This window comes from Streptomyces sp. NBC_01506, assembly GCF_045040295.1.
Taxonomy (GTDB): domain Bacteria; phylum Actinomycetota; class Actinomycetes; order Streptomycetales; family Streptomycetaceae; genus Streptomyces.
The window spans coordinates 632,253-862,938 of record NZ_CP109422.1 but is presented as its reverse complement, the minus strand read 5'-3'; the positions used below and the strand labels follow the sequence as shown (position 1 = coordinate 862,938).

Genomic DNA, 230,686 nt, shown 5'->3' with positions numbered 1-230,686 from the left:
ACGAGCTGGTGCGCCTGTGCCGGCTGCTGGATCCCGCCCGGGTGCCGGGCAGGCTGACCCTGATCGCCCGGATGGGCGCCGGGGCGTCGGCCGAGCGGCTGCCGGGCCTGGTGTCCGCTGTGAGGGCCGCGGGACACCCGGTGGTCTGGTTGTCGGACCCGATGCACGGCAACACCGTGACCGGGCCGGGAGGGCTGAAGACCCGCCGCGTCGACGAGATCGTGCGGGAGGTCACCCTCTTCCAGGACGCCGTGGCCGCGGCGAAGGGCGTCGTGGGAGGTCTGCACCTGGAGACGACGCCGCAGGCGGTGACCGAGTGCGTGGCGGACGCGTCCGGGCTGGACGAGCCGGCCCCGCCGGCGGGTACGTACACGACGCTCTGCGACCCGCGCCTCAATCCCCGGCAGGCGCTCACCGTGACCTCCGCCTGGCACGGGAGGAGCCGCTGACGCGTCGGGGCACCTGGGGGACGGGAGTCGTACCGCCCGGGGGCTTCGTCGCGCGGGCCCCCGGCGCGGCGGCCCCTCCCCGGGGATCTGTGGCGGTCCCCGGCAGCCGTGACGCGGATCGGTGATCAGCCGACTTGTCGGGCAACGTGCGAATCCCGATCCGGTACGTGTATTCTTCACGCCCCTTCCTGCCGATGTCACCAAAAGACTCCGAGGCCGATCGGATTGATGACAGCGGTCAGGTGGCGTTGTTATGTTCGAAGCCTGCCCTTCTGTTAATGCTCGCCATCACCGATTTCGACCCGAGGAGAGATCGCGGTCCAGCACAAAAGGTGATGGGCCGTCATCCCTGATTCTGCGGCGGGACGGCCGCAGAGCCAACGTATACCTCTTCGGGCTATCTGTTGAATTCCGCTTTCCGCGCGTGCGAAGAGTGTGAGAGAAAGTTGACCGAAAAGACTGAGGGAGACTGATCGGCCTGTGCGAAGAGCAAGAGGAGAAACCCGCATTCAGCCGGGATATCCCCGGTCCGACCGCCGGCCGGACCGCCGCGCAGGCGGACGGACCCCACCGTGAGCCACTTCGGCCCGGACGTCGGCGGCTAACCCCAGGCAACTGCGCCAGACCAGATGGTGTGCACGTCCCGCCGCGGAAGGCGCCAAGCGCCCTCCCCGCTCCGAGAGGTCATGTGACCCCGATGAAGTCGGACAGCCAGGAGCCGCGACAGGCCGGCCCCGTCGACCCGGCGATGCTCCGCCGCGTATGCGGTCACTTCGTGACCGGCGTGACGGTGATCACCAGCGGAAGCGGTGATCAGGCTACCGGGGTCACGGTCAACTCCTTCACCTCCGTCTCCCTGGACCCGCCGCTCGTGCTGATCTGCCTGCACAACGACTCCCGGCTGCGCCCGGTCGTGGAGAGCGCGGGCGCGTACGTCGTCAACTTCCTGTCGGCAGCGCAGGAACCGCTGGCCAGGACGTTCGCCGCCAAGGCGACCGCGTCGCTCCGGGACCTGTCGCACAGCCCCGCCGTGACCGGAACGCCCGTGCTCGACGACGCGCTCGGGTTCCTCGCCTGTCGCGTGGTCAGCCCCTTCGCGTTCGGCGATCACACCATCTTCGTCGGCGAGGTCATGGAGATGGGGCTGCCCGAGCGGTTGGAACAGCCCCTCGTCTTCTTCCGCGGCGCGCTGAGCGCCCTCCAGGCAGTGACGTGAAGACCGCCGCGACCGGCCGTGAGCACACCGAAGCCCTCAACCAGGATTCGTCCACGTACTACTCCGAAGGTGATTGGTGAAGATGACGGACAAGGGACAGCGGGACGCCGAACGCTACGACGTCGCCATCCTGGGTGCGGGCATGGCGGGCGGGACGCTCGCTGCGGTACTCGCCCGGCACGGTGTGAGCGTGCTGGTCATCGACGCGGGCACGCATCCGCGTTTCGCGGTGGGCGAGTCGACCATCCCGTACACCTCGACCATGATCAAGGTAATCGCCGATCGCTACCAGGTGCCCGAGATCGGGTCCCTCGCCAGCTTCCGCGGCATCCAGATGAAGATCTCCCCGATGAGCGGCCGCAAGCAGAACTTCGGGTTCGTATACCACAAGGAGGGCAGAGCACAGGACCCGGAGCAGACCAACCAGTTGAAGATTCCCAGGTGGCACAGTACCGAGAGCCACCTCTTCCGCCAGGACACGGACGCCTACCTCTTCAACGTCGCGGCCGCCTACGGCGCCGACTCGCGTCTGAACACCCGCATCCAGGACATCGAGACCGGACCCGACGGGGTCGTGCTGCGGTCGGACCGGGGGGAGGAGTTCCACGCGGAGTACCTGGTCGACGGCAGCGGATTCCGCTCCCCGGTGGCGGACACGTTCGGCCTGCGCGAGGAGCCCACACGGGCGCGGCACCACTCGCGCAGCCTGTTCACCCACATGGTGGGGGTGAAGCCGTTCGACGACTGCGAGGGGGCCAAGGGGCACGGCCAGCCCAGCGCCTGGCACAACGGCACCCTGCACCATGTGTTCGACGGCGGCTGGCTGTGGGTGATCCCGTTCGACAACCATCCGGGGGCCGTCAGCAACCTGTGCAGCGTGGGGCTGACGCTGGACGAGAGGGTCTTCGTCAAGGACGACCGGTCCCCGCAGGAGGAGTGGGAGGCGTTCCTCGCGAGGTACCCGCAGATCGCGGAGCAGTTCACCGACGCCAGGACGGTCCGCCCCTGGGTCAGCACCCCGCGACTGCAGTACTCCGCCACGCGGACGGTCGGCGAGCGGTACTGCCTGACCGCGCACGCGGCCGGGTTCATCGACGCGCTCTACTCACGCGGCCTGAACAACACCTTCGAAGTCGTCAACGCCCTGGCGTGGCGGCTGATCGAGGCGTCCCGCGACGGCGACTGGTCGACCGAGCGGTTCCAGTACATCGACGAGCTCCAGCAGAGCCTGTTCGAGGTCCACGACGACCTGGTCTACAGCTCCTTCGTGGGATTCCGCGACTACACCCTGTGGAACGCGGTCTGCCAGGTGTGGAAGTCGATCAGCTTCCTGCCGTCGCTGGCCCTGGAGCGGGCCCACCGCCTCCTCCTGGAGACCAAGGACGACGCGCCGCTGCTGGAGCTCGAGAAGTCCGACCCTCCGGGGCTGCCCGCCCCCGTCGGCCGGGACCTCACTCTGCTCCTCACCTTCACGAGGGAGATCTGCGAGCGGGTCGAGGCCGGCGACGTGTCGCCCGAGGACGCAGCCGGACAGATCCTGGCGCGGGTGGGGGACACGGAGGCCATACCGACGCCGCTCGATCTGAGCAACCCCGCCAACCGTTTCTTCGACGCCACGCCCGACGTCATGGAGAAGGTGGTGGCCTGGGGCAGGACCGAGGCGCCTGCGCACATCAGGGCCCTCTTCGGTTAGGGCCGTTCGCCACAAGGCACTGGTCCGTGACCGGTTGGCAGCTTGAATTTCATTCTCGGCAGTTTTCGGGTCCCGATGTCTCACCTTTTGGAGAAGGCCATGGCAGGCACAAGTCCTTCCGGTTTCGGCGGCAGCACCGAGCAGCGCATTCCCACGAGTAGGAGTGAGTTGCTCTCCCTTGTTGCCGCCCTGTTGGACGAGGACCCCTATGGCCTCGATGAGCATGAGAATCTGATCGAGTACGGAATTGACTCGATCGGGGTCATGCGCGTCGTCAGTCTGTGGAACCGTGAAGGGCTCGACATAACCGTCGGTGAATTATTCGCCCATCCGACCGTCGCGGAATGGTGGGACCTGCTCGGTGAGTACACGCCGAGCGGTCCTCCCGAGGACGACGCGGCGGTGGAGGTCGACCCGGGCGCGCCGTTCGAACTGAGCCCGGTCCAGCACGCCTACTGGGTGGGGCGCGGCGACGGCCAGGTGCTCGGCGGCGTGGGCTGCCACATCTACCTGGAGGTCGACGGGGCGGACGTGGACCCGGACGGCCTGGAGCGCGCGGTGTTCGCGCTGGCCGAGCGCCACCCGATGCTGAGGGCGCGCTTCCTGGCGGACGGCACCCAGCAGATCATGCCCAAGGCGGCCTGGACCGGGCTCCACCGCAACGACCTGCGTGACCTCGACGAGCCGGCCGTGCGGCGCGAGCTGACGCGCGTCCGCTCCGAACTGTCGCACCGCCGGCTCGACGTGGAGCTGGGCGAGGTGTTCGACGTACGGCTGTCGATGCTGCCGGGCGGCCGCACCCGCCTGCATGTCGAACTGGATCTGCTGGTGGCCGATGTCCTCAGCTTCAACGTCTTCCTCGACGACCTCGCCGCGTGTTACGCGGGCAGTGCCGCGGACCTGCCGCCGCTGGCCTACAGCTTCCCGCAGTACCGCGCGGACCTGGAGCGCTCGCGCAGCGCGGCCCACGTCCGGGACCGTGAGTACTGGCTGTCCCGCCTGGCCGATCTGCCCCCCGCCCCGCATCTGCCGCTGGCCACCGATCCCTCGCAGATCGAGCGGCCGGTCTTCCGGCGCCTGGAGCACCGGCTGGAGGCCGAGACCTTCGAGCGGCTGACGCAGATGGCGCGGAACAACCAGGTCACCCCCGCCATGGTGCTGGCCACCGCCTACGCCGAAGTCCTGGGTCGCTGGAGCGGTCAGTCGCGGCTGCTGCTGAACCTGCCGCTGTTCGACCGGGTGGCGCTGCACGATGACGTCGCCGGAATGATCGCCGACTTCACCAACCTCGTGCTGCTCGACGTCGACCTGTCCGGCGATTCCTTCCTGGACCGCGTCCGCACGGTGCAGCAACGGTTCCAGAGCGACATCTCCCACAGCGCTTACTCCGCCGTCGAGGTTCTCCGCGACCTCTCACGCCACGGGGACCTGGAGGCACAGACCGCCCCGGTCGTCTTCGCCAGCAACGCCAACGGCGGCGAGTTGCTGAGCGGCCCCTTCCGCCAGGCGTTCGGCGAGCTCGGCTACTCCATCACACAGACTCCGCAGGTCTGGCTCGACCACCAGGTCATGGACATGGACGGCGGTGTCTATCTGAACTGGGATTTTGTGGAGGGGTTGTTTCCTGAGGGTGTGGTGGAGGGGATGTTCGAGGCGTATTGCGGGGTGTTGGAGTGGTTGGTTGAGGGTGATTGGTCGTTGGTGGTGCCGGTGGGGTTGCCGGTGGGTCAGCGGGCGGTGCGTGCTCGGGTGGGGGAGACGGGTGCGGCGGAGAGTGGTCGGTTGTTGCATGAGGGGTTTTTCGAGCGGGCTGGTGTGGAGCCTGATCGGGTTGCTCTGGTGTGGGGTGAGGACGGTGAGTTGTCGTATGGGGAGCTTGCCGGGTGTGCGTTGAGGGTTGCCGGTGGGCTGGTGGCTGGTGGGGTGGTGCCGGGTGATGCGGTGGCGGTGACGGTTCCGAAGGGGCCGGAGCAGGTGGTTGCGATTTTGGGTGTGTTGGCTGCGGGTGGTGTGTATGTGCCGGTGGGGGTGGATCAGCCGGCGGTGCGGCGGGCGTTGATGTTGGGGGCTGCGGATGTGCGGTTTGCTGTGGTGGGTGGGGGTGATGGTGGTGGTTGGCCTGCGGGTGTGCGGGTGTGGGGTTGTGGGGAGCTGGTGGGTTCGGCGGGGTTGTCGGGTCCGGTGGTGCGGGGGGTGTTGGATTCGGCGTATGTGATCTTTACGTCGGGTTCGACGGGGTTGCCGAAGGGTGTGGAGGTGTCGCACCGGGCGGCGGTGAACACGGTCGAGGACATCAATGAGCGGTTCGGTGTGGGTGCGGATGATCGGGTGCTGGCGGTGTCGGCGGCTGATTTTGATCTGTCGGTGTATGACATGTTCGGGTTGTTGGCGGTGGGTGGTGCGTTGGTCCTGGTGGAGGAGGGGGACCGGCGTGAGGCGCAGCGGTGGGTGGAGTTGTGCCGTCGTCATGGGGTGACGGTGTGGAACAGTGTGCCGGCGTTGTTCGACATGTATGTGTCGGTGGCGGAGGCGCGTGGGCTTGGGGACCGGTTGCGGTTGGTGCTGGTGTCGGGTGACTGGGTGGGGCTGGATCTGCCGGGTCGTTTCCGGGCTCGATGTCCTGGGGGTCGGTTCGTCGCGTTGGGTGGTGCGACGGAGGCGGCGATCTGGTCGAACGCGCTGGTGGTGGACCGGGTGCCGGAGGAGTGGCGTTCGGTTCCTTATGGGTTCGCGTTGCGGAATCAGCGGTATCGGGTGGTGGACCGGGTGGGCCGGGACTGTCCGGAGTGGGTGCCCGGTGAGTTGTGGATCGGCGGGGTGGGGGTTGCTGAGGGGTATCGGGGTGATCCGGTCAAGTCGGCGGAGAGGTTTGTTGGTTGGGAGGGTGAGCGGTGGTATCGGACGGGTGATCTGGGGCGGTTCTGGTCGGACGGGACGCTGGAGTTCTTAGGCCGGGCCGATCACCAGGTGAAGGTGCGTGGTTTCCGGATCGAGCTGGGTGAGATCGAGTCCGTCCTCGAGGCCCATCCGCATATCGGCCGGGCCGTGGTCGCCACCGTTGGTGAGGGCGCTCAGAAGAAGATCGTCGCCACACTCGTCCCCCACCACGAAGGTGCGGAAGTCGACATCGAAGCGGTGAACGACTGGACCGGCTACCGGCTGCCCCGCCACATGATGCCGGAGCGCCTGGTGGTCGCCGCCAACCTCCCGCTGACGGCGAACGGCAAGGTGGACCGCGCGAAGGTGGTCGCCGAGCTCACCGAACTCACCGAGCACGAGGCCGCCGCCGAAACCGAAGCCGAACCTCCTCGCGGAGAGATGGAGGAGGCCGTCGCCCGGCTCTGGGCCAAGCTGCTCTCCCTGGAGCAGGTGCACCGCACGGACAACTTCTTCCACTGCGGCGGCGACAGCCTCATCGGCACCCGGATGATCGCCGGCCTGATGTCCGAGGGCATCGCCGGGGCGGAACTGCGGCTGCTGTTCGCCCACCCCGTGCTGGCCGACTTCGCCGCGCTGCTCCGGTCCGACGATGCCGGCCCGGACGTCGTACCGTTCGTCACCGATGAGGCGGCCAGGTTCGAGCCGTTCCCTGCCACCGACGTACAGCGCGCGTACTGGTTCGGACGCCGCCCCGAGTTCACCCTCGGCGGTGTCGGCTGCCACTTCTACACCGAGTTCGACGGCACCGACGTCGACCTCGACCGGTTGGAGAACGCCTGGAACGTGCTCATCGGCCGGCACGACATTCTCCGCGCGGTCTTCGACGACCAGGGCATGCAGCGGGTGCAGCAGTCCGTGTCCCGCTTCACCATCCATGTCGATGACGCGGCGGGCTATGGCGAACAGGAGCTGGAGCAGATGCGCGACACCATGTCGCATCGGGTCTTCGACCCCACCGCGTGGCCGCTGTTCGACGTACGCGCGGTGCGCCACGGGCAGCGGACCCGCATCGGCGTGGGCCTGGACAACCTGATCCTCGACGCGCTCAGCGTGCTGATCCTCATGACGGAACTCGAACAGCTCTACCAGGACCCGGAGGCGACGCTCCGACCGGTCGACGTGTCCTTCCGCGACTACCAGCTCAACGCGCAGCCCCCGCAGGCGGAGGTCGAGGCGGCCCGCGAGTACTGGCTGTCCCGGCTGGACGACCTGCCGCCCGCCCCGCAACTGCCGCTGGCCACCGATCCCTCGCAGATCGAGCGGCCCCGGTTCGAGCGCAACGACAAGTGGCTGAACGCCGAGCAGTGGGCGCGCATCACCGAGCGGGCGCGTTCGTACGAACTGACGCCGTCGGCCCTGCTGCTGGCCTGCTACGCGGAGGTCCTCGGCGCCTGGAGCACGCGCCCCGACATGACCCTGGTGCTGACCACCTTCCAGCGCCGCGAGCTGCATCCCGACATCAACAACATCCTCGGCGACTTCACCTCGCTGCTGCTGGTCGCCTACCGGCCCGAGCCCGACGCCGGACTGCTGGAGCGGGCCCGCGCGCTGCAGGCCCAGATGTGGCAGGACCTCGACCACCAGGCCGTCCCCGCCACCTGGGTGCTGCGGGAGATGGCGCGCCGCGCCGGCGCGGCGGAGGTCAGCATGCCGCTGGTCTTCACCAGCGCCCTGGGCATCGTCGAGGACCTGCCTGTCCTGGAGACCGAGAAGCACGCGGAGATCTGCTGGGGGATCTCCCAGACTCCGCAGGTCTGGCTTGACCACCAGGTCCGTGAACATCCTGACGGTGTCTATCTGAACTGGGATTTTGTGGAGGGGTTGTTTCCTGAGGGTGTGGTGGAGGGGATGTTCGAGGCGTATTGCGGGGTGTTGGAGTGGTTGGTTGAGGGTGATTGGTCGTTGGTGGTGCCGGTGGGGTTGCCGGTGGGTCAGCGGGCGGTGCGTGCTCGGGTGGGGGAGACGGGTGCGGCGGAGAGTGGTCGGTTGTTGCATGAGGGGTTTTTCGAGCGGGCTGGTGTGGAGCCTGATCGGGTTGCTCTGGTGTGGGGTGAGGACGGTGAGTTGTCGTATGGGGAGCTTGCCGGGTGTGCGTTGAGGGTTGCCGGTGGGCTGGTGGCTGGTGGGGTGGTGCCGGGTGATGCGGTGGCGGTGACGGTTCCGAAGGGGCCGGAGCAGGTGGTTGCGATTTTGGGTGTGTTGGCTGCGGGTGGTGTGTATGTGCCGGTGGGGGTGGATCAGCCGGCGGTGCGGCGGGCGTTGATGTTGGGGGCTGCGGATGTGCGGTTTGCTGTGGTGGGTGGGGGTGATGGTGGTGGTTGGCCTGCGGGTGTGCGGGTGTGGGGTTGTGGGGAGCTGGTGGGTTCGGCGGGGTTGTCGGGTCCGGTGGTGCGGGGGGTGTTGGATTCGGCGTATGTGATCTTTACGTCGGGTTCGACGGGGTTGCCGAAGGGTGTGGAGGTGTCGCACCGGGCGGCGGTGAACACGGTCGAGGACATCAATGAGCGGTTCGGTGTGGGTGCGGATGATCGGGTGCTGGCGGTGTCGGCGGCTGATTTTGATCTGTCGGTGTATGACATGTTCGGGTTGTTGGCGGTGGGTGGTGCGTTGGTCCTGGTGGAGGAGGGGGACCGGCGTGAGGCGCAGCGGTGGGTGGAGTTGTGCCGTCGTCATGGGGTGACGGTGTGGAACAGTGTGCCGGCGTTGTTCGACATGTATGTGTCGGTGGCGGAGGCGCGTGGGCTTGGGGACCGGTTGCGGTTGGTGCTGGTGTCGGGTGACTGGGTGGGGCTGGATCTGCCGGGTCGTTTCCGGGCTCGATGTCCTGGGGGTCGGTTCGTCGCGTTGGGTGGTGCGACGGAGGCGGCGATCTGGTCGAACGCGCTGGTGGTGGACCGGGTGCCGGAGGAGTGGCGTTCGGTTCCTTATGGGTTCGCGTTGCGGAATCAGCGGTATCGGGTGGTGGACCGGGTGGGCCGGGACTGTCCGGAGTGGGTGCCCGGTGAGTTGTGGATCGGCGGGGTGGGGGTTGCTGAGGGGTATCGGGGTGATCCGGTCAAGTCGGCGGAGAGGTTTGTTGGTTGGGAGGGTGAGCGGTGGTATCGGACGGGTGATCTGGGGCGGTTCTGGTCGGACGGGACGCTGGAGTTCTTAGGCCGGGCCGATCACCAGGTGAAGGTGCGTGGTTTCCGGATCGAGCTGGGTGAGATCGAGTCCGTCCTCGAGGCCCATCCGCATATCGGCCGGGCCGTGGTCGCCACCGTTGGTGAGGGCGCTCAGAAGAAGATCGTCGCCACACTCGTCCCCCACCACGAAGGAGGAACGAATACGTCGACCGCCCCGGCGGCCCCGCCACCTAGGGTGGAATTCATCACCGGGGCCGGCACCGACTCCGCGGAAGTGGAAGCGGCCCTGATCGAGTCCTGGATGGCGGGTGTCATCAGGGCGGGCATCACCGACAGCCCCGCCACCCTCGACCAGGTGGCCAGCACCCTAGACGTCACCGAGAGCATGCGGAGCGCGCTGCGGCTCTGGCTGGACTGGCTCGTCGAGCGCGACGTGCTGGCCGGCGAGGGTGACGCGTACACCGGCGGGAAGCGCTGGCGGACCGTCCTTGAACCGGACACCTGGCAGACCAACCTGGGCCTGGCCACCGACGTCGTACGGACCATCGCCGACCGCCTGACCGAGATGACCGGGGACCTCGTCTCCGTCCTGCGTGGCGAACGCGACCCGCTGATCCTGGTCGAGGATCCGGTGCTGTCGCCGGAGGCGACCGTCACGAACCGGCCGGACACCGAGAGCGCGCTGCGCGGCGCGGCGAACACCGTCAACGCCCTCGCGGCAGAACTCGGACGTCCCGTACGGGTCGCCGAGTTGGGCGCCCGCTCGGGCGCCGCCGCCGCACTGCTGCTGCGTACCGTCGCACCCGGCGACATCGAGCTCACCCTGTTCGACGAGGCGCAGCGGCTGCTCGACGCGGCAGCGGAACGCCTCGCCGGCCTCCCGCACGACACGGCCTACCGTGTAGTACGCGACGGAGTGCTGCCGTCCGAGTCCCGGCACACGTTCGACGTCGTACTGGCGAACAACTCGCTGCACCGGTACGCCGATCCGGTTGCCGGCACGGACGCGGCACGCCAACTGCTGGTACCCGGAGGCCTCCTGATCGGCGTGGAGTACTCGGAGATGGCCCCCATCGGTCTGTTGACCGCCGGCCTCATCGAGCACGGGTTCGCCTCCCCGACCGAAGAGCGGGCACGCACCGGTGGCCCACTGCTCGACAAGTCGCAATGGGCGGACGTCCTCCACAAGGGCGGGCTGCGTGACGCCACCCTCACCGAGCGGGACGACACCTCGCTCATGCTCATGGTGGCGCGCACCGCGGCGGACCTGCCGGTGGTCCGGGAGGCCGAGATCCTGACGCTCGCCAGGAGGCAACTGCCCGCGCACATGGTCCCCGAGCGGGTGTTGCTGCTGCCCACCCTGCCGCTCAGCGCCAACGGCAAGGTCGACCGCAACCGGATCGGGGCGCTGTTCTCCGAACAGCCAGACATGGGCGACGGCGGTGAAGCGCCGCGAACCCCGATGGAGGAGACGGTTGCGCGGATGTGGGAGGAGTTGCTGCAGACCTCCGAGATCGGAAGGGCACACAACTTCTTCGCCCTCGGCGGTGACAGCCTCACCGCCACGAACTTCGCCGAGGCCATCCGTGCCCGGTTCGGTGTGGAGCTGATGCTCCGGCAGATGTTCCAGGCGCCGACACTCGAAGCGGTCGCCGCGTCGATCGACGCGAACCTGGCAGAGGTCGGGGCGACTGACGATTCGATGGAGGACGGGGTCCTGTGAGCGCCGAACATCTCATCGCCGAGCTGTCCGCGGCCGGAGTACAGCTATGGGAGGACGCGGGCCAGCTTCGCTACCGGGCCCCGAAGGGCACCCTGACGCCCGACCGCATCGCCCGGCTGCGTGCGGCGAAGGAGGACGTGCTCGCCGCGCTCCGCAGCGACCTGCTGCCCACCATCGTCCCGGACCCGGAGAACCGCTTCGAGCCGTTCCCGCTGACCGACGTGCAGGCGGCGTACCTGGTGGGCCGCCAGCAGGGGTACGCGTACGGCGGCGTCGCCTGCCATCTCTACATGGAGATCGAACACTCCTCCCTGGACCCCGTCCGGCTGGAGCAGGGGTGGAACCGCCTCATCGAACACCACGACATGCTGCGGCTGGTGGTCCACCAGGAGGGCTACCAGCAGGTGCTGCCCACGGTGCCGCGCTACCGGATTCCGGTCGTCGACCTCCGCGGCGAGAGCGCCGGGTCGGTCGAGGCGCGGCTCAGCAAGGAGCGTGACGAACTCGGGAACAAGGTCCACCCGACCGGCGAGTGGCCGCTGTTCGAGCTCCGCGTCACCCAGACTCCGGACCGGGCGATCCTCCACCTGTCGCTGGACTTCCTGATGGCGGACTGGACGAGCATCCAGCGCCTCCTCGGCCAGCTTGACCGGTTGCAGGCGGACCCGCGGTACGTGCTTCCGCCGTGCGAGATCACCTACCGGGACTACGTACTCGCCGAGCGGGCACTCCTCGAGTCCCCGCGCTACCGCCGGGACCGCGACTACTGGCTGGAGCGTATCGACGACCTCCCGCCCGCCCCCGAACTGCCCGCAACGACCAAGCTCGACGCCGAGCCGACCTTCAGCCGCCACGACGGCGCGCTCGCCGCCCCGAGCTGGGCCTCGTTCCGGGAACGCGCCGGGACCGCCGGACTTACCGCGTCGGGCGCCGTCATGGCCGCCTTCGCGGATGTCGTCGGGCGGTTCAGCAGGCGGCCGGAGTGCACCCTGAACCTGACCCTGCACAACCGGCTGCCGCTGCACCCCCAGATGGAGGCGCTGTTCGGCGACTTCACCTCCGTCACGCTGCTGGCCGTCCGGCCGGGCCACGGTGAGTCGTTCGCCGAGCGCGCACGAGGGCTCGGCCGGCGGCTGTTCGACGACATGGACCACCGCCTCTACTCCGGAATCGAGATCATCCGTGAGCTGGTACGTCGGCGTAGCCGTGACGAGGCCGTCATGCCGGTCGTGTACACCAGCGCCATCCGAGGAGCCGGGGACGAGGAGGCGGCCGGCGAGGTCGGGTTCAGCATCACCCAGACCCCCCAGGTATGGATCGACTGCCAGGTGATGGAACGCAACGGCGAGCTGCTGCTGAACTGGAACGTCCGCGACGAGGTCTTCCCGCCCGGTCTGGTGGAGGCGATGTTCGAAGCCTTCGAAGGGCTGCTCGGGCGACTGGCGAGCGGGTCGGCGGCCTGGGACGACGCCGCCCCCGTACCCCTGCCCGTGGGACAGGCCGCCCGGCGCGCCGAGGTGAACGCGACCGCCGGCGAGCTGCCGTCGGTGCTCCTGCACGAGCCGGTGTTCGACACCGCCCGGCGGCACCCGGACCGGACGGCCGTCATCGACGCCGAGGGTGCGCACACCTACCGCGCGCTCGCCGGCCGCGCGACCGCTGTCGAGGCGGCGCTGCGCGCGGCGGGTGCGGCGCCGGGCGACATTGCGGCCGTCGCCCTGGACAAGGGCGTCGACCAGATCGCGGCGGTGCTCGGCATCCTCGCCGCCGGCGGCGTGTACCTGCCGATCGACATGGGGCAGCCGGCCGCGCGGCGCGACGTCATCCTCCGGGACTCCGGGGCACGGTTCATCGTCTCCGCCGAAGTCGACGCCACCGTGCCGCGAGAGGTGCGGGCCATCGCGCTCGACGCGCTGCCCGCCGACGCGGGTCTCCCTGACACCCACGAGTGCCGGGTCGCGTCCGACGACGTCGCTTACGTCATCTACACCTCGGGCTCGACGGGCGTCCCCAAGGGCGTGGTGATCACCCACCGGGCCGCGGCCAACACCATCGCGGACATCGACGACCGCTTCGGGATCGAACCCGCCGACCACGTGCTCGGTCTGGCGAACCTGAGCTTCGACCTGTCGGTGTACGACATCTTCGGTCCGCTCGGCGTCGGCGGCGTCCTGGTGCTGCCCGCACCGGAACGCCGCGGCGACCCCGGCCACTGGGCCGAGCTGATCGAACGCCACGAGATCACCGTGTGGAACTCGGTTCCCGCCCAACTCCAGATGCTCGGGCACTACCTGGACTCGCACCCCGCCCTCCGGACCGGATCCTTGCGCCTCGCCCTGCTGTCCGGCGACTGGATCCCGGTGAACCTCCCCGACGAGATCCGGGCCCGGATACCCGGTATGCGCCTGATCTCGCTGGGCGGCGCCACCGAGGCGTCGATCTGGTCGATCAACTACCCGATCGGCGACGTCGACCCCGGCGCGCCGAGCATCCCGTACGGCTATCCACTGCGCAACCAGACGTTCCACGTCCTCGACCCGCAGCTCAGGGACTGCCCCGAGTGGGTGGCGGGCGAGCTCTACATCGGCGGCGACGGCCTGGCCCAGGGCTACCTCAACGACCCAGGGCGTACCGCCGAACGCTTCCTCACCCACCCGGTGACCGGCCGCAGGCTGTACCGGACCGGCGACCTCGGCCGCTATCTGCCCACCGGGGCCATCGAGTTCCTCGGCCGCGAGGACCACCAGGTCAAGATCCGCGGGCACCGCGTGGAGCTCGCGGAAGTGGAAGCGGCTCTGCTGAGCCACCCGGCCGTACGCGCCGCGGTGGTCCTGGTGGACGGCGCGGACGCGCTGCGACGCCGACTCGTCGCGTTCGTCGAACGCGACACCGCAGGACCGGACGCCGGAGAACCGCAGATCGAGGACCATCTGCGCACCCTGCTGCCGGAGTACATGTGCCCGGCGGTCGTTCGTACATTGCCGAGGCTCCCGGTCACGGAGAACGGCAAGATCGACCGCCGCGCGCTGACAGCCGAACTGACCGAGATCGCCGGCAGCGCCCCGGCGCCCGGCGGTGAACCGCCCCGCGAGGGCCTGGAGACCGTACTGGCCGCATTGTGGGCCGAGCTCCTCCACATCGAGCGGGTCGGGCGCGACGACGACTTCTTCGCCCTCGGCGGCAACTCGCTGCTGTCGACGCAGCTCGTCGCCCAACTGCGGGCCCGCGTGCCGCAGGCGGCGGGCATGTTCTTCGACACCTTGGTACGCCAACTGCTGCCCGCGCCGACCGTCGCCGCGATGGCCGAGTTCCTGGAGTCCCAGGCCGAGGCGCCGCCCGAGACCGGCGCCGAGCGAACGGTCTCCCCGCTCCGGCGGATCGGCACAGGTGAGAGGGAACCCGCCGTCCTGCTGGTGCACGACGGCACCGGCGAACTCGACCGGTACAGCGAGCTGTCCGGCCTGCTCGATCCCGGGCGCAAGGTGTACGGATTGTCCGCGGGGCACGCCGAGGGCTATGTGCGGACCCCGGACGAGGCGCTGATCCCGCGCCGGGCCACCGGATACGCGCGCCTGGTGCGCGCCGAGAACCCGGCCGCCGTCACGGTCGTCGGCGCCGGCGTTGCGGCCGTCCTCGCGCTGGAGGTCGCACGAGCCCTGCGCGACCAGGGAGCCGAGGTCGGCGAGGTGGTGCTGGTCGACGGCTACCGGGTCGACGAGGAGGTGACCGACGACCTGTGGCTGGAGAGTCTCCTCGCGGCCGAACTCGGTCTTGACTCCGAAGAGTTGGGACACACGCCGGGTGAACCGGTGCCGGACGGTCACCCGCTGCGCTCGCGGGGAGTGTCCGAGCGGCTGGAAGCGGTGGGCCTGGCCGCCGGGCTGCGTTCGCGGACGCCGATCGGCACCCGGCTCGATCTCTTCCACAAGACGGTGCGGGCACTGCGCGCGCACGATCCGCAGCCGTACGCCGGCCCGGTGCGGCTGATCGACTCCGGATCGGTGCCGGAGCCGCTCGGAAAGGCGCTGACCGCGGAGCTGAGTGGTGCCGGCTGCGCCGACCTCACGACGGTCCGGCCGCAGGACCGCTCGGCGATGGCGGCTCTGGCCGTGCTGCTGGAAGGGCGGGACCGGTGAACCGGACGCCGCGCATCGGACTGCTCGGCGGCGCCGGCGCCGTCGGCCGGGAGGTCGCCGCGAGGCTCCGCGCCCGGGGCGCCGGAGAAGTGCTGATCGGCGGCCGCGACCTGGCGTCGGCCGAGGCCGTGGTCGCCGGGGTGCTCCAGGGCGAAGGCCACGCCGTCGAGGCCGACGCCGACGACCCGGCCTCGCTGCGGGACTTCTGCGCCGCATCCGACACCGTGGTGAACTGCGCCGGCCCGTCCCGGCTGCTCATGGACCGGGTCGCGGTGGCGGCTGTCCGGGGCGGCGCGCGGTACGTGGACGTCGGAGGCGACGACCCCGTGTACGAGCAGATGACCCGGTCCGCGCCACCCGGGACGGGCACCGTGGTTCTCTCCGCCGGGATGATCCCTGGGTTGACCGGGCTGCTTCCGCGCTATCTCGCGGGTCTGGGGTTCACCCGGGTGGACCGTCTCACCATGTACCACGGTGTCCGGGACCGGATCGGCCGCGCCGGCGCTTACGACTTCGTCGCGGGCATCGCCGAAGGCGGCGACGAGTCCTTCGCGGCCTGGCGCTCCGGCGGTCCGCGACCGGGGGCGGCGCGACGCGCCGAACTGGTGCTGCCGGGCTTCACCGACGTGGTGACGGTGCACCCCTATCTGTCGCCGGAGGCCCGCCGGACCGCCGAGCTGCTCGGCTTGCGCGACGGCGACTGGCACACCGTGCTGTTCGAAGGACAGACGTCGGCCGTGCTCGGCGGCCTGCCCGGACTCGCGAAGGACGGACTCACGGAGGACGGGCTGCGGGCGGCGGCCGAACGGCTCAGCCGCGCGGCTGAGTTCGACCTCCTCGGCCGGACCCCGCAGGTCGCCCTCCTCTTCGGCCTCGACGGGCACGGAGAGGGCGGGGCGATGACCCGCTCCCTGGTCCTGCGGGCCACCGGCGCCGCCGAACTGGTCGCCGCGGCCACCGCCGTGACCGTCGACGAGGCTGTCCGCGGCCACCTCCCGGCGGGAGTGCACTTCGCCGCCGACGTACTGGACCCGGCACGCGCGGGCGCGGCCCTGGCCGAAGACCCCGGCGTCCTGCAACTGAGCGTCCACGACGGGCCGTTGGAACAAATTGTCGCGCATGACGAAGGAGCGATATGAGCAACACGGATCTGACGGCACGGCAGGGCCGGGCGGTCGGCTACGACGCCTGCTACCGCGTCTACCGCCCCAGGCCGGCGGCGCGGCTGCGACTGGTCTGCTTCCCACACGCCGGAGGCAGCGCCAGCTTCTACCAGCGGTGGGTGCGGCACATGCCGGACTGGGTCGAACTCGTCATCGCCCGGTACCCGGACCGGGAGGACCGCCTCGGCGAGGAGCTGCCGGACACTCTCGAACTGCTGGCGGAGCAGCTCGCCGCAGCGCTGGCGCCGGCGATTGACCGGCCCACGGTCATCCTCGGGCACAGCATGGGCGCGGCGGTCGCCTACGAGGTGACGCGCCGGCTGGAGCGGCGCGGCAGGAGCCTCGCCCGGCTGATCGTCTCCGCGCACCCGGCTCCCCACCGGCAACGGCCGAACGCGGTGCACCGGATGGACGACGAGGGGCTGATCGCCGACGTGGTCGGCCTGAATCCTGAATCGGCCGCCAGGTTCGAGGATCCGGGCCTCCGTCAGCTAGTGCTGCCCACCATCCGCAACGACTACCGGCTGATCGAGATGTACCGCCCGCCCGCGCCCCGGCCGGTGCACACCCCGATCGCGGCGGTGATCAACCTCGACGACCGCGAAGTGAGCGCGGACGAGGCCCGCGGCTGGAGCGAATGCACCAGGGCCGATTTCGAGCTGCACCGGATGCCGGGCGGCCACTTCTACCTGGTCGACGACGACCGGGAGTTCGTGCGCTGGCTCGTGACCGCGCTGCGCGCCGACCCGCCCACCTGGCCTTCGACCCCTTGAGGAGGATCGACGATGAATGCACCGGTGAGTGAAGCGCTGCGGCAGCGCGAGTTCACGCCGTGGCCCGAGGAGCTGGCCGCACGGTACCGTGCCGAGGGGGTGTGGAGCGGCCTCACACTCGGCCGGGTGCTGCGCGACTCCGCGGCCCGGCACGGCGATCGTACAGCGCTGATCGACGGCGCGAGGACCTGGACCTACGCCGAGCTCGACGGTGAGGCCGACCGGCTCGCGGCGGGGCTGCACAAGGAAGGGGTGGCAGCCGCAGGGGACCGTGTGCTCGTCCAGATGCCCAACACGGCCGCGTTCGTGCTCGTCTGCTTCGCCCTGTTCAGGATCGGCGCGGTGCCCGTCCTGGCCCAGCCGGCGCATCGCGATCACGAGATCACGCAGTTGAGCCGGCAGAGCTCGGCCGTGGCGATGATCATCCCCGGCCGGCGCTCGGGGTTTGACTACCGGGAGATGGCCGAGCGGGTCCAAGGCCGGTGCCCGAGCCTGCGCAGGATCGTCGTGGACGGCGATCCCAGGCGCCACAGCGCCCTGTCCGCATTGTTCGCCGATCCGGTCCCGCTGCCGGAACCCGATCCCGGCTCCATCGCCGTACTCCAGTTGTCGGGCGGGACGACCGCGGTTCCGAAGCTGATCCCGCGTACGCACGACGACTACCTTTACAACGCACGGGCGAGCGTCCGGGCCTGCCCGCTCGGCACCGACGACGTGTATTTGTGCGTGCTGCCCGCCGCGCACAACTTCCCGCTCTGCGCCCCGGGACTGCTCGGCGCGCTGGACAGCGGGGCGACCGTGGTCCTGGCCCAGGGCCCGAGCGACGGCGAGGTCTTTCCCCTGATCGAGCGGCACCGGGTGACCGTCACCGCGGTCGTCCCGCCGATCGCGCTGCTGTGGTTGGAGGCAGCCAAGGACACCCGGCACGACCTGCGCAGCCTGCGGGTCCTCCAGGTGGGCGGCGCCCGGCTCGGACCGGCCGCCGCGGCCAGGGTCGGACCGGTGCTCGGCTGCCGGCTCCAGCAGGTGTTCGGCATGGCCGAGGGCCTGATCTGCTACACCCGGCTCGACGACCCGGACGAACTCGTGCGGACGACGCAGGGCGTCCCGATGTCGTCGGCCGACGAGGTCGCGGTGGTGGACGACGAGGACCGGGCCGTACCGGACGGCGAGCCCGGACATCTGCTCACCCGGGGGCCGTACACGATCCGCGGCTACTTCCGCGCGGACGAGCACAACCAGCGTGCCTTCACGGCCGAGGGCTTCTACCGGACCGGCGACATCGTGCGCCGCCTCCCGTCCGGGCACCTCGTCGTGGTCGACCGGGCCAAGGACCTCGTCAACCGCGGCGGTGACAAGGTCGCGGCCGACGAGATCGAGGACATGCTGGGAACCCACCCGGGCGTGCACGACGTGGCCGTCGTCGCCGAACCCGACGACGCGCTGGGCGAGCGGATCTGCGCGTTCGTCATCACGCACGAGGACGGGCTGAAGAGCCGTGTACTCAAGAAGCACCTGCGCGAGCACGGCCTGGCCGCCTACAAGACCCCGGACCGGTTCGTCTTCGTGGACGCCATGCCGTTGACCTCCGTTGGCAAGATCGACAAGAAGGTGCTGCGGGCGCGTGCCGCACGGCTGGCGGCCGAGGAAGGGCGCACATCATGACGTACGAGGACGCATCCGGACTGCTCTCGGTCCGAGGGAAGTCCGCGCTGGTGACCGGGGCGGCGAAGGGCGTCGGCGCCCTGATCGCGCAGGCGCTCGTCGAAGCGGGCGCGACGGTGTACCTGACCTCCCGGGACACGGCTGCCGCCGAGAAGACGGCCGCCCGGCTCTCGTTGCTGGGGGACTGTGTTCCGCTCCGCGGCGACCTCGCCACGGAGGAGGATTGCCGCGTGCTCGCGGACCAGGTCGCTTCACACGTCGACCGGCTGCACCTGCTGGTGAACAACGCGGCCGCCCTGCACACGGCCCCGCTGGACGACTTCGACGACGCGGCGTGGGACACGGCGCTCCAGGTGAACCTCAAGGCCGTGTTCCACCTGGTCAGATTCCTCCGGCCGCTGCTGGAGTCGGCCGCGGTCGCCGGTGACCCGGCCCGCGTCGTGAACATTGGTTCCGTCGACGGGCTCCACGTGCCGTCCGCCGAGATCTACTCGTACGCGGCGAGCAAGGCGGCCATGCACCACCTGACCGGGCATCTGGCCGGCCGGCTCGCTCCGCGCATCGCGGTCAACGCCATCGCGCTCGGACCCTTCGAGTCGGACATGCTGCAGGAGTCGCTGGCGACCGAGATCGGGCTGACCTCTCCCATGCGCCGGCCAGGTGGTCTGGACGACCTCGCGGGCATCGTCCGGTTCCTGGGCTCGCGCGGTTCGGCGTATCTGACCGGCACGGTGATTCCCTTCGACGGCGGCCTGTCGATCACCCGGTGAGCGGGAGATCGCAGCGCCAGAACAATAACGGGTCGATCGGCCTGTTTCTTGGTACGTTGGTGTGCGGGCGCAGTGGCCTGTCAGGCCGTGCGCCCGAGCTCCAACTGTTCTGGCGGTCGGCCGGAGCGGGGGTCGGAAGGCGATGGAAGGTGTCTGGGGCATGACGGAAGCGGAGCAGACGCAACCGCAGGAAACGGTCGGCCTGGGAGAGTTACTGCGTCCCGTCAGGTCGCGGCTGACCGCGGCCATCGGCTTGCAGGCCGTGGCGGCGGTGGTCGCCGTGGTGCCGTTCGCCGCGGTGGCGGAACTGGCCAGGGTGCTCCTGGCGAAGGGGCCGGCCGACGACGGCGCGGCGTGGAAGGTCGCCGGTGTGGCGGCCGGCGCGCTGCTGCTGTGGCTGGTGCTGAACACGGCGGCGGGCGCGATCGCCCATGCCGCAGACCTGGATTTCCAGCTCTCGGTACGACGCCGGCTGGTCGACAGGCTCGGCCGGGTGCCCCTGGGATGGTTCACCGACCGGGGAGTGGGCGGCATCGGCAAGGCCGTCCAGCATGACGTGGACACGATGCACCACCTGGTGGCCCACTCCCTGCTGAACCTCACGGCGAGCGTGGTCACCCCGCTCGCGACGCTCGTCTACCTGTTCGTGGTGGACTGGCGGATGGCGTTGATCCTGATGATCCCGCTGGTCATCGGAGTCGGGCTGTTCGTCCGGATGATGATGACGCTGGACGCGCAGAACGCCGCCTACGAGCAGGCCCAGGAGCGCATCGTCTCCAGGGTCATCGAGTTCGTCGAAGGCATCGCCGTGGTCAAGATGTTCGGGCAGGCCCGGCGCGCGCACCAGCAGTACGCGCAGGCCGCCGACGACTTCACGACGTTCTTCATCGCCTGGATCTCAAAGGGGTACCGGGCGACTGCGGCCTCGGCGCTGATCCTCGGGCCGGTCACCATCCTGCTGACCGTGCTGGTCGGCGGCACGGCGCTCATCACCTCCGACTCCCTGGACCCGCTCGACCTGCTGCCGTTCGCCATCCTCGGTCTGAGCGTGGCCGCGCCCCTCCAGGCACTCGACTTCCACGGCCACGACATGGAGATGGCCGGATTGGCGGCCAAACGGGTGGGCACCCTGCTCGCCACGCCGGAACTCGCGATCCCCGACGCGCCGCGGCGCCCGAAGACCGACGCAGGCGTCCGGGCGGAGATGTCCGGTGTCGAGTTCGCCTACGACACGGACCGGCCGGTGCTCAGCGGCATCGACCTGGTGCTCGAACCCGGCAGCGTGACGGCCCTTGTGGGCACGTCGGGTTCGGGCAAGTCGACCCTGGCGAAGCTGCTGCCGCGGTTCTTCGACCCGACCGCCGGCACCGTGACGGTCGGCGGTGTCGACCTGTGTGACATCGCGCCGGACCATCTGTACCGGCTGGTGTCGTTCGTCCTCCAGGACGTACAGCTTCTGGACGCCAGTGTGCGGGACAACATCCGGCTCGCCCGCCCCGACGCCGACGACGAGACGGTGCGCCGCGCCGCTCGGGCGGCGGCCATCGACCGGCGTATCGAGGAACTGCCGCACGGCTACGACTCGATGGTGGGTACGGAAATCCGCTTCTCAGGCGGCGAGGCGCAACGCGTCTCCATCGCCCGGGCGATTCTCGCCGACACCCCGATCGTGGTGCTGGACGAGGCCACCGCCCACGCCGACCCCGAATCGGAGGCGCTGATCCAGGACGCCCTGTCGGAGCTGGCGGTCGGACGCACGGTGCTGGTCGTCGCGCACCGGCTGGCCTCCGTGGTCGGCGTCGACCGCATCGTCGTGCTCGAACAGGGCCGGATGGTCGAGCAGGGCACCCACGAGGAACTGCTCGCCGCGGACGGACGGTACGCGCGGATGTGGCGCCTGCAGGAGCAGGCCGGCGCCGAGGACATTGAGGACCCGGCGGTCCTCGCCGGCGTGACGAAGGAGGAGGGGCGATGATTCGTCGGCTGTTCACCGCACTGGGGCCCAAGCACGACCGTGCGCTGCGCCGGCTGCTCGCCTGGTTCACCGTGGCCGCCGTACTCCAGGGCGTGGCGTTCGTCATGCTCGTCCCCGCCCTGCGCGAACTACTCGGCGACCGGCCGGAGCACGCCTGGCCGTGGGTGATCACCCTCGCGGTGCTGTGGCTCGCCTTCGCGGCGGTGAGCTACCCCGCCACGCTGGCCGGCTACGGCACCGGCGCGGACATGAGCCGCGACCTGCACCACCGCATCGGTGACAAGGTCGCACAGCTCCCGCTGGCCTGGTTCACCCCCGACCGGGTCGGCGGGCTCGGCCGCCTCGCATCGCAGCGGGTGGTCGACATCATGGGCGTACCCGCCCACCTGCTGCACCAGTTGGTCGACACCTTCGTCACCCCCGCCGTGGTGGTGCTGGCGATGTTCCTCTTCGACTGGCGGCTGGCCCTGTCGATGACCGTCGCCGGGGTCGCCGTGGCGCTGGTGTACCGGATCGCGGGCCGCGGCATGGCGGCTGCCGACCAGGCGGCCGACCGCATCCACGCCGACGCCGCCGTACGGATCGTGGAGTTCGCCCGCGCCCAGCCGGTGCTGCGGGCCTTCGGCCGCACGGCGCAGGGGCACGCCGCGCTCGACGACTCGCTGGTCGCGCAGCACTCGGCGGGCCGGAGCATGCTCCGCGCCGGCATGCCCGGTCTCGTCTGGATCGCCGTCATCGCGCAGGCGGCGTTCCTCCTGCTGCTGGCCCTGGGAACCCACCTGGCGCTCGGCGGATCGCTGGGCGCGGCCGAGTTCATCGCGCTGCTCGTGTTGTCGGCCCGGTTCGTCGAGCCCATCATGCTCACCTCCGAACTGGGCGGCGCGATCCGGGTCGCCGAGAACGCGCTGACCGAGATCAATGAGCTGATCGACACCCCGACGCTGCCCGAGCCGGAGACCTCGCGCCGGCCGGACGGCACCGACGTCGAGCTCGACGACGTGCGCTTCGGCTACCACGGCTCCACGGTCCTCGACGGACTGTCGATGCGGGTGCCGCAGGGCCGGATGACGGCACTGGTCGGACCCTCCGGCGCCGGCAAGACGACCGTGATCAGGCTGATCGCACGGTTCTTCGACCCGGACGCGGGCGCGGTGCGGGTCGGCGGCGTAGACGTGCGCGAGATGAAGACCGAGGACCTGACGTCCGTCATCTCGGCGGTCTTCCAGGACGTCTACCTCTTCGACGGAACGATCCTCGAGAACGTGCGTATCGGCAGGCCCGGCGCCACCGACGAGGAGGTCTACGCGGCGGCCCGCACGGCGCGCGTCGACCAGATCACCGACCGCCTGCCGGGCGGCTGGGACGCGCCCGTCGGAGAGGGCGGCAGCCGTCTCTCCGGCGGCGAGCGGCAGCGCATCTCCATCGCGCGCGCCCTGCTCAAGGACACCCCGATCGTGCTGTTCGACGAGGCGACCGCCGCACTGGACGCCGAGAACGAGCACGCCCTGCAGGAGGCCATGGCGGCGCTGGCGCGGGACCGCACCGTACTGGTGATCGCACACCGGCTGCACACCCTGCGCGAGGCGGACCACATCGTGGTGCTCGGCGACGGCCGGGTCGTGGAGGAAGGCGTTCACGACGACCTCATCGCCCGCGACGGCCGGTACGCCCGCTTCTGGCGGGAGCGTCGCCGGGCACAGGGCTGGCACCTCGCCAAGCCCGCGGTGGTGCGCTGACCGGTGGCTCCGTTCAGCCGGACACGGACGGTTCCCCCCACCGTCCGTGTCCGGCCCCCATGCTCGACATCCCACTTTCCTGGTGTGATCAGCCGATTCCGAGGAGCGTTTATGGAACGTCAGTCGACCGAGGGCTCCGTGTTCAGACCTGCCACCGCCGGTCTGCTGGACCGAATACAACGCCGTATCGCCGATGAGAACTGCACTTTTCTGACATCCAGCAATTACATGAACGAGGCGAGCACCAAGCTGGCCTACCTCGTCAGCTCGTCGCTCACGGCACGTGGCGGTGCTGCTCTGTACCGCAGCTTCCTCATCAACTCGACGGTCGAGGCGCTCTCCGGCGCGATGAAACTGGCCCGCCAGACCTCGGTGCGCAACAAGCGGCACGACGGCGGCTGGATTCTGCTGATCGACGCGAAGGGGGTCTTCACCCCTTTCGTCGATCCGGTCTCCAGGGGCGTCGAACAGGCGATGACCCCGCACGTCGTCACGGTCTCCAGCGCTGCGGAGGCCTCGCAGACGCTGCCGGAGCACGCCTGGTCGGCCGTCGTGGTCGTCCGCGACGGATCGGCGGAACAGTCGACCGCCGAGCTGGAGCGGCTGTTCGGCGCCGTACGGGCCCAGGGCGGGATGGTGCTGCTCTGCGACAGCGAACTGAACCTCCCCGAAGTCAGCCTCTTCACCGGACCGCTGGGCGCCGACGTGATCGTCTACGGGGAGAGCCTCGGCGGCAACCAGGTGCCGTTCGGCTGCTTCGCCATGACCGAGCAGGCGTACGAGATCTGGAACAACGACGTCGACTGCTACGCGCAGACCTCCACCTTCGGCGGCAACACCTTCTGCGCCGAGGTCGTTCTGGCGGTGCTCGACGAGCAGGGGCTGATCAGCCCCGAGCAGCGCCGGACCCTGGCGGCGATCGACACCGACCGGGAGACGATGCGCGCGTACTGGGCGCGATACGTCAACCCGTCCATGGCCAAGATGGAAATGATCGTCGGCATGCACCTGGAGGTCGAGCGGGCGAACGGCGCGCGGCTGCACCTCGACGACGGGCGCGAGATCCTGGACTGCTGCGGCGGGTTCGGCAGCAACTTCCGCGGACACAACCCGCCGGACGTCCCCGCCGACGTGCTGGCGGTCCACGAGCCGGACCACGACTACTACGCGGACCTCGAAGCGTTCCTGACCGAACTGACCGGCTTCGACAAGGCGTTCCCCGCGGTCAGCGGGGCGACTGCGGTGGACCAGGCCGCCGCCCTCGCGATGCTGGCCAACCCGACGCGTACCAAGGTCGTCACCTTCACCGGCAACTTCGCCGGCAAGTCCCTCTTCGCCATCAACCTGAGCAAGGAGGGGCCCCAGGTCACCGAGTCCGACCAGGACGCCTTCCGCCCCTACTACCACGACCTGGTCTACATCGACCCGTTCGCCGACGACGCCGAACGCCGGCTCCAGGACGTGCTGTCCGGCGGCGACGTCGCGCTGGTGTGGTTCGAAGCCGTCCGCGGGGGCATGTGCGAGCAGATGCCCGAGGGCGTCCTGAGAACGGTCGAGCGGCTGCGCGAGAGCGGCGGCTATCTGATCGGCGTCGACGAGGTGCTGTCCGGCGGATGGCGCACGGGCCACGACTACCTGGCCCACCAGCAGATGCTGAACCACGTCGACCTCGTGGCCATCGGCAAGGCCATGACGGACATGCTCTTCCCGATGTCCTCCGCGCTGTGCACCCAGGAGGTGTACGACCGGGCCATGGCCACCGACCCCGGCCAGGTTGGCATGCGCAGGCGGTACTTCCGCAACGGGCTCGGCGCGCACATCGCGCACCACGCGCTGCGGAAGATGGCCGACCCGGCGGCGCGCGAGCGGGCGGTGGCGGCCCAGCACATCCTCGAAGAAGGGGTCCGGCGCCTCGCCGAGGGGTCGCCGCTCTTCGGGAAGGTCGAGGGCAAGGGCGCGATGCTCCGGCTCAGGCTCGACGACAGATACTTCCCCTTCGGCCGGTCCAAGTTCGGTGTGCTGCTCGAAATGGCGGCGGCCCAGATGGTCTTCGAGCGGAGCGGGATCTTCGTGTTCATGCTGCGCTTCCTGCACCGGACCATGACGACCGAGGAGGACGCCCGCGAGGTGGTGCGCCGCCTGGAGGCGGGAATGCACGGCGTCCGTCCGCGCCACCTGTACCGCTTCATGGCCAGCAGGATGCTCTTCGCGATGTCGGCGGAGAAGCTGTCCGGCGTCGTGGCCGGCCGGCTCGCCCGGCCGCGCTACGTCACCGGCGAGTGAGAACGCGGATACCGAGAGAAGGGGCGGAACCGATGGTCGGCAAGCAGGACAAGTGGCGCGCGTACTGGGACAAGATGGCGGCGGGCTACGACAAGGACATGAAGTTCTGGGACCGCCTGCTGTACGAAGGGCAGCGGGAGTGGGCGTGCGACCGGGCGGAGGGCGACGTGCTGGAGGTCGCCATCGGAACCGGGCTCAACCTGCCCTTCTATCCGCCGGGCACCACCCTGACCGGAATAGACATCAGCGACAAGATGCTTCAGGCCGCGCGGGCGCGCGCCGACGAGTTGGGGCGCACGGTCGATCTGCGCAAGGGCGACGCGCACCGACTGCCCTTCGAGGACGGCTCGTTCGACACGGTCGTCTGCACGCTGAGCATGTGCGCCATCCCTGATGTGGACCGGGCGATGCGGGAGATCCACCGGGTGCTGCGCCCGGGCGGCCGCTTCGTCTGCCTCGACCACGTGGTCAGCCCCAACTGGCTGCTCCGGACCATCCAGGGGATCATCGAACGGTTCAGCGTGCCCTCGGCGGGTGAGCATCTGCGCCGCCGTCCGATCGAGAACGTCCGCTCGACGGGGTTCGCCATCAAGGAGTCGGACCGCGTCAAGGGCGGGCACGTGGAGCGTCTGGTCGCCACCAAGTAGGCGCTGCGGGAACGCGGTCGCGGCAGGCGGCCCTGGCGCGGACACGTGGTGTGCCGGTGATCGATATACACATAGGTTTGAGCGATGCCAGCAACAGTTGCCCGTTGAGAGGGTCCGACGGATGAGAGAAGTCCAACAGGAACGGGCGATCGCGACCCGGCAGCACCTCATCGTGAGCGCTGCCGCCGTGTTCGACGCCGAGGGGTTCGTCGGCGCGAGCCTCGGCAAGATCGTCAAGGAGGCCGGGACCACGAGAGGCGCACTGCACTTCCACTTCCCGGCCAAGGAATCCCTCGCCATAGCTGTGCTCCGCGAGCACAACGACAGGATGACCGCCGTCGTGGAGAGGATCACGCAGGGCGAGGGGAGCGCGCTGGAACAGATCGTGGATATCTCCAGGACGACGGCGCGGATGATCGACAAGGACATCGTCGTGCGGGCCGGGACGCGGCTGCTGATGGAGCTCACCTACACCGGCGATCTACCGCTCGCGTACCGGATGTGGATCGACGCGTGCGAGGACAAGGTCCGCAAGGCCATCGAGGACGGCGACATCGTACCGGCCGTCTCCCCGGAGGCGGTGGCGTACCTGGTGATCTCCAGCCTGGCCGGAGTCGAGATGGTCTCTTCGGTGGTGTCTGGCCGCGACGACCTGGACCGGCGCGTCGAGGAGATGTGGGAGATCCTGCTCCTCGGTCTGGTCCCGGCCGACCGCAAGTGGAAGGTGGCCGGCCTGCTGGCGTCCGGTGCCCGCGAGGAGACGTGATCCCGCGGAGTCGCCCCGGTGGCTCCGCGGTCCATGACGCGGCGCCGATGACGTCCGCGGTCCAGGAAGCCGGACCTCGCGCCGCCGGGGGCGGTTGAGCCCGCTGCGGCCTCCTGGGGGGACGCCGTGAAGGCGGTGTCCCCCCAGGCACGAGGCGGGCCACGGCCGCGCGGACCGGCCCCCACCGGCCCCCGTGCGCCGAACCGGATCTCCCGGTTCCCTTTCCCCTCCCCGCACCACCGCCCCCTCCCGTCACGATCCGGTCCCGGACGCGGGAGGGGGCAGGTGGACTCCGGTGCCAGGGACGGTGTGGCGGTTCGTGTTCCAGGCGCCGTCGCCCTGCATGGCGACGAAGCCGCAGACGATGAGCGGCTCGTGGGCGTGCTGGGCGTGCTGGGCGTGCCCACGGTGGGTGCGAAGCCTTGACGGAGGTTGAAACGCGGCTCTCCCAGGGCGCGCCAGTGGACGCGGTCGCCGACGAACGCGGTACGGGCGTGCAGCCATCGCTGGTTGTCCGTCGAGATACCCCTGGCCCGGCCCCGGACGAAGAGACTGTTGATGGCCGAGGGCCGCGGCCCGAAGAGCGGGCAGGCGAGGCTGGACGATGGGGCTCCACCGGGCGAGGGCATCGAATCGCAGCCTGATGGACACGCTCCCGTCGGGGTGGGAGCCGAGCACTTGGGAGGCGTGTCCGTCGTCGGCGCCGAAGTATGCCGTCCGCGGCCAGGACAGGGCGTCAACCGCTCACCGCCGCCCTGCTTCAGCAGGTCTGCGTGTACGTGGCGTCCGTCAGCGAGCAGGCACTCGCCTGAGCTCATCGGCCAACCGGTCGATGTCCTCGGCTTCGTGATGCAACAGCGCATGGGTGGCGCCGTACCAGGCGCTGTAGATCAGATTCGCCGCCATGGCGGAGTCCGGGGCGTCCGCCGGCGGGTTCGGACGCTCGGTGATGAGTCGCCGGAACGCTTCGACATGCGCGTTCTCAGGGTTGATCTGAATCTCCGTCGTGGCGTTGATCGGAGTGTGGCCGTACAGCACATCGTGCGGTTCGGCATGTTCCACATAGACGCGGACCGCGTCGCCGAGCCAGGCGTCCACGCGTCCGGTCCAGTCATCGGCGGGCAGGCACCGCACCGCCGCGTGCTGCCGCTCGGCCAGTCGACCGATGAAGCGGGCCTGTACCGCGAGCATGAGGTCGCGCTTGGAGCTGAAACGCACATAAAAGGTGCCGATCGAGACACCCGCGCGCTCCGTCGCCATCGGCCCCCGCGCTGGGTCGACGTCGCGCGACCTGGACATGAGATGCGTCACGTTAACTTCCCATTGACGGCGAGGAAATGGGCTTGCAACATCTGTAAACGTTTCCAGTTGCGGGAAACGTTTACAGCAATGGGGAAGTCAGCCGACAGGGGGATACCACGATGCCGAGGACACCGGGCGGCGGTCAGCCGACGATCGTTTCGATCGCCGAGCGTGCCGAGGTCTCCATCGCCTCGGTCTCCCGTGTTCTCAACGGTCTCGGTGCTCGGCGGGAGACCGTGGAGCGGGTGGAGCGGGCCGCGTCCGAGCTGGGCTATGTGCCCAACGCGGTGGCGCGTTCTCTCAAGGGCGGCAGGACGCGGCAGTTGACGTTCGCGATGCCGGACATCGGTAACCCGGTGTACGTCGCGATGGTCCGCGCCATCCAGTCCGTCGCCAAGGCGGCCGGCTACCGGTTGCTGCTGCACTCCACCGATGCCGTGGTCGACGACGAACTCGCCGTACTGCGCAGCCTGGGCGACCGTACGAGCGACGGTCTGATCATCTGTCCCATCCGGATCACGGACGCACACATCGAAGCCCTGCGCACCGCGGCCGGGCCGGTCGTCGTCATCGGTTCGCTGCCCGACGGCGCACCCGTGGACAGTGTGCGCGCCGACTCAGTCGCGGGCGCCATCCTGGCCGTTCGGCATCTGTACGACACAGGCAGACGGCGCATCGCGTTCGTCAACGGCCCTTTCGACACGGTGCCCGGCCGCAACCGCGCCAAGGGGTACCGCGCCGCCCTGGCGCAGTGCGGCCTGGCCTACGACAGCGCGCTCGTCGTGCACACCGACTTCGGCATCGATGCGGGTGCCGAGGCGGCCGGGCAACTGCTGGCGGACCCCGCTTCCCGGCCCGATGCCGTGTTCTGCGCCAACGACCAACTGGCCCTTGGTGTCGCCCGTACCCTGCACTCCGCGGGCCTGCGCATCCCCCAGGACGTCGCCGTCGCGGGAATGGACGACAGCCTCCTCGCCCAGGCCGGCTGGCCCCCGCTGACCAGCGTCGATCTGGGCTCCACCGCACGCGGCCGGCACGCCGCCGAATTCCTCCTCCAGCGACTCGGCCAGGCGTCCGACGCCCCCGAGGTCTCCACTCCTCGCACCACCACCGCCCCTCCCCGTCTCGTCGTACGCGCCTCCACCGCGCACACGGCGACCGACAGATAAGAGCACGAGGTTCGCATGAGTCTCACCGCCTCCCGGGCCGGAGCCGCCCCGGGCAGCCGCGGCACCCCACCGCCCCGCACCCCCGCCCAGCGCAAGCGGGTACTCGGCCTGGACCGGGGCGCCTGGTTCCTGCTGCTCCCCGCACTGATCCCCATCCTGATCCTCAGCGCAGGGCCGCTCCTCTACGGTGTCGCGCTCGCGTTCACCGACGCGCAGACGGGACGTACGGCGGCCACCCAGTTCGTCGGGCTGGACAACCTTCTCGACCTGCGCCACGACTCGTTGTTCTGGGAGTCCTTCCGCATCGGCCTGATCTGGGCGGTGTGCGTGACGGCGCTCCAGTTCGTCATGGCCATGGGACTCGCGCTGCTGCTCAACCAGAACCTGCGTTTCCGCTGGCTGGCCCGTACCCTCGCCATCGTGCCGTGGGCGATGCCCGAGGTCGTCGTCGGCATCATGTGGCGCCTGGTGTACCACTCCGACGCCGGGGTCCTGAACAAGACGCTCTCCCAGTTCGGCCTCATCAACGAGAACGTCGACTGGCTGGCCAACCTCTCCTACGCCCTGCCCGCGGTCATCGTGGTCGGCGTATGGGCGGGCATGCCACAGACCACGGTCGTACTCCTGGCCGGTCTGCAGAACGTTCCGCACGAGCTGCGCGAGGCTGCCCAGCTCGACGGCGCCGGTGTCTGGCGCCGCTTCACGACAGTGACCTGGCCCGCGCTCAAGCCGGTCGTCCTCGCCATCACGGCCCTGAACTTCATCTGGAACTTCAACTCGTTCGGCCTGGTGTATGTCCTGACCCAGGGCGGTCCGGGCGGTCAGACGCGGCTTCCGATGCTGTTCGCGTACGAAGAGGCGTTCAAGTACGGGCAGTTCGGCTACGCCGCCGCGATGGGCCTGGTCATGGTCGCCGTGATCGCGGTCCTGCTCACCCTGTTCCTGCGCAAGAAGCTGAAGGAGGACGCGGCGTGAGCGTGACTTCTGCTCTCCCCAAGGTCCGCGCCCTGCGCGCGGCGGGCCGCACCGGTCAGTACCTGGCCCTGCTGTGCTACCTGATCTTTCTGGCCTTCCCGCTCCTGTGGCTGCTGTCCACGTCCTTCAAGTCGCCGCAGGAACTGGGCTCCATCGACCCGACCTGGTTCCCCCAGCACCCCAGCCTCGACAACTACCGCGCCGCGTTCGACGCGCAGCCGCTGCTCAACTCGGCGCTCAACAGCCTTCTGGTGGCGGTCAGTGCCTCGGCGATCTCGGTGTCGATCGCCGTCCCGGCCGCGTATGTGATGGTCCGCTACAAGTCGCGCGTCAGCCAGGCCGGTACCGTCTGGATCCTGGTCAGCCAGATGTTCCCGTTCGTGCTGGTGATCATCCCGCTGTTCCTCGTTCTGAAGAACCTGCACATGATCGACAGCCTCTTCGGCCTGATCATCGTGTACGTCGTCTGGAACCTGCCCTTCTCGCTGTGGATGCTCCAGGGCTACGTCAAGTCGGTGCCGCTCTCCCTGGAGGAGGCCGCGGCGATGGACGGCGCGGGCCGGCTGCGCACCCTGGTCAGCGTGGTCCTGCCGATGCTCATGCCCGGTCTGGTGGCCACGCTGATGTTCTCCTTCGTCACCGCCTGGAACGAATTCTTCTTCGCCCTCGTGCTCCTCAAGTCCCCGGAGAACCAGACGATGTCCGTGATCCTCACCCACTTCATCGGCGCCGAGGGCGCGGCGGACCTGGGCCCGCTGGCAGCGGCCTCGGTCCTCGCGACCATCCCCAGCCTGCTCTTCTTCGCGCTGCTCCAGCGCCGGCTCGTGGACGGCATGCTCAGCGGGGCGGTGAAGGGCTGATGCGTATCCGTATCCGTACGAAGAGGCTGAGCGCCTGCGCCGCCGCCGCCCTCTCGCTGGCCCTGGTCGCCGGCTGCGGCGGCTCGGACCAGGACTCCACCGACGGCAAAGTCACCCTTGATTTCCTCAGCCTGGCCTGGCAGAAGGAGTCCGTCGACGCCAACAAGGCGCTCGTGAAGGAGTGGAACGCGGCCCACCCCGATGTCCAGGTCAAGTACGTACAGGGGAACTGGGACAACGTCCACGACCAGCTCCTCACCTCCTTCGAGGGCGGCGAGGCGCCCGACATCATCCACAACGACGCCGCCGACCTCACCGACTTCGCGAACGGCGGCTATCTCGCCGACCTCACCGACTACCTGCCGACGTCGCTGCGCGAGGACATCCCGCGGTCTCTGTGGGACACGACGGCGTACGAGAAGGGAACGTTCGGCGTCCCGTTCCTCCAGGAGCCCCGCGTTCTCATCGCCAACACCACACTCCTCGAACAGGCGAAGGTGCGCATCCCCACGGTCGAGCACCCCTGGACCTGGGACGAGTTCGAGGAGGTCAGCAAGAACCTGACACGCGACAAGAACGACGACGGCAAGACCGACCAGTACGGCGTGGCCTGGTCCATGAAGGAGCCGGTCACCCAGTCCGTCAACCTGTCCCTGTCCACCGGCGGCGAGATCTTCTACAAGAACGCGGACGGCAAGAACGAGATCCGCTACGACAGCGCCGAATCGGCCGTCGCGCAGATGATCAACCGGCAGGTCAACAAGGACGGGACCGCGCCCAAGAACGGCCTCGGCATGTCGGGTTCGGACACGTTGCCCGGCTTCTTCGCGAGCCGCTACGCGATGCTCCCGCTCAACTTCTCCTACCGCCAGCAGGTACAGCAGCAGGCCCCCAAGGGCTTCGACTGGACAGTCCTGCCGCTGCCCAGCAGCGAGGGGAAACCGATCCAGGGCACGGCCCCGCAGACCCTGTCCGTCTCCGAGGACAGCAGACACAAGCAGGCGGCGGTCGACTTCATCGCCTTCCTCGGCCAGGCCGACCACCAGGTGCGACTGGCACGCGGCGACTGGATGCTGCCCACCAGCACCGCGGCGCTGAAGGACCCGTTCTTCAACACCGAGAAGTACGGCTGGAAGACCGGCGTCGGCGTCGCGGCCGGTCTGCGCGCCTCCCCGGTGCTGGGGGTGCGTGGCTACCCGGAGTGGAAGGACAAGATCGCCACCCCCGCCTACCAGGAGTACTACAACGGCGCGTTCGGCATAGCGGAGCTGCGTAAACGCCTGGCTGAGGACGGCACCCACATCCTCGACCGCTACCAGCGCTGAACCCAAGCACAACCGGCTGAAAAGAGCACGAACCCACCATGAGCGTCACGCTCGACTCCGACCCCCACCCCGACTCCGACCCTGCCTCTGACCCCGACCCGTCGTCGGACGGCGCGGCGGATCCCCGCAGACGCCGTACCGTTCCCCCCTCCCAGCCCGCCGACGCGGTCCCGCTGAGGGACCGCGCCCGCGGCGCACTGCTCGGCCTCGCGGTCGGCGACGCGCTCGGCGCACCGGTCGAGAACATGAAGCCGTCCCAGATCCGCGAACGCTGGGGCCGCATCGAAGGGTTCGTCTCCGACGACCCGGCCGGCACGGACGACACCGAGTACGCGATCTTCTCGGGTCTGCTGCTCGCCGACCACGGCGCCGCCCTCACCGTGGACCAGGTCGAGGCAGCCTGGCACGAGCAGATCGCCGACCGTGACGAAGGACCGTTCAAGGGCGCGGGGTTCAGCGAACGCGGCACCCTGGAGAACCTGCGCCGCGGTCTCGCCGCCCCCATCTCCGCCCAGCACCGGCACGCCTGGAGCGACGGTCTCGCGATGCGTGCCGCGCCCTTCGGGGTGTACGCGGCCGGACGCCCGGCCGAGGCGGCCCGACTCGTCGCCATCGACGGCACGGTGTCGCACGACGGCGAGGGCATCCTCGGCGGCCGGGCGGTGGCCGCGGGCGTCGCCGCCGCCATGGTCAGCCACACCCCGGACGCGGTGGTCCAGGCCGCCCTGGCCGTCGTACCGGACGACTCATGGACGGCCCGCTCACTGCACCGGGCGGTGTCGGCGGCACGCCGGGCACGACGCGAGTTCGACGGCACCCAACTGTCGATGGAGCGAGTGGTGCGCAAGGCCGTCGTCATCGGCGGCTATCCGTGGACGGACCTGGCCCCCGAGGCGGTCGGCCTCGCGTTCGGCGCGTTCGCGGTGGCCCGGGGTGACTTCCGCGAGTCGGTCCTGACCGCCGTCAACATGGGCCGCGACGCCGACACCACGGCCGCCGTGGCGGGCGCCCTCGCGGGCGCCCTGCGCGGCGCCGCCGCGATCCCCGCCGACTGGGCGGACGCGATCGGCCCCGTACGCGGCAGTTGCCTCCCTTCCATGGCCGGACGGCATATCCGCGACATCGCCGACCGGCTGACTCCCACCGCACCGCACTGGGCGGGGGCGACGGCGTGACCAGGCGCCGGGACAACGCCTCCGTACCTCCCCGTACCACCGAAAGGCCCCTCGCTCTTATGCCTCCCGCCCCGACGGGCGCCGCCCGTCGCATCGAGGGCCTGCTCCTCGGCATCGCCGCGGGCGACGCCGCCGGGTGGCCCTCGGGCCGGCACCGCGCCGCCCGGCTGCCCGACTGGACCCGTCGCCTCACCCGCGAACTCGACACCTTCGCCGAGCAGAACGCGACGACGACCCTGCCTGTCCCGATCGCGCTGAACCAGCCCTCCGAGCCACTGCGCCTCGGCCCGTCCGACGACGCGGAGTGGGCGGCCTTCACCGCGCTCTCCATCCTCGACGCCTACGCCGACGGCCTCGGGGACCTCCCCGCCGACCAGCGCGTACGCTCCGCGCTCTCACTCGCCTGGAACTCCCTCGCGGACGAAGTCGCGGCGGCGGCGGACCGCGCGGACGAGATCGAGTCGGCCCAGATGCCGCTGCGCGCCCGTATCTCCGTACGGGCCGGCCTCGGCAACCTCGCCGCCGGACTGCGGCCCCCCGCCACCGGCCACGACAACCCGCACTATTTCGACGACGCGGCCTGCGTACGCGCCGCCGTCCTCGCGGTCGTACACCCCGGCGCACCCGAACTCGCCGCCGATCTGGCCGAGTTCGACGCCCGCTACACCCAGGACGGCGACGGTGTCCACGGCGCCCGCGCCATGGCGGCGGCCGTCGCCGCGGCACTCGGCGGCGCACCCGTCGACGCCTGCGTGGACGCGGCCCTCGCCCAACTGCCCGAGGGCACCGAAATCCACCGCAACGCGGTGCGCGCGGTCGGCCTGGCCCGCACCGCGGTGACCGCGCGCCCCGGCCGGCCCGGCAACGCGTTCGCCCTCGTGCCCGTGCTGGAGCACGAGATCGTCGACCACGTCTACAGCTACGGCATCGCCGCAGCCGAAACGGTCCCCGTCGCGCTCGCCATCGCCACGGCGGCGGCCGGATCCGTCAGTGAGGCGGTCCCCACCGCGGCCTGCCTCTCCCGCGTCGCCGACTCGGCCCCGGCCCTGGCCGGCGCCCTCACCGGAGCACTCGACGGCGCCGACGCGTTCACCCGGAGCTGGCGTGAGTCCTGCCGCACGCTCGCGGGCTGCGCGCTGCCGTGGCTGGCCGGCACGGACCTGGTCGACCTGGCGGAGCGCCTGGCCACCACAAGCAGCCTGACCAACTCCCTCTCTTCGGAAGGCATCCCGGCATGAGCACCCCCACCAACCCGACGAGCCCCATCGCGTCCCTGGAGGACCGCACCGTCGGCGCCCTCGTCGGAGCCGCCGTGGGCGACGCCCTCGGCGGTCCGGTCGAGGGCTGGACGCCCGAGGCCATCGCCGAGCGGCACGGCGGCCGGGTGCGCGGCATCGTGGAACCGTTCTACAAGGACGACTGGAAGACCGCGCGGCCCATCGCGCCGTACCACAAAGGCGATGGGCACGTCACCGACGACACCTTGATGACGCACGCCCTGGTCCGTGTCTACGAGAACGTGCGGGACCACCTCGACGCGTACGCGGTCGCCGACCACCTGGTCCCCGACCTGATGACCAATCCGCGCTGGATCCCTGAACTGGAAGCCGAGGCACTTCCTTTGCAGCGCCTCTTCCTCGCGGAGAAGTGGATCGTCGCCCGTATCCACTACGGTCACGTCGACCCACGCGAGGCGGGCGTCGGCAACATCGTCAACTGCGGTGCGTCCATGTACATGGCGCCCGTCGGCGCGGTCAACGCCGGCAACCCTCGCAAGGCGTACGAGGAGGCGCTGGACGTCGCGGGCGCCCACCAGTCGTCGTACGGCCGTGAGGCCGCGGGCGTCTTCGCGGCGGCGGTGGCCTCCGCGTTCACACCGGGCGCGACCCCCGAGTCCGTCGTCGAGGACGTCCTGGGGCTCGCGAAGGACGGCACCAGAACGGCGATCGAGGCGGTGTGCGAAGCCGCGGTCCGCTACGACGACTTCGAGGACGCACTGGCCCCGCTGCGCGAGGCGGTGGCCCCCTTCGACTCGGTCGGCCCCGAGTACCGCAACCCGTCCCTCGGTGCCCGCCGCCCCTCACGTCTGCACGCCATCGAGGAACTTCCCGTCGCCCTGGGCATGTTGCTGGTGGGCCGCGGCGACTTCCGGCACACGGTGCTCGGTTCGGTCAACTACGGCCGCGACTGCGACTCGATCGCCACGATGAGCGGCGCGATCGTCGGTGCCCTGTACGGGGAGAGCGCGGTGCCCCAGGAGTGGAGCACGGAGATCGCCCGGGCCAGCAAGCTGGATCTGCACGCACCCGCCCTGTCCCTCGCCCGGATCACGCGCGAGGTGCACGCCCGCGACCTCCAGCGGCACCGCGCCCACGAGGCGGCGTTCGCGACGATCGCGGAGCTGTGATGCTGCGTCTGACCTGGGTACAGCCCGAGGACCTGATCGGCCACGAACTGCGCCAGGCGGCGCAGGACGGCCGCGACGCCGCCGTGGTCGAACAACGCTGGACCGAGGCGGGCGGACATCTCGCACCCGAGCGGGCGGGAGCCTCGCCGCGGTCGGCGACCACCGAACTCCGGGGTCTGGCCGAGCGGTTGCTGGCGGAACTGGCGCGCGAACCCTCGCCGCTGGCGGCACGGGAACCCACCGGCCTGCCCGCCATCAGGGCCGCCCTGGACCCGCCAGCCCCGCCAGCCCCGGCCGCCCCGGCCCGCCCGACGCCGCAGGACGAGCCGTCCGGGCGACTCGGCGCGACGGACCCGCGGCCGGACAGGGAGCAGCGGCGTCTGCACGCCGCCTGGCTCGGCCGGGCCGTCGGCTGCCTCCTGGGCAAACCTGTCGAGAAGCTTCCGCTCACCGGCATCAGGGCCATCGCCGAGTCGACATCGAACTGGCCGCTGACGACATGGTTCACGGAGCGGGACCTGGACCCGCGGATCGCCGCGGCGTACCCCTGGAACCGCCGCTCCCGCCCGACCTCCCTCGCGGAGAACATCGACGGCATGCCGGAGGACGACGACCTCAACTACCCGCTCCTCAACCTGATGCTGCTCCAGCGCCACGGCCACGACTTCACCACGGGCGATGTGGCGAAGCTGTGGCTGGACGAACTCCCGGCGGGCCGCACGTTCACCGCGGAGCGCATCGCCTACCGCAACCTCCTGGACGGTGTGGAGCCGCCGCACACAGCGACGCACCGCAATCCGTTCCGTGAGTGGATCGGTGCCCAGATCCGGGCGGACGTCTTCGGCTGGACGAACCCCGGCGACCCCGCGAAGGCCGCCGAACTCGCCCACCGTGACGCGGTGTTGACCCACACCGCGAACGGCGTCTACGGCGAGATGTTCGTCGCGGCGGCCATCGCGCACGCGGCCGGCCCCGCCCCCACCACCATCCACGAAACCCTCGCCACCGCCCTGGCCCACATCCCGCCGCAATCCCGCTACGCACAGGCCATCCGCGTCGGCATCGACACGGCACAGGCAGAACCCACCGGCACCGCGGCCGGCTTCGAGCAGGTCGTCGACGCCCTGCACGCCCGCTACGCCCCCAGCCACCACTGGGTCCACGTCCTGCCGAACGCCGCCCTGCTCGCCGCCGCTCTCACCCACTCGGACGGTGACTTCACCGGCGCCATCTGCCGTGCGGTGTCAGGTGGTTGGGACACCGACTCCAACGGCGCGACCGCCGGTTCGATCACGGCCCTGCTCGCCGGCAGCCCCGACGCGCTCGGTGAGCACTGGACGGCCCCGCTGAAGAACCGCCTCGCCACCACGGTCGGCGGTTTCGACGGCATCGGCTTCGACGAACTGGCCCGTCTCACCCTGAAGGCCCGCACATGACACACCTGACACACCTGACCGTCCTCGGCTCGGCCAACATGGACCTGATCGCCTACGTACCGAAGGCCCCGCTGCGCGGCGAGACGGTCACCGGGCGCGAGTTCCGCACGGTCCCCGGCGGCAAGGGTGCCAACCAGGCGATCGCCGCGTCCCGCGCGGGCGGCACCGTGGCCCTGATCGGGGCGGTCGGTGACGACGACTTCGGCGGGCGTATGCGCCGGACCCTCGCCGACGCCGGAGTGGACACCACCGGCCTGCGCACCGTCCCCGGCCCGAGCGGCACCGCACACATCGTGGTGGACGACGACGGCGGCAACGCGATCGTCGTCGTGCCCGGAGCGAACGGCACGGTCACCGCACTCGCCACCGGCGACGAGGAACGCATCGCCGCGTCCGACGCGCTCCTCCTGCAACTCGAACTACCCATGGAGGGCGTGCTCGCGGGCGCCCGGGCGGCTCGTACGCACGCGGTCCGCACCGTCCTCACCCCGGCCCCCGCCCAGCAGCTCCCGGCCGAACTCCTCTCCCTCACCGACCTGCTGGTGCCCAACGAGCACGAGGCGGCGGCCCTCACCGGGACCGCCGACCCGTACGAGGCGGCGCGCCTGCTGCTCGCGCGGGTCCCCGAAGTACTCATCACGCTCGGTGCGCGGGGCAGCCTCTACGCCACCCGCGACGCGGCCCCCGTCACCGTCCCGGCCCTGCCCGTCACCGCGGTGGACACGACGGCGGCCGGCGACACGTTCGTGGGCGCGCTCACCGTGGCGTACGGCATGGGACGCCCCATGCCGCAGGCCATGGCCTGGGCCTCGGCAGCCTCGGCGCTCGCGGTGCAGCGCCCCGGCGCCTCGTCCTCCATGCCCACGCGGGCCGAGATCGACGCGTTCCGCAATCCGCCGCAAGACACCGCCAACCGCTGAAGCGTCTCAGGAGACACGATGAACGACACCTCTCCCACCCCGCACGAAGGCCCGTTGAAGGGCCTGCGCGTCCTCGATCTGGCAACGCTCTTCGCCGGCCCCCTGTGTGCCACGATGCTCGGTGACTTCGGCGCCGAGGTGATCAAGGTGGAACACCCTCGCAAGCCCGATCCGTCCCGGGGCCATGGCCCGTCGAAGGACGGTATCGGCCTGTGGTGGAAGCTGCTGGGGCGCAACAAGCGGAACATCACGCTCGACCTCTCCACCCCCGGCGGCCGGGATGTGCTCCTCAAACTGGTCGCGGAGTCCGACGTCGTGATCGAGAACTTCCGCCCCGGCACCCTGGAGAAGTGGAACCTCGGCTGGGACGAGCTGTCCGCCGCCAACCCCCGCCTCGTGCTGGCCCGCGTCACCGGCTTCGGCCAGTTCGGCCCGTACTCGCGGCGACCGGGATTCGGCACGCTCGCCGAGGCGATGAGCGGCTTCGCGGCGATCACCGGTCAGCCGGACGGTCCTCCGACGCTGCCGCCGTTCGGCCTCGCCGACTCGATCGCCGCGCTCTCCACGTCGTACGCGGTGATGGCCGCCCTGCGCGGTCGTGACGCTACGGGCCGCGGCCAGGTTGTCGACATGGCGATCATCGAGCCGATGCTGACGATCCTCGGCCCGCAGCCCATCTGGTACGACCAGCTCGGCTATGTGCAGCCCCGTACGGGCAATCGCTCCACGAACAACGCGCCGCGCAACACCTACCGCACCGGCGACGACAAGTGGGTCGCGGTCTCGACCTCCGCGCAGTCGATCGCGGAGCGTGTGATGAGCCTCGTCGGCAGGCCCGAGTTCATCGAGGAGGACTGGTTCGCCACCGGCTCGGGCCGTGCCGCGCACGCCGACGAGCTGGACGAGGCGGTCGGTTCGTGGATCGCGGCGCACACCCGTGACGAGGTCGTCACGGCCTTCGAGAAGGCACAGGCCGCCATCGCCCCGGTCTACGACATTCGCGATGTGATGGCCGACGAGCAGTACCGGGCGCTCGACTCGATCACCGAACTCCCCGACCCGGACTTCGGCACGGTGAAGATGCAGAACGTTCTCTTCCGTCTCTCCGAGACCCCCGGCTCCATCAAGTGGACGGGCCGCCCGCACGGCGCCGACACGGACGCGGTCCTCACCGGTCTCGGCGTGAGCGAGACGGAGATCGCGACGTTGCGCGAAGCGGGTGCGGTATGACGGACCACACGTATCTGACCTGGCTGTACGTTCCCGGGGACCGCCCCGAAGTCGTCGTCAAGGCCCTCGGCTCCGGGGCCGACGTGGTGCTCGTCGACCTGGAGGACGCGGTCGCCCCCGACCGCAAGGCATACGCACTCGACGCGACCGCCGAACTCCTGGCCGCCGAGCACGAGGTGCCGGTCCACGTACGGATCAACGCTCTGACCGGCACGCTCGCCGAGAAGGAGGTGCGCCGCCTCACCCCGCTGCCGGGCCTGGGCGCGCTGCGCCTGCCGAAGGTCGACAGCACGGACGACATCGCTCGGGCCCTGGCCTGGGCGGCCTGCGAAACATCCGAAGCACCGGCCCTGTACGCCCTGTTGGAATCGGCCCTCGCCATCGAGAGCGCCTACGACGTCGCCCGCCATCCCGCCGTGCACGGCATCGCCCTGGGCGAGGCGGATCTGCGCGCCGAACTCGGCGTCACGGACGCGGCGGGTCTCGCCTGGCCGCGCGGCCGGGCGGTGGTCGCGGCACGGGCGGCGCGACTGCCGCCCCCGCCGCAGTCGGTGTACCCGGACGTGCGCGACACCGAGGGGCTGGTCCGCTCCTGCGCCGAGGGCCGCGCCCTGGGCTTCTTCGGCCGTACCGCGATCCACCCGCGTCAGCTCCGGGTGATCGAGGAGGCGTACCGCCCGGGTCCCGACGAGGTCGCGGCGGCGCACGACATCGTCCAGGCGGCGGCGACAGACGCGGGCGCCCTGGCCCTCCCCGACGGCCGCTTCGTGGACGCGGCCGTCGTCGCCGGCGCACGACGGACACTGGCACTGGCGGAACGCCGGCCGGGCTGACCTCACCGGGCACCGTCCGACTGCCCGGTGATCGCGGCCACCGGGCACGGCGAGGTACGCGGCGTACGCGAACCCGACAGACACGTGACGTGGGCGTACGTCGGGGCCGTCAGGGTCACGCCGATTCGTTGAGACCGCTGGAGTGTTGCCGGGAACGAGGCCCGCTCCCCGCTCGGCCGTCCGTCGCCGCGCGGAAGGCGAGGCCGATCGCCGGGCTGCCCGCCACCCGCGGCCCGATGGCGTCCAGCGCGGTCAGTTCCGCGGGGGAGAGGGACAGTGCGACGGCCGCGACGTTCTCGGCCAGCCGGGCGCGGCTGCGGGTGCCGGGGATGGGCACCACCGGCAGATGGTGCACGGGGCCCCTGTGGTGCACCCAGGCCAGCGCGACCTGGGCCGTCGTCGCGCCGTGCGCCGCCGCGACCGCCCGCAGCGGGGCGAGGAGCGCGGCGTTGTGCCGGGCGTTCGCGCCGGTGAAGCGTTCGGCGCGGCGCCGGAAGTCGCCCTCGGTCAGCTCCTGCGCGTCGCTGAACGCCCCCGCGAGGAACCCGCGGCCCAGCGGGGCGTACGGCATGAGCGCGATGCCGAGTTCCGCGGCGGCCGGCACCACCTCTGCCTCGATGTCGCGGGAGAACAGCGACCACTCCGACTGCACCGCCGCGATCGGATGCACCTGGTGGGCGGCGCGCAACTGCCGTGCGGTGACCTCCGACAGGCCGAGATACCCCACCTTGCCCTCGGCGACCAGCGCCGCCATCGCGCCCACCGTCTCCGCGACCGGCGTGCCCGGGTCGAGCCGGTGCGCGAAGTACAGGTCGATGCGCTCCACGCCCAGCCGCCGCAGGCTCGCCTCCACCGCCCGGCGCAGATGGCCGGGGGAGTTGTCGATCCGCCGGTACGCCGGGTCCTTCGGCCGCCGCACCAGCCCGAACTTGGTGGAGACCAGGGCGCGTTCACGGTTCGCTCGCAGGAAGGTGCCGATCAGCTCCTCGTTGTGACCTGTGCCGTACGCGTCGGCGGTGTCGAACAGCGTCACGCCGTGCTCCAGCGCGCTGTCCAGCGTGCGCAGCGACTCGGCGGTGTCGGCCGGCCCGTAGAACTCGCTCATCCCCATGCAGCCGAGCCCCTGGGCGCCGACCCGCGGTCCCTTCGCGCCGAGCGAGAGCGTGGGCAGCGGGCCGGAAGGCACCGTCGCGGCGTCATCGGCCGCGGTCACCGGTCGCTCCAATGGGTGCCCGCCACAAGCTCCTTGTCGATCGTGGCCAGCAACTCGCCGTCGATCTGCCGGATGTCGTCGACCATGTGCCGTACGCCCGTGGCCTCCATCTCGGGCCGCTGGAAGTTGTGCGGCATCGAGGCGGGCACGCCGATGAACCCGGTGTCGAGCGCGTTGGCGACCTCGGCGACCCGGTTGATGTCGTCCACGAAGACGCACTCGTCGAACCGGTAGTCGAAGATCTCCCGCACGATCTCCTTCGTGCCCGGCCGGAAGCCGTTGACGTCGACGTACGGGATCTCGGCGTCGAAGTACCGTGCCAGGTGGCCGAGATGGCGGTCGAAGGTGTATTCACGGTTGCGGCCGCCGTAGCAGACCACCCGCACCCCCGCCTCCCGCAGCGTGTTCAGCAGTTGCTCCGCGCCGTCCAGGACCTCGACCGGATGGTCCTGGAGGTAGGCGTCGCGCTCGCGGAAGAACGCGTCGATGGTCTCCCGCGCGGTCCACGGCAGCCGGCACGCCAGCGCCATGTTCTGTCCGGCCGCGAGCTGCGGCGAGCCCCAGACACTCCGTTCCACCTCGGCGGTGTACGTGCCGCCGTGCATGGTGACGAAGCGCTCGATGACGGGGCTGTAGGTGTCGTTGATCAGGACACCGTCGGTGTCCAGGGCGACGAGCCGGATCTGCTGAAGCATGACGGTTCTCCGTTGTGGTGAGGTGAGGCGGTGGCGGTGGCGGTGGCGGTGGCGGTGGCGGTGGCGGTGGACCGGGCGAAGGAAGGTGCGTGCACGGGCGGAACAGGGGGCGGTGCGGTCGGGGGTGAGGGATCGGGTCAGCCGGCGGTCAGGACCAGCGCGGCGTTGTGCCCGCCGAACCCGAGCGAGGTGCTGACGCCCACGTCGATCGGCGCGGCCCGCGGCTCGCCGGTCACCACGTCGAGCTCCACGCGCGGATCCAGCTCGGTCAGGTTCGCCGTGGGCGGCACACTGCGGTGGGCGAGGGCGAGCGCGGTGTACGCGGCCTCCATGGCGCCGGAGGCCGCGAGCGCATGGCCGGTTACGCCCTTCGTCGAGGTGACCACCGGACGGGTGCCGAGCACCCGGCGCAGCATCCGCGCCTCGATCACGTCGCCCAGCGGCGTCGACGTGCCGTGCGCGTTGACGTGGTCCACCTCCGACGGGCCGAGGCCGGCGTCGGCCAGGGCGGTGCGCAGGGCGCGCTCGACGCCGCGGCCCTCCGGGTCGGGCGCGGTGGCGTGGTGGGCGTCGGTGGCGGCGCCGTAGCCGCGGATCACCGCGTGCACCCGGCCGCCGCGGGCCGTGGCGGCCGCGACCCGCTCCAGCACCAGCACGGCCGCGCCCTCCGCGGCGACGAATCCGTCGCGCGCGGCGTCGAACGGGCGGGAAGCCGCGCCGGGTTCGCCGCCGCGGCCGGACAGCGCGCCCATACTGCCGAGACCGGCCAGGGCGAGCGGGGTGAGCGCGGACTCGGTGCCGCCGGCCAGTACGACGTCGCAGGCACCGGAGCGCAGCAGTTCCCGCGCCGTTCCGATCGCCGTCGCCCCCGAGGCGCAGGCGGTCGCGGTGACCAGGCTGGGCCCGGTCGCGCCGACGTCGATCGCGACGTAGCCGGCCGCCATGTTCACCATGGACATCGGGATCGTCAGCGGGGACACCCGACGAGCCCCCGACGTGCGCAGCACCTCCTGCTGAGCCTCCACGGCGGACAGCCCGCCGAGTGAGTTGCCCAGCACGACGCCCACCCGGCCGCCGTCCCAGCACGCCGGGTCGAGGCCGGCGTCGGCCAGCGCCTGCCGGGCCGCGACCACCGCCAGTTGGACGAACCGGGCGAGCTGGCGTGCCTCGAACCCGCCCAGCAGGGCGTCCGCCTCGAAGCCCGGCACCCGGCAACTGAAGTCGACCGGCGCGCCGGCGAGCGCCTCGTCGGTGGTGGCGCACGACACCCCCGAGGCGAGGCGCTTCCAGTTCGCGCCGACGCCGATTCCGGCCGGGGTCAGCAGGCCGATGCCGGTGATGGCGGCGCCGAACGGCGCCGGGTGCCTCGCCATCAGAGCACGGCCCCGAGGTCCGTCAGGAACGCGGCGGCCTCGCCGATGGTCATGTCGTCGGTCAGCCCGCCGTCGGGGACGGCGATCTCCAACTCCTTCTCCAGCACCAGCGTCAGCTCGATCAGGACCAGCGAGTCGAACTTCAAGGAGGAGAAGGTGGCCTGTGGGGCGATGGTGTCCGGGTCGACCTTGAACTCCGTGACCAGGACGCTGGTGATGCGGTGTTCGACCGTCGTGTGCTGTGTCGTCATCGTCGTGCTCCTCAGTGGGCTGGACTGTCGGAGGGACCGGCCGCCGGGACGGGTCCGCCGCGCAGCCGCGGCCAGACCAGGCCCACCGAGCCCCAGGTGAGACCGCCGCCGAAGCCGGCCAGCACCACCCGGTGCCCCGGCCGCAGGTCGCCCGCCGCGGCGGCGTCGGCGAGCACCAGCGGGATCGACGCGGCGGCGGTGTTCCCGACCCGGTCGATGTTGGACAGCAGCCGGTCGGCCGGCGTGCCGAGCCGCCGCCCGACGCCGGCGGTGATCCGCGCGTTGGCCTGGTGCAGCACCAGCCGGTCGATCGTCTCCAGCGGCCAGCGCATCCGGTCCGCGGTGGCCCGCACCGACTCGGCGGTCCGCTGCACGGCCTGCGCGAACACCGCGCGCCCCTGCATGGCCAGATAGCCGTCGCGCGCCGTCCCGTCCCCGTGGCCCTCCCCTTGGCCCTCCCTCCGCGCGGCGGTCACCGCGGTACGCGCCCGCGAGCCGCCGCCCGCACGCTCGATCAGGTGATGCTGCGAGCCGTCGCTGCCCAGGTGCAGGCCGTGCAGCGCGCCCGGTTCGTCCGGTGCGCCGGCCCGCAGCAGCACCGCACCGGCACCGTCGCCGAACAGCACCCGGGTGGCCCGGTCGGCCGGGTCGAGGATCGTGGAGAAGGAGTCGGCGCCGATCACCAGGGCGCTGTCCGCGACCTGCGCGGCGATCAGTCCGGTCGCGGTGGCGAGCGCGTAGACGAATCCGGTGCACACCGCGGCCACGTCGAAGGCCGGTACGGTGCCCAGCCCGAGCCGGTCGGCCACCTGCGGGGCGGTGGCCGGCAGCGGCTGGTCGGGGGTGCTGGTGGCGACCACGAGCAGCCCGGCCCGTTCGACGCCCGCCGAGGCCAGCGCACGCCGCCCCGCCTCGACCGCGAGGTCGCTGGTCGCCTGGCCCGGCCCGACCACATGACGCTGCCGGATGCCGGTACGGGTCCGTATCCACGCGTCGTCGGTGTCCAGACGCGCGGCCAGGTCGTCATTGGTCACCACGGTCGGAGGCGTCCACGCGCCGAGCCCCGCGACCACGGCGGCCCGGGTCACCTGGCCACCTCCGAGGACGCGGCGTGCCCGGTCGCCGCGGGCGACGGGCACACGGCGGACGGTACGCCGGTGCGCACGGCCGACTCCCCGCCGGTCCCTTCCACCGCGACCGTCGTGACCGTCGTGACCCGCATCCGCGCGACCCGTGTCGTGCCCTGACGCAGCACCACCTCGATGCCGCGCGACCGGGACGGCGCGCCGTGGTCGTCGTGCGGTACGGCCGACAGGACGGTGGGCGCGTCGAGTTCGGCGTACTGCGAGAACTCCGCCTCCACCGCGGTCATACCGGCCGGGCGGCCGGGCGCCGCGTCCCACACACCCACCGCGGCGGTGGCCAACTGGCGGGCCGCCTCGACCAGCACCATGCCGGGCACATGGTCGTGCGGATGGTCGAAGTAGCTGACGTTCTCCACCGGGACGCGCAGCGCCGCCGTCACCTCGGCGGCGGGCCCCGTGGCCAGGTCCAGCAGCACGCAGTCCGTGGCCCGCAGCCGCCCCGCGAGCGACGGCTCGACCGGGGTGCCGGCGACCGGCGGCGGCGCCGTCCGCGAAGTCGGCGGCGGGCCGCCCCGCCGACGCGCCCTGAGCGCGGCGTACACGCGGGGCGCCGCGTACCCGACCCGCAGCACGATCCTGGCGATCCGCCCCGCGCCCGCCCACACGTCGAAGGTGTAGTCCAGGCTGCTGACCGCACCCCGGCGCTGCCCCGGCTCCCGCACCTGGCAGGCCATCACCAGCCGGGACGCGGGACCGGCCCCGACTCCCCGCTCGGACAAGGCGGTTGACGCAGTGGCAGAAGGGGCGTCGGCGGCCGGGCCCTGACCGCCGTGCGCGTCCGGGAACGTCCGCACGGACAGTCCGCGCAGGATGAAGCCGACGCCTTGTTCGACGCCGAAGAGCGCGTGCGCGGCGTACGTCTCCGCCTGGCGGCAGCATTCCAGCAGCAGCATAGGGTCGGGCCGGTTGCCGGCCGGGCCGGTGAGACCGCCGTAGTGGGGGTGGCCGGACGGCAGCAGGGCGGCGGCGGCGAAGCGCTCGTACCGGCCCGCGTCCGCGTACTGCCCCGCGTTGTCGGGCCCTTCGTTGTCCGGCTCCTCGTTGTCGGGCTCCTCGGGCGGCGTCCGGTCGCCGAGCGCGCGGACGTCGGTGAGGAACACCTCGTCGGGGTTGCGCCGGTGCAGCAGCGCGGGGTCGTAGGGCGCGGCGAAGCTCAGCGCGTCCGCGGCCGGCGGCGCGGGAACCGCGACACCCGTCCCGCCCGTGCCGGTCGCCCCCGCAGCCGTCCCGCTTCCATCCGTCCCGCTTCCACCCGTCGCCTCCGGGCCGTGGCTCGCGAGCGGCATGGCGGTCACCTCCCCGCGCCGACGGGGACCCCGGCCTCCTCGGTCCGCCCCATCACGATGCGCAGCAGCGCGCCCACCGGCACCGCGGGGTTGGGGCCGACCAGCGCGCAGCTCACCTGGTACGGGTCCGCGAAGCGGCGGCGCCCGGCGCGGGCCGCGAGATAGCCGGCGGCGGCCGTCATGTCGGCGGGCAGCGGCACACCGCCGCTGTGCCGGTCGAGCAGCCGCCGCGCCCGGCGCATCCAGCGCCGCAGGTGGTCGTGGGAGAACGACTGCGGCGCGGTGCGGCCGAGTCCTGCGATCAGGTACAGCCGCAGGCCGAGCCGGAAGACGTCGGCGCCGAACTCCTCGACCAGCGGCCCGGAGAACGCCCCCAGGGTGTAGCCCTGCCAGCCGCCGTAGCGGGTCGGGCGGACGCTGCCTTCGACCGGCACGCGCGGCACCTCGTAGCGCACCACCCGCGCGCCGAGCGCGCTCAGCACATGCGCGACGGTGCGGTAGTCGGTGCGCAGTTCGACGTCGTGGGCGAGCACCACGACGTCATGACCGCCGATCAGCGGCAGCAGTTGACGCAGCAGCAGGAGCAGGTAGTTGGCCTGCCCCTCGGCGTCGCTGAGGGTGCGCAGCGGCAGGCCGGCGGTCGTCGCGTCGAGGTAGACCGGGGCGCCCAGCTCCCGTGCGTCGATGCACAGGTCGCGGTCGGCCAGCAGCCCCAGCACCTCGTCCTCGGCCGCCGGCGTGGGACCGCCGCGGCCCAGCCGCGGGTCGCACATGCCCAGCAGCCGGTAGTGCTCCTCCCACAGGTCGAGCAGCCGGGCGCTCACCGGGTGCATCCCGCCGGGCCGCCGGGCCGGCCGCGCGCCGGACGCGGTCGCCGGTGCGGCGTCCCGCGCCGCCGGCCCGGCACGGTGGTAGGCCGCGTACAGCTCGCCGATGTCCTCCTCGGTCATCCGCGCGTAGCCCGGTTCCGGGTCCTCGCCGAGCCCCTCGAGATACGCCCAGAAGCCCGCCACCTGACGGCTTCCCACGTACGCGGTGTGGTCGTAGAGGAAGGTGACCTCGGCGAAGGTGCTGGTGGCGCGGTACAGCACGTCCAGCGAGACCAGATACTTCAGATGGGTCGGCGTCAGCGGTTTGGTGGGGCTCACGGTGACCGGCGCCAGCAGGATCCGCGGCGCCGCCGTGGTCGCGTCGGTGGTCATGCGGCCCGTCCCGGGTCCGCCAGCAGCGCGCGCACCTGGTGCACCACGGCCTCGGCCTCCACCGGGGTGCAGTAACCGGGGCTGCCGATGAAGGTCCTGCCCGCCGTCCCGCCCTCGGTCCGCGGCACCATCCACAGATGGAAGTGTCCGGTGCCCTCCATGCAGGAGAAGACGTGGATCCGGGACGCGCCGGTGGCCACCTTCAGAGGGTTGGTGAACCGCTGGATCATGGGGCCGATCGCGGCGGCCTCACCGGGCGTGAAGTCGGCGTAGTCGAGGAAGTGGCGGCGCGACTCGATCAGCAGCGTGCCCGCGGGCCAGTACGGCGTGGGCCCGTGCCCGACCCGCCACATGCCGTCGTCCACCAGGTGGCCGCCGGGCGGCGCCGGATAGCCCGCCCAGGCCGGCACCGGACGGTCGTCGTACTTGGCGCAGATCAGGCAGTTCGGCTCCTGCGCGGTGCGGCCGGCCAGCAGCCGGCTGAACGGGTCGCGGACCCGGGCGAGCGGTTCGAGCTGGGCGTGCAGCACGTACCACGCGTCGAGGCCGGCGGTGAGGGCGGCGGCGTCCGCGGGGCCGGTGGCGGACTTCGCGGCCGTGGTGGTCGCGTACGACCAGCGCCGCTCGGCCTCCTCCGGGCTGTCGGCGCCGGTGAGTTCGGCGATCTGCGGCCAGGAGCTGCCACGGCTGCGCGCATAGCCGACCAGCGCCGTCTGCACCTCGCGGTGCTCGCCGGACATCAGGTCCCACAGGTGCGCGGCCAGGTCGCTGCCGCCGTCGGGGCTCCCGCCGGCCGCGCCGTCCTGCGCGGCGACCGCGACGCGCAGCGACTCCGACAGATCGCGCAGCCGCGAGGACAGTCGCAGCCGTGCCAGGTCGGCGTCGGTGAAAGCGGGCGCTTCGGCACCGGGCGCGGCGGGGCCGAGGTATCCGCCGGCGGCGTTCGCGTGGGAAGCGGCGGGGGAGACGGAGGCGGCCGGGCCGCTCTCGGTGAGATCGGGCGTGTTCACGGATTCACTTCCTTCGGGTCGAGCCAGGTGTAGAGGCGGAGCCGGTCCGGGTCGCCGTCGCTGAAGTGCACGCGGGCGTAGCCCGGCTCCCTTGCCGCCGTCTCGGCGGAGATGTCCTGACAGTGCGTCAGCACGAAACACTCGTGGGGTCCCAGTTGGCCGAGGAGGACCGCCTCGGCGAGGGTGTGGTGCAGATGGACCAGGTACTCCACGAGCCCGAGGCCGCGCACCGCGACGTACAGGCGGCGACTGCCGGCGCCTGGGACAAGGGGCGCCGAACCGAATCGGACCGCCGGAGGTGCCCAGGAACCCGCGGGCCGCTCCGGTCCTGCGGCGTCGCCATGGGCCGAAGTCCGGCCCGGCGCGAGGGAGTCCGCGGTGGCCGGCGGGCAGACGACCGTCGCGGGCAGCCGCGGGAGCCGTCCCCGCACGGGCTTCAGCAGCCGGGAGGCACCGGGCAGCCGGCCCCCCGGGAACGGCCCGAGCCAGGCCGCGGTCCCGCCGGGGGCGACCGCACGCACCGGCAGCCGCCCGGCGAGGTTCGCGGGATTGCCGAACAGGAAACGGGTCAGCGTCCACGACCGCTCCCAGTCCGCGGCCTCGGCCGGGCCCAGACCGACGGCGAACCGCCGTACGCCGTCGACCAGTCCGGCCAGGTCCAGGTTGCGCAGCAGCACCAGGACCGGGCTCTCCGCGGCCCCGTCCGGCGCGGGACCGGTGACGGGCTCGCGGCCCACCCGTAGGGCGCGTGCGGCGAACAGCTCCGCGAGCCGCTGCTGCGGAGGTTCGGCGGCGGCCGGTTCCGCCGCGCCGAGCCGCGCGCCGCCTGCCGCGGTGCCGCCCGAGCGGACCTCGTCCGTCGTGGTCCTGGCCGGCCGGATCCCGTTCGTGCCCGGGCGGCCGGACTCGGTCCTCGCGGGCACTCTCATCGCGCCACCGCCATGCCGAGACAGGCCAGCACCTCGGCCACGACCGACTCCGGCGGCTCGGTCGCGTCGATGACGGTGAGCGGCAGCCGTTCGACCTCGGCCAGCACCGCGGTGCGCAGCTCCGACTGCAACCGGACGAAGCCCGTGCGACCGGCCGGCGTGCCGTGGTGCTCGAAGGCGTTGAGCGTCGCACCCCGGCCACTGCGCAGCCAGGCGTCCTCCGGCGGCAGGTCCAGATACAGCACCCCGCGCGGCTGCCCGAAGGACCGCCAGTAGTCGAACAGCGGTGGATGGTCCACCCCGAACAGTCGGCACTTGGCGAGCAGCTTGTAGTAGTACGAGTCGACGATCACCCGGTCCCGCCCGGCCGCCCTGGCCAGCTCGTCGCGCAGATGCAGCACGATCGGGTGCAGCACGGAGAGCACCAGCTCGGCGCTGTAGCGGCGCCCGGTCCACGCGAAGGCGTCGTCGACCCAGTTCCTGCGCAGTTCCCTTATCAGCGGGTACCCGTCGAGATAGCGGTCGTCGTACGAGATGACGTGCCAGCCGTGGACGTCGTGCAGTCGGCCGAGCAGCGTGGACTTGCCGGCGAAGTCCGGGCCGAGCAGGGTCCAGAAGTCGGGGCCGATCGGGCCGATCGGGCCGGCCGATCCGCCCGATCCGCCCGATCCGGCCGGGGCGTTTCGTTCCGCGTGCGCGCCTGGGCGTTCGTACCGGGTCATGCCGGCCCTCCCTTGCTGATCCAGCACACCGCGAGGAAGCTCGCGTACATCGCCGGTACGTAGGACCGGGTGAGCGTCACCGGCCAGTTCGGCGACCCGGCGGCGAACCTGGCCGCCGCGGCGGCGGGCAGCGCGCAGGGCGCGAGCACCAGCCAGCCCGCCCCGTGGCCGGGCGAGCCCGGATCCCACGGCCGTAGCAGCGCCAGCGCCAGTCCGGCGGCCGCCACAGCGCAGCCGAGCGCGGTCAGCGACGTGCCGGACGGGCCGAGCGCGGTGACGTAGGTGCGCTCCCCGGGGCGCGGGGTGCGGGTGGTCTTGCGGCCCAGTTCGAGGCAGAGTCCGCCGAGCGTCGCCACGACCACGGAGAGCAGGCCGGGCACCGTCGGGTGCCCGTGCTCGGCGCGCAGGAAACCGGCGTACACGTACAGGCTGATCAGCGTCTGGATCGGCAGGTTGACGGCCAGGTGCAGCGCCGGCCGCTCGGCGTCGGGCCAGCCCGCCAGCCGGTCGGCGGCGATGACCGCGGCGGTGTAGCCGAACACCACCAGCAGCGCCAGGGCGGCCACCCCGCGGCCCGCGTTGAGCAGCAGCAGGAACGCCGCGCCGACGGCGGCGAGCGCCATCAGGTCGCGTTCCCGTACGACCCCTGCGGGCAGCGGGCGTTCGGGGTGGTGGGCGCGGTCGTAGTCCTGATCGCGGATGTCGTCCAGGGCCCGCATCAGGAGCATGCCGACGACGAGGGTGATCGTGGTGACCGCGAGCCCGGACCCCGGACGCCACCGGTCGACCGCTCCGGTCACGCCGGCGAACAGCGCGGTCAGCCCGACCGCCCAGGCGACCGTGAACGGGAGCTGGACGCGCAGCGGATACGCGATCAGGGCGTATCGGCCCCAGCGGCCGATCACGACGGCTCCTCGTCCAGCAGGCGGACGGTGCCCGCGCGGCCGTCGACCTCCACGGGTCTGCCGTCGGCGATCAGCGCGGTCGCGTCGCGCACCGCGACCGCGGTCGGGATGCCCAGCAGCCGGCCGGTGATGGCCGTGTGCGACAGCAATGTCCCGCGCTCCACGACGAGCGCCCTGGCCGACATCATCAGGGAAAGCCAGCCGGGGTCGGTCTCCCGGGCCACCAGGATCCGGCCCTCGCACTCCTCGGCGGTGACCGTCGGGTCGAGCACCACCTTCGCCCGGCCGCGTACGGTCCCCGCGCTGGAGGCGAGCCCGCGCAGTACGGTCGCGTGCCCGGCCGACTCGGGCGGCGGCGGGGCCGCGGGCCGCGTGGCGCCGCCCACCGGACCGGCCCGGTGGGCGGCCAGCGCGGCGGCCAGCGGCACGCCGGGGTCGGTCTCCAGCCGGGCGGGCAGCGCCGGCAGGCGGGTCCAGCGGTCCCGCTCGGCCGCGCGTACGGCCGCCAGGCCGCGCAAGTCGGCTCCCGCCAGGGTGCCGTCGAACGCGCCGAGCACGTCGTCCGCGGTCAGGTCGAGCACGTCCCGAGGCTCGTCCAGGCATCCGGCGGCGGCGAGTTCGGCGCCGATCCCGAGCAGCAGCGCGCGGCTGTCGCCGAAGAGCTGGGTGCGGCAGAAGCGGGTGTCCTCACGGACCTTGAGCAGGCTCCGCATCGCGGCGAAGCTTGTGGTCAGCACGGCGCGCTTGAGCGGATTGCGGCAGTCGGCCCGCAACTGCGCCTGTGCCCGCTCCCGGACCCGAAGCGCGCCCTCCCGCACACCCGCGACGGTCAGCCCTTGCCGGACGTACGCCCGCACGTCGTGCAGCACGGTCCACGGCCGCATGCGCGGGGTGACGGACTCCAGCTTCAGGTCGTGCGGGCCGCGGTCGCCGTGGCGACGGACGTGCTCGTGCAGGGCGGTGGCGAAGGCGGCGCGGGCGGGGCCGTCGTCCGGGGCGGTGGGTTCGGCGGTGGGTTCGGCGGTGAGTTCGGCCCATAGCGACTCGACCGGGGTGTCGGCGAGGAGGGCCGCGCGCAGGGCGGGGGAGGCCGCGCCGATCTCGGCCGCGGCGAGCAGCGAATGGAGCGCCGCGGCCGAGCGGTTGTCGGGGCCTCCTACCAGCATGCCGTTGAGCAGGGCGCGGTCGGCCCGTGGCACCCACCGTTTCAGAAGGCGGTCGGTGACCAGGGTCGCGGTGAACAGGAACACGCCGTTGACGAGCGTGACTCCCCAGCGCCTGGCGACCTCCTCCCACAGGGCGCGGTACGCCGCCACCGCCTCGTCCGGCGCCAACCGCCCCGCCCCGGCCAACTCTTCGTGGCAGCCGTCCCACCAGCGCAGGAAGGCGCGCACCCGTACGGGATGCATCGCCAGCCGGCCGACGATCTCGGCGATGTGCGCCAGGTTCGCGGGGCGCAGCCCGTCCTTCCGCTCCCGGTCCCGGTCCCGGTCCCGCTCCTGGTCCCGGTCCCGGCCTCGTACACGGTCCCGGCTTCGGCCCGCCAGGCCCAGCGACTGCTCCCACGTCGACCACAGCGGGCGGAAGCAGCGCATCTGGGCGTGCAGCCGGTACCAGGAGTCGAGCCGGTAGTACACCCGGCCGTCGAGGTGGCCGATCATCTCGGCCAGCAGCGACCGGTTCCGCCGCAGTGTCCTGGCCGGTACGCCCATCCGCCGGTAGAGGTCGCCGAAGCCCACCTCGTACAGGCGATGCGCCACGGAGAACGTGAGGGCCGAACTGACGCCGGGGAAGCTCTCGGTGATGTTGCTGTTGTCCCACACGGTGGTGTGCGAACCGGACGCCGTCCGCGCCGATCGGCGCGCCGGGGCGGCGGGAGCCTGCGCCGTCGCCGGACGTGCCTGCACCAGATGCACCGCCCCGTCGGCGGTGAGGGTGCCCTCGATGTCCTGCGGCCGGCCGAAATGCCCCTCGACGCGCAGCGCCAGGTCGGTGATCTCCTTCACCTCGGCGTCGGTCAGCACCGGTGGCTCGGCCAGTTCCCGCGGGATGCGCAGCGCGACGGGACCGTCGGCGGGCCGGTCCGGATCGAAGCCGACCGCACGGGACTTGACGACGACGTCGGACGTGATGCGACCGGACGCCCGGTCGATGAAGAAGTGGTCGACGTCGGCCTTCTCCTGGACGACGCCCTCGCCGATGCCGTGCGCCGCGGCGAGGACACAGCGCGCCGAGCCGTCGCGCGGGTCCCGGGTGAACGCCACGAAGGACCGGGTCCCCATGGCCATCCGCTGCACGCCCACCGCCACCCGCGCGTTCAGCGGGTCCAGGTTCCGCCGGATCCGGTAGGCGACCGCCTCGGCGTTGAACGCCGACGCCCAGCACTCCGCGACCCGCGCGGCCACCTGCTCCCCGCGCACGTAGAGGTAGCTGTCGCTGAGACCCGCGAACGGATCCTGGTCGCCGTCCTCGCCGCCCGACGGGTCACCCGGGCGCGGGACGACACAGGCGCGCACCGCGACCAGAGCGTCCGGGCCGGCGAGCCGGTCGAACACGCCGCCGAGAGCGCCCGCCAGTTCGGTGGACAACGCGAGACCCCGGATGCGCCGGCGCAGCTCGGCGGCCACGGCCGCGGCGTCCTTCGGACCGGTCCGCGGGACGGTCCTGCCGCTGTCACCGGCCCCTGCGCCGCGGTCATGGTCCGCGACCGGAACCGCTGCCGGGGCCGTCGCCGCCGCGACCATGGGCCCGACCACCGCGTCGAAGACCGCGGCCGGCACACAGGCCAGGGGCGGCACCGGGAACCCGGCGGCCGACAGCAGCGCCTGCCGGGCGAACTTGTGCCCGACCTGCTCCGGATCGGTGAGGTCCGGCCCGCCCGTGACGAGCCGTGCGGAGCTGCGCTCAGTCGTCATGGGCACCTCGCCCGGTGGCTTCCTGACCGGCTGTCCGCTCGGGGATTCCGGTGGTGCGCAGGGTGCGCGCGACCGGATGGTTGGGCGTCCCGTGTTCTTTCGTGCGCCGCTCCGGACGTGGCGGCGCGTCGTCGATGTCGCCGAACTCCTCGGCGCTGACCTGGGGCGACGTCATCTGGAGACTGGGCATGCTCCAGTACTCCCACACCCGGTCACGGCAAAGCCCTAGACGAGTGGTTCCGATTGTGGGGTTCTGGGACGGAAGACGGTGCCCGCCATCGGGTTGTGACGCCCGACGCCCGACGCCCGACGCCCGACGCCGACGCCCCACGCCCGTCGAACGCGCCCGCTCCCGGGAAGCCGTACACCGGCCGGAGTTGGCGCGCGCTCCTCTTCGCGCAGGCGCGGGCGCGGGTGCGGGCGCGAGCGCTGATCGGGGCCGAGCCGGACGGCGCGTCCACCGCGCGGGCTCCTCGTCACGGCGATCACCGTGCCGGGCCCGCCGACTCCCCGCGCTTTCTGGGGATTTCCCGCTCGGTCGCTCGGCACACTCGGCGGCACGGTGTCGCGCACCACGGACACGGAACGGAAGGGACGTCCCATGGACACGGAGCAGCGGCTGCGCGAATACCTCAAGCGCGCCGGCGCCGATCTGCAGCGGACCCGGCGGCGCCTCCAGGAGGTCGAGGCGGCGGCGCGGGAGCCCATCGCGATCGTCGGGATGGGCTGCCGCTACCCGGGCGGCATCGCCTCGCCGGAGGACCTGTGGCGCCTGGTGGCCGAGGGCCGCGACGGGGTGTCCGGACTGCCCACCGATCGCGGCTGGTACCTGGACGCGCTCGGCGGCTCGGCGACGCACGCCGGCGGATTCCTGGACGACGCGCCGATGTTCGACGCCGACTTCTTCGGGATCTCCCCGCGCGAGGCGCTGGCGATGGATCCGCAGCAGCGGATCGTACTGGAGACGGCCTGGGAGGCGGTCGAGCGGTCCGGTCTCGACCCGACGACGCTCAAGGGCAGCAGGACCGGCGTGTTCGTCGGCGCGATCCCGCAGGACTACCGGCCGGGGCCGGACGACAACGTCGAGGGCTTCGCGCTGACCGGCAACGCCTCCAGCATCGTGTCCGGCCGGATCGCGTACGTACTCGGGCTGGTCGGCCCGGTGCTCACCGTCGACACCGCCTGCTCCTCCTCGCTGGTCGCGATGCACCTGGCGCTGCAAGCGCTGCGGGCCGGGGAGTGCTCGCTGGCGCTCGCCGGCGGCGTGACCGTGATGCCGAGCCCGATGATGCTGGTCGAGTTCAGCAAGCAGGGCGGTCTCGCGGCCGACGGCTTCTGCCGCTCCTTCGACGACTCGGCGGACGGCACCGGCTGGGCCGAGGGCGCCGGCATGCTGCTGCTGGAGCGGCTTTCGGACGCGCGGCGCAACGGACACCGTGTGCTGGCGCTGGTGCGCGGCACAGCGGTCAACTCCGACGGCGCCTCCAACGGCCTGACCGCCCCCAACGGCCCGTCCCAGGAACGGGTCATCGAGCAGGCGCTGCTCGACGCGCGCCTGTCGGCGGACCAGATCGACGCGGTCGAGGCGCACGGCACCGGCACCTCGCTCGGCGACCCGGTCGAGGCCGGAGCTCTGATCGCCACGTACGGCCGCAACCGCTCCGCGGACCGGCCGCTGCACCTCGGCTCGATCAAGTCGAACCTCGGCCACACCCAGGCCGCGGCCGGCGTCGCCGGCGTCATCAAGATGGTGATGGCGTTGCGGCACGGCGCGCTGCCGCGCACGCTGCACGTGAACCGGCCGTCGTCGAAGGTCGACTGGTCCGCGGGAACCGTGCGCCTGCTGACCGAGCCCGTCGCGTGGCCGGCGGCCGAGGAGCCGCGCCGCGCCGCAGTCTCCTCGTTCGGCCTGAGCGGCACGAACGCGCACGCCGTCATCGAGGAGGCGCCGACCGGGCGGGCCGACCGGGTGGAGCCGGCAGCGCCCGGTGAGCTCGGCGAGCCGACAGGTGTGCCGTACGAGGGGCCGGCGCCGATCCTCGTATCGGCCCGGTCGGCGGATTCGCTGCGCGCCCTCGCCGCCGAACTGCTCGCCGTGGACGCCGAACCCGTCGACCTCGGGTACTCGCTGCTCACCACCCGGTCGCGGTTCGCGCATCGTGGCGTGGTCGTCGCCGCCGACCGCGCGGCGGCGCGGGCCGGTCTCGCGGCTCTCGCCGATGGCCGGCCCGCCGACGCCGTGGTGCGCGGCCGGACCCGCTGCGCCGTGCTGTTCGCCGGGCAGGGCTCGCAGCGGCTGCGCGCCGGCTGCGGACTGTACGAGCGTTTTCCGGCGTTCGCCACGGCGTTCGACGAGGTGCTGGCCCATCTCGACCCGGCGCTGCGGGACGTGATGCTGGGCGAGGACGCCGAGGCGCTGAACGCGACCGAATGGGCGCAGCCCGCCCTGTTCGCGATTGAGACAGCGCTCTACCGGCTCATCGAATCCTGGGGCGTCGTCCCGGACTTCGTCGTCGGCCACTCGGTCGGCGAGATCACCGCCGCGCATGTCGCCGGCGTGCTCTCGCTCGCCGACGCGGCCGCGCTGGTGACCGCACGCGGCCGGCTCATGCAGGCGCTGCCGACCGGTGGCGCGATGGTCTCGGTCGCCGCCGGCGAGGACGAGGTCCGGCCGCTGCTGGCCGAGTACGGCGACCGCGCGGCGCTCGCGGCGGTCAACGGGCCGGCGTCCGTGGTCATATCCGGGGACGAGGACGCGGTCGACGCGATCGGCGAGCAACTCGCCGCGCGGGGCAGGCGAATGAGGCGGCTGCACGTGTCGCACGCGTTCCACTCCCCGCGCATGGCCCCGATGCTCGACGAGTTCCGGGCCGTGGTCGAAGGACTGGCGCCGCGGGAACCGTCGCGCCCCATCGTGTCCACCGTCACCGGGTCGCCGATCACCGACGGGTGGACCACCCCCGACTACTGGGTGGAGCAGGTCCGCGCCACTGTCCGTTTCGGCGACGCGGTCGACTGGCTGCGCGAGCACGGCGTGACCACGCTCCTGGAACTTGGCCCGGACACCGCGCTGAGTGCGCTCGCCGCCGGTGTCGGCACGGATATCACCGCCCTGCCGGCGCTGCGGCCGGGAACCGACGAGGCCGAGAGCATCACCACCACCGTCGCGCAGCTCGACGCGCGCGGCGTGCCGGTCCGCTGGGCCGACTGGTTCGCGGGCACCGGCGCTTCGGCGGTGGAGCTGCCGACCTATCCCTTCGACCGCCGCCGCTACTGGCCGCGCGCCGGAGCGGGCGCCACCGGAGATCCGCGTGCGGCCGGGCTCGGCGCCGCCAACCATCCGCTGCTCGCCGCGGCGGTCTCGCTGGCCGGCTCCGACGGCGTGCTGCTCACCGGGCGGCTTTCGGCGCAGGCGCAGCCCTGGCTCGCCGATCACGCCGTCGACGGCACGGTGCTGCTGCCCGGCTCGGCTCTGGTGGAACTGGCGCTGCGCGCAGGTGACGAGGTCGGCTGCGACGAGGTGGCCGAGCTGACGATCACCGCGCCGCTCACCCTCCCCGCGAACGGCGCGGCGCAGATCCAGGTGTGGGTCGGTGCCCCCGAGGCGGCCAAGTCCCGACCGCTGGAGATCCACGCGCGGCCGGAGGGCGCGGACGACGACGCGTGGACGAAATGCGCCGTCGGCACGCTGGCCGAAGCACATGAGCATCCGTCGCCGCTCGGGGACCCGTGGCCGATCGCCGACGCGGAACCGATCGACCTGTCAGGCTTCTACGACGGCGTCGCCGCCACCGGTTTCGCCTACGGTCCGGCGTTCAGGGGACTGCGCGCGGCCTGGCGCGCGGGCGAGGAGCTGTTCGCCGAGGTCGAGCTGCCGGCCGCGGCCGGCGACTCCTCTGCGTTCGGTCTGCACCCGGCACTGCTCGACGCCGCGCTGCACGTCGCCCATCTCGCCGAGCCGGACGAGCGGGCCTCCCAAGCGCTGCCGTTCGCCTGGACCGGCGTGCGCCTGTACGCCACCGGAGCGCGGGCGCTGCGGGTCCGCTTCCTGCTGCGGGGCGACCGGATCACCCTCGACCTGGCCGACCCGACGGGCGCGCCGGTGGCGAGGGTCGCCTCGCTCCTGCTGCGCGCGCCACAGGACCGCACCCGGACCCCCTCCGCCGAGCACGACCTCTACCGTTCGGACTGGACCGCCGTACCGGACACGCTCGCCGCCTCCGGCGCGGTGGCCGTGGCCGGGCCCGATCCGTTCGGGCTGGCCGACCTGCTCTCCGCCGACCTCCGGCCGGACCTGGACGCGCCCGACAACGGGCCGGCGCCCGACCACGTGCTGATCTCGGTACACGACGACGGCACGTGCGACCCGGCCGCCGCCGCGCTGACTCTGACCTCGGCCGCGTTGGACCACATCCGGCGCTGGCTGGCCGATGACCGGTTCGTCGGCAGCCGGCTCGTGTTCGTCACCCGAGGTGCGACCGAGGGCACCGACGCGGCGGCCGCCGCGGTATGCGGACTCGTCCGCAGCGCACAGGCCGAGCACCCCGGCCGCTTCGTGCTGCTCGACCTCGACCCGGCAGCGGTCGGCACGGAGCAGGCCGTCCGAGCGGCGCTCGGCACCGGCGAGGCGCAGATCGCCGTCCGGGCCGGTGTCCCGCTCGCCGGCCGGCTGACCCGGATGCCACGGCAGGGGACCGCCGCCGCGTGGAACAGCGACGGCACCGTGGTGGTCACCGGCGGCACCGGCGGCCTCGGCGCACTCGTCGCCCGCCACCTCGTCCTCACCCGCGGCGTGCGCCACCTGCTGCTCCTCAGCCGGCGCGGCGCCGCGGCGCCCGAGGCCGCCGCGCTGGTCGCCGAGCTGACCGACCTCGGCGCGAGCGTCGACGCGGTGGCCTGCGACGCCGCCGACCGCGCCGCGCTGGCCGAGGCACTGGCCTCGGTTCCGGCCGCGCACCCGGTCACCGCCGTGGTGCACGCGGCCGGCGTGCTCGACGACGGCGTGGTCACCGCGCTCACCCCGGCCCGGCTGGCGAAGGTGCTGCGCCCGAAGGCCGACGCCGCCTGGAACCTGCACGAGCTCACCGCGCACCTCGACCTCGACGCCTTCGTGCTCTTCTCCTCGGCGGCCGGACTGATCGGCACCGCGGGCCAGGGCAACTACGCCGCGGGCAACGCCTTCCTCGACGCGCTGGCCGCTGCCCGGCGAACCGCGGGGCTGCCCGCCGTCTCCGTCGCCTGGGGACCGTGGGCGGCGACCGTCGGCATGACCGGGACCGTCGGCGCCCACGACATGTCGCGGCTGACGCTGCGCGGAACGCCGCCGCTCGCGCCGGAGCGGGGGCTCGAACTGTTCGACGCCGCCATCGGTGCCGAGTTCCCGGTGCTCGCCGCCGTCCGCTTCGATCTGGCCGCGCTGCGCTCGCTCCCCACCGTGCCCCCGGTGCTGCGCGGGCTGATCAGGGCGCCGCGCCGGTCCGCCGCCGGACCGGCCGCCGCGGGCGCGTTCGCCGAGCGGCTGCGCCGACTCGTCCCGGCCGCGCGGCACGACGCGGCGCTCGACCTGGTGCGGGAGCAGATCGCCGCCGTGCTCGGCCACCACGACGGCCGCGGGATCGACCCGAACCGCGCGCTGGCCGATCTCGGCTTCGACTCGCTGACCGCCGTCGAACTGCGTAACCGGCTGTCCGTCGCGACCGGCCTGCGGCTCGCCGCCACCCTCGTGTTCGACCACCCGACCGTGACCGCGCTCGCCGCGCACATGACGGCCGAGACCATCGGCGCGGCGACGGCGACGGCGACCGACGCGCCGCCGGCCCGCCGGGCCGGCGCGGGCGAAGCGGACCCGATCGTCATCGTCGGCATGGGCTGCCGCTACCCGGGCGGCGTGCGATCGCCGGAGGACCTGTGGCGGCTCGTCGACGAGGGCCTGGACGCGATCACCGGCTTCCCGGCCGACCGCGGCTGGGACCTCGACGCGCTCTACCATCCCGACCCGGCCCATTCCGGCACCTCCTACACGCGCTCGGGCGGCTTCCTGCACGACGCCGCCCGCTTCGACCCGGAGTTCTTCGGGATGAGCCCGCGGGAGGCGGTGGCCACCGACGCCCAGCAGCGGCTGTTGCTGGAGACCAGTTGGGAGGCGCTGGAGCGGGCGGGCATCGACCCGGCGGGCCTGCGCGGCAGCCGGACCGGGGTGTTCACCGGCATCATGTACGGCGACTACGGCACCGTGCTCGAAGGACCCGACTTCGAGGGCTTCGCGGGCACCGGAAGCTCGGCGAGCATCGCCTCCGGCCGGATCTCCTACGTCCTGGGCCTCGAGGGTCCCGCGGTCAGCGTGGACACCGCGTGCTCCTCCTCGCTGGTCGCGATGCACTGGGCGTCGCAGGCCCTGCGCGCCGGGGAGTGCTCGCTCGCGCTGGCCGGCGGCGTCACCGTGATGTCCACCCCGGGGGCTTTCGTGGAGTTCTCCCGCCAGCGTGGCCTGTCCCCGGACGGACGCTGCAAGTCCTACGGGGACGGCGCCGACGGGGTGGCCTGGGCCGAGGGCGCGGGGATGGTCGTGCTGGAGCGCCGCTCCGACGCGCTGCGCAACGGCCACCGGATCCTGGCCGTGGTGCGCGGCTCGGCGGTCAACGCGGACGGCGCGTCGAACGGCCTGACCGCCCCCAACGGCAACGCGCAGCAGCGCGTGATCCGGCAGGCGCTGGGCACGGCCGGGCTCGGCACCTCGGACGTCGACGTGGTCGAGGGGCACGGCACCGGCACCACGCTGGGCGACCCGATCGAGGCTCAGGCGCTGCTGGCCACCTACGGTCAGGACCGGGACGCGCCGCTGCTGCTCGGCTCGGTGAAGTCCAACTTCGGTCACACACAGGCCGCGGCGGGCGTCGCCGGCGTGGTCAAGATGGTCGAGGCGATGCGCCGCGGCGTCGTGCCGCGCACGCTGCACGCGCAAACGGCATCGTCGAAGGTGGAGTGGCAGGACGGCGCCGTCCGCCTCGTCACCGAGCCGACCGAGTGGCCGCGGACCGGGCGGGCGCGACGAGCGGCCGTGTCGTCGTTCGGATTCAGCGGCACCAACGCGCACCTGATCCTCGAGCAGCCGGACCCGGAGCCCGAGGGTTCGCCGGCCGGCTCGGAGCGGGTGCTCACGGATTCCTGGCCGGTGCTCGTCGCCGGGCGCACGGAGGCGGCGCTGCGGGCCCAGGCCGCGCGGCTGCTGTCCGTGTCGGCCGACGAACCGCTCGTCGACCTCGCGTATTCGTCCGCCGTCAGCCGTACCGCCTTCGCGCGGCGCGCCGCCGTGGTGGCCGGCGATACCCAGACGCTGCGACGGGCCCTGGCCGCGCTCGCCGACGGCCGTCCCGATCCCGCGCTGTTCACGGCGGAGGCCGCTGTCGGCCCCCGAGCGCTCCTGTTCAGCGGCCAGGGCAGCCAGCGGATCGGCGCGGGACGCGGGCTCGCCACCCGGTTTCCGGTGTTCGCCGAGGCCATGGACGAGGTGCTCGGCCACCTCGACCCGGAGCTGCGGGAAGTGATGTGGGGCGAGGATCCGGACGCTCTCGACCGCACCGAGTGGGCCCAGCCGGCGCTCTTCGCCCTCCAGGTCGCGCTGTTCCGGCTCCAGTCCACGTGGGGCGTGCGGCCGGGTGCCGTCGCCGGACACTCGGTGGGCGAGATCGCGGCCGCGCATGTGGCCGGCGTGCTCTCACTGGCGGACGCCGCGACGTTGGTGACCGCGCGTGGCCGGCTGATGCAAGCCCTCCCGGCCGGCGGGGCGATGGCCGCCGTCCGCGCGAGCGAGGCGGAGGCCGTCGCACTGCTCGGCGACGGGGTCGCTCTCGCGGCGGTGAACGGGCCGAGGTCCGTCGTGGTGTCCGGCGACGAGGCCGCGGTCACCGCGTTCGCCGCCCGCTTCCCCAAGAGCCGCCGCCTGCGGACCAGCCACGCGTTCCACTCCGACCTGATGAACCCGATGCTGGAGGAGTTCCGCGAGGTGGCGCGGGGCCTGACCTACCGGCCGCCGACGCTGCGCTTCGTGTCCACGGCGACCGGCGCCCTCGCCGACGACGAGCTGTGCACCCCGGATTACTGGGTGGAGCACGTGCGCCGCCCGGTACGGTTCGCCGACGCCGTCAGCACCCTGTGCCGATTGGGCACCAGGACCTTCGTAGAGCTGGGTCCGGACGGTGTGCTCAGTGCGATGGCCGCCGAGACCATCGCCGACCTCGATGACGGCGACACCGGTGACGTGGCGCTGATCCCGGTGCTGCGCGCCGGGTCCGACGACGCTTCGGCCGCGATCGCCGCGCTGAGCGAACTGCACGTGAACGGCGTGGAGATCGACTGGCGCTCGTACTACGCCGGCACCCGCGCCCGGGTCGTCGAGCTCCCCACCTACGCGTTCCAGCACGAGACCTACTGGCCCGTGCGCGCCGCGGTATCCGCGCGGCACGGCGACGGGCGCCGGTACCGCGTCACCTGGGCGCCCCTGCCGGTTCCGTCAACCGCCGAACTCACCGGGAAATGGCTCGTCATCGGCGATGCCGACCTGGCCCACGCGCTGCGAGCGCACGGGGCCGAAGTCCGCCACGCCGACTCGGCCGCCGAGGCCGCGCAAGCCGGTCCGGCCGAGCTCGGCGAACTCGACGGCGTGCTCGCGTCCGGTGCCGCCGGTCCGTCCGGTGTACTGGACGTGCTGCGCGCACTGCCCGACGACGCCGCGCTGTGGACGGTCACCCGCGGCGCGGTGTCCACCGGCGACGGCGATCCGCTGACCGATCCGGCGCAGGCCGCCGTCTGGGGGTTCGGCCGTGTCGCCGCGCTCGAATACCCGAGGCGTTGGGCCGGCCTGCTCGACCTGCCCGAGGGACCGGTCGACGCCGTGGCCGGCCCCCTTGCCGCCGTCCTCGCCCACGCCGGCGACGAAGACCAGATCGCGCTGCGCCCGAACGGGGTCTTCGGCCGGCGCCTCGTGCGCCACCGTGCCGTGACACCGGCCGGCGAACCGGCCGTGCACGGCACGGTCCTGATAACCGGCGGTACCGGAGCGCTCGGCGCCGAGACGGCCCGCTGGCTCGCCGACCACGGAGCGCCCCGGCTGATCCTGACCAGCCGGCGCGGTCCTGACGCCCCCGGCGCGGAGGAACTGCGCGCCGACCTCGCCGCCCGCGGCGCCGAGGTCGACATCGTGTCCTGCGACGCCGCGGACCGCGAAGCGCTGGCCGCGCTGCTGGACCGGATCGGACCGCTCGCCGGAGTCGTACACGCGGCCGGTGTCAGCACCATGCGACCGCTCGCCGAGACCAGCTCCGCCGATCTCGCCGCCGACATGGCGGCAAAGGCCGAAGGCGCAGCCGCCCTGCACGAACTGCTCGGCGACCGCGAACTGGAACTGTTCGTGCTCTTCGGCTCGATCGCGGGAGTCGTCGGCAGCGGGGCACAAGCGGGCTACGGCGCGGCCAACGCCTACCTGGACGCGCTGGCGGAACACCGCCACGGGCGCGGGCTCGCGGCGACCTCGATCGCCTGGGGACCGTGGGCCGGCGCCGGCATGGCTTCCGACGAGGAGGAGACCCGGCAGCTCGCGCTGCGCGGGCTGCGGCCGCTGCCGCCCGCCGACGCGCTCGAGGAACTGGGCGCGGCCCTCATGAGCGGCGAGCCGACCGTCACGGTCGTCGAAGCGGACTGGTCCCGGTACGTGCCCGTATTCACCGCGGCACGGCCGAGCCCGCTGCTGCGCGAGCTGGTCGAGCAGCGGCCCGCCGGGTCGGAACCGGAAAGCACCGGCACCGGCTACGCCGCCAGGCTCGCCGCGCTGGACGAGGCGGCCCAGCGCGGGCTCCTGGCCGGATTGGTGCGCGCCGAAGCCGCCGCGGTACTCGGACATACGAGCCCGGACGCGGTTCCCGTACACCGCGCCTTCCGCGACCTCGGCTTCGATTCCCTCACCGCGGTCGAGCTGCGCGCCCGGATCGGCAAGGTGGTCGGCCGCAAGCTGCCGACCACCATGGTCTTCGACCACCCCACCGTCACCGAGCTCGCCGAGTACCTGCGCGGCGAGCTGCTCGGCACCGGTCCTGACGCTGTCGCCGCCGTCGCCACGGTCGCCGCCTCGGACGACCCGATCGCGATCGTCTCCATGAGCTGCCGGTTCCCGGGCGGCGCGGGCGATCCCGAGCAACTGTGGCGGCTGGTGGCCGACGGCGTCGACGCCATCACCCCATTCCCGCCGGAACGGGAGTGGGACGGGCATGTCCTGATCGACGCCGACCCGGACCGGCCGGGCGCCACCTACTGCGCCCACGGCGGCTTCCTGACCGACGCCGCGCAGTTCGACGCGGCCTTCTTCGGTATCTCGCCGCGCGAGGCGCTGGCGATGGACCCGCAGCAGCGGCTGCTGCTCGAGGTCGCCTGGGAGGCGTTCGAACGGGCCGGCATCGATCCGGCCGCACTGCGCGGAACATCCACCGGCACCTTCATCGGCGGCAGTACCGGGGACTACGCCGGAGGCGGCGAGGACGGCGAGGGACACGCCGTCACCGGCACCATCCCGAGCGTGCTCTCCGGCCGGCTCGCCTACGTCTTCGGGCTCGAAGGCCCGGCGGTCACCGTCGACACGGCCTGCTCGTCGTCGCTGGTCGCCCTGCATCTCGCCGCGCAGTCACTGCGCACGGGCGAGACCTCGCTCGCCTTGGCCGGCGGGGTCACCGTGATGGCGGGACCGGGGGCGTTCGTCGCCTTCAGCCGGCTGCGGGCACTCGCCCGCGACGGCCGGTCCAAGGCGTTCTCCGAGCAGGCGGACGGGATGGCGCTGGCCGAGGGCGCCGGGCTGCTCGTACTCGAGCGGCTGTCCGACGCGCGGCGTCACGGCCATCCGGTGCTCGCGGTCCTGCGCGGCTCGGCCATCAACTCCGACGGCGCGTCCAACGGCCTCTCCGCGCCGAACGGCCCGTCACAGCAGCGCGTGATCCGCCAAGCGCTGGCGAACGCGGGGCTGCGGCCTGCCGAGGTGGACGCCGTGGAGGCGCACGGCACCGGCACAGCGCTCGGCGATCCGATCGAGGTCGGCGCCCTGCACGCGGTGTACGGGGCCGATCGCGATCCGGCGCGGCCGCTGTGGCTCGGCTCGGTCAAGTCCAACCTCGGCCACACCCAGTCGGCCGCGGGCGTCGCCTCGGTCATCAAGATGGTGCAGGCCATGCGGCACGGCGCGCTCCCGCCCACGCTCCACGTCGAGCAGCCGTCGAGCCGGGTCGACTGGGGAACCGGCTCCATCCGTCTGCTCACAGGCCCGGTCGACTGGCCGGACGGGGACCGGCCGCGCGTCTGCGCGGTGTCCTCGTTCGGTATCAGCGGCACCAACGCGCATCTGCTGCTGGAGGATGCGCCACCACCGTCGCCGGTTCCGGCTCCGGTCGAGCCTGCGCCCGCCCCCGTGGCCGTCCCGCTGGTACTGTCCGCCCGCACGCCCACCGCGTTGCGCGCCTACGCCGACCGGCTCGCCTCCCTCGTGTCCGCCGAACCGATCGACCTCGGCCACTCGCTGCTGACGTGCCGGTCGCTGCTGGAGCACCGGGCCGTCGTGCTCGTCCGGGACGGCGAGGAGCAGGCGAGTGCGCTGTCCGCGGTGGCGGCGGACGGCGGCGGGACCGAAGCCGTCGTGGTGGAAGGCACCGCCGACGTCACCGGACGAACGGTCTTCGTGTTCCCCGGGCAGGGCGCGCAGTGGATCGGCATGGGTGCCCGGCTGCTCGAGGATTCGCCGGTGTTCGCCGCGCGCATGGCGGAGTGTGCCGCCGCCCTGTCCCCGTGGGTCGACTGGTCGCTGCTCGACGTGGTCCGGGAGGCGGACGGCGCGCCGCCGCTCGACCGGGTGGACGTGGTCCAGCCGGTGTCGTGGGCCGTGATGGTCTCGCTCGCCGCGCTGTGGGAGTCCGTCGGCGTGCGCCCGGACGCGGTGCTCGGGCACTCCCAGGGCGAGATCGCCGCCGCCGTGGTCTGCGGGGCGCTGTCGATGGCCGACGGCGCGCGGGTGGTGGCGCTGCGCTCGAAGGCGATCGGGGCGCGGCTGGCCGGCCGGGGCGCGATGGCGTCCGTGTGGCTGCCCGCCGAGCAGGTGGCGGAGCTGATCGGCGACAGGATCTCGATCGCTGCCGTCAACTCGCCGCGCTCGACGGTCGTCTCCGGCGACCCCGGCGCGCTGGACGAGCTCATCGAACGGCTCCACGCCGACGAGGTCCGGGTGCGGCGCATCGACGTGGACTACGCCTCGCACTCGGCACACGTCGAACTGCTACGCGATCAGCTCGCCGAGGACCTGGCCGGGATCGAGCCGCGGGCCGCCGCCGTCCCGTTCTTCTCCACCACCACCGGAGACTGGCTGGACACGACCGCCCTGAACGCCGACTACTGGTACCGCAATCTGCGACAGACGGTGCGGTTCGAGAGCGCCGTACGCGCCCTGCTCGGCGCGGAGCATCGGGCCTTCATCGAGGTCGGTCCGCATCCGGTGCTGAGCCTCGCGGTGCAGCAGACGGCCGAGGACGTGGGCGAGCCGATCGTCGCCGCGGGCACGCTGCGCCGCAACGACGGCTCGCTGCGACGCGTGTTCCAGTCCTTCGCCGAGGCGTTCGTCCGCGGCGTGGGCGTCGACTGGTCCGGCTGCTTCACCGGCACCGGGGCGCGCCGCATCGAGCTGCCCACCTACGCGTTCGAGCGCCGGGACTACTGGCAGACGCCGAAGCCGCCGCCGACCGCCGCCGACGCGGCCGAGCCCGACGGCGCCTGGGCGGCCCTCGACGCCGCGGACCCGGCATGCCTGGCCGAAGATCTCGATGTCGACCCCGGCGCGCTCGACGCGGTGCTCCCGGCGCTCGCGACCTGGCGGCAGCGCCGTACCGAGCAGGCCACGCTCGAAGCCTGGCGGTACCGCTCGACCTGGGTTCCCGTTCCGGCCGGTGCGTCGGGCACGTCCTCCGCGCTGTCGGGCACCTGGCTGGTGATCTCCGCCGACGCGGAGCGCACGGACGCCGCCGAGGCGGTCGCCGACGGGCTCGCGGCACACGGCGCGGACGTGCGCCGACTCTCGCTCGACGCGTCGTGCGTCGACCGGGCCGCCCTCGCGGACCGGCTGGCCGCCGCCGCGATCGGCGACGCCGCCGGAATCGTCTCCACCCTCGCCGCCGCGAACAGCGCCGATCCGCACCCGGGTCTGCCCGCCGGCCTCGCCCTGACCCTGACGCTCGTTCAGTCGCTCGGCGATCTCGAGGTTCGCGCTCCGCTGTGGAGCCTCACCACCGGCGCGGTGTCCACCGGACAACTCGACCCGGTCACCGACCCGGCACAGGCCATGGTCGGCGGCTTCATGGCGACGGCGGCGCTGGAACACCCGGAGCGCATCGGCGGCGTCGTCGACCTGCCCGGTGTACTCGACCGGCACGCGGTGCGCCGGCTGGCGACCGCGCTGGCCGGCGGCACCGGCGAGGACCAGCTCGCGGTGCGCTCCGGCGGCCTGCTGGCACGCCGCATCGAGTCCGTACCCGCGCCTTCGGCCGCCGGTAGCGACCCATGGCTGCCCGAGGGCAACGTCCTGATCACCGGCGGCACCGGCACACTGGCTCCGCACGTGGCCCGGTGGCTCGCCGAGCGCGGCGCCACGCGTCTCACGCTGATCAGCCGCCGCGGCCCGGACGCCCCTGGCGCCGCCGAACTGATCGCCGAACTCGCCGCGCTCGGCGCCGAGGCCGAGACAGTGGCCTGCGATGTCACGCGGCCTGAGGCGCTCGCCGCGCTGCGCGACACACTGGCCGAGGCCGGCCGGCCCGTGCGCACCGTCATCCACACCGCGGCGACCATCGAACTGGCCGCGATCTCCGAGACCGATCCCGCCGCGTTCTCCCGCGTCCTGCACGCCAAGGTCACCGGCGCCGGGGTCCTCGAAGAGGTCTTCGACGGGCCGGGGCTCGACCGCTTCGTGCTGTTCTCCTCGGTCGCCGGGCTGTGGGGCAGCGGCCGGCACGCCGCGTACGTCGCGGGCAACGCGTACCTGCACGCCCTCGCCGAGCAGCGCCGCGCCGCCGGCCGCCCCGCCACCGCGGTGTGCTGGGGGATCTGGTCGGACGACCTGCGCGCCGGCCGCGTCGACCCGGACCATCTCCAGCGCAGCGGCCTGGGATTCATGACGCCGCGGCGCGCCCTGGCCGCGCTCGGCGGCGTCCTGGACGCGGACGAGATCGCGCTCGCCGTCGCCGACGTCAACTGGCAGCGCTACCACCCGGTCTACAGCGCGTCCCGGCCGACCACACTGTTCGACCGGCTCCCGGCGGTACGCCGACTGGCCGCCGCACCGACCGCGACGCCCGCCGAGGACGGCGGCGGCCTCGGCGGGCGGCTGCGCGCCCTGAGCGGCACCGAGCGCTCCCGGCGGCTGCTCGACCTGGTCCGCGCGGAGGCGGTGGCCGTGCTCGGGCACGACTCGGGCGACGCGCTGCCGGAGCGCCGCGCCTTCCGGGACGTCGGCTTCGACTCGGTCACCGCGGTCGACCTGCGCAACCGGATCGCCCGGCTGACGGGCCTGACCCTGCCGGCGACCATGATCTTCGATCACCCGAATCCGCTCGCGCTGGTCCGGTTCCTCGACCAGCGGCTCGGCGGAGCGGCAGGGACGGCCTCGACGGCCGACGGCGCGTCGGGTGCGGGTGTGGCCCCCGTCGCCGACGATCCGGTGGCGATCATCGGCATGGCCTGCCGCTACCCGGGCGAAGCGAACACCCCGGAAGCGCTGTGGCGGCTGACGATGGACGGCGTCGACGCGATCTCCGGCTTCCCCGCGGACCGTGGCTGGAGAGTCGACGGGCTCTACGACCCCGACCCCGACCGGGCCGGACGGACGTACTCCACCCAGGGCGGATTCCTGCACGGCGTCGCCGACTTCGACGCCGCGTTCTTCGGGATCTCGCCGCGCGAGGCGCTGGCCATGGACCCGCAGCAGCGGTTGTTGCTGGAAACCGCCTGGGAGGCCCTCGAACGCGCCGGCTTCGACCCGCACACCTTGCGCGGCAGTCGCACCGGCACGTTCATCGGCGCGAGTTATCAGGACTACGCGGTCGGCGCGGCGGCCGGCGCCGACAACGCCGAAGGCCACCAGGTGACCGGTTCGCTGCCGAGCATCCTGTCCGGCCGCATCGCCTATCTGTTCGGACTCGAAGGCCCCGCGGTCACGCTGGACACCGCGTGCTCGTCCTCGTTGGTGGCGATGCATCTCGCGGCGCAGTCGCTGGCATCCGGCGAGAGCAGCCTCGCGCTGGCGGGCGGCGTCAGTGTCATGGCGACTCCGGGCGCGTTCGTCGGGTTCAGCCGACAGCGCGCCCTGGCCCCCGACGGCCGCTGCAAGGCGTATGCCGACACGGCTGACGGGATGACCCTGGCCGAAGGCGTCGGCATGGTCCTGCTCGAACGCCTCTCCGACGCACAGCGCAACGGGCATCCTGTCCTCGCCGTGCTGCGCGGATCCGCGATCAACTCCGACGGCGCGTCCAACGGGCTGACAGCACCGAACGGGCCGTCCCAGGAGCGCGTGATCACCGCGGCGCTGGCCGCCGCCGGCCTGACCCCGTCCGACGTCGATGTCGTCGAGGGGCACGGCACCGGAACCGCGCTCGGTGACCCCATCGAAGCGCAGGCGCTGCTCACCACGTACGGCCAAGGCCGCGAGCGACCGCTGCTGCTGGGATCGGTCAAGTCCAACATCGGCCACACGCAGATGGCATCGGGCGTCGCCTCGGTCATCAAAATGGTGCAGGCGCTGCGGCACGGCACGGTGCCGCGCACCCTGCACGTCGAGCGACCCTCCACCCACGTCGGCTGGAGCAGCGGCGCGATCAGCCTGGTCACCGAGACCACCGCGTGGCCCGAGACCGGTCGACCGCGTCGCGCGGCGATCTCCTCGTTCGGGCTCAGCGGCACGAACGCGCACCTGATCATGGAGCAGGCCACGTCCGCGCCGGAGCCTGAACGGGCCGCGCGGCCGGTCGATACGGACACGCTGCCGGTCCTGCTGTCCGCGCGCTCTCCGCGGGCGCTGCGGGCGCGGGCCGGCGAACTGCTGACGCTGCTGGACGAGCGGCCGGATCTCGCCGCGCCCGAACTCGCGCGGGCGCTCGCGGTGTCCCGTTCGACGTTCGAGCACCGGGCGGGGTTCACCGCACAGGACCGAAACGGGCTGCTCGCGGGACTGACGGCACTGCGGGACGGTGAGCCGAACCCGGCGCTGGCGAGCGGCCGAACCGGTCGAGGCCGCACCGCGTTCGTGTTCGCCGGACAGGGCAGCCAGCGTCTCGGCATGGGCCGCGAGCTCTACCAACGGTTCGACGTGTTCGCCGACGCCTTGGACGAAGTGCTCGGCCACCTCGATCCCGGCCTGCGGGCGGTCATGTGGGGTGAGGACGCGCAAGCGCTCACCGAGACCGGAACCGCGCAGCCTGCCCTGTTCGCGATCGAGGTGGCGCTCTTCCGGCTGCTCGCCTCGTGGGGCGCGGAACCCGACTACCTGATCGGCCATTCGATCGGGGAGATCGCCGCCGCACACGTGGCCGGGGTGCTCTCGCTCGCCGACGCGGCCTCGCTGGTGAGCGCTCGGGCGCGGCTCATGCAGGCGCTGCCGCCCGGCGGCGTCATGATCGCCGTCGATGCCGCGGAGACGGACGTCGCCGCGGCACTCAACGGCCACGCGCACTTCGTCTCGGTGGCCGCCGTGAACGGGCCGTCCGCCGTGGTCATCGCCGGGGACGAAGAACCGCTTCTGGAGATCGCCGCGCGGCTGTCCGAGGAAGGGCTGCGCACCAGGCGACTGCGCGTCAGCCACGCGTTCCACTCGCCGCGGATGGATCCGATGCTCGCCGACTTCGCCGAGGTGGCCGCAGGGCTGACCTACGCGGCGCCGCGTATCCCGGTCGTGTCCACCGTCACCGGAGAGCCGGCCGACCTCACCTCGCCCGACTACTGGGTCAGGCAGGTGCGGGAGACGGTGCGCTTCGGCGACGGCATCGCCTGGCTCGCGCAGGAGGGGGTGTCAACGTTCGTGGAGCTGGGCCCGGACGGCGCGCTGTCCGGACTCGTCGGCAGCATCCTCGACGGCGAGCCCGACGCGTCGGCGGTGTCGCTCGCGCGCCCGGGACGTCCCGAGGTTCCGACCCTCATCGACGCGGTGATCCGCCTGCACGTGCGGGGCGGCGGCGTCGACTGGCCGCGCTTCTTCGCCGGCTTCCCCGCCATGGCCGTGGACCTGCCGACCTATCCCTTCCAGCGTCAGCGATTCTGGCCGGAGGCGCTCGCCACGTCGTCGAGCAGTGCCGACTGGCGGTATCGGGCCGAGTGGCATCCCCACGCTCCGCGTGCCGCGCGCCCCGGCCGCTGGCTTGCCCTGGTACCCGCGGCGGCCACCGAAGGGTTCGGCCGGGTGAGCGAGCTGCTTCCCGCGGACACCGTCCGGGTGGAACTGGACAGCCCGGACCGAGCGGCCATCGCCGACCGGATCCGCGAGAACGGCACCGATGTCGTCGGTGTGGTCTCGCTGGCGGCATTCGCCGGCGGCTCGGCACAGGAACTGCTCGCCTGGACCGCCGCGGTCGTCCAGGGCCTGGCCGACAGTGGCTGCGGGGCCCGGCTGTGGTGCCTGACCCGAGGCGCGGTCTCCGTCACCGCCGACGACGGCGCGCCCGATCCGGACCAGGCGGCGCTGTGGGGATTCGGCCGCGTCGCGGCGCTCGAACTGCCCGAGCTGTGGGGCGGCATGCTCGATCTCGACTCCGGCGACTCCGGCGACTCCGGCGACTCCGGCGACTCCGCGTCGGCCGCGGACGGCCTCGTGGCCGCAGTGCTCACAGGCGGTGGCGAGGAGGACCAGGTTGCCGTGCGGGCCGGTGGCGCGTTCGGCCGCCGGCTGGTGCACGCCGCAGCCCCCCGGCCGCGAGAGACCTACACGCCGACCGGCACCGTTCTGATCACCGGCGGAACCGGCGCGCTCGGCGGTCTTGTGGCACGGTGGCTCGGCTCACTCGGCGCCCGGCGTCTCGTCCTGACCGGGCGTCGGGGCGAATCGGCACCCGGAGCCGGCACCCTGGTGGCCGACCTCACCGCGCTCGGCGTGCACGTCACGGTCGCCGCGTGCGACGTGGCCGACCGCGACGCCCTCGCGGCAGTCCTGGCCGACATCCCGGCCGACGAACCGCTGACCGCCGTGTTCCACACGGCAGGGGTCATCGATGACGGAGTTGTCGATGCCCTGACGCCGGACCGCTTCGCCGCGGTGCTGCGCCCGAAGGCGGACGGACTGCGGCACCTGCACGAGCTGACCCTCGGCCTGGACCTCAGCGCGTTCGTCGTATTCAGCTCGATCGCCGGGGTGCTCGGCACGGCGGGACAGGGCAACTACGCCGCCGCCAACGCGTACCTCGACGCGTTCGCCGAGCAGCGCCGCGCGCGGGGTCTGCCGGCGACGGCGGTCGCCTGGGGCCCGTGGGACGGCGGGGGAATGGCCGCGGCGACGGATTCCGGCACAGAGCGCATGCGCCGGGTCGGCATGCGTCCGCTGGCCGGTGGATCCGCCCTCGAAGTGCTGGGCGAGATGATCGGCGCCGACGAGAGCGGGATCACCGTGCTCGACGTCGAGTGGGATCGTTACGCCCCGGTCCTTCGCGCCGGCCGGCCCGCGCCGCTGCTCGCCGCTCTGCCCGAACCACACCGTGCCGCCGCGCCCCTGACCGAACTGGAGGAGACCGAGTCGGGCGGGCTGCGATCCCGCCTCGCCGAACTCGTACCCGAGCGGCGCGAGCGGCATGTCCTCGACCTGATCCGCGGCCAGGCCGCGCACGTGCTCGGCCACGGCGGCGGCTCCGCCGTCGACGCCGACCTGCCGTTCCGGGACCTGGGCTTCGATTCGCTGACCACCCTGGAACTGCGCAACGCCCTGGCCGCGGCGACCGGCCTGCGGCTGGCGGCTTCCGTGCTGTTCGACCATCCGACACCACGCGACTTCGCGGCCCACCTGCTCGCCGAACTGTCCGACGACGCCGAGCCGGCGCCTGCGTCGCCCGCGGCGCCGGCCGTGGTCCGGCCGCAGACGGACGATCCCGTCGCGATCGTCGGCATCGGCTGCCGGTTCCCCGGCGGCATAACGACGCCGGAGGAATTCTGGCGGCTGCTCGCCGAAGGGCGCGAGGCGATCGGCGAGTTCCCCGGCGACCGCGGCTGGGACCTCGGGGAGCTGGCCGGGCGCAGCGCGACTCGCGCGGGCGGATTCCTGGCAGGGGCCGGTGAGTTCGACGCCGCGTTCTTCGGCATCTCACCGCGCGAGGCCATGGTCATGGACCCGCAACAGCGGCTCCTGCTGGAGACCTCGTGGGAGGCGCTCGAACACGCCGGGCTGGATCCGCAGTCCTTGCGCTCCACCACGACCGGCGTGTTCGTCGGCACCAACGGCCAGGACTACGTGGGCGCGCTGCGGCGAGCGGCCGCCACCGCGGCACCGGCCGATCAGCTCGGCGCGGGGCACGTCGCCACCGGCAACACCGCGAGTGTGATGTCCGGCCGGATCGCCTACACCTTCGGCCTGGAGGGCCCCGCCGTCACGGTGGACACCGCGTGCTCGGCGTCGCTGGTGGCCATGCACCTGGCCGTCCGGGCGCTGCGCGGCGGGGAGTGCACGCTCGCCCTCGCCGGCGGCGTCTCGGTGATGTCCACCCCTGATTCCTTCGTCGAGTTCAGCGCTCAGGGCGGGCTCGCCCCGGACGGCCGGTGCAAGGCATTCGGCGCCGGCGCCGACGGCACCTCCTGGTCGGAGGGAATCGGGCTGCTGGTACTGGAGCGGCTCTCCGACGCCCGCCGGCACGGCCACCGTGTGCTCGCTCTGCTGCGTGGCTCGGCCGTCAACTCCGACGGCGCGTCCAACGGACTGACCGCCCCGAACGGCTCGGCGCAGCGGCGGGTCATCGGCGCCGCGCTCGCCGACGCGGGTCTTTCGGCATCGGACGTCGATGTCGTCGAGGCGCACGGCACCGGCACCGCGCTGGGCGACCCGATCGAGGCTCAGGCGCTGCTGGCCGCCTACGGCCAGGACCGGGATGAACCGCTGCTGCTCGGTGCGGTCAAATCGAACCTCGGCCATACCCAGGGCGCGGCGGGCGTCGCGGGCGTCATCAAGATGGTGCTCGCCGCGAAGCACGACATACTCCCGCGGACCCTGCACGCCGACGAGCCCTCGTCGCACGTGGACTGGTCGGCCGGCGCGGTCGAACTGCTCACCGAGGCCCGCGACTGGCCGCGCTCCGAGCACCGGCCGCGCCGCGCCGGGGTCTCGGCGTTCGGGATCAGCGGCACCAACGCGCACGTCATCGTGGAGGAGCCGCCCACGGAGCCCACGCCGCCCACGGAACCCGCGGCGCCCGCGCAACCCGCGGCGGACGAGGCCGCCGGGCCCGCCGAACCACCCGCGGCGCCGGTGCTCGTGCCCTGGCTCGTCTCGGCCCGCGGCGCCGCCGCCCTTGACGCGCAGATCGAGCGGCTCAGCGCCTTCACCGCCGCCAGGACCGAACTCTCACCGGAGGCCGTGGGGCGCGCGCTGGCCACCGGCCGGGCCGCGCTGCCGCATCGCGCGGTGCTGCTGACCGGCGCCGGCGACCGGCCCGAGCTCGTCCGCGGTCTCGCGACCGCCGGCGAACTGGCCGTGCTGTTCACCGGCCAGGGCGCCCAGCGCCTCGGCATGGGCCGCGACCTGTATACCCGTCACCCGCGGTTCGCCGAGGCGTTCGACGAGATCCTCTCCCACCTCGATCCCGGCCTGCGGGAGGTGATGTGGGGCCAGGACCCGGAGCCGCTGACCGACACCGGCAACGCGCAGCAGGCGTTGTTCGCGTTCGAAGTCGCCCTGTTCCGGCTGGTGGAGTCGTGGGGTGTGCGGCCGGCCGCGGTCGCCGGGCACTCCATCGGCGAGCTGGCCGCCGCGCACGTCGCCGGCGTGCTGTCGTCGGCGGACGCCTGCGCACTGGTCCGCGCCAGGGCCCGGCTCATGGCGGCGCTGCCGTCCGGCGGAGCGATGGTCGCGGTCCGCGCCTCCGAGGAGGAGGCCGCGGGGCTGCTCGGCGACGAGGTCGCGCTCGCGGCCGTCAACGGCCCCGAATCGATCGTGTTGTCCGGCCCGGAGGGCCCGGTGCTCGCCGCCGCCGCGCGACTGGCCGAGCAGGGGCGCCGGGTCCGCCGACTGCGGGTCAGCCACGCGTTCCACTCCTCGCTCATGGAGCCGATGCTCGACGAGTTCCGGCGTACGGCCGAGGGGCTGGAGTACCGGCCGCCGCGGTTGCCCGTGGTCTCCAACGTCACCGGCGCTCTCGCGGGGCCCGAAGACCTCAGCTCGGCCGACTACTGGGTGCGGCACGTCAGGCAGACGGTCCGGTTCGGCGACGGCGTGCACGCGCTGACCGGGGCGGGCATCGGCACCTTCCTCGAACTCGGCCCGTCCGGCGTGCTCTCGGCGATGGCCGCCGAGTGCGTGCCCGACGGCCAGGCCGCCGTTCCGGCCCTGCGCGAGGGCCAGGACGAGGCGGCGTCGCTCACCGGCGCGCTGGCCCGGATCCACGTGCGCGGCGTCGGCATCGACTGGAGCCGCCTGTTCGGCGGCACCGGGCCGGCCGCGTTCGACCTCCCGACGTACGCCTTCCAGCGCGAGCGCTACTGGCCCGACCCGGCGCCGAGTTCCGGCCCGGACGGCTTGTTCTACCGCGCCTCCTGGACCCGCGTTTCCGACCAGGCCCCGGCCGAGGTCGGGACCTGGCTGGCGATCGTCGCCGAAGGCGAAGCGCCGAGCTGGGCCGATGACGCGTCGGTCGCGGCCGTGGCGGTGGGCCCCGGCCTCGGCGAGCGCATCGCCGAACGGGTCGGCCGTGCAGACCACGCGTTCGCCGGCGTGCTGGCGCAGGCGACGGCCGAAGATCCGGCCGAGCTGCTCGCCGCGCTCGATCAGGCGCGTGTCAGCGCGCCGCTGTGGTTCGTCACCGCGTCCGCGGTCGCCACCGACGACGCGGATGGCGCACCCGACCCGGACCAGGCCGCCGTCTGGGGCCATGGCCTGGCATGCGCGCTCGACAGCCCTGAAAGCTGGGGCGGGTTGATCGACCTGCCCTCCGGCGTGGACACCCCTGCGGCCGACCTGCTCGCCGCCGTCCTCGCCGGAAGCGCCGCGGGCGAGGACCAACTCGCCCTGCGCCCCGCCGGCCTGCTCGCCCGGCGCATCGTCCGCACCGGTGTCGCGCCGGACCTCGCGTGGGTTCCGTCCGGCACGGTGCTCGTGGCCGGCGACGCCGAAGCGGTCGGCGAACCGCTGCTGCGCTGGCTCGGCGAAAGCGCCCGGGTACTGCTGGCCGGGCCGGGTTCGGGCACGGGCGTGCCCGAGGGCGTGGACTTCGTCCCCTGCGATCTCACGCTCCGGGCGGGTCTCGCGCAGGTGCTGGACGGCATCGAGGATCTGACCGCGGTCCTCGTCGCCGGAGTGGACCCGGCCGCCCGAGCGGCCGCTGTCACCCTGGACGAGCTGGTCGGCGACCGGCCCGTCGAAGCCTTCGTACTCTCCGGCTCGTGCACGGGCACCTGGGGCTCGGCCGGGCGTGGCGCCGAGGGCACCTCGGCGGCGGCCCTCGACGCCCTGGCCGTACGACGTCGAGGCGCCGGGCGCCCGGCGACGTCGATCGCCTGGGGACCGTGGGAGGACGCCGAAACCTCGGCCGCGCACCTGCGCGCCAACGGCCTGAACCCGATGCTCGCCGCACAGGCGCTGACCGCGCTCGCTCGCGCCGTCGCCGCCGGCCCACCGACGCTCGTGATCGCGGACGTCGCCTGGGACCGGTTCGCCCCGGCGCACACCGCGAACCGGCCCGGCCGGCTGCTGACCGGTGTGCCCGAGGCGCAGGCCGCGCTCGCCACGGCCGAACGCCTCCGCGGCGACGACGCCTCCGCGGCGACCGCGCTGCGGGAACGAACGCGCGCACTGGCCCCGGCGGACCGGCTCGGCGCCATGACCGAACTCGTCCGGGAGCGCGTCGCGTCGGTGCTCGGACACACCGGCGTCGGCGCCGTCGAGCCCGACCGCGCCTTCAAGGACCTCGGATTCGACTCGCTGACCGCGGTGGACCTGCGCGACAAGCTCGCGACCGCGACCGGTCTCACGCTGCCGGTGACCCTCGCGTTCGACTACGCGACCCCGGAAGCGCTCGGCGGCCATCTGCTCGACCTGCTCCTGCCCGCGGCGGACGCCGAGGCCGAACTGCGGGCGCTGCTGGCCGAGATCCCGCTCGACCGGCTGCGCCGGATCGGCGTGCTGGACCAGTTGCTCGGGCTGGTCGGCCGGACCGACCCGGCGGCGCAGGCCGCCGAGGACGGTACGTCCGCCGCCGGGCCCGACATCGACACGATGAGCGTCGACGACCTCGTCAACGCCGCTATGGGCGGCCCATCCGATCAACCTCCCACGGAAAAGGTAGTGCGATGACCGACCGCTCGGACTCAGTCGTCGAGGCGCTGCGCGCCGCGCTCAAGCAGGTGGACAGCCTTCGCGAGCGCAACCGGGAGTTGGTGGGGTCGGCCACCGAGCCGATCGCCATCGTCAGCATGGCGTGCCGCTTCCCCGGCGGCGTACGCTCGCCGGAGGACCTGTGGAACCTGGTCGAGGGCGGCCGTGACGCGATCGGGCCACTGCCCACCGATCGTGGCTGGGACCTGAGCGGGCTCGATCGGTTCGAGACCGGGCCGGAAGGCCGCCGGGTGCCGAAGCACGGCGGCTTTCTCGACGACGCCGCGGGCTTCGACCCCGCTTTCTTCCGGATCTCCCCGGCCGACGCGCTCGTCATCGACCCGCAGCAGCGCCTCCTGCTCGAAGTGGCCTGGGAGGCGGTGGAACGGGCCGGCATCCTCCCGGCCACCCTGCGCGGCGGCGCGACCGGGGTGTTCGTCGGCGGCGGCACCGGCGACTACCGCGCCCCGATGCTCGGCGTGGAGTGGCAGACCGCGCAGTCCGGAAGCCTGCTCTCGGGCCGGCTCGCCTACACCTTCGGGCTCAACGGGCCGACCCTCTCGGTGGACACCGGATGCTCTTCTTCGCTGGTGGCGCTGCACCTCGCCGCCCAGGCACTGCGCAACGGCGAGTGCTCACTCGCGTTGACCGGCGGTGTCACGGTGATGTCGACCCCGGCCGCGATCGTCGAGTTCGCGATCCAGGGCGCGCTCTCGTCCGACGGCCGCTGCCGCGCCTTCGCGGAGTCGGCCGACGGGACCGGCTGGTCGGAGGGAGCCGGGGTCCTGGTCCTTGAGCGCCTGTCCGACGCGCGCCGCAACGGGCACCGGGTGCTGGCGGTGGTGCGCGGTTCGGCGATCAACTCCGACGGCGCGTCCAACGGGCTGACCGCACCGAGCGGTCCGGCCCAGGAGAGGGTGATCCGACAGGCCCTCGCCAATGCCGGCCTCACCCCGGCCGAGGTCGACGTCGTCGAGGCGCACGGCACCGCCACCCGCCTCGGCGACCCGATCGAGGCGCACGCGCTGCTCGCCACGTACGGCCAGAACCGGACGACGCCGCTGCTGCTGGGTTCGATCAAGTCGAACATCGGCCATACGCAGTCGGCCGCCGGTGTCGCCGGTGTGATCAAGATGGTCGAGGCGATGCGGCACGGCGTCGCCCCGAAGACCCTGCACATCGAGAGCCCGTCCTCGCGCGTCCAGTGGGAGAACGGCGCGGTTTCCCTGCTGACCGAGGCGGCGGACTGGCCCGAGACCGGACGTCCGCGCCGCGCCGCCGTCTCGTCGTTCGGCGCGAGCGGCACCAACACCCACGTCCTGCTCGAACTGCCCGACGACGTGGCGGACGTGGCGGACGAGGCGGATTCGGCGGTCGCACCCGTCCTGATGCCGTGGCCGGTCTCCGCCCGCACCGCCGACGCCCTGCGGGACCGCACCGCCGAGTTGTTGTCCCATACGGGCGCCGCTCCGACGTTGAACCCAGTCGACGTCGCGTTCTCGCTGACTACTCGTCAGGTCTTCGAGCATCGTGCGGTGTTGCTGTCCGACGGCTCGACGGCTGCCTCGGGTGAGGCCGTGCCCGGTTCGGGCCGGTTGGTGTTCGTGTTTTCGGGTCAGGGTTCGCAGCGGTTGGGGATGGGGCGTGGGTTGTACGGCCGGTTCCCGGTGTTCGCGGCGGCGTTCGACGAGGTGCTGTCTCGTCTTGATCCGGGTGTGCGTGATGTGGTGTGGGGTGAGGATGCCGGGCTTCTTGAGGACACGGGGTGGGCGCAGCCTGCTCTGTTCGCGCTTGAGGTCGCGTTGTTCCGGTTGGTGGAGTCGTGGGGTGTGCGGCCGGACGTGGTGGTCGGTCATTCGGTGGGGGAGTTGGCGGCGGCGTATGTGGCCGGGGTGTTGTCGTTGGATGACGCGTGTGCCGTGGTGTCGGCTCGGGCTCGGCTGATGGCGGGGTTGCCGCGTGAGGGGGTGATGGTGGCGGTGCGGGCGAGCGAGGCCGACGTGCTGCCGCTGCTGAGTGATGGGGTGCAGATCGCGGCGGTGAACGCCGCCGGTAGCGTGGTGCTGTCCGGGGTCGAGGACGCCGTGCTGGCGGTTGCCGGCCGGTTCGAGAAGTCGACCCGGCTGCGGACGAGTCATGCGTTCCACTCGGTCCTGATGGAGCCGATGTCGGAGGAGTTCGCCGCGGCGATCGGGGAGGTGACGGTCAATGAGCCGGTCATCCCGGTCAGTGCGACGGTTGCTGGGCCGGGCCGGTTCGGGGACGCCGCGTACTGGGTGCGGCAGGTGCGTGAGCCGGTGCGGTTCGCCGATGCGGTCAGTGCGGCGGCGGCCGATCGGGTGCTGGAGATCGGCCCGGACGGCGCGCTGTGCGCACTGCTCACCGACACCCCGGCCGTCCCCCTGCTGCGCCGGGATCGGGACGAGCCGGAAACCGCGCTGCGCGCACTCGCCGCGCTGTATGTCACGGGCACCGCTGTCGATTGGTCGGCGCTGACGACCGGTGGCCGTCTGATCAGCTTGCCGACCTACCCCTTCCAGCGGGAGCGGTACTGGCCCGCGGCCGGTCCGCGCAGCGGTGACGCGGCCGGACTCGGGTTGACGGCCATCGACCATCCGTTGCTCGGTGCGGTCGCGGTCTCGGCGGGCGACGGAGGCGTCATCGTCACCGGCCGCCTCTCGCCGGCGACGCAGCCGTGGCTCGCCGACCACGACGCCGGGGGCGTCACGGTCTTCCCCGGCACCGGATTCCTCGAACTGGTGCTGTGCGCGGCGGACCAGGTCGGCTGTGACCAGGTGGAAGAGCTCACTCTCTCGGCGCCCCTCATTCTTCCCCCCGACGACGCGGTGGCCGTACAGGTGTGGCTCGGCGCAGCCGACGAGACCGGCCGCCGCGAGGCGCGGATGTACTCGCGTCCCAGCCAGTTGCCCGAGGGCGAGTGGACGCAGCATGCCACCGGCGTCGTGGCGCGCGGGGTGCACCTGTCGGGTCTGGAGACCCGGGCATGGCCGCCGGAAGGCGCGCGGCCCGTCGACCTCGACGGTCACTACGACCGGCTCGCCGCCAACGGCCTCGTGTACGGGCCGCTCTTCCGGGGGCTGCGCGAGGTCTGGAGGGTCGGCGACGACATCTACGCCGAGGTCGCGCTGCCCGAGGGACTGCGCGGCCGCAGTCCGGAGGCGGGCGCGTTCGGCATCCACCCGGCGCTTCTCGACGCGGCGCTACAGGCAAGCTGGTTCGCCGCCGAGAACGAGGGCCGCAACCTCATGCCGTTCTCCTGGCGGGGCGTCAGCCTGCACGCTTCTGGTGCGTCGGTGCTGCGGGTCCGGTGGAGCGCGGGCGGCGCGGGCCTCGCGTTGTCGGCGGTGGACGCGGCCGGAGATCCGGTGATCAGCGTCGAGTCGCTCACGGTGCGCGAAGCGCTCACCGACCGGGGTGACGATCGCGGTGTGCGTGACTCCCTGTTCGATGTGGCCTGGATGCCGGTCGAGCCGTCGTCGGCGGCGGCGTCGGTCTCGGCGGCGGGGACGGGGACGGGAGCGGCCTGGGCTGTCGCGGACCTGGCGGATGTCCGAGAGCTGGCGGATCCGCTTCCTGACGTGGTGCTGGCGCGTGTAGGCGGGGAAGACTCGGCGCGGTCCGTCACGGGGCAAGCTCTGCGGCTGATGCAGCAGTGGCTGGCTGACGAGCGGTTCGCTAGCTCGCGCCTGGTGTTCGTGACGTGCGGTGCGGTGGGATCGGAAGTGCGTGAGTCGGGGCTCGGCGCTTCGGCGCTGTGGGGTCTGGTGCGTTCGGCGCAGGCGGAGCATCCGGGACGGTTCGCGCTGGTCGATGCCGAGCCCGGCGCGGACCTCGCGGCGGTGCTGCCGGTGCTGGCCGACGGCGAGGAGCAACTACAGGTGCGTTCCGGCGTCGTGCGAGTCGCACGCCTGCACCGACTGGGCTCGCTGGTGCCTCCGGGGGAGGGGAGTTGGCGGTTGGTCGCGCGGGAGAAGGGCAGCCTGGACCAGCTCGCGTTGGTGCCGGACGAGGGTGCGGGTGGGCCGTTGTCGGGTGCGCAGGTGCGGTTGCGGGTGTCGGCCGCGGGGTTGAACTTCCGTGATGTGCTCAATGTTCTGGACATGTATCCGGGCGACGCCGGTCCGCTCGGCCGCGAGGCTGTGGGTGTGGTGACGGGGGTTGGCCCGGAGGTTGTGGGGTTGTCTGTGGGTGATCGGGTGATGGGGATTGTGGACGGGGCTTTCGCGGAGTCGGCGGTTGCTCCGCATGAGCGGATGTTGGTGCGGGTGCCTGAGGGTTGGTCGGATGAGGTTGCGGCTTCGGTGCCGTTGGTGTTTTTGACGGCGTGGTATGGGTTGACGCGGTTGTCGGGGGTGGGTCCTGGTTCGCGGGTGTTGGTTCATGCGGGGGCTGGTGGTGTGGGGATGGCGGCGGTTCAGATTGCGTTGTATCTGGGTGCTGAGGTGTTTGCGACGGCGAGTGAGTCGAAGTGGGGTGTGTTGCGGGGGTTGGGGGTGGCGGAGGAGCGGATCGCTTCGTCGCGTGATACCGGTTTCGCGGAGCGGTTCCCGTTGGTGGATGTGGTGCTGAATTCGCTGGCGGGTGAGTTTGTGGATGCGTCGCTGGGGTTGTTGCGGCCGGGGGGCCGGTTCTTGGAGATGGGTAAGCGGGATGTGCGTGAGCCGGAGGGGGTCGATTATCAGGCTTATGACCTCGCGGAGGCCGGCCCTGAGTTGATGGGGGTGATGTTGTCGGAGTTGTTGGAGTTGTTTGCGGGGGGTGTGTTGTGTCCGTTGCCGGTGCGTTCGTGGCCGGTGGGTCGGGTGGTTGAGGCGTTCAGGTTTATGTCGCAGGCGCGGCATGTGGGGAAGTTGGTGGTGACGATGCCGCGGGTTTGGGATGGTGAGGGTGCGGTGTTGATCACGGGGGGCAGTGGTGGGTTGGCGGGTGTGCTGGCGCGGCATTTGGTGGTGGATCGTGGTGTGCGGGATGTGGTTCTGGTGAGTCGTAGTGGTGGGGATCCGGGTGGGTTGGTGGGGGAGTTGGCGGGGTTCGGGGCTGAGGTGTCGGTGGTGGCGTGTGATGTGGGTGATGCGGAGGCGGTTGGTGCGTTGGTGGGTGGGTTGGGGCGTCCGGTGACGGCGGTGGTGCATGCGGCTGGGGTGTTGGATGACGGTGTGGTAACTGGTTTGAGTGTGGAGCGGCTTGAGCGGGTGCTGGCGCCGAAGGTGGACGGGGCGTGGAATCTGCACCAGGCGACTCTGGACCAGCCACTGGCCGCGTTCGTGCTGTATTCGTCGGCGGCGGGTGTGATGGGTGCGCCGGGGCAGGGGAGTTACGCGGCGGCGAATACGTATCTTGACGCGTTGGCCGGGTATCGGCACACGCTCGGACTGCCCGCGACCTCCATCGCCTGGGGACCATGGGACCCGGCCGTCGGCATGACCGCGGGCCTTTCCGAAACCGACACCCGCCGGACCGCCAAGGCCGGTGTCCTGCACATCGACGCCGCCCGGGGCACCGCCATGTTCGACGCGGCCGTCGCCTCGACCGGCCACCCGCTCGTCGTCGCCACCACACTGAGCACGGGGCCGTCGGCCGCCACGCAGGTTCCGCCGATCCTGCGCGACCTCGTCAGGACCGCTCGCCGCACGGCCGCCGCCGCTTCGCCCGCCGGCACCGGCCTGGCCGCGAAGATCTTCGCGCGGCGGGAGGCCGACCGTCTCGCCCAGCTCGTCGAGGTCATCCGTACCGAGGCGGCGGCCGTGCTGGCGTACGAGTCGGTCGCGGCGATCGGCCCGCGCCAGGAGTTCCGTGACCAGGGCTTCGACTCACTCAGCGCGATCGAACTGCGCAACCGGCTCGCCACCGTCACCGGCCTGCGGCTGCCCGCGACCCTCGTGTTCGACTACCCGAACCCGACCGCGCTGGCCGGTTTCCTGCTGACCGAGCTCACCGGAGCCGGCCTGCAGGCAGCCGCGCCAACCGCTTCCACGGCCGTCACGCACACCGACGACCCGGTCGTGATCGTCGGGATGAGCTGCCGGTATCCGGGCGGCATCCAGTCGCCCGACGACCTGTGGGACTTGGTCGCGCAGGGCGATCACGCCGTGGTTCCCGCCCCGACCGACCGCGGCTGGGACCTCGGCTCGGAGCAGGTGCTGGGCGGATTCCTGCGGGACGCGACGGAGTTCGACGCCGCGTTCTTCGGCATCTCGCCGCGCGAGGCGCTGGCGATGGACCCGCAGCAGCGCGTCGTGCTCGAAGCCGCCTGGGAGGCATTCGAAGGGGCCGGGATCGACCCGCACAGCCTCGCCGGGACCGAGACCGGCGTGTACCTCGGTGCCACCGACGCGTCCTACGGTGCCTTGCTGACCAGCGCGGGCGGTGCCGGGGTCGAGGGCTACATCATGACCGGGACGACCACGAGCGTCATCTCCGGCCGGGTCGCCTACACGTTCGGGCTCGAAGGCCCCGCCGTCAACATCGATACGGCGTGCTCGGCGTCGCTGGTCGCGCTGCACACGGCGGCTCAGGCGCTGCGCTCCGGCGAGTGCTCCCTGGCGCTCGCGGGCGGTGTCGCGGTCCTCGCCCTGCCCGGTGCGTTCAGCGAGTTCGCCAAGCAGGGCGGGCTCGCCCCGGACGGCCTGTGCAAGGCGTACTCGGACGCCGCGGATGGTACGGGGTGGGCCGAGGGTGTGGGGATGTTGGTGCTGGAGCGGTTGTCGGACGCCGAGCGTCGTGGTCATCGGGTGTTGGCGGTGGTGCGTGGGTCGGCGGTGAATCAGGATGGTGCGTCGAACGGTTTGACGGCGCCGAACGGTCCGTCGCAGCAGCGGGTGATTCGGCAGGCGCTGGCGAACGCGGGTCTGCGTGGGCGTGATGTGGATGTGGTGGAAGGGCATGGGACGGGGACGCGGTTGGGCGATCCGATCGAGGCGCAGGCTGTGCTGGCGACGTACGGGCAGGATCGGGATGCGCCGGTGCTGCTGGGCTCGATCAAGTCGAACATCGGCCACGCGCAGTCGGCCGCCGGTGTCGCCGGTGTGATCAAGATGGTGCAGGCGATGCGGCACGGCGTCGCCCCGAAGACCCTCCATGTCAGTTCTGTCATGTCGCAGGTCGACTGGGACGCCGGCGCCGCCTCCGTGCTCACCGAGGCGGTGGACTGGCCGGAAACCGGACGGCCGCGGCGGGCAGCCGTGTCGGCGTTCTCCGTCAGCGGGACCAACGCACACGTCATCCTCGAACACCCGCCGGCCGCCGCCCCGTCGGGTCAGGCCGCCGATGACGTGCTGCCGCTCGTCGTCTCGGCCCGCTCGGCGCAGGCTCTCGACGCTCAGCTCGAACTCCTCGACTCGGTGCCGTCCACCGCGGACGCGGCGTACACCCTGGCGGCCGGTCGGGCCGCGCTCGATCACCGGGCGGTGGTACTGGCCTCTGCGGACGGCCATCGGGTCACCGCGGCCCACGGACCGGCCGCCCCGGGCCGCTTGGTGTTCGTGTTCCCTGGTCAGGGTTCGCAGCGGCTGGGAATGGGCCGCGAGCTGTACGGCCGGTTCCCGGTCTTCGCGGCGGCGTTCGACGAGGTGCTCTCCCGCCTGGATCCGGGCGTGCGTGACGTGATGTGGGGTGAGGATGCCGCGCTTCTCGAGGACACGGGGTGGGCGCAGCCTGCCCTGTTCGCGCTTGAGGTCGCGTTGTTCCGGCTGGTGGAGTCGTGGGGTGTGCGGCCGGACGTACTGATCGGGCACTCGTTCGGAGAGCTGGCGGCGGCGCATGCCGCCGACGTGCTGACCCTCGATGAGGCGTGCGCGATCGTGTCGGCGCGGGCCCGGTTGATGGCGAGCCTGCCGCGTGGCGGGGCGATGGTCGTGGTGCGCGCGTCCGAGGCCGACGTGGTGCCGCTGCTGACCGCGGGCGTGGAGATCGCCGCGGTCAACGGCGCGCGGAGTGTGGTGCTGTCAGGCGTCGAAGACGCCGTGCTCGCGCTCGCCGGCCGGTTCGAGAAGTCGACGCGCCTGCGCACCAGCCACGCCGCCCACTCGACCCTGATGGAGCCGATCCTCGCCGAGTTCGCCGCCGCCATCGACGGGGTGAAGCCCGGCGAGCCGACCGTGCCCGTGCGGTCGACCGCGCCCGTGGACGTCCGCTTCGGTGAGGTCGAGTACTGGGTACAGCAGGCGCGCGAACCGGTGCGGTTCGCCGACGCGATCGGTGCCGCGGCGCCGGACCGGGTGCTGGAGATCGGCCCGGACGGCACCCTGTGCGCCCTGCTGCCCGACCTGCTCGCCGTACCGGTGCTGCGCAGGGACCTGGGCGAGCAGGAGGCGGCGCTGCGGGCGCTGGCCGCGATCCACGTCGCGGGGTCCGAGGTGGACTGGTCGGCACTGATCGGCGGCGGCCGGCTGACCGACCTGCCGACCTACCCGTTCCAGCGGGAGCGGTTCTGGCCCGACGGCGCGGCCGGTGCCGCGAACCTGCCAGGAGCCGGGCTCCTTCCGGTGGCGCATCCGCTGCTCGGTGCCGCGGTCTCCCTCGCGGACGGCGGCGGCCTGCTGCTGACCGGCCGTCTCTCGCTGGCGGCGCAGCCGTGGCTGGCCGACCACCGGGTCAACGGGACCGTGCTGGTTCCCGCCACGGCGTTGCTGGAGATGGCGATCCGGGCCGGCGACGAGGTCGGCTGCGCGGCGCTCGGCGATCTCACGCTGCTGATTCCGCTGGTGCTGCCCGACCTGGGCGGCGTCCAGGTCCAGATCCGGGTCGGGGAGCCGGACCCGTCCGGCGCCAGGACGGTGACCGTGCACTCCCGGCCCGACGGCGTGGCCGAAGCGCCGTGGACCGGCCACGCCAGTGGAACGCTGACCCCCGACACGAAGGCCGGCGACCCGGGGTTCGCCGCCGCATGGCCGCCGCCGGAGGCCGAGGCCGTCGACGTGGAGGGCTGCTACGAACGGTTCGCCGCGGCCGGATTCGGCTACGGCCCGGCATTCCAGGGACTGCGCGCGGTCTGGCGGCGCGGCGACGAGGTGTTCGCGGAGGTCGCGCTGCCGGACCGGGTGACCAGGTCGGACGACTTCGGCCTGCATCCGGCTCTGCTCGACTCGGCGTTGCACGCGCTTCTGCTCACCCGGCCGACGACCGAGGAACCGCGGTTGCCGTTCGCGTGGGAGGGCGTGACGCTGCATGCCTCCGGTGCGTCGGCGCTGCGGGTCCGGTTGACCGCCGCCGGCCAGGACCGGATGGCCATCGAGGCCGTGGACCCCGGGGGCAACCCGGTGATCTCGGTGGCGGCGCTGCACGACCGCCCGATGGCGGACGCTCCGGCTCCCGCCGCGCCGGCCGCCGCCGATTCGATATTCGTCGTCGAGTGGCAGCCGGTCTCCGCCGCTACGCGGACGCCGGTCGGCGCGATCGCCGTGCTGGGCGCGGGATTCGACGAGATCGACGCCGCCCGAGCCGCCGGCCTCGACTCGCTCGCCGAGCTGGACCCGGTCCCGGATCTCGTGATCGTGGCCGGTGAGTCCGGCACGTCGGCATCCGGCGGATCGGCCGGCAGCCGGGCGGCCGCCGTCCGCGCGCTCGATCTGGTCCAGGGTTGGCTGACCGCCGACGAGCGGCTGAGTGCCTCCCGGCTCGTGGTGGTCACCAGCGGCGCCGCTGGTCCGGAGGTGACGGATCTCGAAGCGTCGGCGGTGTGGGGTCTGGTGCGTTCGGCGCAGGCCGAGCATCCGGGGCGGTTCGCACTGGTGGATGTGGAGTCGCCCGAGGACATCGCGGTCGCACTCGACGTGCTCGCGGATGAGCCTCAGCTCGCGGTACGGGGCAAAGTGGCGCACGGCGCGCGACTCGGCCGGTTCGCCACAGCCGGCTCGCTGGTGCCTCCGGGGGAGGGGAGTTGGCGGTTGGTCGCGGGGGAGAAGGGCAGTTTGGATCGGTTGGCGTTGGTGCCGGACGAGGGTGCGGGTGGGCCGTTGTCGGGTGCGCAGGTGCGGTTGCGGGTGTCGGCCGCGGGGTTGAACTTCCGTGATGTGCTCAATGCGCTGGGGATGTATCCGGGCGACGCCGGCCAACTGGGCTGTGAGGCTGTGGGTGTGGTGACGGGGGTTGGCCCGGAGGTTGTGGGGTTGTCTGTGGGTGATCGGGTGATGGGGATTGTGGACGGGGCTTTTGCGGAGTCGGCGGTTGCTCCGCATGAGCGGATGTTGGTGGGGGTGCCTGAGGGTTGGTCGGATGAGGTTGCGGCTTCGGTGCCGTTGGTGTTTTTGACGGCGTGGTATGGGTTGACGCGGTTGTCGGGGGTGGGTCCTGGTTCTCGGGTGTTGGTTCATGCGGGGGCTGGTGGTGTGGGGATGGCGGCGGTTCAGATTGCGTTGTATCTGGGTGCTGAGGTGTTTGCGACGGCGAGTGAGTCGAAGTGGGGTGTGTTGCGGGGGTTGGGGGTGGCGGAGGAGCGGATCGCTTCGTCGCGTGATACGGGTTTTGCGGATCGGTTCCCGTTGGTGGATGTGGTGCTGAATTCGCTGGCGGGTGAGTTTGTGGATGCGTCGCTGGGGTTGTTGCGGCCGGGGGGCCGGTTCTTGGAGATGGGTAAGCGGGATGTGCGTGAGCCGGTGGGGGTGGACTACGCGGCGTTCGATTTGTCGGAGGCCGGCCCTGAGTTGATGGGGGTGATGTTGTCGGAGTTGTTGGAGTTGTTTGCTGGGGGTGTGTTGTGTCCGTTGCCGGTGCGTTCGTGGCCGGTGGGTCGGGTGGTTGAGGCGTTCAGGTTTATGTCGCAGGCGTGGCATGTGGGGAAGTTGGTGGTGACGATGCCGCGGGTTTGGGATGGTGAGGGTGTGGTGTTGATCACGGGGGGCAGTGGTGGGTTGGCGGGTGTGCTGGCGCGGCATTTGGTGGTGGATCGTGGTGTGCGGCATGTGGTTCTGGTGAGTCGTAGTGGTGGGGATCCGGGTGGGTTGGTGGGGGAGTTGGCGGGGTTCGGGGCTGAGGTGTCGGTGGTGGCGTGTGATGTGGGTGATGCGGAGGCGGTTGGTGCGTTGGTGGGTGGGTTGGGGCGTCCGGTGACGGCGGTGGTGCATGCGGCTGGGGTGCTGGATGACGGTGTGGTAACTGGGTTGAGTGTGGAGCGGCTTGAGCGGGTGTTGGCGCCGAAGGTGGACGGGGCGTGGAATCTGCACCGGGCGACTCTGGATCAGCCACTGGCCGCGTTTGTGCTGTATTCGTCGGCGGCGGGTGTGATGGGTGCGCCGGGGCAGGGGAGTTACGCGGCGGCGAATACGTATCTTGACGCGTTGGCCGGATATCGGCACACCCTCGGACTGCCCGCGACCTCCATCGCCTGGGGACTGTGGCAGAACATCGGCATGACCGCGGACACACAGGTCGGAGCCGAAGCCGGGATCGGGATCGAGCAGGGCAACGCCATGTTCGACATCGCGGTCGGTTCGGCGGACCCGCTCGTGGTGCCGGTGCTCGCCCCGCCGACGCCGGCGGCCGGCGACGTGCCGGCGCTGCTGCGCGGCCTGGTCCCCGGCGGGCGTCGGCGCAGCCGCGCCGTCGCCGCGGCCGGGTCGGCCGCCACGGACTTCGCCGAGCGGCTCTCCGTGCTGCCCGAGGCGGACCGCCTGCCGTTCGTCGTCGACCTCGTCCGCGCCGAAGCCGCCATGGTGCTCGGCCACGCCGGCCCGGACCGGATCGGTTCCCGCCAGGATTTCAGCGTCCAGGGGTTCACCTCGCTCGGCGCCGTCGAGCTGCGCAACCGGCTCGCCACCGTCACCGGCCTGCGGCTGCCCGCGACCCTCGTGTTCGACTACCCGAACCCGACCGTGCTCGCGACGTATCTGAGCGCCGAGATCACCGGGCAGGAGCCAGCCGCGCCAACCGCTCCCACGGCCGTCACGCGCACCGACGACCCGGTCGTGATCGTCGGGATGAGCTGCCGGTACCCGGGCGACGTCCGTTCGCCGGAGGACCTGTGGCGCCTCGTCGCCGAGGGGCGCGACGCGGTCACGCCGGCACCGACGGACCGGGGCTGGGAGGTGGACGCGGAGCTGCTGGGCGGATTCCTGCGGGACGCGACGGAGTTCGACGCCGCGTTCTTCGGCATCTCGCCGCGCGAGGCGATGGCGATGGACCCGCAGCAGCGCGTCGTGCTCGAAGCCGCCTGGGAATCCCTCGAGACGGCGGGAATCGACGTGTCGTCGCTCGCCGGCACGACGACCGGCGTGTACCTCGGCGCCGGGGACACCGAGTACGGCACCCTGCTGGCCGGGGAGCCGGGCCACGAGGGCTTCGTGATGACCGGTACCACGTCCAGCGTGATCTCCGGCCGCGTGGCGTACGTCCTGGGGCTGGGGGGTCCGGCGATCACCGTCAACACGGCGTGCTCGTCATCGCTGGTGGCGCTGCACCTCGCCGCGCAGGCCCTGCGCCTCGGCGAGTGCTCGCTGGCTCTCGCCGGCGGCGTCGCGGTCCTGTCCTCTCCCGGACCTTTCGGCGAGTTCGCCAAACTGGGCGGCATGGCCGGCGACGGACTGTGCAAGTCCTATTCCGATGCCGCGGATGGTACGGGGTGGGCCGAGGGTGTGGGGATGTTGGTGCTGGAGCGGTTGTCGGACGCCGAGCGTCGTGGTCATCGGGTGTTGGCGGTGGTGCGTGGGTCGGCGGTGAATCAGGATGGTGCGTCGAACGGTTTGACGGCGCCGAACGGTCCGTCGCAGCAGCGGGTGATTCGGCAGGCGCTGGCGAACGCGGGTCTGCGTGGGCGTGATGTGGATGTGGTGGAAGGGCATGGGACGGGGACGCGGTTGGGCGATCCGATCGAGGCGCAGGCTGTGCTGGCGACGTACGGGCAGGATCGGGATGCGCCGGTGCTGCTGGGCTCGATCAAGTCGAACATCGGCCACGCCCAGGCCGCGGCCGGTGTCGCCGGTGTGATCAAGATGGTGCAGTCGATGCGGCACGGCGTCGCCCCGAAGACCCTGCACATCGAGACGCCGTCATCACATGTGGACTGGGCCGCGGGCGACGTGCGCCTGCTCACCGAACCTGCCGAGTGGCCCGCGGTGAACCGTCCGCGCCGCGCGGCGGTGTCGTCGTTCGGCATCAGTGGCACCAACGCCCACGTCATTCTCGAAGAGCCGGTCGAAGAGCCGGTTGATGTGTCGGGTTCGGACTCGGGTTCGGACTCGGACGTGGCTTCGGGTGCGGTGCCATGGGTGGTGTCTGCGCGGTCGGCGGCGGCGTTGGGCGTGTTGACGGGGCGGGTCGTCGAGGCGGCTGCCGATTGCTCCGGGGTGGATGTCGGGCGGTCGTTGGCTACTCGTCAGGTGTTCGAGCATCGTGCGGTGTTGCTGTCGGACGGGTCGGAGCTGGCGTCGGGGCGGGGTGTGCCGGGCCGGTTGGTGTTCGTGTTTTCGGGTCAGGGTTCGCAGCGGTTGGGGATGGGGCGTGGGTTGTACGGCCGGTTCCCGGTGTTCGCGGCGGCGTTCGACGAGGTGCTGTCTCGTCTTGATCCGGGTGTGCGTGATGTGGTGTGGGGTGAGGATGCCGGGCTTCTTGAGGACACGGGGTGGGCGCAGCCTGCTCTGTTCGCGCTTGAGGTCGCGTTGTTCCGGTTGGTGGAGTCGTGGGGTGTGCGGCCGGACGTGGTGGTCGGTCATTCGGTGGGGGAGTTGGCGGCGGCGTATGTGGCCGGGGTGTTGTCGTTGGATGACGCGTGTGCCGTGGTGTCGGCTCGGGCTCGGTTGATGGCGGGGTTGCCGCGTGGGGGAGTGATGGTGGCGGTGCGGGCGAGTGAGGCCGACGTGCTGCCGCTGCTGAGCGATGGGGTGCAGATCGCGGCGGTGAACGCCGCCGACAGTGTGGTGCTGTCCGGGGTCGAGGATGCCGTGCTGGCGGTTGCCGGCCGGTTCGAGAAGTCGACCCGGCTGCGTACGAGTCATGCGTTCCACTCGGTCCTGATGGAGCCGATGCTGGCCGAGTTCGCCGCGGCCATCGATGGGCTCGTGGTAAGGGATCCGGTGATTCCGGTGGTATCGACCGTTGCGGATGGTGGGCGCTTCGGCGAGGTGGAGTACTGGGTGCAGCAGGTGCGTGAGCCGGTGCGGTTCGCCGATGCGGTCGGTGCGGCGGCGGCCGATCGGGTGCTGGAGATCGGCCCGGACGGCGCGCTGTGCGCATGGGTACCGGATGCGCTCGCTGTTCCGTCGTTGCGCCGGAATCGGGACGAGGCCCAGTCGCTGTTGGGTGCGGTGGCGGCGCTGCATGTGGCCGGTGTCGATGTGGACTGGTCCGTGCTGGCCGCCGGTGGCCGTCTGATCGACCTGCCGACCTACCCGTTCGAGCACGAGCGGTACTGGCCCGCGACCGGCCCGCGCAACAACGACGCCGCAGAACTCGGCCTGACCTCGGCGACGCACCCGCTGCTCGGCGCCGCGGTCTCCCTCGCGGACGGCACCGGTGTGCTCCTGACCGGCCGTCTCTCGCTGGCGGCACAGCCGTGGCTCGCCGACCACCGGGTCGGTGGCAGGGTACTGGTCCCCGCTACGGCGCTGCTGGACCTGGCGGTGCGGGCCGGTGACGAGGTCGGCTGCGGCTCGGTCGCGGACCTGACCCTGATCGCACCGCTGGTGCTGCCCGAGCGCGGCGGCGTGCGGATCCAGGTACGGGTCGAGGGTGTCGAGGGTTCGGATGCGAGCGGCACCAGGACGGTGACCGTGCACTCCCGCCCCGATGACGCGTCAGCCGATGCGCAGTGGATCAGCCACGCCGCGGGAACGCTGTCTGCCGACCCGCGGACCGGCGACGCCGGCTTCGCCGCCACCTGGCCGCCGCCGGGTGCCGATCCGGTCGACGTGGAGGGCTGCTACGACCGCTTCACCGACCTGGGCTTCGGCTACGGCCCCGCGTTCCACGGCCTGCGCGCGGTCTGGCGGCGCGGCGACGAGGTGTTCGCGGAGGTCGCGTTGCCGAACCGGGTCACCGGTGCGGAGAGTTTCGGCCTGCATCCGGCTCTGCTCGACTCGGCGTTGCACGCACTGCTGCTCACCCGGGAAACGGGTGAGGGCCAACGGCTCCCGTTCGCCTGGGAGGGCGTGACGCTGCACGCCTCGGGCGCGTCGGCGTTGCGTGTCCGGCTGGTCGACGGAGGCACCGACCGGGTCGCCATCGAAGCGGCCGACCCGGCCGGCCGGTCCGTCCTGTCCGTTGCCGCGCTCCGCGACCGCGCGGTGAGCGGTGCTCCGGCCACTTCGAGCGCCGCGGACACCGATTCGCTGTTCCTGGCGCGCTGGCTGCCTGCCGCCGCCGAACCGGTGGCGGACGGACGGACGGTCGGCGTGCTCGGCGACGAGCCGTCCGGGCTGCGCGACCTCGCCGGCCTCAGCCTCGTGCGGGCCGCGGGTCTCGCCGGGTTCGCCTCCCTCGACCCGGTGCCTGCCACGGTGCTCGTCGCGCTCGGCGGTGGCGAGGGCGCCGGTCCGGACGCGGTCCGCCGGATCACCGGCCGGATGCTCGATCTCGTGCGCGACTGGCTGGCCGACGAGCGCTTCGCGGCGTCCCGCCTGGTGGCGGTCACCACCAAAGCCGCCGGTCCTGACGCGACCGATCTCGCGGCGTCCGCGGTGTGGGGCCTGCTGCGGACCGCGCAGTCCGAGCACCCCGGCCGGTTCGGACTGATCGACGTCGAGTCCGACCGAGACGTCGCGATCGGGCTGGCCCTGCTGGCGGACGAGCCGCAAGTCGTCGTGCGGGACGGCATCGGGCACACCGGCCGACTCGCCCGGTTCGCTTCGGCCGGCGGTCTGGTGCCGCCGTCCGACGGCGATTGGCGGCTCGTCTCCCGTAAGCGCGGCAGCCTGGACCAGCTCGCGTTGGTGCCGGACGAGGGTGCGGGTGGGCCGTTGTCGGGTGCGCAGGTGCGGTTGCGGGTGTCGGCCGCGGGGCTGAACTTCCGTGATGTGCTCAATGCGCTGGGGATGTACCCGGGCGACGCCGGCCAACTGGGCTCCGAGGCCGTGGGAATCGTGACCGAGGTGGGTCCCATGGTGCGCGAACTGCGTCTGGGGGACCGGGTCATGGGCCTGGTGCCGGGTGGCATGGCGTCGAGCGTGGTGGTGCCCGACGAACGTATGTTGGCACGGGTTCCCGAGGAGTGGTCGGACGAGATCGCGGCTTCGACGTCGCTCGTGTTCTTGACGGCGTGGTATGGGTTGACGCGGTTGTCGGGGGTGGGTCCTGGTTCTCGGGTGTTGGTTCATGCGGGGGCTGGTGGTGTGGGGATGGCGGCGGTTCAGATTGCGTTGTATCTGGGTGCTGAGGTGTTTGCGACGGCGAGTGAGTCGAAGTGGGGTGTGTTGCGGGGGTTGGGGGTGGCGGAGGAGCGGATCGCTTCGTCGCGTGATACCGGTTTCGCGGAGCGGTTTCCGTTGGTGGATGTGGTGCTGAATTCGCTGGCGGGTGAGTTTGTGGATGCGTCACTGGGGTTGTTGCGGCCGGGGGGCCGGTTCTTGGAGATGGGTAAGCGGGATGTGCGTGAGCCGGTGGGGGTGGACTACGCGGCGTTCGATTTGTCGGAGGCCGGCCCTGAGTTGATGGGGGTGATGTTGTCGGAGTTGTTGGAGTTGTTTGCGGGGGGTGTGTTGTGTCCGTTGCCGGTGCGTTCGTGGCCGGTGGGTCGGGTGGTTGAGGCGTTCAGGTTTATGTCGCAGGCGCGGCATGTGGGGAAGTTGGTGGTGACGATGCCGCGGGTTTGGGATGGTGAGGGTGCGGTGTTGATCACGGGGGGCAGTGGTGGGCTGGCGGGTGTGCTGGCGCGGCATTTGGTGGTGGAGCGTGGTGTGCGGCATGTGGTTCTGGTGAGTCGTAGTGGTGGGGATCCGGGTGGGTTGGTGGGGGAGTTGGCGGGGTTCGGGGCTGAGGTGTCGGTGGTGGCGTGTGATGTGGGTGATGCGGAGGCGGTTGGTGCGTTGGTGGGTGGGCTGGAGCGTCCGGTGACCGCTGTGGTGCATGCGGCTGGGGTGCTGGATGACGGTGTGGTGGGTGGGTTGAGTGTGGAGCGGCTTGAGCGGGTGTTGGCGCCGAAGGTGGACGGGGCGTGGAATCTGCACCGGGCGACTCTGGATCAGCCACTGGCCGCGTTCGTGCTCTACTCGTCCGTCGCCGGGATCATCGGCGGGCCCGGCCAGGCCAACTACGCCGCCGCCAATACGTACCTCGACGCCCTCGCCCAATACCGGCAGGACCGCGGGCTTCCGGCGCTCTCGCTCGCGTGGGGTCCCTGGGAGGACCTCGGGATGGCCGCCGAACTGCCCGACAGCCGATCCGGCCGGCTCGCGCGGATCAGCCCCGACAAGGGACTGGCGATGTTCGACACCGCGATGAACGCGGCATCGGCGCTGCTCGTCCCGCTCGCCCTGCGACCCGCGGACCCCGGCGCCGCCGCCGCGGCCGACGGACCGGTGCCCGCGATGCTCCGCGATCTGGTCGGCACTCAGCGCCGGTCGGCGGCGGGAATCACCCGCACCCCGGACGGGACCGCGCACGACATCGCCGGATTGCGCCCGGAGGCCAGGCTGCGCTACCTCGTCGATCTGGTCCGCGCCGAGGCCGCAGCGGTCCTCGCCCACAACACGGCCGACCGCATCCTGCCCGACCAGGAGTTCCAGCAGCTCGGCTTCGACTCGCTCACCGCGGTCGAACTCGGCAACCGGCTCGGGGCGGCCACCGGTCTGCGACTGCCCGGGACCCTGGTCTTCGACTACGCGACCCCGGCCCAGCTCGCCGAGCACCTGCTGGGCGAGCTGGCACCGCCGAGCGCGGCGGTCGACGCGGGACCGTCGGTCCTCGCCGAACTCGACCGCCTGGAGGCCGCCTTGGCGGTCGGCGACCTGGACGATCCGAGCCGGGCCGGGGTCGCGACCCGGCTGCGGCAGATGCTCGACCGGTGGAACGCGGCCGGGGGCGGGCAGAACGCCGAGCCCGCGTCGGCGGCGGACCACATCGAGAGCGCGACGGCGGACGAGATCCTCGCCTACATCGACAACGAGCTCGGCCGGCGCAGCGGCTGAGCGTGAGGCACGGGCGCGGCGTCCCCCGGCGCCGCGCCCGTGGAGCGCGAAGCGGCCGGCACCATCAGGAGATGGTGCCGGCCGCTGCTCTGCCTTCCGTGCCTTTCGCGCGAGGCCCTACCAGGTGAACGCGAGCCCGTCGGGCAGGCCGCCGGTGAGCGGCCCGCTCCGGCGATCGACCGGGCCTGACGGGCGCAGGTCCGGAAGCCGGGCCGGCAGCTCGGCGAAGACCTCGCAGAGCAGCAGGCGCGCCAGCGGGGCACCCAGGCAGGTCCAGACGCCGTGGCTCAGCGTCAGATGCCGATTCGGCGACCGGGAGACGTCGAACGCCGTCGGATCGTCGAAGAACGCCTCGTCGTAGTTGGCCAGCGTCAGATCGAGCAGCACCAGATCGCCGGCGCCGATCGTGACTCCGCCGATCTCGATGTCGGCGCGGGCGTACCGCGGCAGGCTGAGGCTTCCCGAGAGCCGCAGTATCTCCTCGACCGCCGACGGCAGCAGCGCCGGGTCGGCCGCCAGCGCTTCCCGCTGCTCGGGCTGCTCGGCCAGCAGCAGCACGCCGTACGCGATCTGCTTGCTGATCGCTCCCACCCCGGCGAACTGCTGCAACATCACGGCCTGCACCACCTGCTCCTCCGGCGTGTCGGTATGGCAGAGCCGTGAGACGACGCTGTCGTCGGGGCGGAAGCGCTTGACCATGATGAGCCGGCGCAGATACGTGCCCAGTGCTGCGATGTCGCCGCCCGCGGCGCGGCGCATGAGCCCCGCGCATTCGTCGGTCTCGGCGTCCGGCACCCCGAACACGTCGCACAGCACCCGCCAGACCAAGGGCTCGGAGAAGTCGGTACGAAGGTCGGCCGGCGGCCCTTGCGCGATGAGCGCGTCGACCCCCTCGCCCACCCGCCCCCGCACCCGCGGCCGTAGCGCGAGCATGCGCCGCGTCGTGAACTGCGGCTTGATGAGGTTGCGCATACCGCTGTGCATGACGTCGGCCCGCGCGTGGTCCGAGTCCATGACCTGGTCGTACGTCGGATCCCCCGCGTACAGCGCGCGCTGACCCGGTCTGGTGTGCGAACGGCCCAGCCTGTCGTCCCGCAGCAGGTCACGCACCTGCGTGTAGCCGGACACGAGCCACGCGTCGTCCCCGGCCGGGGTGCGCACGCGGCTCACGGCAGGGCCCTGCGTCGTCTGCCGCAGATGCGGGCAGACCCGCAGTTCGGCGGGCAGATCCGAGGCCATGAGGCCCGAGTGCTCCACAACGGTCATGGTCCGCTCAGCCCTCCGCCGGGTCCTCGACCAGGGTGAGCGCGCCGGACGGGCACTGGTCCACCGCGGCGCGGACCAGGTGGAACCGGTCCAGGTCCGGGGAACGGTCGAGCACCGTGACGATCCCGTACTCGTCCTGGTCGAAGAACGCCGGCGCGGAGTAGGCGCACTGGCCGGCGCCGACGCATTTGTCGATATCGGTGGTGATACGCATGAGTTCGCTCCTCAGTGATTCGTCGGCGTCACCAGGCGACCGGCAGTGCGCGGAGGCCGAACACCGTCCCGTCGTACTTGTAGGTCAGGTCCTCTTCCGGGCAGGCCACGCGCAACGTGGGGACGCGCGCGAACAGCGTGCGGTACACGCACTCCATCTCCGCGCGCACCAGGTTCTGGCCGAGGCATTGATGCACGCCGTAGCCGAAACCGACGTGCCCGCGCGCCGACCGGCCCGGACAGAAGCCGTCCGGATCCTCGAACACCGCGGCGTCGTGGTTCGCCGAACCGATGAGCGGGATGACGCCTTCGCCCGCGCGCAGCATGCGGCCGCCGATCTCGACGTCCTCGATCGCCGTACGCATCGCCAGGATGTCGCCGACGGAGTGGAAACGGACCACCTCGTCGACGACCCCGTCGTCGCCGATCCACTCGGGATTCCTCAGCAGGGTCAGCACTCCGAGCGCGATGTTGCTCGCCGTCGTCTCGTGCCCGGCGATCAGCAGCAGCATCACGACCCCGGACAGTTCCTGCGGTTTGAGTACGCCGGTGGCGAGGATCCGGCTGATCAGGTCGTCGCCCGGCCACTTCTGCTTGATGGCGATCAGCCTGTTGATATGGCGGAGCAACTGCTGTGCGGCGTCGGTGCGTTGCTCGTCGGTGGTTTCCGAGAGGCTCACCAGGATCTGCGTGCGCGACTCGTAGAACGCACGGTCGGACTGCGGGACGCCGAGGATCGTCGCGATGATCCGCGACGGTACCGTCACCGCGAACGCCGAGACCAGATCGGCGTGGCCGTCACACTCCAGCAGCGCGTCGACGCACTCGTCCACCGCCCGCTGGATGGCGGGCCGCCACTTGCGGATCCGGCGGACCGAGAACTCCGGGATCAGCACCTTGCGGTACCGGTCGTGCTCCGGCGGATCGAGGCCGACGAACCAGCCCGGGATCTGCTCCTGGGTCGGCACCCCGCCGGTGGCCGCGAACTGCGGAAAGCCCGGGTTGGCCGGGTTGGCGCTGATCCGCGGGTCGGTGAGCACCGCGCGTACGTCCTCGTACCGGGACGCCAGCCAGATCGGCTGCCCGTTCGGTAGCCGACTTCGTACGGGGCAGCCGCGCTCGCGCAGGTCCGCGTACCGCGGCGGGGGGAACGGCTGACCGGGAAGCCGCGCAGGGAACTCCACGACCTCGCCTTCAGCCTCCTGACCGATCATGCTTCCACACCTTCCGTCTCCTCATGGGCGCCTAGCGCCCCGCCGACCGTTCCGGCTCCCCGGGGCGCGGCCTCAGTTGGCCTGGGCGGTCTCCACCGCTCGCTCGCTGAAGCACTCCACGGTGAAGGTCTCCTCGATGTGCAATATCGGGCTGCCGCCGATGCAGATGACGTAGCGCCTGCGGGGGCGCCGCTGGCCGTGCTCGTCCACCAGGTCGATGGAGAGGATCTCCCGAAAGGACTCGACCCGGTTCTGCCGCAGCAGCTTGCCGATCGGCTCACCGAGCGTCAGCAGGCCCGTCCGTACCCGCGCGGGCAGCGCACCCGGACAGAACACCGAGGTGGCCCACACGTACACGGTGCCGGTCTCGGTTCCGACCAACTGCGTCGTGCGGGTCAGCAGATTGTCCGTCGGGTAGGGCAGCGCGGCGGCCGCGCCGGGGTCGACCAGGCCCGCACGATGGTCGAGCCGGGAGGTCGTGATGCTCTCGCCGACGATCTGCTCGAGCAGGGTGGTGACCGTACCGTCGGTGGTCATCAGCATCCGCTCGAGCAGCCCGAGATCGCCGACCGCCGCTGTCCTGGACCAGGCCGGGCCTGCGGCCGGGTCCCGGGGGGAGCGGCCGATTGCGTGGTTCTGTCTGGCTGCCATGGTTTCCTCGAATCCGTCCCAGCCGATCCGCTGCCGTGGACGGCTGCCGTCGTCCGCACGCTGTCGGTCGCATTAGCCCACCGAAGGACTAGGGCTTTCCCTCGTCTGCCCCAGCGGCGGCAGCGGTGCGCGGGCCGCCTCGAATACTGGGGATTTTCGTGGCGGCCCCGCTGGAAACTCGGTGGTCGGATTCGATCCCGCATCCGCAGATCGACCGGCGGCCCGTCCGACTGCGTCGCTCACAGAAGGGCTCTGATCTATGTCCGACGATGCCAAGCTCGTTGATTACCTCAGGTGGGTCACCGCGGACCTGAAGCAGACCAAGGAGCGACTGCGCGAGCTTGAGGATGGCCGGCAAGGGGCGATCGCGGTCGTGGGAATGGCCTGCCGGCTGCCCGGCGCTGTGCGCAGCCCCGATGACCTGTGGGAGCTGCTCGTCGAGGGCCGCGACGGCGTCACGCCCTTTCCGGCCGATCGGGGCTGGGACCTCGGTGTGCTGGCTTCCGACGACCTCGGAGCGGGCACGACCGGTCACGGCGGGTTCATCGACGGCGCGGCGGAGTTCGACACGGGGTTCTTCGGCGTCTCGCCGCGTGAGGCGGTGGCGATGGATCCGCAGCAGCGGCTGCTGCTGGAGAACGCGTGGGAGGCGTTCGAGCGCTCGGGTATCGATCCGCTCTCACTGCGTGGCAGCAGGACCGGGGTCTTCTTCGGCGTCTCGGGGGCCGACTACACGAACCTGGTTCTCAACGCGGCGGAGGACGTCCAGGGGCACGCGCTGACCGGGCTGACCACGAGTGTCGTCTCGGGCCGGGTGGCGTATACGTTCGGGCTCGAGGGCCCGGCGGTGACGGTGGACACGGCGTGTTCGTCGTCGCTGGTGGCGATTCATCTGGCGGCGCAGTCGCTGCGGGGCGGGGAGTGCTCGCTGGCGCTGGCCGGCGGCGTCACCGTCATGTCGACACCGATGAGTTTCGCGGGCTTCTCGCGCCAAGGCGGCCTTTCCCCCGAGGGTCGTTGCCGGTCGTTCGCCGATGCGGCGGACGGCACGGGGTGGTCCGAGGGCGCCGGGGTCGTGGTGCTGGAGCGCTTGTCGGATGCGGTGGCGAACGGTCATCGGGTGTTGGCGGTGGTGCGTGGTTCTGCGGTGAATCAGGATGGTGCGTCGAACGGTTTGACGGCGCCGAACGGCCCGTCCCAGCAGCGGGTGGTGCGGGCGGCGTTGGCGGGGGCGGGGTTGAGTCCGGCCGACGTGGACGTGGTGGAGGGGCATGGCACCGGTACGCGGTTGGGTGATCCGATCGAGGTGCAGGCGTTGCTGGCGACGTACGGCCAGGACCGCGAAGCGAGTCGACCGCTTCTGCTGGGCAGCGTGAAGTCCAATATCGGGCACGCCCAGGCCGCGGCGGGGATCTCCGGCGTCATCAAGACGGTGCTGGCGATTCAGCATGGAGTGGTGCCGCGATCGCTGCATGTCGACGAGCCGTCGTCGCGGGTGGATTGGTCGGCCGGTGCGGTGGAGCTGGTGACCGAGAACCGTCCGTGGCCTGATGCGGGTCGTCCTCGTCGTGCGGGTGTGTCGTCGTTCGGGATCAGCGGGACGAACGCGCACGTGATTCTTGAGCAGGCTCCTGAGATGGAGATGTCCGAATCAACACGTCCTGACGGCGATTCGGGTGTGGTGCCGTGGGCGGTCTCGGCGCGGTCGGCTGCCGCGTTGGACGCTCGGGTGGGGCAACTCGGTGTGCTGACCGGTGTGCCACCGGTCGACGTCGGTTTTTCGCTGGCCGTGCGTGGCTCGGCGATGCCGTATCGGGCGGTGCTGTCGGCCGAGGACGGCGGTGTCGTGCGTGAGGTCGCGCGGGGGCACGCGTTTGAGGGTCGTACGGGGTTTGTGTTTCCGGGGCAGGGGTCGCAGTGGTTGGGGATGGGGCGGGGGTTGTATGAGCGGTTCCCGGTGTTTGCGGGGGCTTTTGATGAGGTGTTGTCGCATCTTGATCCGGGGTTGCGGGACGTGGTGTGGGGTGAGGACGCGGAGGCGTTGAAGCAGACGGGGTGGGCGCAGCCGGCATTGTTCGCGGTGGAGGTGGCGCTGTTCCGGTTGCTGGAATCGTGGGGCGTGGTGCCGGAGTTCGTGGCGGGTCATTCGGTGGGGGAGGTGGCGGCGGCCCACGTGGCCGGGGTGCTGTCGTTGGCGGACGCCGCTGTTCTGGTGTCCGCTCGGGGTCGGTTGATGCAGGGGTTGCCTGTTGGTGGGGTGATGGTGGCGCTGGAGGTTTCGGAGGCTGAGGTTTCGCCGTTGTTGGGCGCGGGGGTGTCGATCGCGGCGGTCAACGGTCCGAAATCGGTGGTGATTTCGGGTGAGGCGTCGGCGGTGGATGGGGTGGTGGCGCGGTTCGCGGGCCGTCGTGCACGGCGGTTGCGGGTCTCGCACGCGTTCCATTCCTCATTGATGGAGCCGATGCTCGACGAGTTCCGGGGTGTGGTGGCGAAGCTGACGTTCGAGCGGCCGGTACTCGATGTGGTCTCCTCGCTGTCGGTGGGCGCGGACATGGCCGATCCCGAATACTGGGTGCGCCAGGTGCGTGAGCCGGTGAGGTTCGCCGACACGGTCACGGCGCTCCGCGACGCGGGCGTGACACGGTTTGTGGAGGTTGGTCCTGGTGCGGCCCTGTCCGGGCTCGTGTCAGGGGCCGAGGCGGCGGAGGCGGCCGAGCCGATGGCGGTGGCGGCGGCACCGCTGCGTGACGGCCGCTCGGAAGAAGAGGGCGTGCTCACGGCGCTCGCCTCGCTGTATGTGAACGGCGCCGACGTGGACTGGGCGGGATGGTTCGCGGGCGGCGAAGCGCGCGTGGTGGATCTCCCCACCTACCCGTTCCAGCGTGCGCGGTACTGGCCGCGGGCCGGCCGGGCGGGCGGCGACGTGCGCGGGGCCGGGCTGGCGAGCGTGGCTCATCCGCTGCTCGGCGCGGCGGTGGAACTGGCGGAAAGCGGCGAGACGGTACTCACCGGCCGACTCTCGCCTGCCGCCGAGCCGTGGCTGGGCGAGCATGTGATCGGCGGCGCAGTGGTGTTCCCGGGGACCGGATTCCTGGAACTGGCGCTGCGTGCCGCCGACGAGGTCGGCCTGGGCGGCGTCGACGATCTCACCATCGGCAACCCGCTCGTGCTCAGCCAGGATACCGCGACGCTCATCCAGATCCGGGTCCTGCCCCCGGACGGCGGCGGAAAGCGTCTGGTGCGCATCTTCAGCCGGCCGGTGGACGACGAAGCGGCACCGTGGACCGAGCACGCGACCGGCGCGCTCGCCGCCACGTCCGACCCGTCCGCCGACGACCTCGGCGCGCGGGCCTGGCCACCGGACGGCACGACGTCGGTCGATCCGGCCGAACTGTACGCGGCGACCGCCTTCGATTACGGCCCGTCCTTCCTCGGGGTCAAGGCGATCTGGCAGCGGCCGGACGAGGCGTTCGTCGAAGTCGAGATGCCCGCCGAGGCCGACGCCGACCCCCGGGCGTACGGCATGCATCCGGCGCTGCTCGACGCGGTGCTGCAAGCGGTCCCCTACGCGGGCGTCGGAACCCCGGGCATCACGCGGGTGCCGTTCTCGTGGAGCGGGGTGGTGCTGAACGCGACGGGCGCGTCCCGACTGCGGGCGAGAATCCGGAACCTGGGCGACGCGACGGCCGAGGTGACGGCCGTCGACCCGGCCGGCCGGCCCGTGATGCGGGTGCGATCCCTGACACTGCGGGCGCCGTCGGCGGCACCGGCGGGCGTCCCCGGCCAAGGCACCCTGCTGAAACTGGACTGGATTCCGCTCGCCGAGACCGAGACCGAGACCGAGACCGCGACCGCGACCGCGACCGCGACCGAGCCCGCTGCGGCTGCCGACTCGAGCCGGGCCGTGCCCGCGGGCTGCGTGGTGCTGGGTCGGGACCGCTGGGAGATCGGCGCCGGAGTGGCCTCCGCGGACGAGCTGACCGGCGCCGAGACCGCCGTGCTGCTGCCCGTCTGCGATCTGCTCGACGACGCGGGCGCCGACCGGACGCCGCGGTCCCCGCACGCGCTTGCCGCCCGCGCGCTCGAACTCATGCAGCGCTGGCTCGCCGACACCAAGTTGGCCGGGGTGCCGCTGATCGTGCTCACCGAGGACGCGGTCACCGGTGGTGACCTGGCCGCCGCCGCCGTCTGGGGGATGGTCCGCTCCGCCCAGTCCGAGCACCCGGACCGGTTCATCCTGGCCGACCTGCAAGGCGAGCACTCCGGGCCGCTGCCGGTCGCACGGTTGCTCGCCGCCCGGGACGAGGGCCAGTTCGTCATCCGCGACGGCGAGGTGCGCGCCGGAAGGTTCGCCCGGGTGACCGCCGCCTCCGGGGAGCCTTCGGCCCCTGAATGGGACGAGAACGGGACGGTCCTGATCACCGGGGGCACCGGCGGGATCGGCGCGCTGCTGGCCCGCCGTCTCGTGACCGTTCGCGGCGTCGGGCACCTCCATCTCGCGAGCCGACGCGGGCCGGACGCCCCGGGCGTCGCCGAACTGCGCGACGAACTGGCCGGCGCCGGGGCGACGGTCACCGTCTCCGCGTGCGATGTCTCCGACCCCGATGCCGTCTCGGCCCTGGTCGCCTCAATTCCCGCCGCCCATCCGCTCACCGCCGTGATCCACGCCGCCGGGACACTCGACGACGGCGTGCTCACCTCGCTGACTCCCGACCGCCTCGGTGCCGTCCTCGCGCCCAAGGCGGACGGGGCCTGGCACCTGCACGAGGCGACCAAGAGCCTCGACCTGGCCGCGTTCATCATGTTCTCGTCGATCGCCGGGATCATGGGCTCCCCCGGACAGGCCGGCTATGCCGCCGCGAACCTGGTGCTCGACGCACTGGCATACCGACGGTCGGCCGACGGGCTGCCCGGACAGAGCATCGCCTGGCCGGCCTGGGAGATAGCGGACGGGATGGCCGGCAGCGCGACGGAGGTCACCCGACGACTGGCCGCCACCGCCGGGCAGAGCCTCGGCCCCGACCAGGCGCTGGCACTCTTCGACGCCGCGGTGGCCACCGGCGGGGCCTTCCTGGTGCCGCAGGGCCGACCGGTCGGCCCTGGCCAGGCGCCGGGAGCCCTTCCGCCGCTGTTCCGGGGCCTGGTCAAGGGCGTTCGGCGGCAGGCGACCGCAGCCGGCGAGGCCGAAGCAGCGACGCTCAAGCAGCGGTTGGCGGCGATGGACCCGGAGCAGCAGACGCAGGCCGTGCTTGAACTGGTCTACGCGGAATCCGCGGCCGTCCTCGGCATGGCCGGCGTCTCGGAGCCGGACCGCGCCAAGCAGTTCATGGAGCTCGGCTTCGACTCGCTCACCTCGGTCGAGCTGCGTAACCGGCTGTCCACCGCGACCGGCCTGCAGTTGCCGGCCACGCTGGTCTTCGACGCCGGGACGCCGACCGCCCTGGCCGACCAGTTGCGCGCCGGGCTGTCCACGACCAGCGCTCCGGCCGTCGGCGTCGAGCCCGAATCCGACTCGCTCGAGTCCATGTTCCTGGACGCGCTCGCATCCGGCGGCAAGGACGGCGAGATCAGGACCATGATCAAGGCGGTGGCCGCGATCCGGCCCAGCGTCGAGGTCACCGCCGAGCTGGCGGACCTGCCGTGGCCGGTGACGCTGGCGGACGGTCCCGCCCATCCGCCGCTCATCTGCGTCAGCACCCCGACGGCCAACGCGGGCCCACAGCAGTACGCCGCGCTCGCCGCGCACTGGCGGGGCGTGCGCAAGGTGAGCGCGCTGCCGCTGCTCGGCTTCACACCCGGCGAGCACCTGCCAGGAAATGCCGAGGTCGCGGTCAAGTCCATCGCGGAGAGCGCGCTGCGCGCCGCCGACGGCCGGCCGTTCGTGCTGATGGGGCACTCGTCGGGCGGGACGCTGGCCTACACCGCGGCGGGGCTCATGGAGACCACCTGGGGCATCAAGCCGGAGGCCGTGGTCCTGCTCGACACCCTCAGCCTCACGCACAGCCACGACGAGGGCATCGACTTCACCCAGATGATGCGGATCAACTTCGCCCGGACCTCGAGTATCCCGTTCCGGCTGACGAACTCCAGGCTCTCGGCGATGGGCCGTTGGGCCGCGCTGCTCCAGACGATGACCTTCACCCCGACCAGCGCGCCGGTCCTGCTCGTCCGGTCGACCAAGCCTCTGTTCGAAGGCCAGTTCGAACCCGGTCACAATCCGGCGCCGCCGGTGGTCGAGACCGCCGTCGTGCGCGAGGTCGACGCCAACCACGTCTCCCTCGCCCGCGAGGATTCCGCAGCCACGGCGCAGATCGTCGAGGAATGGCTCAAGACCCAGATCGTCGACGAGCAGGTCGCCGGGGACAGGTCCGCACACACCGGCTGAGCGCTGCTCAGCCCGCACCTCACCGTTCGTCAGCCGGAGGCATCGCGATGTCCAGTTCCGAAGACAAGCTGCGCGAGTACCTGCGGCTGGTCACCACCAACTTGCAGGACACCAGGCAGCGGCTCGAGCTGATCGAGGCCAGGGACAGCGAACCGATCGCGATCGTGGGGATGGCGTGCCGGTTCCCCGGCGACGTCAACTCGCCGGAGGACCTGTGGCGGCTGGTCGAGGCCGGCACCGACGCCATCTCCACCGTGCCGGGCGATCGCGGCTGGGACCTGGAATCGCTCTACGATCCGGACCCCGATCAGCCGGGCACCAGCTACGTCCGGCATGGCGGGTTCATCGACGGGATCGGCGGCTTCGACGCGGACTTCTTCGGTCTCTCGCCGCGTGAGGCGGTGGCGATGGATCCGCAGCACCGGCTGCTGCTGGAGACGGCATGGGAGACCGTCGAAAGCGCGCGCATCAACCCCGTTTCGCTGCGCGGCAGCCGGACCGGGGTATTCATCGGCGGCGCCGAGGTCGGCTACGCGGAGCTGGCCGGGCACGCCAAGGACAGCGAAGGCCACTTGCTCACCGGCAACGCGGTGAGCGTCATGTCCGGACGGATCTCGTACGCCCTCGGACTCGAGGGGCCCGCCCTGTCGATCGACACGGCGTGCTCGTCCGCGTTGGTGGCCATCCACCTCGGGGTCCGGGCACTGCGCTGGGGCGAGAGCGATCTGGTGCTGGCCGGCGGCGTCGGCGTAATGCCCACCCCGCGCCTGTTCGTTCAGTTCTCCCGACAGCGTGGCCTGGCGGCCGACGGGCGGGCCAAGGCGTTCGCCGACGCGGCCGACGGCACCGCCTGGGCTGAGGGCGTCGGCGCTGTGCTGCTGGCGCGGCTTTCGGACGCGGAGCGCGAGGGATATCCGATCCTGGCCGTGGTGCGCGGCTCGGCCGTCAACCAGGACGGCGCGAGCAGCGGCCTGACCGCGCCCAACGGCCCCTCGCAGCAGCGTGTCATCATGGCCGCCCTGGCCGACGCGCAACTGCCGGCGAGCGCGATCGACGCCGTCGAGGCGCACGGCACCGGAACGCGGTTGGGTGATCCGATCGAGGCGCAGGCGTTGCTGGCCGCGTACGGACAGGACCGCGACCGGGACCGTCCGCTGCTGCTCGGTTCGGTGAAGTCCAACATCGGTCACACCCAGGCCGCGGCGGGCATCGCGGGTGTCATCAAGACGGTGATGGCGATGCGGCACGGCGTCCTGCCGCCGACGTTGCACGTCGACGAGCCGAGTACAAACGTGGACTGGTCGGCCGGATCGGTCGACCTGCTGCTCGAACGCACCGAGTGGCCCGCCACCGGCCGTCCCCGTCGCGCCGGCGTCTCGGCGTTCGGGATCAGCGGGACGAACGCGCATGTGCTGCTGGAGCAGGCACCGGTAGCGGAGAAGTCGCAGATCACCGAAGCGGAGCACGGCGAGGCGGGCGCCGGTGGTCCGGTGCCGTGGGTGGTATCGGGCAAGTCGGGTGCGGCGGTACGGGCGGCGGCCGGCCGCCTGCTGACGGTAGTCGGTGACGACGGGCTCGATCTGGCGGATGTCGGTCTTTCGCTGGTGACGACACGTGCGGAGTTGGGGCATCGCGCGGTGGTCTTCGGGACCGAAGAGGAGGCGATGGCCGAAGGACTGGCCGCCTTGTCCCGTGGCGAGTTCCCGGCCGGCGTGGCTGAAGGTGTGGTGTCGGAGGGTCGTACGGGGTTTGTGTTTCCGGGGCAGGGGTCGCAGTGGGTGGGGATGGGGCGGGGGTTGTATGAGCGGTTCCCGGTGTTCGCTGGGGCTTTTGATGAGGTGTTGTCGCATCTTGATCCGGGGTTGCGGGGTGTGTTGTGGGGTGTGGATTCGGGGGTGTTGGAGCGGACGGGGTGGGCGCAGCCGGGTTTGTTCGCGGTGGAGGTGGGGTTGTTCCGGTTGTTGGAGTCGTTTGGTGTGGTGCCGGAGTTTGTGGTGGGTCATTCGGTGGGGGAGGTGGCGGCGGCGTATGTGGCGGGGGTGTTGTCGTTGGCGGATGCGTGTGTGCTGGTGTCTGCTCGGGGTCGGTTGATGGATGGGTTGGCTGTTGGTGGGGTGATGGTGGCGTTGGAGGTGTCGGAGGCTGAGGTTTTGCCGTGGTTGGGTGCGGGGGTGTCGTTGGCTGCGGTGAATGGTGTGGGGTCGGTGGTGGTGTCGGGTGAGGTGTCGGCGGTGGATGGGGTGGTGGCGCGGTTCGCGGGTCGTCGTTCGCGGCGGTTGCGGGTCTCGCACGCGTTCCATTCGCCGTTGATGGAGCCGATGCTCGAGGAGTTCCGGGGTGTGGTGGAGGGGTTGACGTTCCGTCGGCCGGTGCTTGATGTGGTTTCGTCGTTGTCGGTGGGCGCGGATATGGCCGATCCCGAATACTGGGTGCGGCAGGTGCGTGAGCCGGTGCGGTTCGCTGATGCGGTGGCGCGGTTGCGGGCTGAGGGTGTGACGCGGTTCGTCGAGGCGGGTCCGGGTGGGACGCTGTCGGGCCTCGTAGCCCGGAGCGACGGCGACGGCGGTGACAACGGTGACGGCGTGCAGAGTGTGACGGCTGCCCCGCTGCGTAAGGTTGAGGAGGAAGCGACTGGTTTGCTTGCGGCGCTTGCCGCGCTCTATGTGAACGGCACCGGTGTGAAGTGGGCCGAGTGGTTCACCGGCTCCGGCGCACGCCGCATCGACCTGCCCACCTACCCCTTCCAGCACGAACGCTTCTGGCCGTCCATCACACCGGGCACCGACATCAGCGGGACCGGTCTGGAGCCGACCGGACATCCGCTGCTGACCGGGTCGGTCGATCTCTCCGATGACGGCCTGATTCTGACCGGCCGGCTGTCGGTCGCCGCCCAGCCGTGGCTCGCCGATCACGTCATTCTCGGTTCGGCGCTGCTGCCCGGCACAGCCCTGCTCGACATGGCCGTGCGCGCCGCCGACGAGGCCGGCTGCGCGGGCGTCGACGAATTGACGCTCGCCGCACCGTTGATCTTCTCCGCCAAAGAGTCGGTTCTCGTGCAGGTGCGCGTCGGCGAGGCCGATGCGTCGAGCTGCCGTTCCGTCACCATCCGCTCCCGCGCCGACGGGTCGGACTCCTGGACCGAGCACGCCGCCGGCACGCTTTCGCCGGCTCGGGCGTCAACCGCCCCTTCCGCTACGGTCGACTGGCCGCCGACCGGCGCCGAACCCGTTGATCTGGACGGCTTCTACGAGCGGATTGCGGAGTCAGGGTTCGTGTACGGTCCGCTGTTCCGCGGGCTGCGCACGGCCTGGCGCCGGGGCGGAGAGGTGTTCGCCGAGGTCGCGTTGCCGGCGGGCACCGACGTCAGCGGATTCGGGGTGCATCCCGCGCTGCTCGACGCCTCGCTGCACGTGACGGCCGTCGCCGGGATGGCGGCTGCCGTGCCGTTCTCGTGGACCGGCGTCACCGTGCACGCCACGGGTGCGACCACGGTACGGGTCCGGATGAGCCGGACGGCCGAGGACACGGTCTCTGCGGAACTCACCGACCCGGCGGGCAACCCCGTGGCCTCCGTCGAGTCGCTGGTCCTGCGCGCTCCGGCGGCCCAGTCGGGCAGTCCTCGTGATGGGTTGTGGGGGGTGGAGTGGGTTGGGGCTGGTTCGTTGGTTGGTGAGTTGGGGTCGTGTGTGGTGTTGGAGGGGGATGTGGTGTCGTTGGTTGAGGTGCCGGATGTGGTGCCGGATGTGGTGGTGGTTGGGGTTTCGGGGTCTGTGGGTGGTGTGTGTGCGCGGGTTCTGGGGTTGGTGCAGGGGTGGTTGGGGGAGGAGCGGTTCGGGGGTTCGAGGTTGGTGTTTCGGACGTCGGGTGCGGTGTCGGGTGGGGATGTGGGGGCGTCGGGGGTGTGGGGTCTGGTGCGTAGTGCGCAGGTGGAGCATCCGGGTCGGTTTGGTCTGGTTGATGTCGATGGTGATGTTGATGTTGATGGTGTTGGGGTGGGTGGGGTTCCGGCGGGGGTGTGGGGTTCGGGTGAGCCGGAGTTGTGGGTGCGGGAGGGGGAGGTTCTGGTTCCGCGTCTGGTGCGGGTGGGTGGTGAGAGTAGTGAGAGTGGTGAGGGTGGTGGTGTGTCGTTTGGTGGTGGTGTGGTGTTGGTGACTGGTGGTACGGGTGGGCTTGGGCGGTTGGTGGTGGGGCATTTGGTGGAGCGGTATGGGGTGCGGGATCTGGTGTTGGTGAATCGGGGTGGGGTGGTGCCGGGGTGGGTGGCTGGTCTGGGTGGGCGGGTTGTTGTTGAGGGGTGTGATGTTGGTGATCGTGATGCGGTGGCGGGTTTGGTGGATCGGTATCGGGATCGGTTGAGTGGGGTGGTGCATTTGGCGGGGGTGTTGGATGACGGGGTGGTGGAGTCGTTGTCGGCTGAGCGGTTGGATGGGGTGTGGGGGGCGAAGGCGGGTGGTGCGTGGTGGTTGCATGAGTTGACTGTGGGGTTGGATCTGGATGCGTTTGTGGTGTTCTCGTCGGCGGCTGGTGTGTTCGGTGGTGCGGGGCAGGCGAATTATGCGGCTGCTAATGCGTTTGTGGATGGGTTGGTGAGGTATCGCCGTGCTGCTGGTCTGGTGGGTACGTCGTTGGTGTGGGGTCCGTGGGAGGGTTCTGACGGGGGGATGACTGGGGGGTTGTCTGAGGGGGGCAGGGCGCGGATCGGTCGGGCCGGGCTGGTTCCGTTGTCGGCCGAGCGGGGGCTGGAGTTGTTCGATGCCGCTCTTGCGTGTGGGGAGCCGGTCGTGGTGCCGGCCGATATCGATGTGGCGTCGCTGCGCGGGAGCGAGAACCTACCGGTATTGCTACGAAGCCTCGTTCGCATGCCGGTACAACGTCGCGTCGCGGCCGGCGAGGCGCTGGACGGTGTGCCGGTCGAGCGGCGCAAGGAGGTGCTGCTTGATCTGGTGCGTAGGCAGGTCGCCGCGGTCCTGGGCTACGGATCTGCCGCGGCGGTGGATCCGGATCGTGCGTTCAGTGAGCTCGGGTTCGATTCGTTGACGGCTGTGGAGTTGCGGAACCGGCTGGCGGCGGCGGCCGGTCTGCGGCTTCCGGCGACGCTGGTGTTCGACTATCCCTCCGCCCGCGCGCTGGCAGGGTTCGTGTCGGCCGAGTTGTCCGGCACGGTCGCCGACGTGGCTGCTGCCGTGCCGCCCGCTGTCGTGAGCACGGCCGACGATCCGGTGGTCATCGTCGGGATGGCCTGCCGATACCCCGGCGGCGTCACGACGCCTGAACAACTATGGGACCTGGTCGACTCCGGCACCGACGCCATCACCCCCTTCCCTGCCGACCGCGGCTGGGACCTGGCGGCGTTGCGGGAGAGTTCGTCGACTGGTTCGGGCGGGTTCCTGTTCGAGGCGGCTGAGTTCGATGCGGGGTTCTTCGGGATTTCGCCGCGTGAGGCGGTGGCGATGGATCCGCAGCAGCGGCTGCTGCTGGAGGCGTCGTGGGAGGCGTTCGAGCGTTCGGGTATCGATCCGCTCGCGCTGCGCGGCAGCCGGACCGGTGTCTTCGCCGGCGTCATGTACAGCGACTACCGCAACCTTCTGACCGGCGCTCAGTACGCCGGCCACCGCGCCAACAGCAGTGCACCCAGCATCGTGTCCGGTCGCGTCGCGTATTCGTTCGGGCTCGAGGGCCCGGCGGTGACGGTGGACACGGCGTGTTCCTCGTCGCTGGTGGCGCTCCACCTGGCCGCGCAGTCGTTGCGCGGCGGTGAGTGCACATTGGCCCTGGCCGGCGGCGTCACCGTCATGGTCGCGCCCGACATGTTCCCCGAGTCGACCCGCCAGGGCGGATTGGCCGCCGACGGCCGATGCAAGTCGTACTCGGAAGCGGCCGACGGCGCCGGCTGGTCCGAGGGCGTGGGCGTCGTCGTGTTGGAGCGCCTGTCGGATGCGACAACGAATGGTCATCGGGTGTTGGCGGTGGTGCGTGGGTCGGCGGTGAATCAGGATGGTGCGTCGAACGGTTTGACGGCGCCGAACGGCCCGTCGCAGCAGCGGGTGATCCGGCAGGCGTTGGCGGGGGCCGGGTTGAGCCCGGCCGACGTGGACGTGGTGGAGGGGCATGGCACCGGTACGCGGTTGGGTGATCCGATCGAGGCGCAGGCGTTGCTGGCCACGTACGGCCAGGACCGTGAGACGCCGTTGCTGCTGGGGAGTGTGAAGTCCAACATCGGTCATACGCAGGCGGCGGCGGGGGTCGCGGGTGTGATCAAGATGGTCATGGCGATGCGGCACGGTGTTGTACCGGCGACGCTTCATGCGGATGAGCGCTCGTCGCAGGTGGACTGGTCGGCGGGCGCGATCGACGTGGTGAGCGAGAACCGTACGTGGCCTGATGCGGGTCGTCCTCGTCGTGCGGGTGTGTCGTCGTTCGGGATCAGCGGGACGAACGCGCACGTGGTCCTGGAACAGCCCGAGCCGATGGTCGATCGCCCCCCGGTGGAGTCGCCGGTGGACGGCGACCTGGTGCCGTGGGTGGTGTCGGCGCGGTCGGAGTCGGGGCTCGACATTCAGATGGAGCGGCTGAGCGAGTTGAGCGGGGTCTCGCCGGCGGATGTCGGCTTCTCCCTGGCGGCGCGTTCAGAGTTCGTGCATCGGGTGGTGGCGCTGCCTGATGGCGGCGGTGTGGTGGCCCGGGGTGCGGCGGTTGAGGGCGGGACGGTCCTGCTGTTTCCGGGGCAGGGGTCGCAGTGGGTGGGGATGGGGCGGGGGTTGTATGAGCGGTTCCCGGTGTTCGCTGGGGCTTTGGATGAGGTGTTGTCGCATCTTGATCCGGGGTTGCGGGGTGTGTTGTGGGGTGTGGATTCGGAGGCGTTGGAGCGGACGGGGTGGGCGCAGCCGGGTTTGTTCGCGGTGGAGGTGGCGCTGTTCCGGTTGTTGGAGTCGTTTGGTGTGGTGCCGGAGTTTGTGGTGGGTCATTCGGTGGGGGAGGTGGCGGCGGCGTATGTGGCGGGGGTGTTGTCGTTGGCGGACGCCGCTGCTCTGGTGTCCGCTCGGGGTCGGTTGATGGATGGGTTGGCTGTTGGTGGGGTGATGGTGGCGTTGGAGGTGTCGGAGGCTGAGGTTTTGCCGTGGTTGGGTGCGGGGGTGTCGTTGGCTGCGGTCAACGGTCCGAAGTCGGTGGTGGTGTCGGGTGAGGCGTCGGCGGTGGATGAGGTGGTGGCGCGGTTCGCGGGCCGTCGTGCACGCCGGTTGCGGGTCTCGCACGCGTTCCATTCGCCGTTGATGGAGCCGATGCTCGAGGAGTTCCGGGGTGTGGTGGAGGGGTTGACGTTCCGGCGGCCTGCTTTGACGTTGGTCTCGTCGCTGTCTGCGGATGCCGATATGAGTAATCCTGAGTATTGGGTGCGGCAGGTGCGTGAGCCGGTGAGGTTCGCCGACGCGGTGGCGCGGTTGCGGGCTGAGGGTGTGACGCGGTTCGTCGAGGCGGGTCCCGGTGGGACGCTGTGCGCGCTGGTGGCGCAGGCCGAGGGCGACACTCTCCAGAGTGTGACGGCTGCTCCGCTGCGTAAGGTTGAGGAGGAAGCGACTGGTTTGCTTGCGGCGCTTGCCGCGCTCTATGTGAACGGCACCGGTGTGAAGTGGGCCGAGTGGTTCACCGGCACCGGTGCGCGCCGCATCGATCTGCCCACCTACCCCTTCCAACACGAGCGCTACTGGCCGCGACCTGGAGTCGTCGGAGCGGGCGCGGCGGCCGGCCTGGACAGCCTCGAACATCCGCTGCTGGGCGCGGCGGTCGAACTGGCCGACACCGGAGGATTCCTGCTCACCGGCCGGCTGTCGGTCGCCGCCCAGCCGTGGCTCGCCGATCACGTCATTCTCGGCTCCGCACTGGTGCCCGGCACCGCACTGCTGGAGATGGCGCTGTGTGCCGCCGACCAGGTCGGTTGCCTACAGGTCGAGGAGCTCACACTTGCCGCGCCGCTTGTGCTCGACGACGCCGTCACGGTGCAGGTCACCATAGCGCCGCCGGACGAAACCGGCCGCAGGACGCTGGCCGTCCGCTCCAGGACGGATGCCACGCGAGAGTGGGTTCTGCACGCGAGCGGCGTTGTCTGCCCCGACGAAGTCCCGACCGAGGTCGACCGCTCACAATGGCCCCCGGCCGATGCTCTCCCCGTGGACACGACCGACCTCTATGCCACGGCCGCCGAGTCCGGGTTCGACTACGGCCTGACATTCCAGGGGCTGACGGCCTTGTGGCGCCGGGGAGAGGAGTTCTTCGCCGAGGTCGAGCTGCCGGAGGACACCGCCGATGCCGAGTCGTTCGGCGTGCACCCGGCGCTGCTCGACGCCTGCCTGCACGCTCTCCTGGCCGACGACACCACCATCTCGGCTGACAACGACGGCCGCCACCACCGCGTGGTGCCGTTCTCGTGGACTGGTGTGTCGGTCCACACCCGGGGCTGCACCGCAGCCCGTGTTCGGCTGACCCGACGCGCTGACGGATCGGTCGCCCTCGCCGTCACGGACACGACCGGCGTCCCGCTCGCGTCCGTGGCCTCGCTGACCTTCCGCCCGGTGTCGGGTGAGCGGTTGGGTCGTGGTGATGGGTTGTGGGGGGTGGAGTGGGTTGGGGCTGGTTCGTTGGTTGGTGAGTTGGGGTCGTGTGTGGTGTTGGAGGGGGATGTGGTGTCGTTGGTTGAGGTGCCGGATGTGGTGCCGGATGTGGTGGTGGTTGGGGTTTCGGGGTCTGTGGGTGGTGTGTGTGCGCGGGTTCTGGGGTTGGTGCAGGGGTGGTTGGGGGAGGAGCGGTTCGGGGGTTCGAGGTTGGTGTTTCGGACGTCGGGTGCGGTGTCGGGTGGGGATGTGGGGGCGTCGGGGGTGTGGGGTCTGGTGCGTAGTGCGCAGGTGGAGCATCCGGGTCGGTTTGGTCTGGTCGATGTCGATGGTGTTGGGGTGGGTGGGGTTCCGGCGGGTGTGTGGGGTTCGGGTGAGCCGGAGTTGTGGGTGCGGGAGGGGGAGGTTCTGGTTCCGCGTCTGGTGCGGGTGGGTGGTGGGAGTGGTGAGAGTGGTGGGGGTGGTGGTGTGTCGTTTGGTGGTGGTGTGGTGTTGGTGACTGGTGGTACGGGTGGGCTTGGGCGGTTGGTGGTGGGGCATTTGGTGGAGCGGTATGGGGTGCGGGATCTGGTGTTGGTGAATCGGGGTGGGGTGGTGCCGGGGTGGGTGGCTGGTCTGGGTGGGCGGGTTGTTGTTGAGGGGTGTGATGTTGGTGATCGTGATGCGGTGGCGGGTTTGGTGGATCGGTATCGGGATCGGTTGAGTGGGGTGGTGCATTTGGCGGGGGTGTTGGATGACGGGGTGGTGGAGTCGTTGTCGGCTGAGCGGTTGGATGGGGTGTGGGGGGCGAAGGCGGGTGGTGCGTGGTGGTTGCATGAGTTGACTGTGGGGTTGGATCTGGATGCGTTTGTGGTGTTCTCGTCGGCGGCTGGTGTGTTCGGTGGTGCGGGGCAGGCGAATTATGCGGCTGCTAATGCGTTTGTGGATGGGTTGGTGAGGTATCGCCGTGCTGCTGGTCTGGTGGGTACGTCGTTGGTGTGGGGTCCGTGGGAGGGTTCTGACGGGGGGATGACTGGGGGGTTGTCTGAGGGGGGCAGGGCGCGGATCGGTCGGGCCGGGCTGGTTCCGTTGTCGGCCGAGCGGGGGCTGGAGTTGTTCGATGCCGCTCTTGCGTGTGGGGAGCCGGTCGTGGTGCCGGCCGATATCGATGTGGCGTCGCTGCGCGGGAGCGAGAACCTACCGGTATTGCTACGAAGCCTCGTCCCGGCCTCGCCCCGACGCCGAACGGCGGGCACACGCGACCTCGTCAGGCGGCTGGCCGGCCTTCCGTCGACTCGGCGTGCCGAAGAACTGCTGACCCTGATACGGCAGCAGACCGCTGGAGTCCTGGGCTACGGATCTGCCGCGGCGGTGGATCCGGATCGTGCGTTCAGCGAGCTCGGGTTCGATTCGTTGACGGCTGTGGAGTTGCGGAACCGACTGGCGGCGGTGACCGGTCTGCGGCTGCCGGCAACGCTGGTGTTCGACTATCCGTCTGCTCAGGCGCTCGCCGGGTTCATCATGACCGAGCTGTCCGGCAGCGTGGCGGAATCGGCGTCGGTCCTGCCGCCTGCTCTTGTGAGTACGGCCGACGATCCGGTGGTCATCGTGGGGATGGCGTGCCGCTATCCGGGCCGCGTGCGCTCCCCGGAGGATCTGTGGGATCTGGTCGCGGACGGTCGTGACGCCATCGCCCCCTTCCCTGCCGATCGTGGCTGGGACCTGGCGGCGTTGCGGGAGAGTTCGTCGACTGGTTCGGGCGGGTTCCTGTTCGAGGCGGCTGAGTTCGATGCGGGGTTCTTCGGGATTTCGCCGCGTGAGGCGGTGGCGATGGATCCGCAGCAGCGGCTGCTGCTGGAGGCGTCGTGGGAGGCGTTCGAGCGTTCGGGTATCGATCCGCTCGCGCTGCGCGGCAGTCGGACCGGTGTCTTCGCCGGCGTCATGTACAGCGACTACCGCGATCTGCTGACCGGCGCTCAGTTTGACGGATTCCGGGGCAACGGCAGCTCTCCGAGCATCGTGTCCGGTCGCGTCGCGTATTCGTTGGGGCTTGAGGGCCCGGCGGTGACGGTGGACACGGCGTGTTCGTCGTCGCTGGTGGCGCTCCACCTGGCCGCGCAGTCGTTGCGCGGCGGTGAGTGCACATTGGCCCTGGCCGGCGGCGTCACCGTCATGGCTACTCCGCACACCTTCACGGAGTTCTCACGCCAGGGTGGTCTCTCGCTGGACGGGCGCTGCCGATCGTATTCGAATTCCGCCGGCGGCACGGGCTGGTCCGAGGGCGTGGGCGTCGTCGTGTTGGAGCGCCTGTCCGACGCGGTGGCGAACGGACACCGGGCGCTCGCCATTGTCCGTGGGTCGGCGGTGAATCAGGACGGCGCGAGCAACGGTTTGACGGCGCCGAACGGCCCGTCGCAGCAGCGGGTGATCCGGCAGGCGTTGGCAGGAGCCGGCTTGAGCCCGGCTGACGTGGACGTCGTCGATGGTCACGGCACCGGCACGACGCTCGGTGATCCGATCGAGGCGCAGGCGTTGCTGGCCACGTACGGCCAGGACCGTGAGACGCCGTTGCTGCTGGGCAGCGTGAAGTCCAACATCGGTCATACGCAGGCGGCGGCGGGGGTCGCGGGCGTGATCAAGATGGTGCAGGCGATGCGACACGGTGTCGTGCCGCCGACGTTGTACGCGGACGAGCCGTCGTCGCAGGTGGACTGGTCGGCGGGCGCGGTCGAGTTGGTCACGGAGCCGGCGGCGTGGCCTGATGCGGGTCGGGTGCGTCGGGCCGGTGTGTCGTCGTTCGGGATCAGCGGGACGAACGCGCACGTGATCCTGGAACAGCCCGAGCCGATGGTCGATCCGGCGCAGTCCCCTGCGGGAGGGGGCCCAGTGCCGTGGATGGTATCCGCACGGTCGGCTGAAGGGCTGGACGCGCTGGTGGCGCAGCTCAATGCGCTGGCGGGGTCGGCCCCTTCGGCGGACGTGGGGTTCTCGCTGACGGAGCGGTCCGGGTTCGCGCATCGCGCGGTACTGCTTGCGGCCGGTGATGACAGGCCGGACGAGGTAGCGCGTGGTGTGGTGTTGGAGGGTCGTACGGGGTTTGTGTTTCCGGGGCAGGGGTCGCAGTGGGTGGGGATGGGGCGGGGGTTGTATGAGCGGTTCCCGGTGTTTGCGGGGGCTTTTGATGAGGTGTTGTCGCATCTTGATCCGGGGTTGCGGGGTGTGTTGTGGGGTGTGGATTCGGGGGTGTTGGAGCGGACGGGGTGGGCGCAGCCGGGTTTGTTCGCGGTGGAGGTGGGGTTGTTCCGGTTGTTGGAGTCGTTTGGTGTGGTGCCGGAGTTTGTGGTGGGTCATTCGGTGGGGGAGGTGGCGGCGGCGTATGTGGCGGGGGTGTTGTCGTTGGCGGATGCGTGTGTGTTGGTGTCTGCTCGGGGTCGGTTGATGGATGGGTTGGCTGTTGGTGGGGTGATGGTGGCGTTGGAGGTGTCGGAGGCTGAGGTTTTGCCGTGGTTGGGTGCGGGGGTGTCGTTGGCTGCGGTGAATGGTGTGGGGTCGGTGGTGGTGTCGGGTGAGGTGTCGGCGGTGGATGGGGTGGTGGCGCGGTTCGCGGGTCGTCGTTCGCGGCGGTTGCGGGTTTCGCATGCGTTCCATTCGTCGTTGATGGAGCCGATGCTTGAGGAGTTCCGGGGTGTGGTGGAGGGGTTGACGTTCGAGCGGCCGGTGCTTGAGGTGGTCTCCTCGCTGTCGGTGGGTGCGGATATGTGTGATCCCGAATACTGGGTGCGGCAGGTGCGTGAGCCGGTGCGGTTCGCTGATGCGGTGGCGCGGTTGCGGGCTGAGGGTGTGACGCGGTTCGTCGAGGCGGGTCCGGGTGGGACGCTGTCCGGCCTCGTAGCCCAGAGCGACGGCGACGACGTGCAGAGTGTGACCGCTGCCCCGCTGCGTAAGGAGCAGGACGAGGAGCGCTGCGTGCTGGCCACACTCGGCGCGCTGTATGTCAGCGGCCTGTCGGTGAAATGGCGTGAGTTCTTCGCCGGCTCGGGTGCACGCCGCATCGACCTGCCCACCTACCCCTTCCAACACGAGCGCTACTGGCCGCGACCTGGAGTCGTCGGAGCGGGCGCGGCGGCGCTCGGCCTGGACAGCCTCGAACATCCGCTGCTGGGCGCGGCGGTCGAACTCGCGGACAACGGCGAGGTCGTGCTCACCGGCCGGCTTTCCGTGGACGCCGAGCCGTGGCTGAGTGAGCACGTGATTCGCGGATCCGTGGTCTTCCCGGCCACCGGATTCCTGGAACTGGCTCTGCGCGCCGCCGACGAGGTCGGCTGCGGTTGCGTCGAAGAGCTGACCCTGCCCGCGCCGCTGGTCCTGCCCGCGCAGGGTGGCGTCGCGATCCAGGTGCGTGTCGACGCGCCGGACGAGGCCGGCCGACGCACCATCACCATCCAGGCGCGCCAACCGGACGTTGGCCCCGGCCGGCCCTGGACGCTGTGTGCTTCGGGCATCCTGGCGCCGTCGCAACCCCCCGTCGCAGTACCTTTCGACGCCGCCGTCTGGCCTCCGGAAGGCGCGCAGCAGTTGGATGTCGCAGACGTCTACGACCAATTCGGGGACATCGGGTTTGAATATGGTCCGCTGTTCCGTGGGCTGCGTGCGGCGTGGCGACGCGGAGATGACGTCTTCGCCGAGGTCGAGCTGCCGTCAGGCGCCACGGATGCCGAGGCATTCGGCCTGCACCCGGCATTGTTCGATGCCTGCCTGCACACCGGAGCACTCCTGCGCACGGACGCGGACGCGGACGCGGACGTTGAGGGTCGAGTTCCGTTCTCGTGGACTGGTGTGGCACTGCACGCGGTCGGCGCTTCGAAGGTCCGCGTTCGCGTGACTCCGGCTGCGGACGGCGCGGTGTCGATCGAAGCCGTCGATGCTGCCGGAGCGGCGGTCGCGTCCGTGCGATCCCTCGTCGCCCGTCCGGTGTCGGGTGAGCGGTTGGGTCGTGGTGATGGGTTGTGGGGGGTGGAGTGGGTTGGGGCTGGTTCGTTGGTTGGTGAGTTGGGGTCGTGTGTGGTGTTGGAGGGGGATGTGGTGTCGTTGGTCGAGGTGCCGGATGTGGTGCCGGATGTGGTGGTGGTTGGGGTTTCGGGGTCTGTGGGTGGTGTGTGTGCGCGGGTTCTGGGGTTGGTGCAGGGGTGGTTGGGGGAGGAGCGGTTCGGGGGTTCGAGGTTGGTGTTTCGGACGTCGGGTGCGGTGTCGGGTGGGGATGTGGGGGCGTCGGGGGTGTGGGGTCTTGTGCGTAGTGCGCAGGTGGAGCATCCGGGTCGGTTTGGTCTGGTCGATGTCGATGTCGATGTCGATGGTGATGGTGTTGGGGTGGGTGGGGTTCCGGCGGGGGTGTGGGGTTCGGGTGAGCCGGAGTTGTGGGTGCGGGAGGGGGAGGTTCTGGTTCCGCGTCTGGTGCGGGTGGGCGGTGGGAGTGGTGAGAGTGGTGGTGTGTCGTTTGGTGGTGGTGTGGTGTTGGTGACTGGTGGTACGGGTGGGCTTGGGCGGTTGGTGGTGGGGCATTTGGTGGAGCGGTATGGGGTGCGGGATCTGGTGTTGGTGAATCGGGGTGGGGTGGTGCCGGGGTGGGTGGCTGGTCTGGGTGGGCGGGTTGTTGTTGAGGGGTGTGATGTTGGTGATCGTGATGCGGTGGCGGGTTTGGTGGATCGGTATCGGGATCGGTTGAGTGGGGTGGTGCATTTGGCGGGGGTGTTGGATGACGGGGTGGTGGAGTCGTTGTCGGCTGAGCGGTTGGATGGGGTGTGGGGGGCGAAGGCGGGTGGTGCGTGGTGGTTGCATGAGTTGACTGTGGGGTTGGATCTGGATGCGTTTGTGGTGTTCTCGTCGGCGGCTGGTGTGTTCGGTGGTGCGGGGCAGGCGAATTATGCGGCGGCTAATGCGTTTGTGGATGGGTTGGTGAGGTTTCGCCGTGCTGCTGGTCTGGTGGGTACGTCGTTGGTGTGGGGTCCGTGGGAGGGTGCGGATGGGGGGATGACCGGCGGACTGTCGGAGGGGGGCAGGGCGCGGATCGGTCGGGCCGGGCTGGTTCCGTTGTCGGCCCAGCGTGGGCTGGAGTTGTTCGACGCTGCTCTTGCGTGTGGGGAGCCGGTCGTGGTGCCGGCCGATATCGATGTGGCGTCGCTGCGCGGGAGCGAGAACCTACCGGTATTGCTACGAAGCCTCGTTCACGCTCCGGCGCGGCGGCGTGCGGCCGGAACCGGGGACCTGGCCCAGCGGCTCGCCGCGCTTCCCGCGGAACGGCGGGCCGACGAAGTGTTCGAACTCGTGCGGGAACAAGTCGCCGCCGTCCTCGGCCACAGCTCCCCGGCCACGCTCGATGCCGATCGTGCGTTCAGCGAGCTCGGGTTCGATTCGTTGACGGCTGTGGAGTTGCGGAACCGGCTGGCGGCGGCGGCCGGTCTGCGGCTGCCGGCGACGCTGGTGTTCGACTATCCCTCCGCCCGCGTACTGGCGGACTTCGTGTCGGCCGAGTTGTCCGGCACGGTCGCCGACGTGGCTGCTGCCGTGCCGTCCGCTGTCGTGAGTACGGCCGACGATCCGGTGGTCATCGTCGGGATGGCCTGCCGATACCCCGGCGGCGTCACGACGCCTGAACAACTATGGGACCTGGTCGACTCCGGCACCGACGCCATCGCCCCCTTCCCTGCCGACCGCGGCTGGGACCTGGCGGCATTGCGTGACCCCGAGGCGGACGAGCCCGGCCGCTACTACTCCGCCGGCGGCGGGTTCCTCGACTCGGCGGCCGAGTTCGACGCCGGGTTCTTCGGCATGAGCCCGAAGGAGGCCGTGGCCACCGATCCGCAGCAGCGCCTCGCGCTGGAGCTGGCCTGGGAGGCGTTCGAGCGTTCGGGTATCGATCCGCTCTCGCTGCGCGGCAGTCGGACCGGTGTCTTCTCCGGCGTCATGTACCACGACTACCCCGGCAGCGATGGCAGCGGCAGCGTCGTCTCCGGCCAAGTGGCGTACCGGTTCGGGCTCGAAGGTGCCGCGATCTCGGTCGACACGGCGTGCTCGTCCTCACTGGTCGCGATCCACCTCGCCGCGCAGGCCCTGCGTCAGCGTGAGTGCGCGCTCGCCGTGGCCGGCGGTGTGACGGTGCTCTCCACGCCCGCAGTGTTCGCCGGCTTCGGCCGGCTCGGCGGACTTTCGCCCGATGGGCGTTGCAAGGCGTACGCGGACGGCGCGGACGGCACCGGATTCTCCGAAGGCGCCGGATTCCTGGTCCTTGAGCGTCTGTCCGACGCGGTGGCGAACGGGCATCCGGTGCTGGCGACGGTGTGTGGGTCGGCGGTGAATCAGGATGGTGCGTCGAATGGTTTGACGGCGCCCAATGGTCCGTCGCAGCAGCGGGTGATCAGGCAGGCGTTGGCAGGAGCCGGGTTGAGCCCGGTGGATGTGGACGTCGTCGATGGTCACGGCACCGGCACGCGGCTGGGTGATCCGATCGAGGCGCAGGCGTTGCTGGCGACGTATGGGCAAGGCCGCGACCAGGACCGTCCGTTGCTGTTGGGGAGCGTCAAGTCCAACATCGGTCATACGCAGGCGGCGGCGGGGGTCGCGGGTGTGATCAAGATGGTCATGGCGATGCGGCACGGTGTGGTACCGGCGACGCTTCATGCGGATGAGCGTTCGTCGCAGGTGGACTGGTCGGCGGGCGCGATCGACGTGGTGAGCGAGAACCGTACGTGGCCTGATGCGGGTCGTTCTCGTCGTGCGGGTGTGTCGTCGTTCGGGGTGAGTGGTACTAACGCGCATGTGATTGTGGAGCAGGCGCCGTTGGTGGAGGTGGCGCCGGTGGTGGGTGGTGCGGGTGTGGGTGTGGGTGTGGGTGTGGGTGTGGTGGGGGGTGTGGTGCCGTGGGTGTTGTCGGGTCGTGATGTGGGGGCTGTGCGGGATCAGGCGGGGCGGTTGGCGGCGTGTGTGCGTGGGGGTGTGGGGGGTGGTGTGGTGGATGTGGGGAGTACGTTGGCGGTGTCGCGTTCGGCGATGGTGTGCCGGGCGGCTGTGGTGGCGTCCGATGTGGATGGTTTGTTGGTGGGTCTTGATGGTCTGGCTGTGGGTGGGCCGGGTGTGGGGTCGGGTGTGGGTGGGTCGGGTGTGGTGCGGTCGGTGGGTGGTGTGGGGCCGGTGTTTGTGTTTCCTGGTCAGGGGTCGCAGTGGGTGGGTATGGGGCGGGGTTTGCTGGAGTCGTCGCCGGTGTTTGCGGAGCGGTTGGCGGAGTGTGAGGCGGCGTTGGGGCCGTATGTGGACTGGTCGCTGGTGGATGTGGTGCGGGGGGATGCTCCGGCCGGACTCCTGGAGCGGGTTGATGTGGTTCAGCCGGTGTTGTTCGCGGTGATGGTTTCGTTGGCGGGGTTGTGGCGGGCTTGTGGTGTGGAGCCGTCGGCGGTGGTGGGTCATTCTCAGGGTGAGATTGCTGCGGCGTGTGTGGCGGGTGCGTTGTCGTTGGAGGATGGTGCGCGGGTGGTGGCGTTGCGTAGTCGGGCGTTGCGGGTGTTGGCGGGTGGTGGGGGGATGGTGTCGGTGGCGTTGTCGGCGGATGAGGTGGGGGTGCGGATTGCGGGTCTGGGTGGTCGTGTGTCGCTTGCGGTGGTGAATGGTCCGGCGTCGACGGTGGTTTCGGGTGTGCCTGATGCGTTGGATGAGTTGTTGGGGGTGTTGGAGGCGGAGGGTGTGTGGGCGAAGCGGATCGCTGTTGATTACGCGTCGCATTCGGCTCAGGTGGACCGGGTGGGTGCGGAGGTTCTTGAGGTGCTTGCTCCGGTGGTGCCGCGGGTGCCGGTGGTGCCGTTTTATTCGACGGTGACGGGGTCTGTGGTTGAGTCCGCGGTGATGGATGCGGGGTATTGGCTGGACAATTTGCGGTTGACGGTGGGGTTCGAGCCGGCGGTGCGTGAGTTGTTGGGGGCGGGTTATCGGCATTTTGTCGAGATCAGTGCGCATCCGGTGCTGACGGCCAGTGTGCAGGAGACGGTCGAGGACAGTGGTGTGGAGGCTGCTGTGATGTCGACGTTGCGTCGTGGTGAGGGGGGGCTGGATCGTTTTGTGGCCTCGCTTGCCGATGCGTGGAGTCATGGTGTTCCGGTGGACTGGGCCGTGTATTACGCGGATACCGGCGCCCGCCACGTGGACCTGCCCACCTACCCCTTCCAACACCAGCGCTACTGGTCCGCCGCGACCGTCGTGGGCAACGCGCAGGGCGGCGACACACACCCGCTGCTGTCCGGCTCGGTCGAGATCGCCGGAACTGGCGCGTTCGTGTGGTCGGGGCGCGTCTCGACGCTCATGCAGCCTTGGCTCGCCGACCACGCGGTGCACGGCGACGTGCTGGTGCCCGGCACGGCGTTCCTGGAACTCGCCATGAAGGCGGCGGGGGACACCGGCTGCGGCAGCGTGGCCGAACTGACCCTCGCCGCGCCGCTGCTCCTTCCCGAGCACTCCGAGGCGCGGATCCAGATGTGGGCCGGTGCCGCCGACGAGTCCGGCGACCGCTCGCTGACCGTGCACTCCCGGCCCGCCGACGATCCGCAGGCTCCGTGGACCGAGCACGCCTCCGGCCGGCTGGCCGCCGCCGCACGGATCGAACCCTTCGACCCGATGCCCTGGCCCCCGGCCGGTGCACAGCCGCTCGAAGTCGCCGGGCTGTACGAGCGGCTGGCCGACACCGGATTCGGCTACGGTCCGGCATTCCAGGGCCTGCGCGCGGCATGGCGGCGAGGTGACGAACTGTTCGCCGAGGCCGCGCTACCCGAAGATGTCGACGGCACCGGCTACGGACTACACCCCGCACTCCTCGACGCCTGCCTGCACACCGGCGCCCTCGCCACCCGCGCCGACGGCGAAGGCTGGAACGGCCTGCCGTTCTCCTGGACCGGCGTGTCTCTGCACGGTCCGGGTGCACCGGCGGTGCGCGTACGGCTCTCCCCTGCCGCAGACGGCGCCGTCTCGATCAGCCTCGCCGACGCCGGCGGCGCGCCGGTGGCCTCCGTCGAGGCGCTGGTGGCAAGGCCGATGCCCACCGATGGACTGCGCCGCGCCGCCGTCTCCGACGCGCGCTATCGCATCGACTGGACCGCGGTCACGGCCGGTCGCCGGCCCGGCGCGCCGCCGGCTCTCATCGGAGCGGACGACACGGGCCTCGTGTCCGACGCCGCCGTGCACGCCTATCCTGACCTGGCAGCGCTCCCCGCCGAAACCACCACGATCCTGGTCCCGGTGACGACGTCCACCGACGACGTACCCGCCTCGGTACGCGCCGCCACCGCCGACGCACTCGCGCTGATCCAGGAGTGGCTCTCCGCCTCCCGGGGTGAAGGCGCACGGCTCGTCTTCGTGACACGCGGGGCGGCGAGCGGCAAGGATCTGGCGGCGGCGGCCGTGCGCGGGCTGGTACGCAGCGCCCAGGCCGAGGACCCCGGCCGGCTCGCGCTGATCGACCTCGACCCCACCGACAGCACGCTCCCGGCCGGCGCCCTGACCGTCGACGAGCCGGAACTGCTCGTGCGCGGCGGCGAACTGTTCGCGCCGCGGGCGATCCGCGTCACGCGGGCCGAGGACGAATCGGCCCGGCCTTTCTGGGGCGACGGCACAGTGCTGATCACCGGCGGAACCGGCGGACTGGCCGGCCTCGTCGCCCGGCACCTCGTGCGGGAACACGCCGTCCGTGATCTGCTGCTGGTAAGCCGCAGCGGCGCCGCCGCCGAGGGCGCCGCGGACCTGGCGTCCGACCTCGCCGACCTCGGTGCACAGACCGTCGACATCGAGGCTTGCGACGTCGGCGACCGCGACGCGCTCGCCGGGCTCCTCGCGCGGCACGGGCAGCGGCTGAGTGCGGTCGTGCACGCCGCCGCGGTGCTCGACGACGGGGTGATCAGCTCGCTCACCCCGGAGCGGTTCGACGCGGTGCTGCGGCCCAAGGCGGACGGCGCCTGGCACCTGCACGAGCTCACCGCCGACCTGAACCTTTCCGCCTTCGTGCTCTTCTCCTCGATGGCCGGCACAGCGGGCAGCGCCGGCCAGGGCAACTACGCGGCCGCCAACGCGTTCCTCGACGCACTGGCCCGCCGCCGCCGTGCCGTCGGGCTGCCGGCCGTCTCGCTCGGTTGGGGTCCGTGGACCGGAGTCGGCCGGGTCGACGAGGCCACCGTCCGGCGGATGACCGGCGCCGGACTCCCGCCGCTGACAGCGGAGTTGGGCCTCGCCCTGTTCGACGCCGCGACAGCCGGCCAGGAGGAGGACGCCGTGCCGCTGCTCACCCGGCTCGACCCGGCGGCGTTGCGGGCCCGCGGGGTCGTACCCGCGGTGCTGCGCTCCCTCGTCGCCGCCGCACCGGCGGCCTTCCGGTCGGCCGCGCCCTCCGCCGCCGGGCTCGCGGCACGCCTCGCCGCACTGCCGGCGGCCCAGGCCGAGGAGGAGCTGCTGGGCCTGGTCTGTGCCCAGGCCGCCGTCGTCCTCGGGCACGCCGACGCCGGGCACGTGGAACCGGACCTGGCCTTCAAGGAAGTCGGCTTCGACTCGCTCAAGGCGGTGGAGTTCCGTAACCGCATCAGCTCGCTCACCGGGCTCCGGCTGCCTGCCACGCTCGTGTTCAACCACCCGACCCCGCGCGAACTCGTGCCGGTGCTCCGTCAGGCGCTCACGCCGCAGCCGCCTTCCGCGCGGGAGTCCATCCTCGCCGAGCTCGACCGACTGGAGAGTGTGCTCGCCGGCCTGGACGAGACCGACGAGGGCGACGAGGAACTGGTGGACCGGGTCACGGGTCGGCTTGAGGTGATCCGGAGCCGGTGGCAGGAGCGCCGCGGATCCGGCCGCGACGGCGAACGGACGCCGGGGGACGGGATCGACTTCGACTCGGCCTCCGACGACGACGTCTTCGACCTGCTCGACCGGGAACTCGGCCAATGACGTGCTCGATCCACCCCGCGCGGTCGTCCGTTCGCGCAGGCTCGGGCCTGCCGACCCTGCTGGAACTCCGAATGACGGGAGTCATCTGATGGCCGATCAGCAGCACGTCTCGAACGAACTGCACGCGTACGTGCGAGCGGTGTCCCTGCGCGAGGACGAGATCCTTCGGCAACTGCGCGAGGAGACCGGGGCGCTGCCGGCCGGCGGCAGTCTGCAAGTCATGGCCGAGGAGGGCCAGTTCCTCGCGCTCCTGGTCGGACTGACCGGCGGCCGCAGAGTGCTCGACATCGGCACCTACACCGGGTACAGCGCGCTGTGCATGGCCCGTGCGCTCGCCCCGGGCGGCCGTGTGATCACCTGCGAACTCCATCGGCGGTGGTCGGACATCGGTGCCGCGTACTGGGAGCGCGCCGGCGTCGCCGACCGGATCGACCTGCGGATCGGCCACGCCACGGACACCCTGGAGAAACTGCTCGCCGAGTACGGGCCGGGATCGTTCGACCTCGTGTTCATCGACGGCGACAAGCAGAACTACCCGGTGTACTACGAGCTCTCGCTCGCGCTGGTCCGCGAGGAGGGGCTCATCGTCGTGGACAACACGCTGTTCTTCGGCCGCGTCGTCGACCCGGCCGACACGGATCCCCAGGTCGCCGCGGTCCGCGAGCTGAACACGCGGCTGCTCAAGGACGACCGGGTCGACATCTCACTGCTGCCGATCGCCGACGGCGTGACGCTGGCGCGGAAGCGGCCGACGGCCGTCCGAAACCGAGTTGTCCGAGCCTGAAAAAATGCCGGGCCGGGAACCGGCGGCGAGACGGCCCATGGCCTCCGCCGCTGTCCCCGACCCGGACGGCGCGTCAGCCGGTCACGCGCGTCCGGCGAGCGGCTGCGCGAGGTCGGGGGCGCTGACGCTGACCGCCCCGTCCAGCAGTCGCTGCCGCTCCGGCACGAGATGCAGGCATACGAGACCTTCCGGGCTTCGCGCGCCGGGCACCGTGTCCGCGCAGTCGCACACCTCGGCGGTGAATCCGCTGAACCGGTAGGCGACTTCCATCATCCGGTTGCGCGGGGTGCTGCGGAAATCCGCCAGCAGGTGCACACCGGCCCGCGCGGCCTGGTCGATCAGCCAGTTGATGATCGTGGCCCCGGCGCCGAGCGAGACGACCCGGCACGAGGTCGCCAGCAGCTTCAGGCGCCACACCTGGCGGTGTCGCTCCAGCAGCAGGATGCCGATCGCGCCGTGCGGGCCGAACCGGTCCTCCAGTGTGGCCATCAGCACCTCGTGCCGTGGATCCGCGATCAGCTCGCGCAGCGTGCCGAGCGAGTAGTGCACTCCCGTCGCGTTCATCTGGCTCGTGCGCAGTGTCAGCTCCTCGACCCGCGCGAGGTCCGACTCGCCCGCACGCTGGATCTCCATACGCAGATCCAGCGTGCGCAGGAAGTCCTCGTCGGAGCCGGCGAAACGCTCCTGGGCCGAGGTGCGCCGGAAGCCCGCCTGGTACATCGACCGGCGGCGCGCCGAGTCGGCGGTCACCTGTACGGGGCTGAACTCCGGCAGCTCCGCCAGCCGCGGCAGGTCCTCGACTGCGTCGTAACAGCGCACCCGCGGAAGGTGGTAGGCCACCTCGGCGCGCTCGGTCGGCCGGTCGTCCACGAACGCCATGGTCCCCACGTCGAACGTCAGGCCGTCGGCGATCGCCCGCACAGAGGCGGACTTCGGCCCCCAGCCGATCTGCGGCAGCACGAAGTACTCGGCGAGCCCGAACCTCTCCAGCGCGGCCCACGCCTGGTCGTAGTCGTTCTTGCTGGCGATCGACTGAAGGATGCCGCGCCGGTCCAGCTCCTCGACCAGTTCCCGCGCCCGTTCGAACGGGCGCACCTCATCTCCCTCGGCGAGTGTGCCCCGCCACAGGGTCCCGTCCAGATCCCACACCACACACTTGACCATGGTCGGCTGTTCGCTCACCGGGTCCTCCGGGACTCTCAGCGCCGCGTCGCCACGACGTGCCGGGCCAGCATCAACTGGCTGATCTCGTTGCTGCCCTCGATGATCTCCATCAGCTTCGCGTCCCGGTACGCACGGTCCACCACGTGCCCCTCCAGGGCGCCGGCCGAGCCGGTGACCTGCACCGCCAGGGCGGCACCGCGCGCCGCCGCGCGGGCGCTGACGTACTTGGCCAGCACCGTGCCCATCACCAGGTCGACGGAGCCGGCGTCCCAGCATCGGCTGGCGTGCTCGCAGGCCCGGCTCGCCGCCTGCTCATAGGTGTACAGCTCGGCCAGATGCCCGGCCACCAACTGATGCTCGGCCAGCGGTTTGCCGAACTGCTTGCGGGTCGCCGCGTGCTCCGTCGCCGCGCTCAGGCAGGCGCGCAGGATTCCGACACAGCCCCAGGCCACCGAGAGCCGGCCGTAGGCGAGCGCGGTCGTGCACAGCAGCGAAAGCGGCTGGCCGCCGCTGCCGAGCATCGCGTCGGCCGACAGTCGTACCGAGTCCAGACGTACGTCGGCGTGGCCGGCCGCGCGGCAGCCGCTCGGTCCTGGCACCGGACGGACCGTCACCCCGGGGGCGTCCACCGGCACCACCACGGCGGCGCCGGTCTCGTCCTCGAGCCGGCCCACCACGACGACCATGTCGGCGTAACGGGCCGCGGTCGTCCAGACCTTCTGCCCGGTCAGTACGATCTGCTCCCCGTCCCGGCGGATCCGGGTGCTCATCGCGGACAGGTCGCTGCCGGCGTCCGGCTCGCTGAAGGCGACAGCGGCCAGCTTCCCGCGGACCAGTCGCGACAGCAGAGACTCACGCTGCGCCGGCGAACCCATCCGGGCGATCGTCCACGCCGCCATGCCCTGCGAGGTCATCACGCTGCGCAGCGAGCTGCACCGGCTGCCCACGTGCGCGGTGAACTCGCCCGCCACCGCGCTGGACAGGCCCTGCCCGCCGTAGTCGGCCGGCACCTCGGGGCACAGCAGGCCCTGGGCACCCAGCTCGCGCAGCACCGACTCCGGCAGCAGCCCGGCCCGGTCCCAGTCGGCCGCCCGGCCGGCCTCCAGCGTGTCGACCTCGGCGCACAGTTCGGCGAACTTCTCAGCCATCGGACACTTTCACCGGGGTCCTCAGCCGGGTCACCAGTTGTGTCATCCGCTCGACCGTGCGGAAGTTGTCCAGCCGCAGATCGCCGCCGATGATCGACACGCCGTGGGCCGCCTCCAGGTGGACCACCAGCTCCATCGCGAACATCGACGTCACAAGACCGCTCTCGAACAGGTCCTGGTCCCTGGGCACGGCCGTCTTGAGCCGGCCGGAGAGGAAGTCCTGGATCTCCTGCTCGATGTCGGCGGGCGATTCGCTCTTCGCCTCTTCGCTCACGACAGCACATCTCCGTACTCGTAGAAGCCCCGGCCGCTCTTACGGCCGAGGTGACCCTGTGCGACCTTGGAGAGCAGCAGGTCGCACGGCTGATAACTCGGGTTCTCGGTACGCTGCGCCAGCTCCCGCAGCGAGTCGGCCAGATTGTCCAGGCCGATCAGGTCCGCGGTGCCCAGCGGACCGGTGCGGTGTCCGAGGCAGCCCTCCATCAGGGCGTCCACCTCCTCGACGCCCGCGGTGCCGGCGCCCACCAGCCGCACGGCCTCGTTGATCATCGGATGCAGCAGTCTGCTGGTGACGAAGCCCGGCGCGTCATGCACCACCACGACCCGCCGGCCCCAGCTCCGGAGCAGCGCGGTGGCCGCGGTCACCGTCGCCTCGTCGGTCAGGCTGCCGCGCACCAGCTCCGTCATCTCCACCAGATACGCCGGGTTCATGAAGTGCACACCGACGAGCTCGGCCGGGCGGCCGAGCGAGGCGGCGAGTTCCGAGAGCGGAATCGAGGAGGTGTTCGTGATCAGCGGGACGCCGGGCGGGAGGAATTCCGACAACTGGGTGAGCGTCTTCACCTTCGTCGACGCGTCCTCGGTGACCGCCTCGATCACCGCGACCGGCCGCAGGTCGGCGCCGAGGGTTTCCACCGTGGTGAGCGCGCCGTCCGGCCGGTCGGCCGGGAAGGAGCCCATGAGCCGGCCGTGCCGCAGCGACCGGCGCACCCGCCGGCGCGCCTGGTCAAGGATTGCGGGGCTCACGTCGAGGAGCACGACCGGCATGCCGTGGCCCAAGGCGAGCGCCGCGATTCCGGTGCCCATGACGCCGGCGCCGATGATGACGAGCGGATCTGTGGACAAGGTGCCTCCTTGGCTTGCTTGCCGACCCTCACCGAAAGGTAAGGGCCATGAGTTCGGGAAATCCGTAGATACGCTCGCGCCCTCACGCCGGGTTGCAGGCGATCCGGTCCAGGGCCTTGACGATCGAGTCCGCGGCTGCGGCGGACCCGCCCGCCGCCCGTAGCCGGCCCTGCCATTCACGCGCGTGCGCACCGAACGAGGGTTCGCTGAGCAGCAGTCGCAGCCGGTCAGCGATCAGCCGGCCGTCGGTGTTCTGCCGGCGGGTGAGCGCCAGCCCGGCACCGGAGTCGCGGATGCGCGCGGCGTTGTCCACGTCGTTCATCCAGAACGGCAGCACCAACTGCGGTTTGCCGAAGTAGAGCCCTTCGTGCACGCAGTCGGCCGCGCCGTGGTTGAAGAACACCCGCACATGCGGGTGCGCCAGCGTGTCGAGCCGCGAGGGGACCTCGGACTCCACCCGCAGATTGCCCGGCAGGTCGGGCGGTAGCAGGTGGTGCAGCGGCTGCGGCAGCTCCCACAGCACCTGATGCACCGGCGCGATCCGCCGAGCTGCCCGCACAACCGCTTCGACCTGCTGTGCGCTCGGCCGCATGACAGGGCCGAACGAGACGTAGACGACGGACTCGTGCAGGTCCAGCCAGTCGGCCGGCACACTGCGGTCCGCGGCGGACTCCGAGCGCGGACCGAGCATCGTGCCGATCATCCGCAGGTTCGCCGGGATGCGCGGGAAGGGATATTCGAGGCCGAAGACGGAGCACGAGAACACGGCGATCGCCTCGTCCGCGTACTGGGAGAGCTTCGACTCCGGGTTGCACTGCCCCTCGGCGACCCGGCTGCGGTAGAAGGCGAGGTTCCCGCGCAGGCTGCCGGGCCGGAAGCCGACCAGCCGACGGCCCATCCGGAACGCGACGTTGTGCACCCGCTGAGCCGGCGACATCTCCCGGCGCAGGCCGGACATCGGCGTGGGGTAGCTGCGCGGCAGCCGGTCGAAGTAGACCGAACTGGCCAGCTCGGCGCAGAGCGCGACGTAGGGAATCCGCCGCATCGTCAGTGCGTCGATCGCCCACGAGGAGAACAGATCGACGACGGCCAGCGTCGGCCGTACCGCGTCGACAATCTCCAGCATCCGCAGGTACTGCCGGCGCCGATGCTCGAAGTCGAGGTTCAGGTCGATGACCGCGGCCAGATTGCGCAGCGGCGAGGAGGTCGTCACCCGGCCGAGCTCCGCGTCGGACCAGGTGGCCGGATCCTGCTCGGGCCTGTCCGGGCAGAGCGGGACGAACCGCGGCGGGGCCGCGTGGTCCACCGCCTCGACCGCTGCCCGGTACTTGTCGCCGCAGGCGAACCACAGGTCCTCGACACCTCGCGCCGCCAGCTCGGCGGCCACGGCGATCAGCGGGTTGACATGATTGCGGCCGGTGTCGGCCGCGCACAGGATCCGTCGCCGCCCGTCGGTTTCACCTCGCGCGCCCACACGCGCTCCCCTTTCGTCTCGCTCGGCTCGTCCTGCCGTACGGCACCGGTCAGCGCTTCCACGCCCGCATGAAGCCGTTGACGTTGTCGGCGGACAACTCCACGTACTCGACGTCCTGGAAGCCCGCGTCCGTCAGCCACGTCCGGGTCTCGGCGACGGTGTGGTTGCGGCCCGCGTCGGTGATGCACAGTTGTAGTAGGTCGAGCAGTACCGGCCAGCGGGGACCGCGCCTGTCCTCGTCGAGGAACTGAGCCTGCACGACCACCGAGCCGCCGGGGCTGACGAGTGGAAGGACCGAGGCCAGCAGCTCGCGGCTGGCCTCCTCACCGAGCATGTGCAGGGTGTTGGACAGCAGCACGAGATCGTATTCGCCCTCGATCGTGTCGGTGCGCAGATCGACACCCAGATACGTGACCGGCTGCGCGATCCGGAACGAGGGCTCGATCTCCTGGGCGATCTCCAGCACTTCCGGCAGGTCGGCCAGGGTCAGCCACAACTCCGGGTTGGCCTCGGCCAGATGGAAGCTGTAGGTGCCGGGCCCGGCGCCGATCTCCAGCAGGCTGTGGCAGCCCGAGGTCTCCAGGTAGCCGGCCAGCTCACGGCCGGCGAACAGCGCGTAGTTGTGCATGGCCTTGGTGAACAGACGGGTGTGCTCCCGCTCGCCGCGCGCGTCGTCCACGTACGTGCCCTGCGGCTTCGAGGTCAGGACCGCTTGGTCGAGCCGGGAGAGCGCGTCCCGGAAGTACTCGAGGTTGAGCACCCACTCGCCCATGAAGAACGGGCCGGCACCGGGCACCAGCATCGAGTGGTAGGGCGTGGTGACGGCGAAGATCCCGGGCTCGCGGTACTCCAGGATGTTCATCATCACCCCGGCGTTCAGCAGCCGGGTGAGCGCCTCGGGCTCGGACCGCAGGTCGCCGGCCACCTCGGCGGCGGTGGCGGGATGCTCGGCCAGCCGGCCGAGCACGCCGAGCCGCATCAGCGCGAACAGCACGCTGGACGGGAAGAATCCCTCAGCCGTGGACAGTACCTGGACGATATCGTCCTTGGTCAGCGCGTCGCTCATGGCAGAAACCTCATTCCACGCGGGGGCGGCAGAGCGTGCGTCGCCCTCCCGGCCACTGGTCGTCGCCGTCCATCAGGACACAGCCGGACCCGGTAAACCTCCAGTCTTCGGCGCGATCCGCCGCCGTGGACGGGTCAGTTGGTGTGTAGGGGTTTCCAGGCGCCCGGCGGGCTTCACTGACGCCGTGAAAGTGCTCCTCAACTCCCTCGGCCGGTGGTGATCATCGATGGTTGAACTCAATGTCCACAGGTCCGGTACCGCGCGTGCCGGCCGGGCGGACCGGATCGCGCCCCTCGTCGGGCTGGCCGGCCAGACCTCGGGCGAGACGGTCGCGCTGGCACTCGCCCGCAAGGGCCGCGGCCCCGAACCGACCGACGAGGCCGAGCTGTACGCGCGGCAGCTCGGCCGGGCCAGACCTGTGGCGCTCAGAGCGGCGCGGCTGTTGTGGTCGGCGCTGGTGGGCACCGCGATGCCGGATCGTTGCACCGCGGCGCTGGAGCGGGAACTCACCGGGTACGACGACGACGTCAAGGTCATGTCGCCCGGCCTGACGGAGCAGACGGTCCGCGGCACGCTCGGCCGGACTCCCGCGCAGGCGTACGCCGAGTTCGCCGCTGAGCCCTTCGGCGTTGGGGCGCTCGGCCAAGTCCACTCCGCGCTGCTGCGCGACGGCCGCCGGGTCGCGGTCAAGATCCGCTACCGCGGCCTGAACCAGGCCGTGCGCGGCGTGCTGGCGGCACCGGAACTGCACCGGGCGCTGGAGCCGCTGGTGCGCGCCGCCGCCGGTGAGCGGGCCGCGGCGCAGATCCACACCACCGCCGGCGAGCTGCGAGGCCGCGTCGAACAGCTCGTCGGGCTGAAGTCCGAGGCGGCACTCCACGCACGGCTCGCGGCCGATTGCCGGAGCCATCCGCTGATCCGCGTTCCCGGCGTGATCGAGGAGCTGTCCACCGAGCGGATGCTGACCATGGACCTGGCCGCGGGCCGCGGCTGGGCGCAGGCGGTGCGGGCCGCCGCCACCGAGCGGTACCTCTGGGGGCAGACCCTGTTCCGGTTCGCCGACAGCGCCCGGATCGCCTTGGACCCCGGCCCCGGCAACTACCTCTTCCACGACGAGGGCCAGGTGACCATCCTCGGCTTCGGCACGGCCGGTCACCGACCCGATCCGGAACAGACCGAGGCACTGGCGCGCCGGGACCGGGCTGTCGCACAACATGACGTGGACGCACTGCGCGCACTGCACGCCGAGCAGTGCGGCTACGACGACCCCGGCGCCGACCCCGAGCGGCTGTGGGCCTGGCACCGCCGGATCCGCGGACCGCTGGCCGGCCCGGGTCCTGCCGCCTGCACCCCCGAATGGGCCGCCGACGCCGCCGAGGCCGCGCTGCCCGCGAACTGGCCCTGCGCCGCCGCGCATCGGGCCCCGAAGGCGCGCCGGGAGTGCCTGTTCGCCGACGGGACCGGCACCGGACTCGCCGCCGTGCTCGCGGCGCTGCGCGCCACCGCAGACTGGGACGCGACCCGCGCGGAGCAAGACCGCGGCGGCGCGTCCGCCACCCCCGAAGCTCGAATCCGCCTGGCAGGCGGGACGGACGGAGATGCCTGATGCCCACTGACCTGGTCACCGAAAAACCCGAGCCCCTGTACTGGGAAGAGCAGTCGCACGCCTATGTCATCACCGGCTACGAACTGGCCGCGTCCGTACTGCGCGACAGTGCCCGGTGGAGCAGCGACCCCAACAACGTGTTCGGCGTCAACGTGGGCTCCAGCACGCCGTACCTGAGCAGCGCCATCGTGCTCAGGGACCCGCCGGACCACACACGGATGCGCTCGCAGATGGGCCCCGCGTTCTCCTCGCGCGTCGTCGAGCGGCTGCGCCCACGCGTCGCCGCGATCGTGGACACCACCCTGGACGGCCTCGAAGACGGCGACGAGGCCGACATCATCGCGGACATCAGCACTGTCGTGCCGCCCTCGGTGATCGCGGAGCTGTTCGACATCGGCGTGGAAGGCGCGCTGCTCATCCTCGAACAGTCGCCGAGGCTGGTGCGCTGGATGGAGCTGCGGCCGACGCCCGCGGACATCCAGTCGACCATCGACGCGGAGGCCGCCCTCGCCGCCTTCCTGACCCCGATCCTTCAGGCACGCCGCGTCGATCCTGGCGACGATTTCCTCAGCGCGCTCGTCGCGACCGAGGGCTTGAGCCTCGACGAGGTGCTCACCACCTGCTTCATCATGCTCGCGGCCGGCGGCGAGTCCACCGGCAAGCTGATCGGCAACGCCACGCTCGCCATCCTGCGCGAGCCCGAGCAGATCCCGGCGCTGCTCGCCGACCCGGCGCGAGCTGTCGAGGAGCTGCTGCGGGTGGAGGGCACCAGCAAGCGGCTGATCCGCATCGCCCCGGAGGACCGGGAGATCGCCGGACACACCGTGCCGAAAGGGCACATCGTGTACATCGACGTGCTGGCCGCCAACCGGGACCACCCGGGCGCCGCCGACGCCGGCCGGATGGACCTGTCCCGCGAGCCGCTCGGCCACATCACCATGGGCGTCGGCCCGCACTACTGCCTCGGCGCCGGCCTCGCCCGGGTCATGACGAGCGAGACTCTGGCGCGCCTGTTCACCCGCTTCCCGAAGATGCGGCTGCTCGACCAGGATCCCGAGTGGAACCCGTCGACCACCTTCCGCGGGCTGCGCGCGCTGCCGGTCGGCCTGCGGGAGTAGCCGCGATGAAGCGCCACCTCCTCGCCCCGGCGGACAAGACCGCGCCCCCGGGGTCCGAGCCGGCGACGGCTGCGGCGGCCTCGGCCGCTTCGGTTGCTTCGGCCGCTTCGGCCTACGACCGGCTGCTGTGCGACCTGATGATGAGCTTCGGCCCGCTCGGCGTGCCGTTCCCGCTTCTGCAAACCTGGAGGGATCGTGGCGGTTCGTGACGAGAACGCGGGCGATCGGGCATCTTCTGAGCCCGCGCGGTTCACGTACCCGCAGGCGCTCGCCCTGGTCCTGGAACGCACCGCCGCACTGCTCGGCCGTGAGCCCGGACAGATCGCCGCCGGGGCCGCCTTCCGTAGCCAGGGCCTGAACTCGCTGCTGGCCGCGCGGCTGAGCGACGAGCTGAGCCGGGCCACCGGCTCGGCCCTGTCGGCTTCGCTCGTGTTCGACCACCCCACGCCGGTGGCCGTCGCGCGGCTGCTCACCGGCCAGAACGACGCCGAGGTCACCAGCACGCGCCACGTGCCCGCCGGCGAGGACCCGGTGGTGATCGTCGGGATGGCCTGCCGCTACCCCGGCGGTGTGCGCTCGCCGGAGGAGCTGTGGGACCTGCTGGAGCGGCGCGGTGACGCGATATCCGCGTTTCCCGGCGACCGGAACTGGGATCTGGACGCGCTCTTCCACGACGACCCCGACCAGCCCGGCACCAGCTACGCCCGTGCCGCCGGCTTCCTGTACGACGCCGCGCGCTTCGACCCCGGCTTCTTCGCGATGAGCCCGCGCGAGGCCCTGGCCGCCGACCCGCAGCAGCGGCTGCTGCTCGAGACCACGTGGGAGGCGCTCGAACGGGCAGGCATCGACCCGGCCTCGCTGCGCGGCAGCGACACCGGCGTGTTCGCCGGCGTCATGTACGGCGACTACGGCAGCCTGCTCGCCGACGAGGAATTCGAGGGCTATCGGCAGAACGGCGCCTCGCCGAGCATCGCATCGGGACGCGTGGCGTACACCTTCGGATTCGAAGGCCCGGCGATGACGGTGGATACGGCGTGCTCCTCGTCGCTGGTGGCGCTGCACCTGGCCGCGCAGTCGGTGCGTAACGGGGAGTGCGGCCTCGCGGTGGCCGGCGGCGTGACGGTGATGTCCACCCCGATGCCGTTCGTGGAGTTCTCCCGGCTGCGCGGTCTCGCGCCGGACGGCCGGAGCAAGGCGTTCGCGCAGGGCGCGGACGGCATGGGGTTCGGCGAGGGTGCGGGCGTCGTGGTCGTGGAGCGGCTTTCCGACGCGCTGGCGTCCGGGCATCCGGTCCTGGCGGTGGTGCGCGGCTCGGCGGTGAATCAGGACGGTGCGAGCAACGGTCTCACCGCACCGAACGGCCGGTCGCAGCGGCGGGTGATCCGGCAGGCGTTGGCGGCGGCGGGGCTGGGTCCCGCGGACGTGGACGTCGTGGAGGCGCACGGCACCGGTACCCCTCTCGGCGATCCGATCGAGGCGCAGGCGTTGCTGGCCACGTACGGCCAGGACCGTGAGACGCCGTTGCTGCTGGGGAGCGTCAAGTCCAACATCGGTCATACGCAGGCGGCGGCGGGGGTCGCGGGCGTGGTCAAGATGGTGCAGGCGATGCGGCGGGGCGTGGTGCCGGCGACGCTGCACGTCGACGAGCCGAGCACGCACGTGGACTGGTCGGCCGGTGCCGTCGAGCTGGCCAGGGAGTCGGTGGCCTGGCCCGACGCGGGCCGGGTGCGTCGGGCCGGTGTGTCGTCGTTCGGGATCAGCGGCACGAACGCGCATGTGATCCTGGAGCAGGCCCCGCAGCCGCCCGTGGCTGAGATGAGGCAGGGCCCGGAAAACCAGGGTGGCGTGGTCTCCTGGGTGGTTTCGGCGAGCGATGCCGACGCGGCGCGGCAGGCGGCGGGCCGGCTGGCGGCCCGGGTGCGCGGCGCGCGTTCCCACGTCGACGCGGTGGATGTGGGCCACTCGCTGGCGTTGACGCGTGCGGCCCTCCCGTGGCGCGTCGCGGTCACCGGCGAGGATGTCAACGGTCTGCTCGCGGGGCTGGACACCGTGGCGCAGGGCGGGACGGAGCCGTCGCAGGCGGTGGACGGCACGGGTGCGGTCTTCGTGTTCCCCGGCCAGGGCTGGCAATGGGCCGGCATGGCGCGGGAGTTGCTGGACAGCTCGCCGGTGTTCGCGGCGCGCGTGGCCGAGTGCGCGCGGGCGCTTGAGCCGTATCTCGGTATCAGCCTGCTGGACGTGTTGCGGGGACAGCACGACGAGACCGAACTGCTGGACCACGTGGACGTACTCCAACCCATCCTGTTCACGGTGATGGTGGGCCTCGCGGCGGTGTGGGAGGCATCAGGCGTCCACCCCGCCGCCGTGGTGGGACATTCTCAGGGCGAGATCGCGGCGGCCTGTGTCGCGGGTGTGCTCTCACTGCCGGACGCGGCACGTGTCGTCGCTCTGCGGGCGCGCGCACTCACCGCGCTCGCGGGTCACGGCGGGATGCTGTCCGTGGCGCTCGGCGAGCAGGAGACACAGGCGTGGATCGAGAGGGTCGGCGGCGCGGTCGCGGTCGCCGCCGTCAACAGCCCGTCCGCGGTGGTGCTCTCCGGTACGCCGCAGGCGCTGGACGCGATGCGGGCGGCACTGGACGCCGAGGGGGTGTGGTGCAGGCGTCTACGAGTGGACTACGCGTCGCATTCGGCCCAGGTGGACGAGGTCGCGCGGGAGATCGCGCAGGCACTGGCCGGGATCGCGCCGCGGCCCGGCCGCGTCCCGGTGCTCTCCACCCTGACCGGAACCGCCGTCGACGGAACGGCCATGGACACGGAGTACTGGGTCCGCAATCTGCGTGAGCCGGTGAGTTTCGAGCGGGCCGTACGGGCGCTGCTCGGCGCGGGACACCGGCACTTCGTGGAGGTCAGCGCCCACCCGGTGCTGACAGCGGCAGTGGAAGAGACCGCGCTGGACGCGGGGATCACCGCTGCGGCGGTCCCGACGCTCAAGCGCGACGAGGGCGGGCCGGCACGGCTCGCCGCTTCGGTCGCCGAAGCCTGGGGCCACGGCGTGCCGGTGGACTGGACCGCGTACTACGCCGGCACCGAGGCTCGCCGCTTCGACCTCCCCACCTACCCCTTCCAGTACCAGCACCTCTGGCCGAGCCGACCGGCGGCAGCCGCCGATACGGTGGCGGACCCGGCCGAGGCCGAGTTCTGGACCGCCGTGGAACGCGGCGACGGGGCAGAACTCTCCGCCATGCTCGGGGTACCGGGCGAAGGCACGGCGTCCCTCGAGGACCTGCTGGCGGGCCTGACGGACTGGCGACAGCGGCGCAGCGGCCGCAGTGCCACGGACAGTTGGCTCTACCGTCCGTCGTGGATTCCGCTGAGCGGCGGCCGTAGTTCCCCGCCGTCAGGACACTGGCTTGCTTTGACGCCTCCCGACGACGCGTGGGCCGCCGGAATCCTCGACGGCCTCACGGACCTCGGCATGCGCGTCGAGCGGCTGGTGGTGTCCCCCGAGGACTCCGAGAACTCCGAGACGCTCGCCGAGCGGCTCGGTGACGCCCTCGGCGAGCGGACGGGCGGCGTGCTCTCGCTGCTCGCCCTGGACGAGACGCCGCATTCCCGACATCCGCTGATCGTGCGTGGGCTGGCCGCGACCTTCGAGCTCGTCCGGACGATGGTGGCCGCCGACACCCAGATTCCGCTGTGGTGCCTGACGCGCGGTGCGGTCGCCGCCGATCCGGACGACGCCCTCTCCAGCCCGGCGCAGGCACAGGTCTGGGGCCTCGGCCGGGTCGTCGCGATGGAGCAGACACAGATGTGGGGCGGGCTTGTCGATCTTCCGGAACAGGTCGGCCCCGGCGTCGCCGCCAGGTTGGCCGCTGTGCTCGCCGACCGTGCCGAGGACCAGGTCGCCGTCCGACAGAACGGCAGCTACGCCCGGCGGCTGACCAGGACCGCGGCCGGCACCGACGGGAAGCGGCCGACGATCGGCGGCACCGTGGTGGTGACCGGCGGCACCGGCGCCCTCGGCGGGCACGTCGCCCGCTGGCTGGCCACCGCCGGGGCGGAGCATCTCGTGCTCGCCGGCCGACGCGGCGCCGCCGCCCCCGGATCGGCCGAACTCAAGGCCGAGTTGGAAGCCCTCGGCGCCCGCGTCACGCTGGCCGCATGCGACGCCGCGGACCGCGAAGCACTCGCGCGGCTGCTCGCGCGGATTCCGGCGGACCTGCCGCTGACCGGCGTCGTACACGCCGCGGGAGTCATCGACGACGGCGTGCTGGATTCGCTCACGCTGGACCGGTTCGACACGGTCATGCGTCCGAAGGTCGCCGCGGCGGCCAATCTCGACGAGCTGACCCGCGGACACGACCTGACGATGTTCGTGCTCTTCTCCTCGATCGCCGGCTCGCTCGGCAGCGCGGGACAGGCCAACTACGCCGCGGCGAACGCCTTCCTCGACGCACTGGCCGAACGTCGCAGGGCCGAGGGACTGCCCGCGACGTCGGTGGCGTGGGGGCCGTGGGCCGAGAGCGGGCTCGCGGCCGGGAACACCGTCCTCGACAGCAGGATGAGCCGTAACGGTCTCAGGCCGATGGCCCCGGAACACGCCGTCGCCGCGCTGCGCCGCGCGGTGTCGTCCGGCGCCGCGAATCTGACCGTCGCCGACATCGACTGGGACACCTACGCCGCGGCGCTCACCCGGCCGAACCCGGTGCTCGCCGGCCTGGTCGAGGCCCGAGACCTGCCGGCCGCCGCCGGCAGCGAAGCAGAGCCCGCCGACGCACTGCGCGAACGGCTCGCCGCGCTGCCCGCCGCGGAACAGAACCGCGTGCTGCTCGACCTGATCCGCGCTCAGGTCGCCAAGGTCCTCGGGTTCGCCTCGCCGCAGAACGTCGAGGTGGGCCGTGCCTTCAAGGAGATGGGCGTCGACTCGCTGACCGCGGTCGAGGCGCGCACCCGCCTGATGAACGCGACCGGTATGCGGCTGCCCGCGACCCTGCTCTTCGACTTCCCGACGGCCACGACGCTGGCCGGGCACCTGCGCGCGCGGCTGTTCGGCGAGCAGGAGGCGCCGCCGGTGGCGGAGGTACGTCCCGACGCGCCCGACGATCCGGTGGCGATCATCGGGATGGCCTGCCGCCTCCCGGGCGGCGTGCAGTCGCCGGAGGACCTGTGGGAGCTGCTCGAGCGGCGCGGCGACGCGATCGGCGGTCCGCCACCGGAACGCGGCTGGGATCTCGACGCGATCTACGACCCCGACCCTGAGCGCGAGGGTTTCATCCACGCCCGCGAGGGCGGGTTCATGGCCGAGGCTTCGCTGTTCGACCCCGGATTCTTCGGGATCTCGCGGCGTGAGGCACTGGCGATGGACCCGCACCAGCGCCTGCTGCTCGAGACCACGTGGGAGTCGCTGGAGCGCGCCGGGATCGACCCGGCCGCGATACGCGGCAGCGGTACCGGCGTCTACATGGGCGCTTTCTCGGAGGACTACCAGTCGCTGCTCAAGAACTCGGGGCAGGACGTCGTCGGGCACATGCTCACCGGCAACGCGACCAGTGTCGTGTCCGGCCGCATCTCCTACACGTTCGGGCTCGAAGGCCCGGCGGTGACTGTCGACACGGCGTGCTCGTCCTCACTCGTCGCGATCCACCTCGCCGCGCAGGCCGTCCGGTACGGCGAGTGCTCGATGGCGGTCGCCGGCGGCGCCACCGTGATGGCGACCGACGAACCGTTCTGGGAGTTCTCGCGACTGCGCGGACTGGCCGCCGACGGACGGTGCAAGGCCTACTCGGACGCCGCGGACGGCATGGGATTCGGCGAGGGCGCCGGCGTGGTCGTGCTGGAGCGGCTCTCGGACGCGCTGCGCAACGGCCACCAGGTCCTCGGCATTGTCCGTGGGTCGGCGGTGAATCAGGACGGTGCGTCGAACGGTTTGACGGCGCCGAACGGTCCGTCGCAGCAGCGGGTGATCCGGCAGGCGTTGGCAGGGGCCGGGTTGGGCGCGGTGGATGTGGATGTGGTGGAGGGTCATGGGACCGGTACGCGGTTGGGTGATCCGATCGAGGCGCAGGCGTTGCTGGCGACGTATGGGCAAGGCCGCGACCAGGACCGTCCGTTGCTGCTGGGGAGTGTGAAGTCGAACATCGGTCATGCGCAGGCGGCGGCGGGGGTCGCGGGTGTGATCAAGATGGTCATGGCGATGCGGCACGGTGTGGTGCCGGCGACGCTTCATGCGGATGTGCCGTCGTCGCGGGTGGACTGGTCGGCGGGCGCGGTCGAGTTGGTCACGGAGGCTGTTGCGTGGCCTGATGCGGGTCGTTCTCGTCGTGCGGGTGTGTCGTCGTTCGGGGTGAGTGGTACTAACGCGCATGTGATTGTGGAGCAGGCGCCGTTGGTGGAGGTGGCGCCGGTGGTGGGTGGTGCGGGTGTGGGTGTGGGTGTGGGTGTGGGTGTGGTGGGGGGTGTGGTGCCGTGGGTGTTGTCGGGTCGTGATGTGGGGGCTGTGCGGGATCAGGCGGGGCGGTTGGCGGCGTGTGTGCGTGGGGGTGTGGGGGGTGGTGTGGTGGATGTGGGGAGTACGTTGGCGGTGTCGCGTTCGGCGATGGTGTGCCGGGCGGCTGTGGTGGCGTCCGATGTGGATGGTTTGCTGGTGGGGCTTGATGGTCTGGCTGCGGGTGGGCCGGGTGTGGGGTCGGGTGTGGGTGGGTCGGGTGTGGTGCGGTCGGTGGGTGGTGTGGGGCCGGTGTTTGTGTTTCCTGGTCAGGGGTCGCAGTGGGTGGGTATGGGGCGGGGTTTGCTGGAGTCGTCGCCGGTGTTTGCGGAGCGGTTGGCGGAGTGTGAGGCGGCGTTGGGGCCGTATGTGGACTGGTCGCTGGTGGATGTGGTGCGGGGGGATGCTCCGGCCGGACTCCTGGAGCGGGTTGATGTGGTTCAGCCGGTGTTGTTCGCGGTGATGGTTTCGTTGGCGGGGTTGTGGCGGGCTTGTGGTGTGGAGCCGTCGGCGGTGGTGGGTCATTCTCAGGGTGAGATTGCTGCGGCGTGTGTGGCGGGTGCGTTGTCGTTGGAGGATGGTGCGCGGGTGGTGGCGTTGCGTAGTCGGGCGTTGCGGGTGTTGGCGGGTGGTGGGGGGATGGTGTCGGTGGCGTTGTCGGCGGATGAGGTGGGGGTGCGGATTGCGGGTCTGGGTGGTCGTGTGTCGCTTGCGGTGGTGAATGGTCCGGCGTCGACGGTGGTTTCGGGTGTGCCTGATGCGTTGGATGAGTTGTTGGGGGTGTTGGAGGCGGAGGGTGTGTGGGCGAAGCGGATCGCTGTTGATTACGCGTCGCATTCGGCTCAGGTGGATCAGGTGGGTGCGGAGGTTCTTGAGGTGCTTGCTCCGGTGGTGCCGCGGGTGCCGGTGGTGCCGTTTTATTCGACGGTGACGGGGTCTGTGGTTGAGTCCGCGGTGATGGATGCGGGGTATTGGCTGGACAATTTGCGGTTGACGGTGGGGTTCGAGCCGGCGGTGCGTGAGTTGTTGGGGGCGGGTTATCGGCATTTTGTTGAGATCAGTGCGCATCCGGTGCTGACCGCGAGTGTGCAGGAGACGGTTGAGGACAGTGGTGTGGAGGCTGCTGTGATGTCGACGTTGCGTCGTGGTGAGGGGGGTCTGGATCGTTTTGTGGCCTCGCTTGCCGATGCGTGGAGTCATGGTGTTCCGGTGGACTGGGCCGCGTATTACGCGGATACCGGCGCCCGCCACGTGGACCTGCCCACCTACCCCTTCCAACACGAACACCTCTGGCCTGCCTCGGCCGGGCAGCCCGGCGACGTCACCGCCGCCGGGCTGGGCACGCCGGGGCACGCCCTGCTCGGCGCTTCGGTCGAACTCGCGACCGGCCACGGTGCGATCGCCACCGCCCGCTGGTCGCTGCGCGCCCAGCCGTGGCTGGCCGACCACGCCCTCTCCGGAACCGTCGTCGTCCCCGGCGCCGTACTGGTCGAAGCGGTGATCCGCGCGGGAGACGAAGTGGGCTGCGGCCGTATCGCCGAGCTGACCACCCACAGACCCCTGATCCTCCCGAAGCTCGGCGATACGCAGGTACAGATCGTGATCGGCGCGCTGGAGTCGGGCTTCAGGCCCGTGACGCTTCACGCGCGGTCAGCCGACCCGACCGGCGGGGAGGATGCCGGCAACTGGACGCTCCATGCCTCCGGCACGGTCGCTCCGGCTGCCGCCGTGACCGCTGCCGACTCGACTGTGTGGCCCCCGGCCGACGCGCAGTCCCTGGACGTCGACGACTTCTACGCGGCGCTGCGCCAACGCGGCCACGAATTCGGCCCGATGTTCCAGTGTGTCCGAGCCGCCTGGCGGCGAGACGGCGAGGTCTTCGCCGAGGTGGCCCTGCCGGAGACGGAACACGCGGAGGTATCGCGCTTCGGCCTGCACCCGGCGCTGCTCGATGCCGCGCTCCAGGTGACGTCCCTGCGCGGCGACCTGTACACCAGCCGCGTCGAGGTGCCGTTCTCCTGGGGGGACGTCACCTTGCACGCGGGCGGTGCCACAGCGCTACGCGTACGGGTGCGCACGGACGGCTCCGACACGGTGGCCATGGAGCTGACCGACCACGCCGGAGGCCCCGTCGCCTCGGTCGGATCGGTGGCGCTGCGGCCGGTGACGGCCGGGCAGAACCACGCGGCGGTCCAGGACTGGCTGTTCGCCGTCGACTGGCCGGTGGTCGAGCTCGACGTTCTCGCCGAGCGGGGCGCGGCCGACTGGCGGGTGGACGGCGGTGACCGCGCCCGCGTGCCGGCGGCGCTCGCCGAGGCCGGGATCGACGCGCGCCCTGTCGCAGAACTGGCGGAACTGTCCGAGGACGTGGTGCCCGAGGTAGTCGTCATACCGGCCGGCGGACGGGACTTGACGGTCGATGACGCCCTGGCCGACGTCCTGAAGCGGTTGCAGGCCGGGCTCGCGGATGAGCGGCTCGCCGACACCCCGCTCGTGGTGCTCAGCCGCGAGGCGGTCGCCGTGAACGGCGGCGAGGACGTCGCCGACCTCGGTGGCGCGGCGGTCTGGGGCCTGGTGCGTTCGGCACAGTCGGAGCACCCGGGCCGCATCGTCATCGTAGACCTCGACGACGACCCGGCATCCTGGCGCGCGTTGCCCGACGCCGTCCACGCCGACGAGCCGCAACTGGCGCTGCGCCTGGGCGACATGCACGTGCCCCGCCTGGTGCGCCCGCCTGCCGATGACGTCCTCGACCTCCCCGACGACGCGGAGCCCTGGCGCCTCGTGATCGACGGGGCGGGTGCGCCGGCGACGGCACCCGACCCGCAGGCGGCGCGGCCGCTGGAGGACGGGCAGGTCCGCATCGAGGTCCGCGCCGCTCGACTGGACTCGTTCAACAGCCTCGATGCCGCGGCGTCGCCCGAAACAGTCCTCGCCGGCGTGATCTGCGAAATCGGACCCGGCGTGACCGGACTGTCGACCGGAGCCCGGGTGACCGGCGAGATACCTGGGGCGATCGGCTCCCGCGCAGTCGCGGACGCCCAGTACCTCACCACGATCGCCGCGGACCGATCCTTCGCGCAGGCCGTGGCGGCTCCGGGCGGGCCCGTCCGCGCCTGGGACATCCGGCACGCGCACGAGGCCGCCGGCTCGGCTCAGTGGCACGGTCCGGTCGTACTCACCGTCCCGCGCGCATGGGACCCCGAGGGCACCGTGCTGATCACCGGCGGCACCGGCGTGCTCGGCGGTCTGCTGGCGCGCCACCTGGTCACCGAGCACGGCGCCCGGCACCTGCTGCTGGTCAGCCGGAGCGGACCGGACGCGCCGGGAGCCGAGGCGTTGCGCGAGGAGCTGACCAGGTCGGGCGCCGAGGTGAGCATCGCCGCGTGCGATGCCGGCGACCGCGAAGCGCTGGCCGCGCTGCTCGCCGCGCTGCCGTCGCCACACCCGCTGATCGCGGTGATCCACTGCGCCGGCGGCCTCGACGACGGCTTGATCGAATCGCAGACCCCGGAGAGGCTGCGGGCAGTACTGCGCCCCAAGACCGACGCCGCCCGGCATCTGCACGAGCTGACCCGGCATCTCGACCTCGCCGGCTTCGTCCTGTTCTCGGCGACCGCCGGCGTGATCGGCAGTCCGGGCCAGTCCGGATACGCGGCGGCCAACACGTACCTCGACGGCCTCGCCAGGCACCGCCGGATCCAAGGGCTGCCCGCCGTCTCGCTCGCCTGGGGTCTCTGGGCCCAGACCAGCGCGCTGACCGGCACCATCGACGACGCCTACGTGGCCAGGGCCCGGCGATCCGGCATGACGGCGCTGTCCAGCGAGGCCGGGCTCGCCCTGTTCGACGCCGCGCTCGCCGCCGGCCGGGACCGCCTCGTGCCGGTCAGACTGGACACCGGGCTGCTGCGCTTCCGCGACCCGGCGGAGATCTCCCCGCTGCTGCGCTCCCTGCGCCGTGCGCCGGCCCGGCGGATCGCCGCCGCGGCCGACGCGGCCGGGGCGCCGACACTGCGCCGGCGCCTCGCCGCGATGTCCGCCGAAGAGCGGCAGGCCCAGCTACGCGACTTCGTCTGCGCCAACGCCGCTTCGATCCTCGGCCACGCCGACGACGGCCCCGTCGCCGCCGACCGCGCGTTCCGCGACCTCGGCTTCGACTCGCTCACCGGGGTCGAGCTGCGCAACCGGCTGAAGGCGGCCACCGGGCTGCGGCTGCCGGCCACCCTCGTCTTCGACCACCCGACCCCGGACGACGTGGCCGCACACGTCGCGGCCGCGCTGGCCGGCGACACCGCGACAGACGTCAGCGCTGTCGCCGACGCGGAGAGCACCGGCGGCGCGGCGGCGCCCCGGGCAGCCGAGGAGCCGATCGCGATCGTCGGCATGGCCTGCCGCTTTCCCGGCGGCGTTCGCTCGCCCGAGGACCTGTGGCGGCTGCTCGCCTCCGGGACCGACGCCGTGTCGGATTTCCCGGCCGACCGCGGCTGGGACCTGTCCGGGCTCTACGACCGGCTTCCCGCGGACCCCGACGCCTCGCGCACCCGCGAGGGCGGCTTCCTCTACGACATGGCGGAGTTCGACGCCGGCTTCTTCGGCGTCTCGCCGCACGAGGCGACCGCGATGGACCCGCAGCAGCGGCTGCTCCTGGAGACCGCCTGGGAAGCGTTCGAGCACGCCGGGATCGACCCGCAGTCGGTGCGCGGCAGCAGGACCGGCGTCTTCGCCGGACTGTCGCAGACCGACTACGCCGTACGCCCCGAGTCCTGCCCCGAGGAATACGCGCCGTACCTCATCAACGGCACAGCGAGCAGCCTCGCCTCCGGCCGCGTCGCGTACACGCTGGGGCTTGAGGGTCCCGCCGTGACCATCGACACGGCCTGCTCCTCGTCCCTCGTCGCGCTGCACATGGCGGCGCAGTCGCTGCGCGCGGGGGAGTGCACGATGGCCCTGGTCGGCGGCGCGACCACGATGACCACCCCGACCCTGTTCGTCGACATGGCCCGGCAGCGCGGCCTCGCGTCCGACGGTCGCTGCAAGCCGTTCTCCGCCGCCGCCGACGGCGCCGGCTTCGCCGAGGGCGCCGGGCTGCTGCTCGTCGAGCGGCTGTCGGACGCGTACGCGAACGGCCACCGCGTCCTCGGGCTCGTACGCGGCGTGGCGGTGAACTCCGACGGCGCCTCCAACGGGCTGACCGCGCCCAACGGCCCCGCCCAGCAACGGGTGATCCGCCAGGCCCTGGCCGGCGCCCGTATCGAGCCCGGCGAGATCGACGCGCTGGAGGCGCACGGCACCGGCACCCGGCTGGGCGATCCGATCGAGGCCCAGGCCGTGCTCGCCACCTACGGCCTGGGCCGCTCCGCGGACGCGCCGCTGTGGATGGGCTCCGTCAAGTCCAACCTCGGGCACACCCAGGCGGCGGCGGGCGTCGCCGGGGTGATGAAGATGGTCCTCGCGATGCAGCACGGAGTGCTGCCGGCCAGCCTGCACCTGGACGAGCCGACTCCGCACGTCGACTGGTCCTCCGGTACCGTCCGGCTGCTTCACGAGGCCACACGGTGGCCGCGGACCGGCCGGGCGCGCCGGGCCGCGGTCTCCTCCTTCGGAATCAGCGGCACCAACGCCCACGTCGTCCTGGAGCAAGCCCCTGACCCGGAGCCGGCCGTAGCCGAGCCGGCCGCGCCCGAGCCCGCCGCGGCCGCGGCGCCGGGCAGGACCGGTGAGATCGGCGAGAGCGACAGGGTCCTGCCCTGGGTGGTCTCGGCGCGCACCGAGGAAGGGCTGCGCGGGCAGGCCGCGGCGCTGCTCGCCCACTTGACCGAGCACCCGGAACAGCACGATCTCGATACGGCGTACTCCCTGGTGTCGCGGCGGGCGCGGCTGGAGCGGCGCGCGGTGGTCGTCGGCACCGGCCCGGCCCTGCGGGCGGGACTCGCGGCGCTCGCCGACGGCACACCGGCCGCCGGCCTGGTCCGCGGCCGGGGCCCGGCCCGCCGCGACCGCAAGGTGGCGCTGATCTTTCCCGGCCAGGGCACCCAGTGGCCAAAGATGGGCCTGCGGCTCATGCACGACAGCCCCACGTTCGCGCGGAGCATGACCGAGTGTGCGGACGCGCTGTCGGACCACGTGGACTGGTCGCTGCCCGACGTGCTGCGCGGCAGCCAGGACGCACCACCGCTGGACCGCGTGGACGTCGTCCAGCCCGCCCTGTTCGCGATGATGGTCTCGCTGGCCCGGATGTGGTTCGACCGAGGTCTGCGGCCGGCCGCCGTACTGGGCCACTCCCAGGGCGAGATCGCGGCGGCCTGCGCGACCGGCGCGCTCTCACTGCGTGACGGCGCCCGCGTCGTCGCCCTGCGCAGCCGCCTGATTCGCGAGCGGCTGGCCGGAAAGGGCGCGATGCTCTCGGTGATGGCCTCGCGTTCGGCGGTCGGCGAGATGCTCGAACAGCTCGAAGGCACGACCGACCGGGTGTCGATCGCCGCGGTGAACGGTCCGGGCACGGTCACCGTGGCCGGCGAGCCGACTGCCCTGGCCGAACTGGAACGCAGGCTGTCCGCGGCCCGGATCATGCGCTGGTGGGTGCCGGCCGTCGACTTCGCCGCGCACTCGCCGCAGGTGGACCAGTTGGCGGACGAGCTCGGCGAGCTGCTCGCCGGCCTCACCCCGGCCGAGGGCCGCATCCCGTTCTTCTCCACAGCGACCGGCGACTGGATCGACACCCGCGAACTCGACGCGCACTACTGGTACGAGAACCTGCGCCGGCCGGTGCGCTTCGAGGAGTCGGTGCGCGCGCTGCTGGACGAGGGCTTCGACACGTTCGTCGAGTGCAGTCCGCACCCGGTGCTGACGCTGGGCATCGAGGACACCGTCGCCGACGCCGGAACCACCGCCGTCGTGCTCGGGACGCTGCGCGGCAACGAGGACGGGCCCCGGCGCGTACTCGAGTCGCTGGCCGAGGCGCACGTCAGCGGCGTGGACATCGACTGGCGAACCGACCTGGCCGGTGGCGGTCCGGCTCCGCTGCCCGGCTACGCCTTCCAGCGGCGGCGGCACTGGCTCGAGCCGATTCCCGCGCAGCCACACGCGCAGTCGAAGGACGCGCCGTCGGAGCAGCCGGTGGACCTCTTCCAGATCGAGTGGGCCGAATTCGCCGACGAGGTCGGCGATCCGGCGGCGCGGTCCTGGACAGCACCGGGCCCGGACCTGCCCGATCTCGACACTGTTCCCGACCCGGCACCCGACGTCGTGATCGTGCACGCGGCGAATCCGGCCGCCGACCGGTCCTCGCCCGCCGCCGCGCACGCCCGCGCGCGCGATGCCGCCGAGTTCTTTCGGGGCTGGCTGCGAGATGACCGCTTCGCCGAATCGCTGCTCGTCATGGCCACACACGGCGCGGTGGCCATCGGCGACGACGAGGAGAGTGGGCCGGCCGAGGCCGCGGTCTGGGGACTGGCCGGGTCCGTCCAGTCCGAACACCCCGGCCGACTCGTGCTCGCCGACCTGGACGGCAGCGAGGCGTCCGCGGCAGCACTGCCCGTAGCGGCCGTCGCGGCCAGGTCCGCCGGTGAACCCCGGATCGCCGTGCGGGACGGCGTCGCCCGCGTACCCCGGCTGGCGACGGCCGAGCCGAAGCCCGGCGCCGAGCCCTGGGACGCCGCCCGCACGGGCACCGTCCTGGTCACCGGGGGCACCGGCACTCTCGGTGCCCTGGTCGCCCGGCATCTCGTGACCCGACACGCTGTCCGCCACCTGATGCTGCTGAGCCGACGCGGCCCGGACGCACCCGGCGCGGCCGAACTGCGCGAGGAACTGACCGCCCTGGGCGCCGATGTCGAGGTGAGCGCCTGCGACGCCGCCGACCCGGACGACCTGGCGAGGGCTTTGTCCGCCATCTCGCCGGAGCGTCCGCTCACCGCGGTGATCCACGCGGCGGGCACGCTCGACGACGCGCTGCTGGGGAACCTGTCCGCCGACCGGCTCGACAGCGTGCTGCGACCCAAGGCCGACGCCGCGTGGAATCTGCACCAGCTCACCGCCGACCTGGACCTGTCGGCGTTCGTGCTGTTCTCCTCGTTCGCCGCGCTGGCCGGGCCGATCGGGCAGGCCAACTACGCGGCGGCCAACGGCTACCTCGACGCGCTTGCCCGCTACCGTCACTCCCGCGGCCTCCCCGCCACCTCGCTCGCCTGGGGGCTGTGGGAGCGGCGCAGCGAGCTGACCGGCGGGCTCGACGCGGCCGACGTGGCCCGCTTCGCCCGCGAGGGCCTGCTGCCGCTGCCGACGGAACAGGCCCTCGACCTGCTCGACGCCGCAGTGGCCGACGGCCGTGCGCTGCTCGTGCCGGCCAGACTGGACACGGGCATCCCCGAAGTGCCTCCGCTGCTGCGCGGCCTCGTCCGCACGCCGACGCCCACCGTGGCCGGCCCGGTCGAGTCCTGGGGCGACCGGCTGGCCGGGTTGCGCGGCGCCGAACAGGAGGCGCTGCTGCTCGACCTGATCCGCGGTCACCTGGCCGTCCTGCTCGGGCACGACGCGCCGGCCTCCGTCGATACCGAGCGCGGCTTCCTCGACCTGGGCATGACCTCGCTCACCGGCGTCGAGCTGCGCAACCGGCTCACCGCCGAGACCGGCCTGCGGCTGCCCGTGACACTGATCTTCGACCGCCCGAATCCGACCGGACTCGCCCAGCACCTGCGACATCTGCTCGGCCCGGCCGAAGCGAGGAGCGCCGAGCCGGGCTTCGCCGAACTCGACCGGCTCGAGGCCGCCGTCGCCGGGGCGGGGGCCGACCTGGACGGCACATCTCGCGGCCGACTGGCAGAACGACTCAAGGCCCTGCAATGGCGACTGGACGCCGCGCCCCACCCGGGCGCGCCCCACCCGGACGAGCCGACCGACCTGGTGGCCGGCAGCGACGAAGAGGTCTTCGCACTCATCGACAAGACGCTTGGTCTGGGCTGAAGCCGCCAGGCTGCCGCCCGCAAACGGAAAGGACCATCGTGCCAGACGCGGCAAAGTCCGTGCTGTTCGTCAGCCTGCCGGAAGCCGGGCTCGTCAACGGAATGATCGTGCTGGCCCGGGAGACCGCCCGGCGGGCCGCCGTGGACGTCTGGTTCGCCACCGACGAACCTCAGCGCACCCGGATCGAGTCCGGGGACGGACTCACCTTCGCCTCGCTCGGCGAGGTGGTCCCCGAGATGTCGGCCCAGAGCTGGGACGAGAAGGTCTACCGGCAGGTGACCGGCAGGTCCCGGTTCCGCTCGCACCACGCGGTGCTCAAGCATGGCTTCCGACCCCTGCGGTGGCAGGAGAAGTACCGCAGGCTCGAGTCGTGGGTGGACAAGGTGAACCCGGCCGTGATGGTCATCGACTGCGAGGCGCGCTTCGCGATCAGCCTCGCCATCGCGCGCGAGATCCCCTACGTGCTGATGGTCCCGTTCCTGCCCAGCTACCTGGTGGCCTCGCACGTGCCTTTCGCCCGCTCGTACGTCCCGCGCGGTTTCCCTGTCCCGTTCACCGGCCTTCCGCTGCACATGAGCCTGCCGCAGCGGCTGACCAACCGGCTGTTCAAGGCGTGGACCCTGGCGGTACTCCTCGACCCGCGCATCGGGCGGTGGCTGCGGGTGGACCTCGACTTCCACAAGTCCATCGGCATCCCGCCGCCCGCGGGTCTGACCCAGGTGGACCGGGCCGCGCTCGTGCTCTGCGCGACCATCGCCGAGCTCGAGTACCCGATCGCCCTGCCGAAGAACGTGCGCACCGTGGGCGCGATCCTCCCCCCGCTGCCCGAGCGCTCGGACGGCGATCTCGAGGCATGGCTGGACAGCCGGCCCTCCACCGTCTACATCGGGCTCGGTACGCTCACCCGGCTCACCCGCGCCCAGGTCGCCGCTGTGGTCGAGGTGGCCCGCCGGCTCGACGGCGCGCACCAGGTGCTCTGGAAGCTCCCGGCGAGCCAGCGCGAGATGCTGCCCGACGCGCTGCCCGGCAATCTCAGGGTGGAAACCTGGGTGCCCTCGCAGCTCAACGTGCTCGCCCACCCGCACGTGACCGCCTTCGTCACGCACGGCGGCGGCAACGGCTTCAACGAGGGACTGTACTTCGGCAAGCCGATGGTGGTGCGGCCGCTGTGGGCCGACAACCACGACGTGGCCGTACGAGGACAGGACCGCGGGGTGAGCCTCACCCTCGACGATCCGCACACGATCGACCCGGACGATCTGGCCGACAAGCTGACGCGGGTCCTGGGCGACCCGGCCTACCGTGAGCGCTCGGCGCAGTTCGGCGCGTTGGAACGGAAGGCCGGCGGACGGGCGACCGCCGCCGACCTCATCCTCGCGTTGCCCCAGTTGACCGGCGGGGCCGCCGCGGAACAGACGCAGTGAACAGGGCCCCGGCCGAGCCGCTCACCGCGCTCGCGCGCGCGCGCTTCTGCGTGCGTGACACGGCCGGTACGACCCACATGTACGTCCTGCGCAGCCTGCGCGAGACCGACGCCCTCGCGGTCAGCATCGTGATGCCGGTGATCTTCATGCTGGTGTTCAGCTACGTCTTCGGCGGCTCCGTCGCGGTGCCCGGCGGCGACTACCAGACCTATCTGCTGTCCGGCATCCTGCCGCAGGGCATGCTCTTCGCCGCCGGCTCCGTCGCGGTGTCCGTGGCGGCGGACATGCGCGAGGGCGTGATGGACCGCTTCCGGGTCATGCCCATCGCCCGCCCCTCGGTGCTGTTCGGCCGGACGATCGCCACCGGCGTCGCCGGGTTGCCCGGTCTGGCCGTGATGACCGGGTGCGCCTTCGCCATGGGACTGCGGCCGCAGCGCGGCCTCGCCGAAACGCTCGGCGCTTTCGCCATCATGCTCGCCTTCGCCTGGGCCATGGCCTGGGTCGGCGCTGTCATCGGGCTCGCGGTCAGCGGCCCCGGCGCGGCCAACAGCCTGAGCATGGCGCCGTCCCTGCTGCTCGCCTTCGTCTCGAACGTGTACGTCGACCCGGCGGACATGCCGGCCTGGCTCCGGGTGTTCGCGGAGTGGAATCCGCTCTCCACCGTGGTCGCCGCGGTCCGTCAACTGTTCGGCGTCGCGACCGGGCCCCCGCCGGCCGGCGTGCTGCCGCTGGAGTACCCGGTCGCCGCGTCGATCGTGCTGATCGGGCTGATGTTTGTCGTACTGGTACCGCTGGCCGTGCGGCTCTACGGGAGGGTGCGGTGAGACCGTTTCAGGGTTCGATCTTCAACGGAAGCGACTCGTCCGGATCAGCGGTCGAGGTCGAGGGGCTGGCCAAATCCTTCGGGCAGTACCGGGCGCTGCGCGACGTGAACCTGCGGGTGCCGGCCGGCAGCGTGCTGTGCGTGCTCGGCCGCAACGGCGCCGGCAAGACCACCACCGTGCGCATCCTCACCACCCTGATCCGCCCGGACGCCGGCCGGGCCCTGGTCGCCGGGTACGACATCAGCACCGAGCCCGAGCGGGTGCGCGCGCGGATCGGCGTGGCCTGGCAGGGCGCCAGCCTCGACCAGGTGCTCACCGGGCGGCAGAACCTGCGGCTGATGGGCCGCTTCTACCACCTCGGCGCCCGCAGGGCCGACCGGCGGGCCGCCCAACTGCTGGAGCGGTTCGGCTTGACCGGTGCGGCGGACAAGCCGGTCGGCACCTACTCCGGCGGCATGCGCCGCCGGCTCGACCTGGCGGTGAGCCTGCTGCCCGAGCCGCAGGTGCTCTTCCTGGACGAGCCGACTGCCGGTCTCGACCCGATCAGCCGCACGGACACCTGGCGGATCGTGCGCGACGTCGCCGCCGGCGGGACCGCTGTGCTGCTCACCACGCAGGACATGCAGGAGGCCAGCGCGCTCGCGGACCTGATCGTGGTGCTGGTCGGCGGCCGGGTCCTGCACGAGGGCACCCCGTCCGAGCTGACCGCGGCCGCCGGCCGGGCCCGGGTCCGGGTCACGCTGCCCGCGGCCAGGCCCGAGCTGGTCGGGGCGACGAGCTGGGCGCTGGGCCCGAGCGCCGCCGTCGCCGGACGGGTCGTCACCGTGCCTGCCCCGAACGCGCTGGCCGACCTCGCCGCGGTGGTCGAGCGGCTCAGGCTGCACGGCATCGAGGTGCACGATGTCGGCCTCGAGCATCCGACGCTCGCCGAGATCTACGCCGAGCTGACCGCTGAACCGTCGGGCGGGCCGGACACCGTCGGATCCGGAGCCATGGAGCGAGTCTGAGCGTACGGCCGCGGTGGTGCGGCCGGTCGTGGGCGCCACTGCGAGCGGGTGGCGCCCACGACGTGTACTGCGGCAGCACTGCGAGCGGGTGACGCCCACGACGTGTACGCGCGGTAGGTCTTCGGCGGTTCAGGACGCGGCGACCCAGGCGTCGATGACCGTGCGGGCCTGGGCCGGATTCAGCCGTGGGTCGCACAGGCTGGCGTACCGGTTCGAGACCCGCCCGAGCTCGCTCTCGTCGCGCACGCACTCGGTCGTGTCGTCCGGGGTGATCTCCAGATGCAGGCCGCCTGCCACCCCGCCGGACCGGGTCACCGCGAGCCGGAAGTCGCTGATCTCCCGGCTGATCGCGGTCAGCAGCCGCGTCTTGCGGCCGTCGGCGGTGCTGATCGTGTTGCCGTGCATGGGGTCGCACAGCCAGATCGCCGGATGCCCCGCCTCGCGTACCCGGCGCACCAGCGGTGGCAGCAGGTCCTCGACCTTCCCCGCGCCCATCCGCGCGATCAGGGTGAGCCGGCCGGGTTCCCGCTCGGGGTCGAGCCGACGACACACCGCGGCGAGCTCCTCCGGGCGGGTGCCGGGTCCCACCTTGCAGCCCACCGGATTGGCGGCGGCGGCCAGCAGCGCGACGTGCGCGCCGTCCGGCTGGCGGGTGCGGTCCCCGATCCACGGGAAGTGCGTGGAGGCCAGCCAGCGCGGCCCGCCCTGCACGCCGCGCAGCATCGGCAGCTCGTAGTCGAGCAGCAGCGCCTCATGGCTGGTCCACACGACCGGCTCGTCGTCTGTCGCCGCGCGCAGGTCGTTCCGCCCGCTCGTGCCGTTCCACCCGAGCACGCTCATCATCCGGCTCGCCGCGAGATAGCCGGTCAGGATCCGCCGTGGGTCCGGAAAACGGCTGCGCGGATCGGCGTACGGCCCGTTGACCATGTGCCCGCGGTAGACCGGCAGATCCACGCCGCCGACTCGTTCGACCGGCCGCGAGCGCGGTTTGGCGAACTGCCCTGCGATGCGCCCGATCCGCACCACCTGCGCGCCGCCGATCCCGGCCAGCGTCGCCGCGCACTCGTCGATCGTCGCGGCCTTGAGCAGTACCCGCTCGTCGTCGCAGTCGGCGGGGTCCTCGGCGCAGTCGCCGGCCTGCATCACGAACGCCTCCCCGGCGGCGGCGCGGGCCAGTCGCGCGCGCAACGCGCACACGTCCTCAAGGCTCACCAGCGGCGGGCGCGCGGCCAGCAGCCTGCGGATGCGCATCGCCTCCGCCGCGTCGAGCCAATCAGGCTGCTGATGTGCGGGCGCCGACAGCGCCTCGGTGTCGATGTATCCCACGGCGGGCCGTCCTCAAGCCCAGGACGGCACGTTGAGGATCTGCACGACCGCCGCCTTGTAGGTCACGCCGGGGGACATCCCGGCGAGCAGCACGTGGTCGCCGGGCTCGAGCTGCCCGGTGGTCAGCAGGTGGTGCAGGGAGATCAGGTGATCGCTCGCGCCGATGTGACCGATGTCGGCGCCGTAGTCCCAGGTCGACTTCTCCATCGGGAAGCCCAGGTCGCTGAGGTACGTCGCGGCGTCGCCCTTCCCGACGTTGTGGATCAGCACTCGTTTGATGTCGGCCGCGGTGACGTCGGCCTCGGCCAGCGCCAGGTTGAGACAGTCCGTGTTGCGCCGCGCGTGCTCGACCAGCAGTTCCGATCCGATGTTCTCGGTGAGCAGCTTGCGGCCGTAAGCCGCGTACCTGGCCTTGTAGTCGAGCACCCGGCCCTCGGTGATACCCGGCGGGAAAAGCGGCTCGCCGGCCCGGTCCGCCTCCTCCAGTTGGGAGTAGCTCGCCGTGCAGATCGACAGCAGGCGGGCGAAACCCTCATCCTTCGTCAGCACGACGGCGCCGGCGCCGTCGCCCATCACGCTGTTCTGTGCGCCCGAGTCCCACCGGCGGAACAGCCGCGTCCCGAAGTTGTCGCTCGCGGTCACCAGGGCGGCCCGGTTCTCTGGGGCCGACCGCAGCATGCCGACGGCCAGTTCGATCCCGCTGAACGTGCCGTTGCAGCCGTGCCTGATCTCCACCGCGAGCAGTTCGTCGCCGACCAGATGGCGCTGGAGGTAGTACTGCGGCCCCCAGCCGTCAGGCCCCTGATGCCAGACGCCGGCGTAGAGCAGCGCGGCCAGGTCCTGCGGGCTGACCCCGCCGTTCTTCAGCGCGTCCCGGGCCGCGTTCAGAGCCATCTCGGGCGCCGAGGTCTCGTCGGCCACCAGCGCGCCGGTGTAGCCGCGCGCCTCGATCTCGTCGGCCGGGAACAGTCCCCGGGCCACCGCCGAGTCGATGCTCTCGATCTTGTCGGGCAAGTAGACCCCGATCCCGCCGAGGAAGACGTCGCGCACGCGCATGGAGGGCTCCTCACATAGCTGGGCTGTCCAGGCCACGCTAGGCGCCGGCCGATCGGCAATTCCCTAGTCCTTGAGCCCTTGAGTTAGGGACTTCCATGCCGGGCGCGCTCTACCGTCGCCACGGTGGCGCGCTCGGACGCGCCGCCCGGATTCGGAGGGGTTGGTGGGATTGTGGCGGTTCGCGCGCAAGACTGTCTGCTGGACGTCGTGGGAGACGCGGAGAGCAGCGGCGGCCTGACATTGCCGGAGGTGTTCGCGCAGGCGGCGCGGCGCGAACCGCAGGCGGTCGCACTGACCGACGAGCACGGGTCCTCGCGCACGTGGGAGCAGTTGGCCGCCGAGGTGCAGTCGGTGGCGAGGGGCCTGCAACAGCTCGGCGTGGGCGCGGGCGACGCGGTGGCGGTGCAGCTTCCGAACGGCGTGGACCTGGCGAGCGTCGTCCTGGCGGTCGCCACAGCGGGCGCCGTGTTGCTGCCGGTGCACGTCGGCTACGGCGAGGCGGATGCCGCGGCGCTGCTCGATCGCATGGAGCCGGCGGCTCTGGTGTGCGCGGCCGGCTCGACGGTGCTGTCCCTGGTGACCTCGGGTGGTGCGCCCAAGTCCCTGCGCGCGGTGCTGATCGGCGACGGCGAGGCGGACGTCGCGGGCGAGACGGCGGAGTCGGTCGAGGTCGTGAGCGTCGGCGGGCTTCGCGCGAAGTACACCGGCCGCGCCGCGAAGCCGGTCGACGTCCGGCCCGACTGGCCGATGCTGGTGCTGCCGTCTTCCGGCACGACCTCGGCCCGGCCGAAGCTGTGTCTGCACACGCACGGCGGGCTGCTGGCGAACACACGGACGCTGGCGGCCGAAGGGACGAACGGTCCGGCGGTGATCGCGTCGGCGATGACGCACATGTTCGGGCTACAGGCTTTTTACGCCGCTCTGCTGGGAGGTTGTCCGGTGGCGTTGTCCGGAGCCTGGGATGTGGAGCGGTTCGCGGCGGTGGCCGAGCGCACCCGGCCGGGCATCGTATTCGCCGTGCCGACGCAGTTGTACGACCTCGTGGCCCGAGGCGGCTTGGCGCTGGGGCATGTACGCACGGCGGGCGCGGTACTGCCGGAGTCGCTGGCCGAGCGGGTGCGCTCGGAACTGAAGGCGTCGGTGAGCGTGATCTGGGGCATGTCAGAGATCGGCTACGGCACCTGCACGGGCACGGAGGGCTCGCGCGCCGAGGGCTCGGTGGGCCGTGCGGTGTCCGGTTCGGCGGTGCGCGTGGTGGACGACTCGGGCGTCGAGGTCGCGGCGGGGACCGTGGGGCAGTTGCAGTATCGCGGCGTGGGGCTGTTCCGCGGCTACTACCGGGAGCCGGAGTTGACGGCGGCCGCGCTCACGCCGGACGGCTGGTTGCGCACGGGCGACATGGCGGCGGTCCTCAAGGACGGGACGGTGCTCTTCCACGGCCGCTCGCAGGAGCTCATCAACGTGGGCGGTCAGAAGTTCAACGTCGCGGAGGTGGAGGGTCTGCTGGCGCGGGTCGCGCGGTGGGAGCCGTTGGCGGTCGTGGCCAAGGCGGACGCGCGGCTGGGGGAGTATCCCTGCCTGGTCGTGACCGGCGAGGTCGACCTCGCCGAAGTGACCGCATTCCTGCGCGAGCGCGGGCTCGCCCCGTACAAGTTCCCGCTGGAGGTGGTGCGGGTGGCGGCACTGCCGCGTAATCCGGCGGGCAAGCTCGACCGACGCGCGTTGCAGTCCGAGGTGGCCGGGGCCGGCGAGTCCGCCGCCCCGCCGGCCCGAACGCTCCACTACGACGAGGCGCTCGCGCTGGTGCGCGAGCACACGGCCGCGCTGGTCGGCCGGGATGCCGAGGGCATCGCCGCCGAGGCCGGCTTCCGCAGCCAGGGCGTCAACTCGCTGCTGGCCGTGCGGCTGGGCAACGAGCTGAGCGAGGCCACCGGCCTGCCGCTGCCGGCCGCCCTCGTTTTCGACTTCCCCACCCCGGCCGCCGTCGCTCGGCTGCTGGCCGAGCAGCCCCGGTCCGCGCCCAGCGCCTAGCCTCGCCGTTCTGGTTGTGGTGATGAGCGGTGGAGGGTCGAGTGCCCTTTCGTAATTCCGTCTCACCGGCCGCCGCACCCGAGCGAAACGGCGAGGTCAGTGGTTTCACCAGTGCCACGGTAATTGTCTCAATGCAGGAAGCATGGCCTTTCAAGTGACGAGGAGTTGGTTGCCGTGCATACGACGAGGGTCGTTCTTTCCGGTGGTCCCGAAGATCTTCCGGAAACTTTCCGGCTGCGCGAGGTCACCGATCTCAACGAGAAGGTGAAGGTTCGGTGGAGGGCCGGATACGAGCATTTCCTGCCGACCGGGGAAGTGCGCGAAATAGGCGGCAATATGCTTCCGGTGTTCCAATGGTGCACATCGACCCGGATCGCGGAATAGCGAGGCCCGGCTCTCGATCCCCGAAGGCCGGGCAGCGCCCCCTGCCGCGGATCTGCCGCGGGCCCGGCTCAGGAGCGCTCGACGGCCCACAGGTCGAGTTCCGCACGGATCTCGGCCTCGACCTCGGCGTGCCGCTCGACCAGGTAGAAGTGGCCGCCGGGCAGAACCTTGAGACGGAAGGGCGCGGTCGTGTGCCGCTGCCACGCGCCCGCGCTCGCCTCGTCCAGCTTCGGATCGCGGTCGCCGACGATCGCGGTGATCGGGCAACTGACGCGGCGGTCCGGGTCGCCCGCGTAGGACTCGATCGCCCGGTAGTCGGCGCGCATCGCCGGCATCGCCATCCGCAGCACCTCCTCGTCCGCCAGCAGGGCCGCGTCGGTGCCGCCGAGCGCCTGGATCTCGGCCACCACACCGGCGTCGTCACGCCGGTGCACTCCCTCGTCGAGCGGCAGTGACGGTGCCCGCCAGCCGGACGCCACCAGAGCGTCCGGACCCTGCCCGGTCTGTTCGAGTCGCCACGCGGTCTCGAACGCCACCACGGTGCCCATGCTGTGCCCGAAGAACACCGTCGGCGCGGCCGGCAGCCCGCGCAGTTGCTCGGCGACCAGATCGGCCAGTGTGCCGATGTCGTCGACGCAGGGCTCGCGCAGCCGGTCCTGGCGGCCCGGGTACTGCAGGGCGAGTACGTCGACCTCGGGCGCGAAACGGTGTGCCACCGGCCGGTAGAACGTCGCGGCGCCGCCCGCGTGCGGGAAGCAGACAAGCCTGCGCGGCGCGTCGGCGGCATCCGGGCGGTAGCGGCGCAGCCAGACGTTGTCGGCCTTGAGTGCGCCGCGGTCGCTGGTGCTGGTGCTGGTGCTGGTGGCCATATCAGTCCTCTCGGTGGGCGCGTCCGCCGGCCGATTTCCGCGGATCGCGGGCCTGTATGGGTGCAGTCAAGCGCGGCGGATATTGGGGAATCATTAGTTCTCCCGCCGAGACTTCACACAAACCAACATCCGTAAGCCCTGGTCGTCTTCTGCGACGCCCGTGAACAGGCACGATGCTCCGCGGGTTGCGAGAGGTCAACATGAACGGTCTCAAACGAAGCACAAAGTCACTCCCAGAGGCTTGCCAGGGGACAGCAGCTCGCATTACGCTCACTTAAAGTCATCACCGCATCGCAGGGAAACGTCTGCTGTCAGTGTGTGCAATATCTGCACAACGTTTCCGTTGTGTCGGGTCAGCGGGCATGAATTGTATTCGCAACGGCGCGGACAATTGGGTATGGAGTGGTCACGGAAGATGGCGATCAGTATAGATAGACCTCGGGCAGTCGACATGGTTCCGGTCGACGCATCGCGATTCGCAGACTTTGATATTGCGCTATTCCGCTCGTTTTACGAGCGCTCCGGGCTACGCGTCGCACGCCTGGACCGGCGGCTGCGGATCGCCGCGGCCAACGGCGAGTTCCAGCGGGACTTCGGCGGCAGCCGAAGGGACCTGCGCGGCGTCAGCCTGACGGAGATCCTGCACCCGGACTACCGCGAGCCGGTGGAACGGCAGTTGGCCGTTCTCCTCGACCAGCCCGGCGGCCGGTACGTCGAGCAGGTGGCGATGCGGGCGGAGGGCCAGGTCGTCACCGGCCGGCTGACCGCCTTCGTCGTGCCCTACCTGCCGGACTGCACCGACCTTCTCGACGGGGTGCTCGTCCTTGCCGAGCTCGACCACCACGGCCCCGGGGACGCGGTGGGTCACCGCCGCCAACTGCTGTCCGAGGTCGACGCGCGGATCCTCGAGGGCATCTGCGCCGGCGTGTCCACGATGCAACTGGCCGCCGCGCTGTTCCTCAGCCGCGGCGGTGTCGAGTACCACGTCAAGTCCCTGATGCAGCGGTTCAAGGTGAAGAACCGCTCGGCGCTCATCTCCAAGGTCTACGCCGCCGGAATCTTCCGTATCGGCCAGTGGCCGCCCCGCGTCCCGCAGAACCTCGTGAAGTAGCCGCCCGCCGACACCGCCATCGCCCCCTCCGGAGCCCCCGAACCGCTCCGGACGGGGCGTTCGTGTGCCGTCAGCCGCTCGCCCCCGTACGAGGTGCCCGTGGGCGGCCTACCAGGTCGCCGCGAGCTGTAGGTGGCCGTACTGCTGTTCCTGGGTGGCGTGCGCGAGGGCGGAGTCGACCATCATCTGGATGAGCTCCTCGAACGAGACCGTCGGGCGCCAGCCGAGCTCGGCCTGAGCCTTGGCGGGGTTCGCGCACAGCGTGTCCACTTCGGCCGGGCGGACCAGGCCCGGATCGATGACCACGTAGTCGCGCCAGTTCAGGCCGACCGCCTCGAAGGCGATGCGCGCGACGTCCTCGACGGTGTGTGTGCGGCCGGTGCCGATGACGTAGTCGCTCGGCTCGGGCTGTTGCAGCATCATGTGCATGGCGCGCACGTAGTCGCCTGCGTAGCCCCAGTCCCGCTGTGCGGCCATGTTGCCGAGCAGCAACTTGTCCTGCTTTCCGAGCTTGATGTTCACCGCACCGCAGGTGATCTTCCGGGTGACGAACTCCAGGCCCCGGCGCGGCGACTCGTGGTTGAACAGCATGCCGGAGACGGCGTACAGGCCGTAGGACTCGCGGTAGTTGCGGGTGATGAAGTGCCCGAAGGCCTTCGCCACGCCGTACGGGCTGCGTGGGTGGAACGATGTGGCCTCGTGCTGCGGCGACTCGGCGACCTCGCCGAACATCTCCGAGGACGAGGCCTGGTAGAAGCGGATCTGGCCGCCGGTGGCCGTCCGTGAGGTGCTCAGACCGGAGACGATGCGGATCGCTTCGAGGATGCGCAGCACGCCGGTGCCGTTGATCTCGGTCACCAGCTCCGCCTGCGACCAGGAGAGTGGCACGAATGAGATCGCGGCGAGGTTGTAGACCTCGTCCGGCTGGACGGCGTCGAGCGCGGTGACGAGGCTGCCTTGGTCCATCATGTCGCCGCCGACGAATGACAGGTCCTTCATGAGCTGGCTCACCCGGCCCTTGCGCGGGTTCGCCTGCCCGCGGATCAGGCCGTAGACCTCGTATCCGAGACCTAGTAGGTGCTCGGCCAGATAGGAACCGTCCTGGCCGGTAATGCCGGTGACCAGCGCTCGTTTCGACACCAGGCTTCTCCTCACGATCGCCGTGACCCCTTTGTCGGCAGTCCCGGTGGCGGGTGCTCGGTTAGGTTAGGAGCGGAGAACTGAGCGTTTCCCCGGTGCTGCGGTCGGGCTCAGCGGTCTCACCCGGCGTCGTAGAACCGCCGGACCCGCTCGATGATGTACTCCTGATCCGTCTCGCTCAGGCCGGTGTAGGTGGGCAGGCACAGGCCGTCCGCGGCGAACCGACTGGCGTTCAGCGCCGGCCAGTTCGGCTGCGCGTAGAGCGGCTGCCTGCTCATGGGCTTGAAGAACACCCGGGCCTCGATACCCTCGCCGCTGAGGAACTCGCACAGTTCGTCCCGGCGCCGCGCCCGCACGTCGTACATCCACAGCACTTCGCGCGGCGGCATGAGCGTCAGCCCCGTGATGTCGGCCAGGCCGGCGTCGTAGCGCTTCTCGATCGCGGCGCGCAGCGCGAGGATCTCGTCGATCTTCTCCAGTTGGGCCAGCGCGAGGCCGGCCTGCATGCTGGTCATCTTGAAGTTGTACGCGAGCGTGTCGTGCAGGAAGCTGTGATCGCCGCCGATGGCCATCCCGCGCAGATGAACCATCTGTGCGGCCAGGCGCGCGTCGTCGGTGACGCAGATCCCGCCTTCCCCGGCAGTGATGATCTTGTTCGCGTACAGGGAGAAGCAGGCGATGTCACCGACCGGCGCGATGCCGTGCGCCTCCGCCGAGTCCTCCACGACCCGCAAGTCGTACGCGCGGGCCAGCCGCGTGATCGCGACCATGTCGCAGCGTCGGCCGTGTACATGCACGGGGACGACGGCCTTCGTGCGCGGTGTGATCTTCTGCTCGATCAGATCGACGTCAATGGTGAGATCGTCCGCGCAGTCCACGAAGACCGGCGTGGCTCCCACATAGGTCACCGCCCAGGCGGTGGCGACCATGGTGAATTCGGGGACGATCACCTCGTCACCGGGCCCGATGCCGAGCGCCCGCATCGCGAGCGTGAGCGCGGCGGTGCCCGAGGAGCAGGCGACGCCGTGCGCCGTTCCGGTGAAGCCGGCGAACGCCTGCTCGAACCGCTTCATATACGGTCCTTGAGCCGAGATCATCCCGGTCTCGATCGCGTCGGCGACATACGCCGACTCGTTCCCGGTGAGATACGGGCGGGAAGCCTGATATTTGAAAGTCATGATTCCTCGCGCGGATCGGCAGGCCGGTGGGAAGCTCGCTGCCGGTCGCGGCTCGACGAGTGCTCACCGGCGCATCCATGGAATCCCGCCCGAGACCTGGAAATCCCCACGATCCGGACCGCGTGCGCCGGCCGCGCCGGCCGATCCGTCCCGTAGCCATGCCGCGGTCGTGCCACGTGGCGGGCCCGGGGCGTGTTTTGGAAGTCCCGTCCGGCCCGCGGCGTCTGGACGGCACCTCGCTACGTCCAGGACGGGCGCGAGCCGGTTCGGCACGCCCACGTGACGAACAGGCCCTCCGTATCAGATGTCCGGCTTACGGGCCGGGCCCGTCCGCGCGCGTCCGGCATCGGCGTCCCGCCGTGGGCCAACCGCACGGATGGGCGGGAACAGGCCGACGAGCTGCTTGCGCCCGGTGAGCTCCAGCCGCCGGTAGATCGCGGTGAGGCGGGCCTCGACGGTGCGGGTGCTGACCGCGAGGAACCGGGCGATGTCGGCGTTGGACCAGCCGACCGCCGCGAGCTTCGCGATGCGCTCGTCATCTTCGGAAAGCCGCGCCGCCGCGTCCGCCGACTTCCGGTCGGCGCGCTGTCGGACGTCGTCGCTCACGGTGTCGGGCGGCGCGTCGGCCCCGGCCAGATCATGGGTGAGGGCGCCGCAGCCGCTGCGCACGGCGAGCAAATGCACCCGGTGCGCCGTGCGCGGCTCGCCCCAGGCCCTGGCCCGGTCGGCCGCGTCCCGCACCAAGGCCATGGCGGCGGCGCGCTCACCGCGGGCCGCGTGCGCCTCGGCCGCTGTCGACCGCCAGTCGCACAGCGCCGGATTGGTCATCCCACGGCCTGTCAGGGCTCGTCCACAGGCGAGGAAGTGGGGCAGGGCCGCTGCCGGGGCTGCCAGAGCCAGGCACAGCGCGCCGCGCGCGTATTCGAAGTGAGCCCATGCCGTGCCCTCGGCCGCGGCAAGCGGCAGGTCCGTCTCCAGTAACCGCTCGGCGGCTTCGACATCGCCGACGGCGAGACGCCCGCGGGCCTCGAAGGCGAGCAGCCACGGCAGCAGCCGCGGATGCCATGCCTCGGGCGGCAGTTCGCGCCGGGCCGCCGCGAGTTCCTCCGCGGCCCGGCCGGGCCGGCCCTGGGCCAGCTCGCACTCCGCCCGCCAGATCCGGGCCAGGGCGGCGGGCATGTCGGCCCCGGCCTGACGCGCGTCGAGGTGTACGCGGTCGAGTCCGCGCAGCGCCGCCTCGACCTCACCGGCGAGCAGCAGCGCCCGGCAGGCGCGGAGCCTCGGCAGGAAGGGGAGCGAGGTCCCGGGCGCGTGCAGCGCCCGCGTCGCGACGGCCCGCACGAGTTCACGCCGGCGACCCCGCGCCGCGAGGCGCCAGGCGATCACGCTCGCGACGACGGGGTCTGCCGCTGGCCCGGTCGTACGGTCGGCCGGCAGGCCCTCCAGCTCCGGCAGCGACGGAACCGCCGGCACCGGATCGGTGTCGCTGTCATCGGCCGCGAGCCAGCCGATCGCGCCCAGCGTGATCGCGTCCGCACCCTTGAGCCGACGGCAGGCCGAGGCGATCGCGCGGTGCGCGGTGCGCGCGTCGCCCCGGCACAGCAGCAGGTCGGCCGCCCGGACCAGCGCACCGAGCGTGGTCTCCCGCGACCCCTCGCCCAGCACCTCGCGCAGCCGCAGATCGCTGGCCTGCGGCCGGTCGGCGACTTCGGCCAGCGCCAGCTCCGTCAGCAGCCTGGGCCGCTGGGCAGGGGCGTCGTCCCGCAGCGCGCGCATGAGCAGCGCGGCGGCCGCGGCCGGATCGCCCTCGGCTCGGCGCCGCGCGGCGACCTGGCACAGCAGCTCCCCGCTCCACCGGGTGCTCAGTGCCGGCGCACGCATGACCAACTCGGCAAGCGGCTCGTCCGGAATCGCCATGTGGTGGCCCAACTCGGCCGCGCGGCGGGCGAGTTGGGAGCGATCGGCGGCGGACATCGCACCTAGCACCCGCACCGGGACGCCGTCGCCAAGCGCGGGAGTCGGGTCATGCCGGGCCAGTCCGAGGCAGACCAACTCGTTGAGCGCGGTGCGCCAGGGGCCGTCGAGCGGCGCGGCCAGCGCGGCGGCCAGTTCGAAGGCGCACGCCCGACCGCACGCCGCCATCGCGCGGGCGAGGGAGAGCGCGTCGGCTGACAGCCCGTCAAGTACCGGACCCGCGCGCTGCGCGACAACCTGCGCGGCCAGCTTCGCCATCCCCGACGGATCCCCGGTCGGCGGCGCACCGTGCGTGAGGCGGTTCGTCATGGCCCGCAGCACGGCCGGAAGCCCACTGGACGCCGCCGCGAGGCTCCGTACGAGCGATTCCTCGCCCGGGTCACCGCGACACCACTCGCGGGCCAGGCAGCTCAGGACGTCTTCCGGCAGCGGGCGCACCGGCAGTTCCTCGACGTTTCCCGGCTCCGCCGAGGGCAGGGCGGTGGCGCACAGCAGCAGAATCGGGGCCTGATTCAACCGGCTCCCCATCGCCCGCAGCCAGGCATGAGACAACGGGTCGGCCCAGTGGGCGTCGTCGACGGCGATCAGCAGCGGCCGGCGGCGGGCGACCGCGAGGAATTCGGCGCAGAGCCCCGCGACCGTGGCAATCGACGAGCGGCGCCCGGGTGGCCCGCCGGCCCACAGCGGGCGTGTGAGCGAGCCGTCGGCCGACTCTTCGCTGTCGGCCACCGAGGCGGCGAGTTGCAGGACCACGCCGAAGGGCAGGCGCGATTCACCGGGCGAGCACGTCGCAAGGGCGACCCTTGTTCCAGCGGTGACCGCGTCCGCGACGGCCGCTTCCAGCAGAGCGCTCAGCCCGCTTCCCCGCGGCCCGCGCAGAATCACCGACGCGGATTGCCGCCGGCCGACGAGATCCCGGGTCCGGGCGCGAAGCCGATCACGTTCGTCATCGCGGCCGAAAAGGACAGCCGGCTTGACTGACTTGTCAAACATCGACGTTCCGTTCAGGGCGACACCTCGCTCATTTCCTCGCGGCTCGAATTACGGCGGCTTTACCTTCGAATAAACCGCGCCTTGGACCATGTGGGACATGGTCCAAGGCTCTCAGGCAACATAGTCGGGAACCACTCGGGGCGGCCAGGAGCCGACGCGGAACAGGCCCATCGAATATGCCTTGGAGACCAGCGCCGAGCGGTTGCGCACCTTCATGCTGCGCAACAGGGCGGTGAGGTGGTACTCGACACCGCCACAGCTCAGGAACAGTAGTCCCGCGAGTTGCACCGTGGACGCGCCCGCGGCCACGCCCTCGAGAATTCGCGCATCCATCTGGGACAGCAACTTCTCGCGCCCCGCCACGACGACACTGTGCTCCTCCTTCTCCGGCCGCAGCAGCGCCATCAGCCCGTCGATACAGCCGGTGTCCCCGCAGACCGCGAGACCGATCAGCTCCCCGTTGAAGGCCGAGCCGTCCGAACGCAGCGCCAGTACCCACTCGACGAAGCGGGTGCGCTGCCCGTCCAGCAGCCGGTGCAACTGCTCGGCGACCTGGGTCCGCACGCTCGGATGCAGCAACTCGGGCAGGTATCGGCCGTGCATCTGCTCCGCCGAGCGGTCCAATTCGCGTACGAAGTCGACGCTCGCCTCGACGACGCGCAGCTTGTCGTCCAACAGCGCCGCGCGCATCCCCGACCGGTCGAAGAAGGTGGGGAACACGCCGGCGTCGCGGTCCGGTTCCCTGGTAGCCAACGAATGACTCAAATCGTCGGCGTGTGCCCAGAAATCATCATCCATGCGAAATCGGCCCCTCGCTCGGATGCTGAGCTGTGACCGTGCTCAGCTATGGCAGAATTTTATGAGGCGCGACTCCCGGGAGCTACGGGCTTTGCGGAACGCTAAGTCATTTACGAGAATTGGTTCGGTCGGTGCGGTCCCTTTCGTGGTTCGAGGTTCGGTGCCGTGGTGCGAGTTCCGACAGCAGGGCGGCGCGTCCGGTGACACCGAGTTTCCGATAGACGTTCGTGAGGTGCTTCTCCACCGCCCGCCGAGTGACATTCAGCTTCTCGGCGATCTGAGCGTTGTTCAGTCCGCGCTGGACGAGGTCGACGACGGCGCCCTCCGCCGGGCTGAGCTTGTCCCGTCCCGCGCGCAGCAGCCGCGGCACCGGCCCGACGATCTCGCTGTCCGGGGTGCCTTCGAGCCAGGAGGCGTCGCAGTCGCGGGCGATCCGCTCCCCGGTGGCCAGCAGTTGCTCGGCGCCCGGCAGCCCCTCCGTGCGCAGGGCACGGCCGAGCACGGTGGCGCTGCGCGCGAGTTCGAGCCGGTTGGGCGAGCGCTGGTGCACGTCGACGGCGTCGCGCAGCAGGCCGAGTCCCGGCTCGCCGGGGGAGAGCGTGCCGAGCAGCCGCAGCGCGCGCCCGAGTTGAGTCGGGCCGCCCCATGCGCGGGCCGCGCGCAGTTCGTCCTCGGCCAGTTCCACGGCCCGATCGCGTTCGCCGAGCCGGGCGTACACCATCGCCGCCCAGACCCGCCAGGGCAGGCAGCCGGTGTCCGTCCAGCCGACCCGGGCCAGGTCGCGGCCGGCGTCGAGGAATTCCTCCAGCGCCCCGGTCAGATCCCGGGAGGCGGCGGCGAGCATGCCGCGCAGCAGTTGGTAGGCGACCCGGGTGCGCCGGTCGCCGAGCGGCTGCGGCTCGTTCAGCAGCAGTCGGGCGAGGCCGACGTCCTGGGTGTACAGCGCGACCGAGACGAGGGCCGAGACGGTCAGGACGCGGGTGGCCGGCCAAGCCGAGTCGGTGGTTTCGAGCAGGTCGAGGCCGAGCTTGCGGGCGCGTTCAAGCCGGCCGGAGCCGGCCAGCACGACCACCTGTTCGGCCGCGAGGCAGGCGCGCACGCCGGCCGATCCGTTCGGCTGGGCCGCGGCGACGGCCCGCTCGACCCAGGGTTCTACGGTGTCGACGGCGTCGGCCGCCACCGCGGCGCCGACCAGCACGGTCAAAGAGGTGTGCACGTGTGCCGGATCGGCCGCTTCGCCCTGGGTCACGCGGTCGCACAGGGCCGCGACATCGGCCGCCGACAGTTCGCCGGTGAGTACGGCCTCCCAGGCGAGCACAGCGAGCAGTTCGCGGCCGGCGCCGGTGTCCGCCGCACCGGAACGCAGCAGTTCGCGCACGCGCGTGCCGGGCCGAGCGGCCTCGGGTTCGGTCGTAACCGAGGCGGACGGCCGCGGGCTCGGCCGGGACCGGAGGGGTTCGATGTCGCCGAACACAGTCAGCACCCGCGCTCTCGCCTCGAGCCGAAGCGCCGGACCGCGGTGCAGCGCGGCCTGATCACTCGCGGTCAGCTCGTCGCGCACCCGCCTGATCAGGTCGCCGATGGGCGGCACGCTCGTGACGGGAAGCGGCAGCACGCTCGCGGCGAGCAGCGGCGGCAGCAGTAGCGCGGCGCCGGCCCGTTCAGGACCGGATTCCAGGTGGGGCAGTGCCTTGCGGACGCGCTGGAGGCAGGAGAGCGGGTCGGTGTCGCGTTCGGCCGCGGCGAGTTCGGTGAACATCTGGGCGCGCAGGTGCCGGTCGGCGGGGCCGGCCACCATCGCGATGCGAAGGAGCTGCGCGGCCCGGACCGCGGCGCCGCGCTCGGCCGCCCGTACCGCGGCCGAGCGCAGCACGCCCACGGCCCAGCGGTCCAGCGGTCTGCCGGCCGGCGGCAGGTGTTCGACGACAACCTCGTCCGACTGCCCGGCGGCGTGCAGGAGCCATGCGGCGGCGCGATGCAGACGTTCCCGGTTCCCACGGGACATCGCCGCGTACAGCGCGGTGGGCAGGCTCGGATGGACGAACCGCGGCGGCGTGGTGGCCGCGAGCAGACCCAGTCCTTCGAGCACGCGCAGCGCCGCCGCGTACGCGATCTCGTCGAGTTCCGCCAGCTCGCGAAGGAGGTACGCATCAGCGTGTTCACCCAGGACGGCCAGCGCGTCCGCGAGCCGCCTCGCCTCCGCGGGCGCCGAGGCGAGGCCCGCCTGTCGCCAACCCAGCAGGGACCGTTCGCAGTTCTCACGCACTTCCGCGAGATCCGCGGGCGCCGGAGAGAGCGCGTGTATCGCCGTCGCCACGGCGGCCACGGCGGCCGGACGGCCCCCGGTGATCTCGCCGCACACGCGGACGACGTCATCCGTCGCCGAACCGAGCAGGTGCCGTACGGCGGTGGCCGAGAGCGGAGCCGGTTCAAGCACGACGCCCGCCGAGCCGACCAGTTCCCGCAGAGCCGGACGCCCGGCCGGGTCGTCGACGCGATCCGCCGCTGTGCCGTCATCGGCGGACTGTGACGTGACCGCGCACAGGACGAGCACCCTGGCCCTGCGTAACCGTTTCGCCAGATAGACGAGCCAGGTCAGTGAGGCGGAATCGGCCCATTGCACATCGTCGACGACCACCAGCACGGCGCGCTCCGAGCTCAGGTTGAGCAGCAGCGCGTGCAGGGCGTGCAGCACGGATTCGTCGGCCAGGTGTCCCTCGGACCAGGGGTCGTCGACCAGCACTGCCCGGGAGGCCGCGGCCGCACCGGCCAACAGCTCGTCGACGCGCGCGGCGGAGCGGAGACCGAGCAGCGGCTGAAACAACTGCTGGACCATGCCGAAGGCGAAGCACTGCTCTGTGGCGGGGCACGCCGCGCGCAGCACCGTGAACCCGGCGACGGCCGGGTCCGCGCACACCGCGTCGAGCAGGGCCGAGCGCCCGCAGCCGAGCGCCCCGGTGATCACGGCGAAGCCGCCCTGCCGCTCGTCGGCGGCGCCGAGCGCCCGTTGGAGGGTGCGCAGTTCGGGGTCGCGCTCCAGCAGTCGCACCCGGTCTCCGGGAGTCTGGTCGCACCCGGCCCTTCCGGCCGTGCCGGGTGCCTGAGATCTGTGAACCTTCGCCGACCTCGCGCTCTGGACCGGGGGGTGGGTGTCCATCGCGATCATCTCCGCTGTGCGTCTGGGGTGTCGTTTCGACATGACTGAATACGATCAGTCCCTTTAATCGCCCGCCAAGGCGAAGATCGCCACCGTTTTAAAAGATCTTTCGCATTGACACGATTGCATCTGAGATATCCCCGCTGGGTACGGCCCACCGATTGTCGGGCGCGCATCCGTGCCCGCCGGGGGCGACGTCGGCCGCTTGCCTTCCACGTCAGACGCGGGTGACGGCGACGCCGCGCTCGTGCAGGAGTGCCGCCTGATCCATGGGCAATCCGTCATCCGTGACCAGTCGTTCGAAATCGTTGAGTTGGGCGAACCGGACAAACGAGTCCACGCCGTACTTCGAGCTGTCCGCGATCAGGATTCTGCGCCGGGATACGCGCATCGCGGCGGATTTCACTGCGGCCACGGCGCTGTCCGGCACCGTCACCCCGCGCTCGAGAGTCATGCCGTTACCGCCGATGAACGCGAGATCGAGCACGAGGGTGTCGATCATTGCCACCGCCCAGTAATCGACGTTTCCGAAGGTTTCCGCCCGAACTCGCCCGCCGACCACAAGAACGGTGATCTCCGGGCGAGCGACCAATGCCTGGGCAGTGACCAGAGACGAGGTAACCACCGTCAGCGGCCGATCGGCCGGCAGTTGACTGGCGACCAGCGAAGGCAGGAAACCCTCGTCGATGTACACGGATTCGGCAGTTTTGAGGAAGGTGACCGCAGCCGCCGCGATCCGGTTCTTCTGTGCCTGATGCCTGGTCGAACGTACCGACAGCGCGCTCTCGAAGCTCAGTCGCTCCACCGCGACGGCACCGCCGTAGACTCTGCGCACCATCCCCTGCTGTTCGAGATCCTTCAGGTCCCGGCGGATGGTCTCCGGCGCGAGATTGAGTTCCTTCGAAACCTGAGCGACATCCACCCGACCGGTGCGCCGTGCGCGTTCAAGGATCATCTGACGACGTTCGATCACATACATGCCGCGTAACGCTCCCTTCGTAAACGGGTACAGCATCCATGCGGCTTCACGTCTGTTGTTGCCCGGAAGACCTCAGTTTTGTCTGCCCTCCGAGCAGTCACAACACCTCGAATTATCACGTTCAGATAACGAAGTACTCGATTGTGACCACATTGGCGCCCGGAGTGCCCGGATGGCCTTTTGAGGGGACCGTGTTCCGACCGAACGCGATACGTCTCACGGCCGATCGCTCTCGGCGGGGCGTTCAACTCGTCTGCCTCGCAAGGCGGTCGGACGGCGAGCACCATGGCGACCGGCTCGGCGGACACGCGCCGGGCGAGGAACGCCAGATCTACCGACACCTCATGCCTGGTTCGATCGGCGGGGCGGCCAAGCTCCTCGACCCGGGTCCTCCAGGTCCTCCGGAATCCGGTAGGCCGTCGCCGTACTCGGCACTCGAACCACAGTTGATCGCCTCGGCGGTCGAGGAACTTCTGCGCTACTTGAGCATTCCGCGGCTCGGGCGGCGCCGGGTGGCCCTGGCGGACATCGAGATCGGCGGCGTGACGATCCGGGCCGGGGAGGGCGTCATCATCGCCCACGACGTCGGCGCCGCGATCCGTCCGTCTTCGACGACCCCGGCCGCCTCGGCATCGAGCGCGATGTTCGTCGCCAGATCGCCTTCGCCTTCGGCTTCGGCGTCCATCAGTGCCTCGGCCGGCCGCTGGCCCGGCTCGAGCTGGAGGTCGTCTACAGCACCTTGTACCGCCGCGTCCCCACCCTGTGTCTGCCCGCCCCGATGGACCAACTGCCCTTCAAGAACGACGGAAACGACGGAATCGCGTACGGCATGCATGAACTGCCCGTCACCTGGTAAGCGAAGCCGAGGCTGGAGGAACCCCAGGAAGGTGACCGTCGAGTCCGACAAGTGCGTCTTGGCCGGACTGTGCGTACAGACCGCACCGGATGTCTTCGACCAGCGTGAGCGCGACGGTGTGGTCGTCCTGCTCGCCGAGTATCCGTCGGACGACCTCGGCGAAGCCGTCGAGGACGCCGTCCTGTTCTGCCCGGCCCGAGCGATCCAACTGGACGCCTGGGGACTGTTGTTCAGCCCCTTGGGCAGGTGGTTCATCTCTTGACACCGGGCGGGGTGGCTGGATTACTTGGCCGTGTCGATGCAAACCGAATGTTCGGTTGGGCTACAGGGCGGGGAGAACGGTGACACAGACGACGAATGCGACTGGGGCGCAGGCGATGTTCGCCGCGGACGAAGCGTCCCGGAATCTCGGCATCGAACTGATCGAACACGGCGACGGGGCCGCCGTGCTGCGTATGACCGTGACATCCGCGATGATCAACGGGCACGCGATCGCCCACGGCGGCTACGTGTTCCTGCTCGCCGACACCGCCTTCGCGTGCGCCTGCAACAGCCGCGGTCCGGTGACCGTGGCGGCCGGCGCCGACATCACCTTCGTCGCCCCGGTGTACGAGGGCGACGTACTGACGGCGCGGGCCGAGGAGCGTACGGTGTTCGGCCGCAGCGGCATCTACGACGTGACCGTTCGGCGCGGTGACGAGGTGATCGCGGAGTTCCGCGGTCGCAGCCGCAGCATCCAGGACAGGACCAAGGGACAGAGACCGGCCCGGCGATGACCACGGCGCTGAACACTGCCACTTCGCGGTTGCGGTGACCGGCGAACCGATGGCCCCGCGCGATCCGCGCGGGGCCATCGGTGTGCGGCGAGGAACCGCTCGACGCGGCTCGTGTCAGGGGCCGAAAGTGGCCTCGGTGGTGAGGTGTTGCCAGGAGAGGTACGTGGTGACGTCGTCCGGGTCGTGGGTGGCGAGGCGCTGGTGCGCACGCCGGACAACACGGCGCTGCGTGATGTGGTGCTCGACAGCATTCAGAGCATTCCCGGCGTCCGGTCCACCCGCACCTGGCTCGTGTTCGAGGAGGATCAGGGCAAGGGGGTCCGGTGGGACACTCCGTCGACGTGACGCCGGGCGGGCGGCGGCCCTGATCCGCTGCCGCCTCGGCAGCGGGGCCAGGTGATTCGGCCTCCACGCCATGGCCACAATTCCTCCACCGGGGGCCCGCCGATTCCTGTCAAGTCAGATATGGCAAGGGCGACTTGACCGGGCGTCACAGTAAGCCGATGATACGGTTTCCGGCACATGCCAGGTGGGTTTTTCCCTTCGACGAAGCCTACGGTCAGAGGTCCTCCAGGTGGTGAATACCGCCGCCGGTAGAGGGCTCGCATGGATCGATTCCGGGAGCTGGACCTCAGCCGCTCAAAGAGAGTCACATGACGAATTTTTGGCAGGACCCGACAGTTTGGACGCTCGCTGTCGGCGTCCCTGTCGCGACCACGGTCGTCTTGCGTCAGCGAGGGACGATCAGAACGTTACGCCACCAGAAGCAGGGTCTCGAAGGCTCTCTGAGTGAACTGCGGAGCCGCCACGCCGATGTCGAATCCACCCTCGGTGAGGTGCGGGACAGCTACGACGAGGTGGTCCGGCAGGCCAAGGAGGAGGCGGAGAGCGCCACGAAGACCGTACTGAAGTCTGCCATGCAGACACTTCAGGGTCTCGCGGCGGAGCAGCAGCGGGTCATCTCCAATCTGCAGACCAAGTACGGCGATTCGGCCATCCTGAAGGATCTGCTGGACGTCGACCATATGAACGCCCAGTTCAACAGGCGCGCGCAGTCCATCACGGTGCTGTGCGACGGCTGGCTCGGCAGGCAGCGGGAGGCGGCATCGGTATACGACGTGATCCGCGGCGCCCAGGGAAAGATCCGGCACTACCAGCGCGTCGACGTCCTCTCGCAGGTGGACTTCGCGGTGGCCAGCCGCGCCGTGGAGCCGGTCGCGTTGACGTTGGCCGAACTGCTCGACAACGCCACCAGCTACTCGGCGCCGGAAGCCATGGTCGAGATCAACGTGCGCACGGTGCCCAAGGGCATCTGCATCGTGATCGACGACGCGGGCGTCGGAATGAGCGAGGAGGAGAAGACCACCGCCTCGGCTCTCCTGTCCGGGGAATCCGCGGTCAGTGTCGCCGAGTTGGGCAACCCTCCCAAGTTCGGGTTCGCGGTGATCGGTGCCCTGTGCGCTCGCTACGGCTTCACGGCGGCGATCGACACCACGTCTCCTTACGGGGGAGTCCGCGCGGTGGTGCTGGTGCCGGAGGACCTGCTCACCACCACACCGGCACCCAGGATGCCCACTGCGGGCGTATCGACGGATCCTGGCTCGAACGGCAGTGAAACGGGTCCCGCGGGAACTACCTCCGACGGGTTGCCCAAACGCAGGCGCAGGCGGGCCATGGCAGTCGTGCGCGACGAGAATCAGGTCTTCCCTCCGCCGACCGCCCGGTCGGACGAGGAGAGGGCAGCGGTCATGGGCGCCTTTCAGCGCGGCACTGTCACCGGCCGAGGTGCGGTGGTGCCGGCCACCGAGCACAAGCCCAGCTCCGCCGACGCACACAAAGGACCTGATGCCCCGTGATTAATAAAGACCTGTCCTGGATGCTCGCCGGCGCGTTGGAGATTCCCGGAGCCCTGCACGCGGTCCTGGTCTCTCGTGACGGTCTACAGATGTCCCGCACGGCGGACATCGGTCGCGACGACGCCGACAAGGTCGCCGCCGCGGCGAGCGGACTACAGTCCCTCAGCCGGACCGTCGCGTTCTTCTGCGGCGACTCCGGTGTTCAGTGGCGGCAGACACTCATCGAATTCACCGGCGGCTGGGTCTTCCTGATCGCCGCGGGCGACGGCGCCTACCTCGCGGTAGCGGCGTCCTCCGACGTCGACATGGGCGCCATCACCTTCCGTATGCAGCAGTTGGTCGGCCAACTGGGCAAGGAACTGTCGACGGACCTGCGCGAAGAAGTCGGTCACCGATCATGACCGACAACGGCCACCCCCAGTCCGAGCCCGAAGCCGCCGAGTTAGTCCGGCCCTACGTCATCACCCGTGGACGTGCCCTCCCGGCCCAGGACGAGTTCTCGCTCATCACCCTCATCACGACGGCCACCGACCAGCGGCAGCGTCCAAGGCGGCTCTCCCCCGAGGAGCAGCAGCTCCTGGAGATGTGCTCGGGAGGCTACCTCTCCGTCGCCGAGATCGCCGGGCACGCCCAGCTTCCTCTCGGGATCCTCAAGGTCCTGCTCAGTTCCCTCAAAGAGGGGGGCTACCTGCTCACCCGCGTGCCGGTGCCCCGGGCTCGTCTTGCCGATGTCAATCTTCTTCAGGAGGTGCTCGATGGGCTCCGGACCCACTCTGGCTGAGGACGCGTACGTGCGCGGCGGCGCGGAGCAGACCGCGGTGAAAATCCTGGTTGTCGGGCACTTCGCGGTCGGCAAGACCACCATGATCGGCTCTCTCTCCGAGATCGCACCCTTGTCCACCGAGGAGAAGATGACGAGCGTCTCGGAGTCGGTGGACGATCTCAAGGGCGTCCAGGGGAAGACCACCACCACCGTCGTCCTGGACTTCGGCAGGCTGACACTCGGTGACCGCATCGTGCTCTACCTCTTCGGATCACCGGGACAGCAGCGGTTCGTCAACCTCTGGGAAGACGTCGCCCATGGAGCGTTGGGGGCCCTGATCCTGGTGGATCCCGAGCGGCTGGCCGACTCCTTCGCCGTCATGGATCTGATCGAGACCTACGGCCTCGACTTCGCCGTCGCCATCAATCGGTTCGACGGCACCCCGGAGCGCACGGAAGCAGCGGTACGCGAAGCGCTCGACCTGCTGCCCGACACCCCGGTCGTCGCCGTCGACGCACGCGACAAGACATCGTCAGTAAACGCACTGATCACCCTGGTGCGCTGGTTGCAGGAACGCGCCGCTCTGGAGCAGGCATGACAACGCCCCCCGTACCTCCGCCCGGCTGCCCCGCACACGGCAGCGGCCAACGAATACCCCTCGATACGCCGGAGTTCGCCGCCGACCCACAGGCTTTCTATCGGTACATGCACCAGCTCGGCCCCACCGCGCCCGTCACCATCGCCCCGGGTGTGGAGGCGACCCTGGTGACGGACTACAGCGCGGCACTCGAACTGCTCCAGGATCCGAGCACCTTCCGCAAGGACTCGCGCCGCTGGCGCGCCCTGAACGAGGGCCGTATCAACCCCGGCAGCCCTGTTCTGCCTCTGCTGGCCTACCGGCCCAACTGCATGTTCACGGACGGCGCGGAGCATCTTCGGCTTCGCGAGGCCATCACCGGCAGCTTTGCCCAGGTCAGTAACAGCCGGCTGAGCCAGATCACCCAGCGGGCCGCCCTCTTCCTCATCAACCAGTTCAGCGCCCGCGGCTCGGCCGATCTGGTCAACGACTACGCCAAGCAGTTGCCCCTGTTCGTGTTCAACGAACTCTTCGGCTGTCCGGCGGAGATCGGCGACCGGGTCCTGTTCGGTATCTCCGGCATGTTCGACGGAGTCAACGCCGAGCAGGCCAACCAGGTCCTGGTCCAGGCAGTCGGCGAACTGGTGGCGCTGAAGCGGGCACAGCCGGGTGATGACATCACGTCCCATCTGATGCGGCATCCGGCGGAACTGACCGACGACGAGCTGGTGCATACGCTGGTGCTCCTTCTCGGCGCGGGCGGCGAGCCGGAGCGCAACCTCATCGGCAACGCCTTCTACACGATGCTGACCGATGAGCACTACGTGCGTAACGGACAGTTCGACAAGGCGCTCGACGACACACTGTGGCGCAATCCGCCCATGTCCAACTACGCCCCGCATTACCCGGTCGCCGACACGGATGTGGCCGGCGACAAGGTGCACGCCGGTGAACTGGTACTGGTGAGTTTCGGTGCGGCCAACACGGCCCTGGCGGACCGGGGCGCCAACACGCGCGGACACCTGGCCTGGAGCGCGGGCCCGCACTCGTGCCCCTCCAAGGAGCCGGCTCGGCTTATCGCCCTGACGGCCCTCGAAACGCTTTTCAGCGAGTTGCCCGACGTCGAACTCGCGGTCCCCGCGGACAGCCTCGCCTGGCGGCCCGGCCCCTTCAACCGGGCACTGGCGTCCCTGCCCATTCGCTTCGGCGCCGTCAAACCGCGTCCTGCCGCTCAACCCAAGCGGCCGGAACCGCAGCGCGATCAGGCGCAGCCGACCGCGACGAACAGGCCCGCGACGCCCGAGGCCCCCAGGGGCAAGACAGGACGCGGTGGCTGGAGCGGCTTCCTGAGCTGGTGGAAGGGGGAGTAGCCGCGGACGGCGATGTGATGCAGGTGACATGAGCATGTGTCACCTGCATGACTGTTCAACCAATGGGGTAGAACTGCGCGGAGTGACGGGGGTGTCACACGGCGAAGGAGAGGCAGTGGGGGCCAGAACAACCGCCGCCCAACGTTCTACAGCCAGGTGGACCGCACCGCGGCGCACCGCTTTCAGAATGAGGAACCCGTACGCAGACGCCGACCCGGGCGAACCGCTCGGCCGGATACCCGCTTCTCCCGGCGGGTATCTTTTTGCCCTCTTACCGGCCGGCGCGGCACCTGCCGGCAGGACCGGATCGCACGAGCGCTACCGGCATCTCGCGACGCGGGGGGTGCGATGAGCACCCCGCCGGCGCACGGCAAGCCGGCCGCGGACCTCGGTGGGACAACGCTCGGCGACCACGTCCACGGCCAACTGCTGCGCCTGGGCTCCGTGGTGGGGCTGCGGGAGGCGGACACAGCGCTGTACGGGCAGGTCCTGCTCGACTCACTCTCCGACACCGCGCGACGACCGCTGTCCCTGCCGCCGGCCTCACCCAGCTTCATCTCCGACGACCACACGCCGGTCGAGTTCTCCCTCGCCTGCACACCGAACGCCGATCCGGTACTGCGCGTCCTCGTAGAGCCCGGTTGCGCCCACGCGGATATGACCGACAGCGCCCGCGCCGGCCTCGAAGCCATCCGCACCATGGCCGCCCGATGGGACTTCTCCACCGGCCAACTCGACGCACTGGAAGACCTGTTCTTCCCCACCTCGGCCGAGGGACCGCTGGCGCTGTGGTACGCACTCGAGCTCCGCCCGGGAGGCGTACCCGGAATCAAGGTCTATCTGAACCCCTCGGCCGCAGGACCGGGACAGGCGGCTCGAACCGTGCGCGAAGCACTGCGCCGACTCGGCTACGGCCAGGGCTTCGGAGAACTCCCCGACGCCGCGGGATATCCATTTGTCGCACTGGACCTGGGCAGTTGGAAGACGCCGCGCGTCAAGGTGTACACGAGCCACCCGCGCACGTCGGCGGACGACGCCTATGCGCTGAGCCGCGCTACCTCGGGCGCCTCGGAAGCCGACATCAGAAGCTTCTTCCACGCGGCCGCGGGACCGATCCCGTCGCCCGGACCGGACGCCCGGAGCACGCCGCGGCTTCTCGGACGGCCGGCACTCACCTGCCATGCCTTCACCGACAGGGGAGCCGGCCCGAGTGGCTTCACGCTGCACATCCCTGTGCGGGACTACGTCCGCGACGACGAGGAGGCATTCGCGCGGGCGAAGGCCCTCCTGACCCGCTTCGGCATGGACACCTCGGTACTGAACCGGGCCCTGCGCGCCCTCACCCGGCGACAACTCGCCGACGGTACGGGGCTGATCGCCTACCTGGCTCTTGTGTATGAGCGAAATCGGCAGCCCCGCATCACCGCCTACCTCTCCTCGGAGGCGTACGGCGTCCGGCCCCCGCTGACCGGCCCCGGCGGGCCGCGCCCCGAACCCTCGCCGCGGCGCCACCAGGCACGCCGGCCGGCACATTATCCAGAAGGAAGTTACGTGGAGCCCTACCGCATCAAAGTTGTGGAACCCATCCCCCTCACCACCCGGCCGCAGCGCGAGGAAGCACTGAAGCGGGTCGCCTACAACCCCTTCGGACTGCGCGCCGACGAGGTCACCATCGATCTGCTCAGCGACTCGGGAACCGGCGCGATATCGGCCGAACAACTGGCCGCCGGCATGATCGGCGACGAGTCCTACGCGGGAAGCCGTTCGTTCTACCGCTGGCACAAGGTCGTCGCCGAACTCACCGGCTACCCCCACATCCTGCCGGTCCACCAGGGACGAGCCGCCGAGCGCATCCTGTTCAGCTCACTCCTCACACCAGGCACCAGCGTGCTGTCCAACACCCATTTCGACACCACCCGCGCCAACGTCGAACTGACCGGCTGCCAGGCACACGACCTGCCCTGCGCCGAGGCCAAAGACCTCGACAGCGACTACCCCTTCAAGGGCAACATCGACCTGGTCGCTCTTGAGCACGCGCTGCGGAACGCGCACCGGTCACCCGTGGCCGCCGTCCTGATGACCGTCACCAACAACGGCGGCGGCGGACAGCCCGTCAGTATGGAAAACCTGCGGCAGACCGCCGAGTTGTGCCGCCAGTACAACGTGCCCCTGATCCTGGACGCCGCGCGCTTCGCGGAGAACGCCTGGCTGGTGACCCGCCGCGAACCCGGCTACCAGGACCGCACACCCCGTCAAGTCGCCGAGGAAGCCTTCCGCCTGTCCGACGGATGCGTCATGAGTGCCAAGAAGGACGGCATCGTGCACATCGGCGGCTTCATCGGACTGAAAGACCCTGGCCTCGCCGAGAGGTGCCAGGGACTGCTCATCGCGACCGAAGGTTTCACCACCTACGGCGGCCTCGCGGGACGCGACCTCGACATGATGGCCCGAGGGCTCACCGAAGTAACCGAACCGGCCTACCTCGCGGAACGTGCGGACATAGCCGGCTACCTGGCCGGACGCATCCGCGATGCCGGAGTCGACATCGTCGAACCAGCGGGATTGCACGCCCTCTACCTCAACGCCGGGCGGCTTCTGCCGCACATCCCGCCGCACCAGTACCCGGGCACGGCGCTGGTCTGCGAACTCTATCTACGCGGAGGTATCCGCTCGGCGGAACTGGGCTCGTTGTATCTCGGTGAGGAAGACGACCAGGGCAACCCCACGAAGACCGCGCCGTACGAGCTCGTACGACTGGCACTCCCGCGCCGGGTCTACACCCGCAGCCACTACGACCACGTCGCCGACGTCCTGGCGGAGATAGCCAAGGACCCCGAATCGGTTCAGGGGTATCGCATCACAGGGCAGTCACCGATCCTTCGTCATTTCAGTATCGAGCTGGAGCCCGTCAAGGTCTCAGTCTGAGGAACCGATGCGCCGCACGGCGCGGCCCGGAAACCGCGTGACCGGGTGCGCCGACCTGGTCTGATCGCTCCCGGCACCGTCATCGCGTGACCTTTGCCGCGCCCCCTCGCCCAAGTGGCGAGGGGGCGCGTTTTTGCGTGCCGTTGGGCGCGGCCTTGGCATCGGTTTCGGTCGATGCCGTAAGTAGAGCGAGCCTGACGCCCGTCGTCAATGGTTGCGGTCAAGTTGCGGACACGGTCAGAGTCTTGACGGCTCTTTAGTGCACGGCGTATCACTTTCGGCTAGTGCCGTAATTAAGGCGCCGTGACTCGAGCGCCGTCACTCAAGCTCGGAACCGGAGGTGTTCCACACCATGTCGACGCGCCGCGCGTTTTTGGTGAGCACAACCGCAGCACTGTCCGCCACCGCCCTGCCCGCGGTCTCCGCCCCGGCGCGGGCGGCGGCCCCGAACGGCCCGGCGGCGGCCGGCCCCGACTCCCTCGGCGTTCCCCTCAACGACGTGCTCCTCATCGGCGGCACCGTGGCGCCGGGCCCGGACGGCCGCCCGGCCTGCTGGAACGTGTCCACCGGCGCGCCCGCCCACCTCAACGCCATCGACCCCGCCACCGGCGATGTCCTCGTCTCGGCCCCGCTGCCCGGTGCCCAGGGCGCCTGGGCCACGGCCGCCGCCCCCGACGGAGCCGTGTACGTGGGCTCGTACGGCAACGGCGGCCGGCTCTACCGCTGGCGCGGTGGCGACACCGCCGAGGATCTTGGTGTGCCCGTCCCCGGCGAGACGTTCATCTGGCGGCTCGCCGTCGACGCCGACGGCAAGGTGTGGGGCGGCGGTTCGCCGAACGGCCGCCTCTTCCGCTACGACCCGGACACCGGCGCCGTCGAGGACTTCGGCCGCCCGATCGCCGACCAGACGTACGTCAAGAGCCTCGCCTGTGCCGGCGGCAAGGTCTACAGCGGCGCCTACTCCCAGGCCCGTATCGCCGAGTTCGACCCCACCACCCGCACCTTCACCGAGCTGCCCAAGCCGCCCGGACTGCCGTCCGTGGAGGGCCAGGTGGTGTACGACATCGACATCCATGACGGCCGCCTCTACGCCCGCATGGGCAGCGCCTTCCCCGGACCGCTGTTCGTCTACGACCTCGCCGCCCGCGCCTGGACCGACGAGATCCCCGACGCGCACGGCCTCAACATCTCCCCGCCGGACCCGGACGGCGGCGTCTATCTCATCCAGCGCAGCGAGTTGCGCCGCTACGACCCCGCCACCCGCCAACTCACCGGCACCGGCCTCACCTTCACCGGCCGGGTGCAGAACGCCCGCTCCATCGGCTGGGCCGAACTCGGCCTGCCCGACTACCCCGGGACCAGCCTCGTCGGCACCCTGTGGCGCGGCGCGATGTTCCGCTACAACCCGGGGACCGGCGCGTACGCCACCCTGGAGACCAAGATCCGCCGCGACGAGCCGATCGAGATCCTGGCCCTCGGCGCCGGCGGCCCCGGCACGGTCTACGCGGGCGGGTTCCTCAACGGCGGCCTCGCCGCGGTCGACACCCGCACCGGCAAGCCGCAGTTCCACCGCTTCTCGCAGATCGAGTCCCTGCTGCGGGGCGGGGACGGCTCGCTGTGGATCGGCACGTACCCTCAGGCGCGCCTCTACCGCTACCGGCCGGGGAGGACCTGGAGTTCACCGGAGTACTCCCCGGGCCCGGACGGCACCCCGGACAATCCCGAGCGCGCCTACACACTCGAGGAACACGTCCAGATGCGGGCCAAGGCCCTGGTGGAGGTGCGCGGGAAGATCGTCATGGGCACCGTCCCGGACGGCGACCGGCTCGGCGGTGCGCTCGCCGTGTACGACCTGGGCAGCGGCGAGTTGGAGGTCACCCGGCACGTCGTGCGGGACGAGTCGGTCTTCGCCCTCGCCACCGCCGGCGGTGTGGTCTACGGCGGCTGCTCCATCACCGGCGGCCTCGGCACCACCCCGCCCACGCGCGATTCGGGCGCGGTCTTCGCCTGGCACGTCGGAGGAAAGCGCAAGCTCTGGGAGTTGGTCCCGGTGCCGGGGGCGGGCACCGTCACCGCCGTGGCCATCGGCCCTGACCGCAAGCTCTGGGGCATCGCCGGAAACACGGTCTTCGCGATCGGCCCGGACGCCCGTAAGGTCGTCCGGCGCTTCACGGTGGGCACCGGCCGGGGCGGCGGCGATCTCGCCGTGGCGGGCCGGTATCTGTACGCGAGCATCGACGGCAACCGCGTCTACCGCGTCGATCCCTGGTCGCGGAAGCCTCCGGTGCTGGTCGTCGAGCACGCACACCGGCGGCTCATCGCCCACCCCGACGGCCGGCTCTACTTCAGCCACGGCGCCGAGTTGTACCGCGTCGACCCACGGGACCGCGTCCCGGGCGACGACGACGACTGATCGGGCCGTCCTGAATCCCCCCTCGTCGCAAAGCCATTGACAGTCCCAAAGTAGATGGCTACTTTCGGTCAAGGCCGAAACTAGACGGGCTCCACTGCACCCGACGGCCCCCGGAGGCCCCTATGAACGCATCGCTCAAGCGCGTCCGCATCCCCCTCGCCCTGCTCAGCCTCACCGCCCTCACCACCGCCTGCGGCGGCTCCGACGGCGGGTCCGGCTCGGTCTCGGAGGAGGTGACCGTCTGGATGTACCCGGTGATCGGCGATCCCAAGGCCAACGCGGACTACTGGGACGGCCTGGAGAAGGCGTACGAGAAGAAGTACCCGGACGCGCGGCTCACCATCGAGCAGCAGCCCTGGGACAACCGCGACGAAAAGCTCGCCACCGCCTTCAGCGGCGGCAAGGGCCCCGACGTCGTGGTCCTCCAGCCCGACCAGATACCCCAGTACCTCGCGAACGACGCCCTCGCCCCCGTGGACGGTGCGATCAAGGCTGACAAGGACACGTTCCTGCCGAGCGCGATCGAATCCCTCACCCACGACGGCAAGGTGTACGCGGCCCCGATCTACCACACCATCACCACGACGCTCTACAACAAGAAACTCCTCGACCGGGCGGGCATCACACAACCCCCCGCCACCTGGGACGACATCAAGGCCGCCGCGCCGAAGCTGAAGGCCGAGGGCCTGGCCACGCTGGACTACTCCGCCAGCAACGAGGCCACCTTGAATCTGAACTTCTACCCGCTGCTCTGGCAGGCCGGCGGCAAGATCTTCAGCGAGGACGGCAAGAGTGTCGCGTTCAACGACGACAACGGCGTCGAGGCCCTGACCTTCCTCACCGACCTCTACAAGCAGGGCGCCGTCCCCAAGTCCGCGCTGACGAACACCAACGTCGTGGCCGACCAGGCGCTCGGCAAGCAGCAGGTCGCGATGGGCTTCACCAACTCCGGCATCGACTTCGGCGTCGCAGAGGAGGCGTGGGGCAAGGAGAACGTCGTCGTCGGCGCCCCGCTCACCGGCGAGAAGCAGGCCGCCTTCGGCGTCCCCGGCGCCCTCGGCATCAACGCCAAGGGCAACCTCAAGGGCGCGGAGCAGTTCATCGAGTTCATGACCCAGCCGGACCAGATCATCAGCCTCAACAAGCAGACCGGCTTCCTCTCGCCGCGTACGGACGTCACCGTGCCCTCCGACAACGCGTACGCCAAGCAGCTCCAGGACGCCCTGTCCGTCGTCGTCCCCGGCGAGTCCAGCCCCGTCGCCCGCCAGCTCATGGGCATCCTCGCCCCGGAGATCCAGGCGGCGATGACCGGCAAGAAGTCTCCGCAGGAGGCCCTTGACGCCGCCGCCGGGCAGGCCGACGACCTGCTGGCCAGGCAGCGGTAGCCGCCGGATGCGGAAGATCGCACCACTGCGCCGGCACGACGCACGGGCGGGCCTGCTGTTCGTGGCCCCGATGCTCCTGCTGTTCCTGATGTTCCGCTTCGGCCCCGTGCTCGGGGCGGGGTTCCTCTCGCTGACCGACTACCGGCTCAGCGGCGAATGGGAGTTCATCGGGGCCGAGAACTACTCCCGGCTGATCGACGACGCTCTGTTCTGGGAAAGCCTCGGCGTCACCGTCACCTACACCGCCGTCTACGTCCCCCTGACGGTCGGCCTCGCCCTCGGCACCGCCATGCTGCTGCACCGCACGCTGTGGCTGCGCGGCTTCTTCCGCGGGGTGTTCTTCCTGCCGTACGTCACCAGCGTCGTGCTGGCCGCCGTCATCTGGAAGTGGATCTACGAGGTCGAGGACGGCCTGCTCAACTCCGCCCTCGGCGCCCTGTCGTTCGGCTCCGTCGACTTCCTCGGCAGCGACTCGCTCGTGCTGCCGTCGATCGCGGCGACGTCGGCCTGGAAGGGCTTCGGCTACTCGATGCTCATCCTGCTCGCCGGCCTCCAGTCGATACCGAAGTCCGTCACGGAGGCCGCGACGATCGACGGCGCCGACGGCTGGCAGCGCTTCCGCCACATCACGCTGCCGATGCTGCGGCCGGTGCTGTTCTTCGTGCTGGTCATCGAGGCCATCCAGGCGTTCCAGGTCTTCGACCAGATGTACGTCATGACGGCCGGCGGCCCGGTCCGCTCCAGCTACAGCCTCGTCTACTTCCTCTACGACACCGGTTTCAAGTACTTCGACTTCGGCTACGCCAGCGCGCTGGGACTCGTGCTCTTCGTGGTCGTACTGGTCTTCTCGCTGATCCAGCGGTGGTTGATCGGGAGGGATGACTGATGGCTCTGCTCACCCGCGACAACACACCCCCGGACGCAGGCGGCGACAACGAGAACCGGAAGGGGAAGGGGAAGGGCGGGGGCGGGGGCCGTACGCCGAAAGCGAGGCGGGCGGACCGAGGCCCGGCGCGGCTCGGACTGCCGACACTGCTGGTGCTGGTGGCGTTCGTGACCGTCGCGCCGTTCGCGGTGATGGTGCTGGTCGCCTTCGCCCCGCACAGCGGCAAGACCCTGCCGGGTGCGTTCGACATCGGCCGGGCCACGCTCGCGAACTTCCAGGAGGTGCTGGGCAGTTCCGACATCCTGCGCTGGGCGCTGAACTCGACGATCTACTCCGTGGTCTCCGTCGTGTTCATCCTGCTGTTCGCCTCCATGGCCGGCTACGCCTTCGCCAAGAAACGCTTCCCCGGCCGGGAGATCATGTTCTGGTCGTTCCTGGCGACCCTGATGGTGCCGTTCCAGGCCACGCTCATCCCGTACTACATCCTCATCTCCGAGATGGGCGGCGTGGACACGTACTGGGGGATGATCGTCCCCACCCTCGCCAACTCCCAGGCCGTCTTCCTGATGCGGCAGTTCATCACGCAGTTGCCGGACGAGCTGTTCGAGGCGGCGAAGATCGACGGCGCCTCGGAGTGGCGGATCTACACCACGATCGTCCTCCCGCTGATCCGGCCGATCATGGCGACGCTCGGCGTCTTCGTCTTCCTGTGGCACTGGAACGACTTCCTGTGGCCCCTGGTCATCGCCCAGTCCGGGGACATGCACACCCTGACGGTGGGGCTGGCCACACTCGACGGCGAGAACGTGACGATCAACCAGGTCATGGCGGGCGCGACCATCACCGTCGTGCCGTGCCTGCTCGTCTTCGGGCTGCTCCAGCGGTATCTGACGGACAGCATCGCGACGACGGGACTGAAGTCATGAGGGTCGTGGACATCAACCGGATCCTCGGGCCCGTACCGCACGACGAGGTGCCCGGCCGCGACGCGGACGGGATGCGCGCGGAGCTGGACAGGCTGCGCATCGACGAGGCGTGGGTGGTGCACTCCCACGCGGTCTACGGCGACCCGCTGACCGTGCCGCCGGTCGAGGAGGACCGGCTGGTGGCCGTGCCGGTGGTGATCCCCGGCCCACTCGGCACGGGGGAGCCGCCGCCCGCGCCGGTGGTACGGCTCTACCCGCAGGCGCACCGCTTCTCGCTCGGTGACGACGGGAGCGACCCGTACGACGACCGTTACGACGGCGCTGACGACGGCGCCCGGCTGCTCCAACTGCTGGGCGAGCGGCGCACCGTGACCCTGATCGACTGGGAACAGCTCGACGCCGCCGGCCGGCGCCACCTCTCCCGCCGTACGGGCATGCCGCCGCTCGTCCTCCTCGGCACCGGATACCGAAGCCTGCGCGAACTTGCCGACCTGATGGGCCGCTGCGAGCACCTGCACGTCGACACCTCCACACTCTGCGGCCACCGTCAGGTCGAATGGGTCGCCGAGCACTTCGGGTCGCACCGCGTGCTGTTCGGCACCGGATCCCCCCTGACCGACGACGCCGGGCCGCGCTTCCAGCTCGACCACCTCGACCTGCCGGAGGCGGACGTCGCGCGGATCGCCGCGGGCAACGCCGACCGGCTGCTGCGGGAAGCGGGACCGCGCGGGGCCGGACGGGGGGAGACCGGATGAACATCATCGACGCGCACGCGCACCTGGGCCGCTGGTTCAACTTCGCGATCCCCGACGGCTCCGCGATGAGCCTGCTCGCCGTGATGGACCGCTGCGGCGTCGCCCAGGCGTGCGTCTCCCACCTGCTGGCCGTCGGCCCCGACGCCCGCGCCGGCAACGAACTGCTCGTGGCCGACCTGGCCAGGCACCCGGGGCGCCTCCTCGGCTACGCCGTCTACCAGCCGCACGACCCGCAGGCCGGCGCCCGACTGCGCGACCTGCTGGACACACCCGGCATGGTCGGCGTCAAGCTCCACCCGGACGTGCACGAGGCCGAGTTGGACTCGCCCGCGTACGCCGAGGCGTTCGAGATCGCGGCGGAGCGCGGCGTGCCCGTGCTCTCCCACGGTCAGTACGGCTCGCCCTGGTCCGATCCCGCGCGCTTCGCGGCGGTCGGCCCGCGCTACCCGGCGCTGCCGGTCCTCATGGGGCACGCCGGGCTGTGGCCCGAGGGGTTCGCCGCGGCGGCGCGCGCGGCGGAGGCGGCCCCGAACCTCGTACTGGAGACATGCGGTTCGCGGATGACGTCGCGCCACCTCGTGCGGCTGGTACGGGAAGTGGGCGCCGAGCGGATCGCGTTCGGCTCGGACGCCGTCTTCCTCGACCTGCGGGTCGGGCTCGGCCGCGTGGCGCTGGCGGAGCTTTCGGAGGCGCAGCGCGCGCGGATTCTCCACGGAACCATGAAAGGGCTCTTGTGACGTCGTCGCCTGTACGCACCAAACCCTGGCCCCAGTGGCCGCCGCCCGCCACCGACGAGCAGCGCGAGGCGCTGCTGGCCGTTCTCGACAGCGGTCTGTGGGGCGCGACCAACGGGCCCGAAGTCGAGGACTTCGCCGCCGCGTTCGCGAAGTCGGTGGGCGCGCCGTACGGGGTGTGCACCGTCAACAACACCGTGGGACTGTTCCTCGCCCTGCGCGCGGTGGGCGTCGAGCCCGGCGACGAGGTGATCGTCCCGGCGTACACGTTCGTCGCCAGCGCCTCCGCGGTGGTGCTGGCGGGCGCCCGGCCGGTGCTCGCGGATGTACACCCCGACACGCTGCTCGTCGACCCCGATGCGGTCGCCGCTCTCGTAGGACCGCGGACCGGAGCCGTCATGACGGTCCATCTCTCGGGGGCGGTGGCCGACGCCGGCGTGCCCGGGGTGCCGGTCGTGGAGGACGCCGCGCAGGCGCACGGCGCGGTGCGCGGCGGGCGGGCGGCGGGGACGCTGGGGGACGCGGGCTGTTTCAGCTTCCAGTCGAGCAAGGCGATGACGGCGGGGGAGGGCGGTGTCGTCGTCACCGCAGACCGTGGGACGTACGAGCGGCTGTGGTCCCTGCACAACGTCGGGCGGAAGCTGGGCGGCGGCTGGTACGAGCACCCGTCGCTGGGCTGGAACCTGCGGATGACCGGCTTCCAGGCGGCCGTACTGCGGCCGCAGCTCGCCCAGTTGCCCGCGCAGATCGACCGGCGGACGCGCTCCGTGGCGGTGCTCGCGCAGGCGCTGGCGGACGTCGAGGGCCTGTCGGTGCGCCCGGCGCCGCCGGACACCGAGCGGCACACCTGGCACCTGGCGATGCTGCGGTACGACGCGGCGGCGTTCGGGGGCCGTACGAAGGACGACTTCATCGCCGCGATGGCGGCGGAGGGCATCCCGCTCGACGCCGGATACCAACCGCTGTCGGTGGAGCCGTCGCTCGCCGCGTACGCCGGGCCGTGCCCGGTGGCGGAGGCGCAGGCGGCGGCCACGGTGTGGGTGCGGCAGCATCTGCTGATGGCCGACGACGACGCGATGGCGGACATCGCGCGGGCGGCGCGGAAAGTGCGGGAGGCGTTCACGCGCCCGGCGTGAGCGCGAGCGCGAAACGGCGGTGGGGACCGGGCTTTCGGCCCGGTCCCCACCGCCTTCTTCGTGCCTGTGCCCGCGTCCGGTCCGGGTCAGCAGATCCGGTAGGTGTAGAACTTCTCGTTGCGCGACAGGTACAGGTTGCCGTCGGCGCCTTTCGCGAGATTCGAGATCGGCCGGGCGATCAGTGTCATCTGCGTCGTCGCCGGGTCGATCCGGTACGCCTTGCCCTGGGTCTTGCCCCACAGATATCCGGCGTGGAACACGAGGTTGGTGTCGTGCCAGACCTGTGTGGCGTTCTCCCAGGGGTACGTCTGGTGCTTGGCCGTACGCAGGGTCTCACCGGTGGCCGGGTCCATCTCGAACACGGCGTCCGGGGTCAGCCCCCAGAGCTTGCCGTTCCCGTCGAAGGACAGCTCACCGAGCGCCAGGTCGCCGGGCACCGGGGCGCTCTGCCACAGCAGTTGGTCGGTGGCGATGTCGTACGCGAAGACCTTCGCGACCGTGTCCTGCGGCGTGCCGACGCCACCGAAGACAGAGGTGGCGCCGTAGACGACGCCGTCGCGGTAGGTCACGCCGACGACCGAGTGTCCGGGGATGATGTTCCGCTTGACGCGGGACTCGCCGGTCGCGGGGTTGATCAGACCCAGCGCGCCGCCCACGGTGCCCACCTTGGGCACGGTGCCGAAGGCTAGCCAGTCGCCGGCCGAGACCATGCTGAACGGCCGGTCCTGCTCCTGCTCGTGGAGGTTGAGCAGCAGCTTGGGCGTCTCGCCGTCGAACTCGTAGACGCGCGCGCCCGGGTAGACGCCGAGGTACAGCTTCCCCTGGTGGGTGACCATGCCCTCGCTCTGGCCGACGCCGGACCAGAACTGCGTGGCGCCGGTGGCCGGTTCGTACGCGGCGAGGCCGCCGGTGAAGAACCCGCCCGCGTACACGCGCCCGTCCGGTCCTTCGGCCAGGGACCGGACGGACACGGGCTGCCCGGTGAGGGAGCCGTCGAGGAGCTTGCCGGTGCCGGACTTGCGGTCGTAGTGCCACATGCGGCCGGTGGACGACGTGCCGACGAGGGTGTTGCCGCGCCAGCCCAGGGGCCGTACGGCGCCTTCGCCGAACTCCGTCATGCCTAGCTCGGTGATCTTGCCCGAGCGCAGGTCGAGCCGGATCAACTCGCCTCGCTGGACCAGGTGGACGGACCGGCCGCGGGCGCCGCCGCCCATGGTGAGGCTTTCCACGTCCTCGGTGACGTGCAGCCACTCGCGGCGCTCAAGGTCGTACACGCCCAGTGGCTTCTTGGCGGCGGAGGTCTCGTAGCGGACGAGGAGGTAGCGGCCGACGATGTCCACGTCGTACGACCAGCCGGTGGCGTCGATCGGCGGCTCGATGACGCGGCGGACCTCGCCGTCGGGGGAGAGGACGGCGACCTTCATGCTCGACGGGCCCATGCCCGCGTAGACGGTGCCGTCGTGGCCGACGGCGAGGTCGCGGATATAGGTCTGGCCGGGTACGGGCGAGCCGAGATCCTTCGTCTCGCCCGTGTCGAGGTCGTAACGGAAGAGGCGGCCGTTGGGGGAGGTGCCGCCGTAGACGTAGTCCTCGGTGGCGGCGACGGTCCACACGAAGGTCTCGGTGGAGACGGGGATGCCGAGTTCGGTGACCTTGTCGTCGTCGGGGTCGTAGCGGAAGATCCGGCCCTTCTGCTCGGCGCTGCCGTAGCTGCCGACGTAGACGCTGTGGTCGGGGGCGACGGTGACGGCCCAGGAGCCGAGGGCGTGGGGGAGCGGGTGCTCGGCGACGAGGGTGCCGTCGTCGGCGTCGCGGATGCCGAGGAGGGCGGGGCCGGAGGCGGAGGAGGTGACGGAGTAGACGCGACCGCGGTCCAGGGCGGTGCCGGCGGTGGTGGCCCCGGTGAGGGGGAGGCTGCCGAGGTCGGCGAAGCCGCACTGGGCGGGGTCGGGGGCGGGGGGCGTGCTGGACGTGGCGGACGTGGACGAATCGGTGGCGGCGGTTTCGGCGTGGGCCGGTACGGCGAGGGTCACGACGAGCAGGCACGCGGCCGCGAGGGCACGACGCATAGGACCTCCAACGGGAGTGATTTACGGTCCTGACCGTAAATGGCACGGGAGATGACGGCAATACGCCGTGCGGCCCGTAATTCGCGTACCACCGCAGAGGTTTGGCCCCCGGACCCCCGCGGGTCTCCGGGCTCAGCCCTCCAGCCGCCCCAGCACCTCACCGAAGCCCTCGATGGCCCGCAGGGCGTCCGCCTGGGGCATCCCCGGCGGCTGGACCCGCAGGATGACGCCGTCCGCACCCATCGCGGCGTAGCGGCCGAGGCCGTCCACGCACTGCTCCGGGGAGCCGACGACGCTGCGCGCGGCGATGTCGTCCCACTCCTGCGCGTACCGGGCCGCGTCCATCGATGTGCGCTTCCAGGACCCGTACGCGTCGTACAGCCCGCGCAGCGGATCCTCCAGCGCCTCACGGGCCTGCTGCGAGGTGGGGGCGCAGTGCCCCTCGCGGCAGACGAGCACGTCGGCGCCGAGGGTGCCGGGGCCGCGCTCGTAGGAGAGGTATTCGGCGATCTTCGCGGGGAGTTCGGCGTCGGTCTCGTTGAAGGAGGTCGTCCAGCCGTCGCACATCCGCGCCGTACGCGCGAGCGCGGCGGGCACCCGGCCGCCGTTCCACAGGCGCGGGCGGGGCCGCTGCGCGGGGCGGGGGGAGAGGAAGGCGTCGGTCACGGAGGTGAAGCGCCCCTCGTACGTCACGGACTCCTCGGTCCACAGCCGGGTGATCAGCTCCACGCACTCCTCGAAGCGCGCGACCTTCTCGCGTGGCGGGACGCCGTACAGGGCGAACTCCTCGGGCCGGTAGCCCAGGACGAGGCCCGCGGTGAGCCGGCCGCCGCAGAGCACGTCGAGGTGGGCGAGGGTTTCGGCGAGCCACACCGGCTGGTAGACGGGGGCGATGAGCCCGGCGGTGGCCAGGCCGATGCGCTCGGTGTGGGCGGCCAGCCAGGTCAGTGAGGTCAGCGCCTCGTGGTAGCCGGGGCGGTGCAGGTGGCGCTCGCCGAGCACCACCCAGTCGAAGCCCGCCTGTTCGGCGAGCCGGGCCTGTTCGACGGCGTCCGCGAGTGCGGGGCGGTCGTCCTTGTCGGCGAACAGATTGATGTAGAGGCCGAGGCGCATGGCCGGACTCCTCTTCCTTTACGGTTTGCCTTTACGGTCTGGGCCGTAAAGGCTAGCGTATGGCGCGTGGTTACCAAAGGGATGACGGAACAAGTGGTGGACATATCGGGCGAGTTGCTTCGGCGACTGCGGGGGACGGTGCTCCCGGCGGTACTGACACCGATGGACGAGCGGGGGACCGTCGACCTCGGCGTCCTGCGCGCGTACGCGGCGAAGCTCGACGCCGCACCGGTCGGCGGCTTCGCGGTGTGGGCACACACCGGCCGTGGCCTGTACCTCTCGGCGGCCGACCGCGCGCACGTGCTGCGCACCTGGCGCGCGGCGACGGACAAGCCCCTCGTCGTCGGCGCGGGCGTCCCCCGCGACCTCGCCCCGGCGACGGCGTCGGTGGAGCAGGCGGAGGCCGCCGTCGAGACCATGGCGGTGACGGCGGCCGAACTGGGCGCGGACGCCGTGATGGTGTACCCGCTGCACGCCCTGGCCGCCCTCCCGGACGGCCACGCCCGCGCCGTGCGACTGCACGAGCGCGTGGCGCGGGCGAGTGGGCTGCCGGTGCTGGGGTTCTTCCTGCACGGCGAGGCGGGCGGATACGAGTACCCGCCGGCGCTCGTCCGCGACCTGCTGGCCCTGCCCGGGGCGCTGGGCCTCAAACTGGCCACCCTGGACCGCGCGATGGCCTGCCAGGACGCGATCCGCACGGCACAGGCCACGGACCGCCTGGTCGTCACCGGCGAGGACCGTATGTTCGGCCCCAGCCTGATGTGGGGCGCCGACACGGCCCTCGTCGGCATCGCGGCGGCCCGCGCGGAACTGACGACGGCGGTCCTCGACGCCTGGCGCGCGGCGGATCACACGGCGTTCGTCAGAGCGTCGGCCCGTCTCGACCGCTTCGCGGAGGCCACCTTCTACTCCCCGATCGAGGGCTATGTACAGCGCATGCACTGGGCAGCGGTGTGGGAGGGCCTGCTGCCGGAGGCGGCGGCCCACGACCCGTTCGGCCCGCCGCTGCCGCAGGGGGAGCGGGACCGGGTGGTGAGCTGCCTGGAGGAGCTGGCGCGGGAGGGGGCGGCGTAGGGCCCGCGTGTTGTCGAAGTCCCGTCCGGGCGACGGGACTTCGGCCGACGGGACTTCGGCTCAGCTCGGTCGGGGCAGGTCGAACAGGTCTGCCGCGTTGCGCCACAGCACCCGGTCCAGCTCCGGTGGTGTGAAGTCCGCGTCGCGGAGCACACCCAGGGACACGCTCGGGTCCACCAGGGTGGAGTCCGTGCCGAACAGCAGACGCTCCACCGGGACGCCCGCCTCGCGCGCGTACGTGACGCGGCCCGCGTCCGCCGCCGTGCGGCAGTGCTCCAGATACAGGCGGTCGCACTGAGCCGCCGCGTGGGCCGCCTCGCGCCAGGCGTCGCCGCCCGCGTGCCCGACGATCACCCGCAGGCGCGGGAGGTCCGCCAGGAGACCGGGGAGAAGCGCGACGTCCGGGTCCCAGGTGTGCAGGAGCAGCGGGAGGGCCAGTTCGTCGAGGAGGGCGAACGCCTCGCGCATCTGGGGGGAGCCGATCGCGCGGCCCGGGTAGTGGGTGTGGATCTTGGCGCCCACGAAGCGGCCCGTGGCCAGATGGCGGCGCAGGTCGGCCGCGCTGTCCTCGATACGGTTCGGGTTCACCACCGCGTAGCCGTACAGCCGGGGGTTGTCGGCCGGATCGTGCCCCAACACCCGTGCCAGCGCCGCGTTTCCCGCCACCGCGTCGTAGGTCACGGCCTCCGCCGCCGAGACGATCTGCACGTCGATCCCGTAACGGTCCATCAGGCGCAGGTTCGTGTCCGCGCTCTCCGCGCTCTCCGCGTTCGCCGCGTTCGCCGCGTCGTCGCGGTGGTACGGCCACGGGCCCCAGTGCGCGTGTACGTCGATGATCGGCATCAGCTCAGCAACTCCTCGACGTTCCGGCCCGCGATCGCTTCCCGTTCGGCCGCGCCGATACGCGCGTACCGCAGCCGCAGCGTCTGCGGCGAGATGTCCGTGAACGGCGTACGGGAGCCGAAGACGAGCCGGTGCGCCCCCACCGCGCCCACCACCCGCTCGATCGAGTCCGGCGCCGACAGCAGCCGCGTCGTCGCCATGAACCCCGGCTCGTGGCGGGCCAACAGCAGGAAGTCGCCCAGCAGATACGTATGCAGGTCCAGGAAGATCACGCGCGCCCCCCGGCCCGCCAGCGCCGGGCCGAAGCGACGCGGGTCGCCGTCCTGGAGCAGGACCATCCCGCGCGTCTGCGCGACGTCGACCACATGCCGATAGCCGGGGAAGTCCGGCTCCGCCCCCTGCTCGACGGTGAACAGCCGCAGGAACCGTACCCCCGCCGCGTACAGCCCCTCGATCCGCTCCTCGGCGCCCCACGCGTCCCGCAGGTCCACCGTGCCCACCGGCAGCAGCTCGGGGCAGTCCGCCAGGTCGCGCAGCGTCGCCGCGTTGCCGGACTCCGCGTCGAAGAGGGCGCCGCGCGTCGACAGGGCGAGCGCCCGCTCGACGGGGGAGCGCGCCAACCGCGCGCGGACCTCGGCGAGATCCGCGTCGCGGTGGTGCCTCGGCCAGGGGCCGTAGAGCACGTCCACATCCCAGCGCACGCGCTCGGCGGGGGAGGGAGTCAGCCACTCGTACGTCATGCCGTACGTCAGGTCTTGCGTCGTGTCGTGCGTCGTGTCGGGCGTCACGCGGATGCCGCCAGGACCGCCCGCGCGATGTCGTCCACGTCGTCCGGCGTGTACCCCTCGTTCCAGTCCAGCACCACCATCGTGCGCCCGATCAGCCGCTCCGCCTGTGGGCACAGCCCCTCGGGGTAGCCGGTGAACACCGGGTTCGCGTACAGCGGGCGCTCCAGGTAGCCGGCGGCGGCCGGGACGCCCGCGGCCGTCAGCGCCTTCGCCCAGCGGGCGTTGTCGTCCACCAGCAGCGGATACAGCCACCAGGCGTGTCCGGCGGGCCGCGGCGCGGTCCGTACGCCGGCCGCCCCGGCGAGCGCGGCGGTCAGCCGGGCCGCCCGTTCGCGACGGACCCGTACCACCTCCGTGACCTTCCCCAACTGCGCCCGCGCGACCGCCGCCGTCAGCTCCGGCATGCGGTAGTTGAGCCCCGGTACGCGGTGGATCCGCCCCTCCGTCCGGTCCCAGCCCTTGTCGGCGAACAGCCGCATCCGGCGGGCGAGTTCGGGGTCGTCGGTGAGCGCCAGGCCGCCGTCGCCGGCCGTGATGTGCTTGTACTGCTGGAGGCTGAAGCAGGCGATGTCGCCGTACGTGCCCAGCAGCCGCCCCGCGCCGTCCTCGCCGAGCCACGCCTGCGCGCAGTCCTCGATGAGCACGAGCCCGTGCCGGTCGCACAGCTCCCGCAGCTCCGCGACCCGCGCCGCGGCGCCGAAGAGATGGACGGCCAGGACCGCCTTCGTGCGCGGGGTGATCGCCGCGGCGACGGCCGCCGGGTCGAGGTTGCCGTCGTCGGGAAGTACGTCGGCGAAGACCGGCCGCCCGCCCTCTGCCAGGATGGGGGCCACGGTGCCGAAGTCGGAGATGGGTGTGGTGATGACCTCGTCGCCCGGTTCGATGCCGGCCGCCGCGACTGCCAGATGCAGCGAGGCGGTGCCGGAACTGCACGCGACGGCGTGGGCCGGCCCGTACAGCTCGGCCATCTCCCGTTGCAACGCGGGCACTTCGCCGCCGAACGTGCCGCACAGCACGGCGGAGTCGAGCACTCGCAGCACCGCTGCGCGCTCCTCTTCGCCGATCGTGCGGCCGCGCGGTTCAAGCACGGTGGGCAGCGGTCTGTCCCGTACGGACATGACGGCGTGATCCTTTCGACGCAACGCGTTTATGGACTGGACCGAAAGGTAAATGGCTCTTTGCGGCACGTCAACCCTGGTAGCCGTGACTCCGCTGGGGTCCGTAAATGCCTACACTTACCCGCGATGTTTGGGACCCGGCCAGAACAGGCCGCATGGATGAAGGAGACGGGGCGCATGGCGTTCACCATCGGGGTGATCGGCCCCGAGGACCTGGTGCAGAAGGTGCAGGCGGTCGGCGCCTCCGGCACCACAAGGTTGCTCGGCCTGCCCTACCGGCACGAGGACGAGACCCTCGACGTCGTCCGCGATGCGGCGGCGTCCGGCGCCGACGCCCTGCTGTTCACCGGGGTCGTGCCGCACGCCCTCGCGGCGGAGGCCGGGCTGCTCGACCGGCCGGCGATGTACGTGCCGTACAACGGGGCGACGCTGCTGCGGGCGCTGGTCGAACTGCTGCGCCTGGGCCACGACGTGTCGCGGATCTCCATCGACACGCTGCGGCGCGCCGAGGTCGTCGAGACCATGACCGAGGCCAAGCTGCCGACCGAGCACGTGCACGTGCTGCCGTACCGCCCCGGGCTGACCGGAGACGACCTCGTCTCCTTCCATCTCGGCGCCCGCGACAAGAAGCGCACCCGGGTCGCGCTCACCTGCCTCGGCTCCACCTTCCACACGCTCGACAACGAGATGCACGCCGTACGCCTCTCGCCCTCCCGGCACTCCATCCGCTCCACCGTGCAGTCGCTGGTGCTCGCCGCCTCCGCCGCGCAGAGCGGCGACACGCAGGTGGCGCTGGGCATTGTCGACATCCCGCCCGGCTCCGACGACTCCGAACTGGCCGCGGATCTCGCCGCGCTCGGCGGCAGCCTGGCCTATCTGCCGGACGGGCGGCGGCTGGTGGTGACCACACGCGGCGCGCTGGAGAAGGCCAGCGAACACTTCACCCGGCTTCCGCTGCTCGACGCGCTCGCCTCACGACACACCTCGGTGCACGTGGGTTTCGGTCTGGGCCGTACGGCGGCGGAGGCCGAGTCGCTGGCGCGGCGGGCGGTCAACCGGGCCGGTGCGGTGGGGTCCGTGGCCGGGGTCGTGTCCATGCGGGACGACGTGGACATGGTGATCGACGCCGACTCCGGCCGGGCGTCCGCGCCTGCCGGGCCGGAGAACAGCGTGCTGCTCGCGCGGCGCGTGGGGCTCAACCCGCAGACGCTCGACAAGCTGCGCGAACTGGTCGCCGCGGGTGGCGCTGAGGGCGCCGGCGAGGGCGCCGGTGAGGGCCTGACCGCGCACGCGGTGGCGGAGTATCTGGACGTCCAACAGCGCACCGCGAGGCGGGTGTTGAAGCGCCTGGAGCGGGCGGGGGTGGCGGTGCCGATCGGCAGCCGGCAGGACGGGCAGACAGGCCGGCCGCCGATCGTGTACCGGGTACGGCTCTGAGGCGGGGGGCCGGGCCGGGGCGGGGCCGTCGTCGCGCGGCCCGGGTCCCGGCCCCGCCCCCGTACCGCCGTACGACCTGACGGCGGCGCGCCACCCGGCGCTCCTCCCCGCGCATCGGGAGGCGGTGCCGGATCACGGCGGTCCGCACTCCTTGCCACAGACGCTTCCGCGAATTACGGTCTAGGCCGGAACTCGGATGAGGAGCCGCACTTGAGAATCGCCTCGGTCCGCACTCGTGTGGTCAGCGCACCGTATGTGCGCCCCTTCGTCATCAGCAGCGGCTCCAGCTCCGATCTGGTCAGCCTCGTCGTCGAGGTGACCACCGACGACGGTCTCACCGGCTACGGCGAGGCCGCACCCATGACCGCGTACACCGGCGACACCCTCGCCGGCGTCCGCGCCGCCGTCACCGAACACGTCGGCCCCGCGCTGCTCGGCCGCGACCCGCGCGACCTGGCCGGCGCGCACACCGCCATGGACACCGCCATCCGCGGCCAGAGCCTCGCCAAGGCCGCCCTCGATCTCGCCCTGCACGACCTCGCGGGCCTGGCCGCCGACTGGCCGGTGCACTTCCTGCTCGGCGGCCGGGTCCGCGAGTACGTGCCGACCACCTGGGTCGTCGGCCTCGGCACCCTGGAGGAGATGACGGCGGAGGCCGCCGCGTACGCGGCGAAGGGCTTCGAGCACATCAAGGTGAAGGGCGGCGTGGACCCGGCGGCCGACATCGAGTTGATACGGGCCGTACGCGCCGTGCTGCCGGCCGGCACCGAGCTGTGCCTGGACGCCAACGAGGGCTACGGCCCCACCGTCGCCGCCCGGACCCTGACGCGCATGGCGGAGGCGGGGCTCGACCTCGTCGAACAGCCGCTGCCGCGCTGGGATCTGGCCGGGATGGCCGCCCTGCGCAGCAAGGTCGGGGTGCGGGTGATAGCGGACGAGAGCGTGCACTCGCTGCACGACGCGCTGGAGATCGTCCGCCGCGGGGCCGCCGACGTACTGAACATCAAGATCCTCAAGGTGGGCGGACTGTACCGGGCGCGCCAGATCGCGGCGATCGCGGAGGCGGCGGGGCTCGCGGTGAAGATCGGTTCGATGCCGGAGCTGGGTGTGGCGACGCTCGCGGCGGTCCACCTGGCGGCGTCACTGCCGCACGCGACGGTGGCGGCGGACCTGGTCGGGCCGCTGATGGTGCGTCAGGAACCGTTGGCCCCGGCGTCGTTCGCGTCGGCGGGCACGGGGCGGGTACGGGTGCCGACGCGGGCGGGGCTGGGACACGACCTGGGGTGAGACGTACGCCCCCGGCGGCTGCCTGCCCGGTAATTCGATGGCGCGACTCCCGGCGAACGTCGACTCTGGGCACCGTGCCAGAACCCAAGCATCAGATCCGCGCCCTCCACACGGCCACCACGGTGACCGTCTACCTGGCGTACGCGCCGGAAATCGGCCTGCCCGCCGCGCGGGACGGTCGCTTTCCGGCAGCCTGGAAGAGGGACCGCATGACGTGGATCAAACCGTCGTTCCTGTGGATGATGTATCGCTGCGGATGGGCGAGCAAGGAAGGCCAGGAGACCGTCCTCGCGATCGAAATCACCCGCGAGGGCTTCGAGTGGGCCCTGCGAAACGCCTGCCTGACCCACTACGAACACGGGCTGCATCCCGACCACGCCACCTGGAAACGCCAACTGAGGCGAGCCCCGGCCCGAGTGCAGTGGGATCCCGAACGCGATCTGCGCCTACAGCCGCTTCCGCACCGCTCGCTTCAACTCGGACTGACGGGCGAGGCCGCCGCGCGCTACGCGGACAAGTGGATCGTCTCGATCAACGACGTCACCGCACTCGCACATGCGATCCGTGCCCACGTACGGGACGGAGCGCTGGATGCCGCCCAGCAGCTCCTTCCCGCAGAACACCCCTATCCGTCGGGCGACATGCTTCTCGCACTGGCCGCGCCCTTGTCGACGGACCGCCAGGACAAGCCTGCCGGCCTCGCGCTCTCGTGAGGGAGGGGCTGGGGGTGCCCGGTCTCAGTCGGCGGTGGTGGAGTCCGGGTCGTCGAGTTCGTGCAGGCCCGCCGGGTCGTCCTCCGTCAGGACCTCGCCTGCCGCGGTGACGAAGCGCTGGGCGTGGCCCCGGTGGACGCACAGGAGTTGGTCGTGGGTGCCGGTCGGGTCCCGGTGGACGGCGAGCGCCGGACCGTACTTGCTGTTGTGCCCCGGCATCTCGGTGTCGGTGCTCCACGCGGTGCCGTCGAAGGCGGACCACCACAGACGCTGGCGTGCGGGATCGCGGTGGACGCACGTCAGCTTGCCGTCGAAGACGGCGAGGCCGATGTTGCTCCGAGTACGGTGCCCCGGCAGCGCGCCGTCGAAGGTCCAGGCGGTGTCGCGCAGTTGGCTCCAGTGGATGGCCCCGTCCTTGGGGTTGCCGTGCAGCAGATGGAGGGCGCCGTCGTACACGGCGAGGGCCGGGGACCGTGTGGTGGCGCGGCCGGGAACCGGTGCGGGGATTGTCCAGACGCGGCCGTCCCGGCTGGTGGTGACCATGATCCGCTGGGCGGCGTCGGCGTAGGCGAGATGGAGTGCGTCACGGAAGACGGCCAGCGCCGGACCGTAGACGCTCTCGGCATGAGGGACCGGCCGGTCCGGTGTCCAGGTGCCGCCGTCGTACGAGGTCAGCGCGATGCCCCAGTCGCCCGAGCCACCGCGGTGCGCGCAGTACAGCCGGTCCTGGAACACGGCCAGGGCCGGGCTGCCCAGGGTGTGGTGGGCGGGAAACGACCGGTCGTCGGAACGGGTGCCGTCCGACCGGTGCGCGGTCCACCACAGGGAGGGATTGTCGCCCCGGCCCTGGTAGACGCAGTACAGGTCGTCGCGGAAGACGGCCAGGGCAGGGGCTTCGGAGGCGTACTGGGCGGTGAACTGCGCTTCGGTTCCCCAGCCCGCGCCCGGTGCGAACACGCTGAACCACAGGCCGGTTTCGCGCGGCGGCGCGTCAAGGGGCATGGGGGCGAGGAGCGTGGGCGCCGACCACGGCGAAAGCAGCTCGTATCCGGAGCCCCGGGCGGCCGACCGGAACTGTTCCGCGCGGCCGGTCAGTGCCGCGTCGACGGCTCCGGCGACCTCTGCCGGCAGGGTTCCGGCGAGCACTCGCGACACCAGGTCACGGAAGGTGTCGCCGGGCGGCCCGGTGCTGTCGAGGTCCACGAGGCGGTCGGCGGCCCGCTGGTCGAGGAGGAGGGCGAAGCCCCACTCCACCAGGCGGACGGAGACGGCCGTCCCCGCTGCGGCAAGCTCCTTGGCCGCCGCTTCCGCGCGCTCCGCGGCCCTGGCCGAGGGGGCGTCCGCGCCGAACTGCGGTGCTGTGGCGTATTTCCGCCCGGGGGCGGCGCCTTCTGTCGCCATGTTGTCTTCCTGTCTTCAGGGCCATGGGCGGGTGGTTGGGTTCAGTGCGGGGGAGCGGGAGCGGGAGCGGCCGGCAGGAGCGGGCGCGCGTCCTGCGGCAGGGGGAGGATCCGGTCGCCCGCCCGGATGGTCCCCCCACGGACCACCTCGGCCCGCAGCCCGCCACGGTGCAGCAGGCCACGGATCAGACCGGGGCGGACCAACTGCTCGAGACGGGCGCAGGGTTCGCTCAGTGCGAGTCCGCGCAGGATCACCGTGCCGATCCGGAACTCCCGGTCCACCAGCGGGTTGAGCCGGATGTCGCGGCAGACGAGGTTGCGGCGGCATTCGGCGGGGGTGAGCGTGATGCCGTGTTCGCGGGTCAGGGCGTCCAGGGACTCGGCCTCGATGAGGGTGACGTCGCAGACCCCGGACGCCCGGCCGGTTCCCCGGCGTCGGGGCCGGGGGGCGTCGCCCGCCCAGTAGTTGCGGTCCCCCGCCAGGCCACGGCCCGTCACCGCGCGGGCCTGTGCGACGTGGAAGGTGGGGTCGCCGGTGTGCGCGGCGAGGTGCAGGGAGATGACCCGGCCGGGTCCGGGCAGCGGCGGATCCTGCGCCATGGGCGGGTCACCCTTTCAGGAAGTGGTCCCTGAGGGAACGAAGAGTGCGGAACTGGTCCACGTCGATCTGGTCGAGTTGCAGTTCCCGCCCGATCAGGTCCTCCAGCAGCAGGATGAACTCCATGAAGCCGAGCGAGTCGATCAGCCGGCTCTCGATCAGATCGAGGTCTTCCGGGATTTCCTCGACGGTGGGGTTGCGTTCACGCAGCCAGTCCACGACCGGCTTGATCGCGTCGTTCATCGATACCTCTCCTGGAGCCGGTTCGGCCTGGGGGTCGGCCTAGGGGTCGGCCTGGGGGAGCTGTTCCCGCGAGCGCTCTCGTACTCCCGGCCGAGGCGGGCCACGATGACGGCGGCCGGGAGCCGGGCGGTGACGCGGGTGCAGGACCGGCCGCAGTACATGGCCATCTCCTCGATACGGCCGGTGGTGCCGGCACCTGGAGCCGCCGCGCTGTAGCGCGGTACCGGGTGTTCCCGGCCGTCCACCCGGGTGGTGGCGATGAAGGTGGCCGGGGCGCGTTTCGCGGTGGCGGCGGCGGTGGTGGCTGCGGTGAGGGGATTGCGCAGGACACGGTGCGGGCGGTGCGGCCAGCCGATGTCGAACAGGGAGGTGACCAGGGTGTCGTCGGCCACGGCCTCGACCACCCGCCGTTTGAACTCCGGGTGCGCGATGGATTCTTCGGCCGGGACGAACAGCGTTCCGGCCATGGCCCCGTCCGCGCCTCGGGCCACGGCGCCCGCGAGGTCTCGTCCGGTGGCGATCCCGCCCGCGACGGCCAGTAGCGCGTACGGGTAACGGGCCCGGACGTCGGCCAGCAGGGAATCCACCGGCAGTCGGCCGAGCAAGTGGCCACCGGCTTCGGTGCCTTGGAGGACCAGGACGGCCGCACCGAGTCCGAGCGCGCTGCCGGCGTCCGCGACCGTGCCGACCTGGACCACGAGCGGGTGCCCGGCGGCCCGCACGGCCCCGGCCGCGTCGGCGTCGGGCAGCCCGAAGGAGGTGACGAAGGCGCTCCGGGGCAGTTCGGGCAGGACGGCCCGGAGCTGGTCCAGGCAGGCGGCCGGGCCGGCGGCCTCGGGGACCACGTTCACCCCGAACGGGCGGCCGGTGGCCGCCGCCACCTCACGGACCAGGCGGACGGCCCGCGCGGGTGGTTCCTTGTACAGCGCGAGGGTGCCGCCCGCTCCGGCCCGGGACACCGCGGCGCACAGACCGGGCCCGGCGACAGCGCCCATCCCGGCTTGCAGCAGCGGCAGTTCGAGGCCGAGCCGGGCGGCCAGTTGGGTCACGAGCGCTCCCTCGTCCGCCGTACCGCGCTATGTGCGGCGGCCAGGTCCCCCTCGAAAAGGTCACCCAGGGCGTGTACCCACCGTTCCAGGCCGAAGGCGACACAGCCGGTGAAGGCCGGGCGGCCCGCGTGGCGGATGGCACGGCGCTCGCCGAAGAAGTTGCGGTGATTGTTGGTGGAGGCCACGGCGGTGCCGTCCCTGGTCACGTACTCCTCCTTGACCGGGGCGAGCATCTGCATGACGGTGCGGGAGCCGTCCTTCTCGAAGAACGGGTCGGTGGCGGGCTGTCGGTCCAGGGTGAGACCGAGGGCCGTGCCGAAGGCGGCGATCCGCTCCCGGTACCGGTCGAGGTGGGCCCGTACGGCATCGGCGGAGCCGACGCACACGATCTCCCGCATGGTGAACCCCCAGAGCCGCCGCAGCCCGTCGTGATGGTCCTCGTTGCGGAAGCACTGCGCGACGGTGGTGATCAGAAGAGGGGCGTCGATGCTGGTCCCGGAGAGGTGCAGGAAGCAGCCGTAGCAGGCCGCGGAGGGCAGCAGGTGGGTGGCGTCGTCCAGGTCGGCCGCGGGCAGCGCGGTGGCTGCGGGCAGTGCGGTGGCTGCGGGCAGTGCGGTGGCTGCGGGCCGTGCGGTGGCTGCGGCCGTGGCGTGGGCGGCCAGCCGGTCGGGGCGGATGCGGGTGACCGGGTTGCCCAGGTGCGGGAAGTTACGGAAGTAGTCCAGGGTCCGCAGATCTTCGGCCCGTAGCAGCGGCGGGTAGCTCTGCCGCCGGGCTCCGGCCTCGGTGCCCCAGCGGGTGAACACCGCGTCGAGCGCGTCCCTCAGCAGGACGGCGGGTTCGTCGAGGGTGGCAAGGCCGTCCCGTACCGACCAAGTGGCCCCGGTCTCCCTCGTGTTCGTGGCGGCGGGGTCAGTGACGGGCATCGAACACCCCGATCCGGTTGAGGAAGCCGGTCGTCTTGTGCAGGACCTTGGCATGGGCGGCCTGCCGGGCGGGGTGCGTGAGCAGCCGCCGGCGCAGCGCGAAGCCGTCCGGGAGTCCCGCGTCGCGGTAGACGGCCGGGTTGTAGAAGGACTCGATGCTGGTGGTGAGGTAGCGGCCGAGGTAGTCGCGCAGTTCGCGCAGGGCCACGTCGTCCGGGTCGCGCTCGAGGAGCCGATTCCACAGCAGGTGGACCAGGCGGCAGCCGAAGGCTATGTGGCGGGATTCGTCCTGGTGGTGCAGGTGGTTGAGATGCCGGACGGTCGGGTGCAGGCGGCGGTCGGCGGCCATCCGGACGTTGTAGTGGTCCACGACCTGCTCGAAGATCAGGATCCGGGCGAAGACCAGGAAGTTCTCGATGTCCGGGTCGCGTGGGGCCCCGGGCAGCTTGACCGACTTGTCGGGGTAGATCTTCCCGGCGTACTTGAGGCAGAAGGTGGCGAAGAACCACATGTGGTCGTTCTCCTCACCGATGAAGTGATGGAAGAACTCGGAGGGGAGTTCGAAGCCGGGCGTGTGGACGCGCCGGGTGACCTCGATGAGCAGTTCGCGGATTCCGTGCACGTTGAGGCTGTAGAAGTTGACGCTCTCCCACCGGCTCAGTGCCTGGAGCCGGGCAGGGCTCAGTTCGTCCATCAGCTCGGTGCCGTGGAAGGAAAGCAGCTCGGGGGACATCCACAGTTCGTCGGTGGGGATCGTGGCCGGCCAGTCGAAGGTGGTGAAGGGGTTGTAGTAGTCCTCGGTCGCCTTGTCGGAGAGCCGGTCGAGCAGGGTCCGGAACTCGGTGTCGTCCGCTGTCGCGGTGGCCGCCGCTCGGGCGGGCGGGGTGTTCGGGGGGCGCATGGACGTCACTCCTTCCATCGGATGGCCGACAGCAGGGCCCGGTGGAGTTCGGGGGTGGACGCGGCCACGCAGGACCGCTGGTTGGCGATGCTCAGGTCGGTCAGGACCGTGTCGCCGAGCGGTTGTCCGTAGCCGTCGGTGATGACGGCTCCGGCCCGCTCGGCGAGGAAGACGGCCGCCGCGATGTCGTACGGGAACAGGTGCAGGACCCGGCCGTTGCCGACGCGTTCGAACTCGGGCAGCAGCGCCGGATCGTCGCGCAGCAGCCGGTTGCCGATGTCCACGTAGGCGTCGAGCTGGCCGGTGAGCAGCCGGGATATGGACCAGGTCGCGCTGTTGAAGACGAAGACCCCACCGGTGTTGGCCGAGCGGTCGATGAGGTGGCCGTACGCCTCGGTCATCAGATGGGCCGGGTGGCCGTTGAACTCCAGCGACCACAGCATCCGCGCGGGGTCGGTGGTACGGGTCAGCGCCGGGACGCGATGGTCGTAGCCGTGCGCGGTGATGCCGGGTGTCGCCCGGTCTCCGTAGAGGTAGGCGCCCGTGCGCAGTTCCATCAGTATCGCGTGCTCGACGTCGGCGATGCGCGGGAGCCGGGACATGCGCGCGACGGCGACCGAGACGGTGGCCGACTCCAGGCCGGCGACGGCGGGCCGGGTGCCGTCGATGGGGTCGACGACCAGCAGATGGGCCGGATCCGTGCCGTGGTACCGCAGGCCGCCGTCCTCGGAGTAGACGGCGACAGGCAGGTCGTGGTCGGCGACGTACTTCCAGGTGGCCGCCTCCGCGACGTCGTCGAGGCCGAACTGGGCGTCCCCGCCCGGCGAGTGGCCCCTGACCAGGCGGCTGCCGGCCCGGTGCTGCGCTGCCAGTACGGCCTCGCGGACGGCTCCGGCGAGCCCGGTCACGTACTGCCGCAAAACCGCGGCCCCCGGCCGGCCGGCGTGTCCGGGGCCGGGTCCGGGTCCGGTCATGCGGCGGCCTCCGCGGCGAAGAGGGCGTCGATCCGGTCGCAGAGCAGATCCGCCTCGGCGCGGGTGAGGATCAGTGGCGGGCGGATCTTGATGACGTTGCCCCGACCGTAGCGGGAGGTGCGCAGGATCAGGCCGTGGTCCATGCCGCGCCTCGCCAGGGCCTGGGCCCGTTCGCTGTGCGGGCGTCCCTGGTCGTCGCCGATCTCGATCCCGATCATCAGGCCGAGACCGCGCACGTCCACGACGGCGGGGCGGCGGGCGGCCAGCGCGCGCAGCCTCTCCATGACGTGGGCGCCGACCTCCCGGACGTTCTCCAGGAAGCCGGGGCGGCCGATCACGTCGAGGGTGGTGGCAGCCGCGGCGGCGGCGAGGACGTTGCCGCCGTAGGTGAAGGAGTGGTGGTCGGCGCTGAGCCCGGACATCCGCTCGTCGGCGACGATCGCCGCGATCTGGGCGCCGGAGCCGCCGAGGCCCTTGGCGGTGGTCAGGATGTCGGGTCGGACCCCGTAGTGCTCGGCGGCGAACATCCGGCCGACCCGGCCTATACCGGTCTGGATCTCGTCGAAGATGAGGACGATGCCACGTTCGTCGCACAGGGCGCGCAGCGCGGGCAGATAACCGTCGGGGGGCACGATGTTGCCGCCGCTGCCGGAGATCGGCTCGACGACCACGCAGGCGACGCTGCCGGAACTGGCGTGGTCCAGGAAGTCGTTGATGCGCTCGACGCAGAGCATGCCGCAGCTCTCGGGGCCCGCCTGACGGTAGAAACAGCGCAGACAGTAGGGGTCGGGGACCTGGAGCACGCCGGGCATGAGGTGGGGGAAGGGCGCCTTGCGGAAGGACTCGCCCGACATGGTCGTCGTCATCATGGTCTGGCCGTGGTGGCTGCGGAACAGAGTGATGACGTCGCGGCGGCCGGTGGCGTGTTGCGCCATCTTGACCGCGCCCTCGTTCGCGGTGGAGCCGCCCGACACCTTGAGGTGCACCTTCGTCAGATTCGGCGGGGTGACCTCGACCAGCCGGCGCACCAGCTCGTTGACGGGCGCGGTCTGGAAGGTCGACGTGGTGTGCACCAGGAGTTCGACCTGGTCACGCATGGCCTTGACCACTTCGGGGTGCCCGTAGCCGAGGCTCAGATTGAAGGTGCCGGAAGCGCAGTCCAGGTACTCGTTTCCGTCGGTGTCATACAGGTGGACGCCCTCGCCGTGGTCCATCTCGTACGCGCTGACCGGGTAGTACAGGTGCTTCCGCGCGTAGCTCGCATAGCTCGGGGCATCGCTTCGTGCGTCGCTCGGCGCACCGCTCTGGGCGCGTATGAGGTCGGCCATGTGACTCCTGTCGACTTCTGTCCGCGGATACGGCGGACGGTGAATATCGATATCTCCCGGCGGCGGAATCAAAGGTTCCCATCGCTATTGCGGGGCGGCGGGAGTTTATACGTCCAGTACGAAGACGAACGTGGCGTCCCAGCCCTCGGGCGTCTCCCGCACGTCCATCAGGCATTCTGGCCGGAAATATTTGTCGAGATGGTTCCGGCGTTCGCCGGGAAAATACAGCATGGTGGTCAGTACGGCTCCGCCGGGCGGCTGCACCTTCACATGGACGTGGCGCGTTCGCCCCGGGTACATGGCGGGCAGCACCGTTTCGAGCCGCCAGTTCCCCTCGGCGTCCGCGAACTGGTGGCCGCGCAGCCGAAAACCGTCGTCGTAGACTCCGGCGCCCCCGACCTGCCAGAAGTCGAGCAGGGTGCCGCCGACAGGCTCCCCCTCGGGGGTACGAACGGCGCCGTGCAGCAGCATCGGGGCGCCCGTGTCCACATCGCCCCGGAAGCTGGTCCGCAGGGGGGTGTCGGGTTTGTAGTACGGCCCCTCGCGCAGGGCGGGTGTGGGCGGCGTCCCGTTGCAGCGAACGGTCGGCGTGAGTGTCTTCAGAGCATTTTCCGGACTTCCGATCTCCACGGCGGAATTCTCCCTCCATCAAAGATCTTTCGTTTCGGTCCAGGCAGAGTAACCGGAATTCTCGATGGTGAGAAGAAGGCCGTGTATCGCCTATCGGTCATTCCTTCGGCGTTTTACTGCCAGGGCTCACTTGATCCGCACGGGTGGCAGTTGTCTCCTGGGAATGGGGTGGCGTACGGGTCGGACGGGAAAGCGGCTGTCGGCGACAACCGGCGAGTATCAGGCGGTGGCGGACCGCCGTAGCACGCGGCGCGCGCGGGCGAAGTAGGCCGGGTCGGGGGGAGCGGTGAGGATGTCCGCGAGCGCGAAGAGGTCCAGCGTCCGGCTGAGCCGCAGCCAGTCCGCGGGCAGTTGGCCGTTCCCGCTGCGGAAGCCGTCGACGAAGCCCGTGGTGAAGGTGGGCGGGTATTCGTGGGCGAAGCGCAGCATGTTCCCGACGTCGAAGAGCGGGGAGCCGCTGAAGGCGAGCTCCCAGTCGAGCACGGCGGCCACCGCCCACCGCCCGCCGCGCCGTTGGACCAGAACGTTCTTCGGGTTGAAGTCGCCGTGCACCAGGCTCCGTTCACCCGCGACGGCGGTAAGTGCCCGCGGTCCGCGGCGGGCCAGGGCGCGCAGTGCGGCCGAGTCCGTCGCGCTCAGTGGCCGGTCCGGGGCCGCGGTGAGCAGACAGTGGTCGACGAAGCCGGGCAGATCGCCCAGCATGGCCGGACCGTCGGGGGCCGGTACGAGCGAAACGTCCCCGAAGGCGCCCGGTCGGGGCAGCCTGACCCGGCCGATCCGCGCCAGCGCCGCGCCGACGGCCCGGCCCAGGATCCGCGCTTCGCCGCTCGTCGGGCCGTCCGCGAGCACCTGGCTGAGCGGGGTCCCGTCCACGAACCGGTAGAGCAGGGTGGGGCGGCCGGTGGCGCGGCCCAGCGGATCGGCCGCCACCACCGCGGTCACCGGGACGGCACGGGCCGCCGCCCGGTCGAGAACGGCGATCTCCACCGCACAGGTGTTACGCGGGACCCTGCTGCCACCAGGCCGGTAGCGCCGCAACACGTACCGCTCCGTGCCTGCCGTGCCTGCCCCGCCCGACGCGCCTGCCGCGCCTGCCCCGCCCGACGCGTCCGGACGCCGGGCGGTGAGCAGGGCCATGTCGTTGGTGAACCCGCCGGGCAGCGGGTCCAGCGTGTGCAGCAGGACTCCGGGCAGGGCGTGCCCGGTCAGCCAGGCGTGGGTCGCCGGGTCCAGCAGACCCACCGGTCGGGAGAGCGTCACACCGAGCAGCCTGCCCGGTCCGGGGCGGCCCTCATGTGCCCGTTCCCTCCACCGGTCCGGCGCCGGGTGACGGCCGTGCGCCGGCGGCTGCCTCCGCCGCCAGAACCAGTCCGCCCGCCGGTCCGGCGAGCCGGCCGAGTTGTGCCGGGACCACGAAGTCGTCGGCCGCGTGCTCGGGCAGCCCCGGGTATCCGGCCAGTGTCGCGGTCAGTTCGGCTCGCAGCAGCGGAAAGAGCCCGGGGAACTTCGCGACACCGCCGCCGATCACGATCCGCTGAGGCGCCGTCGTATAGACGATGTTGCGCAGCCCCGCGGCCAGGTAGGCCGCCTCCAGCCGCAGCGCCTCACGCAGTGTGTCCCCCGACAGGTCCTCCGGCGGGCTACCCCAGCGGGCGCCCATCGCCTCGCCTCCCGCCAGCCCCTCCCAGCAATCGCCGTGAAAGGGACAGGAGCCGGGGAAGGCGTCGCCCGCGATCCGGGGCACCGTGAGGTGGCCCATCTCGGTGTGGACCAGGCCGCTGACCACCTTGCCGCCGATCACCGCACCGCCGCCGATCCCGGTGCCGACGGTGAGATAGACGTACGTGTCCAAGCCCCGCGCGGCACCCCACCGGCCCTCGCCGAGGGCCGCACCGTTGACGTCCGTGTCGATGCCCACCGGTACTCCGAGCGCGGCGGCGACCGGACCGGCGACGTCCACCCCGGACCAGCCGGGTTTGGGGGTGGCGGCGAGATGGCCGAACTTGGCGTGCCCCGGGCGCAGTTCGAGGGGCCCGAAGGAGGCGATGCCGATCGCGTCCAGCGGTCCCGTCCTGGCGGCCGTCTCCCGGAAGAAGGTGATGGCCCGAGTCAGGGTGGGGCCAGGTTGACCGGTCGGGAACCACGTCTCGGCCTCGATCCGGTCGGGGGCCGAGCCGACCAGGCAGACGAACTTGGACCCGCCGGACTCGATCGAGCCGAGCCGCGGCGCGCTCACGCGGCCACCGGCCAGCCGTCGGCGCCGACCGGGCCGGAGTGCGAGCGGATGACGACCTTGAGCGCGTCGTAGCGCGGTGGCCGGTCGGTGCCGTCGTCCCCCGCTGCCCGGCCGGTGCCGTCGTCCCCCGCTGCCCGGGTGAGGCCACCGAGCGCGGTGAACGCCTCCGCGTACCGGTCGAGCGGGAACTCGTGCGTCACCAGCCAGTCCAGAATCGGGCCGGTGTCGGCGCCGGTGCCGGGCCGCTGCGGGGTGCCGAGTTCGGCGGCCAGGTCCACGGCGACAGGGAAGATATCGGCCCGGTAGTCCCCGGCGCCGATCAGACGGATACCGCGGTTGGTGAGCTGGAGCGGGCGCAGCGGCACCGTGTAGGAGTCGTCGAACCCCATCACCACCACCCGGCCGCCGTCGTCGATCAGCCGAAGTGCCGCGTCCAGGCCGGTGCCCGTGGTGTCGAAGACGACGGAGGGACGCTCACCGCCCGATGCCTTCACCACGGCTTCCGCCGGGTCCGTCCCGGCCACGTCCACCACGTGCCCGAAGTGTTCGCGGGCCCGCTCCAGCCGGTAGCCGTCCGGTTCGGCGACGGTGACCCGGCGCGCCCGGCGGGCGGCGACCAGCGCGGTCAGCATCCCGATCGGGCCCGCGCCGAGCACCACCACGGTGTCGTCGAAGGTGACGGACGCGGCCTCGACGTTGTTCAGGACGCAGGCGAGCGGTTCGATCAGGACCGCGGCGCGGAAGGGCAGCCCGGCGGGAATCCGTTCCACGAAACGTTCCGGCAGGGTCACGGTCTCCGCGTACGTGCCGTCCCGGTCGACGCCGACCTCGGTACCGGCCTTGTGACGGCAGAAGTTGGTCGCCCCCCGGCGGCACGGGAGGCACCAGCCGCAGTACAGCGTCGGGTTGACCACCACCCGGTCTCCCACCCCGACCGAACGCACCCGGGACCCGGTCTCCCGCACCACACCCACCGACTCGTGCCCGAGCACGACGCCAGGCCGGGCCGGAAACCGCCCGAGCAGGATCTTGCGGTCCGTTCCGCAGACTCCCGTACCGACGATCTCCACCACGACGTCGTCATCGTGCGCGAGTTGTGCGGCGGGCCTGTTCCGTAGTTCGGCGGAGCCTGGACCCAGATAGACGAGAGCGCGCACACAACCTCCCCATCGGTGTCGGGAAGGCGACGCTAGCGCAGGCGAACGCGACCGGACAGGACGCCTCTGAGCCATTTCGCGGCTGCTGACCCGCTGGTCGACGGCGGCACGGTGGCCGCGATACGCACCGCTCGCACGCACAGGTTCAGCCCGGTCGCTTGCCGTCGGCGTCACCTTCGGCGCGCGGTGCGGGGCCGCAGAGCGTGGTTGCGGCGCACAAATCCGTCTTCGCCCGGATGGGAACGCCGTTGGAGCGCAGCACCTTCCGGACGTCGAGGATCAGCGGGAAGACCTCTTGGTTCCAGTCCGAGCCCTGTTCGTCCCAGGCCCGCTGCTCCGCCTCCACCGCCATCCGGTCCTCCGCGAACACCCGCTCGGTGAAGCGCCGGATCAACGGCCAGGCGACGTGGAGCGCACCGGGGACGGGCGGCTTCTTGATCATGAGCAGCCCGTAGACGTGATTGGTGCGCTGCTCGGCGTCCTCCGGTACGTACGCCACCCACAGCGAGAACGCCGGGAGTTCGGCCTTCTCGGGGAGCGCCTGAAGGGTCTGGTACGGGTACTGCGTACGGACGGTGATGACGTCCGGGGAATTACCGCCGCCGATGCCCTCGGCGGAGAGGAGGCCCGCGCCGCGGTCCTTCTTCCCGCCGGCGGGCGTGAACAGGTACCGGGCCTCCACGAAGTGCGGACCGGTGTCGTAGCCGAGCAGTTCCGGCTGGATCCGGCCGAGGACGCCCCGGTGCAGGAACTGGTGGTTCATGTCCAGCAGGTTCTCGTGCATGAACGAGTAGTGGCACCGCACCGTGCGGGAGAACGTCATGGTCCGGTGCTCGGCCGAGTCGTACGTCGGCAGGTCGGGAAACGGCGTCCCGGCGGCCTTCTCCGGGTCACCGGGGAAGACGAAGACCAGCCCGTACGCCTCGCGTACCGGGTAGGCGCGCACGCCGCGCGGCGGCCGGTCCACGCCCTTGGGCAGATACGGGATCTGCGAGATCCGGCCGTTTCCCCGGTAGGCCCAGGCGTGGTAGCAGCAGCGCAGGGACTCACCCTCCACGACACCCATGCTCAGCGGTACCTGGCGGTGCGCGCACCGGTCCTCCAGGGCGTAGACGGTGCCGCTCCCGCCGCGGTACAGCGCGATCCGCTCACCCGCGAAGTGGGCGGCGAAGGCGCTGTTCTTGCCCACGCTCGCGGATACGGCGACCGGATACCAGAAGTCGGGATCGATGCCGGTACGGCGGAGGTCGGCCACCGCGGGGGCGGGGGAGGGGCCGCGTACGACGTGTCGCTCGTTCGCCGTTCCGGGCTCGCCGGTCCCGTCCTGCGCGGACTGCGTCTCGGTCATACGATTCTCCCTCGCCTCTCCCTCGCCCGCGGGTCGTTCCGGTGGTGGGCCGTGCCGCGCTCCGGACCGCGACGGGGCCGCGGATCACGCGGGGCCGGCGATCTCGGGCAGCCCGTCCCATACAAAGGGCATTCCGTGCGAACGGCACCTTTTACGCACCCGGTGGAGCTGCGACACAGGGGTCACCCGGTGCCGGTCGCGGTGCCTTCTGGCCGTACGGTCCGGGCCCGGAGGTGTGCCGCCGGCTCGGGGGCGGCATGACCATGCCATGGCGCCGGCGGGTTCGAGGCGCGGGCGGGGGTCGCCGGTCTGCGGTCCATCGAGCCGGCTCCGCCGCGTACGGTGCCCAGCCCGCGCCCGCTGCGGTCGCTTCCTTCGCCGGATTCGGCGGACTCCCACCCCGTCGGGCGTCTACTGTACGGAGTCATCGCGCCACTCTGCGCGGTCGGTTGAGGAGGAATTCTGTGTCATCGCCCTGCGACCCCAAGCACGCTCCCGCCGGCGATGTGGGCTCGGCGCTCATGATGATCGACTCTCGGCTCAAGGCCGTTCACGAGGGCAGGACCGAGCCCGATCCCGAACAGCAGGCGCTGATCAGCCAGTTCGCCGCGTCCCTGGGCCCCGGTGAGGCCGATGACGTGCTGGACGGCGCGTGCACGCTCATCTTCCTGTTCATGAAGTGGCTGCGGCTGGCCTACGAGGACCACGACAAGGACGTCATCGAGTACGTGGTGCCGAACCTCGTGGGCACGATGCGCATGCTGCCCAAGAGCATCCGCCCCGAGGCCATCCCCACCATGATCGGCCTGGTCGTCGCCGCGGGCACCGGTCTGAGCCCCAGCCTGTGGCGCAAGCAGTACGGATACTGGACACGGGAGGAGATGACTCCGCTGGAAGTCACCGCCTTCCTTCTCGCCGAGCAGATCAACCGGCTCACCGACGACCAGGACTTCGCCACCCGCATGGTCACCGAAGCCCTGTTCAGGGCGGACGGAGACTGAGCGGGGACAAGAAACCGCTGACATCAGCGGCCCGAAAGCCCGTCAAGAGCCGTACTACAGGCCCCGGTTGACCGAGCCAGGACGCAACAGGGCCGCCGTACGGTCCCGTCGTCCCCACGCGACCACGGCGGCGAGCAGGAACAGGAACACGGCCAGGCTCGAGAACTCGTCGACGACGACGTTCGTGATCATCGCGCCGAGCATCAGACCCACCAGGCCGAGTGCGGCGAGGCCGACAAGGCGCGGCACGAGCAGGCCGACGACGCCGGTGATCTCCACGACGCCGACGAGGTACCGAAGCCACTGACCGGCCCCGATGTCGTCGAAGGAGTCGACCATCTGTTCCGCGCTGAGGAGCTTCGCGAAGCCGGCGGTCAGGAACACCAGCACCAACAACGCTTGGCACACCCATATGGCAATCTCAGTAGCGCGGCCCGCGCGGCCCGCACCGCCCGCACCGCCGCCGGACGACGTCCCCTGTCCGATCATCGAAATCCCCCCCAGTTCTGTCCCGCAAGGTTGTTCGGGCAACTGGCCGCTCGGACGATAGCCCGCCGCGGACTTCCGGGGGAAGGGCCGACGGTGCACACCCGAACCACGGTCGACACACCGCGCCGACGATCGGCCGGGGCGCCGGGAGTTGGGGAGACTGCCGCCGTGGTACGACGCCCCGAGCGGCTACAACACGGGTGGTAGGCCCCTCCGACTCCGGCATGACGACCCGTCACCGCACGGGTACCTATGGTTTTTTCCTGTGCCCGTCTTGCCGTCGAAGGGATCCTTGATGTCCGTCCGTAACTTGATTTCCGCTGCCGCAGTTGCCCTGCTCGGAGGGCTCTGGCTGGCCGCGCCGGCCGCCGCGCATGTCTCGGTCGCCGCCGAGAGCGACGGTTCCGGGCGGGGCATGGCCAGCACCGCCGCCGTGGTGGGCTTGATCAGCGTGGTTTTCGGCGGGCTGGCCATGGCTCGCTCCGGCGGCCGTGTCGGCGGGCGTCGCGGAGCCCTCGTCGCGCTGCCGCTGGGGGTGATCGGCCTGATCGTCAGTGTGCTGGCGCTGGCTCAGTCCAGCGACGGGGTCGGCACCGGCAACGGGCGGGGCGGGGCCGTCGTGGGCGTGGTGCTGGCGCTGATCGGCATGGCCCTCGGCTGGCTGGCGCTGTCCCGCTCCCGCCGTACCGCCTGACCCCACAGCTCCTACATACCACCTGACGGTATGTAGGAGCTTTCGTGTGTACCGCGCGGAGAGTACCGCCTTTGCGGTACTGGGATCGGCAGAGTGTCTTCATACGCACGTCGACGCGGGGGAGCGGGACCGCGAGTGTTGAGCGCAACGCTCAACGACTCGAGGAGAAGCAGATGCCAACCGAGACTCCCCGTACGGATGGAGCTCTGGCGGGACTGGCCCGGTTCTGTTTTCGGCGCCGCCGCCTGGTCCTCCTCACGTGGATAGTTGGCGTGATCGTCGTCGCGTTCGTCGGCTTCGGCTTCGGCGCCGACCCCGACAACGACTTCACCGGTGGCGACACCGGGTCCGCCAAGGCACAGGCACTGATCGAGGATCACTTCCCCGAGCAGCAAGGGGACACGCTGACTCTCGCGATCAAGGCGGAGAAGGGGATCGACGACTCCGCCGCCCGGCAGAAGATCGAGAAGGTCGTCGCCGAGCTGTCCGACTCGGCCATCACCGGGCCGGTGATCTCGCCGTACCAGGACGAGCAACTGGTCACGGAGGATCGTCGTATCGCCCGTACGACCATCCCGCTGACCGACAAGAATCTGACCAAGGCCGATGTCAAACCCCTGGTCACCACGGTCAAGGAGGCATCCGGCGACGGTGTGACGCTGGGGCTGGGCGGGGACAAGGCGGAGAAGGCCGAGACACCCAAGCAGGGTCCGGCCGAAGGCGTCGGCGTCCTGGCCGCAGCGGTGATCCTGTTCCTCGCCTTCGGGTCACTCGTGGCGATGGGTCTGCCGATCGTGACGGCGCTGGTGGCGATCCTCGGCGGCATCGCCCTGATCAAGCTCGTGGGGCATGTGGTCCCCTCCCCGGACTTCACCGTGCTCGTCGCCGCGTTGATCGGGCTCGGCGTCGGCATCGACTACGCGCTGTTCATCGTGACCCGCTACAAGGAGAGCCTGAAGGCCGGTGACGATCCCGAGACCGCCACGGTCAAGGCCATCACCACGGCGGGTCACGCGGTGCTGTTCGCGGGTACGACCGTCGTGATCGCGCTCCTGGGCCTGGTCACCATGGGACAGCGGCTGATGACCGGCGTGGCCATCGGCGCGTCGCTGACCGTACTGGTCACGATGATCGCCGCGGTGACCCTGCTGCCGGCGTTCCTGGGCTTCACCGGCCACAAGATCAGCTCGCTGCGGCTGCCCCGTCGTACGTCCCGCAAGCACGAACCGGTCGGTGCCCCGGCCCGCGAGCGCCGTACCCCCGCCGAGCGCTGGGCCGGTGTGGTGCAGCGCAAGCCGCTGATCGCCGCCGCGCTGGCCGGTGCCGGTCTGCTGGTGCTGGCCGCACCCGCGCTGTCGATGCGGCTGAGCCTGCCCGACGCCAGCGTCCAGCCCCATGACCGGAGCAGTTACACCTCGTACGAGATCATCTCCGAAGGCTTCGGTCCCGGTTACGGCGCACCCCTGATCTTCGCCACCGAGATCGGTTCCAGGGACGCGGATCTGAGTCCCGCGATCGCGGCGGTCGGCGCGACCGGGGGCATCGCCCATGTCACACAGCCCCGGATCAGCGAGGACGGGCAGGCCGCCACCTTCATGGCCTTCCCCAAGACCGGATATCAGGACGAGGCGACCAAGGACCTGGTGCACGAGCTGCGCGACGATGTGCTGCCGGACGCGTCCGGCGGCGAAGACATCTATGTCGGAGGCCCGAACGCGGGCGCGATCGACTTCGCCCAGGAGACCAGCTCGCGGCTGCCGTTGATGATCGCCGTCGTCATCGTGATGTCCCTGCTGCTGCTGATCGCGCTGGTCCGCTCGGTCACGATCGCGCTCCAGGCCGCCGTGATGAACCTGCTGTCGATCGGGGCCGCCTACGGTGTGCTGGTCGCGGTCGTGCAGTGGGGATGGCTGGGCAAGGCCCTCGGATTCCCGACCGAGATGCCGATCACGACGTGGGTCCCGATGATGATGTTCCCGGTGCTGTTCGGTCTGTCGATGGACTACGAGGTCTTCCTGATCTCGCGGATCCGTGAGGAGTACGAGCGCACCGGCGACACCCGCAGGGCCGTGACGAGCGGACTCGCCCGTACCGCCAAGGTCATCACCGCCGCGGCGGCGATCATGATCGCCGTCTTCACGACCTCGTTGCTCGGCCCGGACGTCGCGATCAAGCAGATCGGTCTCGGCATGGCCGTCGCGGTGTTCATCGACGCCACCATCATCCGGATGATCCTCGTGCCCGCGGTGATGGAGCTGTGCGGCAACGCCAACTGGTGGATGCCCGGACGCCGGGCGCCGAAGGCGACTTCCGCTCCGCAGGCCGAGGTCGGGGAGGACGCCAGAGTCTGACCATTTCGCGATCACTGAGCCACTGAGAGCCCCCGACGCGGTTTGGTCGGGGGCTCTCGGATTGAATCGGGACGACGGCTTCGTTATCCGCCGTGGCATGGAAATATGGCATCCTTGATAGCGTCTCGTGCGGCGGTGGAGTTTGAACGGAGCCAGTTATTTTTGTCATGGGGAGACCAGTCAAAAGTAATATGGTTGACCGTGGGAATTGCATTCTCAGGCCATGACAAAACTTCTATGGAGATAGTTCAGGATCTGTACTAATTTGATCGAAGCTTTTCGGTCGGTGTGAAAAGTGCAGAAGCGTGCGGTCTGTGGTGATCGTGATCATTCCAGTCGCATGAGCATAATCTACGGGGGGTTATGGAAATGAGACCGACGATAGCGAACAGAAAGCCGACGGTCACGAGACGGCCGGTGCCGGGGCTGCTGGACGAAGGTGCCGGCGAACAAGTGTTGCGGGATCTCATCGGGGCCGACATCGATCATGAATTGATCAGCTTCGCGGCCGGCGCCGGAGGCAATCACCTGCTCCTCGCCGAACTCGCGCTGGGGCTGGTGGAAGAAGGACTCCTCCACGAGTACGACGGTACGGCCCGCCTGACCGATCGGCGGATTCCGCGTCGCGTTCTGGAATTCGTGGAGCGTCGGATGGTTGAGCTGAGCACGGGCTGTCAGCAGTTCCTGAAGGTCGCCGCCGTATTGGGCAGATCCTTTATGCTGGAGGATGTGTCCAGAATGCTGGACCGGTCCTCCGCCACCTTGCTCGCGCCGTTGGACGAGGCGCTGGTATCGGGCTTCGTCGTTGAGGCGGCGGATCAACTCGCGTTCCAGAGTGATTTCCTCTTGCAGGGGGTCATCGAGTCCATCCCCGTTCCGGCGCGTGGCGCGTTGGTGCGTGAGGCGAGGGGGCGCACCGGGCGAGGCGCCCACGCCTATGAAGAGCAGTTCCGGGCGGCGGAGCACCCCAGGGAGCGTCCGGCGGAACGTCCGGCAGACCCGCCGAATTTGGCTGTCGAGGAAGCCGGCGGGGCGTACTCGAAGGCCCATGGGCTGATAATGAACGGTGAGGCGACGGCTGGAATACGTGTCGCGGAACGGATTCTCGCCGGACCGGGCATATCGACTTCCGACCGGCTCGACGCGGAGGCGTCCCTCGTTCTGGGTTACTTCCTGCTGGGCAAGGAAGAAGCGGAGAAATACTCCGAGAGAATTCTGCGCGAACGCGGTAGGGAGCGGGGCGATATCGCCGCTTCGATGGCGCTGACAACGCTGTCCAATCTGCGCTGGCGTGCTGGGGAATTGAGCGAGGGTCTGGAGCTGGGACGTACCGCTGTGAGATACGGCGACACTGTCGATCCCGTCTGGCGCCTTCATTTCCAGCTCGCTCTGGCCGGGAAGCTGGCAAACCTTCGTGAATTCGAGAAGGCCGAGGCGCTGATCGATGACGCGGAAGTCGGCCTGCAAGGGGTCTCCACGCAGGTCTGGGCCGCGGCGCCGGCGGCGATGCGGGCCCGGCTCTATCTACAGGCCGGACGGTTCAGAGACGCCCACCGGCAGGCGCAGTTGGTGACGTCCGCGTTGGAGCCGGACGCCGTTCCCGTACTGCGACCCCTGGCGTTCTGCGTGCTCAGCACCGTCGCTCTGTACACCGGGGACCTGCCCACAGCCGCCGAGTATCTGAGGCGGGCGCAGAGCGAGTTGGCGGGTGACGGGGCGGCTCTCCAGTCCGCGCAGTACGCCTGGACGGAAGTGCGTGTCGCGGCCAAGAGCGAAGGGCCTCGAGCCGCCATCGAGCTGTTGTCCGGCAAGTACGGCCATCTTCCGACGCGGCGCAGTCTGTACGTCGAGGACCCGGGTGCCGGCGCGTTCCTGGTCCGCCTCGCACTCGATGTAGGGGACGCCGGCCTCGAGCGCAAGGTTCTCGAAACGGTGGACGGTCTCGCGCGCGACAATGCTGGCGTCTCGGTCATCGCTCTGAGCGCCTTGCACGCGAACGCGTTGGCCAACAGCGATCAGGCCGGGCTGGCACACATTATCGCGCAGTCGCCGGACCCCGTCTCCGTCGCCCTGGCGACGGCGGAACTCGCCAAACTCCATTCCGCGAAGGCTTCGGCGAAGAGGCCGCAGAACGCGGCCCCGGCCATTTCCGAAGAAGTCGGCTTCCAGCAGGATGCCACGTGCTGGTCCAGTCTCTCGGACATGGAGCGGCGGATCTCCTATCTGGTGAGTGTCGGTCTGACGAATCGTGAGATCGCCAAACGCGTGTACCTGTCGGCGCATACCGTGAATTACCATCTCAGGAAGGTATTCAGGAAGCTCGGTATCAGCACCCGCGCCGAACTGGCACGCGGAGCCGCGATCTATTCGAGCGGGGCGGCGGTCTATTCGCTGGGAGACGAGCAGGAGACGGACTGAGCGTCGACGCTGCCGACCCTGCCGACCCTGCCGATCCGTTTGACCCGGCCGACCCGACTGATTCGACCGATCCGAGGTGACCCGCCGCAGCGCCTTCGCCGCGGCGGGATCAGCCCGCGTAACCCCGCTGTCGCGAGGCGGCTGTCACAGGTGAGACGGCCTCGTGCGCGAGGAAGTGTTTGGTCAGTTCGACGCGGCTGTTGATATCGAGCTTCGAGAACACACGCCGCAGATGACTGTCGACGGTATGGGGCGACAGGAACAGCATGCTCGCCGCTTCTCTGTTGGTTCTGCCGTCGACGATCGCCCGTACGACACGCAGCTCCGCCCCCGTAAGACTCTCCCAGCCCGACTTGGGCCGGTCGGCGGTCAGCGGACGTACGTTGTGCGCGCCCAGTTGGCGCAGCTTCTTCTGCACTCGCGCCAGATCACGCTGCGCACCGCACTCCAGATAGAGATTCATGGCGGACTCGAGAAGCCGAACCGTCCGGGCTCTGTTGCCCCTGTTCTCCTCCTCCCGCGCCGCGTCCTCGAGTGCGCTGCCCTCCGCCAGCGGGCGCGCGGCGAGCCGGTACAGTTCCACGGCGCGATCCAGAGCGATCGGGTCGTTTCGCAGGACGCCCTCGGCGTGTTCGGCGCCGCCCGCCAACGACGGCACGTTCGGATTGCGATCGGCGATCCGCCGGGCGAACTCGGCCGCCAGTTCGGCCTCTTCGCCGAGTCCCACCCGCCGGGCCAGACGTACGAGCGCCGCCGCCGCGGTCGGCGCCTCGGTGAACAGCAACGGATCGGGTGTGACCTGGCCCTCGACGTTGATCAGCGTCTGCACCATCATCGCCGGACGCCCACCGGCCGCGTGGAACTGGGCGAGCGCCCAGTCCAGGCCGGCCCTGTAGGCGCCCGTGTCACCGGTCACCAGCCGTTCGGTCATGCGCAACTGTTCGCTGGCGGTGGCGAGATCGCCTCGGTGCATGCTGACGCGGGCCAGAACGAGCCGCGCGGGTACGGAGTTCTCCGGTGCCGAGCCGTCCGCCGGACGAAGCGCGGTCTCGGCTTCGGCACGCGCTTCCTCAAGTCGGCCGGCCGCTGCCAGGAGTTCGGCGCGATGGCCGTGCCACAGGGACTCGGGCCAGGGCCCGCCGAGCTTCTGTGCCTCCTTCTTGACGGCGGCGCAGACATCCGCGGCCTCCTCGAACTGATCGGCCGCGAGCAGGGCCCGGACCAGCCATGTCCACGGCGGGCGTTCGTCCGTGTCCGCGTACGGCGCGGGCGACGCCTGCCGCGACTCGTCACCCCGGGAGACGAACGACGGCGCGAAGGCGGCCGGTTGACCGCGCCACGGTGCCACGAGAGCGCCGGGCCCGTCGCTCACGCGCTGCGCGGTGTCCACGAGCGTCCCCTTCAACTTGGCACGATCCAGCTCACAGACGTCTTCTCGCTCCAGCGTTCGCCGAACCAGCTCGGCCGCCGCTCCATGGCGGTCGGCGTCCCGCAGCCCCTGCCCCAACTCGACCACCAGGTGCGCCTCGGCCGCCGCGTCGACGGCGGGGCGCAGGGCGACCTCCGCGAGGTGGCCCGCCTCGGTGCCCCGCCCCGCTCCCGCGAGCAGCCGCAGGGCGTGGGCCAGCGCGCGCGGTGCTTCGTCGGCCCCGTCTCCGAGAGCCGAGACGGCCCGTGCCGTCATGTCGGCGTCGTCGTCACCCTCATCGCGTCCTGGCTGTACGTGAGGAGTCCCGGCGCCGGTCTCCGACGCGGCGGCGACCGGCTCCCCCTCCCGGAACATGGCGTGCTGTAGCGCCTCCTCGATCACCTCGTGGGCGAACGCCAGCTCCACGCCGTTCCGTCGCACCACGCCGACCTGCACCGCATCGTCGACCGTGGCGGCCAGAGCCACAGCCGACTCACCCAGCGAGGCCGCTGCCTCCTCGACCGTGAACGTATGACCGAGCCGCCCGCGAGACACGAGCAGACGCCGAACCGGGGGCGGCATCTCGTCCAGCAGGCGGCCAACCGCCGTGAGAACACCCTCGGGCAGATGCTCGGCCACCACCGACGCCGTGCCGTCGACAATGACCACCTGTCCCGCCTGGACGAGCGCGCCGAGCACACACTCCAACAGCCACGGGTTGCCCCCGCAGCGAGCCGCCCAACTGAGCACGGACGCATCAGGTTTGGCGCCGAGAACGCCGGTACACAGCTCGGCGACCGCCTCATTGTCCAGCGACCCCAGATGAAGCCGTACCGAGGCATGTTCGGCCAGCCAGCCGATGGCGTGCTGGGCGAGCGACCGTGCGGGCACCGGCCGGCGCGCGAGCAGCCACAGCACCGGTGCCGAGGCGAGTGACTGCACGAGCCCCCGCAGGACCAGACCACCGACGTCGTCGACCCGCTGGGCGTCGTCCAGAACGATCATCAGGGGTTGTCTGCGTGCCGCGTTCTCGACCAGCTCACCCAGACGATCCACCAACCAGAAAGGATTTCTGTCCGGACGGACCAGATCATCGAAATCGATTTCGTCCGACGTGACGTGCCGTAAGAAATTGGTCAGCAAATGAACGGGGGCCGGCCGATCGGTTCCACTCGCCCGCCCCGCCACCACGGTCAAGCCGCGTTCCGCACCCTCCAGGGCGGCGGCTTTCAACAGGCGGGTCCTGCCTGTGCCGAACGGCCCTTCGATCACGACACAGCCGCCGGAGCCGCGCTCGGTGGCATCCAAATGGCCGACCAACGCGGACAGTACGTGTGCACGCCCTACCAATGGATTCATGATTCTCCCCGTGTCCCTCCGGAGAATAGCGCGTGCCTCGAACATGGCGATATCACGATGGTGTTCAACTGTCCGTACTGGTCAGTTGAACACCGAATCCTAATGCCAGGAGAGTTTTAAGGGACCGGCGGCGGTACGGCATGAACGCCCGTACGCCGGCACTACTCGCGTGAGTAGTGGTCAGGCCGGTGCGCCGCGATTATCGTCGTGCCATTCCGATTCCCAGAACGTGGAGGATTGATGTCCGGAACTGCCGAGGTGGCGGACCTTTACTCGACCATCGAAGAATCGGCTCGACTGCTGGACGTGGCCTGCTCGCGCGACCGGGTCCGGCCCGTCCTGACCGCGTACGGGGACACATTCGCGCACGCCGCGACCGTGGTCGCTTTCAGGGTGGCGACCGGTGTACGCCACGTGGGAGAGCTCGACTGCCGCTTCACGACACATCCGGACGAGCGAGATCCGTACGGTGTCGCCCTGTCGAACGGACTGACGGCGGAGACGAACCATCCCGTGGGGGCTCTGCTCGCACATCTCCGGGAGCGCTGCCCCATCGACAGTTTCGGTATCGATTTCGGAGTCGTCGGCGGTTTCAAGAAGATCTATTCCTTCTTCACTCCGGATGATCTACAGGAGCTGTCGAAGCTTGCCGAAATCCCGTCCATGCCGCGCGGTCTGGCCGAGAACGCCGATCTGTTCTCCCACTACGGCCTGGCAGACCGAATCGGCGTGATCGGGATCGACTATCCGCACAGAACGGTGAACGTGTACTTCAACGACGTACCCGCCGAATGCTTCCAATCGAAGACCATCGTGTCGATGCTCCGCGAAATGGGACTGCCGGAGCCGAGTGAGCAGGCTCTGCAACTCGGCGAGGAAGCGTTCGGACTGTATGCCACATTGAGCTGGGACGGTTCGAGAGTTGAGCGGATGTGTTATGCCGCGACGACTACGGACCTGTCGACTCTTCCCGTTCGACTCGACCCGGGGATCGAGCAGTTCGTGAAAAGCGTTCCCTACGGTGACGCAGACCGTAAGTTCGTCTACGGCGTCGCGGCGTCACCCGAGGGGGAGTACTACAAACTTGAGTCACACTACAAATGGAAGCCCGGGGCGATGGACTTCATCTGATGCCAGGTGTCTGACGACTCAGATCCAGCCGGCCTTCGCGGCGGCGTGCACGGCACTGATCCTGTTTCCGGCCTTCAGTTTGTGTATGGCCGAATGGATGTGATTTCGGACCGTTCCCGGACTCAGATGCAGTTGGGACGCGATCGCGGTGATGGGGCTGCCGTCCTCCGCCGCCTTCAGGATCTCCGCCTCACGGGCGGTCAGCGGGTTCTCGCCGACGGCCAGCATCTCGGCGACCAGCTCCGGGGGGCAGTGCCGTCCCCCCGAGCGCACTTCACGGATCACCCTGCTCAGCTCGCTGACCGAGGTCTCCTTGGTGAGGACTCCCCGCACCCCCGCCTGGAGGGCCCGCCGCAGATGTCCGGGTTTGGCGTCGTGGGTCAGGATCACGACGGGGAAACCGGGCCGTTCCCGGTTCAACTGCTCGGCGACCTCGACCCCGTTCATGCCCGGCATATGCACATCGAGAACGGCCAGCTCCGCCTGGTGTTCGTTCACCAGCTCCAGCACGCCGTCGCCGCGTCCTGTGTGGGCCACGACCTCGATGTCTCCGGACAGTTGGAGAAGTTCGGTCAGGGCCTCCCGGGTGAGGGCTTCGTCCTTGGCCAGGACCACCTTGATCGCCATCTTTCGCCACCAGTCGCTGCGGCTCAACGGGGCTGTCGCCTCGACGCGATACGTGAGATGAGGGCCCGCGCTGTGCACCAGCGTGCCGCCGATGTCGCGCAGCTTCGTCGTCAGCGCGGCCAGCCCGGCCCCTGTCCCGGGCGTGGAGTAGCGGTGCCCGGCGCCGTTGTTGGTGATCCGCAGATGCGCCGTCCGGCTGCCGGCCCAGACCTCGATCAGACAGTGACCGGCCTCGCTGTGCCGGACGATGTTGCCGGCCGCCTCCCGCGCCACTCGGCCGAACGCCTTCTGGATCGGCCAGGGCAGCGTGGCCAGAGCGCGGGTGACCTCGACCCGTACCCCCATGGACTCCAGGTCGGTACGCACCCCCTCGATCTCGGTGGCCAGGGCGTGGGCCTCGGCGAGGGGGCGGCGCGCGAGAACGGTCGCCAACTCGGCCCGGGGCAGGCCCGGCTGGGCGCCGGGGAGCAGCGCCACCAGCTCGCTCTCGCGGTTGATCGCGGCGAGCGTGTGGCCGAGCACGTCGTGGAGGTCGGAGGCCGAGGACGACTCCGGGCGGACGTACCTCTCCGTCGTCCGGTGGACCAAGGCGGGCGCCATCAGCACATATCCCGCCGCTACGGCGGGAATCGCGCCGAGCAGTTGTTCAGGCGGCGCGTCCCGCAGGAGCAGACCGGACGCCCCGGCGCGCAGGGCGTCGCGGCCCTGTTCCCGGTGATCGGGCGCGGTCAGGATGATGACCCTGGGAGGGTCGGCGGCGTCCAGCAGGCGCCCGGTCGTGGCGACGATGTTCATGCCGGGTGCCCCGGTGCCCAGCACCACCACGTCCGGGTGGGTCTCGGCGGCGCGGGCCACCGCTTCCTCACCGGTGGCGGCCTCGCCCGCCAACTCCAGTCCGGGAGCGGCCTCGATCACCGCCGCCAGCACGGAGCGGGCCGACATCTCGGGATCGGCCACGAGTACGGAGTACGTCGTCGTCGCCGCGAGCCGTGGCGGAAGGACGTCTGACATCGGAATGTCCCCCTAGGTCCTGTCCGGCGGATCCGACCGGCCTGTGTGTACGGAGGCAGCCCCGGGAGTCTCCGGAACCGTCGATTTCCACAGGAACAGCCTCTCCGGCCGGCTGTGGTCGACTCGCGACGTAAGGGCGAATTCCGGGTGCCGTCGAAACAGGTAACCCTAACCTAACTGGGAGCATGTGAAAGATCATTGGTGGAATCCCCCGCTATGCGCTCGAGTCGCAGAAATTGACTTTAACTCCTCTGGCCTCAACTCCTCTACCCTTGATTTTCCCTCTGAAGTCGATCCGCGCGGAGCCCCGGCCGGACGACGACGTGAGGCCGAAGACGGCGAGGGTCCGCCGCTGCGCTGCTGCGCCGGTGCCCGCGCACGCCGGCCGTCACCCGGTCGGTCGCCCGGTCGGTCGGCCGGTGGAAATCATGTCCGCAGCGGCGCGAAGACGTGATGTGCGGGCGCCGGTTGCCAGGTCACGCTAGGGGCACCCGCCTCGACGGTGCGGGAACCTCCGGCGTGGCCGGGCCGGTTCGGGCCAACGACACCCCGCTCATCGGCGGCCGGGCCCTGGGCCCGCCATGGCTCCCGGAGGCACGTCTCGCTGATCTCTCGACGGGAGCACACATGCAACCACCCAGCTCTACGGCGGACTTCACCCGACTCGGGCCGTGGGAGGACATGCCGGCGGCCCAGCAACCCGACTGGCGAAAACACGCCGCGTACGACGAGGCGTGTCAGGGGCTGGCGTCGGCTCCGCCCTTGGTGACGGCGGCGGAGGTCCGGGGGCTGCGACGGTCGCTGTCGGCACTCCTGACGACCGACGCTCTCCTGCTTCAACTGGGCGACTGCGCGGAGAGCTTCTACGAATGCACCCCTTGGCATATATCGGAGAAGCTGCGTGTCATCGACGAATTGGGAGATCGATTCAGTGAACTCACCGGCCGGCGCGTCATCCGGGTCGGCCGTATGGGCGGGCAGTTCGCGAAACCCAGATCACAGCCGACCGAACGTCACGGCGCACTGATAATTCCCTCATTTCAGGGGCACATGATTAATTCGGAGATCGCCACGCCGATGACCCGGCAGCCCAACCCTGAGCGCATGTTGTGGGCCTATGACGCCGGCGACAGAGTGCAGCGGGCGATGCGGACACACCGGCGCGGAGATGGTCGTACGCCGGAAACGGAAGGGCCGTGGTCGAGCCACGAGGCCCTGGTCATCGACTACGAATCCCGGTTGATCCGCCGCGACCCCGACACGGATGAGCTGTATCTGGCCTCCACGCACCTGCCTTGGGTGGGGGAACGCACACGCCAACCGGCGGACGCGCACGTCGCCCTGCTCTCCGCCGTGGTGAATCCGGTGGGGTGCAAGATCGGACCGACCGCGAACCCCGACGACATTGCGCGGTTGTGCGCGGCACTTGATCCACGGCGTGAGCCCGGTCGCCTCGTGCTGATACCGCGGATGGGCCGGGACCGGATTCAGGAGATCCTGCCGCCCCTTGTCCGCCGTGTGGCGAATGCGGGACATCCGGTGGTGTGGCTGAGCGATCCCATGCACGGCAACACGGTGAAGACCCGGCTCGGTCTGAAAACACGTCATCTCGACGACGTGATCACCGAGGCGCTGCGATTTCGCGACATCGTGGAGGAGAGCCGGCAGCACGCCGCCGGACTCCATCTGGAGGTCGCCGCGGACGAGGTGACGGAGTGCGTCGGCGGATCGGTGGGGAGCGAGGACGAGCTGCCGCGTCACTACACCTCACTGTGCGATCCGAGGCTCAACGCCGGCCAGGCCCTCGAGTTGGTCGAGGCGTGGGCGAAGGGAACCGCTACCGGCGGTTCGTGACGTGAGCGCGGGGCGCGCCGGCGCCGGTGTCCTCCGCGTCCCTGAGCAGTGAGGTGAGCAGGTCACCGAGGATCCGCGGGCCGTGCTGGGTGAGTATCGATTCGAGATGGAACTGCACGGACCGGAACCCCGCACCGCGCAGGGCGTGCACTTCGCCCGTCCGGGCGCTCCGGCTGATGTCCACCGGCTCGCGCCGTCCGGTGCCGGGCACCACGTCGTGGTCGGCGTACGCGGCGTACGTGTTGTAGAAGCCCACGAGTTCGGCCTGGCCGAACAGGTTGACGAGCTTCTGCACGCCTTGGTTGGGCACCGCCCGCCGTACGATCTCGAGGCCCAGCTCGGTGGCGAGTATCTGATGGCTCAGACAGATCGACAGGAACGGGACCGTACCGGCGAGCAGTTCACGGGTGAGCGTACGGAGCGTGCTCATACGCGGGTCCGTCACATCGCGGGGGTCGCCGGGGCCGGGACCGACGATGACGAGGTCGAACCCGTCCCGGGGCAGCGGGTTGTCGAACCGGGTGATCGTGGTCCGCAGGCCGAGGGCCCGCAGTTGATGGCCGAGCATTCCCGTAAAGGTGTCCTCGTTGTCGATGACCAGCACACGCCGGCCGTCCAGCGCCGGGTCCGGTGCCCGCCGATGTCCCGCGTCGAGCCAGAAGCGCGACAGCGTGGCGTTGCGGCTCTCCAACGCCAGGCTCACCAGGGGATGTGCGGAAGGTGATTCGTAGGCTCCGGCCGAGCCGGGCTTGCCGCCCGCGCCGGTACGTTCCACCCCGAGGCCGAGCGCCTGGAGCATGCCCGCGGCCTTGGCGCGCGTCTCGGCCACCTCGGAGTCGGGGTCGGAGTCACGGACGAGGCTGGCGCCGACGCCCAGGCGCAGTCGGCCGTCGGTGGCGACCTCGGCGGTCCGGATCATGATGGCCGAGTCGAGTGTGCGGCTGCCCGCCGGATCACGGCCGATCAGCGCGAGGACGCCGCCGTAGTAGCCGCGGCCCGTGGTCTCGTGACGGCCGATGACCCGGAAGGCGTTCTCGAGCGGACTGCCGGTCACGGTCGGGGCGAGCAGGGTCTCGCGCAGTACGTCGCGTACGTCGAGATCGCTCTCGCCGGTCAGTATGTATTCGGAGTGGGTCAGGCGCGCCATTTCCTTCAGGAAGGGGCCGTGAACCCGCCCGCCGGAGGTGCATATACGGGCCATCATCTTCAATTCCTCGTCGACCACCATATAGAGTTCGTTGGCCTCTTTGCGGTCGTTCAGGAAATCCAGGAGACCGGAAATGTCCGGCCCGGTCGAAGGGTGCCGGTAGGTACCGCTGATGGGGTTCATCGAGACGGTGCCGTCGGCCATGCTGACATGTCTTTCCGGCGATGCGCCGATAAACGTTCCCGCGCCGGTGTGGAACAGGAATGTCCAGTACGAGCCGAGTTCACCGGTCAGCAGCCGGCGGAAGACGGCGAGTTCTGTGCCGACCGAGCAGTCGTCCAACCGTGCGACGAAGGAGCGCCGGATGACGAAGTTGGATCCGGCGCCCTGCCCGATCTCCTCACCCAGCACCCGCTTGACGATCGCCGCGTAGCCCTCGTCGCTGATGTCGAATCCGGACTCGGACACGCGCACGTTCCGCTCGGGGAGGGCTGCCAGGGCCTGGTCACGGCCGAGTTCGGCCTGCTCGTGGACGCGCATGGCGAGCAACGGCGCGTGATCGTCACGGCAGACGAACCCGCGCTCGGTGATCTGCCGGTACGGGACCGCCACGAGCAGGTCGTGTCCCGCTCCGCTCGCCGACAGCTCGGGGAGCGGCAGCTCCGCGAGGGTGTCCACGGTGTGGATCTCGCCGGTCAGAACCTCCACGGGCGCGTTCCGCGCCGAGCCGGGCCGGTAAGGCGCCGAGCCGGGCCGGTAAAGCAGGGCGAAGGCGCGACCGTCCTCGCCGAGGCCGGTCAGAACATCCGGGGGGCCGGCCGTGCCGGAATCCGTGCCGTACATATCGCTCCCCTTTGTTGTGAGATCAGATCGCAGCTCTCGATACTGCGGTGATGAAAGGCGCCGCACAATGACGCGATGCCGCCATCACGTGATTCCGTCAACGGCCCCGGCGGCATGGCGTGAATATCTGAATGAGGTCCGCTACCCATGCGAGTAGTGGGCCAGGAGCTGCGCCGCGATTACTGTCGTGGCATACCGGTTCGACAAGGGGGGTGAAAACGACCGTGGATGTACTGGTCCAAAAATATGGCGGTACTTCTCTGGGGACACTTGACCGCGTTCGCCACGCCGCCCTGCGCGTCGCGGCGGCACGGCGGGGCGGACCGTCGGTGGCGGTGGTCGTCTCCGCACGCGGCGGCAGAACCGATGAACTGCTGCGGCTGGCCGCGGACATCGGCGCCGAACCCGCGTCCCCGGCACCGTCCCCGGCCTCCGCGGTGTCCACGTCCTCGTCCATGGCCATGGATCGCGAACTGGATCAGTTGCTGGCCGTGGGGGAGTGCGAGTCGGCGGCGCTGCTGGCTCTCGCCCTCAACGGCATGGGTGTGCCGGCCATCTCGCTGACCGGCCACCAGGCCGGGATCCGGACCACCGACCGGCACGGCGACGCGCTCATCTCGAGGATCGGGGCGGCGCGTGTGAGCGCCGCTCTGGCCGGGGGCAAGGTCGCGGTGGTCACCGGATTCCAGGGCGTGGACGACTCCGGGGACATCGCCACGCTCGGGCGTGGCGGCTCCGACACGAGCGCGGTGGCGCTGGCGGCTCGGCTTCGCGCGTCGGCGTGCGAGATCTACACCGACGTGGACGGCGTCTTCAGCGCCGACCCCCGCATCCTCCCCGCGGCCCGCTGCCTGCCGTGGATCCACCCCGGAGTCATGGCGGAGATGGCCTTCGCCGGCGCGCGGATCCTGCACACCCGCTGCATCGAACTGGCCGCCATGGAAGGGGTCGAAGTGCGCGTGCGGAACGCGTCGTCGCAGGCGCCCGGGACGTCGGTGGTCGACCGGCACGACGATCGGCCCCTGGAGACCCGGCGGGCCGTCGTGGCGGTGACCCACGACACCGACGTCGCGCGGGTGCTCGTGCACTGCCGGGACAGCCGCCGGGACCTGGCGCCCGACGTGTTCGAAGTGCTGGCCGCCCAGGGGACGGTGGTGGACCTGGTCGCCAGATCCGGGCCGTACGAGAACGAGTTCCGCATGGGATTCACGATCCGCCGCAGCCAGACCGACCCCGTGCGCGCCGCACTGCACCAGGTGGCGGCCGAATTCGGCGGGGGCGTTCATTTCGACGAGAACGTCGGCAAGGTGTCGGTGGTCGGGATGGGCCTGCTCAGCCGGCCGCAGTACACCGCCCGCCTCATGGCGGCACTGGCCACGGCCGGGATCCCGACGAGCTGGATCTCCACCTCCCAGATGCGGCTGTCCGTGATCGTGCCGCGAGAACGCGTCGTTGACGCCGTCGAGACGCTGCACCGCGAGTTCCGGCTCGACCGGCAGGAGCCGGTGGACATGCCGGTGGACACCACGTCCGCGACCTGAACTCCGGCCGTTCCGCCACCGTTTGAGAGAGGCAGGACACAGTGGCTGTACACAACGCTTCGTTCGCTCGGGGGCTGCGCCTGCGACGCCTGTTCCGGCACGGCGACGGGCGCCTGCTCGTCGTACCGCTCGATCACTCCGTCACCGACGGGCCGCTGCGCCGCGGCGATCTGAACTCCCTGCTCGGTGAGCTGGCCGGCACCGGAGTCGACGCCGTGGTGCTGCACAAGGGCAGTCTTCGGCACGTCGACCACAACTGGTTCGGCGCCATGTCGCTGATCGTGCATCTGAACGCGAGTACGAGGCACGCCCCCGATCCGGACGCGAAGTATCTGGTCGCCCATGTGGAGGAAGCACTGCGGCTGGGCGCCGACGCGGTCAGCGTGCACGTCAATCTCGGCTCGCGTCAGGAGGCCCGCCAGGTCGCCGATCTGGCGGCGGTGGCGGGGGAGTGCGACCACTCGAACGTCCCGCTGCTCGCCATGGTCTACGCCCGCGGACCGCAGATCGCCGATTCGCGGGCACCCGAACTGGTGGCGCACGCCGCGTCACTGGCCGCCGACCTCGGCGCGGACATCGTCAAGACCGACTACCCGGGCACACCCGAGCAGATGGCCGATGTCGTACGCGCCTGCCCGATCCCGGTCATCGTGGCCGGCGGCCCGCGCACGGCCGACACCGAAGCGGTACTGGCCCAGGTGTCCGACGCGCTGCGCGGCGGGGCGGCCGGAGTGGCCATGGGCCGCAACGTCTTCCAGGCCGAGCGGCCCGGCCGGACGGCGGCCGCGATCG

Annotated in this window: 124 protein-coding genes (2 of these 124 only partly in view); 69 read left to right on the top strand and 55 right to left on the bottom strand. The window is 71.1% G+C overall.

Annotation, left to right across the window (positions count from 1 at the left end; translation table 11 throughout):
* From OG329_RS03325 to OG329_RS03260, 14 genes are all read left to right on the top strand, one after another.
* A protein-coding gene (locus OG329_RS03325) for a 3-deoxy-7-phosphoheptulonate synthase (protein WP_405801626.1) crosses the window boundary here: on the top strand, nucleotides 1–449 show its end. The gene continues 724 nt to the left of window position 1, outside the view; the window shows 449 of its 1,173 coding nt (coding positions 725–1,173); its start codon lies beyond the left edge, outside the window; the stop codon is at nucleotides 447–449.
* Nucleotides 450–1,146: 697 nt separating this feature from the next.
* Nucleotides 1,147–1,665 carry a flavin reductase family protein gene (locus tag OG329_RS03320; protein WP_405792643.1) on the top strand — a complete coding sequence of 173 codons (519 nt, stop codon included), beginning with the start codon at nucleotides 1,147–1,149 and terminating at the stop codon, nucleotides 1,663–1,665.
* Nucleotides 1,666–1,747: 82 nt separating this feature from the next.
* Nucleotides 1,748–3,358 carry an NAD(P)/FAD-dependent oxidoreductase gene (locus OG329_RS03315; RefSeq protein WP_405792642.1) on the top strand — a complete coding sequence of 537 codons (1,611 nt, stop codon included), beginning with the start codon at nucleotides 1,748–1,750 and terminating at the stop codon, nucleotides 3,356–3,358.
* Between the two features lie 99 nt (nucleotides 3,359–3,457).
* On the top strand, nucleotides 3,458–11,146 hold the full coding sequence (locus OG329_RS03310) for an amino acid adenylation domain-containing protein (protein WP_405792640.1): 7,689 nt from the start codon (nucleotides 3,458–3,460) through the stop codon (nucleotides 11,144–11,146).
* The gene (locus OG329_RS03305; RefSeq protein WP_405792638.1) at nucleotides 11,143–15,282 is read left to right on the top strand and encodes an amino acid adenylation domain-containing protein; all 4,140 of its coding nucleotides are present in this window, start codon (nucleotides 11,143–11,145) and stop codon (nucleotides 15,280–15,282) included. Before OG329_RS03310 ends, OG329_RS03305 begins: the two co-directional genes overlap by 4 nt.
* Nucleotides 15,279–16,421 (top strand): saccharopine dehydrogenase NADP-binding domain-containing protein, encoded by a 1,143-nt coding sequence (locus OG329_RS03300; protein ID WP_405792636.1) that lies wholly within the window; start codon nucleotides 15,279–15,281, stop codon nucleotides 16,419–16,421. The genes OG329_RS03305 and OG329_RS03300 overlap by 4 nt, the downstream gene beginning before the upstream one ends.
* Nucleotides 16,418–17,218, top strand: coding sequence for a thioesterase II family protein (locus OG329_RS03295; RefSeq protein ID WP_405792634.1), 801 nt, complete (start codon nucleotides 16,418–16,420; stop codon nucleotides 17,216–17,218). The genes OG329_RS03300 and OG329_RS03295 overlap by 4 nt, the downstream gene beginning before the upstream one ends.
* A gap of 12 nt (nucleotides 17,219–17,230) precedes the next feature.
* Nucleotides 17,231–18,883 (top strand): (2,3-dihydroxybenzoyl)adenylate synthase, encoded by a 1,653-nt coding sequence (locus OG329_RS03290; protein ID WP_405792633.1) that lies wholly within the window; start codon nucleotides 17,231–17,233, stop codon nucleotides 18,881–18,883.
* Entirely contained in the window at nucleotides 18,880–19,653 is a 774-nt protein-coding gene (locus tag OG329_RS03285) for an SDR family NAD(P)-dependent oxidoreductase (protein WP_405792632.1), read from the top strand. Before OG329_RS03290 ends, OG329_RS03285 begins: the two co-directional genes overlap by 4 nt.
* 160 nt (nucleotides 19,654–19,813) lie before the next feature.
* Nucleotides 19,814–21,628 carry an ABC transporter ATP-binding protein gene (locus tag OG329_RS03280; RefSeq protein WP_405792630.1) on the top strand — a complete coding sequence of 605 codons (1,815 nt, stop codon included), beginning with the start codon at nucleotides 19,814–19,816 and terminating at the stop codon, nucleotides 21,626–21,628.
* Nucleotides 21,625–23,364, top strand: coding sequence for an ABC transporter ATP-binding protein (locus tag OG329_RS03275; protein WP_405792628.1), 1,740 nt, complete (start codon nucleotides 21,625–21,627; stop codon nucleotides 23,362–23,364). The genes OG329_RS03280 and OG329_RS03275 overlap by 4 nt, the downstream gene beginning before the upstream one ends.
* A 111-nt stretch (nucleotides 23,365–23,475) precedes the next feature.
* On the top strand, nucleotides 23,476–25,647 hold the full coding sequence (locus OG329_RS03270; RefSeq protein WP_405792626.1) for an aminotransferase class III-fold pyridoxal phosphate-dependent enzyme: 2,172 nt from the start codon (nucleotides 23,476–23,478) through the stop codon (nucleotides 25,645–25,647).
* 32 nt (nucleotides 25,648–25,679) lie between these two features.
* Entirely contained in the window at nucleotides 25,680–26,294 is a 615-nt protein-coding gene (locus OG329_RS03265) for a class I SAM-dependent methyltransferase (protein WP_405792624.1), read from the top strand.
* 121 nt (nucleotides 26,295–26,415) lie between these two features.
* Nucleotides 26,416–27,060, top strand: a complete 645-nt coding sequence (locus OG329_RS03260) for a ScbR family autoregulator-binding transcription factor (RefSeq protein ID WP_405792623.1) — start codon at nucleotides 26,416–26,418, stop codon at nucleotides 27,058–27,060.
* A 789-nt stretch (nucleotides 27,061–27,849) separates the two neighbouring features.
* Here OG329_RS03260 and OG329_RS03255 read toward each other — a convergent pair.
* Nucleotides 27,850–28,371, bottom strand: a complete 522-nt coding sequence (locus OG329_RS03255) for a TetR/AcrR family transcriptional regulator (RefSeq protein WP_405792621.1) — start codon at nucleotides 28,369–28,371, stop codon at nucleotides 27,850–27,852.
* Nucleotides 28,372–28,481: 110 nt separating this feature from the next.
* Between OG329_RS03255 and OG329_RS03250 the strand changes: the two genes are divergently transcribed.
* The 11 genes from OG329_RS03250 to OG329_RS03200 are packed head-to-tail and all read left to right on the top strand — an operon-like array spanning nucleotide 28,482 to nucleotide 40,692.
* A complete protein-coding gene (locus OG329_RS03250; RefSeq protein WP_405792619.1) occupies nucleotides 28,482–29,531 on the top strand; it encodes a LacI family DNA-binding transcriptional regulator in 1,050 nt (349 codons plus the stop codon).
* Between the two features lie 15 nt (nucleotides 29,532–29,546).
* Nucleotides 29,547–30,506: a carbohydrate ABC transporter permease gene (locus OG329_RS03245; RefSeq protein ID WP_405792617.1), complete on the top strand. Its 960-nt coding sequence runs from the start codon at nucleotides 29,547–29,549 to the stop codon at nucleotides 30,504–30,506.
* Complete coding sequence (locus OG329_RS03240) at nucleotides 30,503–31,366, top strand: carbohydrate ABC transporter permease (RefSeq protein WP_405792616.1); 864 nt, start codon at nucleotides 30,503–30,505, stop codon at nucleotides 31,364–31,366. Before OG329_RS03245 ends, OG329_RS03240 begins: the two co-directional genes overlap by 4 nt.
* A complete protein-coding gene (locus tag OG329_RS03235) occupies nucleotides 31,366–32,691 on the top strand; it encodes an ABC transporter substrate-binding protein (RefSeq protein WP_405792614.1) in 1,326 nt (441 codons plus the stop codon). Before OG329_RS03240 ends, OG329_RS03235 begins: the two co-directional genes overlap by 1 nt.
* Before the next feature lie 38 nt (nucleotides 32,692–32,729).
* Nucleotides 32,730–33,866 carry an ADP-ribosylglycohydrolase family protein gene (locus OG329_RS03230; protein WP_405792612.1) on the top strand — a complete coding sequence of 379 codons (1,137 nt, stop codon included), beginning with the start codon at nucleotides 32,730–32,732 and terminating at the stop codon, nucleotides 33,864–33,866.
* Nucleotides 33,867–33,925: 59 nt separating this feature from the next.
* The gene (locus OG329_RS03225) at nucleotides 33,926–35,104 is read left to right on the top strand and encodes an ADP-ribosylglycohydrolase family protein (protein WP_405792610.1); all 1,179 of its coding nucleotides are present in this window, start codon (nucleotides 33,926–33,928) and stop codon (nucleotides 35,102–35,104) included.
* Nucleotides 35,101–36,273 carry an ADP-ribosylglycohydrolase family protein gene (locus OG329_RS03220; RefSeq protein WP_405792608.1) on the top strand — a complete coding sequence of 391 codons (1,173 nt, stop codon included), beginning with the start codon at nucleotides 35,101–35,103 and terminating at the stop codon, nucleotides 36,271–36,273. The genes OG329_RS03225 and OG329_RS03220 overlap by 4 nt, the downstream gene beginning before the upstream one ends.
* Nucleotides 36,273–37,709: an ADP-ribosylglycohydrolase family protein gene (locus OG329_RS03215; RefSeq protein WP_405792606.1), complete on the top strand. Its 1,437-nt coding sequence runs from the start codon at nucleotides 36,273–36,275 to the stop codon at nucleotides 37,707–37,709. Before OG329_RS03220 ends, OG329_RS03215 begins: the two co-directional genes overlap by 1 nt.
* 5 nt (nucleotides 37,710–37,714) lie before the next feature.
* On the top strand, nucleotides 37,715–38,629 hold the full coding sequence (rbsK, locus tag OG329_RS03210; protein ID WP_405801625.1) for a ribokinase: 915 nt from the start codon (nucleotides 37,715–37,717) through the stop codon (nucleotides 38,627–38,629).
* Between the two features lie 18 nt (nucleotides 38,630–38,647).
* Complete coding sequence (locus OG329_RS03205) at nucleotides 38,648–39,859, top strand: CaiB/BaiF CoA transferase family protein (protein ID WP_405792604.1); 1,212 nt, start codon at nucleotides 38,648–38,650, stop codon at nucleotides 39,857–39,859.
* Complete coding sequence (locus OG329_RS03200) at nucleotides 39,856–40,692, top strand: HpcH/HpaI aldolase/citrate lyase family protein (RefSeq protein WP_405792602.1); 837 nt, start codon at nucleotides 39,856–39,858, stop codon at nucleotides 40,690–40,692. The genes OG329_RS03205 and OG329_RS03200 overlap by 4 nt, the downstream gene beginning before the upstream one ends.
* A 115-nt stretch (nucleotides 40,693–40,807) precedes the next feature.
* On the opposite strand, the gene OG329_RS03195 is transcribed toward OG329_RS03200, so the two are convergent.
* The 13 genes from OG329_RS03195 to OG329_RS03135 all read right to left on the bottom strand — a co-directional run bounded on the left by OG329_RS03195 (nucleotide 40,808) and on the right by OG329_RS03135 (nucleotide 54,528).
* Nucleotides 40,808–41,905 carry an aldo/keto reductase gene (locus OG329_RS03195; protein ID WP_405792601.1) on the bottom strand — a complete coding sequence of 366 codons (1,098 nt, stop codon included), beginning with the start codon at nucleotides 41,903–41,905 and terminating at the stop codon, nucleotides 40,808–40,810.
* Nucleotides 41,902–42,600, bottom strand: coding sequence for an HAD family hydrolase (locus tag OG329_RS03190; protein ID WP_405792599.1), 699 nt, complete (start codon nucleotides 42,598–42,600; stop codon nucleotides 41,902–41,904). The genes OG329_RS03195 and OG329_RS03190 overlap by 4 nt, the downstream gene beginning before the upstream one ends.
* A gap of 137 nt (nucleotides 42,601–42,737) precedes the next feature.
* Nucleotides 42,738–43,973: a beta-ketoacyl-[acyl-carrier-protein] synthase family protein gene (locus tag OG329_RS03185; protein ID WP_405792597.1), complete on the bottom strand. Its 1,236-nt coding sequence runs from the start codon at nucleotides 43,971–43,973 to the stop codon at nucleotides 42,738–42,740.
* Nucleotides 43,973–44,224 (bottom strand): acyl carrier protein, encoded by a 252-nt coding sequence (locus OG329_RS03180; protein WP_405792596.1) that lies wholly within the window; start codon nucleotides 44,222–44,224, stop codon nucleotides 43,973–43,975. The genes OG329_RS03185 and OG329_RS03180 overlap by 1 nt, the downstream gene beginning before the upstream one ends.
* Before the next feature lie 11 nt (nucleotides 44,225–44,235).
* Nucleotides 44,236–45,363 carry a beta-ketoacyl-ACP synthase III gene (locus OG329_RS03175; RefSeq protein ID WP_405792594.1) on the bottom strand — a complete coding sequence of 376 codons (1,128 nt, stop codon included), beginning with the start codon at nucleotides 45,361–45,363 and terminating at the stop codon, nucleotides 44,236–44,238.
* A complete protein-coding gene (locus tag OG329_RS03170; RefSeq protein WP_405792593.1) occupies nucleotides 45,309–46,655 on the bottom strand; it encodes an AfsA-related hotdog domain-containing protein in 1,347 nt (448 codons plus the stop codon). The genes OG329_RS03175 and OG329_RS03170 overlap by 55 nt, the downstream gene beginning before the upstream one ends.
* Nucleotides 46,656–46,660: 5 nt before the next feature.
* A complete protein-coding gene (locus tag OG329_RS03165; RefSeq protein ID WP_405792591.1) occupies nucleotides 46,661–47,857 on the bottom strand; it encodes a hypothetical protein in 1,197 nt (398 codons plus the stop codon).
* Nucleotides 47,854–48,867, bottom strand: coding sequence for an HIT family protein (locus tag OG329_RS03160; protein ID WP_405792589.1), 1,014 nt, complete (start codon nucleotides 48,865–48,867; stop codon nucleotides 47,854–47,856). The genes OG329_RS03165 and OG329_RS03160 overlap by 4 nt, the downstream gene beginning before the upstream one ends.
* Nucleotides 48,864–49,796 (bottom strand): DUF6182 family protein, encoded by a 933-nt coding sequence (locus OG329_RS03155; protein WP_405792587.1) that lies wholly within the window; start codon nucleotides 49,794–49,796, stop codon nucleotides 48,864–48,866. Before OG329_RS03155 ends, OG329_RS03160 begins: the two co-directional genes overlap by 4 nt.
* Entirely contained in the window at nucleotides 49,793–50,518 is a 726-nt protein-coding gene (locus tag OG329_RS03150) for a dTMP kinase (protein WP_405792585.1), read from the bottom strand. The genes OG329_RS03155 and OG329_RS03150 overlap by 4 nt, the downstream gene beginning before the upstream one ends.
* Nucleotides 50,515–51,423: a hypothetical protein gene (locus OG329_RS03145; protein WP_405792583.1), complete on the bottom strand. Its 909-nt coding sequence runs from the start codon at nucleotides 51,421–51,423 to the stop codon at nucleotides 50,515–50,517. The genes OG329_RS03150 and OG329_RS03145 overlap by 4 nt, the downstream gene beginning before the upstream one ends.
* On the bottom strand, nucleotides 51,420–54,338 hold the full coding sequence (locus tag OG329_RS03140) for a PEP/pyruvate-binding domain-containing protein (protein WP_405792581.1): 2,919 nt from the start codon (nucleotides 54,336–54,338) through the stop codon (nucleotides 51,420–51,422). The genes OG329_RS03145 and OG329_RS03140 overlap by 4 nt, the downstream gene beginning before the upstream one ends.
* Complete coding sequence (locus OG329_RS03135) at nucleotides 54,328–54,528, bottom strand: hypothetical protein (protein ID WP_405792579.1); 201 nt, start codon at nucleotides 54,526–54,528, stop codon at nucleotides 54,328–54,330. The genes OG329_RS03140 and OG329_RS03135 overlap by 11 nt, the downstream gene beginning before the upstream one ends.
* A 411-nt stretch (nucleotides 54,529–54,939) precedes the next feature.
* Between OG329_RS03135 and OG329_RS03130 the strand changes: the two genes are divergently transcribed.
* Nucleotides 54,940–77,880 carry a type I polyketide synthase gene (locus tag OG329_RS03130; protein WP_405792578.1) on the top strand — a complete coding sequence of 7,647 codons (22,941 nt, stop codon included), beginning with the start codon at nucleotides 54,940–54,942 and terminating at the stop codon, nucleotides 77,878–77,880.
* On the top strand, nucleotides 77,877–95,972 hold the full coding sequence (locus tag OG329_RS03125; protein WP_405792576.1) for an SDR family NAD(P)-dependent oxidoreductase: 18,096 nt from the start codon (nucleotides 77,877–77,879) through the stop codon (nucleotides 95,970–95,972). The genes OG329_RS03130 and OG329_RS03125 overlap by 4 nt, the downstream gene beginning before the upstream one ends.
* Before the next feature lie 117 nt (nucleotides 95,973–96,089).
* Here OG329_RS03125 and OG329_RS03120 read toward each other — a convergent pair whose 3' ends face one another.
* The 4 genes from OG329_RS03120 to OG329_RS03105 form a co-directional block, all read right to left on the bottom strand.
* Complete coding sequence (locus OG329_RS03120) at nucleotides 96,090–97,238, bottom strand: cytochrome P450 (RefSeq protein WP_405792574.1); 1,149 nt, start codon at nucleotides 97,236–97,238, stop codon at nucleotides 96,090–96,092.
* Between the two features lie 7 nt (nucleotides 97,239–97,245).
* Complete coding sequence (locus OG329_RS03115; RefSeq protein WP_405792572.1) at nucleotides 97,246–97,452, bottom strand: ferredoxin; 207 nt, start codon at nucleotides 97,450–97,452, stop codon at nucleotides 97,246–97,248.
* 28 nt (nucleotides 97,453–97,480) lie between these two features.
* The gene (locus tag OG329_RS03110; protein ID WP_405792570.1) at nucleotides 97,481–98,665 is read right to left on the bottom strand and encodes a cytochrome P450; all 1,185 of its coding nucleotides are present in this window, start codon (nucleotides 98,663–98,665) and stop codon (nucleotides 97,481–97,483) included.
* Between the two features lie 72 nt (nucleotides 98,666–98,737).
* Nucleotides 98,738–99,316, bottom strand: a complete 579-nt coding sequence (locus tag OG329_RS03105; RefSeq protein ID WP_405792568.1) for a chorismate--pyruvate lyase family protein — start codon at nucleotides 99,314–99,316, stop codon at nucleotides 98,738–98,740.
* Between the two features lie 259 nt (nucleotides 99,317–99,575).
* Between OG329_RS03105 and OG329_RS03100 the strand changes: the two genes are divergently transcribed.
* From OG329_RS03100 to OG329_RS03090, 3 genes are all read left to right on the top strand, one after another.
* Nucleotides 99,576–105,701, top strand: a complete 6,126-nt coding sequence (locus OG329_RS03100; RefSeq protein WP_405792567.1) for a type I polyketide synthase — start codon at nucleotides 99,576–99,578, stop codon at nucleotides 105,699–105,701.
* A 47-nt stretch (nucleotides 105,702–105,748) separates the two neighbouring features.
* The gene (locus OG329_RS03095) at nucleotides 105,749–126,247 is read left to right on the top strand and encodes an SDR family NAD(P)-dependent oxidoreductase (RefSeq protein ID WP_405792566.1); all 20,499 of its coding nucleotides are present in this window, start codon (nucleotides 105,749–105,751) and stop codon (nucleotides 126,245–126,247) included.
* A gap of 88 nt (nucleotides 126,248–126,335) precedes the next feature.
* Nucleotides 126,336–127,031, top strand: a complete 696-nt coding sequence (locus tag OG329_RS03090) for an O-methyltransferase (protein ID WP_405792564.1) — start codon at nucleotides 126,336–126,338, stop codon at nucleotides 127,029–127,031.
* A gap of 81 nt (nucleotides 127,032–127,112) precedes the next feature.
* Here OG329_RS03090 and OG329_RS03085 read toward each other — a convergent pair whose 3' ends face one another.
* From OG329_RS03085 to OG329_RS03060, 6 genes are all read right to left on the bottom strand, one after another.
* On the bottom strand, nucleotides 127,113–128,195 hold the full coding sequence (locus OG329_RS03085) for an HAD-IIIC family phosphatase (protein ID WP_405801624.1): 1,083 nt from the start codon (nucleotides 128,193–128,195) through the stop codon (nucleotides 127,113–127,115).
* A 35-nt stretch (nucleotides 128,196–128,230) separates the two neighbouring features.
* Nucleotides 128,231–129,343 carry an acyl-CoA dehydrogenase family protein gene (locus OG329_RS03080; RefSeq protein WP_405792562.1) on the bottom strand — a complete coding sequence of 371 codons (1,113 nt, stop codon included), beginning with the start codon at nucleotides 129,341–129,343 and terminating at the stop codon, nucleotides 128,231–128,233.
* Nucleotides 129,336–129,617, bottom strand: coding sequence for an acyl carrier protein (locus OG329_RS03075; RefSeq protein ID WP_405792560.1), 282 nt, complete (start codon nucleotides 129,615–129,617; stop codon nucleotides 129,336–129,338). The genes OG329_RS03080 and OG329_RS03075 overlap by 8 nt, the downstream gene beginning before the upstream one ends.
* Nucleotides 129,614–130,468 carry a 3-hydroxyacyl-CoA dehydrogenase family protein gene (locus OG329_RS03070; protein WP_405792558.1) on the bottom strand — a complete coding sequence of 285 codons (855 nt, stop codon included), beginning with the start codon at nucleotides 130,466–130,468 and terminating at the stop codon, nucleotides 129,614–129,616. The genes OG329_RS03075 and OG329_RS03070 overlap by 4 nt, the downstream gene beginning before the upstream one ends.
* Nucleotides 130,469–130,550: 82 nt before the next feature.
* The gene (locus OG329_RS03065) at nucleotides 130,551–131,942 is read right to left on the bottom strand and encodes a glycosyltransferase (protein WP_405792556.1); all 1,392 of its coding nucleotides are present in this window, start codon (nucleotides 131,940–131,942) and stop codon (nucleotides 130,551–130,553) included.
* 49 nt (nucleotides 131,943–131,991) lie between these two features.
* Complete coding sequence (locus tag OG329_RS03060; protein WP_405792555.1) at nucleotides 131,992–133,008, bottom strand: methyltransferase; 1,017 nt, start codon at nucleotides 133,006–133,008, stop codon at nucleotides 131,992–131,994.
* A 226-nt stretch (nucleotides 133,009–133,234) separates the two neighbouring features.
* Here OG329_RS03060 and OG329_RS03055 point away from each other — a divergent pair, with 226 nt between their 5' ends.
* The 7 genes from OG329_RS03055 to OG329_RS03025 are packed head-to-tail and all read left to right on the top strand — an operon-like array spanning nucleotide 133,235 to nucleotide 154,434.
* Nucleotides 133,235–134,614: an AarF/UbiB family protein gene (locus OG329_RS03055; protein WP_405792553.1), complete on the top strand. Its 1,380-nt coding sequence runs from the start codon at nucleotides 133,235–133,237 to the stop codon at nucleotides 134,612–134,614.
* Nucleotides 134,614–135,732 (top strand): cytochrome P450, encoded by a 1,119-nt coding sequence (locus tag OG329_RS03050; RefSeq protein WP_405792551.1) that lies wholly within the window; start codon nucleotides 134,614–134,616, stop codon nucleotides 135,730–135,732. The genes OG329_RS03055 and OG329_RS03050 overlap by 1 nt, the downstream gene beginning before the upstream one ends.
* Nucleotides 135,733–135,737: 5 nt before the next feature.
* Nucleotides 135,738–135,941, top strand: a complete 204-nt coding sequence (locus tag OG329_RS03045) for a hypothetical protein (RefSeq protein WP_405792549.1) — start codon at nucleotides 135,738–135,740, stop codon at nucleotides 135,939–135,941.
* Nucleotides 135,928–151,179 carry a type I polyketide synthase gene (locus tag OG329_RS03040; protein ID WP_405792548.1) on the top strand — a complete coding sequence of 5,084 codons (15,252 nt, stop codon included), beginning with the start codon at nucleotides 135,928–135,930 and terminating at the stop codon, nucleotides 151,177–151,179. Before OG329_RS03045 ends, OG329_RS03040 begins: the two co-directional genes overlap by 14 nt.
* A gap of 38 nt (nucleotides 151,180–151,217) precedes the next feature.
* Nucleotides 151,218–152,603, top strand: coding sequence for a glycosyltransferase (locus OG329_RS03035; RefSeq protein WP_405792547.1), 1,386 nt, complete (start codon nucleotides 151,218–151,220; stop codon nucleotides 152,601–152,603).
* A complete protein-coding gene (locus OG329_RS03030; RefSeq protein ID WP_405792546.1) occupies nucleotides 152,600–153,427 on the top strand; it encodes an ABC transporter permease in 828 nt (275 codons plus the stop codon). Before OG329_RS03035 ends, OG329_RS03030 begins: the two co-directional genes overlap by 4 nt.
* Nucleotides 153,424–154,434, top strand: coding sequence for an ATP-binding cassette domain-containing protein (locus tag OG329_RS03025; protein WP_405792543.1), 1,011 nt, complete (start codon nucleotides 153,424–153,426; stop codon nucleotides 154,432–154,434). The genes OG329_RS03030 and OG329_RS03025 overlap by 4 nt, the downstream gene beginning before the upstream one ends.
* Nucleotides 154,435–154,563: 129 nt before the next feature.
* Here the strand turns inward: OG329_RS03025 and OG329_RS03020 are convergent, their stop codons facing one another.
* A complete protein-coding gene (locus OG329_RS03020) occupies nucleotides 154,564–155,760 on the bottom strand; it encodes a 3-deoxy-7-phosphoheptulonate synthase (RefSeq protein ID WP_405792541.1) in 1,197 nt (398 codons plus the stop codon).
* Nucleotides 155,761–155,772: 12 nt separating this feature from the next.
* Nucleotides 155,773–156,816, bottom strand: coding sequence for a ketoacyl-ACP synthase III family protein (locus OG329_RS03015; protein ID WP_405792539.1), 1,044 nt, complete (start codon nucleotides 156,814–156,816; stop codon nucleotides 155,773–155,775).
* 207 nt (nucleotides 156,817–157,023) lie between these two features.
* Here OG329_RS03015 and OG329_RS03010 point away from each other — a divergent pair, with 207 nt between their 5' ends.
* Together OG329_RS03010 and OG329_RS03005 are read left to right on the top strand one after the other, a co-directional pair.
* Nucleotides 157,024–158,847, top strand: a complete 1,824-nt coding sequence (locus tag OG329_RS03010) for an AMP-binding protein (protein WP_405792537.1) — start codon at nucleotides 157,024–157,026, stop codon at nucleotides 158,845–158,847.
* 174 nt (nucleotides 158,848–159,021) lie between these two features.
* Nucleotides 159,022–159,231 carry a DUF5988 family protein gene (locus OG329_RS03005; protein ID WP_405792535.1) on the top strand — a complete coding sequence of 70 codons (210 nt, stop codon included), beginning with the start codon at nucleotides 159,022–159,024 and terminating at the stop codon, nucleotides 159,229–159,231.
* Between the two features lie 68 nt (nucleotides 159,232–159,299).
* Here the strand turns inward: OG329_RS03005 and OG329_RS03000 are convergent, their stop codons facing one another.
* The gene (locus tag OG329_RS03000; protein ID WP_405792533.1) at nucleotides 159,300–160,100 is read right to left on the bottom strand and encodes a thioesterase II family protein; all 801 of its coding nucleotides are present in this window, start codon (nucleotides 160,098–160,100) and stop codon (nucleotides 159,300–159,302) included.
* 451 nt (nucleotides 160,101–160,551) lie between these two features.
* Here OG329_RS03000 and OG329_RS02995 point away from each other — a divergent pair, with 451 nt between their 5' ends.
* A complete protein-coding gene (locus tag OG329_RS02995; RefSeq protein WP_405792531.1) occupies nucleotides 160,552–161,211 on the top strand; it encodes a LuxR C-terminal-related transcriptional regulator in 660 nt (219 codons plus the stop codon).
* A gap of 108 nt (nucleotides 161,212–161,319) precedes the next feature.
* Here OG329_RS02995 and OG329_RS02990 read toward each other — a convergent pair whose 3' ends face one another.
* From OG329_RS02990 to OG329_RS02965, 6 genes are all read right to left on the bottom strand, one after another.
* A complete protein-coding gene (locus OG329_RS02990) occupies nucleotides 161,320–162,351 on the bottom strand; it encodes a GDP-mannose 4,6-dehydratase (protein WP_405792529.1) in 1,032 nt (343 codons plus the stop codon).
* A 119-nt stretch (nucleotides 162,352–162,470) separates the two neighbouring features.
* Nucleotides 162,471–163,529: a DegT/DnrJ/EryC1/StrS family aminotransferase gene (locus OG329_RS02985; RefSeq protein ID WP_405792527.1), complete on the bottom strand. Its 1,059-nt coding sequence runs from the start codon at nucleotides 163,527–163,529 to the stop codon at nucleotides 162,471–162,473.
* 300 nt (nucleotides 163,530–163,829) lie between these two features.
* Nucleotides 163,830–166,496, bottom strand: coding sequence for an AAA family ATPase (locus tag OG329_RS02980; RefSeq protein WP_405792525.1), 2,667 nt, complete (start codon nucleotides 166,494–166,496; stop codon nucleotides 163,830–163,832).
* 111 nt (nucleotides 166,497–166,607) lie between these two features.
* On the bottom strand, nucleotides 166,608–167,249 hold the full coding sequence (locus OG329_RS02975) for a LuxR C-terminal-related transcriptional regulator (protein WP_405792523.1): 642 nt from the start codon (nucleotides 167,247–167,249) through the stop codon (nucleotides 166,608–166,610).
* A gap of 151 nt (nucleotides 167,250–167,400) precedes the next feature.
* On the bottom strand, nucleotides 167,401–170,343 hold the full coding sequence (locus tag OG329_RS02970; protein ID WP_405792521.1) for an AAA family ATPase: 2,943 nt from the start codon (nucleotides 170,341–170,343) through the stop codon (nucleotides 167,401–167,403).
* A 325-nt stretch (nucleotides 170,344–170,668) separates the two neighbouring features.
* Nucleotides 170,669–171,430 carry a DeoR/GlpR family DNA-binding transcription regulator gene (locus tag OG329_RS02965; RefSeq protein WP_405792519.1) on the bottom strand — a complete coding sequence of 254 codons (762 nt, stop codon included), beginning with the start codon at nucleotides 171,428–171,430 and terminating at the stop codon, nucleotides 170,669–170,671.
* Nucleotides 171,431–172,061: 631 nt separating this feature from the next.
* Here OG329_RS02965 and OG329_RS02960 point away from each other — a divergent pair.
* From OG329_RS02960 to OG329_RS02880, 17 genes are all read left to right on the top strand, one after another.
* Entirely contained in the window at nucleotides 172,062–172,286 is a 225-nt protein-coding gene (locus OG329_RS02960; RefSeq protein WP_405801623.1) for a cytochrome P450, read from the top strand.
* A 31-nt stretch (nucleotides 172,287–172,317) separates the two neighbouring features.
* On the top strand, nucleotides 172,318–172,548 hold the full coding sequence (locus tag OG329_RS02955) for a ferredoxin (RefSeq protein ID WP_405792517.1): 231 nt from the start codon (nucleotides 172,318–172,320) through the stop codon (nucleotides 172,546–172,548).
* A gap of 115 nt (nucleotides 172,549–172,663) precedes the next feature.
* Nucleotides 172,664–173,062 (top strand): hydroxyphenylacetyl-CoA thioesterase PaaI, encoded by a 399-nt coding sequence (gene paaI, locus OG329_RS02950; RefSeq protein WP_405801622.1) that lies wholly within the window; start codon nucleotides 172,664–172,666, stop codon nucleotides 173,060–173,062.
* A gap of 147 nt (nucleotides 173,063–173,209) precedes the next feature.
* Nucleotides 173,210–173,407 (top strand): Lrp/AsnC ligand binding domain-containing protein, encoded by a 198-nt coding sequence (locus OG329_RS02945; protein ID WP_405792515.1) that lies wholly within the window; start codon nucleotides 173,210–173,212, stop codon nucleotides 173,405–173,407.
* A gap of 308 nt (nucleotides 173,408–173,715) precedes the next feature.
* Complete coding sequence (locus OG329_RS02940) at nucleotides 173,716–174,918, top strand: ATP-binding protein (protein WP_405792513.1); 1,203 nt, start codon at nucleotides 173,716–173,718, stop codon at nucleotides 174,916–174,918.
* Nucleotides 174,918–175,319 carry a roadblock/LC7 domain-containing protein gene (locus tag OG329_RS02935; protein WP_405801621.1) on the top strand — a complete coding sequence of 134 codons (402 nt, stop codon included), beginning with the start codon at nucleotides 174,918–174,920 and terminating at the stop codon, nucleotides 175,317–175,319. The genes OG329_RS02940 and OG329_RS02935 overlap by 1 nt, the downstream gene beginning before the upstream one ends.
* The gene (locus OG329_RS02930) at nucleotides 175,316–175,699 is read left to right on the top strand and encodes a DUF742 domain-containing protein (RefSeq protein WP_405792511.1); all 384 of its coding nucleotides are present in this window, start codon (nucleotides 175,316–175,318) and stop codon (nucleotides 175,697–175,699) included. Before OG329_RS02935 ends, OG329_RS02930 begins: the two co-directional genes overlap by 4 nt.
* Entirely contained in the window at nucleotides 175,674–176,279 is a 606-nt protein-coding gene (locus OG329_RS02925) for a GTP-binding protein (RefSeq protein WP_405792509.1), read from the top strand. The genes OG329_RS02930 and OG329_RS02925 overlap by 26 nt, the downstream gene beginning before the upstream one ends.
* Nucleotides 176,276–177,628 carry a cytochrome P450 gene (locus OG329_RS02920; protein ID WP_405792507.1) on the top strand — a complete coding sequence of 451 codons (1,353 nt, stop codon included), beginning with the start codon at nucleotides 176,276–176,278 and terminating at the stop codon, nucleotides 177,626–177,628. Before OG329_RS02925 ends, OG329_RS02920 begins: the two co-directional genes overlap by 4 nt.
* Before the next feature lie 348 nt (nucleotides 177,629–177,976).
* Nucleotides 177,977–180,553, top strand: a complete 2,577-nt coding sequence (locus OG329_RS02915; RefSeq protein WP_405792505.1) for a tryptophanase — start codon at nucleotides 177,977–177,979, stop codon at nucleotides 180,551–180,553.
* Between the two features lie 352 nt (nucleotides 180,554–180,905).
* Complete coding sequence (locus OG329_RS02910) at nucleotides 180,906–182,966, top strand: hypothetical protein (protein WP_405792503.1); 2,061 nt, start codon at nucleotides 180,906–180,908, stop codon at nucleotides 182,964–182,966.
* A gap of 122 nt (nucleotides 182,967–183,088) precedes the next feature.
* Nucleotides 183,089–184,351, top strand: a complete 1,263-nt coding sequence (locus OG329_RS02905) for an extracellular solute-binding protein (RefSeq protein WP_405792501.1) — start codon at nucleotides 183,089–183,091, stop codon at nucleotides 184,349–184,351.
* A gap of 7 nt (nucleotides 184,352–184,358) precedes the next feature.
* Complete coding sequence (locus OG329_RS02900) at nucleotides 184,359–185,237, top strand: carbohydrate ABC transporter permease (protein ID WP_405792499.1); 879 nt, start codon at nucleotides 184,359–184,361, stop codon at nucleotides 185,235–185,237.
* The gene (locus tag OG329_RS02895) at nucleotides 185,237–186,163 is read left to right on the top strand and encodes a carbohydrate ABC transporter permease (protein WP_405792497.1); all 927 of its coding nucleotides are present in this window, start codon (nucleotides 185,237–185,239) and stop codon (nucleotides 186,161–186,163) included. The genes OG329_RS02900 and OG329_RS02895 overlap by 1 nt, the downstream gene beginning before the upstream one ends.
* Nucleotides 186,160–186,918 carry an amidohydrolase family protein gene (locus tag OG329_RS02890; protein WP_405792495.1) on the top strand — a complete coding sequence of 253 codons (759 nt, stop codon included), beginning with the start codon at nucleotides 186,160–186,162 and terminating at the stop codon, nucleotides 186,916–186,918. Before OG329_RS02895 ends, OG329_RS02890 begins: the two co-directional genes overlap by 4 nt.
* Nucleotides 186,915–187,655 (top strand): amidohydrolase family protein, encoded by a 741-nt coding sequence (locus tag OG329_RS02885; protein ID WP_405792493.1) that lies wholly within the window; start codon nucleotides 186,915–186,917, stop codon nucleotides 187,653–187,655. Before OG329_RS02890 ends, OG329_RS02885 begins: the two co-directional genes overlap by 4 nt.
* The gene (locus OG329_RS02880) at nucleotides 187,652–188,788 is read left to right on the top strand and encodes a DegT/DnrJ/EryC1/StrS family aminotransferase (protein ID WP_405792491.1); all 1,137 of its coding nucleotides are present in this window, start codon (nucleotides 187,652–187,654) and stop codon (nucleotides 188,786–188,788) included. The genes OG329_RS02885 and OG329_RS02880 overlap by 4 nt, the downstream gene beginning before the upstream one ends.
* An 86-nt stretch (nucleotides 188,789–188,874) precedes the next feature.
* On the opposite strand, the gene OG329_RS02875 is transcribed toward OG329_RS02880, so the two are convergent.
* Both OG329_RS02875 and OG329_RS02870 read right to left on the bottom strand, forming a co-directional pair.
* Nucleotides 188,875–190,857, bottom strand: coding sequence for a PQQ-binding-like beta-propeller repeat protein (locus OG329_RS02875; RefSeq protein ID WP_405792489.1), 1,983 nt, complete (start codon nucleotides 190,855–190,857; stop codon nucleotides 188,875–188,877).
* Between the two features lie 132 nt (nucleotides 190,858–190,989).
* Nucleotides 190,990–191,970 (bottom strand): LLM class flavin-dependent oxidoreductase, encoded by a 981-nt coding sequence (locus OG329_RS02870; RefSeq protein ID WP_405792487.1) that lies wholly within the window; start codon nucleotides 191,968–191,970, stop codon nucleotides 190,990–190,992.
* An 81-nt stretch (nucleotides 191,971–192,051) separates the two neighbouring features.
* Here OG329_RS02870 and OG329_RS02865 point away from each other — a divergent pair, with 81 nt between their 5' ends.
* Nucleotides 192,052–193,044 carry a dihydrodipicolinate synthase family protein gene (locus OG329_RS02865; RefSeq protein ID WP_405792485.1) on the top strand — a complete coding sequence of 331 codons (993 nt, stop codon included), beginning with the start codon at nucleotides 192,052–192,054 and terminating at the stop codon, nucleotides 193,042–193,044.
* 60 nt (nucleotides 193,045–193,104) lie between these two features.
* Here OG329_RS02865 and OG329_RS02860 read toward each other — a convergent pair whose 3' ends face one another.
* From OG329_RS02860 to OG329_RS02850, 3 genes are read right to left on the bottom strand one after another with little or no spacing between them, the layout of a single operon-like run.
* The gene (locus OG329_RS02860; RefSeq protein WP_405792483.1) at nucleotides 193,105–193,887 is read right to left on the bottom strand and encodes an amidohydrolase family protein; all 783 of its coding nucleotides are present in this window, start codon (nucleotides 193,885–193,887) and stop codon (nucleotides 193,105–193,107) included.
* Nucleotides 193,887–194,675 carry a hypothetical protein gene (locus tag OG329_RS02855; RefSeq protein WP_405792481.1) on the bottom strand — a complete coding sequence of 263 codons (789 nt, stop codon included), beginning with the start codon at nucleotides 194,673–194,675 and terminating at the stop codon, nucleotides 193,887–193,889. The genes OG329_RS02860 and OG329_RS02855 overlap by 1 nt, the downstream gene beginning before the upstream one ends.
* Nucleotides 194,672–195,793 carry a DegT/DnrJ/EryC1/StrS family aminotransferase gene (locus tag OG329_RS02850; RefSeq protein ID WP_405792479.1) on the bottom strand — a complete coding sequence of 374 codons (1,122 nt, stop codon included), beginning with the start codon at nucleotides 195,791–195,793 and terminating at the stop codon, nucleotides 194,672–194,674. Before OG329_RS02850 ends, OG329_RS02855 begins: the two co-directional genes overlap by 4 nt.
* A gap of 177 nt (nucleotides 195,794–195,970) precedes the next feature.
* On the opposite strand from OG329_RS02850, the gene OG329_RS02845 reads away from it, so the two are divergent.
* The 3 genes from OG329_RS02845 (at nucleotide 195,971) to OG329_RS02835 (ending at nucleotide 199,230) form a co-directional block, all read left to right on the top strand.
* A complete protein-coding gene (locus OG329_RS02845; protein ID WP_405792477.1) occupies nucleotides 195,971–197,230 on the top strand; it encodes a hypothetical protein in 1,260 nt (419 codons plus the stop codon).
* A 210-nt stretch (nucleotides 197,231–197,440) separates the two neighbouring features.
* Complete coding sequence (locus OG329_RS02840; RefSeq protein WP_405792475.1) at nucleotides 197,441–198,517, top strand: mandelate racemase/muconate lactonizing enzyme family protein; 1,077 nt, start codon at nucleotides 197,441–197,443, stop codon at nucleotides 198,515–198,517.
* A 74-nt stretch (nucleotides 198,518–198,591) separates the two neighbouring features.
* On the top strand, nucleotides 198,592–199,230 hold the full coding sequence (locus tag OG329_RS02835) for a DUF4291 domain-containing protein (RefSeq protein WP_405792473.1): 639 nt from the start codon (nucleotides 198,592–198,594) through the stop codon (nucleotides 199,228–199,230).
* Between the two features lie 24 nt (nucleotides 199,231–199,254).
* Here OG329_RS02835 and OG329_RS02830 read toward each other — a convergent pair whose 3' ends face one another.
* The 13 genes from OG329_RS02830 to OG329_RS02770 all read right to left on the bottom strand — a co-directional run bounded on the left by OG329_RS02830 (nucleotide 199,255) and on the right by OG329_RS02770 (nucleotide 212,020).
* Nucleotides 199,255–200,631: a hypothetical protein gene (locus OG329_RS02830; RefSeq protein ID WP_405792471.1), complete on the bottom strand. Its 1,377-nt coding sequence runs from the start codon at nucleotides 200,629–200,631 to the stop codon at nucleotides 199,255–199,257.
* Nucleotides 200,632–200,672: 41 nt separating this feature from the next.
* Nucleotides 200,673–201,230, bottom strand: a complete 558-nt coding sequence (locus OG329_RS02825) for an MOSC domain-containing protein (protein ID WP_405792470.1) — start codon at nucleotides 201,228–201,230, stop codon at nucleotides 200,673–200,675.
* Between the two features lie 7 nt (nucleotides 201,231–201,237).
* Complete coding sequence (locus OG329_RS02820) at nucleotides 201,238–201,471, bottom strand: acyl carrier protein (RefSeq protein ID WP_405792468.1); 234 nt, start codon at nucleotides 201,469–201,471, stop codon at nucleotides 201,238–201,240.
* Entirely contained in the window at nucleotides 201,468–202,520 is a 1,053-nt protein-coding gene (locus tag OG329_RS02815) for an NAD(P)H-dependent flavin oxidoreductase (protein WP_405792466.1), read from the bottom strand. Before OG329_RS02815 ends, OG329_RS02820 begins: the two co-directional genes overlap by 4 nt.
* Nucleotides 202,517–203,446, bottom strand: coding sequence for a hypothetical protein (locus OG329_RS02810; RefSeq protein ID WP_405792464.1), 930 nt, complete (start codon nucleotides 203,444–203,446; stop codon nucleotides 202,517–202,519). Before OG329_RS02810 ends, OG329_RS02815 begins: the two co-directional genes overlap by 4 nt.
* Nucleotides 203,433–204,347 (bottom strand): diiron oxygenase, encoded by a 915-nt coding sequence (locus OG329_RS02805; RefSeq protein ID WP_405792462.1) that lies wholly within the window; start codon nucleotides 204,345–204,347, stop codon nucleotides 203,433–203,435. The genes OG329_RS02810 and OG329_RS02805 overlap by 14 nt, the downstream gene beginning before the upstream one ends.
* Nucleotides 204,348–204,352: 5 nt before the next feature.
* On the bottom strand, nucleotides 204,353–205,321 hold the full coding sequence (locus tag OG329_RS02800) for an inositol monophosphatase family protein (protein WP_405792460.1): 969 nt from the start codon (nucleotides 205,319–205,321) through the stop codon (nucleotides 204,353–204,355).
* Nucleotides 205,318–206,649, bottom strand: coding sequence for an aspartate aminotransferase family protein (locus OG329_RS02795; protein ID WP_405792458.1), 1,332 nt, complete (start codon nucleotides 206,647–206,649; stop codon nucleotides 205,318–205,320). Before OG329_RS02795 ends, OG329_RS02800 begins: the two co-directional genes overlap by 4 nt.
* Before the next feature lie 105 nt (nucleotides 206,650–206,754).
* Complete coding sequence (locus OG329_RS02790) at nucleotides 206,755–207,279, bottom strand: hypothetical protein (RefSeq protein WP_405792456.1); 525 nt, start codon at nucleotides 207,277–207,279, stop codon at nucleotides 206,755–206,757.
* 219 nt (nucleotides 207,280–207,498) lie between these two features.
* Entirely contained in the window at nucleotides 207,499–208,539 is a 1,041-nt protein-coding gene (locus OG329_RS02785) for a phosphotransferase (RefSeq protein ID WP_405792454.1), read from the bottom strand.
* 31 nt (nucleotides 208,540–208,570) lie between these two features.
* A complete protein-coding gene (locus tag OG329_RS02780; protein ID WP_405792452.1) occupies nucleotides 208,571–209,515 on the bottom strand; it encodes an ROK family protein in 945 nt (314 codons plus the stop codon).
* Nucleotides 209,512–210,672: a zinc-binding dehydrogenase gene (locus OG329_RS02775; protein WP_405792450.1), complete on the bottom strand. Its 1,161-nt coding sequence runs from the start codon at nucleotides 210,670–210,672 to the stop codon at nucleotides 209,512–209,514. Before OG329_RS02775 ends, OG329_RS02780 begins: the two co-directional genes overlap by 4 nt.
* A 145-nt stretch (nucleotides 210,673–210,817) precedes the next feature.
* Entirely contained in the window at nucleotides 210,818–212,020 is a 1,203-nt protein-coding gene (locus tag OG329_RS02770; protein ID WP_405792448.1) for a Rieske 2Fe-2S domain-containing protein, read from the bottom strand.
* A gap of 464 nt (nucleotides 212,021–212,484) precedes the next feature.
* On the opposite strand from OG329_RS02770, the gene OG329_RS02765 reads away from it, so the two are divergent.
* A complete protein-coding gene (locus OG329_RS02765; protein WP_405792446.1) occupies nucleotides 212,485–213,021 on the top strand; it encodes a hypothetical protein in 537 nt (178 codons plus the stop codon).
* 54 nt (nucleotides 213,022–213,075) lie between these two features.
* Here OG329_RS02765 and OG329_RS02760 read toward each other — a convergent pair whose 3' ends face one another.
* Nucleotides 213,076–213,510 carry a DoxX family protein gene (locus tag OG329_RS02760; protein ID WP_405792444.1) on the bottom strand — a complete coding sequence of 145 codons (435 nt, stop codon included), beginning with the start codon at nucleotides 213,508–213,510 and terminating at the stop codon, nucleotides 213,076–213,078.
* Between the two features lie 295 nt (nucleotides 213,511–213,805).
* On the opposite strand from OG329_RS02760, the gene OG329_RS02755 reads away from it, so the two are divergent.
* From OG329_RS02755 to OG329_RS02745, 3 genes are all read left to right on the top strand, one after another.
* Nucleotides 213,806–214,204 carry a DUF6223 family protein gene (locus OG329_RS02755; RefSeq protein ID WP_405792442.1) on the top strand — a complete coding sequence of 133 codons (399 nt, stop codon included), beginning with the start codon at nucleotides 213,806–213,808 and terminating at the stop codon, nucleotides 214,202–214,204.
* A gap of 173 nt (nucleotides 214,205–214,377) precedes the next feature.
* Nucleotides 214,378–216,555: an MMPL family transporter gene (locus OG329_RS02750; RefSeq protein ID WP_405792440.1), complete on the top strand. Its 2,178-nt coding sequence runs from the start codon at nucleotides 214,378–214,380 to the stop codon at nucleotides 216,553–216,555.
* 417 nt (nucleotides 216,556–216,972) lie between these two features.
* Nucleotides 216,973–218,973 (top strand): LuxR C-terminal-related transcriptional regulator, encoded by a 2,001-nt coding sequence (locus OG329_RS02745; RefSeq protein WP_405792438.1) that lies wholly within the window; start codon nucleotides 216,973–216,975, stop codon nucleotides 218,971–218,973.
* A gap of 109 nt (nucleotides 218,974–219,082) precedes the next feature.
* Here OG329_RS02745 and OG329_RS02740 read toward each other — a convergent pair whose 3' ends face one another.
* Nucleotides 219,083–221,740, bottom strand: a complete 2,658-nt coding sequence (locus OG329_RS02740; protein ID WP_405792436.1) for an AAA family ATPase — start codon at nucleotides 221,738–221,740, stop codon at nucleotides 219,083–219,085.
* A 240-nt stretch (nucleotides 221,741–221,980) separates the two neighbouring features.
* Here OG329_RS02740 and OG329_RS02735 point away from each other — a divergent pair, with 240 nt between their 5' ends.
* Nucleotides 221,981–222,871, top strand: a complete 891-nt coding sequence (locus tag OG329_RS02735) for an aromatic prenyltransferase (RefSeq protein ID WP_405792434.1) — start codon at nucleotides 221,981–221,983, stop codon at nucleotides 222,869–222,871.
* 18 nt (nucleotides 222,872–222,889) lie between these two features.
* Here the strand turns inward: OG329_RS02735 and OG329_RS02730 are convergent, their stop codons facing one another.
* On the bottom strand, nucleotides 222,890–224,509 hold the full coding sequence (locus tag OG329_RS02730) for a response regulator (protein ID WP_405792432.1): 1,620 nt from the start codon (nucleotides 224,507–224,509) through the stop codon (nucleotides 222,890–222,892).
* Nucleotides 224,510–225,190: 681 nt separating this feature from the next.
* Between OG329_RS02730 and OG329_RS02725 the strand changes: the two genes are divergently transcribed.
* A complete protein-coding gene (locus OG329_RS02725) occupies nucleotides 225,191–226,363 on the top strand; it encodes a 3-deoxy-7-phosphoheptulonate synthase (RefSeq protein ID WP_405792430.1) in 1,173 nt (390 codons plus the stop codon).
* Here OG329_RS02725 and OG329_RS02720 read toward each other — a convergent pair.
* Entirely contained in the window at nucleotides 226,347–228,353 is a 2,007-nt protein-coding gene (locus OG329_RS02720) for an anthranilate synthase family protein (protein ID WP_405792428.1), read from the bottom strand. The two genes, OG329_RS02725 and OG329_RS02720, sit on opposite strands and share 17 nt — an antisense overlap.
* A gap of 212 nt (nucleotides 228,354–228,565) precedes the next feature.
* Between OG329_RS02720 and OG329_RS02715 the strand changes: the two genes are divergently transcribed.
* The gene (locus tag OG329_RS02715) at nucleotides 228,566–229,894 is read left to right on the top strand and encodes an aspartate kinase (RefSeq protein ID WP_405792426.1); all 1,329 of its coding nucleotides are present in this window, start codon (nucleotides 228,566–228,568) and stop codon (nucleotides 229,892–229,894) included.
* Between the two features lie 41 nt (nucleotides 229,895–229,935).
* Nucleotides 229,936–230,686 carry the 5' portion of a 2-amino-3,7-dideoxy-D-threo-hept-6-ulosonate synthase gene (locus OG329_RS02710; RefSeq protein WP_405792424.1) on the top strand. Its footprint extends 74 nt past the window's final position, so 751 of the gene's 825 nt are visible here — the first part of the coding sequence; it begins with the start codon at nucleotides 229,936–229,938; its stop codon lies beyond the right edge, outside the window.

Excerpts from the sequence above, each read along its gene's own strand:
- OG329_RS03320 (WP_405792643.1), top strand. The coding sequence starts at position 1,147 with ATGAAGTCGGACAGCCAGGAGCCGCGACAGGCCGGCCCCGTCGACCCG.
- OG329_RS03315 (WP_405792642.1), top strand. The coding sequence starts at position 1,748 with ATGACGGACAAGGGACAGCGGGACGCCGAACGCTACGACGTCGCCATC.
- OG329_RS03310 (WP_405792640.1), top strand. The coding sequence starts at position 3,458 with ATGGCAGGCACAAGTCCTTCCGGTTTCGGCGGCAGCACCGAGCAGCGC.
- OG329_RS03295 (WP_405792634.1), top strand. The coding sequence starts at position 16,418 with ATGAGCAACACGGATCTGACGGCACGGCAGGGCCGGGCGGTCGGCTAC.
- OG329_RS03290 (WP_405792633.1), top strand. The coding sequence starts at position 17,231 with ATGAATGCACCGGTGAGTGAAGCGCTGCGGCAGCGCGAGTTCACGCCG.
- OG329_RS03285 (WP_405792632.1), top strand. The coding sequence starts at position 18,880 with ATGACGTACGAGGACGCATCCGGACTGCTCTCGGTCCGAGGGAAGTCC.
- OG329_RS03280 (WP_405792630.1), top strand. The coding sequence starts at position 19,814 with ATGACGGAAGCGGAGCAGACGCAACCGCAGGAAACGGTCGGCCTGGGA.
- OG329_RS03275 (WP_405792628.1), top strand. The coding sequence starts at position 21,625 with ATGATTCGTCGGCTGTTCACCGCACTGGGGCCCAAGCACGACCGTGCG.
- OG329_RS03270 (WP_405792626.1), top strand. The coding sequence starts at position 23,476 with ATGGAACGTCAGTCGACCGAGGGCTCCGTGTTCAGACCTGCCACCGCC.
- OG329_RS03265 (WP_405792624.1), top strand. The coding sequence starts at position 25,680 with ATGGTCGGCAAGCAGGACAAGTGGCGCGCGTACTGGGACAAGATGGCG.
- OG329_RS03260 (WP_405792623.1), top strand. The coding sequence starts at position 26,416 with ATGAGAGAAGTCCAACAGGAACGGGCGATCGCGACCCGGCAGCACCTC.
- OG329_RS03250 (WP_405792619.1), top strand. The coding sequence starts at position 28,482 with ATGCCGAGGACACCGGGCGGCGGTCAGCCGACGATCGTTTCGATCGCC.
- OG329_RS03245 (WP_405792617.1), top strand. The coding sequence starts at position 29,547 with ATGAGTCTCACCGCCTCCCGGGCCGGAGCCGCCCCGGGCAGCCGCGGC.
- OG329_RS03235 (WP_405792614.1), top strand. The coding sequence starts at position 31,366 with ATGCGTATCCGTATCCGTACGAAGAGGCTGAGCGCCTGCGCCGCCGCC.
- OG329_RS03230 (WP_405792612.1), top strand. The coding sequence starts at position 32,730 with ATGAGCGTCACGCTCGACTCCGACCCCCACCCCGACTCCGACCCTGCC.
- OG329_RS03225 (WP_405792610.1), top strand. The coding sequence starts at position 33,926 with ATGCCTCCCGCCCCGACGGGCGCCGCCCGTCGCATCGAGGGCCTGCTC.
- OG329_RS03220 (WP_405792608.1), top strand. The coding sequence starts at position 35,101 with ATGAGCACCCCCACCAACCCGACGAGCCCCATCGCGTCCCTGGAGGAC.
- OG329_RS03215 (WP_405792606.1), top strand. The coding sequence starts at position 36,273 with ATGCTGCGTCTGACCTGGGTACAGCCCGAGGACCTGATCGGCCACGAA.
- OG329_RS03205 (WP_405792604.1), top strand. The coding sequence starts at position 38,648 with ATGAACGACACCTCTCCCACCCCGCACGAAGGCCCGTTGAAGGGCCTG.
- OG329_RS03200 (WP_405792602.1), top strand. The coding sequence starts at position 39,856 with ATGACGGACCACACGTATCTGACCTGGCTGTACGTTCCCGGGGACCGC.
- OG329_RS03190 (WP_405792599.1), bottom strand. The coding sequence starts at position 42,600 with ATGCTTCAGCAGATCCGGCTCGTCGCCCTGGACACCGACGGTGTCCTG.
- OG329_RS03185 (WP_405792597.1), bottom strand. The coding sequence starts at position 43,973 with ATGGCGAGGCACCCGGCGCCGTTCGGCGCCGCCATCACCGGCATCGGC.
- OG329_RS03180 (WP_405792596.1), bottom strand. The coding sequence starts at position 44,224 with ATGACGACACAGCACACGACGGTCGAACACCGCATCACCAGCGTCCTG.
- OG329_RS03170 (WP_405792593.1), bottom strand. The coding sequence starts at position 46,655 with ATGCCGCTCGCGAGCCACGGCCCGGAGGCGACGGGTGGAAGCGGGACG.
- OG329_RS03165 (WP_405792591.1), bottom strand. The coding sequence starts at position 47,857 with ATGACCACCGACGCGACCACGGCGGCGCCGCGGATCCTGCTGGCGCCG.
- OG329_RS03155 (WP_405792587.1), bottom strand. The coding sequence starts at position 49,796 with ATGAGAGTGCCCGCGAGGACCGAGTCCGGCCGCCCGGGCACGAACGGG.
- OG329_RS03150 (WP_405792585.1), bottom strand. The coding sequence starts at position 50,518 with ATGACCCGGTACGAACGCCCAGGCGCGCACGCGGAACGAAACGCCCCG.
- OG329_RS03140 (WP_405792581.1), bottom strand. The coding sequence starts at position 54,338 with ATGACGACTGAGCGCAGCTCCGCACGGCTCGTCACGGGCGGGCCGGAC.
- OG329_RS03135 (WP_405792579.1), bottom strand. The coding sequence starts at position 54,528 with ATGCCCAGTCTCCAGATGACGTCGCCCCAGGTCAGCGCCGAGGAGTTC.
- OG329_RS03130 (WP_405792578.1), top strand. The coding sequence starts at position 54,940 with ATGGACACGGAGCAGCGGCTGCGCGAATACCTCAAGCGCGCCGGCGCC.
- OG329_RS03125 (WP_405792576.1), top strand. The coding sequence starts at position 77,877 with ATGACCGACCGCTCGGACTCAGTCGTCGAGGCGCTGCGCGCCGCGCTC.
- OG329_RS03120 (WP_405792574.1), bottom strand. The coding sequence starts at position 97,238 with ATGACCGTTGTGGAGCACTCGGGCCTCATGGCCTCGGATCTGCCCGCC.
- OG329_RS03115 (WP_405792572.1), bottom strand. The coding sequence starts at position 97,452 with ATGCGTATCACCACCGATATCGACAAATGCGTCGGCGCCGGCCAGTGC.
- OG329_RS03110 (WP_405792570.1), bottom strand. The coding sequence starts at position 98,665 with ATGATCGGTCAGGAGGCTGAAGGCGAGGTCGTGGAGTTCCCTGCGCGG.
- OG329_RS03105 (WP_405792568.1), bottom strand. The coding sequence starts at position 99,316 with ATGGCAGCCAGACAGAACCACGCAATCGGCCGCTCCCCCCGGGACCCG.
- OG329_RS03100 (WP_405792567.1), top strand. The coding sequence starts at position 99,576 with ATGTCCGACGATGCCAAGCTCGTTGATTACCTCAGGTGGGTCACCGCG.
- OG329_RS03095 (WP_405792566.1), top strand. The coding sequence starts at position 105,749 with ATGTCCAGTTCCGAAGACAAGCTGCGCGAGTACCTGCGGCTGGTCACC.
- OG329_RS03090 (WP_405792564.1), top strand. The coding sequence starts at position 126,336 with ATGGCCGATCAGCAGCACGTCTCGAACGAACTGCACGCGTACGTGCGA.
- OG329_RS03085 (WP_405801624.1), bottom strand. The coding sequence starts at position 128,195 with ATGGTCAAGTGTGTGGTGTGGGATCTGGACGGGACCCTGTGGCGGGGC.
- OG329_RS03080 (WP_405792562.1), bottom strand. The coding sequence starts at position 129,343 with ATGGCTGAGAAGTTCGCCGAACTGTGCGCCGAGGTCGACACGCTGGAG.
- OG329_RS03060 (WP_405792555.1), bottom strand. The coding sequence starts at position 133,008 with ATGAGCGACGCGCTGACCAAGGACGATATCGTCCAGGTACTGTCCACG.
- OG329_RS03055 (WP_405792553.1), top strand. The coding sequence starts at position 133,235 with ATGGTTGAACTCAATGTCCACAGGTCCGGTACCGCGCGTGCCGGCCGG.
- OG329_RS03050 (WP_405792551.1), top strand. The coding sequence starts at position 134,614 with ATGCCCACTGACCTGGTCACCGAAAAACCCGAGCCCCTGTACTGGGAA.
- OG329_RS03045 (WP_405792549.1), top strand. The coding sequence starts at position 135,738 with ATGAAGCGCCACCTCCTCGCCCCGGCGGACAAGACCGCGCCCCCGGGG.
- OG329_RS03015 (WP_405792539.1), bottom strand. The coding sequence starts at position 156,816 with ATGCGCGTGCGCGACGTCTTCCTCGGCGGGATCGGGGTCTACTTGCCC.
- OG329_RS03000 (WP_405792533.1), bottom strand. The coding sequence starts at position 160,100 with ATGGCCACCAGCACCAGCACCAGCACCAGCGACCGCGGCGCACTCAAG.
- OG329_RS02995 (WP_405792531.1), top strand. The coding sequence starts at position 160,552 with ATGGTTCCGGTCGACGCATCGCGATTCGCAGACTTTGATATTGCGCTA.
- OG329_RS02985 (WP_405792527.1), bottom strand. The coding sequence starts at position 163,529 with ATGACTTTCAAATATCAGGCTTCCCGCCCGTATCTCACCGGGAACGAG.
- OG329_RS02980 (WP_405792525.1), bottom strand. The coding sequence starts at position 166,496 with ATGTTTGACAAGTCAGTCAAGCCGGCTGTCCTTTTCGGCCGCGATGAC.
- OG329_RS02965 (WP_405792519.1), bottom strand. The coding sequence starts at position 171,430 with ATGTATGTGATCGAACGTCGTCAGATGATCCTTGAACGCGCACGGCGC.
- paaI (WP_405801622.1), top strand. The coding sequence starts at position 172,664 with ATGTTCGCCGCGGACGAAGCGTCCCGGAATCTCGGCATCGAACTGATC.
- OG329_RS02940 (WP_405792513.1), top strand. The coding sequence starts at position 173,716 with ATGACGAATTTTTGGCAGGACCCGACAGTTTGGACGCTCGCTGTCGGC.
- OG329_RS02930 (WP_405792511.1), top strand. The coding sequence starts at position 175,316 with ATGACCGACAACGGCCACCCCCAGTCCGAGCCCGAAGCCGCCGAGTTA.
- OG329_RS02925 (WP_405792509.1), top strand. The coding sequence starts at position 175,674 with ATGGGCTCCGGACCCACTCTGGCTGAGGACGCGTACGTGCGCGGCGGC.
- OG329_RS02920 (WP_405792507.1), top strand. The coding sequence starts at position 176,276 with ATGACAACGCCCCCCGTACCTCCGCCCGGCTGCCCCGCACACGGCAGC.
- OG329_RS02915 (WP_405792505.1), top strand. The coding sequence starts at position 177,977 with ATGAGCACCCCGCCGGCGCACGGCAAGCCGGCCGCGGACCTCGGTGGG.
- OG329_RS02910 (WP_405792503.1), top strand. The coding sequence starts at position 180,906 with ATGTCGACGCGCCGCGCGTTTTTGGTGAGCACAACCGCAGCACTGTCC.
- OG329_RS02905 (WP_405792501.1), top strand. The coding sequence starts at position 183,089 with ATGAACGCATCGCTCAAGCGCGTCCGCATCCCCCTCGCCCTGCTCAGC.
- OG329_RS02900 (WP_405792499.1), top strand. The coding sequence starts at position 184,359 with ATGCGGAAGATCGCACCACTGCGCCGGCACGACGCACGGGCGGGCCTG.
- OG329_RS02895 (WP_405792497.1), top strand. The coding sequence starts at position 185,237 with ATGGCTCTGCTCACCCGCGACAACACACCCCCGGACGCAGGCGGCGAC.
- OG329_RS02890 (WP_405792495.1), top strand. The coding sequence starts at position 186,160 with ATGAGGGTCGTGGACATCAACCGGATCCTCGGGCCCGTACCGCACGAC.
- OG329_RS02885 (WP_405792493.1), top strand. The coding sequence starts at position 186,915 with ATGAACATCATCGACGCGCACGCGCACCTGGGCCGCTGGTTCAACTTC.
- OG329_RS02875 (WP_405792489.1), bottom strand. The coding sequence starts at position 190,857 with ATGCGTCGTGCCCTCGCGGCCGCGTGCCTGCTCGTCGTGACCCTCGCC.
- OG329_RS02870 (WP_405792487.1), bottom strand. The coding sequence starts at position 191,970 with ATGCGCCTCGGCCTCTACATCAATCTGTTCGCCGACAAGGACGACCGC.
- OG329_RS02865 (WP_405792485.1), top strand. The coding sequence starts at position 192,052 with ATGACGGAACAAGTGGTGGACATATCGGGCGAGTTGCTTCGGCGACTG.
- OG329_RS02860 (WP_405792483.1), bottom strand. The coding sequence starts at position 193,887 with ATGCCGATCATCGACGTACACGCGCACTGGGGCCCGTGGCCGTACCAC.
- OG329_RS02850 (WP_405792479.1), bottom strand. The coding sequence starts at position 195,793 with ATGTCCGTACGGGACAGACCGCTGCCCACCGTGCTTGAACCGCGCGGC.
- OG329_RS02845 (WP_405792477.1), top strand. The coding sequence starts at position 195,971 with ATGGCGTTCACCATCGGGGTGATCGGCCCCGAGGACCTGGTGCAGAAG.
- OG329_RS02830 (WP_405792471.1), bottom strand. The coding sequence starts at position 200,631 with ATGGCGACAGAAGGCGCCGCCCCCGGGCGGAAATACGCCACAGCACCG.
- OG329_RS02825 (WP_405792470.1), bottom strand. The coding sequence starts at position 201,230 with ATGGCGCAGGATCCGCCGCTGCCCGGACCCGGCCGGGTCATCTCCCTG.
- OG329_RS02820 (WP_405792468.1), bottom strand. The coding sequence starts at position 201,471 with ATGAACGACGCGATCAAGCCGGTCGTGGACTGGCTGCGTGAACGCAAC.
- OG329_RS02810 (WP_405792464.1), bottom strand. The coding sequence starts at position 203,446 with ATGCCCGTCACTGACCCCGCCGCCACGAACACGAGGGAGACCGGGGCC.
- OG329_RS02805 (WP_405792462.1), bottom strand. The coding sequence starts at position 204,347 with ATGCGCCCCCCGAACACCCCGCCCGCCCGAGCGGCGGCCACCGCGACA.
- OG329_RS02800 (WP_405792460.1), bottom strand. The coding sequence starts at position 205,321 with ATGACCGGACCCGGACCCGGCCCCGGACACGCCGGCCGGCCGGGGGCC.
- OG329_RS02795 (WP_405792458.1), bottom strand. The coding sequence starts at position 206,649 with ATGGCCGACCTCATACGCGCCCAGAGCGGTGCGCCGAGCGACGCACGA.
- OG329_RS02770 (WP_405792448.1), bottom strand. The coding sequence starts at position 212,020 with ATGACCGAGACGCAGTCCGCGCAGGACGGGACCGGCGAGCCCGGAACG.
- OG329_RS02760 (WP_405792444.1), bottom strand. The coding sequence starts at position 213,510 with ATGATCGGACAGGGGACGTCGTCCGGCGGCGGTGCGGGCGGTGCGGGC.
- OG329_RS02755 (WP_405792442.1), top strand. The coding sequence starts at position 213,806 with ATGTCCGTCCGTAACTTGATTTCCGCTGCCGCAGTTGCCCTGCTCGGA.
- OG329_RS02750 (WP_405792440.1), top strand. The coding sequence starts at position 214,378 with ATGCCAACCGAGACTCCCCGTACGGATGGAGCTCTGGCGGGACTGGCC.
- OG329_RS02740 (WP_405792436.1), bottom strand. The coding sequence starts at position 221,740 with ATGAATCCATTGGTAGGGCGTGCACACGTACTGTCCGCGTTGGTCGGC.
- OG329_RS02735 (WP_405792434.1), top strand. The coding sequence starts at position 221,981 with ATGTCCGGAACTGCCGAGGTGGCGGACCTTTACTCGACCATCGAAGAA.
- OG329_RS02730 (WP_405792432.1), bottom strand. The coding sequence starts at position 224,509 with ATGTCAGACGTCCTTCCGCCACGGCTCGCGGCGACGACGACGTACTCC.
- OG329_RS02725 (WP_405792430.1), top strand. The coding sequence starts at position 225,191 with ATGCCGGCGGCCCAGCAACCCGACTGGCGAAAACACGCCGCGTACGAC.
- OG329_RS02720 (WP_405792428.1), bottom strand. The coding sequence starts at position 228,353 with ATGTACGGCACGGATTCCGGCACGGCCGGCCCCCCGGATGTTCTGACC.